General features: G+C 69.1%; 231 protein-coding genes and 1 tRNA gene (2 of these 232 cut by a window edge). 122 read left to right on the top strand and 110 right to left on the bottom strand.

All coding sequences use genetic code 11. The features are described from left to right. The 5 genes from LI336_RS05885 to LI336_RS05865 all read right to left on the bottom strand — a co-directional run. Nucleotides 1-798 carry the 5' portion of an SDR family oxidoreductase gene (locus LI336_RS05885; protein ID WP_227131831.1) on the bottom strand. Its footprint begins 84 nt before the window's first position, so only the first 798 of its 882 coding nucleotides appear in the window; the start codon lies at nt 796-798; its stop codon lies off the left edge, out of view. Between the two features lie 227 nt (nt 799-1,025). After that, complete coding sequence (locus LI336_RS05880; RefSeq protein WP_227131829.1) at nt 1,026-1,784, bottom strand: endonuclease V; 759 nt, start codon at nt 1,782-1,784, stop codon at nt 1,026-1,028. Nucleotides 1,785-1,815: 31 nt separating this feature from the next. Then, on the bottom strand, nt 1,816-2,724 hold the full coding sequence (locus LI336_RS05875) for a rhomboid family intramembrane serine protease (RefSeq protein ID WP_227131827.1): 909 nt from the start codon (nt 2,722-2,724) through the stop codon (nt 1,816-1,818). Nucleotides 2,725-2,826: 102 nt separating this feature from the next. Continuing rightward, nucleotides 2,827-3,834: a phosphomevalonate decarboxylase MvaD gene (gene mvaD, locus LI336_RS05870; RefSeq protein ID WP_227131825.1), complete on the bottom strand. Its 1,008-nt coding sequence runs from the start codon at nt 3,832-3,834 to the stop codon at nt 2,827-2,829. Nucleotides 3,835-3,911: 77 nt separating this feature from the next. Next, complete coding sequence (locus LI336_RS05865) at nt 3,912-5,864, bottom strand: hypothetical protein (protein WP_227131823.1); 1,953 nt, start codon at nt 5,862-5,864, stop codon at nt 3,912-3,914. Between the two features lie 182 nt (nt 5,865-6,046). On the opposite strand from LI336_RS05865, the gene nth reads away from it, so the two are divergent. Next, the gene (gene nth, locus LI336_RS05860) at nt 6,047-6,730 is read left to right on the top strand and encodes an endonuclease III (protein WP_227131821.1); all 684 of its coding nucleotides are present in this window, start codon (nt 6,047-6,049) and stop codon (nt 6,728-6,730) included. A gap of 81 nt (nt 6,731-6,811) precedes the next feature. Next, nucleotides 6,812-7,039 (top strand): hypothetical protein, encoded by a 228-nt coding sequence (locus tag LI336_RS05855; protein WP_227131819.1) that lies wholly within the window; start codon nt 6,812-6,814, stop codon nt 7,037-7,039. 78 nt (nt 7,040-7,117) lie between these two features. Here the strand turns inward: LI336_RS05855 and LI336_RS05850 are convergent, their stop codons facing one another. Beyond that, complete coding sequence (locus LI336_RS05850) at nt 7,118-7,600, bottom strand: DUF7321 family protein (RefSeq protein WP_227131810.1); 483 nt, start codon at nt 7,598-7,600, stop codon at nt 7,118-7,120. A gap of 93 nt (nt 7,601-7,693) precedes the next feature. Here LI336_RS05850 and LI336_RS05845 point away from each other — a divergent pair, with 93 nt between their 5' ends. The 8 genes from LI336_RS05845 (at nt 7,694) to LI336_RS05810 (ending at nt 12,814) form a co-directional block, all read left to right on the top strand. Next, entirely contained in the window at nt 7,694-8,665 is a 972-nt protein-coding gene (locus tag LI336_RS05845) for a DUF7319 domain-containing protein (RefSeq protein WP_227131809.1), read from the top strand. Nucleotides 8,666-8,726: 61 nt separating this feature from the next. Beyond that, nucleotides 8,727-9,392, top strand: a complete 666-nt coding sequence (locus LI336_RS05840) for a plastocyanin/azurin family copper-binding protein (protein ID WP_227131807.1) — start codon at nt 8,727-8,729, stop codon at nt 9,390-9,392. Nucleotides 9,393-9,395: 3 nt separating this feature from the next. After that, the gene (locus tag LI336_RS05835) at nt 9,396-9,788 is read left to right on the top strand and encodes a DUF7318 family protein (protein WP_227131805.1); all 393 of its coding nucleotides are present in this window, start codon (nt 9,396-9,398) and stop codon (nt 9,786-9,788) included. A 2-nt stretch (nt 9,789-9,790) separates the two neighbouring features. Beyond that, nucleotides 9,791-10,639 carry a ubiquinol-cytochrome c reductase iron-sulfur subunit gene (locus tag LI336_RS05830; RefSeq protein ID WP_227131803.1) on the top strand — a complete coding sequence of 283 codons (849 nt, stop codon included), beginning with the start codon at nt 9,791-9,793 and terminating at the stop codon, nt 10,637-10,639. 4 nt (nt 10,640-10,643) lie between these two features. Continuing rightward, nucleotides 10,644-11,438, top strand: a complete 795-nt coding sequence (locus LI336_RS05825) for a cytochrome b (protein WP_227131801.1) — start codon at nt 10,644-10,646, stop codon at nt 11,436-11,438. A 4-nt stretch (nt 11,439-11,442) separates the two neighbouring features. Continuing rightward, nucleotides 11,443-12,228: a cytochrome b family protein gene (locus LI336_RS05820; protein WP_227131799.1), complete on the top strand. Its 786-nt coding sequence runs from the start codon at nt 11,443-11,445 to the stop codon at nt 12,226-12,228. A 21-nt stretch (nt 12,229-12,249) separates the two neighbouring features. Continuing rightward, entirely contained in the window at nt 12,250-12,564 is a 315-nt protein-coding gene (locus tag LI336_RS05815) for a DUF7315 family membrane protein (protein ID WP_227131798.1), read from the top strand. Then, entirely contained in the window at nt 12,557-12,814 is a 258-nt protein-coding gene (locus LI336_RS05810; RefSeq protein WP_227131797.1) for a DUF7314 family protein, read from the top strand. Before LI336_RS05815 ends, LI336_RS05810 begins: the two co-directional genes overlap by 8 nt. Before the next feature lie 558 nt (nt 12,815-13,372). Here LI336_RS05810 and LI336_RS05805 read toward each other — a convergent pair. From LI336_RS05805 to LI336_RS05795, 3 genes are all read right to left on the bottom strand, one after another. Beyond that, nucleotides 13,373-13,834, bottom strand: coding sequence for a DUF7313 family protein (locus LI336_RS05805; protein ID WP_227131796.1), 462 nt, complete (start codon nt 13,832-13,834; stop codon nt 13,373-13,375). Nucleotides 13,835-13,858: 24 nt separating this feature from the next. Further along, entirely contained in the window at nt 13,859-14,638 is a 780-nt protein-coding gene (locus LI336_RS05800; RefSeq protein ID WP_227131794.1) for an NAD(+)/NADH kinase, read from the bottom strand. A 170-nt stretch (nt 14,639-14,808) separates the two neighbouring features. Then, the gene (locus LI336_RS05795; protein ID WP_227131792.1) at nt 14,809-16,131 is read right to left on the bottom strand and encodes a M28 family peptidase; all 1,323 of its coding nucleotides are present in this window, start codon (nt 16,129-16,131) and stop codon (nt 14,809-14,811) included. 219 nt (nt 16,132-16,350) lie between these two features. Between LI336_RS05795 and pdhA the strand changes: the two genes are divergently transcribed. Further along, complete coding sequence (pdhA, locus tag LI336_RS05790; protein WP_227131790.1) at nt 16,351-17,412, top strand: pyruvate dehydrogenase (acetyl-transferring) E1 component subunit alpha; 1,062 nt, start codon at nt 16,351-16,353, stop codon at nt 17,410-17,412. A 44-nt stretch (nt 17,413-17,456) separates the two neighbouring features. On the opposite strand, the gene LI336_RS05785 is transcribed toward pdhA, so the two are convergent. Further along, a complete protein-coding gene (locus LI336_RS05785; protein ID WP_227131789.1) occupies nt 17,457-17,756 on the bottom strand; it encodes an MTH865 family protein in 300 nt (99 codons plus the stop codon). A gap of 64 nt (nt 17,757-17,820) precedes the next feature. Then, the gene (locus LI336_RS05780; RefSeq protein ID WP_227131787.1) at nt 17,821-18,309 is read right to left on the bottom strand and encodes an Lrp/AsnC family transcriptional regulator; all 489 of its coding nucleotides are present in this window, start codon (nt 18,307-18,309) and stop codon (nt 17,821-17,823) included. Between the two features lie 232 nt (nt 18,310-18,541). Between LI336_RS05780 and LI336_RS05775 the strand changes: the two genes are divergently transcribed. The 3 genes from LI336_RS05775 (at nt 18,542) to LI336_RS05765 (ending at nt 21,281) form a co-directional block, all read left to right on the top strand. Further along, nucleotides 18,542-19,441: a DMT family transporter gene (locus tag LI336_RS05775; protein WP_264475278.1), complete on the top strand. Its 900-nt coding sequence runs from the start codon at nt 18,542-18,544 to the stop codon at nt 19,439-19,441. 102 nt (nt 19,442-19,543) lie between these two features. Continuing rightward, nucleotides 19,544-20,608 (top strand): M42 family metallopeptidase, encoded by a 1,065-nt coding sequence (locus LI336_RS05770; protein ID WP_227131779.1) that lies wholly within the window; start codon nt 19,544-19,546, stop codon nt 20,606-20,608. Between the two features lie 103 nt (nt 20,609-20,711). Continuing rightward, complete coding sequence (locus tag LI336_RS05765; RefSeq protein ID WP_227131777.1) at nt 20,712-21,281, top strand: plastocyanin/azurin family copper-binding protein; 570 nt, start codon at nt 20,712-20,714, stop codon at nt 21,279-21,281. A gap of 263 nt (nt 21,282-21,544) precedes the next feature. Here the strand turns inward: LI336_RS05765 and LI336_RS05760 are convergent, their stop codons facing one another. The 3 genes from LI336_RS05760 to LI336_RS05750 form a co-directional block, all read right to left on the bottom strand. Continuing rightward, nucleotides 21,545-23,164: a TrkH family potassium uptake protein gene (locus LI336_RS05760; RefSeq protein WP_227131775.1), complete on the bottom strand. Its 1,620-nt coding sequence runs from the start codon at nt 23,162-23,164 to the stop codon at nt 21,545-21,547. Further along, nucleotides 23,161-24,498 carry a Trk system potassium transporter TrkA gene (gene trkA, locus LI336_RS05755; protein ID WP_227132656.1) on the bottom strand — a complete coding sequence of 446 codons (1,338 nt, stop codon included), beginning with the start codon at nt 24,496-24,498 and terminating at the stop codon, nt 23,161-23,163. The genes LI336_RS05760 and trkA overlap by 4 nt, the downstream gene beginning before the upstream one ends. A gap of 108 nt (nt 24,499-24,606) precedes the next feature. Then, nucleotides 24,607-25,131, bottom strand: coding sequence for an SRPBCC family protein (locus LI336_RS05750; RefSeq protein WP_227131773.1), 525 nt, complete (start codon nt 25,129-25,131; stop codon nt 24,607-24,609). Between the two features lie 143 nt (nt 25,132-25,274). Between LI336_RS05750 and LI336_RS05745 the strand changes: the two genes are divergently transcribed. Continuing rightward, nucleotides 25,275-26,648: an NEW3 domain-containing protein gene (locus LI336_RS05745; RefSeq protein ID WP_227131771.1), complete on the top strand. Its 1,374-nt coding sequence runs from the start codon at nt 25,275-25,277 to the stop codon at nt 26,646-26,648. Between the two features lie 142 nt (nt 26,649-26,790). Further along, complete coding sequence (gene coaBC / locus LI336_RS05740) at nt 26,791-27,948, top strand: bifunctional phosphopantothenoylcysteine decarboxylase/phosphopantothenate--cysteine ligase CoaBC (RefSeq protein ID WP_227132655.1); 1,158 nt, start codon at nt 26,791-26,793, stop codon at nt 27,946-27,948. A 29-nt stretch (nt 27,949-27,977) separates the two neighbouring features. Here the strand turns inward: coaBC and mnhG are convergent, their stop codons facing one another. Genes mnhG through mbhE form a run of 7 tightly spaced genes read right to left on the bottom strand, consistent with a single transcriptional unit; the run spans nt 27,978 to nt 34,420 of the window. Then, nucleotides 27,978-28,397 carry a monovalent cation/H(+) antiporter subunit G gene (mnhG, locus tag LI336_RS05735; protein ID WP_368408356.1) on the bottom strand — a complete coding sequence of 140 codons (420 nt, stop codon included), beginning with the start codon at nt 28,395-28,397 and terminating at the stop codon, nt 27,978-27,980. A 2-nt stretch (nt 28,398-28,399) separates the two neighbouring features. Continuing rightward, a complete protein-coding gene (locus LI336_RS05730) occupies nt 28,400-28,717 on the bottom strand; it encodes an MrpF/PhaF family protein (protein ID WP_227131769.1) in 318 nt (105 codons plus the stop codon). Then, complete coding sequence (locus LI336_RS05725; protein ID WP_368408348.1) at nt 28,710-29,441, bottom strand: Na+/H+ antiporter subunit E; 732 nt, start codon at nt 29,439-29,441, stop codon at nt 28,710-28,712. The genes LI336_RS05730 and LI336_RS05725 overlap by 8 nt, the downstream gene beginning before the upstream one ends. Then, a complete protein-coding gene (locus tag LI336_RS05720; protein WP_227131767.1) occupies nt 29,438-31,087 on the bottom strand; it encodes a complex I subunit 5 family protein in 1,650 nt (549 codons plus the stop codon). The genes LI336_RS05725 and LI336_RS05720 overlap by 4 nt, the downstream gene beginning before the upstream one ends. Beyond that, entirely contained in the window at nt 31,084-31,479 is a 396-nt protein-coding gene (locus LI336_RS05715) for a sodium:proton antiporter (RefSeq protein ID WP_227131765.1), read from the bottom strand. Before LI336_RS05715 ends, LI336_RS05720 begins: the two co-directional genes overlap by 4 nt. Further along, a complete protein-coding gene (locus LI336_RS05710) occupies nt 31,476-31,970 on the bottom strand; it encodes an MnhB domain-containing protein (protein WP_227131763.1) in 495 nt (164 codons plus the stop codon). The genes LI336_RS05715 and LI336_RS05710 overlap by 4 nt, the downstream gene beginning before the upstream one ends. Further along, nucleotides 31,967-34,420 carry a hydrogen gas-evolving membrane-bound hydrogenase subunit E gene (mbhE, locus tag LI336_RS05705; protein WP_227131761.1) on the bottom strand — a complete coding sequence of 818 codons (2,454 nt, stop codon included), beginning with the start codon at nt 34,418-34,420 and terminating at the stop codon, nt 31,967-31,969. Before mbhE ends, LI336_RS05710 begins: the two co-directional genes overlap by 4 nt. 267 nt (nt 34,421-34,687) lie before the next feature. Here mbhE and LI336_RS05700 point away from each other — a divergent pair, with 267 nt between their 5' ends. From LI336_RS05700 to LI336_RS05680, 5 genes are all read left to right on the top strand, one after another. Further along, nucleotides 34,688-35,266, top strand: a complete 579-nt coding sequence (locus LI336_RS05700) for a DUF7344 domain-containing protein (protein ID WP_227131759.1) — start codon at nt 34,688-34,690, stop codon at nt 35,264-35,266. Between the two features lie 78 nt (nt 35,267-35,344). Beyond that, nucleotides 35,345-35,812, top strand: coding sequence for a type IV pilin domain-containing protein (locus tag LI336_RS05695; RefSeq protein WP_227131758.1), 468 nt, complete (start codon nt 35,345-35,347; stop codon nt 35,810-35,812). Between the two features lie 63 nt (nt 35,813-35,875). After that, nucleotides 35,876-36,379: a type IV pilin domain-containing protein gene (locus tag LI336_RS05690; RefSeq protein WP_227131756.1), complete on the top strand. Its 504-nt coding sequence runs from the start codon at nt 35,876-35,878 to the stop codon at nt 36,377-36,379. 7 nt (nt 36,380-36,386) lie between these two features. After that, nucleotides 36,387-36,956, top strand: a complete 570-nt coding sequence (gene hpt / locus LI336_RS05685; protein WP_227131754.1) for a hypoxanthine/guanine phosphoribosyltransferase — start codon at nt 36,387-36,389, stop codon at nt 36,954-36,956. 24 nt (nt 36,957-36,980) lie between these two features. Then, the gene (locus LI336_RS05680; protein WP_227131752.1) at nt 36,981-37,163 is read left to right on the top strand and encodes a hypothetical protein; all 183 of its coding nucleotides are present in this window, start codon (nt 36,981-36,983) and stop codon (nt 37,161-37,163) included. 5 nt (nt 37,164-37,168) lie between these two features. On the opposite strand, the gene LI336_RS05675 is transcribed toward LI336_RS05680, so the two are convergent. Then, complete coding sequence (locus LI336_RS05675) at nt 37,169-38,188, bottom strand: ABC transporter permease (RefSeq protein ID WP_227131751.1); 1,020 nt, start codon at nt 38,186-38,188, stop codon at nt 37,169-37,171. Between the two features lie 257 nt (nt 38,189-38,445). On the opposite strand from LI336_RS05675, the gene LI336_RS05670 reads away from it, so the two are divergent. The 4 genes from LI336_RS05670 (at nt 38,446) to LI336_RS05655 (ending at nt 43,367) form a co-directional block, all read left to right on the top strand. Next, on the top strand, nt 38,446-40,077 hold the full coding sequence (locus LI336_RS05670) for an ABC transporter permease (protein WP_227131750.1): 1,632 nt from the start codon (nt 38,446-38,448) through the stop codon (nt 40,075-40,077). After that, nucleotides 40,077-41,147, top strand: a complete 1,071-nt coding sequence (locus LI336_RS05665; RefSeq protein WP_227131749.1) for an ABC transporter ATP-binding protein — start codon at nt 40,077-40,079, stop codon at nt 41,145-41,147. Before LI336_RS05670 ends, LI336_RS05665 begins: the two co-directional genes overlap by 1 nt. Continuing rightward, on the top strand, nt 41,144-42,670 hold the full coding sequence (locus LI336_RS05660; protein ID WP_227131748.1) for an ABC transporter ATP-binding protein: 1,527 nt from the start codon (nt 41,144-41,146) through the stop codon (nt 42,668-42,670). The genes LI336_RS05665 and LI336_RS05660 overlap by 4 nt, the downstream gene beginning before the upstream one ends. Before the next feature lie 172 nt (nt 42,671-42,842). Beyond that, the gene (locus LI336_RS05655) at nt 42,843-43,367 is read left to right on the top strand and encodes a fasciclin domain-containing protein (protein ID WP_227131746.1); all 525 of its coding nucleotides are present in this window, start codon (nt 42,843-42,845) and stop codon (nt 43,365-43,367) included. Nucleotides 43,368-43,612: 245 nt separating this feature from the next. Here the strand turns inward: LI336_RS05655 and LI336_RS05650 are convergent. The 3 genes from LI336_RS05650 to LI336_RS05640 all read right to left on the bottom strand — a co-directional run bounded on the left by LI336_RS05650 (nt 43,613) and on the right by LI336_RS05640 (nt 45,082). After that, nucleotides 43,613-43,687, bottom strand: a tRNA-Met gene (locus LI336_RS05650). A 61-nt stretch (nt 43,688-43,748) separates the two neighbouring features. Further along, nucleotides 43,749-44,294, bottom strand: coding sequence for a GtrA family protein (locus tag LI336_RS05645; RefSeq protein WP_438267271.1), 546 nt, complete (start codon nt 44,292-44,294; stop codon nt 43,749-43,751). After that, nucleotides 44,291-45,082: a glycosyltransferase gene (locus tag LI336_RS05640; protein WP_227131745.1), complete on the bottom strand. Its 792-nt coding sequence runs from the start codon at nt 45,080-45,082 to the stop codon at nt 44,291-44,293. The genes LI336_RS05645 and LI336_RS05640 overlap by 4 nt, the downstream gene beginning before the upstream one ends. Nucleotides 45,083-45,269: 187 nt before the next feature. Between LI336_RS05640 and LI336_RS05635 the strand changes: the two genes are divergently transcribed. After that, entirely contained in the window at nt 45,270-48,146 is a 2,877-nt protein-coding gene (locus LI336_RS05635; RefSeq protein WP_227131743.1) for a DUF2298 domain-containing protein, read from the top strand. A 40-nt stretch (nt 48,147-48,186) separates the two neighbouring features. On the opposite strand, the gene LI336_RS05630 is transcribed toward LI336_RS05635, so the two are convergent. Beyond that, complete coding sequence (locus LI336_RS05630; protein WP_227131741.1) at nt 48,187-48,456, bottom strand: HAH_0734 family protein; 270 nt, start codon at nt 48,454-48,456, stop codon at nt 48,187-48,189. 421 nt (nt 48,457-48,877) lie between these two features. Here LI336_RS05630 and LI336_RS05625 point away from each other — a divergent pair, with 421 nt between their 5' ends. Genes LI336_RS05625 through LI336_RS05605 form a run of 5 tightly spaced genes read left to right on the top strand, consistent with a single transcriptional unit; the run spans nt 48,878 to nt 51,084 of the window. Next, entirely contained in the window at nt 48,878-49,162 is a 285-nt protein-coding gene (locus LI336_RS05625; protein ID WP_227131739.1) for a 50S ribosomal protein L44e, read from the top strand. A 4-nt stretch (nt 49,163-49,166) separates the two neighbouring features. Then, the gene (locus LI336_RS05620; protein ID WP_227131738.1) at nt 49,167-49,340 is read left to right on the top strand and encodes a 30S ribosomal protein S27e; all 174 of its coding nucleotides are present in this window, start codon (nt 49,167-49,169) and stop codon (nt 49,338-49,340) included. After that, entirely contained in the window at nt 49,337-50,137 is an 801-nt protein-coding gene (locus tag LI336_RS05615) for a translation initiation factor IF-2 subunit alpha (protein WP_227131736.1), read from the top strand. The genes LI336_RS05620 and LI336_RS05615 overlap by 4 nt, the downstream gene beginning before the upstream one ends. Further along, entirely contained in the window at nt 50,138-50,320 is a 183-nt protein-coding gene (locus tag LI336_RS05610; RefSeq protein WP_227131735.1) for an RNA-protein complex protein Nop10, read from the top strand. It begins immediately after the preceding gene. Nucleotides 50,321-50,325: 5 nt separating this feature from the next. Next, nucleotides 50,326-51,084 (top strand): proteasome assembly chaperone family protein, encoded by a 759-nt coding sequence (locus tag LI336_RS05605; RefSeq protein ID WP_227131734.1) that lies wholly within the window; start codon nt 50,326-50,328, stop codon nt 51,082-51,084. Nucleotides 51,085-51,161: 77 nt separating this feature from the next. On the opposite strand, the gene LI336_RS05600 is transcribed toward LI336_RS05605, so the two are convergent. After that, nucleotides 51,162-51,581, bottom strand: coding sequence for a hypothetical protein (locus LI336_RS05600; RefSeq protein ID WP_227131732.1), 420 nt, complete (start codon nt 51,579-51,581; stop codon nt 51,162-51,164). Nucleotides 51,582-51,761: 180 nt separating this feature from the next. On the opposite strand from LI336_RS05600, the gene LI336_RS05595 reads away from it, so the two are divergent. From LI336_RS05595 to LI336_RS05585, 3 genes are all read left to right on the top strand, one after another. After that, nucleotides 51,762-52,448 carry a J domain-containing protein gene (locus LI336_RS05595; RefSeq protein ID WP_227131730.1) on the top strand — a complete coding sequence of 229 codons (687 nt, stop codon included), beginning with the start codon at nt 51,762-51,764 and terminating at the stop codon, nt 52,446-52,448. Nucleotides 52,449-52,540: 92 nt separating this feature from the next. Next, the gene (gene artA / locus LI336_RS05590; protein ID WP_227131728.1) at nt 52,541-53,485 is read left to right on the top strand and encodes an archaeosortase A; all 945 of its coding nucleotides are present in this window, start codon (nt 52,541-52,543) and stop codon (nt 53,483-53,485) included. 28 nt (nt 53,486-53,513) lie between these two features. Beyond that, complete coding sequence (locus LI336_RS05585) at nt 53,514-54,272, top strand: metallophosphoesterase (RefSeq protein ID WP_227131726.1); 759 nt, start codon at nt 53,514-53,516, stop codon at nt 54,270-54,272. A gap of 32 nt (nt 54,273-54,304) precedes the next feature. On the opposite strand, the gene LI336_RS05580 is transcribed toward LI336_RS05585, so the two are convergent. Beyond that, on the bottom strand, nt 54,305-55,570 hold the full coding sequence (locus LI336_RS05580) for an NAD(P)/FAD-dependent oxidoreductase (protein WP_227131724.1): 1,266 nt from the start codon (nt 55,568-55,570) through the stop codon (nt 54,305-54,307). Between the two features lie 134 nt (nt 55,571-55,704). Here LI336_RS05580 and LI336_RS05575 point away from each other — a divergent pair, with 134 nt between their 5' ends. Continuing rightward, a complete protein-coding gene (locus LI336_RS05575; RefSeq protein WP_227131723.1) occupies nt 55,705-56,898 on the top strand; it encodes a threonine synthase in 1,194 nt (397 codons plus the stop codon). 71 nt (nt 56,899-56,969) lie between these two features. Here the strand turns inward: LI336_RS05575 and LI336_RS05570 are convergent, their stop codons facing one another. Then, entirely contained in the window at nt 56,970-57,347 is a 378-nt protein-coding gene (locus tag LI336_RS05570) for a winged helix-turn-helix domain-containing protein (protein ID WP_227131721.1), read from the bottom strand. Between the two features lie 118 nt (nt 57,348-57,465). On the opposite strand from LI336_RS05570, the gene LI336_RS05565 reads away from it, so the two are divergent. Further along, nucleotides 57,466-58,221, top strand: a complete 756-nt coding sequence (locus tag LI336_RS05565; protein WP_438267275.1) for a helix-turn-helix domain-containing protein — start codon at nt 57,466-57,468, stop codon at nt 58,219-58,221. Between the two features lie 75 nt (nt 58,222-58,296). Continuing rightward, entirely contained in the window at nt 58,297-58,755 is a 459-nt protein-coding gene (locus LI336_RS05560; protein WP_227131717.1) for a pyridoxamine 5'-phosphate oxidase family protein, read from the top strand. 45 nt (nt 58,756-58,800) lie between these two features. Here LI336_RS05560 and LI336_RS05555 read toward each other — a convergent pair whose 3' ends face one another. The 4 genes from LI336_RS05555 to LI336_RS05540 all read right to left on the bottom strand — a co-directional run bounded on the left by LI336_RS05555 (nt 58,801) and on the right by LI336_RS05540 (nt 61,263). Beyond that, complete coding sequence (locus LI336_RS05555; RefSeq protein WP_227131716.1) at nt 58,801-58,944, bottom strand: DUF7560 family zinc ribbon protein; 144 nt, start codon at nt 58,942-58,944, stop codon at nt 58,801-58,803. Nucleotides 58,945-59,028: 84 nt separating this feature from the next. Beyond that, entirely contained in the window at nt 59,029-59,772 is a 744-nt protein-coding gene (locus tag LI336_RS05550) for a YkgJ family cysteine cluster protein (RefSeq protein ID WP_227132651.1), read from the bottom strand. Between the two features lie 292 nt (nt 59,773-60,064). Continuing rightward, on the bottom strand, nt 60,065-60,832 hold the full coding sequence (locus LI336_RS05545) for an MBL fold metallo-hydrolase (RefSeq protein WP_227131714.1): 768 nt from the start codon (nt 60,830-60,832) through the stop codon (nt 60,065-60,067). 152 nt (nt 60,833-60,984) lie between these two features. Then, nucleotides 60,985-61,263 carry a helix-turn-helix domain-containing protein gene (locus LI336_RS05540; protein ID WP_368408347.1) on the bottom strand — a complete coding sequence of 93 codons (279 nt, stop codon included), beginning with the start codon at nt 61,261-61,263 and terminating at the stop codon, nt 60,985-60,987. Between the two features lie 229 nt (nt 61,264-61,492). Here LI336_RS05540 and LI336_RS05535 point away from each other — a divergent pair, with 229 nt between their 5' ends. Further along, the gene (locus tag LI336_RS05535; protein WP_227131712.1) at nt 61,493-61,897 is read left to right on the top strand and encodes a pyridoxamine 5'-phosphate oxidase family protein; all 405 of its coding nucleotides are present in this window, start codon (nt 61,493-61,495) and stop codon (nt 61,895-61,897) included. Nucleotides 61,898-61,924: 27 nt separating this feature from the next. Here the strand turns inward: LI336_RS05535 and LI336_RS05530 are convergent, their stop codons facing one another. Then, nucleotides 61,925-62,071, bottom strand: coding sequence for a hypothetical protein (locus LI336_RS05530; RefSeq protein WP_227131711.1), 147 nt, complete (start codon nt 62,069-62,071; stop codon nt 61,925-61,927). Nucleotides 62,072-62,159: 88 nt separating this feature from the next. On the opposite strand from LI336_RS05530, the gene LI336_RS05525 reads away from it, so the two are divergent. Both LI336_RS05525 and LI336_RS05520 read left to right on the top strand, forming a co-directional pair. Further along, complete coding sequence (locus LI336_RS05525; RefSeq protein ID WP_227131709.1) at nt 62,160-62,864, top strand: class I SAM-dependent methyltransferase; 705 nt, start codon at nt 62,160-62,162, stop codon at nt 62,862-62,864. A 269-nt stretch (nt 62,865-63,133) separates the two neighbouring features. Further along, a complete protein-coding gene (locus tag LI336_RS05520) occupies nt 63,134-64,036 on the top strand; it encodes a glycosyltransferase family 2 protein (protein ID WP_227131707.1) in 903 nt (300 codons plus the stop codon). A 37-nt stretch (nt 64,037-64,073) separates the two neighbouring features. Here LI336_RS05520 and LI336_RS05515 read toward each other — a convergent pair whose 3' ends face one another. After that, the gene (locus tag LI336_RS05515; RefSeq protein WP_227131705.1) at nt 64,074-64,898 is read right to left on the bottom strand and encodes an amidohydrolase family protein; all 825 of its coding nucleotides are present in this window, start codon (nt 64,896-64,898) and stop codon (nt 64,074-64,076) included. Nucleotides 64,899-65,095: 197 nt separating this feature from the next. On the opposite strand from LI336_RS05515, the gene thsA reads away from it, so the two are divergent. After that, nucleotides 65,096-66,658, top strand: coding sequence for a thermosome subunit alpha (gene thsA / locus LI336_RS05510; RefSeq protein ID WP_227131704.1), 1,563 nt, complete (start codon nt 65,096-65,098; stop codon nt 66,656-66,658). A gap of 157 nt (nt 66,659-66,815) precedes the next feature. Here the strand turns inward: thsA and LI336_RS05505 are convergent, their stop codons facing one another. After that, nucleotides 66,816-67,148, bottom strand: coding sequence for a DUF7344 domain-containing protein (locus LI336_RS05505; protein ID WP_227131703.1), 333 nt, complete (start codon nt 67,146-67,148; stop codon nt 66,816-66,818). Nucleotides 67,149-67,383: 235 nt separating this feature from the next. Between LI336_RS05505 and LI336_RS05500 the strand changes: the two genes are divergently transcribed. Further along, complete coding sequence (locus tag LI336_RS05500) at nt 67,384-69,807, top strand: GAF domain-containing protein (RefSeq protein ID WP_227131701.1); 2,424 nt, start codon at nt 67,384-67,386, stop codon at nt 69,805-69,807. A 371-nt stretch (nt 69,808-70,178) separates the two neighbouring features. Here the strand turns inward: LI336_RS05500 and LI336_RS05495 are convergent, their stop codons facing one another. From LI336_RS05495 to LI336_RS05485, 3 genes are all read right to left on the bottom strand, one after another. After that, the gene (locus LI336_RS05495) at nt 70,179-70,841 is read right to left on the bottom strand and encodes a trimeric intracellular cation channel family protein (RefSeq protein ID WP_227131699.1); all 663 of its coding nucleotides are present in this window, start codon (nt 70,839-70,841) and stop codon (nt 70,179-70,181) included. After that, entirely contained in the window at nt 70,838-71,605 is a 768-nt protein-coding gene (locus LI336_RS05490) for an SAM hydrolase/SAM-dependent halogenase family protein (RefSeq protein ID WP_227131694.1), read from the bottom strand. Before LI336_RS05490 ends, LI336_RS05495 begins: the two co-directional genes overlap by 4 nt. Before the next feature lie 164 nt (nt 71,606-71,769). Next, complete coding sequence (locus LI336_RS05485) at nt 71,770-72,312, bottom strand: nicotinamide-nucleotide adenylyltransferase (protein ID WP_227131692.1); 543 nt, start codon at nt 72,310-72,312, stop codon at nt 71,770-71,772. Between the two features lie 166 nt (nt 72,313-72,478). Between LI336_RS05485 and lonB the strand changes: the two genes are divergently transcribed. The 3 genes from lonB to LI336_RS05470 all read left to right on the top strand — a co-directional run bounded on the left by lonB (nt 72,479) and on the right by LI336_RS05470 (nt 75,920). Then, nucleotides 72,479-74,617 (top strand): ATP-dependent protease LonB, encoded by a 2,139-nt coding sequence (gene lonB, locus LI336_RS05480; RefSeq protein WP_227131690.1) that lies wholly within the window; start codon nt 72,479-72,481, stop codon nt 74,615-74,617. 6 nt (nt 74,618-74,623) lie between these two features. Further along, nucleotides 74,624-75,478, top strand: a complete 855-nt coding sequence (locus LI336_RS05475) for a CPBP family intramembrane glutamic endopeptidase (protein ID WP_227131689.1) — start codon at nt 74,624-74,626, stop codon at nt 75,476-75,478. 64 nt (nt 75,479-75,542) lie between these two features. Beyond that, the gene (locus tag LI336_RS05470) at nt 75,543-75,920 is read left to right on the top strand and encodes a hypothetical protein (protein WP_227131688.1); all 378 of its coding nucleotides are present in this window, start codon (nt 75,543-75,545) and stop codon (nt 75,918-75,920) included. Nucleotides 75,921-75,956: 36 nt separating this feature from the next. Here LI336_RS05470 and LI336_RS05465 read toward each other — a convergent pair whose 3' ends face one another. The 3 genes from LI336_RS05465 to LI336_RS05455 all read right to left on the bottom strand — a co-directional run bounded on the left by LI336_RS05465 (nt 75,957) and on the right by LI336_RS05455 (nt 78,299). Then, entirely contained in the window at nt 75,957-77,192 is a 1,236-nt protein-coding gene (locus LI336_RS05465; protein ID WP_227131686.1) for an MFS transporter, read from the bottom strand. A 123-nt stretch (nt 77,193-77,315) separates the two neighbouring features. Then, nucleotides 77,316-77,786 carry an MGMT family protein gene (locus LI336_RS05460; protein WP_227131684.1) on the bottom strand — a complete coding sequence of 157 codons (471 nt, stop codon included), beginning with the start codon at nt 77,784-77,786 and terminating at the stop codon, nt 77,316-77,318. Nucleotides 77,787-77,855: 69 nt separating this feature from the next. Continuing rightward, entirely contained in the window at nt 77,856-78,299 is a 444-nt protein-coding gene (locus LI336_RS05455) for a winged helix-turn-helix domain-containing protein (RefSeq protein WP_227131682.1), read from the bottom strand. Between the two features lie 105 nt (nt 78,300-78,404). Here LI336_RS05455 and LI336_RS05450 point away from each other — a divergent pair, with 105 nt between their 5' ends. After that, the gene (locus tag LI336_RS05450; protein WP_227131680.1) at nt 78,405-79,712 is read left to right on the top strand and encodes an MFS transporter; all 1,308 of its coding nucleotides are present in this window, start codon (nt 78,405-78,407) and stop codon (nt 79,710-79,712) included. Between the two features lie 27 nt (nt 79,713-79,739). Here LI336_RS05450 and LI336_RS05445 read toward each other — a convergent pair whose 3' ends face one another. Beyond that, nucleotides 79,740-80,717, bottom strand: a complete 978-nt coding sequence (locus LI336_RS05445; protein WP_227131678.1) for an alpha/beta fold hydrolase — start codon at nt 80,715-80,717, stop codon at nt 79,740-79,742. Nucleotides 80,718-81,161: 444 nt separating this feature from the next. Between LI336_RS05445 and trpC the strand changes: the two genes are divergently transcribed. The 6 genes from trpC (at nt 81,162) to LI336_RS05415 (ending at nt 86,552) form a co-directional block, all read left to right on the top strand. Beyond that, a complete protein-coding gene (gene trpC / locus LI336_RS05440; protein ID WP_227131676.1) occupies nt 81,162-82,043 on the top strand; it encodes an indole-3-glycerol phosphate synthase in 882 nt (293 codons plus the stop codon). Then, on the top strand, nt 82,040-83,275 hold the full coding sequence (gene trpB, locus LI336_RS05435) for a tryptophan synthase subunit beta (RefSeq protein ID WP_227131674.1): 1,236 nt from the start codon (nt 82,040-82,042) through the stop codon (nt 83,273-83,275). The genes trpC and trpB overlap by 4 nt, the downstream gene beginning before the upstream one ends. Beyond that, nucleotides 83,275-84,141: a tryptophan synthase subunit alpha gene (gene trpA, locus LI336_RS05430; RefSeq protein ID WP_227131672.1), complete on the top strand. Its 867-nt coding sequence runs from the start codon at nt 83,275-83,277 to the stop codon at nt 84,139-84,141. The genes trpB and trpA overlap by 1 nt, the downstream gene beginning before the upstream one ends. Nucleotides 84,142-84,188: 47 nt before the next feature. Further along, nucleotides 84,189-85,016, top strand: coding sequence for a 2-amino-3,7-dideoxy-D-threo-hept-6-ulosonate synthase (locus LI336_RS05425; protein ID WP_227131670.1), 828 nt, complete (start codon nt 84,189-84,191; stop codon nt 85,014-85,016). Between the two features lie 199 nt (nt 85,017-85,215). Beyond that, nucleotides 85,216-85,902: a LiaF transmembrane domain-containing protein gene (locus tag LI336_RS05420; protein WP_227131668.1), complete on the top strand. Its 687-nt coding sequence runs from the start codon at nt 85,216-85,218 to the stop codon at nt 85,900-85,902. A 92-nt stretch (nt 85,903-85,994) separates the two neighbouring features. Continuing rightward, nucleotides 85,995-86,552, top strand: coding sequence for a SprT-like domain-containing protein (locus LI336_RS05415; RefSeq protein WP_227131666.1), 558 nt, complete (start codon nt 85,995-85,997; stop codon nt 86,550-86,552). Between the two features lie 27 nt (nt 86,553-86,579). On the opposite strand, the gene LI336_RS05410 is transcribed toward LI336_RS05415, so the two are convergent. The 8 genes from LI336_RS05410 to LI336_RS05375 form a co-directional block, all read right to left on the bottom strand. Then, nucleotides 86,580-87,173, bottom strand: a complete 594-nt coding sequence (locus LI336_RS05410) for a hypothetical protein (protein ID WP_227131664.1) — start codon at nt 87,171-87,173, stop codon at nt 86,580-86,582. A gap of 42 nt (nt 87,174-87,215) precedes the next feature. After that, nucleotides 87,216-87,905, bottom strand: a complete 690-nt coding sequence (locus LI336_RS05405; protein WP_227131663.1) for an HAD family hydrolase — start codon at nt 87,903-87,905, stop codon at nt 87,216-87,218. A gap of 23 nt (nt 87,906-87,928) precedes the next feature. Further along, entirely contained in the window at nt 87,929-88,876 is a 948-nt protein-coding gene (locus LI336_RS05400; RefSeq protein ID WP_227131662.1) for an aminotransferase class IV, read from the bottom strand. Beyond that, entirely contained in the window at nt 88,861-89,541 is a 681-nt protein-coding gene (locus tag LI336_RS05395) for an anthranilate synthase component II (RefSeq protein ID WP_227131661.1), read from the bottom strand. Before LI336_RS05395 ends, LI336_RS05400 begins: the two co-directional genes overlap by 16 nt. Continuing rightward, nucleotides 89,538-91,184, bottom strand: coding sequence for an aminodeoxychorismate synthase, component I (gene pabB / locus LI336_RS05390; RefSeq protein WP_227131659.1), 1,647 nt, complete (start codon nt 91,182-91,184; stop codon nt 89,538-89,540). Before pabB ends, LI336_RS05395 begins: the two co-directional genes overlap by 4 nt. Nucleotides 91,185-91,253: 69 nt before the next feature. Then, on the bottom strand, nt 91,254-91,982 hold the full coding sequence (locus LI336_RS05385; RefSeq protein WP_227131657.1) for a helix-hairpin-helix domain-containing protein: 729 nt from the start codon (nt 91,980-91,982) through the stop codon (nt 91,254-91,256). 144 nt (nt 91,983-92,126) lie between these two features. Next, nucleotides 92,127-92,960 (bottom strand): shikimate dehydrogenase, encoded by an 834-nt coding sequence (locus LI336_RS05380; RefSeq protein WP_227131655.1) that lies wholly within the window; start codon nt 92,958-92,960, stop codon nt 92,127-92,129. A gap of 96 nt (nt 92,961-93,056) precedes the next feature. Next, nucleotides 93,057-93,902, bottom strand: coding sequence for a universal stress protein (locus LI336_RS05375; RefSeq protein ID WP_227131654.1), 846 nt, complete (start codon nt 93,900-93,902; stop codon nt 93,057-93,059). Nucleotides 93,903-94,040: 138 nt separating this feature from the next. On the opposite strand from LI336_RS05375, the gene LI336_RS05370 reads away from it, so the two are divergent. The 5 genes from LI336_RS05370 to LI336_RS05350 all read left to right on the top strand — a co-directional run bounded on the left by LI336_RS05370 (nt 94,041) and on the right by LI336_RS05350 (nt 99,098). Then, complete coding sequence (locus tag LI336_RS05370; protein WP_227131652.1) at nt 94,041-95,453, top strand: calcium:cation antiporter family protein; 1,413 nt, start codon at nt 94,041-94,043, stop codon at nt 95,451-95,453. Nucleotides 95,454-95,557: 104 nt separating this feature from the next. Further along, nucleotides 95,558-96,940, top strand: a complete 1,383-nt coding sequence (locus LI336_RS05365; RefSeq protein WP_227131651.1) for a D-aminoacyl-tRNA deacylase — start codon at nt 95,558-95,560, stop codon at nt 96,938-96,940. Nucleotides 96,941-97,058: 118 nt separating this feature from the next. Continuing rightward, nucleotides 97,059-98,240 carry a cell division protein FtsZ gene (gene ftsZ / locus LI336_RS05360; protein ID WP_227131649.1) on the top strand — a complete coding sequence of 394 codons (1,182 nt, stop codon included), beginning with the start codon at nt 97,059-97,061 and terminating at the stop codon, nt 98,238-98,240. Nucleotides 98,241-98,441: 201 nt separating this feature from the next. Continuing rightward, nucleotides 98,442-98,654, top strand: coding sequence for a protein translocase SEC61 complex subunit gamma (locus LI336_RS05355; protein WP_227131647.1), 213 nt, complete (start codon nt 98,442-98,444; stop codon nt 98,652-98,654). Between the two features lie 6 nt (nt 98,655-98,660). Further along, nucleotides 98,661-99,098 (top strand): transcription elongation factor Spt5, encoded by a 438-nt coding sequence (locus tag LI336_RS05350; protein ID WP_227131645.1) that lies wholly within the window; start codon nt 98,661-98,663, stop codon nt 99,096-99,098. A 103-nt stretch (nt 99,099-99,201) separates the two neighbouring features. Here the strand turns inward: LI336_RS05350 and LI336_RS05345 are convergent, their stop codons facing one another. Next, the gene (locus tag LI336_RS05345; protein WP_227131643.1) at nt 99,202-99,501 is read right to left on the bottom strand and encodes a DUF7565 family protein; all 300 of its coding nucleotides are present in this window, start codon (nt 99,499-99,501) and stop codon (nt 99,202-99,204) included. Between the two features lie 270 nt (nt 99,502-99,771). Here LI336_RS05345 and LI336_RS05340 point away from each other — a divergent pair, with 270 nt between their 5' ends. Beyond that, nucleotides 99,772-100,533 (top strand): PHP domain-containing protein, encoded by a 762-nt coding sequence (locus tag LI336_RS05340; RefSeq protein WP_227131641.1) that lies wholly within the window; start codon nt 99,772-99,774, stop codon nt 100,531-100,533. A 15-nt stretch (nt 100,534-100,548) separates the two neighbouring features. Here LI336_RS05340 and LI336_RS05335 read toward each other — a convergent pair whose 3' ends face one another. Both LI336_RS05335 and LI336_RS05330 read right to left on the bottom strand, forming a co-directional pair. Then, the gene (locus tag LI336_RS05335; RefSeq protein WP_227131639.1) at nt 100,549-101,070 is read right to left on the bottom strand and encodes a metal-dependent hydrolase; all 522 of its coding nucleotides are present in this window, start codon (nt 101,068-101,070) and stop codon (nt 100,549-100,551) included. Between the two features lie 118 nt (nt 101,071-101,188). Then, nucleotides 101,189-101,764: a CinA family protein gene (locus tag LI336_RS05330; RefSeq protein WP_227131637.1), complete on the bottom strand. Its 576-nt coding sequence runs from the start codon at nt 101,762-101,764 to the stop codon at nt 101,189-101,191. 130 nt (nt 101,765-101,894) lie between these two features. On the opposite strand from LI336_RS05330, the gene LI336_RS05325 reads away from it, so the two are divergent. After that, a complete protein-coding gene (locus LI336_RS05325) occupies nt 101,895-102,995 on the top strand; it encodes a pyridoxal phosphate-dependent aminotransferase (RefSeq protein WP_227131635.1) in 1,101 nt (366 codons plus the stop codon). An 81-nt stretch (nt 102,996-103,076) separates the two neighbouring features. Here the strand turns inward: LI336_RS05325 and LI336_RS05320 are convergent, their stop codons facing one another. Continuing rightward, complete coding sequence (locus tag LI336_RS05320; RefSeq protein WP_227131633.1) at nt 103,077-104,024, bottom strand: hypothetical protein; 948 nt, start codon at nt 104,022-104,024, stop codon at nt 103,077-103,079. Between the two features lie 293 nt (nt 104,025-104,317). On the opposite strand from LI336_RS05320, the gene LI336_RS05315 reads away from it, so the two are divergent. The 3 genes from LI336_RS05315 (at nt 104,318) to LI336_RS05305 (ending at nt 108,986) form a co-directional block, all read left to right on the top strand. Continuing rightward, nucleotides 104,318-105,562: an ArsA family ATPase gene (locus LI336_RS05315; protein WP_227131631.1), complete on the top strand. Its 1,245-nt coding sequence runs from the start codon at nt 104,318-104,320 to the stop codon at nt 105,560-105,562. Between the two features lie 830 nt (nt 105,563-106,392). Beyond that, nucleotides 106,393-106,821 (top strand): NAD-binding protein, encoded by a 429-nt coding sequence (locus LI336_RS05310; protein WP_227131629.1) that lies wholly within the window; start codon nt 106,393-106,395, stop codon nt 106,819-106,821. Further along, nucleotides 106,818-108,986, top strand: coding sequence for an amino acid permease (locus tag LI336_RS05305; RefSeq protein ID WP_227131627.1), 2,169 nt, complete (start codon nt 106,818-106,820; stop codon nt 108,984-108,986). The genes LI336_RS05310 and LI336_RS05305 overlap by 4 nt, the downstream gene beginning before the upstream one ends. A gap of 65 nt (nt 108,987-109,051) precedes the next feature. Here the strand turns inward: LI336_RS05305 and LI336_RS05300 are convergent, their stop codons facing one another. Beyond that, entirely contained in the window at nt 109,052-109,636 is a 585-nt protein-coding gene (locus tag LI336_RS05300) for an NUDIX hydrolase (RefSeq protein ID WP_227131625.1), read from the bottom strand. A gap of 138 nt (nt 109,637-109,774) precedes the next feature. On the opposite strand from LI336_RS05300, the gene LI336_RS05295 reads away from it, so the two are divergent. Further along, nucleotides 109,775-111,220, top strand: a complete 1,446-nt coding sequence (locus tag LI336_RS05295; protein ID WP_227131623.1) for an alpha/beta hydrolase — start codon at nt 109,775-109,777, stop codon at nt 111,218-111,220. A 31-nt stretch (nt 111,221-111,251) separates the two neighbouring features. After that, nucleotides 111,252-112,163, top strand: coding sequence for a PhzF family phenazine biosynthesis protein (locus tag LI336_RS05290; protein WP_227131622.1), 912 nt, complete (start codon nt 111,252-111,254; stop codon nt 112,161-112,163). A gap of 53 nt (nt 112,164-112,216) precedes the next feature. Here LI336_RS05290 and LI336_RS05285 read toward each other — a convergent pair whose 3' ends face one another. Then, on the bottom strand, nt 112,217-112,873 hold the full coding sequence (locus LI336_RS05285) for a hypothetical protein (RefSeq protein ID WP_227131621.1): 657 nt from the start codon (nt 112,871-112,873) through the stop codon (nt 112,217-112,219). 201 nt (nt 112,874-113,074) lie between these two features. Between LI336_RS05285 and ppsA the strand changes: the two genes are divergently transcribed. From ppsA to LI336_RS05250, 7 genes are all read left to right on the top strand, one after another. Further along, the gene (ppsA, locus tag LI336_RS05280; RefSeq protein WP_227131619.1) at nt 113,075-115,390 is read left to right on the top strand and encodes a pyruvate, water dikinase; all 2,316 of its coding nucleotides are present in this window, start codon (nt 113,075-113,077) and stop codon (nt 115,388-115,390) included. Between the two features lie 255 nt (nt 115,391-115,645). Next, entirely contained in the window at nt 115,646-116,839 is a 1,194-nt protein-coding gene (locus LI336_RS05275; protein ID WP_227131617.1) for a hypothetical protein, read from the top strand. Nucleotides 116,840-116,997: 158 nt separating this feature from the next. After that, the gene (gene mfnA, locus LI336_RS05270) at nt 116,998-118,074 is read left to right on the top strand and encodes a tyrosine decarboxylase MfnA (RefSeq protein WP_227131616.1); all 1,077 of its coding nucleotides are present in this window, start codon (nt 116,998-117,000) and stop codon (nt 118,072-118,074) included. Nucleotides 118,075-118,546: 472 nt separating this feature from the next. Next, nucleotides 118,547-119,065 carry a YqaA family protein gene (locus LI336_RS05265; RefSeq protein ID WP_227132649.1) on the top strand — a complete coding sequence of 173 codons (519 nt, stop codon included), beginning with the start codon at nt 118,547-118,549 and terminating at the stop codon, nt 119,063-119,065. A gap of 113 nt (nt 119,066-119,178) precedes the next feature. Then, nucleotides 119,179-119,853, top strand: coding sequence for a LiaF transmembrane domain-containing protein (locus tag LI336_RS05260; protein WP_227131615.1), 675 nt, complete (start codon nt 119,179-119,181; stop codon nt 119,851-119,853). Between the two features lie 302 nt (nt 119,854-120,155). Then, nucleotides 120,156-122,315, top strand: a complete 2,160-nt coding sequence (gene metG, locus LI336_RS05255) for a methionine--tRNA ligase (protein WP_227131614.1) — start codon at nt 120,156-120,158, stop codon at nt 122,313-122,315. Nucleotides 122,316-122,408: 93 nt separating this feature from the next. Beyond that, the gene (locus LI336_RS05250; RefSeq protein WP_227131607.1) at nt 122,409-122,840 is read left to right on the top strand and encodes a universal stress protein; all 432 of its coding nucleotides are present in this window, start codon (nt 122,409-122,411) and stop codon (nt 122,838-122,840) included. A 31-nt stretch (nt 122,841-122,871) separates the two neighbouring features. Here the strand turns inward: LI336_RS05250 and LI336_RS05245 are convergent, their stop codons facing one another. After that, entirely contained in the window at nt 122,872-124,098 is a 1,227-nt protein-coding gene (locus LI336_RS05245; protein ID WP_227131605.1) for an FAD-dependent oxidoreductase, read from the bottom strand. A 123-nt stretch (nt 124,099-124,221) separates the two neighbouring features. Here LI336_RS05245 and pyk point away from each other — a divergent pair, with 123 nt between their 5' ends. From pyk to LI336_RS05220, 5 genes are all read left to right on the top strand, one after another. Then, entirely contained in the window at nt 124,222-125,982 is a 1,761-nt protein-coding gene (pyk, locus tag LI336_RS05240; RefSeq protein WP_227131603.1) for a pyruvate kinase, read from the top strand. A gap of 116 nt (nt 125,983-126,098) precedes the next feature. After that, nucleotides 126,099-126,419, top strand: a complete 321-nt coding sequence (locus tag LI336_RS05235) for a DUF7312 domain-containing protein (protein ID WP_227131601.1) — start codon at nt 126,099-126,101, stop codon at nt 126,417-126,419. Nucleotides 126,420-126,485: 66 nt separating this feature from the next. Further along, the gene (locus tag LI336_RS05230) at nt 126,486-127,178 is read left to right on the top strand and encodes an NfeD family protein (protein ID WP_227131600.1); all 693 of its coding nucleotides are present in this window, start codon (nt 126,486-126,488) and stop codon (nt 127,176-127,178) included. A 69-nt stretch (nt 127,179-127,247) separates the two neighbouring features. Next, on the top strand, nt 127,248-128,408 hold the full coding sequence (locus LI336_RS05225) for an SPFH domain-containing protein (RefSeq protein ID WP_227131598.1): 1,161 nt from the start codon (nt 127,248-127,250) through the stop codon (nt 128,406-128,408). 81 nt (nt 128,409-128,489) lie between these two features. Then, nucleotides 128,490-129,110 (top strand): winged helix-turn-helix transcriptional regulator, encoded by a 621-nt coding sequence (locus tag LI336_RS05220; RefSeq protein WP_227131596.1) that lies wholly within the window; start codon nt 128,490-128,492, stop codon nt 129,108-129,110. A 99-nt stretch (nt 129,111-129,209) separates the two neighbouring features. Here the strand turns inward: LI336_RS05220 and LI336_RS05215 are convergent, their stop codons facing one another. Then, on the bottom strand, nt 129,210-129,659 hold the full coding sequence (locus LI336_RS05215) for an HTH domain-containing protein (RefSeq protein ID WP_227131594.1): 450 nt from the start codon (nt 129,657-129,659) through the stop codon (nt 129,210-129,212). 258 nt (nt 129,660-129,917) lie between these two features. Then, nucleotides 129,918-130,157 (bottom strand): DUF7123 family protein, encoded by a 240-nt coding sequence (locus LI336_RS05210; RefSeq protein WP_227131592.1) that lies wholly within the window; start codon nt 130,155-130,157, stop codon nt 129,918-129,920. Between the two features lie 231 nt (nt 130,158-130,388). On the opposite strand from LI336_RS05210, the gene LI336_RS05205 reads away from it, so the two are divergent. Then, nucleotides 130,389-132,239 carry a flippase-like domain-containing protein gene (locus tag LI336_RS05205; RefSeq protein WP_227131590.1) on the top strand — a complete coding sequence of 617 codons (1,851 nt, stop codon included), beginning with the start codon at nt 130,389-130,391 and terminating at the stop codon, nt 132,237-132,239. An 18-nt stretch (nt 132,240-132,257) separates the two neighbouring features. Here LI336_RS05205 and yjjX read toward each other — a convergent pair whose 3' ends face one another. Further along, nucleotides 132,258-132,773 (bottom strand): inosine/xanthosine triphosphatase, encoded by a 516-nt coding sequence (gene yjjX, locus LI336_RS05200; RefSeq protein ID WP_227131588.1) that lies wholly within the window; start codon nt 132,771-132,773, stop codon nt 132,258-132,260. 316 nt (nt 132,774-133,089) lie between these two features. Between yjjX and LI336_RS05195 the strand changes: the two genes are divergently transcribed. Next, nucleotides 133,090-134,052 carry a transcription initiation factor IIB gene (locus tag LI336_RS05195; RefSeq protein ID WP_227131586.1) on the top strand — a complete coding sequence of 321 codons (963 nt, stop codon included), beginning with the start codon at nt 133,090-133,092 and terminating at the stop codon, nt 134,050-134,052. A gap of 90 nt (nt 134,053-134,142) precedes the next feature. Here the strand turns inward: LI336_RS05195 and LI336_RS05190 are convergent, their stop codons facing one another. Continuing rightward, on the bottom strand, nt 134,143-134,673 hold the full coding sequence (locus tag LI336_RS05190) for a GNAT family N-acetyltransferase (RefSeq protein ID WP_227131585.1): 531 nt from the start codon (nt 134,671-134,673) through the stop codon (nt 134,143-134,145). Between the two features lie 135 nt (nt 134,674-134,808). On the opposite strand from LI336_RS05190, the gene LI336_RS05185 reads away from it, so the two are divergent. Both LI336_RS05185 and LI336_RS05180 read left to right on the top strand, forming a co-directional pair. Beyond that, the gene (locus LI336_RS05185) at nt 134,809-135,561 is read left to right on the top strand and encodes a type I 3-dehydroquinate dehydratase (RefSeq protein ID WP_227131584.1); all 753 of its coding nucleotides are present in this window, start codon (nt 134,809-134,811) and stop codon (nt 135,559-135,561) included. 163 nt (nt 135,562-135,724) lie between these two features. Next, on the top strand, nt 135,725-136,132 hold the full coding sequence (locus LI336_RS05180) for a DUF7575 domain-containing protein (protein ID WP_227131583.1): 408 nt from the start codon (nt 135,725-135,727) through the stop codon (nt 136,130-136,132). 43 nt (nt 136,133-136,175) lie between these two features. Here the strand turns inward: LI336_RS05180 and LI336_RS05175 are convergent, their stop codons facing one another. The 7 genes from LI336_RS05175 to LI336_RS05145 all read right to left on the bottom strand — a co-directional run bounded on the left by LI336_RS05175 (nt 136,176) and on the right by LI336_RS05145 (nt 143,283). Beyond that, nucleotides 136,176-137,402 carry a 3-dehydroquinate synthase II gene (locus LI336_RS05175; RefSeq protein WP_227131582.1) on the bottom strand — a complete coding sequence of 409 codons (1,227 nt, stop codon included), beginning with the start codon at nt 137,400-137,402 and terminating at the stop codon, nt 136,176-136,178. Between the two features lie 158 nt (nt 137,403-137,560). Further along, nucleotides 137,561-138,397 carry a hypothetical protein gene (locus tag LI336_RS05170; protein WP_227131581.1) on the bottom strand — a complete coding sequence of 279 codons (837 nt, stop codon included), beginning with the start codon at nt 138,395-138,397 and terminating at the stop codon, nt 137,561-137,563. Then, the gene (locus LI336_RS05165; protein WP_227131580.1) at nt 138,397-139,008 is read right to left on the bottom strand and encodes a hypothetical protein; all 612 of its coding nucleotides are present in this window, start codon (nt 139,006-139,008) and stop codon (nt 138,397-138,399) included. Before LI336_RS05165 ends, LI336_RS05170 begins: the two co-directional genes overlap by 1 nt. Before the next feature lie 43 nt (nt 139,009-139,051). Beyond that, nucleotides 139,052-139,924, bottom strand: a complete 873-nt coding sequence (locus LI336_RS05160; protein ID WP_227131579.1) for a hypothetical protein — start codon at nt 139,922-139,924, stop codon at nt 139,052-139,054. Nucleotides 139,925-139,980: 56 nt separating this feature from the next. Further along, complete coding sequence (locus LI336_RS05155) at nt 139,981-140,511, bottom strand: hypothetical protein (protein WP_227131578.1); 531 nt, start codon at nt 140,509-140,511, stop codon at nt 139,981-139,983. A 37-nt stretch (nt 140,512-140,548) separates the two neighbouring features. Further along, nucleotides 140,549-141,991 carry a bifunctional metallophosphatase/5'-nucleotidase gene (locus tag LI336_RS05150; protein ID WP_227131577.1) on the bottom strand — a complete coding sequence of 481 codons (1,443 nt, stop codon included), beginning with the start codon at nt 141,989-141,991 and terminating at the stop codon, nt 140,549-140,551. A 239-nt stretch (nt 141,992-142,230) separates the two neighbouring features. After that, nucleotides 142,231-143,283, bottom strand: coding sequence for a saccharopine dehydrogenase family protein (locus LI336_RS05145; protein WP_227131576.1), 1,053 nt, complete (start codon nt 143,281-143,283; stop codon nt 142,231-142,233). Nucleotides 143,284-143,504: 221 nt separating this feature from the next. On the opposite strand from LI336_RS05145, the gene katG reads away from it, so the two are divergent. Beyond that, nucleotides 143,505-145,643: a catalase/peroxidase HPI gene (gene katG / locus LI336_RS05140; RefSeq protein ID WP_227131575.1), complete on the top strand. Its 2,139-nt coding sequence runs from the start codon at nt 143,505-143,507 to the stop codon at nt 145,641-145,643. Between the two features lie 202 nt (nt 145,644-145,845). Here katG and LI336_RS05135 read toward each other — a convergent pair whose 3' ends face one another. After that, nucleotides 145,846-147,369: a carboxypeptidase M32 gene (locus tag LI336_RS05135; RefSeq protein ID WP_227131574.1), complete on the bottom strand. Its 1,524-nt coding sequence runs from the start codon at nt 147,367-147,369 to the stop codon at nt 145,846-145,848. 129 nt (nt 147,370-147,498) lie between these two features. Here LI336_RS05135 and LI336_RS05130 point away from each other — a divergent pair, with 129 nt between their 5' ends. Then, a complete protein-coding gene (locus LI336_RS05130; protein ID WP_227131573.1) occupies nt 147,499-148,425 on the top strand; it encodes a carotenoid biosynthesis protein in 927 nt (308 codons plus the stop codon). Here LI336_RS05130 and LI336_RS05125 read toward each other — a convergent pair. Further along, nucleotides 148,392-149,843 (bottom strand): M20 family metallopeptidase, encoded by a 1,452-nt coding sequence (locus LI336_RS05125; RefSeq protein WP_227131572.1) that lies wholly within the window; start codon nt 149,841-149,843, stop codon nt 148,392-148,394. The genes LI336_RS05130 and LI336_RS05125 overlap by 34 nt on opposite strands. 61 nt (nt 149,844-149,904) lie before the next feature. On the opposite strand from LI336_RS05125, the gene LI336_RS05120 reads away from it, so the two are divergent. Continuing rightward, on the top strand, nt 149,905-150,891 hold the full coding sequence (locus LI336_RS05120) for a DUF368 domain-containing protein (protein WP_227131571.1): 987 nt from the start codon (nt 149,905-149,907) through the stop codon (nt 150,889-150,891). A gap of 33 nt (nt 150,892-150,924) precedes the next feature. Here the strand turns inward: LI336_RS05120 and LI336_RS05115 are convergent, their stop codons facing one another. Next, nucleotides 150,925-152,556 (bottom strand): globin-coupled sensor protein, encoded by a 1,632-nt coding sequence (locus LI336_RS05115; RefSeq protein WP_227131570.1) that lies wholly within the window; start codon nt 152,554-152,556, stop codon nt 150,925-150,927. Nucleotides 152,557-152,671: 115 nt separating this feature from the next. On the opposite strand from LI336_RS05115, the gene LI336_RS05110 reads away from it, so the two are divergent. After that, nucleotides 152,672-154,543 carry a PINc/VapC family ATPase gene (locus LI336_RS05110; RefSeq protein WP_227131569.1) on the top strand — a complete coding sequence of 624 codons (1,872 nt, stop codon included), beginning with the start codon at nt 152,672-152,674 and terminating at the stop codon, nt 154,541-154,543. Between the two features lie 27 nt (nt 154,544-154,570). Here the strand turns inward: LI336_RS05110 and LI336_RS05105 are convergent, their stop codons facing one another. Next, on the bottom strand, nt 154,571-155,281 hold the full coding sequence (locus tag LI336_RS05105; RefSeq protein WP_227131568.1) for a hypothetical protein: 711 nt from the start codon (nt 155,279-155,281) through the stop codon (nt 154,571-154,573). Nucleotides 155,282-155,477: 196 nt separating this feature from the next. Continuing rightward, nucleotides 155,478-155,765 (bottom strand): winged helix-turn-helix domain-containing protein, encoded by a 288-nt coding sequence (locus tag LI336_RS05100; RefSeq protein ID WP_227131567.1) that lies wholly within the window; start codon nt 155,763-155,765, stop codon nt 155,478-155,480. Nucleotides 155,766-155,926: 161 nt separating this feature from the next. Between LI336_RS05100 and LI336_RS05095 the strand changes: the two genes are divergently transcribed. After that, nucleotides 155,927-156,310, top strand: coding sequence for an EMC6-like membrane protein (locus LI336_RS05095; protein ID WP_227131566.1), 384 nt, complete (start codon nt 155,927-155,929; stop codon nt 156,308-156,310). Nucleotide 156,311: 1 nt separating this feature from the next. Then, nucleotides 156,312-158,126, top strand: coding sequence for a ribosome biogenesis/translation initiation ATPase RLI (locus tag LI336_RS05090; RefSeq protein WP_227131565.1), 1,815 nt, complete (start codon nt 156,312-156,314; stop codon nt 158,124-158,126). A gap of 73 nt (nt 158,127-158,199) precedes the next feature. On the opposite strand, the gene LI336_RS05085 is transcribed toward LI336_RS05090, so the two are convergent. Further along, complete coding sequence (locus tag LI336_RS05085) at nt 158,200-158,880, bottom strand: hypothetical protein (protein WP_227131564.1); 681 nt, start codon at nt 158,878-158,880, stop codon at nt 158,200-158,202. Nucleotide 158,881: 1 nt separating this feature from the next. Next, nucleotides 158,882-159,403 (bottom strand): archaemetzincin family Zn-dependent metalloprotease, encoded by a 522-nt coding sequence (locus LI336_RS05080; RefSeq protein ID WP_227131563.1) that lies wholly within the window; start codon nt 159,401-159,403, stop codon nt 158,882-158,884. A gap of 39 nt (nt 159,404-159,442) precedes the next feature. On the opposite strand from LI336_RS05080, the gene LI336_RS05075 reads away from it, so the two are divergent. After that, a complete protein-coding gene (locus LI336_RS05075) occupies nt 159,443-159,886 on the top strand; it encodes a UPF0146 family protein (RefSeq protein WP_227131562.1) in 444 nt (147 codons plus the stop codon). Between the two features lie 22 nt (nt 159,887-159,908). On the opposite strand, the gene LI336_RS05070 is transcribed toward LI336_RS05075, so the two are convergent. Further along, nucleotides 159,909-160,325: a Rieske (2Fe-2S) protein gene (locus tag LI336_RS05070; RefSeq protein WP_227131561.1), complete on the bottom strand. Its 417-nt coding sequence runs from the start codon at nt 160,323-160,325 to the stop codon at nt 159,909-159,911. Between the two features lie 81 nt (nt 160,326-160,406). Further along, the gene (locus tag LI336_RS05065) at nt 160,407-160,712 is read right to left on the bottom strand and encodes a transcriptional regulator (protein ID WP_227131560.1); all 306 of its coding nucleotides are present in this window, start codon (nt 160,710-160,712) and stop codon (nt 160,407-160,409) included. Between the two features lie 215 nt (nt 160,713-160,927). On the opposite strand from LI336_RS05065, the gene LI336_RS05060 reads away from it, so the two are divergent. Then, the gene (locus tag LI336_RS05060) at nt 160,928-161,896 is read left to right on the top strand and encodes a nucleotidyltransferase family protein (RefSeq protein ID WP_227131559.1); all 969 of its coding nucleotides are present in this window, start codon (nt 160,928-160,930) and stop codon (nt 161,894-161,896) included. Nucleotides 161,897-161,994: 98 nt separating this feature from the next. On the opposite strand, the gene LI336_RS05055 is transcribed toward LI336_RS05060, so the two are convergent. The 5 genes from LI336_RS05055 to LI336_RS05035 form a co-directional block, all read right to left on the bottom strand. Beyond that, entirely contained in the window at nt 161,995-162,717 is a 723-nt protein-coding gene (locus tag LI336_RS05055; protein WP_227131558.1) for a diphthine--ammonia ligase, read from the bottom strand. A 76-nt stretch (nt 162,718-162,793) separates the two neighbouring features. Continuing rightward, nucleotides 162,794-163,966: a DUF373 family protein gene (locus tag LI336_RS05050; RefSeq protein ID WP_227131557.1), complete on the bottom strand. Its 1,173-nt coding sequence runs from the start codon at nt 163,964-163,966 to the stop codon at nt 162,794-162,796. Between the two features lie 227 nt (nt 163,967-164,193). Beyond that, nucleotides 164,194-165,183 carry a signal peptide peptidase SppA gene (gene sppA, locus LI336_RS05045; RefSeq protein WP_227131556.1) on the bottom strand — a complete coding sequence of 330 codons (990 nt, stop codon included), beginning with the start codon at nt 165,181-165,183 and terminating at the stop codon, nt 164,194-164,196. 130 nt (nt 165,184-165,313) lie between these two features. Continuing rightward, nucleotides 165,314-166,204: a coiled-coil protein gene (locus LI336_RS05040; RefSeq protein ID WP_227131555.1), complete on the bottom strand. Its 891-nt coding sequence runs from the start codon at nt 166,202-166,204 to the stop codon at nt 165,314-165,316. 251 nt (nt 166,205-166,455) lie between these two features. Further along, nucleotides 166,456-168,432, bottom strand: coding sequence for a glycoside hydrolase family 2 protein (locus LI336_RS05035; protein ID WP_227131554.1), 1,977 nt, complete (start codon nt 168,430-168,432; stop codon nt 166,456-166,458). A gap of 110 nt (nt 168,433-168,542) precedes the next feature. Between LI336_RS05035 and LI336_RS05030 the strand changes: the two genes are divergently transcribed. Beyond that, nucleotides 168,543-168,695, top strand: a complete 153-nt coding sequence (locus LI336_RS05030; RefSeq protein ID WP_227131553.1) for a hypothetical protein — start codon at nt 168,543-168,545, stop codon at nt 168,693-168,695. Nucleotides 168,696-168,753: 58 nt separating this feature from the next. Further along, on the top strand, nt 168,754-169,194 hold the full coding sequence (locus LI336_RS05025; RefSeq protein WP_227131552.1) for a DUF371 domain-containing protein: 441 nt from the start codon (nt 168,754-168,756) through the stop codon (nt 169,192-169,194). A 23-nt stretch (nt 169,195-169,217) separates the two neighbouring features. Here the strand turns inward: LI336_RS05025 and LI336_RS05020 are convergent, their stop codons facing one another. After that, nucleotides 169,218-169,805 (bottom strand): TIGR02587 family membrane protein, encoded by a 588-nt coding sequence (locus LI336_RS05020; RefSeq protein WP_227131551.1) that lies wholly within the window; start codon nt 169,803-169,805, stop codon nt 169,218-169,220. A 79-nt stretch (nt 169,806-169,884) separates the two neighbouring features. Between LI336_RS05020 and LI336_RS05015 the strand changes: the two genes are divergently transcribed. Together LI336_RS05015 and LI336_RS05010 are read left to right on the top strand one after the other, a co-directional pair. Continuing rightward, on the top strand, nt 169,885-170,688 hold the full coding sequence (locus tag LI336_RS05015) for an endonuclease III domain-containing protein (protein WP_227131550.1): 804 nt from the start codon (nt 169,885-169,887) through the stop codon (nt 170,686-170,688). Nucleotides 170,689-170,824: 136 nt separating this feature from the next. After that, nucleotides 170,825-172,735 (top strand): PAS domain S-box protein, encoded by a 1,911-nt coding sequence (locus LI336_RS05010; protein WP_227131549.1) that lies wholly within the window; start codon nt 170,825-170,827, stop codon nt 172,733-172,735. A gap of 37 nt (nt 172,736-172,772) precedes the next feature. Here LI336_RS05010 and LI336_RS05005 read toward each other — a convergent pair whose 3' ends face one another. From LI336_RS05005 to LI336_RS04995, 3 genes are all read right to left on the bottom strand, one after another. Continuing rightward, nucleotides 172,773-173,186, bottom strand: a complete 414-nt coding sequence (locus tag LI336_RS05005) for an EamA family transporter (protein ID WP_227131548.1) — start codon at nt 173,184-173,186, stop codon at nt 172,773-172,775. Nucleotides 173,187-173,194: 8 nt separating this feature from the next. Then, nucleotides 173,195-173,833 carry a bifunctional 4-hydroxy-2-oxoglutarate aldolase/2-dehydro-3-deoxy-phosphogluconate aldolase gene (locus LI336_RS05000; RefSeq protein WP_227131547.1) on the bottom strand — a complete coding sequence of 213 codons (639 nt, stop codon included), beginning with the start codon at nt 173,831-173,833 and terminating at the stop codon, nt 173,195-173,197. 165 nt (nt 173,834-173,998) lie between these two features. After that, entirely contained in the window at nt 173,999-174,433 is a 435-nt protein-coding gene (locus tag LI336_RS04995; protein WP_227131546.1) for a hypothetical protein, read from the bottom strand. A 112-nt stretch (nt 174,434-174,545) separates the two neighbouring features. Here LI336_RS04995 and LI336_RS04990 point away from each other — a divergent pair, with 112 nt between their 5' ends. The 3 genes from LI336_RS04990 (at nt 174,546) to LI336_RS04980 (ending at nt 177,821) form a co-directional block, all read left to right on the top strand. Beyond that, nucleotides 174,546-174,806 carry a hypothetical protein gene (locus LI336_RS04990; RefSeq protein WP_227131545.1) on the top strand — a complete coding sequence of 87 codons (261 nt, stop codon included), beginning with the start codon at nt 174,546-174,548 and terminating at the stop codon, nt 174,804-174,806. A gap of 87 nt (nt 174,807-174,893) precedes the next feature. Further along, on the top strand, nt 174,894-176,132 hold the full coding sequence (locus LI336_RS04985) for a mandelate racemase/muconate lactonizing enzyme family protein (RefSeq protein ID WP_227131544.1): 1,239 nt from the start codon (nt 174,894-174,896) through the stop codon (nt 176,130-176,132). Between the two features lie 255 nt (nt 176,133-176,387). Then, complete coding sequence (locus LI336_RS04980; RefSeq protein ID WP_227131543.1) at nt 176,388-177,821, top strand: AI-2E family transporter; 1,434 nt, start codon at nt 176,388-176,390, stop codon at nt 177,819-177,821. 29 nt (nt 177,822-177,850) lie between these two features. Here the strand turns inward: LI336_RS04980 and LI336_RS04975 are convergent, their stop codons facing one another. Beyond that, on the bottom strand, nt 177,851-178,054 hold the full coding sequence (locus tag LI336_RS04975) for a hypothetical protein (RefSeq protein WP_227131542.1): 204 nt from the start codon (nt 178,052-178,054) through the stop codon (nt 177,851-177,853). 93 nt (nt 178,055-178,147) lie between these two features. Continuing rightward, the gene (locus tag LI336_RS04970; protein WP_227131541.1) at nt 178,148-178,780 is read right to left on the bottom strand and encodes a ferritin family protein; all 633 of its coding nucleotides are present in this window, start codon (nt 178,778-178,780) and stop codon (nt 178,148-178,150) included. Between the two features lie 61 nt (nt 178,781-178,841). Between LI336_RS04970 and LI336_RS04965 the strand changes: the two genes are divergently transcribed. Continuing rightward, nucleotides 178,842-180,005 carry an MBL fold metallo-hydrolase gene (locus tag LI336_RS04965; protein WP_227131540.1) on the top strand — a complete coding sequence of 388 codons (1,164 nt, stop codon included), beginning with the start codon at nt 178,842-178,844 and terminating at the stop codon, nt 180,003-180,005. Nucleotides 180,006-180,136: 131 nt separating this feature from the next. Here LI336_RS04965 and LI336_RS04960 read toward each other — a convergent pair whose 3' ends face one another. Together LI336_RS04960 and LI336_RS04955 are read right to left on the bottom strand one after the other, a co-directional pair. Beyond that, complete coding sequence (locus tag LI336_RS04960) at nt 180,137-180,376, bottom strand: hypothetical protein (RefSeq protein WP_227131539.1); 240 nt, start codon at nt 180,374-180,376, stop codon at nt 180,137-180,139. Between the two features lie 89 nt (nt 180,377-180,465). Then, nucleotides 180,466-180,798, bottom strand: coding sequence for a 2Fe-2S iron-sulfur cluster-binding protein (locus LI336_RS04955; RefSeq protein WP_227131538.1), 333 nt, complete (start codon nt 180,796-180,798; stop codon nt 180,466-180,468). Nucleotides 180,799-180,908: 110 nt separating this feature from the next. On the opposite strand from LI336_RS04955, the gene LI336_RS04950 reads away from it, so the two are divergent. Further along, nucleotides 180,909-182,279 carry a geranylgeranyl reductase family protein gene (locus tag LI336_RS04950; protein WP_227131537.1) on the top strand — a complete coding sequence of 457 codons (1,371 nt, stop codon included), beginning with the start codon at nt 180,909-180,911 and terminating at the stop codon, nt 182,277-182,279. Nucleotides 182,280-182,327: 48 nt separating this feature from the next. On the opposite strand, the gene LI336_RS04945 is transcribed toward LI336_RS04950, so the two are convergent. The 3 genes from LI336_RS04945 to LI336_RS04935 all read right to left on the bottom strand — a co-directional run bounded on the left by LI336_RS04945 (nt 182,328) and on the right by LI336_RS04935 (nt 184,746). Beyond that, nucleotides 182,328-182,726 (bottom strand): hypothetical protein, encoded by a 399-nt coding sequence (locus LI336_RS04945; protein ID WP_227131536.1) that lies wholly within the window; start codon nt 182,724-182,726, stop codon nt 182,328-182,330. A gap of 130 nt (nt 182,727-182,856) precedes the next feature. After that, a complete protein-coding gene (locus LI336_RS04940) occupies nt 182,857-183,291 on the bottom strand; it encodes a hypothetical protein (protein WP_227131535.1) in 435 nt (144 codons plus the stop codon). 177 nt (nt 183,292-183,468) lie between these two features. Further along, nucleotides 183,469-184,746: an amidohydrolase gene (locus tag LI336_RS04935; protein WP_227131534.1), complete on the bottom strand. Its 1,278-nt coding sequence runs from the start codon at nt 184,744-184,746 to the stop codon at nt 183,469-183,471. 207 nt (nt 184,747-184,953) lie between these two features. Here LI336_RS04935 and LI336_RS04930 point away from each other — a divergent pair, with 207 nt between their 5' ends. Together LI336_RS04930 and LI336_RS04925 are read left to right on the top strand one after the other, a co-directional pair. Further along, the gene (locus LI336_RS04930) at nt 184,954-185,433 is read left to right on the top strand and encodes a pyridoxamine 5'-phosphate oxidase family protein (RefSeq protein WP_227131533.1); all 480 of its coding nucleotides are present in this window, start codon (nt 184,954-184,956) and stop codon (nt 185,431-185,433) included. A 100-nt stretch (nt 185,434-185,533) separates the two neighbouring features. Then, nucleotides 185,534-186,655 carry a YihY/virulence factor BrkB family protein gene (locus LI336_RS04925; RefSeq protein WP_227131532.1) on the top strand — a complete coding sequence of 374 codons (1,122 nt, stop codon included), beginning with the start codon at nt 185,534-185,536 and terminating at the stop codon, nt 186,653-186,655. Between the two features lie 178 nt (nt 186,656-186,833). Here LI336_RS04925 and LI336_RS04920 read toward each other — a convergent pair whose 3' ends face one another. Next, nucleotides 186,834-187,166, bottom strand: a complete 333-nt coding sequence (locus LI336_RS04920; protein WP_227131531.1) for an uS10/mL48 family ribosomal protein — start codon at nt 187,164-187,166, stop codon at nt 186,834-186,836. 89 nt (nt 187,167-187,255) lie between these two features. Here LI336_RS04920 and LI336_RS04915 point away from each other — a divergent pair, with 89 nt between their 5' ends. Beyond that, nucleotides 187,256-187,693: a bis(5'-nucleosyl)-tetraphosphatase gene (locus LI336_RS04915; protein WP_227131530.1), complete on the top strand. Its 438-nt coding sequence runs from the start codon at nt 187,256-187,258 to the stop codon at nt 187,691-187,693. 191 nt (nt 187,694-187,884) lie between these two features. Here the strand turns inward: LI336_RS04915 and LI336_RS04910 are convergent, their stop codons facing one another. Then, entirely contained in the window at nt 187,885-188,124 is a 240-nt protein-coding gene (locus LI336_RS04910; RefSeq protein WP_227131529.1) for a hypothetical protein, read from the bottom strand. Nucleotides 188,125-188,205: 81 nt separating this feature from the next. On the opposite strand from LI336_RS04910, the gene LI336_RS04905 reads away from it, so the two are divergent. Beyond that, on the top strand, nt 188,206-189,291 hold the full coding sequence (locus LI336_RS04905) for a DUF5787 family protein (protein WP_227131528.1): 1,086 nt from the start codon (nt 188,206-188,208) through the stop codon (nt 189,289-189,291). 19 nt (nt 189,292-189,310) lie between these two features. On the opposite strand, the gene LI336_RS04900 is transcribed toward LI336_RS04905, so the two are convergent. Continuing rightward, nucleotides 189,311-189,811 (bottom strand): DUF5797 family protein, encoded by a 501-nt coding sequence (locus tag LI336_RS04900; RefSeq protein WP_227131527.1) that lies wholly within the window; start codon nt 189,809-189,811, stop codon nt 189,311-189,313. A gap of 133 nt (nt 189,812-189,944) precedes the next feature. Between LI336_RS04900 and LI336_RS04895 the strand changes: the two genes are divergently transcribed. The 8 genes from LI336_RS04895 to LI336_RS04860 all read left to right on the top strand — a co-directional run bounded on the left by LI336_RS04895 (nt 189,945) and on the right by LI336_RS04860 (nt 197,942). Beyond that, the gene (locus tag LI336_RS04895; RefSeq protein WP_227131526.1) at nt 189,945-190,178 is read left to right on the top strand and encodes a DUF5789 family protein; all 234 of its coding nucleotides are present in this window, start codon (nt 189,945-189,947) and stop codon (nt 190,176-190,178) included. A gap of 95 nt (nt 190,179-190,273) precedes the next feature. Further along, nucleotides 190,274-190,594, top strand: coding sequence for a transcription factor S (locus LI336_RS04890; RefSeq protein ID WP_227131525.1), 321 nt, complete (start codon nt 190,274-190,276; stop codon nt 190,592-190,594). 84 nt (nt 190,595-190,678) lie between these two features. Beyond that, nucleotides 190,679-192,682: an AMP-binding protein gene (locus LI336_RS04885; protein ID WP_227131524.1), complete on the top strand. Its 2,004-nt coding sequence runs from the start codon at nt 190,679-190,681 to the stop codon at nt 192,680-192,682. Nucleotides 192,683-192,905: 223 nt separating this feature from the next. Further along, complete coding sequence (locus LI336_RS04880) at nt 192,906-194,234, top strand: ABC transporter substrate-binding protein (RefSeq protein WP_227131523.1); 1,329 nt, start codon at nt 192,906-192,908, stop codon at nt 194,232-194,234. A gap of 58 nt (nt 194,235-194,292) precedes the next feature. Continuing rightward, nucleotides 194,293-195,231 carry a branched-chain amino acid ABC transporter permease gene (locus tag LI336_RS04875; RefSeq protein ID WP_227131522.1) on the top strand — a complete coding sequence of 313 codons (939 nt, stop codon included), beginning with the start codon at nt 194,293-194,295 and terminating at the stop codon, nt 195,229-195,231. Nucleotides 195,232-195,278: 47 nt separating this feature from the next. Further along, nucleotides 195,279-196,430: a branched-chain amino acid ABC transporter permease gene (locus LI336_RS04870; protein ID WP_438267274.1), complete on the top strand. Its 1,152-nt coding sequence runs from the start codon at nt 195,279-195,281 to the stop codon at nt 196,428-196,430. 1 nt (nt 196,431) lies between these two features. Then, nucleotides 196,432-197,208, top strand: a complete 777-nt coding sequence (locus LI336_RS04865; RefSeq protein WP_227131520.1) for an ABC transporter ATP-binding protein — start codon at nt 196,432-196,434, stop codon at nt 197,206-197,208. Then, on the top strand, nt 197,205-197,942 hold the full coding sequence (locus LI336_RS04860; protein WP_227131519.1) for an ABC transporter ATP-binding protein: 738 nt from the start codon (nt 197,205-197,207) through the stop codon (nt 197,940-197,942). Before LI336_RS04865 ends, LI336_RS04860 begins: the two co-directional genes overlap by 4 nt. 33 nt (nt 197,943-197,975) lie before the next feature. Here the strand turns inward: LI336_RS04860 and LI336_RS04855 are convergent, their stop codons facing one another. Continuing rightward, nucleotides 197,976-198,686 carry a helix-turn-helix domain-containing protein gene (locus tag LI336_RS04855; protein ID WP_227131518.1) on the bottom strand — a complete coding sequence of 237 codons (711 nt, stop codon included), beginning with the start codon at nt 198,684-198,686 and terminating at the stop codon, nt 197,976-197,978. Between the two features lie 280 nt (nt 198,687-198,966). On the opposite strand from LI336_RS04855, the gene LI336_RS04850 reads away from it, so the two are divergent. Beyond that, a complete protein-coding gene (locus LI336_RS04850) occupies nt 198,967-199,836 on the top strand; it encodes an SDR family oxidoreductase (RefSeq protein WP_227131517.1) in 870 nt (289 codons plus the stop codon). A 38-nt stretch (nt 199,837-199,874) separates the two neighbouring features. Here the strand turns inward: LI336_RS04850 and LI336_RS04845 are convergent, their stop codons facing one another. Further along, nucleotides 199,875-200,597, bottom strand: coding sequence for an acyl-CoA synthetase family protein (locus LI336_RS04845; RefSeq protein WP_227131516.1), 723 nt, complete (start codon nt 200,595-200,597; stop codon nt 199,875-199,877). 217 nt (nt 200,598-200,814) lie between these two features. On the opposite strand from LI336_RS04845, the gene LI336_RS04840 reads away from it, so the two are divergent. Further along, nucleotides 200,815-201,612: a hypothetical protein gene (locus LI336_RS04840; RefSeq protein WP_227131515.1), complete on the top strand. Its 798-nt coding sequence runs from the start codon at nt 200,815-200,817 to the stop codon at nt 201,610-201,612. Between the two features lie 3 nt (nt 201,613-201,615). Then, on the top strand, nt 201,616-202,428 hold the full coding sequence (locus LI336_RS04835; RefSeq protein WP_227131514.1) for a PH domain-containing protein: 813 nt from the start codon (nt 201,616-201,618) through the stop codon (nt 202,426-202,428). Between the two features lie 81 nt (nt 202,429-202,509). Here LI336_RS04835 and dnaJ read toward each other — a convergent pair whose 3' ends face one another. The 3 genes from dnaJ to LI336_RS20335 form a co-directional block, all read right to left on the bottom strand. After that, nucleotides 202,510-203,697 carry a molecular chaperone DnaJ gene (dnaJ, locus tag LI336_RS04830; protein WP_227131513.1) on the bottom strand — a complete coding sequence of 396 codons (1,188 nt, stop codon included), beginning with the start codon at nt 203,695-203,697 and terminating at the stop codon, nt 202,510-202,512. Nucleotides 203,698-203,865: 168 nt separating this feature from the next. Next, nucleotides 203,866-205,752 carry a molecular chaperone DnaK gene (gene dnaK, locus LI336_RS04825; RefSeq protein WP_227131512.1) on the bottom strand — a complete coding sequence of 629 codons (1,887 nt, stop codon included), beginning with the start codon at nt 205,750-205,752 and terminating at the stop codon, nt 203,866-203,868. A 122-nt stretch (nt 205,753-205,874) separates the two neighbouring features. Further along, on the bottom strand, nt 205,875-206,903 hold the full coding sequence (locus tag LI336_RS20335; protein ID WP_368408346.1) for a nucleotide exchange factor GrpE: 1,029 nt from the start codon (nt 206,901-206,903) through the stop codon (nt 205,875-205,877). A gap of 93 nt (nt 206,904-206,996) precedes the next feature. Here LI336_RS20335 and LI336_RS04815 point away from each other — a divergent pair, with 93 nt between their 5' ends. Then, nucleotides 206,997-208,427 (top strand): DEAD/DEAH box helicase family protein, encoded by a 1,431-nt coding sequence (locus LI336_RS04815; protein WP_438267270.1) that lies wholly within the window; start codon nt 206,997-206,999, stop codon nt 208,425-208,427. A 33-nt stretch (nt 208,428-208,460) separates the two neighbouring features. Here LI336_RS04815 and LI336_RS04810 read toward each other — a convergent pair whose 3' ends face one another. Continuing rightward, the gene (locus LI336_RS04810; protein WP_227131510.1) at nt 208,461-208,868 is read right to left on the bottom strand and encodes a hypothetical protein; all 408 of its coding nucleotides are present in this window, start codon (nt 208,866-208,868) and stop codon (nt 208,461-208,463) included. Between the two features lie 121 nt (nt 208,869-208,989). Here LI336_RS04810 and LI336_RS04805 point away from each other — a divergent pair, with 121 nt between their 5' ends. Next, nucleotides 208,990-210,546, top strand: a complete 1,557-nt coding sequence (locus tag LI336_RS04805; RefSeq protein ID WP_227131509.1) for a DUF790 family protein — start codon at nt 208,990-208,992, stop codon at nt 210,544-210,546. A gap of 221 nt (nt 210,547-210,767) precedes the next feature. Here LI336_RS04805 and LI336_RS04800 read toward each other — a convergent pair whose 3' ends face one another. From LI336_RS04800 to LI336_RS04790, 3 genes are all read right to left on the bottom strand, one after another. After that, on the bottom strand, nt 210,768-211,196 hold the full coding sequence (locus tag LI336_RS04800; RefSeq protein ID WP_227131508.1) for a CBS domain-containing protein: 429 nt from the start codon (nt 211,194-211,196) through the stop codon (nt 210,768-210,770). A gap of 108 nt (nt 211,197-211,304) precedes the next feature. After that, a complete protein-coding gene (locus tag LI336_RS04795; RefSeq protein WP_227131507.1) occupies nt 211,305-211,829 on the bottom strand; it encodes a DUF7122 family protein in 525 nt (174 codons plus the stop codon). Further along, nucleotides 211,826-212,758, bottom strand: a complete 933-nt coding sequence (locus LI336_RS04790; protein ID WP_227131506.1) for an RsmB/NOP family class I SAM-dependent RNA methyltransferase — start codon at nt 212,756-212,758, stop codon at nt 211,826-211,828. The genes LI336_RS04795 and LI336_RS04790 overlap by 4 nt, the downstream gene beginning before the upstream one ends. A gap of 174 nt (nt 212,759-212,932) precedes the next feature. Here LI336_RS04790 and LI336_RS04785 point away from each other — a divergent pair, with 174 nt between their 5' ends. The 4 genes from LI336_RS04785 (at nt 212,933) to LI336_RS04770 (ending at nt 216,097) form a co-directional block, all read left to right on the top strand. Then, nucleotides 212,933-213,673, top strand: coding sequence for a proteasome assembly chaperone family protein (locus tag LI336_RS04785; RefSeq protein WP_227131505.1), 741 nt, complete (start codon nt 212,933-212,935; stop codon nt 213,671-213,673). Between the two features lie 105 nt (nt 213,674-213,778). Further along, the gene (locus tag LI336_RS04780) at nt 213,779-214,900 is read left to right on the top strand and encodes a pyridoxal phosphate-dependent aminotransferase (RefSeq protein ID WP_227131504.1); all 1,122 of its coding nucleotides are present in this window, start codon (nt 213,779-213,781) and stop codon (nt 214,898-214,900) included. A gap of 37 nt (nt 214,901-214,937) precedes the next feature. Beyond that, complete coding sequence (locus LI336_RS04775) at nt 214,938-215,582, top strand: DUF7097 family protein (RefSeq protein WP_227131503.1); 645 nt, start codon at nt 214,938-214,940, stop codon at nt 215,580-215,582. A 47-nt stretch (nt 215,583-215,629) separates the two neighbouring features. Beyond that, on the top strand, nt 215,630-216,097 hold the full coding sequence (locus LI336_RS04770; protein ID WP_227131502.1) for a VOC family protein: 468 nt from the start codon (nt 215,630-215,632) through the stop codon (nt 216,095-216,097). Nucleotides 216,098-216,210: 113 nt separating this feature from the next. On the opposite strand, the gene LI336_RS04765 is transcribed toward LI336_RS04770, so the two are convergent. Then, a complete protein-coding gene (locus LI336_RS04765; protein WP_227131501.1) occupies nt 216,211-216,411 on the bottom strand; it encodes a DUF5800 family protein in 201 nt (66 codons plus the stop codon). Between the two features lie 156 nt (nt 216,412-216,567). Between LI336_RS04765 and LI336_RS04760 the strand changes: the two genes are divergently transcribed. Continuing rightward, on the top strand, nt 216,568-217,422 hold the full coding sequence (locus tag LI336_RS04760) for a polymer-forming cytoskeletal protein (protein ID WP_227131500.1): 855 nt from the start codon (nt 216,568-216,570) through the stop codon (nt 217,420-217,422). 84 nt (nt 217,423-217,506) lie between these two features. On the opposite strand, the gene LI336_RS04755 is transcribed toward LI336_RS04760, so the two are convergent. After that, nucleotides 217,507-217,872 (bottom strand): carboxymuconolactone decarboxylase family protein, encoded by a 366-nt coding sequence (locus tag LI336_RS04755; RefSeq protein ID WP_227131499.1) that lies wholly within the window; start codon nt 217,870-217,872, stop codon nt 217,507-217,509. 732 nt (nt 217,873-218,604) lie between these two features. Between LI336_RS04755 and LI336_RS04750 the strand changes: the two genes are divergently transcribed. The 3 genes from LI336_RS04750 to LI336_RS04740 all read left to right on the top strand — a co-directional run bounded on the left by LI336_RS04750 (nt 218,605) and on the right by LI336_RS04740 (nt 220,602). After that, nucleotides 218,605-219,786 (top strand): redox-regulated ATPase YchF, encoded by a 1,182-nt coding sequence (locus tag LI336_RS04750; protein ID WP_227131498.1) that lies wholly within the window; start codon nt 218,605-218,607, stop codon nt 219,784-219,786. Nucleotides 219,787-219,795: 9 nt separating this feature from the next. Continuing rightward, complete coding sequence (locus LI336_RS04745) at nt 219,796-220,218, top strand: hypothetical protein (RefSeq protein WP_227131497.1); 423 nt, start codon at nt 219,796-219,798, stop codon at nt 220,216-220,218. Nucleotides 220,219-220,323: 105 nt separating this feature from the next. Continuing rightward, nucleotides 220,324-220,602, top strand: a complete 279-nt coding sequence (locus LI336_RS04740) for an amphi-Trp domain-containing protein (protein WP_227131496.1) — start codon at nt 220,324-220,326, stop codon at nt 220,600-220,602. 28 nt (nt 220,603-220,630) lie between these two features. On the opposite strand, the gene truD is transcribed toward LI336_RS04740, so the two are convergent. Together truD and LI336_RS04730 are read right to left on the bottom strand one after the other, a co-directional pair. Further along, the gene (truD, locus tag LI336_RS04735; RefSeq protein ID WP_438267273.1) at nt 220,631-221,998 is read right to left on the bottom strand and encodes a tRNA pseudouridine(13) synthase TruD; all 1,368 of its coding nucleotides are present in this window, start codon (nt 221,996-221,998) and stop codon (nt 220,631-220,633) included. Between the two features lie 35 nt (nt 221,999-222,033). Continuing rightward, a protein-coding gene (locus tag LI336_RS04730) for a carbohydrate kinase family protein (RefSeq protein WP_227131494.1) crosses the window boundary here: on the bottom strand, nt 222,034-222,345 show its 3' portion. It continues 732 nt past the right edge of the window; 312 of the gene's 1,044 nt are visible here — the last part of the coding sequence; the start codon falls outside the window, past its right edge; the stop codon is at nt 222,034-222,036.

Below are 222,345 nucleotides of genomic sequence, written 5' to 3'. Positions count from 1 at the left end.
TATCGGCCCGACTGGATACCGCGGCGCCGGATCCGTCGCGCTCGCCGCGTTCACGATCGCGTCCCCGACCATCGCGGGCGAGATAGAGGCCGGCCCGAACCCGCCCATCGACGCCGCGTCGTCGTACAGCTCGTAGATGTCGTCGTACGCGCCCGACCGCGCCGTCGCGTCGAGTTCCTCGTCCGCGCGGTCGTAGAACGACGACTCGACCGGCCCCGGCGCAACCACCACCACGTCCACGCCGAACTCCTCGACCTCCGCGCGGAGCGCGTCACTCATCGACTCCACGGCCGCCTTCGACGCCGCGTACGCCCCCGACCCCGGTATCGAGAGCTCGCCGACGACGCTCGACACGTTCACGACCGTCCCATCCCCGGCCTCGCGCATGTGCGGGAGCGCCGCGCGAACGAGACGATGCGGTCCGAACGCGTTCACCTCGAACTGGCGTTCGACCGCCTCGGTCGACACGTCCTCGAGCGGCCCGAACTGCGCGAACCCCGCGTTGTTCACCACGCAATCGATGCGACCCTGCTCGTCGACGACGCGCTCGACGACCTCGTCGACCTGCTCGCCGTCGGTCACGTCCAACTCGGCGGTCCGACACCCGGCGTCGGCCAGTTCGGTCACGTCGTCGGTATCCCGCGCCGTCGCGTACACCACCCAGTCCTCCGCGAGGAACGCGAGCGCCGTCGCCTGCCCGATACCAGACGACGCTCCCGTCACGAGGCAGACGTCCTTGTGTCGTGTCTCCCCATCCTCGTCGTCGACCGCGACCGCCGACTCGTCCGCGTCAGTCATGTCCCCGGCTTCGCCCGGCGGGTACGTAAGTGTCACCGGTCCACGAACGAGACGCCTCGTCCGGACCCGACGGTTCAAATACGGGAACGCAGCCAGGGTCGGCGTCACGACTGACACGACGCGCGTCGGTCCAGGCGGGAGCGCGACCCGCCGACGCGCACGACGGCCACGGGTCGCCTGCCAGCCCCAGAACAGCCAGCAGCCACAGCGTCGACCGCGCTCCGCAGTCACTCCTCGCCGCGTTCGACCTCGCGCTTGGCGTCGTCGGCGTACGCGTCCGCCAGTCGCGTCGGCTCCGGGAGCTTGTAGCCCGCGGTCGTCGCGAGCACCACGTCCGCCACCGTCGTCGCCGAGACGCGATGCCCGGGACTCACCCAGAGCGGGTTGATCGACTGCTGGCCGGAGTCGTACTGGCGAGACTGAACCGCGTACCCGATCACCTCGCCGTCGGGCGCGGTCACGTCGCCGTCCGCTAACACCGGCACGCGCTCGCCCTCGGCGAGGCCGTCCACGTCGCGTTCGGACGACCCACAGAGCAGGTTCTTCGCCACACCGATCGCTGGAACGTCGAACACCACGCCCATGTGCGTCGCCAGGCCCGCCTCCCGATAGTGGATGCGGCCACTCCCGTCGAACAGCACGAGGTCCGGGTCCGAGTTCAGGCCACGCAGCGCGTCCACGATGGGGCCGCCCTCGCGGAACGACAGCAGACCCGGAATATAGGGTATCTCCAGTGGCGTCACCGCGTACGAGCGCTCGACGACCTCGTCACCGCGGCGGACCACGACCGCGGACACCGCGCGGTCGTCGAGGAACGCCTGGTCGACGCCCGCGACCAGCGGGCCCTCCGGCCGCCCGACGCGCGCCGCGTCGAACGCGAACTCGTCCGCGAACGACGCCGCCCCGGCCACCTCGCGCTGTAGCGACTCCATCGCTTCGCGCGACGCGGACGCGTCCGGCAGGAACTCCGGGCGAACGACGTCCATCAGTATCGACCACCGACGAGCTCGACCGCCATCAGAACCGACGGCGACCACCGGGGCCACCGGGACCACCGGGCCCGCGGCCGCCACCGAACCCGAGGCTCTGCGGACGCCGAACGTCACCCTCGATGTACTTCCCGTACGCGAGCCCGATCGCGAGACCAACCAGGTGAGCCGCCTGTGCGGTCCCGCCCGCACCGATACCGCCACCGATGATCGCGAGCGAGGAGATCAGCGCGTAGAAGATCGTGATCGCCCAGATCGGGACGGGGAGGATGAAGTAGATGTACACCTTCAGGTCCGGCGCCAGGATGGTGAGGACGCCCAGGATCGCCAGCGCCGCGCCACTGGCCCCGAGCACGCCCGAGGGGATGCCCGGATTCATCGCCATCGCCAGCCCGATCTGACTGAGGCCCGCCAGCATCCCCGTTCCGAGGAACAGCAGCGTGAAGTCACGCGAGCCGATGATGTCCTCGACCAGCCGGCCGAAGAAGAATATCACGATGGCGTTCCCCGCGATGTGTCCGAGGCTCGGCGGTGGTGCGTGCGCGAATATCGACGTCACCCACGTCCAGACGTACAGTGGGTTGTCCGAAGACAGGATGAACACGTCCAGGTACGCCTGCCTGCCCACGAAGTTCAACACGAGCCACTGCGTCAACCACGTCACGAACATCAACGCGAGGAACACGTACGTCATGTTCCCGCGGAAGTACGACAACGCGCCACCCGGCCCGAACAGCGAGAACGACCGCCCGCTGCTCTCGGACCCGACCGAGTCGTCGAACCCGCTGTCGAACACGCCCTTCGGGTCGTTCCACTCCGTCAACCCCGGACAGTCGTGCTTCTCCGGCAAGCGATGTTCGCCGCAGTACGTGCTCCCGCAGTGCGAGCACGTGTACGGCATGTTCTCTTGCTTGCCGCACTCGTCGCATGTCGCCATTGGCGGCGGCTACGGGAGGACGGGTCAAGGGGCTTTGGGTGTCCGTCACCGCCAGCGGGGGACGGCGACCGCGACCGTCGGGACCGCGGTGGTCGACGACGGCTAGAAGAGCGCTTCGTCGTCGTCCAGGAGCTTCGCGGGCCCGCCGACCTCCCAGATGGTCGTTCGAACGCCCGTCTCGGCGACGGCTTCTTTCACGCGCTCGACGTGTTCGGCGGTCGTGTTCACGTACACTGACGCGCCGGTGTCCGTCGAGAACCACACGGGGACGGAGTTCACGTCGTCGTCGTCCTCGTACCCGTTCTCGCGGAGGTCTCGGACCTTGTCGAACACGGAGAGCGTCGCGGGCTTCCAGTACACCCAGCCTTCGGGGCCGGTCATCGTCGTCGCAGCGAGACTCAGCGAGTCGTGTTCTGCGATGTCGCCGACGCGCTCCAGGTCGTCTTCGTGCAGGGCGTCCTTGCAGTCCTGGAGTTGTTCGACGACGTGCGCCATCCGGTCGCCGAACATGTGGCTGCGTTCGGCCTCCGTGTGTGCGTCGTCGGTCTCCTTGTACGCGGGGACGAGCGCGACGACGATCTTCAGTTCGCTCTCGAGGTCGGTGGGGATGCGGTGACTTCGACAGTCCTGGTCGTTCATGCCGGCGTTCAGGTACGAGAATCCGCCGGTGACGGCGCGCGCGGCGCTCGCGGAACCGACGCGCGCGATTGTCGAGATGTCCTCGAGTGTAGCGTCCAGTTCCGCGGCTTCGGCGAGCGCGCGCGCCGCGGCGGCGAATCCGGACGCCGAGGACCCGAGGCCGACGTTCGACGGGAACGAGTTCTCGCTCTCGAGTCGGACGGGGTAGACGGTGTGCGCGGCGTCACTCATCGACCGGGCCTTCTCGACGACGCGTTCGACGCGGTCGAACGCGGACCCGTCGAGTTCCTCGCCGTCGACGACGTACTGGTCTTCGTCGTAATCCATCGAGAACTCGACGGTCGTCTTCGTGTGGCTCGGTGCCGTGCAGACGCTGATAGAGTCGTGGTAGGGGAGTCGTTCGATGTCGTCACGCATCCCGTGATACTTGACGAGGCCCTGGATCGGGTGAGCCATCGCGGTAGCTTTCATACCACTACGGGAGACGACCGCGCGCTTAAAACCCACGGCGGCAGGATTCCATGGGGTTCGGTGACGGAGTCGGTGTGTCAGGACGTGAGCGATTCGAGTTTCTCGCGAACGCGAGCGTTCTGCTCGACGGTCTCGCTGAGGGTGGCGAGTCGTTCGTCGATGGATTCGACGGTCGCGGTCAGGTCGTCGACGGCGTCGGCGAGTTCGTCGACGTCCTCGCGGACGTCCGCGGCGAGGTGGTCGATGTCGTCGCTGTTCGAGCGCACGGCGGACGCGAGGCCGTCGACTCGCTCCCGTTCGGCCGCTTGCTCGGATTCGATCGTCTCGACGCGTGCGTCGACCGCCTCGAACGCCTCCTCGAAGGCATCGGTCTTCGCTTCGATGTCGTCGGTCTTCGCCTCGATGTCGCCGGTCTTCGCCTCGACGTCGTCGACGTCGGCTCGGAGCTCGTCGCGGTCCTCCGCCGCGGCGACGCTGCGTTCGTGGAGCGACCCGACGTCGGCCTGAAGGTCCTCGAGCACGTCGCGTGCGGTCCCGTTCTCGTCGAGGAACGCCTCGAGGGCGTCCGTGTACGCCGTGAGTTTCTCGACGCGAGTCTGGAGGTGGTCGATGCGTGCCTCCGTGCTCGTTCGCGGGTCGATCCCCAGGCGTCGGCGGAGTTCGACGCGCTCTCGCTCCGTGACGCCACCCGACTCGAGTTCGTCGAGTAACTGTTCGGCGACGCGAGACGCGTCGGCGGTCGTACTCTCGCCGGTCGTGGTAGTGGTCTCGTCGGCGGTCGTACTCTCGTCGGTCGGGTCACCGGTCTCGTCGTCGGCGAACTCCCATGCGCTGTCGGGGTTCTCGACGAGTTCGTCGAAGGAGACCGGCTCCGAACCGAAGTCCACCGTCCCTTCCTCGAGCGCGTCGACCTCCGCGGCGAACTCGTCGTACTCCGCCGGGTCGAGTGCCTCGTCGAGCAACTGGAACTGCTGGTCGGCGTTCGAGTCGATGCTCTCCGCGGGGACGCCGTCGACGTCCACGTGCTCGAAGGTCTCGACGGTCACTCCCTGCAGTTCCTGGAGTGCACCGACGATGTCGTCCTCGTCGAGCGCGCTCGATATCGTGACCGCGAGCTCGTCGGGGTTCGCGCCCGATTCGAGGTCGGGGAGCGTCGGACTCGCGCTGTAGACGGTCGTTCCGTTCAGTAACCCTTCGAGGACCTCGATCGCGCAGTCGGTGCTGGCGTCCTCGGTGAACGCGACCTGGAAGTGGTAGGCTGCCTCGTCGGCGCGCGACCGGTCGTCGTGAACGCGGAGCGCGTTCTCGAACGCGTCGCCCGTCCACTCCTGCCCATCGTCGATCATCTCGGAGTCGGCGTGCTCGGTAGTCTCGGAGTCGGCGTGCTCGGTAGCCCTCTCCGCGTTGGCGTGTGCACGCTCGGAGGGTTCGACTCCGGTAGCAGCTTCGTCGGCGCGCGCTGGCTCTACCGCTGGCGCCGAGACGACCGCGTTCGACGCGGTCTCGTCCTCCTGCGCGGCGGTGGATGCGTCGTCCGACGTGGCGTCGGGGGTCGGTTCGGCACCGGGCGTCGATTCGCTACCGATGGTGTGCTCGTGTACGCGCTCGTACACGACCTCCGGAACGCGGTCAGTCGGTTCGGCCGCGTCGAACGTGGTCGCGTCCACTGGGTCGACGGGTTCGTCGTCGACGACTGGCGGGTCGGCGTCCTCGGCGGGGACGACGTGGACTGGGGCGTCGACGAGCTCGTCGATGGTCTCCGGGTCGGTGACCGGGACGCCGAGCGTGACGCTGGCACGGTCCTCCGGTTCGAGGGTCGAGCGCCACCTGACGTCGCCGTTCGCGTACACGGTGCAGTCGTCGGCGTCGACTGCGACGGTGCCAGGGTCGATGGCGTCCGGGAGTTGCGTTTCGACGACGACCGTCGCGACGTCGGTCGTGTCGGACTGGACGGCGAGTTCGAACGTCGGTAGCCCCGAATCGGTGATAGAGACGGTGCTCTCGCTACTGGTGTCGGCGTGCGTGTTCATGATTCCCCCATGTGGCCCCCCCGGGACACGGGACTGGGCGTAGCAGAAACATACTTCCACTAACACTTAATTCGGCGGGTTGGTTACGCGCCTTAGGCAGTTCATACGGTACCGTAACGGCCCATGTCGGGTGATTCACCGAAACCCGAACGGCTAACCGTCGGGTATCCAACGACACCACCATGGGTACGCCACGCGACTCACGCCGCGCGCAAGCCGAGACCGTCGTCGAACGCCTCCACGAGGAGTATCCCGACTCGACGATATCGCTGAACTACGGGTCGCGACTGGAACTCCTCGTCGCGGTCGTCCTCTCCGCGCAATGCACGGACGAACGCGTGAACGAGGTCACGAGCGAACTCTTCGAGACGTACCGGACGCCCGAAGACTACGCGAACGCGACCCAGGACGAACTCGCGGACGCCATCTACGGCATCACGTTCCACAACAACAAGGCCGGCTACCTGCAGGGTATCGGCGAGCAACTGCTCGCCGAGCACGACGGCGAGGTCCCCGACGAGATGAGCGCGCTCACGGACCTCCCCGGCGTCGGGCGGAAGACGGCGAACGTCGTCCTCCAGCACGCTCACGACGTCGTCGAAGGGATCGTCGTCGACACGCACGTCCAGCGGCTCTCGAGACGTCTCGGGTTGACGACCGAGGAGCGCCCCGAGGCCATCGAACAGGACCTCCTCGACGTCGTCCCCGAGAGCGAATGGCAGCAGTTCACGCACCTCCTCATCGACCACGGCCGCGCCGTCTGCGGTGCGCGCAGCGCCGACTGCGACGCGTGCGTCATCGCGGACGTCTGCCCGAGCGAACAGGGCGACAGCGACGTCGACCTCGCCAGCGGCGAAGCCTGGTGACGCCAGGCAGCGACCGCGTGGTCGCGTCGGCCAAGCCGGTTTGGCCCGGCGCATACCCGCGTGGCTCAACGCACTTCACGTATGACCAACGAGGAAGCAACCGACGCCGACCGCCACGAGGAGCGCTCGCCCGAGGAGCGAACGAACGTCCCCGCCGAGGAACTCGCTGACGTCGACGACGCCGTCGAGGACGCCGAAGCCGAACGCGAACCCGGGGAACGGACGAACACCGAGAAGCTGAACGACGAGGCGCGCGAGCAGAACCGGCACGACAACGCGCCCGACGAGATGCCGAACCGCCAACAGTAACGACGAGGCGCGCGCCATCGGCGCACCGTCGTTCTCGCGGACCGGAGCGAACGGCCGCTAGAGGACCGCGAGCGGCCGCTAGAGGATACTGTACCATCTGACGTACCGCGCGACGCCGACGAGGTACGCGAGGATCCAGAAGAACACGTACCCGAACACGCCGACGCGCAGGCGCGTCCGCCACTTCCCCATGTTCTCGTGGAGTTCGTCGATGGAGACGTCCTGGTCGGGGTCGTCGTAGAGGTCCGCTCCGCGTTTCGCCTGGAAGATGCGGACGATGCCCCAGAAGCCGAACAGGAGCATCGCGTACGCTTGCAGGCCGAAGAACGCGTGCAGGGCGGTGAGGCTGCTGAGGTTGTCGAACAACCGCGGCGCCATCCAGAAGACGACCGGGACCGTGTTCAGGGCGAGGCCAGTGACGACGAACTTCAGGTGATGAACGAGGACGTCCCACGTCACGACCGGCTGGTTGATGATGTACCAGGCACCGTAGACGTAGAACGGGAAGCTGGCAGTGACGACGGCGGCGACGACCGTCGCGACCACCACGTCTTCGACCATGCCCGGCCCTAACGGCCGGGGCGTCCTAAAGGACGCGTTCCCGGACGCCCGCGGTCGGAAAGGGTAAACGCCCGTGGACCGAAGTGTCCGAGGATGACTGACTCCCGACCGACGTCGGCCGACGACCCCGACCCCGGGAGCGACAGCGACGACCCGACCGAGTCGACCGTGGACGCGCCAGCGTCAGCCGACGATTCGCCGTCGGACGCGGAACTGCGCGCACGCGTCGAGGAGAAGTACGACTTCGAGGACTTCGGGCCGCGAGACATGGCGGAGATGACGCCCGAGGAGTGGGACGCCGCGTTCGACGCGGAGACGTGGATCACCGGCGACGAACTCCTCGAGCGCGTGCAGGTGGACCTGGAGCGGCGCGTCGCCACCCGGGACGTGTTCGCGGTCGTCGAACGCCGCGACGTCGACGGCGAGGACGCCGTGCTCGCGTTCTCCGACGAAGGGTACGCGCTCGTGCGACCCGACGGCTCCGTCGAAGGATTCGGGACCGTCCTCCGTGACGTGAAACCGACGGTCGCGCTCTGCTCGATGGACTCCTACGAGCCCGAGGAACCACCTGCTGGTGCCGTCCTCCCGAACCCAGAGGAGGTCCCCGAGGGAAGCGGGGAACTGGGGAACTTCATGCTCCAGGTTATCGCCGGCGTCCTCGGACTCTCCGGCGTCGTCCTCCTCGGCGGTGCAGTGTTCGCACCGGGTGCCGCCGGTGCCGGCGAGATCGGTCGCGGACTCATGGTCGTCTTCGGCCTCCTGTTCCTCGCCGCCACGTTCGTCCTGTTCTTCACCGTCGCGAACGCACGGCTCTCCGACAAGTTCCGCGCCGAAGAGTACCGCGAACGCCTCCGAGCCATCGGCCTCGAGGACGGCGAACGACCGGCGTTCCTCCCGACCGAAGACGACGAGGGAACCGTCGAGACCGCGCTCGACTCGCCCGGCGAGGACGACCCCGACGACGGACCCGTCGACGCCGAACGAGCCGAGGAGACGGACCCGGAGATGACGGGTCGTGGGGAGGGGGAGCGCGAGGGCGACGAGAGCTCGAACCCGGCCACGTAATCCCCGCCAGACACCCGCATCGGTGGGTTTAAGCAACGCCAATCCTGACCTACGGATGTATATGAAAAGGCGGGACTTTCTGAGAACTGCCAGCGGCGTTACCGGAGCCGCCGCGGCAGTCGGCGCGGCGTCCGCAGGCGCCGCCGCCGAGGACCAAGGACGCTCCGGCGCGCCCAACAACACCACGACCACGGGCGCACCGAACGGTACAGGCTCGGCCAACAACACCACGGCCGGCGGCGGTGCGCCGAGCGGCCCGACCAAAGAGGTCGTCGTCGGCCCCGGTGGGTCGCTCGTGTACGAACCGGCGGACCTGACCATCGCCAACGGGACGACCGTGAACTTCGTGTGGGACTCGGACAACCACAACATCGTCGTCGACAGTCAACCCGACGGCGCCGGGTGGGAAGGCACGCCCGGTGGAGACTCGAAGACGTACGACACCGGGTACGAGTACTCGCACACGTTCACGACCAACGGCGAGTACGCGTACTTCTGTCAGCCCCACGTCGGCGCGGGCATGGAAGCGACCATCACCGTGCAGGACTCGGTGTCCGCCGGTGGCGGTGGTGGGAAGGAGCAGGACCCCGAACACATGGGCGTGCCGTTCCAGGCGCACTTCGTCGGACTGGCGACCATCCTCGCCATCATCAGCTCGCTGCTCTTCACGTTCTACACGCTCAAGTACGGCGAATCAGCACACACTGCGGCCCCCAACAAGAAATAAATCATGTCGACCAAAGGAAGCAACTACGGCGACATACACCGGTACGAGCCCGCTCGCGAGAGCACGGCCGCCGCGGTCGCTATCGTCCTCCTCACCGTCATCGAGGTCGTGTTCGTCGGCCTGTTCACGTACGGGCTCGTCGCCGGCTGGGGACTGGATGCGGTCGGGAACATGTACCTCGGCACGATCCTCGCGATCATCTTCGTCGACCTGGCCTTCATCCTCCTGCTGTACCGCAAGGAGTTCCTCCCGGACGTCATGATCGTCAAGAAGCGACGCCGGAAGTGGGAGGACCTCTACATCCGTGAAGAGGACGTCGACGGGACGAAGAGCTTCGACACCGAGAACGCCGTCGAGACACTGAAACGGGCAGTATACCCGTACTACAAGCGATAACTATGCCATTGGACGAAGACAAGTATCCGGTCGAATCGGACCGTCGGCGGTTCGTCAAAGGCGTCGTCGGCGGTGCCGCACTCGCGGGCGTCACGACAGCGAGCGCCGCCGCCGTGAACACAGCTACCGCGCCCACGGGCGCCGGTGGTGGGACGACGACGTTCTACGCCGTCGAGAACACCGACGGGCCTGCACCGCGCGGGATGCCGCAGATCCCCGTCGAGATAGACAGCGAAGGCTACCTGAAGGGCGCGTGGCCGGAGTACGAGGACGGCGCGGACGCCGCGGTCACCGAGGACTACAAGGGGTCGGGCGTCGACTACTCCTCGGCGTGGTTCCAGTACTGCGGCGTGCAGACGTACTCGGGCGTGTACCCGGAAGCGGACCAGGACAACTACTTCCGGTACTCCGACAGCGGTTACGACTGGCATAGCGACAAGGGCGGCGACAAGATACACATCGACGACTTCCAGGAACTCGGCGACCCCTGGCGCGAGTGGAACACGTCGTTCGGGACGAGAGCGAACGGGAAGCCCGCGTCCGGGACGTGGCGGTCCCAGGACCTCGAGCCCGCGGAGACGATGCCGATTCAGCTCATCCGCTCGCAGAACGTCCTCGACCTCGCGAAGGAGGACGAGTGGATCGACGCGTCCACGGCCGAGGGCTGTGTCGCGTGGCTGAACAAGTGCACGCACTTCTGCTGCGTGCCCGGGTTCAAGTCGATCGCGGGCTCCGCGAACTTCGGTGCAGCGGACAAGATCTACTGTCAGTGCCACCAGTCCGTCTACGACCCGTTCAGTATCGTGCAGAAGTCGTTCGTGGCACTGCCGCGGCCGGAGAAGGAGGGCTGACACAATGAGTCTGGAGAAGAAAGACGAGCACGACCATCGCGGCTGGATACAGAAGCGAGACCTGACGCCCGTGGAGAAGGGCTACCTGATGGTCCTCGTGTACCTCGACCGGCGTCTCCGCATCGTTGACTACCTCGAACTCCTCGAGGACCTCTACTACAAGGTCAACATGCAGATGCCCAAGAGCCACACCGAACAGTACAATCTCGACAACAAGTTCTGGTACTGGTACCCGTTGTACGCGCTGGGGTCGTTCTCGACGATAGCGTACGTCGTCGCCGCGTTATCGGGCGCCCTGCTCGGGTTCTACTACGCGCCGGCGACGACCGGCGACCCCTCGGGTGCGTACAACCAGATCGTGTTCATCATGACCGACCTGAACTTCGGGTTCATGCTCCGCTCCATCCACCGGTGGGCGGCGCAGGTCATGGTCGCGGCGGTCTTCCTGCACATGCTCCGCGTCTACTTCACGGGCGCGTACAAGGAACCCCGCGAGCTCAACTGGATCCTCGGCATCGTCCTCATCTCGCTGACGATGGTGTTCGGGTACACGGGCTACCTGCTGCCGTGGGACCAGCTCGCGTTCTGGGCCGGGCAGATCGGCGTGGAGATGTCGCTCTCGATACCACTCGCGGGTGAGTGGGTCGCCCAGCTCCTGTTCGGTGGGTTCACGTTGAGTCAGGCGACGCTCCAACGGATGTACATCCTGCACGTGTTCCTGCTCCCGTTCATCGTGACGACGCTCATCGCCGTCCACATCGGGATCGTCTGGATGCAGGGCATCGCGGAACCACACTAATACAATGGCAGACAACAACGACGAGGAACCCATGGCTGACGGCGGCAGTGGCACCGGCATCGTCGCGCCGGACGACGAGACTCCGACGTGGCGCGAGCGCAAGGAGCGGACGGAGGGGCTCTCCCGGTTGACCTACGAGTACTTCGAGCGGGCGCGACGCGAGGACCAGGACCTCCGCCAGGAGTCCGATTACGTGGAACGCGACGTGCTCGCGTTCCCGGCGTGGCCCCACGAGATGATCCGGAACCTCTCCCTGACGAGTTTCTTCGTCGGGATGATCCTGTTCCTGTCGGCGACGCTCCCGCCGCACATCGGGCCGCCGGCGAACCCGAGTAGTACGCCGGCGATCATCCTCCCGGACTGGTACCTGTACTGGTCGTTCGGCCTGTTGAAGCTCGGCCCGCTGAACCCCGAGCTCTCCATCCTCGGTGGGGAGACGGCGGCGGAGGGCGCGAAGCTGATGGCGGACCGGACGTACGGCGTGGTCGCGAACCTCGTCGTCGTCGGGTTCGTCGCCATCGTGCCGTTCCTGAACAAGGGGAGTGCGCGCCGTCCCGTCGAGCAGCCGTTCTGGGCGGCTGTCGGCGTGTTCGGCGTCGTGTTCGCGTTCACGATCAGCATGCTCTCCATCAAGAACCTGCTCCCGATCGGGTCGAATCTCCTGCTGGACGTGACGTTCCTGCTGCCGTTCGTCGCGGGAACGATCTCGTACGCGCTGCTGCGGTCGATGCAGGAGGGCTACATGTACGACCTGAACCGTCGGTACTACCGGCTGCGGCCGCCGAAGTAACTGCTGACACACGTTCTTTCGATGACTGACGACGAGCCAGTAGAGGATGGTGCTCGCGGGTCTCGCGAGGTCGAGGTCCCGATGCGTCTCTACAAGACGGTGACGGTGTTCGCGACGTTGATTGCGATGGTTGCGGTCATCCTCGGGTTCGTGGCGTTGGACGTGGCGACGAACCGCGCGCAGGCGTCCCCGGACGAGGTGAACGTCGTGCTCGCGCTCGCAGGATTGGGGAGTATCGTCCTGGGGGCGTTCGTGTACGCGTTCTCGACGCGCTTCCGGACTGCGGGAATGGGAAAGTCTAAAGACGAATCCGACGAAGGTTCAGGTAATGGCTGACGAATTCGCCAAAGGCACGGCTATCCTCGCCGGCGTGGGACTGATCTGGATGGTCCTGGCTGGCTGGTACAAGACGCCGTCGTTCGAGGGTGCACAGTTGACGGGTGCGCCGCCGGCTGAACTAGGGACGTACGGCGAGATGGCGCTCGTGCTCGAGAGTGGCCTGCGCTGGTTCATCATCATCGGTGTGTTCACGTTCTGGGTCGTCATCCCGGCGGCCGAGCAGACGCGCGAGTACTTCGCGAGCTGAATCGGCGTTTCTACGATGCCGTTCGGTTGTGCGTTCTCGTCGACCAGCTATCGAGCTCTCCGCCCTGGACGTGGTCGGTGGTCGAGGTGTAGTGGGTGGTCGGTGGTAGAGGTGTAGTGCTGGTTCGGTACTGTCCGGTCTCGCGACGGCGATCCGTTACTGTTCTATCTCGTGGTGGTGGTTGGTGACCGGCTGGTCTGGTTGGGTCGACGCGGGTTCGTGAGTGGTCGAGGACGCTGGCTCGTGAACGGTCGACGAGGCTAGCTGGAGTTGGTGGTTCTCGTCGGTCGCGCGGTCGAGGTCCCGGGTTGCGGTTGTCGGCTCCGTCGAGTCTATTGCCGGTGCGCGCTCGGAAGGGCTTCGTGTGGTCGGCGGGACGTTCCGCGAACGGGAGGGGCGTGGCGATGGTGTGCCAGGTCGGCGTTCGGTTACGTGTGGCGGTGTCTGTCCCAGGAGTGCCTTCGCAAGGACGGGTGTCGTCGGGCTGCCTTCCGGCGGCGGTGCTCAAGGCGCTGCAGTGTCGTGCGGGCAGAAGAACGAGTCGGGGCGGTTCCGTGGTCAGATGATCTGGGAGAGTCCCTGGACGAACACGTCGAACTCGTTCGCGAGCTGGAAGGTCGCGTACGCGAGGACGAGCAGGGACGCGAACAGCGCGCCGTTGGGTCGACGAACCGACTTGTCCTTGCGGAGGTCGACGCTCCGCGTCTCGTACTCGAAGAAGTCCGTGATGAACATCCCGAGGACGAGCATCGTGAGGACGACGCCGCCGTGTTGCTCGTACGTCGTGTAGTAGAACGTCGTCAGGATGAGGACGAGCGTCGACGCAGTGTGCAGCGGGTGGCGGGACGCGGTCTCGACGTCCTCGTCTTCGGCTTCGCTGACGTTACGCTGGTAGGCGAGGATGCGCGTCGCCATGTTGGCGAGCACGAGCACGACCAGCAGGTACTTGACGAGTTCGACGCCGAGCACCTTGCTGGTGAGGATGGCGTCGAGGGGTCCGAACATCGTCGCTGGGTCCATAGATGAGTCTGTGTGGACGAGCCATTAGTGCTTTTCCAATGCGTGCGGCCACGGGCCGGTGCTCTGAGGAGTGACGACGACCCTGAGGGGGTCGTCGGGGGCGGCTTCGACGACGTCACCGTGCCCGATGCGGGTGACGTGGGTGTCGTCGATGCGGAGGGAGACGTCGCCTTCGTCGCGTTCGACGGTGAGGGTGACGTCGTCGTCGGGGACGACCCAGTCGTCGGCGTTCGTCGCGAACGGTGCGATGGGGATGGCGGCGAGCACGCCCGTGTGTGGGGCGACGACGTGGCTACCGGCGGCGCGTGCGTATCCCTGCGAGCCGACGGGCGTGGCGAGGACGACGCCGTCGGCGCGGAACTGTCCGACGACGCGGTCGGACGCGGTGAGCGTGTACTCGCTGATGCGTGCGGGTTCGCTCGTGACGAGCGTGACGTCGGCGAGTGCGCGGATGGGGTCGATGTCGGGGGCGTCGACGGCGAGCGTTCGACGCGTCGTCGTGTCGTGCTCGCGGTCGACGAGGGTGGCGATGGCGTCGTCGGCGTCGGCGGCCGGGACGCTGCGCGTGCTCGGGTCGGTCTCGACGGGGAGGACGGGTGCGGTGACGCGCGCGCGGACGTACTCGAGGAGTGCCCGGTCGCCGGGGGCGACGGCAGCGTCGAGGTCCCTGGCTGCGAGTGCGGGGGCGTCGTCGACGACGGGCCGGCCGCCGGCGTGCTCGACGGCGGCGGCGAGCGCGGTGACGTCGGCGGCGGTGGCGTCGACGATGCCAACGACCGCGTCGGCCGTCGTGGACTCGTCCATACTCGGGGTTGCGGTGGGGCGAACAAAAACCCTGCAGGTCTCGTCGCCGCGCCCTCGGCCACCCTCGCGTTCTCCGCCCGGGCGCACGATGCTGGTGTATCGCGGTCCCCGCCCGGGCGCGCGACGGTGGTGCGTCGCGTCCTCCGGCCGGCGCTCGATGGTGGGGGTGGTCAGTCGTCGTACGGCCAGTCGCCCGTGATCTTCATGCCTTCGGCCTGGTCCTCGTCCTCGAGTTGCGCGGCGATGGCGTCGGGGTCGCGGTGCTCGATGGTGGTGTCGTCGCTCGCGAGTTCGACGGCGAGTTCCGCGAGGACGATGCCCTGTTCGCGGAGGTCGCGTTGCTCGAGTTTGTCGAGGGTGTCGGCGTGCGTGTGGCCCCAGCCGCGGCCGCTTCCGGGCGTCTTCCCGTAGACGTGCGTGCCGGGGACGCCCCACTGGACGAACGGCCAGTGGTCGCTGTGCGGGCCGAGTTCGGGCGTGACGTACGCGGGGTGCCCGAGCCGGTCGGCGACGTCGTCGATGGCGTCGGCGAGCGCGTCGAAGCCGTGCGCGTAGAACCCGAGGTCTCGGCCCTGGCAGACGCCGTCGAGGTTCAGGACGGTGGCGACGTCGTCGCGGTCGGTGGTCTCGGCGAGGTGGTTCGAGCCGACGAGGCCGACCTCTTCGGCGCCGAAGCAGACGACGTGCACGCGCGTGTCGAGGTCGGCTTCGCGGCGAGCGAGCGCGTCGACGACCTGGACGACGGTGGCGGTGCCGGCGCCGTTGTCCATCGCGCCCTCGGCGATGTCGTGGGCGTCGACGTGACTCGTCAGGAGGACCTCGTCGTCGGTGTCCGGGCCGAGCGTCGCGTGGACGTTCTGGCTGGTCGCGTCCTCGATGGTGGCGGTGACGTCGACGTCGACGACCTCGCCGTCGGCGCGTCGGGCGATGCGTGCGCCGACCTCGGCGGAGACGCCGACGGCGGGGATGTCGCCGACGGGGTCGGCGTCGGTACCGACGCTCCCGGTGGGTGGGAGGCAGCCCTCGACGTGGTTCCGGTAGACGAACGCGGCGGCGCCGGCCTCGACGGCGTGATAGTACTTCTCGCGTCGGTGCAGGTAGCGGTCGTACCACTCGGGGACGTCCGAGCGTGCGAGGGCTATCTTGCCGTCGAGGTCGGCGTCCTCGAAGTCCCGCGGGAGGCCGTATCCGAGGTCGACGAGTTCGCCGGACGCGGCCCCGTCCGGCGATCGCGGGAGCGCGATGACCTCGTGGCGCTGGTCGTACGTCTCGCCGGCGGCGTCGAGACTGCTCGTCCCGCGCTCCCAGCCCTGGACGTCGAACTCGGCGAGGTGGGCGTTGCGCGCGCCGGCGTCGGCGAGGGCGTCCCGCGTCGCTTCGGCTGCGCGGCGCTCCCCGTCGCTGCCGGCCATGCGGTCGCCGATGTCGACGAGTGTCTCCAGGTGGTTCCAGCCGACGTCGCTCGTGAACGTCTCACCGATCCAGTCTGTCATTGCCTCTCACGAATCGACGGCTCGTGTTAGGGTTTCCGGCTTGCGAGTCCGTGGCTCGATTCGACGATTCGTCAATATTGCCACGACCTGATACGGGAACTGGCCGATGAATCCGAGATGGCTTTAAGTACTCGGTGATAATTTCATGAGCGAATCTGTTTGAGGCGATTCTTTATTACCCGTGCGGGCGATTGTCCGATAGACCCTCAGGTGTCACTAATGTCGAAGGCTGACAACATCGTTCGCGTCATGTCCCCGGGCGGCTCGCAGGTCACCGACCACAGCGTCTCCGCAGAGCGCGCACGCTCGCTCTACGAGACAATGGTACTCGCCCGGACATTCGACGAGAAAGCAGTCAGCCTCCACCGCCAGGGCCGCATCGGGACGTACGCACCGATGGCCGGCCAGGAAGCGGCCCAGATCGGCGCGGCCGCGGCGATGCCCGACCGCGACTACCTGTTCCCGACGTACCGCGACCACGCGATGTTCCTCCAGCGCGGCGTCGACCTCCGCGAGGTCCTCCTGCACCTCTCCGGCGAAGGGAACTACATCGACCACGCGGACTCCGAGGACCTGACGACGTTCCCCATCACGATCCCGATCGCGACCCAGCTCCCGCACGCGGTCGGCGTCGGGATGGCGGCGAAGTACAAGGACGACGACGTCGCGAGCCTCGTCTCGTTCGGCGACGGCGCCACGTCCGAAGGCGACTTCCACGAGGCGATGAACTTCGCGGGCGTCTTCCAGACGCCGACGGTGTTCTTCTGCCAGAACAACGGGTACGCCATCTCGGTGCCTCGCGAACGGCAGACGGCGAGCGCGACCATCGCCCAGAAGGCCCAGGCGTACGGGTTCGAGGGCGTTCGCGTGGACGGGAACGACGTGTTCGCGGTGTACGACGTCGTCACGGAGGCGCTCGAGAACGCCCGGAACGGCGGGGGGCCGACGCTCATCGAGGCGGTCACCTATCGGAAGGGCGCGCACACGACGACGGACGACCCGTCGAAGTACCGCGACGAGGCCGACGCCGAGGACTGGCGGCTCGAGGACCCCCTGGACCGCGCGCGGACGTACCTCAGCGAGGAGTTCGGGTGGTCGGAGACGGACGAGGCGGCGACCCAGGAGTGGGCGACGGAGACCGTTCGGGAGGCGGTGGCGGCGGCCGAGGACCACACGGGCCTGGATCCCGGGGAGATGTTCGAGCACGCGTACGCGGACATGCCCCCGCACCTCCGCGAGCAGCGTCGGCGGCTCGTGGACGACCCGCAGGTCGACCACTGACCGCGGACTCCGTCGCGTCGGCGGTCCGGGCAGTGGGTGCCGGTTCAGAGCAGTGCTTCTTCGCGGAGTCCGTTGACGACGTCGTCGACGAGTTCGTCGAGCGAGTCGTAGGGGAAGTCCTGGTACGGTTCGAGTCTGACGGCGAGCTCCATCGCGGTGAACCGTCGGTCGCCGACGCGGACGCGTCGACTGTGCGGAGCGTCGACGGCGGCGGCGACCGCGAGCTGGTCGTCGACGGGGAACGAGACGTCGACGAGGACGGCCGCGAGGTGGTCGCGGACCACGCGTTCGGCGTCCTCGCGGTCGCGCTCCTCCGAACTCGGGTCCGCGGCGTCCTCGTGCACGCGCCATCGTACGCGCGCGGTCGACTTTACCTCCCGGCGTGCGTCCGCGTTCGGTCGGCAGCGGTCAGTCGTCGTCGGTGAGCGTGGCGAGCAGGGTCTCCATGCTGTAGCTGCCGAGTGCGCGGGCGTCCTCGTGGAGTTCGTCGATGACGTACGTGGAGTTGGTGCGTTCGACGGCGTCGACGGTCTCGAAGTCGCGGATGAGGCGGCCGACGTCGTCGCCGTCGTGGAGGCGCGCGATGGCGACGTAGTCGGTCTCGCCCATCGTGGAGAACAGTTGGGTGACGCCCTCGATGGCTTCGATGTCGTCGGCGACGTGCTCGTGGCTTCCCGAGTAGTCCGTGAGGACCTCGAGGATGACGGTGATGCCGAGGCCGAGCGCGTCGAGGTCGAGGTCGTAGCAGTCGTTCTCGATGACGCCGGCCTCGCGGAGGTTGTTCAGTCGGTAGTGGATGGTGGAGACCGGGATGTCGGTTTCTTCGTGGAGTCGTTCGGGGCTGCCGGTGCCGAGTTCGCTGATGGCCTTGAGGAGTCGTACGTCGCGGTCGTCCATGCGTCGACGGTCGGCCGCGACCGACTTCAGCCTCCCGACCGAGTCACAGTTGGATAGAATCTAGAATATCGATAGAAGTCGTAGTTTCGTACAACTGCTGTGTCGAGAGCAATTCACAATTCTGCTTCTGGACTTCGAGTTGCAACGGATTTTAATACTGCCATCCGTTCGCGTTGGATAGCAACCAATGATTCCGCAGAAGTTCTGGAGAGCGCTTCCAGATACGAGCCTGATGTTCGTATCGCTCGCAATCCTCTGGGGGACGTCGTTCGTCGCCATCGAGGTCGGCCTCCATCACGTCCCCGCGCTGGCGTTCGCCGCGCTCCGCTACGACCTCGCCGGCGTCGTCGTCCTCGCGTACGCTATCACCGCGACCGACCGCTGGCGGCCCCGCACCCGGACGGAGCTCATGAGCGTCCTCGTCCCCGCCGTCTTCGTCTTCGGCGCGTACCCCGCGCTCCTCTACGTCGGCGAGACGTACGTCTCCGGCGCCGTCGCCGCCGTCGTCGTCTCGCTCTCCCCCGTCCTCACCGCGGGCGTCGGGAGCGCACTCGACCTCGAGGAACCCCTGACGACCACGGGTCTCGTCGGCGTCGCACTCGGGGTGCTCGGCGTCGGCGTCGTCGTCGACCCCGGCCCGGGCGCGCTCGACGGCGGCCTCGTCGGCGTCGCGCTCGTCCTCGCCGGCACCGCGTGCTTCGCGCTCGGGAGCGTCCTCGCACGGCCCTTCGACGCTGGCCTCCCGAAGCCGACGACGCAAGCCTGGGGGATGGTCGGCGGTGCCGTCGGCCTCCACTTTGCCAGCCTCGCCCGCGGCGAATCCCTCGCCGCGGCGACGTGGACGACCGACGCCGTCGTCGCGCTCGCGTACCTCGCGCTCGCCTCCGGCGCCGTCGCCTTCCTCGTCTACTTCGAACTCCTGGAGCGCGTCGGCGCCACCGAACTCACGCTCGTCTCCTACCTCGAACCCATCGTCGCCGCACTCGTCGGCTGGGCGGTCTTCGGGAACGTCGTCGACACCACGACCGCGCTCGGGTTCGCCGTCATCTTCGTCGGGTTCGCCGTCCTCAAACGCCACGCACTCACCGACGTCATCGACACCCTCAGACGGCGCGTGCACGTCCGCACCTGACCACGTCGCGCTCGAACCGCGAGACAGCCACTGGCCGCGCGTGAACCGGCGACGTCCTCGCGTTCCTATCGGTTTTAGTGCGCGGCCGACGCATGGAGAGCCATGACAGCCTTCGACTTCGACGAGTCGCTGCTCGTCGAGCTGACCGAAGCGCACGGGGTACCGGGATACGAGGACGCGGTCCGCGACGTCGTCCGCCGGGAGTTCGACGCCGCGAGCGCGGTCGAGCAGGTCCGCTCGGACGCGATGGGGAACGTCGTCGGGACCATCGAGGGCGCCGAGAACCCCGAGTACGAGGTCGTCGTCGCCGCGCACATGGACGAGATCGGGTTCATGGTTCGCAACGTCGACGACGACGGGTTCCTGCAGGTGGACGCGCTCGGCGGCTGGGACCCCGAGGTCCTGCGCGCGCAACGCGTCGTCGTCCACACCGACGACGAGGACCTCCTGGGCGTCATCGGCTCCATCCCGCCTCATTCCGGCGGGAGCGACGACGACGAGGAGCGCCAGGTCCACGACGTCGACGTCGACGTCGGGCTTCCCGTCGAGGAAGTCCGCGAACGCGTCGCGGTCGGCGACCGCGTGTCCACCACGCAGACGACCGAGGTCGTCGGCGACTGCATCAACGGGAAGGCCGTCGACAACCGCGTGAGCGTGTTCGCACTGTGCGCGCTCGCCGACCGCCTCGACGACCCGCCCGTGACCGTCCACCTCGCCGCGACCGTCCAGGAGGAGGTCGGGCTCCGCGGCGCCGAAGCCATCGGCGTCGACCTCGCGCCCGACCTCGCGCTGAACCTCGACACGACCGTCGCGAACGACGTCCCCGAGACCGACGACGACAAGCACGTCACGAAACTCGGCGCGGGCGCCGGCATCAAGTTCAAGGACTCGAGCGTCATTCCGAACCGGAAGGTCGTCGACCGACTGCGTTCGGTCGCCGCCACCGAGGACGTCCGCGTCCAGCACGAGGTCCTCCCCGCCGGCGGCACCGACACCGCCGGCTTCCAGCGCTCCTCGGGGCCGACCCCGGTCGGCGCCATCTCGTTCCCGACGCGGTACCTCCACACGCCCACCGAGAGCGTGCACGGCGACGACGTCGCCGCCGCCATCGACCTCGCCGAAGCCTTCCTCGACACCGAGACCGGCGACCACGACTACCGGCTGTAGGCCAGCCGGCGACTCGCCGCCGCGATACGCCGGTCGGCTCGCCGCACGGAACCGCCGTGCGCGAATCGAAGATTTCAGTACGGGGCTCCCCTAACGACCGGGTATGGACGAAGACGCTACGGACACGCCTGTCTCGCGCCGGCAGTTCATGACGGCCGTCACGGGCGCGGCCGCGGCCGGCGCCGCGGGGAGCGCCGCCGCACAGGAAGGCACCGAAGGCGGTGGCGGCGGGGGCGCGACCGAGGAGGTCGTCGTCGGCCCCGGCGGCTCGCTCGTGTACGAACCGGCCGATCTCGAGATCGCGGTCGGGACGACCGTGAACTTCGTGTGGGACTCGGACAACCACAACATCGTCGTCGAGAACCAGCCCGACGACGCGAACTGGGAGGGAACCGAAGGCCCGGCGTCGAAGACCTACGACACCGGCCACGAGTACTCGCACACGTTCAACACCACCGGCGACTACGACTACTTCTGTCAGCCCCACGTCGGCGCTGGCATGGAAGCGAGCATCTCCGTCGTCGAGAGCCTCGAACCCGCGGGCTCCAGCGGCCCGGTGCTCCCCGGGAGCGCGAAGACGCTCGCGGTCGCCGGCACCGCCGCGATGCTGTCGGTGCTCTCGATGGCGTACTTCTTCATGCGGTACGGCGGCGACTTCGAGACGCCGGAGTAACCCGGCCGCCTGGCGAACGTTTACCGGCCGCATTCACGACCGTCGTTCCCGCGCCGTCGTTGCGGCTGTCGTTCTCACGTCGTCGAATCCTTTCGCCCAGCCGCGTCCGCAGACCACATCCCTACCTGCCGGTCGGTTCTGCCGATCGCTCGAGGATGCCAGCACCACCAGAGCAAGAGAATGCCCGGTGACGTCCCCGAGCTAGAGCGCACGGACGGGCTCGCCGCACCCGTCCCGCTCGCGGTAGCAGCGCGCGTTCGCGGTCAGGACGACCAGTACCCGCGCGTCAGGAGCACGAGCACCGGGAAGATCTCGAGACGCCCGATCCACATCAGGACGACCATGAACACCTTCGACTGCGCGCTGAACTCGAGGTAGCTCCCCATCGGTCCGATGAGCTCCAGGCCCGGCCCGATGTTCCCGAGCGTCGCCGCGACCGTCGTCATCGCCTCGATGACCGACAGCGTCTCCGGGTCGCCGGCGAAGGACGCGTCGACTACGAGGACGACGATCGCGACGAAGAAGATCGCGAAGTACAGGAGCGTGAACGCGTAGATGCCGCGGATGGCGCGTTCGTCGAGCGGCTGGCCGGCGAGCCGGACCGGCCGCACCGCGTCCGGGTGGACGGTCGTGAACAGCTCGCGACGCAGCGACTTCACGATGACGAGCCATCGCACGATCTTGATGCCACCACCCGTCGACCCCGCGGACCCGCCGATGAACATCGCGAACACGAGCAGGTACTTCGCGGGCCCGCTCCACGCGTTGAAGTCCATCGTCGCGTACCCCGTCGTCGTCACGAACCCGACGACCTGGAACATCGACTGTCGGAGCGCCGCCTCCACGTTCTGGAATATCGGGAACGTGTGCGCGATCGGTTCCGCGCCGACGCCCTCGTAGTGCGGTGCGGCCGCCTCCGTCGCCGGCCCCGCGAGTCCCGGGTCGGTGTAGAGGAGGCTCGCGCCGATGGCGGTGAGGACGCCGATGACGCCGAGGTACGCGCGGAACTCGGTGTCCTCGAAGAGCTTTTCGAAGTTCCCCTTCGTCGCGTGCCAGAACAGCGCGAAGTTCGTCCCGGCGGCCATCATGAACGGGATGATGAGCCACTGCACGGCCGCGGAGAACGCCTCGATGGACCGGGCTTCGGGCGAGAACCCGCCGGTCGAGAGCGTCGTGAACCCGTGCGCGATGGCGTTGTACGCCGACATGTTCGGCGCCAGGCCACCGACGTGCAGACCGTAGAGGAGGACCATCTCGAGGACGGTGATGCCGGCGTACGCGACCCAGAGCGCACGCGCCGTCTCCGCGATACGCGGCGTGAGCTTCTCGATGCCCGGCCCCGGCGCCTCCGCGTCCATGAGCTGTGCGCCACCGACGGAGAGTTCGGGGAGGATGGCGACCGCGAGCACGACGATACCCATCCCACCGAGCCACTGCGTCAATTGCCGCCACATCAGGAGCGCTCGCGTGTGGCTCTCGAAAGAGATGTCACCCATCACGGTCGCTCCGGTCGTCGTGAACCCGCTCATCGACTCGAACAACGCGTTCTCCGGGCGCTGGAGCGTCGTCTCCGTCGCGTACGCGAGCGACCCACCCTGGAGGGTGAGGTGCTCCAGCAGGTACGGGAGCGTCCCGACGAGCGACACCGCGAACCACGTCGCCGCCACCATCAGGAACCCCTCGCGCGCCCCGATGTCCGGGTCGTCGTCGAGCCGTTCCAGGACCGTGCCGATACCGATCGCGACCAGCGCCGTCACGACGAACGGCACGATACTCCACGGGTCGTAGAGCAACCCGGTGACTATCGGGACGATGAGCGCCACCGCGAGGTACTTCGTCACGCGACCGACGAGCGAGAAGCTCGCGCGCCAGTCAACCTTCATAACTGCGGCGTGACCTCCTCGAGTATCGACGTCTCAGCGAACACGACGACGTGGTCGCCGGGCCTGACGACCGTATCCCCGCGCGGCGTGATGAGGTCGTCGTTGCGCGTGATGGCGCCGACGACCACGCCCTGCGGGAGGTCCGCGGTCGCGTCCGCGATGGTGCGGTTCGCGAGCAAGCTCTCGTCGTCGACCTCGATCTCCAGGACCTCCGCGCGGTCGCTCTCGATGATGGCGACGTTCTGCGTGTGCTCCTCGCGCGTGAACCGGGTTATCTCCTCGGCGGTCACCTCCCGCGGGTTCACTGCAACGTCCACGCCCACGGTCTCGAACACGTCGACGAACGAACCGTCCTCGACGACCGCGACCGTCCGCTTCGCGCCCAGGCGCTTCGCGAGCAGACTCACGAGGAGGTTCTTCTCGTCCGAGGACAACGCCGCGACGACGAGGTCGGCGTCGGTGACGTTCTCGCGCTCCAGGAAGTCGATGTCAGTCCCGTCGTTCTCCAGGACCACGCTCCCGGCGAGCTCCTCGGCGAGCTCGCGAGCGCGCTCCGGGTCGCGCTCGATGACGCGCGGCGTCACGCCCTGCGCCTCCAGCAGTCGCGCGGTCTGATATCCGATCTCGCTGCCACCGACGACGTACACCTCGTCGGAGCTCTCCAGGCCGTTCGACGGCGTCAACTCCGAGGCGAACAACCGACAGCTCTCCGGGCTCCCGATGACGACGACCTTGTCGCCCGGTTCGATGCGCGTGTCCCCACGCGGGATCTCGACGTCGCCGTTCCGGAGGATGGCGGCGAACGTCAGCGACTCGAACCGGTCCGCCGCCTCGACGGTCTGGTTCGCGAGCGTGCTCTCCTCGGTCACCTCGAACTCCGCCATGCGGACGCGACCGCCCGCGAACGAGTCCACGTCCTGTGCGCCCGGGAGCCCCGCGATGCGGACGATAGACTGTGCGGCCAGGAGGTCCGTGCACACCATGAAGTCGACGCTGAACGCACCCTCGGCACCACGCCACGTCGTCAAGTAATCCGTCTTCCGGACGCGAGCGACCGTGAACGCGTCCGAGACGGTCTTCGCGGTCGCACACGCGACGATGTTCGCTTCGTCGCTGTCCGTGCTCGCGATGAGCATGTCCGCGTCCTCAACACCAGCCTCCTTGAGCGTCGCGAGGGACGTCCCGTCGCCCTCGATGGCGAGGACGTCCAACTGGTACGTGATCGCTTCGACGCGCTCGGGGTCGGTGTCGACGACCACCACGTCGTGCGCGTCAGCGAGCCCACTGGCGATGTTCGCACCGACCTCGCCAGCACCCACGACCACCACTCGCATCACGCGCTCACCTCGTACATAATCGGGGCGGACGAACGGCCCGAACAAGAGGGTTGTCATGCGCGCGTCACGGCCCGTGCTGGCCGCTCGCGGCCGCTCGCGGCGCCTTCAGCCGTCACTCGGCGTGGTGTCGACGTTCAGTTCGACGCGCCGCCGTTGGCCTTCGAGGTCGACGACGACGCGCTCGACGATACGCGTCGCCTCGTTCTCGATCTTCGGTTTCACCTTCTCGACGACCCAGGACAGCGAGACGAACCGCGGGAGGTCGATGTTCCCGACCTTCGCGGAGTCGGCGTCGTACTCGACGAGGAACCGGACCTGCGTCGCGACGTCCTCGCCCTCGGGCGGGTCGACGGATTCGACGAACCAGTGACCGGTCGCGTCGATGTCCTTCGTGATGCGCCAGTCGATGCGTTCCGGGGGGTGGGTCTCGGTGACCTCCGAGTGCGCGGTGTAGGTGAGTTTCCACCACGCGAACTGGAGTTCGTATCGCGTGCCGGGGCCGCCGTCACCGCGCTGGCAGACGCGCTTCAGGTGCTCGGAGTACGCCGCGTAGCCGGGGAAGTCGAGCAGGAAATCGTACACTCGCTGTCTGTCCGCGTACACGACGGTCGTGACCTCGACTCGCTCCACGAGCGTACTGACGGCGGTCCGGAGGTAAACGTTTCGTCGCCGGACCCCGTTCGGACCTGGGGACAGCGGTGAAAATTCAAGCAAGCAACTGCCGCATAGAAAGATATATTTGTCGAGGCGCGGAATAATTGGAGTAGCTTCTAATGAGAAACGAACGCGGCGTTCGCGTGTTCGTCGTCCTCGTCGCCGCTCTCGCAGTCACCGGGCCGGTCGCCGGTGCGGTGGACGGGGCTGGTGCGACGAGCGCGGTGAACGAGTCGACGGACGCGGCCGACGTCGACCTGGCGCTCTCGATATCCGCCGGGTCGACGGAGCCGGGCGAGACGGTGACGGTGACGTTCGTCGTCCAGAACACCGGCTCGAACGCAGCGTCGTCGGCGGCGCTCCAGGCGCGGTTCCCGCCGACGTGGTCGGTGACGAGCCATTCGGACGACGGTGCACAGTTCGCGGGACGCGGCGTCGGCTGGCAGTTCGAGACGCTGGAGGCCGGCGCGAACCGGACCGTCTCCGTCACGATGCAGGTCCCGGCGGACCACGACGGAAGCGACCTGACGCTACGCGCACAGGTCGGTGACCGCGAACGGAACACGGCCAGCGCCAACACCACTATCGTCATCGGCGAGCAGGACGGCGAGGACGGGTCTGGCGGTGACGACGGTGAGGATGGGTCTGGCGGTGACGACGGTGAGGATGGGTCTGGCGGTGACGACGGTGAGGATGGGTCTGGCGGTGACGACGGTGAGGATGGGTCCAGTGGCGACGGGGGCGACGATTCCGATGGTGGACTGGACGGTGGTGACGACGACAGCGGTGAGGACGGCGGAAGCGGCGATGACGGCTCCGACGGCGGTGGACTCAGTGGCGGCGACGACGGGGGTTCCGACGACGAGGCTCCGAAGTCGGGTGACGGGTCGAAACCTGACGACGGTTCGAAGTCGGGCGATGGCTCGAAGTCGGGCGATGATTCGAAGTCGGACGATGATTCGAAGTCGGACGATGATTCGAAGTCGGACGATGATTCGAAGTCGGGCGATGATTCGAAGTCGGGCGATGATTCGAAGTCGGGCGATGATTCGAAGTCGGGCGATGATTCGAAGTCGGGCGATGATTCGAAGTCCGGTGCTGGTACTGAGTCCGGGTCGGACGGGACGTCCGGGAGCGAGGACGGCGACGGTGGAGCAGCGGGCGGGAGCGACTCCGAGGGCGACGGCGCGTCCGCGGACGACGACTCGAGTACGAACGACGAGGCCAGCGAGGAACCGTCGACCGAAGCCGCCGGCGACGCCGGTGCTTCGAGCGACGCGGCCGCGAGCGCGGACACTGGCTCCGGGTCGACGAGCCAGGACGTGAACCAGGTCCTCGGTGTCGGCGGTGAAGACGACGGATTCGACCCGCTCTCCGTGCTCGACCCGATATCGAAACCGATCGACGACCCGAAACGACAGCACTTCGACGGAGTGTTCTCGCTGCTCTCCATCGGTTCCATCGGCGTCCTCATCTCGCGTCGATTCCGCTGACCCCGCGACCGGTCACGACGCGAGCCGGATTCGCGACGGTCGTTCGAGCGCGAGTTCGGTATCGGGTACGCTCTTGTGTGGGGCACTCCAATCGCGTGGTATGACCGCGGAGTCGGACGAACCGAAGCGACGAGACGACGGGGTGCTCGCCGGCGTGAACGTGGCGCTCGGCGTGACCGGGTCGATTGCAGCGGTGAAGACCGTCGAGCTCGCGCACGAGCTCCGCCGGGAGGGTGCGAGCGTTCGGGCGGTGATGACGGAGAGCGCGACGGGTATCGTGCATCCGTGGGCGCTCGAGTTCGCGACCGAGCACGACGTCGTCACCGAGATCACGGGAAGCGTCGAGCACGTCGCACTCTGCGGGCGCGACGAGTGGGCGGACGTCCTCCTGGTGGCGCCGTCGACCGCGAACACGGTCGGGAAGATGGCGAGTGCGGTCGACGATTCGACGGTGACGACGTGCGCGACGACCGCGCTCGGCACGGGCCTGCCGGTCGTGGTGGCGCCCGCGATGCACGAGCCGATGTACGACCACCCGGGCGTGCTCGACGCTATCGAGACGCTCGAATCGTGGGGGGTGTCGTTCGTCGACCCGCGCGTCGAGGAGGGCAAGGCGAAGATCGCGACCGAGGAGGCGATCGTGCTCTCGACCGCGCGTGCGGCCGGCCGTCAGCCGCTCGCTGGCGAGCACGTCGTCGTGACGTCGGGGGCGACGAGCGAGCCGGTGGACCCGGTGCGCGTCCTCACGAACCGGTCGTCCGGGAAGACGGGGCGGGCGCTGGCGCGAGCGCTCTACGTCGCGGGCGCGACCGTGACGCTCGTGCATCCGGACGGGGACGTGCCGTACGCGGACGTCGTGACCGTCGAGACCGCCAGTGAGATGACCGACGCCGTGCTCAACGTGGCGGGCGAGGCGGACGCGCTCGTCTCGGTCGCGGCCATCTCGGACTACACGGTCGCGAGTGCGGACGAGAAGATACGGAGCGGCCGTGAGAACCTGACGCTCGAACTCGAGCCGACGCGGAAGCTCATCGATACCGTGCGCGATGCACACCCTGACCTCCCGATCGTCGGGTTCAAGGCAGAGACGAGCGGAGACGATGCGGCGATGGTCGAGCAGGCCAGAGAGACACTCGAGCGCGCTGACCTGGCGTTCGTGGTGGCGAACGACGCGAACGTGATGGGTGCCGACGAGACGCGCGCGCTCCTCGTGCACGCGGAGGGCTACGCAGCGTTCACGGGGTCGAAGGCCGCGCTCGGCCGCGAGGTCGCCGCGGCGCTCGCGGAAGTGCTCGCATAGCGACCGGGAGCGAGTGGAGGTGGTGTCGGTCAGTCGTCGCGCGGCCAGGTGACGGTCTCCTCGAAGGGGATACCCATCTTCTGGGCGGCGCGGCTTATCATGTGCGCGCCGGTCGGGGCGGTGATGAACAGGAACGCGACGGCGACGAGTGCTGCGAGCCCGGACCCGTCACCACCGAAGTAGAGGAAGCCGGCGAGGAGCATCGACGACGCGCCGAGCGTCGTCGCCTTGCTCGTCGCGTGCATCCGGTTGTAGACCGACGGCAGGCGGACGAGCCCGACGACGCCGACGACCAGGAAGAACGTTCCGACCACGACGAGAGCGACGACGAGTGCCGCCTGGATCGGCCCGGTGAGGCCCACGGACCCGCCGGCGGCGAGCGGGACCGCGTCGGCGCTCGTCGTCGAGGATGCGATGCCGTCGATTGCGTTCGGGAGTGAGGCGAGCATGGTCATTCGATGATGTCTCCTTCGGTGACGTACCGCGCGACCGCGATGGTGCTGATGAACCCGATGATGGCGAGGACGAGCGCCACGTCGACGAACAGGCCGCGACCGGTCCACATCGCGTACAGGGCGGCGATGGCGACGACGTTCGTCCCGATGGTGTCGAGCGCGACGACGCGGTCGGGCGTCGACGGGCCCGCGACGACGCGGTACGCCGAGAACAGCGTCACGGCGGCGGCGACGACGAGGCCGAGACCGATGGCGTCGTGCGCGAGTCCACCGAGCGGTGCGTTCGCGGCGAGCGCGACCCCGAGGTCACGCATCGCCCTCACCTCCGACGTCCTCGTCGCGCTCGTCGAGGTCGGCCGACGAGGCGCCGACGCCTTCGTGTTCGACGGACGCGTCACCGACGGGTTCCGGGACCGGACTCCCCGGGTCCCGGCGTTCGTCGAAGATCACGAGCGCGAGGTCCTCCCACGTCCGTATCGGGTCGACGATACTGGACGGGTCGTCCGCGGCGATGGCGTGCACGTACAGGCTGTTCCGTTCGGCGTCGTAGTCCATGGTGAGGGTCCCCGGTGTGAGCGTGATGGAGTTCGCGATGGTCGTGATGGCGAGGTCGGTCTCGACGCGCAAGGGCACTTCGATGACGTCCGGGTCGATCGGCATCGACGGCGACAGGACGCGGTAGGCGACGTCGACGTTCGCCGTCAGGAGCTCCCAGAGGAACACCGTCGCGTACTGGAGCGCGGCGAGGAGGGCTCGCGGCGTCCGTACGAGCACGGGCGTCGGACTGAAGAACCGCCGGAAGAGGAAGGCGATGGGGATGCCGACGGTGAGTCCGATGAGGAACTCGCCGAGCGCCAGTCCGAGCACGAGCTCGCCGCCTTCGGCGATGTCGACGCCGCGGACGAACAGCCAGAGGACGGCGAACGCGAACCCGAGTAGCGGCCAGCGCCGCGGTGCGTCGTCGCTCAGGTCCTCGCGCGGCGCGGCGTTCGCGGGTTCGGTGGGTGCGTCGGCGTCGTCGAGTGCGTCGTCGCTCATGCGTGCCCACCTCCGCTGGTAGCGCTGGTGGTGGTGTCTGGGTTCACGGCGTCGACGTACCCCTGGGTGTCGAGTGCCGCCGCAGCACCTTCGATGGCGGCTTCGAGTACGGGGTCGAACGCGACGCCGACGCCGACGACCGCTATCGCGAGCACGACGACGACCGCGACCTGCGTGCGGTTCGTGCGCGTCGCGTCCACGACCTCCGTGGGCGTCCCCCAGAACCCGCGGTTCCACGCTCGCGTCACGTACGTTATCGTGAGTATCGCGCCAGCGAGTGCACCGCCGAGCGCGAGCTCGCTCCCGGCGACGGCCGCGGCGTCGAACACGAGGAACTTCCCGAAGAACCCGATGAGCGGCGGGATGCCGACGAGACCGATGGCGGCGACGAAGAAGCCGCCCGAGAGCACGGGTGCGCGCTCGGCGAGTCCACCGAGTCGGTCCAGGCGCGAGGTGCCGGTCGCGTCGTAGATGGCGCCGCTCGCGAGGAACAGCGCGCTCTTGGCGAGCCCGTGATTCAGCGAGTACACGAGCGCGGCGGTGACGCCGAGTACGGCGAGCCCGCTCACGCCCGCGACGTCACCGTACGGCGCCGGTGCGTCGACGCCGGCGACGATACCGAACGCGGCGAGGGCGAGCGGCAGGACGATGAACCCGACCTGGCCGACGCTCGAGTACGCGAGCAGGTCGTCGATGTCGTCGCGGTTCACGGCCGCGACGCCGCCGAGGAGGATGCTCGCGATCGCCATCACGAGCAGCACCGGGCCGAAGTACGCGAGCGGCCCGGACCCACTGAAGCCCGGGAGTGCGAGCTCGCCGAGGTCCGCGGGCGCGAACACCGTGAAGTAGAGGCGGATGATGGCGTAGATACCGACCTTCTTGACGACGCCGGCGAGCGCCGCCGACACCGGTGCGGGCGCGGCGCGGTACGCTGCGGGCACCCACCAGTGGAACGGGACGATGCCGGCCTTGAGTGCGAACACGACGAACAGGACGACCGACAGGCCGAGGACGGGCGCGAGCGTCGTGATACCGAACGCGGCCGGGTCGGCGAGCCGTCGCGCCATGTCCGCCATGTTCAGCGTCCCGACGGTCGCGTACAGGCCGCCGATGGCGACGAGCATGAGCGCGCTCCCGACGAGGTTCAGGACGACGTACTGGAGCGCCGCCCGCGTGTGTTCCGCGCCGGAGTAGAACACGACGAGGACGTAGCTCGACATCAGCATCACCTCGAACCACACGAAGAGGTTGAAGATGTCGCCGGTGAGGAACGAGCCGGTGACGCCGACGAGCATGAAGTGATAGAGCGGATGGAAGCTCACGCGCTGGCCGACCTCGTCGACGTACACGACGGCGAACGCGAGCGCGGCGACGCCGACGAACGACCCGAACGCGAGCATGAACACCGAGAGGTCGTCCGCGACGATGGTGACCCCGTAGGGCGCTCGCCAGTCCGCGAGCTGGTAGACGAGCGTGCCCTCGGCTTTGACGCGAGCGAACAGGTACGCGACCGCGCCGAGGTACGCGACACCGCCGAGTACCGAGAGCGCGCGCTGGACGCGCAGCGACCGGTGCGCGACCGCGGTCAGGATGGCGGTGAAGAGCACGACGAGCAGCGGGGCGATGACCGCAACGGGCGGGCTCATTCGTCGGCACCTCCGTCGGTCGCGACCGCACCGTTGGTCTCCGCCTCCTCCGTCCCGTCCGCGAGCTCGAGCATGTCGATCGTGCCGTGTTCCTCGTACGTGCGGTACGTGAGGACGAGCGCGAACGCGGTCGTCCCGAACCCGATGACGATCGCGGTGAGGACGAGCGCCTGGACGAGCGGGTCGACGGTCGCCGGCGCGTCCGCTCCACCGGCGGACACGAACGGTACCGCGGCCCCGCCGAGCGAACTCATCGTGATGAGGTAGACGTTCGCGGCCTGCGAGATGATGCTCACGCCCCAGACGACGCGGACGACGTCGCGTCGCAGGACGAGGAACGTCCCGACGGCGAACAGGAACCCGAGCACGGCCGCGAGGACGACTTCCGTCATTCTGCCCCCACCACCGAGACGATTGCGAGCAGGCCGCCAACCACGACGAGGTACACGCCGAGGTCGAACGCGAACGCGCTCGCGAAGTGGAACTTGAACAGCGGTTTCACGTCGTACAGCCAGTCGTGCTGGCCGAGGAACGCGAACCCGGTGTCGGCGAAGAACATCGCGACGACGCCGGCGCCTGCGGCGACCAGCAGGCCGAGCGCGAACATCGCGCGGTAGTCCGCGGCGAGCGCCGGTCGTGGGAGGCCGAACGCGGGTTCGACGTCCCGATGCAGGAGCGTCTCCTGCACGTAGTCGATCCCGAAGATGATGTAGATGAGCGCGAACCCGGCCGCGGTCAGCACGCCCGCGATGAACCCGCCGCCGGGGAGGTTGTGGCCCTGGAGCAGGAGCGCTATCGCAGTGACGAAGATGATGGGGGACACGATGCGCGTCGCCGTCCGCGCGATGACCGTCGTATCGTCCCCGTAGCGACGCTTGGTCATTGGGTCTCACCTCGCTCCCGGAGGGCAATGAGCGTGATGATGGAGAGCGCCGCCATCGAGACGACGGCGATCTCGCCCATGGTGTCGAACGCCCGATAGTCGACGAGGATGATGTTGACGATGTTGCTCCCGCCGCCTTCGGGGTACGCGGTCCGGACGAAGTAGCTCGCGATGGAGTCCGGTCGGGTGGCGGTCGCGAGCAGGACGGTGATGGCGACGGTCGCGCCGACCGCGACCGAGAGCACGCCGTCCCGGAGCGCGGTCGACCGCGTCACGTTCCCGTAGAACGCCGGGAGGCGGTCGAGGACGAGCAGGAAGATGACGAGGACGAGCGTCTCGACGACGAGTTGCGTGAGCGCGAGGTCGGGTGCTTTCGAGAGGATGTAGAAGATGGCGACCATGAACCCGAGGATGGAGAGCGTGAGGACGCCCGCGACGTGCGAGTTCGCTCGCACGACCATGACGGCGCCGACGCCGGCGAGCGCGAGCACGAGCCAGACCGCGAGCTTCGGTGGCGTCACGGGGAGCAGTTCGCCGACGGGGAGTGCGAGCGTGACTTCGGCGGCGGCGTACGCGCCGAGGGTGAGGGCGACGAACGCGGCGAGCGTCCACGTCGCGTACGTCCGCAGTCGCCGCGTCTGCACGGCGTTCCGCACCCGGTCACTGAACGGGTTCGCGCCGTCGGTGAGGCCGTCGTAGTAGTAGTTCGCGGTCAGCGGCCCCGAGATGAGTTCGTCCAGGCGGGCGTGGAGCGCGTCGTACTCGGTGTACGCGGCCGCGCCGAGGACGATGGTTATCGCGCTCATCGTCGCCGCAGGCAGGGACTCCCGGGAGGTCGGGAGATGGTACGTGAACTCGCTGCCGGCGGCGGCCGCGCCCGCCGCGCCGCTGGCGGCGACCGCGTGCGCACCGCCGCCGAGTTCGCCACCGGTCGCCTGGATGACGCTCGCGACGAACGTCTCCAGCGGTTCCAGGTGGACGCCGAACGTCGCGGTGACGCCGCCGATGCCGACGACCGCGGCGAGCGTCGCGAGCAACGCCGGCGGTCCGAGCATGATAGCGGGCGGACTGTGGACGTGCCCGAGCGCGTCCGGTTTGTCGCCGAAGAACATCGCGACGAACCGGATGGAGTACAGGAACGTGAAGATGCTCCCGAACACGGCCACGACCGGGACGAGGAACGCGACGCCTTCGTGGACGGTCGCGTACTCCCACGCGGCCTTGAAGAGGAACTCCTTCGAGTAGAACCCGTTGAACGGCGGCACGCCCGCCATCCCGAGACCCGCGATGACCGCGATGCCGGCCGTGATGGGGAGGTCCTCGCGGAGCCCGCCGAGTTCGTTCAGGGCGCGCGTCCCGGCTTCGTGCGCGACGATGCCGGCGACGAGGAAGAGCGCGGCCTTGAACAGCGCGTGGTTCACGATGTGGAACGCACCAGTTTCGGCGCCGTAGAACGACGTGAACCCGAACCCGGCGACGATGAGGCCGAGATGGGAGGCGGTGGAGTACGCGAGCAGTTCCTTGATGTCCGTCGCCGCGACCGCGAGGATGGCGGCGACCGTCATCGTCAGCAATCCGAGCGCGACGAACGCCGCCGTCCACTCCTCGCCGCCCAGGAGGGGACGGAGCCGGCCGACGAGGTACACGCCGGCTTTCACCATCGTCGCCGAGTGCAGGAACGCCGACACCGGCGTCGGCGCCTCCATCGCGTTCGGCAGCCAGATGTGGAGCGGGACCTGCGCGGACTTCGCGGCCGCACCGATACCGACGAGCGCGAGCACCGGTACGAGAAGCCCCTGGTCGGCGAGTGCGGTCTGCATCGCTGCGGCGTTCTCCGGCATCAGGATGCCACCGTCACCGAACAGCGCCCAGGTCGCGGACCCGAGCGCCTCGGCCGACACCGCGTGCAGGACGAGGAACCCGGCGAGCATGAACAACCCACCGGCGACCGTGATGAGCATCGACTTCCGGCTCGCGTACATCGACGGCCCGGCGCGCTGGTAGTGCCCGATGAGGACGTACGACGACAGGCTCGTCAGCTCCCAGAACAGGAAGAGGACGATCATGTCCGCGGCGAACGCCACGCCGAGCATCGACCCCATGAACGCCAGCAGCGCCGCGTAGTACTTCGCCTGTCCTGGCTCGTCGTGCATGTACGCGCCGGAGTAGGTGAGGATGAGGACGCCCACGCCGCTCGCGAGCGTCGCAATCAGGAGCGAGAGGCCGTCGACGTAGAAGCGAAGCGATACGTCGAGGGTGGGTATCCACTCGACGCTCACCGCACCGTGGGTGCCGAAGAGGCTCGCGACCAGTCCGAGGCACGCGAGCGCGACCGCCGCGGCGTAGTACGCCGTCCGCTCGCCCAGGAACCGATAGACGAACGGGGTGAGTGCGGCGGCGAGGAACGGCAACCCCACGACGGCAAGCAGCGTCGCGAGATTCACAGCCATGTCTACGTGGTACCCGGCCCGTTCCGGACTTAATACTTCTCAAACCCGACGCCTCGTGGTGTCGCGGTGTCCCGGAACCTGGGAGTGTCGCGGTGTCTCGGCGCGTCGAAATGTCGAAACGTCTCGGAGTGTCGAAACGTCTCAGCGCCCCGGGGTGTTGCGGTGTCGGTGGGGATTGTCCACAGAATAGTTATGGTCGTCGGCGCGTGACGTTGGAGCAAGCATGACTGGTGGTCAGGTGGTCCCTGTACTGACGGAGGGCGAAGCGTGGGCGTGCTAGCGTCCTCGGCGCGGTCCTCGAAAGACCTCTCCAAGGGCGAGATATTCGACGTGCTTCGGAACCAACGCAGGCGGTTCGTGCTCCAGTACCTGAAGCGACGAGAGGAACCCGTCGAACTCGGTGAACTCGCGACGCAGGTCGCCGCGTGGGAGTACGACACGACGTGCGAGGACGTCTCCGCGGAACAACGCAAGCGCGTGTACACGACGCTCCAGCAGACGCACCTGCCGCGGCTCTCTGAGGTGAACATCGTGCACTACGACGCGGACGAGGGCGTCATCGAGGCGACAGACCGCGCGAACGACCTCGCGATCTACCTGGAGATCGTCCCGGGGCACGAACTGCCGTGGCGGGAACTGTACCTCTCGATGGGGGCGGTCGCGTGCGCGCTCTGCGTCGCCATCTGGGCGGAGGTCCCGTACTCGGACGTGCTGGACGGCCTCGGGTGGGCGTTCCTCATCTCGGTCGCGTTCACGGTCACGGCCGCGGTGCACGTCTACCACGAGCGGAACATGCGCCTCGCGGACCTGGATTCGCCGCCCGAGATCGACCTCGACGACGCCTGAACGGTCCCGTTCGACGCGTCGGTGTGGTCGTCGCACCGGCCGGACGTTTTAACCAAGTCGGCGGCTAACCGTGGGTCGATGACCGACATCCGCGGATTGCTGACCGACGACGACGCCGTCTCACCGGTCATCGGCGTCATCCTGATGGTCGCAGTGACCGTCATCCTCTCCGCGGCCATCGGGGCGTTCGTCCTCGACATCGGGAACGCCGTCACCGAACAGCAGCCGAACGCCGTCATCGAGTTCGAGTTCGACGTCTCGAGCGGCACCAGTCCGCCCGACGCGGTGATCCTCCGGCACAACGGCGGTGACGAGCTGGCGACGAGCACGCTCCGCGTGACCGTCGACGGCGCGATCGCGTGGGAGGACGGGTCGCCAGAGGGTGCCTTCACGACCGACGGAAGCGGCGAGTGGGACGACGGCGTCACGAGCGGGGACGAACTCCGCATCGAGGAGGACACCGCGAACATCGAGGAGTCGTCGTCGGTCCAGCTCGTCTGGCAGAAGGGGCAGCGTTCGTCCATCCTCGCGAGCACGGAGTCGTGACGCGAGCGCGGGCGTCGTCTGCCAGAAGCTTCTCGTAGCCACCGCCCGAGATGTCAACAGTACATGGAGACGGGTCGAGCCGGTGGGACGAACGCACTCCACGCGGCGTTGATGGCGGCGCTCGTCGTCGCGACCGCGTTCGTCGCCGGCGTCGTCGTCTTCGACCTCGAATCGACCGTGCTCCCGACCGAGTCCAATCCCCAGGCGTCGTTCACGTTCACGCACGAGCCGTCGACTGGCACCCTCGTCGTCACGCACTACGGCGGTGACAACCTGGACGTGGACCGCGTCCGACTCGTGAACCAGGGGTTCGAGCCGGTCGGGGACTTCTCGACCGGGGAGACCGTCTCCGCGGGCGAATCGACGACGATAGAGGGCGTCGACGCGGACGACAGCGTCTACGTCCTCTGGGTGACCGACGACGACGAGCTCCTCGTGCTCGCATCCTGGAACGCGGACGCTGCGGCCGCGAGCGCGACGAGAACGGGGTCCGGGAACGAGAGCGCGGCGACGGTCGGTGCCGGCGCCGGCGCGTCGACCGCCAGCTTTTTGCTTCGCATGGAGTAGTTCCGGCATGGACCGACTGCAGGAGTCCCTGCTCGAGTGCCCGATCATCGAGAAAGACGGCTATCACTACTTCGTCCACCCGATCTCGGACGGCGTCCCCCAGCTCGACCCGGGGCTGCTGCGCGAGATCGTCATCCGCATCATCCGGAAGGCGGAACTCGACGACGTCGACAAGATCGTGACGCCCGCCGCGATGGGTATCCACATCTCCACCGCGGTCTCCCTGATGACCGACATCCCGCTGACGGTCATCCGGAAGCGCGAGTACGGGCTCGACGGCGAGACCGCGCTCCACCAGACCACAGGGTACTCCGAGAACGAGATGTACATCAACGACGTCCGCGAGGGCGACCGCGTGCTCGTGCTCGACGACGTCCTCTCGACGGGCGGGACGCTCGCCGCCGTCCTCGGTGCGCTCGACGACATCGGCGCGGAGGTCGTCGACACCGTCGCCGTCATCAAGAAGGTCGGTGGCGACAACGAGGTCGCCGACGCGGGTTACGACGTGAAGACGCTCGTGAACGTCGACGTCGTCGACGGCGAGGTCGTCATCGTCGACGCCGACGGCGACGACTGAGCCACATCGACGCGAGCGTCTCTCATGGCTTCGACTCGGACGAAGACCGCTATCGGCGTCGCGATGGTGGCGCTTGGCGTCCTGCAAGCGGTCGCGTACGCGCTCCAGGCCCAGGTCGTACCGGCCGTCCTCGGCGGCGTCTACGCGACGCTCGGCGTGGCGTACCTGTGGGCGGAAGTCCTCCGAGTGGAAGACGCGACCGCGTAGAATCCCTACTCGGCGTCGCTGTCGACGCGCGGGTCGAGGACGGTGTAGGCCATGTCCTGGAGGAAGTTCCCGAACACGCCGACGAGCGCGATGACCATCGTCATCCCGAGGATGAGCGGGAGGTCGCGGGCGGTGATGGCGTTCATGCTCACCTGCGCGAACCCGGGGATGGTGAACGCGAACTCGATGACGAAGATGTTCAGGACGAGGACGCTGAGCATGTCCGTGAAGAACAACGCGACGAGGGGGATGGCGGCGTTTCGGAGGATGTGGACGGCGACGCGGATCGGCCCGGCGCCCTTCGCTTTCGCGATCTTCACGAAGTCGGCGTCGACGTACTCGAGGCTCTCGGCGCGCGCGTACCGGAGCTGGCCGGCGAGCAGCACGGTCGTGAGCGTGATGACGGGCAGCGAGTAGTACTTCACGAGGTCGCCCTTCAGCAGCGGGACGTTCGGGAGCAACGGCAACGAGAGGGTGCCGCCCCACATCTCGTAGCCGGGCGCGATGTAGAGGTACGGGACCCAGTTCATCTGCGTGATGGCGACGACGAACATGACCTGGGCGAGCCAGAAGTTCGGCGTGCCGAGACTGAAGTACGCGGTCGCGGTCGCGAGCTTGTCGCTCAGGGAGTGCTGGTTGAGCGCCGAGTAGAGGCCGACGGTGACGCCGATGCCGAGCGACAGGAGCATCGACGGGACGAGGTAGAGGAGCGTGAACGGGAGGCTGCTCCCGAGCACGCCGAGCACCGACTGGCCGGTGCTGTAGGAGAGCCCCCAGTCGAGCGTCGCGACGTTCACCATCCACTTCGTGTACCGTTCGAGGAACGGGTCGTTCAGGTTCCTGGCTTCGCGGTACGCCTGCACGGCTTCCTCCGGGTTGCCGCCGGTGCTCGACGCCTCGTACGCGACGGCGCCGACGTTCGGGTCCTCGGTGAGCGTGACGAACGCGAACGCGACGGTGACGATGAGGAACATCGACAGGACGGCGAACGCGGCGCGTCGCGCCACCTTCAGCTGGAAGCTCACGGTTCGCCCTCCGCGACGAGGCCGTGCTGTCGGGCTCGCCGGCGACGGCAGCGAGTGTCGGTCATCGAACCACACTCTCCGAGGCTCGATATTAAAACCGGGTGCGTATCTCGGCCGAATCCCCGAAAACCGCAAGACGAGGGCGGAATCGATACTAAAGCCGGCGTTTGACACTATGCCATCTTTTTAGATGTGGGGGTGAATCGTTGGCTCGATGCTGCAACGTTCGGCCACGTCCTGCGATGAGGTGAGCGTCGATGGCGACAGGTGACCGTCGTGAACTCGCCGCGTTCGAGCGCGTGGACTGGGAGCGCGTCGAGGAGCCCGACGACGTCAGCGTTCGGCGGGGCGCGTTCGCGACGGTCCTCGCTGCGATCCTCGGCGTGTTCGCGTACACGAACGTCGTCGATTCCGGACGCGTCCCGACCGTGGACGTCCTCGCGGGCACGGTCCGATGGATCGAACCGACGGCGCTGGACTTCGCGTACCTCGTCCTCGCGGCGTGTTTCGTGTTCGCGTTCGCACTCCCGGTCGTGGAGAACTGGCGTCGCGTCGCGATCCGGACGAAGGTCTTCGCGGTGCTGTCGACGGTGCTCGCGGTCGCGTTCGCGTATGACTACTACTATCTCGCGCCGACGCCGACGTTCGACAGCGTCGAGATCCCCTACTACGGGTACCTCTACTGGGACGTCTACGGCGTCGAGTGGGTGTTCGTGTTCTCGCTGCTCGTGTTCGCGTGCTTCGTGCTCGGCCGACTGTTCGACGACCTCGACCGGACGCGACTGTACCTTCGACGACTGAAGGACCACCCGACGGGCGCCGTCGCGCTCGCGTACGTCGCGTTCTTCGTGCTCGGCGGCGCGTTCGGGAACGCGGTCGTCGGGATGCCGACGACGTTCAAGGAGGTCGAGGGGAGCTACGAGACGTACGTACACCAGCCGCCCGCGCCCGTCTCGACGCCGTTCGGGACCACCGACCTGTTCACGCTCCTGCTCGCGCTCGCCATCGCGTTCGGTATCGTGCTCGCGCTCTACAATCGCGTCGAGCGCGTCCGCGAGCCCCTCGGTCTCGCCGCGACCGTCGTCGCCGTCGGCCTGGCGACGCTGTTCGCGGTCCGGTTCGCGATGTACGAATTCCTCGAGTTCGGCCCGACCATCGGCGTCGCCGAGTCGTCGCACTGCGCCGGCACGATGGTCGAGTCGGGCTGTCTCGGGTCGTGGGAGAACCCGCTCGGGACGAACTACGTCGGGAAGAGCCTACTTGCGCTCCTGTTCGTCGGGTTCCGTGTGAGCCTGGAGGTCGCGCTCATCACGTCGATGATCATGCTCCCCATCGCGACGCTCGTCGGGACGTTCGCCGGGTACACCGGCGGACTCGTCGACGACACCATCACGGGCTACATCGACATCCAGCAGACGATCCCCGCGTTCGTCGCGTACATCGTCCTGAGTTACGTCTTCGGCCGGAGCCTCTTCCTGCTCATCCTCGTGTTCGGCCTCCTCTCGTGGGGTGGTGCGGCCCGCCTGGTTCGGTCGGAGGTCGTCCAGCGTCGCGAAGCCGAGTTCGTCACCGCCGCGCGCTCCGCGGGCGCGGACGACCGCCGCATCATGCGCAAGCACATCCTCCCGAACGTCTCGAACACCGTCCTGACGAGCGTCACGCGCCGCATCCCGCTGCTCATCCTCGCCGAAGCCGCGATCGCGTACCTGAGTCTGAACGACATCATGGTCATCTCGCTCGGCGAGAGCATCGCGAACGGCCTGAACAACTTCCCGAACGCGTGGTGGGTGTCGAGCGAACTGACGCTCGCACTCGCGCTCGTCGTGCTCGCGTTCAGTCTGCTCGGCGACGCCCTCCGCGACGTCCTCGACCCTCGAGGTGATGCCTGATGCAAGATGATTCACTCCTCTCCGTAAGAGACCTGAGCGTTCGATTCCACACAGAAGCCGGGACCGTCCACGCCGCGAGCGACGTGTCGTTCGACGTCGACCGCGGCGAGACGGTCTGCATCGTCGGCGAGTCCGGGAGCGGGAAGACCGTGACGAGCGAAGCCATCACGCGCCTCGTCCCCCAGCCACCGGGCGAGATCGACGCCGAGAGCGTCGACTTCGAAGGCGAGGACCTGCTGACGATCCCCGAGAAGCAACTCCGGAAGCTCCGCGGCGGTAGCATCGGGCACGTCTTCCAGAACCCACAGAGCACGCTCAATCCCGTCTACACGGTCGGGCGGCAGGTCGCGGAAGCCGTGCGACTCCATCGTGACGTCTCGAAGGCCGAGGCTCGCGAGATAGCGGTGGACCTGCTCGACCGCGTCGGCATCCCGAAGGCAGCGGAGCGGTTCGACGACTACCCCCACGAGTTCTCCGGCGGGCAGACCCAGCGCGTCGTCATCGCGATCGCCATCGCGGGCGAACCCGACCTCCTCATCGCGGACGAGCCGACGACCGCGCTCGACGTCACCATCCAGGCGCAGATACTCAGGCTCCTCCGCGACATCCAGGAGGAGTTCGGGATGGGCATCCTCCTCATCACGCACGACCTCGGCGTCGTCGCGGAGGTCGCCGACCGCGTCGTCGTGATGTACGCGGGGAAGGTCATGGAGCAAGGGAGCGTCTTCGACGTGTTCGAGAACCCGTCGCATCCGTACACGAAGGCGCTCCTGGAGTGCCTCCCAGGCCGTCGGAACGCCGCGGAGGGCATCGGTGGGACGCTCCCGGACCCGACCGACCCGCCGGACGGCTGTCGGTTCGCGCCACGATGCCCGCACGCGGTCGACGCCTGTCGCGAGGGCGACCAGCCACCGGCGGTGCACGTCGAAGGCGCCGACGACCACGTCGCGTCCTGCGTGTACTACCAGGCCGGCTACGACGCGAGCGTCGTGCAGAACGCGGGCGTCGCGGTCGCGACGGACGACGCCGACGACGACGCGGCGCGGACCGACGGAGGTGACCCCCAATGACGACAGAACACCCACACGACGACGCCGACGGTTCCGACGCGACAGCAGCGGACGGTTCCCAGCGAGCCGAGCGGCGTGCCGACGCCGTGTCTCGGCCGGCCGACCGTGGCGCTGACGGCGAGGCGCTCGTCACCGTCGACGGCCTCAAGAAGCACTACCCCATCACGAAGGGGCTGCTGCGTCGACAGGTCGGGACGGTGAGGGCCGTCGACGGCGTCGACTTCACGTTGCATCGAGGGGAGACGCTCGGGCTCGTCGGCGAGTCCGGGTGCGGGAAGTCCACGGCGGCGACGTCGCTCCTCCGACTGGAGGAACCGACCGCCGGCGAGATACGGTACCACGGCAAGCTCCCGGCGGACGACGACTCGCGGTCGCTCCTGGACTGGGTTCGTGACAGCGTGCGTCGGGAGGACGACCCGGAGCGCGACCCGCGGGACGTCGCGGGGTTCTCGGACGCGCAACTGAAGCGCTTCCGCCGGCAGGCCCAGATGGTGTTCCAGGACCCGACGAGCAGCTTCGACCCGCGGATGACCGTCGGCGAGAGCGTCGCCGAACCCCTGGAGATCCACGGCCTCACCGACCCCGAGCGGCAGGAGGAGATCGTCTCGGACCTCCTCGAACGCGTCGGCCTGGAGGCCGCGGACGCCGACCGGTATCCCCACGAGTTCTCGGGCGGCCAGAAGCAACGCATCGCGCTCGCTCGCGCCCTCGTCGTCAACCCCGAACTCGTCGTCGCGGACGAACCAGTGAGTGCGCTCGACGTCTCCATCCAGGCGGAGATACTCAGCCTCATCAACGACCTCCAGGAGCGCTTCGGGCTGTCGATGCTGTTCATCAGTCACGACCTCGGCGTGGTCAAGGAGGTCTGCGACCGCGTCGCCGTGATGTACCTCGGCGAGATCGTCGAGGTCGCGCCGACCGACGAGCTGTTCGCGGACCCGCAGCATCCGTACACGCAGGCGCTGTTGTCCTCGATCCCGAACCCGGACCCGCGCCAGCGCGGCCTCGGCGTGGAGCTCACGGGCGACGTCCCGAGCCCGGAGAACCCCCCGAGTGGGTGCCGGTTCCACACGCGCTGCCCGAAGGTCATCCAGCCGGCCGCGTACGACCTCGAGCAGTCGGTGTGGCGGCGCGTCCTCGACCTCCGCCACGACGTCGAGGACGGGGAGCTCGACGGCGACGCTGCGATGGACCTCGCTCGCACGCACGCCGACGTCGACGACGCGACCCACCTCCCGTCGGACGCCGTCGACGACGCCGTCCGCGCGGAGTACGACCTCCCGGACGCACTCGGGGACGACGACGCGGCGGCCGTGCTCGCCGAAGCCATCGAGTACCTCGCGAACGGGAACGCCGACGGTGCCGCGTCCGTCCTCGGAGACGCCTTCACGACGCCCTGCGAGCAGGACGCCCCGGAGGCGCGCGCCGTCGACGACGACCACGACGCCGCTTGCCACCTCCTCGACGACCACGAGGTCGCCGACGACCGCGCCACCATCGCGAACGAAACGTCCGGCGACTGACGTCAGTGAGTCACGACCCCTGGTCCAACTGGCCCACACGGCCCACGCACGTAACCGAGCGACGACGCGCGTGCGTCCCAATCACGTCAGTATCCGTCGGCATCCGCGTACTGAACGGGTTCGGTATCGCGGCTACGACCACGCCAGTCATACAACACGTCGAGGTATCACAATGACACCCATCGACCGCCGAACGGTCCTCAAGACGCTCGCAACCGGAACCCTCCTCGCCACCGGCGTCGGAACCGCCGCTGCACGCCCCGGCAAGGGCAAGCGCCAGGGCGCCAGCGCCGAGCAGACCATCACCGACATCGCCGCGGGGAACCCCAGCTTCAGCACCCTCGTCGCAGCACTCCAAGAGACGGGGCTCGACGACGTCCTCGACAGCGAAGACGGCCAGTACACCGTCTTCGCACCGACCAACGCCGCGTTCGACGCCCTCCTCGAAGCGCTCGACGCCACCCCCGAAGAACTACTGGCGCGCGACGACCTCGCGACCATCCTCAAGTACCACGTCACCAAGGGCCGCCGGTACGCGCCCTCCATCGTCAACCCAGCACCCGTCACGATGCTGGCCGGCGGCAAGGTCACCACCGACGGCACCAGCCTCAACGACGGCCAAGCAAACATCACCGCAACCGACATCGAAGCCAGCAACGGCGTCGTCCACGTCATCGACGGCGTCCTCCTCCCCTAGAACGGACCAGCCTGAACGACTGACGACCTCTCCCCTCTCGTCCACGACACCACCGGAGCAACCGCTCCGAACGAAGTAACAGTCAGAGAACGACCGTCGTACGAGATCGGGAGGTGGGTCTGAACCACGGTCGTACGAGCCTCGCGTCGCTCGGCTACGTGCTCCCTGGTTCAGATCACCCCGTCACCACGTTCGACGCTCACCGTACTCGTCGCTCAGATTCTCGCGTGATTCGCGTCAGAAAGTAGCGGGAGGTAGATTTGAACTACCGATCTGCGGGTTATGAGCCCGCCGGAATCTCCTGGCTATCCCATCCCGCTACCACCACGTACCGCGCTCCGCTAGTTAAGGGTTGTGATTGCAACGCCGTATGGCAATTAGTCACTCGTGGACGCGCCAGGTGAAGAGGCTCTCGGCGACGTAGTTCACGAGGAGGCCAGCGCCGATGCCAGCGACCTTCGCGGTGACGAACCAGCCGTCGATGCCGAGAACGTCCACGTCGACGAAGAACACGCGGTAGAGCAGGCGGAACGTCGCCAGTTGGACGGCGATGCCGCCGGCGCGAACGAGGTTCGAGCGGGCGAGCCGGCGGAGTGTGGCGCGGATGCCGCGTCGTCCTTCGGTGGAGAACGTCCAGTTGTCGTTCAGGAGGAACATGACGACGACGGCGACCTCGATGCCGACGAAGACCGCGAGCTCCGGGAACACGCCGAGCGACTGGAGGACGGTCGCGGTCGTCACGTCGAAGGCGGCGCCGACGACGCCCACGGACGCGAACTGCCCGAATCGAGTCCCTGATACGAGCGCTCGAAGTCTGTCGAGGACGGACGTCGCGCCGTCGCCGCGGTCGACGTTCGACGCTCGGGTGGGCGTCCCGGAGCGGGCGTCCTCGCGTCCGGTCGTGCCGTCCTCGTCGTCGCCCGTCACTGTTCTTCGACGTCGCCGTGGCGTCGGTCGACGAGCGCACTCCGGCCGGTGCGGCGGTCGGCTATCGCTTCGTGCACGCTACTGCCGCCGAGTTCCTTCATGCGGTGTCGGCTCCTGAGCAGGCAGCGGCCGAGCTCGTACGCGGTCGACACCGGCGACACCGTCGACTCGGGCTGGTCCTCCCACGTCACGGGTACCTCGCGGATCGGGAGCGAGTGCGCGGCCGCGACCGCGAGCAACTCGACGTCCCACGCGAACCCCGGCTCGTAGAGGTGTGCGCGCACGTCGCGCCACCCGTCGGTCGTGATGGCTTTCGCGCCGCACTGGAAGTCGTAGAGGTCGATGCCGAGGAGCGAGCGGGCGAGGAACGCGAACCCGTCGCCGAGGTACCGGCGCGCGAACGTCTGGTGGCTCCGGACGTCGGCGTCGGGGTGGCGACGTGACCCGACGGCGAGCGTGACGCCGTCGTCGCCGACGGCGTCGACGACGTCCGCGATGGAGTGCGCTGGCGTCGCGCCGTCCGCGTCCGCGAACGCGAGCACGTCCACGTCGTCGACGAGCGCCTCGAACCCGGCGGTGATGGCGGCGCCTTTCCCGCGTCGTGCGTCCACCGCGTGCACGGTCGCGTCCACGGATTCGAGCGCGGTGCGCGTCGCCTCGTCGGGCGCGTCCAGCTCGATGCGGACGACCTCGGGTGCGAGCGCGTCGTGGAGGGCGTCGACGTACGCGGCGAGGGTGTCGACCGCGGGGTCGTACGCGGGCAGGACGACGCCGAGGGACTGCGACATCTACCCTACGTCGGGCCCCGCGTGGTGTAAAATCGTTCGCTTCGCGACAGACTCGGGTCGACGACGGACGCCTGAAGTGCGAGCCGGCGAGTGCTCGGCCTGCGGTCGATACCGGAGCAGAAACGGGGCGCGGTCGGTATCGCGAGCAGAAAGCGTTTAGCCACCGCGCTCGCCTACGTGGTGATAGATGGAGTACACGCTGGTCCTCGTCTGGCTGGTGGTCTTCGCCGCCCTCGCCGCCGCCGCCACGCCGTTCGCGACGCTGCTCCTCTCGCCGCTCCCGGACCGCGGGAGTGGACTCGGTCTCCCGGTCGCGATCGCCGTCCTCGGCGTCGCGAGCTACTGGGTCGGCCAGGTCGCGTTCGGGTGGCCCGGTATCGTCCTCGCGCTCGTCGTCGTCCTCGCCGGCTCGGTGTACGCGCTCTCCCGCGGGCACGCTCCCGACCGCGGGCCGGCCGTGGAGGCGTTCGTCGTGTTCGTCGTCGGGTTCGCGCTCGTCGTCGCCATCCGCGCGGCGGACGCGGCCGCGGACCCGTACGCGGGCGAGAAGATGCTCGACCTCGGGTTGCTCGCGACGCTGTATCGCGCGCCGGCGCTCCCGCCCGAGGACATGTGGTTCGCGGGCGACCGCCTCCAGTACTACTACGGCGGGCACATGATCGCCGCACAGCTCGGGCGACTCACCGGAACGGCACCCGCGTACGCGTACAACCTCGCGCTGGCGGCGTACTACGGGCTCACGGTCGCCGCGGCGTACGGTCTCGCTCGCTCGATGGCGATGGCGCGAGGCATCTCGCCGCGGCGCGCCGGCGCGCTCGGCGCGTTCCTCGTCGGCGTCGCGAGCAACCTGTCGACGCCCGCGCGCGGCCTCATCCTCCTCGTCCAGCATCTCCAGCAGCCGATCACGTTCGACGGTCCCATCGACGTCCTGCTGGCGCCGCTGCGCGTGCTCTTCCTCGTCGTCCCGAACGACACCGTGCAGGTGGTCGCGGCCGAGGGCGGCGACCGATTCGTCGAGGTCCTGGGCTACCAGTTCTCCGGGCTGGCGGTGTCCGCGGACGCGTTCGGGTACTGGGCGGCGAGCCGCGTCATCCCGTGGACGATAAACGAGTTCCCGCTGTTCGCGTACCTGAACGGCGACCTGCACGCGCACATGATGAGTCCGCCGCTCCTGCTCGTGGCGGCGGCGTTCGCGTTCGCGTACTGGCAGGCGCCAGCCGAAGCGGTCTGGCGGAAGCGCGCGTACCTGTTCGCGGCCGCCCCCGTACTCGGCGGGTTGCTCGCGGTCGTGAACACGTGGAGTTTCCCGTCGGTCGCGGGCATCGTCGCGCTCACCACGGCGTTCGCGGCGGTCCATCCGGCGTCCGTGCTCCCGGCGCCGGTGAGCGAGCGCGTGCGAGCGGTCGCGGACGCGTCCCGCGTGCACGAAGAGGTGTCCCGCGTGGTGGTCGCCGCAGTGCTGGCGGGCGTCGTCGGCGCGCTCTCGGTCGCGTTCGCGCTCCCGTTCTTCTCGGGCGCGACGAGCGGGCAGTACCCCGCGCTCCTCCCGGACCGGTCGTCGCTCGTCGGCCTCGTGCTCGTGCACGGCGCGTTCCTCCTCGTGACGGTCGCGTACTTCCTCGACCGGTCGCGCATCGACCGCGACGCGCTCGAGACGGGACTGCTCGTCGCGGTGCTCGCGGTGCTCGCGGTCGCGAACCTCGTCGTCGGCTGGGTGGGCGCGAACCTCGTCGTCGTCGCCACCGCCGGCGTTCTCGGCGCGTTCGCGCTCGAGACGTCGCTCCGGGACCGCGCGTTCGTCGCGCTCGGCGTGCTCGCGCTCGTCGCGTTCGCGGCGTACCACGGGTCGACGGTCGCGTTCGTCGCCGCGGGCGGTGCGGCACTGTTCGCGCTCGCAGCGGCCGTGCTCGACGACGACCGCCCGGAACGACGCGCCGCCGTCGGTCTCGCCGTCGCGCTCGCGACCCTCGGCGGCGTCGCGTGGGTGCTCGAAGCGACCGTGCTCGTCGCCGTCGTTCCCGTCCTCCTCGCCGGGATGGTGCTCCTCCGGCTCCGTCGGGACGTCGGGTTCGAGGTCGTGCTCGTGCTCGGCGCGACGGGGCTCGTGACCCTCGTCGAGTTCGTGTACGTCGCCGAGCGCGCCGGCCCCGGTCGCCTGAACACCGTGTTCAAGCTCTACTGGCAGGTGTGGGTGATGTGGGGCGTCGCCGGGGGCGTGATGCTCGCCGACGTCGCGTCGCGAGCGTGGCCGCGCTGGCTCGTCCGGCCGACGCTCGCGCGTGCACGGACGGCAAGTGCGCGCTCGGCGAGCGCGGACGGTGGCACTCCTGACGCTGACCCGAGCACGGACGGTGGCCGTGCTGGCGCTGGCGTGGACTGGGGGCGCGTGCTGCGCGTCGGGTCGACGGTCGGTGCGGTCTTCCTGCTCGTCTCGCTGTCGCTGTACGGCGGGTTCGCGCTCGTCGGGCACTTCGAGGCGAACCCGAGCCAGCACTGGGTGTGCTCGCGGAGCGGCGAGACCGGCGCTGGCGAGTGGACGCTCGACGCGAAGGACTGGAGCGAGGAGTGCTATCCGGACCAGGCCGCCGCCATCGAGTGGCTGAACGGCCGCGACGGTCGACCCGTGGTCGTGGAGGCGCCGACGACCGGCAAGTACCTCTACGGGTGGAACGATCCCGCCTCCGGGCTCGTCAGCGGCGTCTCCAGCCACACCGGACTCCCGACCATCGCGGGCTGGGCGCACGCCGCGAACTACCACACGCAAGCGGAATGGGACGCGCGCCTCGCCGCCGTCGAGACGCTCTACGAGACCGACGACGCGAGCGAACGCGCGGCCGTCCTCCGCGAGTACGACGTCGCGTACGTCTACGTCGGGCCGAACGAGCGTTCGCGGTACGACGTCGCGGCTCTCGCGGCCGACCCCGGTATCGAGCGCGTGCAGCGCTGGGGCGAGGTCCTCGTGTACGTCGTCGACCAGGACGCCCTCGCCGACGACGAGACGACGTCCGAGACGGCCGCGGGCGCGAACGCGTCCGTCGCGGTCGTTCGCCCCGCGGTCGCATAGCCAGGGCTCGGGAGTGTGGCGAGACGGGGAGAAGTCGCGGTCAGACGTTGAGTTTGTTCTTCTCGGAGAGCACTTCGACGGCTTCGGCCTCGACGCGGTCGACCTCCAGGTGGTGGGGGATGTAATCGCGGGTCTCGAACGTCTCCTTCTCGTCCTCGGCGCCGACGGTACACCAGAGCTGGACGCGCTCGGGGCCGTGCCAGTCGCCCTGGCGGTTCACGTTGAACACGTGGACCGACTCTTCGTCGTCGTAGGCGATGGTCGCGTCCTTCCGAACGCCGGGGTCCCCGTCGATGATGAGTCGCTTCATGGCTCGCGCTTCGGATACGCGGCCATTAAGCGTGTCGAACCGCTTCGGGGCACGCCCACGGCTCTTCGACGGACTCGATTAAGCTGCCAAGACATCGAGAACGAACTCAAGGCCTCTGTGGGTGTGAGAGAACGTAGAGAGGGGGCGTCGATGGCAACCACGGGCAGTCTCAGTAACCCGACGCCGACGCGGAAGGACGGGGTCCGCGTCGACGAGGGTATCGAGCCGGGCGACGACCACATGCGGGTGCACCATCGCGTCACGAGCAGTCGCGACGACCCGAACGGACCGTCAGCGACCGCGACGCCGACACACCACGGCGAGAACGTTTCGTCCCGTGGATTCCGTGCAGACCAGCCCTCGCCGTGAACCGTACCGGTTTTAAGCGCCCGCGAACAAACCCACGTCAAGGTAGATATCCATGAAGATGCCACGCCGGTTCAACACGTACTGTCCGCACTGCAACGAGCACCACGAGCACGAAGTGGAGAAGGTCCGTGGCGGTCGCCCCACGGGAATGACGAAGGTCCAGGGTCGACAGCGTAAGCGCGCGATCTCCTCGATCGGTAACTCCGGGAAGTTCTCGAAGGTGCCGTCCGGCGAGAAGCCGACGAAGAAGACCGACCTCAAGTACCGCTGCAGCGACTGCGGGAAGGCCCACCTCCGCGAAGGATGGCGTACCGGCCGACTCGAGTTCCAGGAGTAAATCTATGGCAGGAAGTTTCATCACCGTCACGTGTCCGGATTGTGAGAGCGAACAGACCGTCTTCGAGAAGGCCTCGAGCGAGGTCGCTTGCGCCGTCTGTGGGCACACGCTCGCCCACCCGACCGGCGGCAAAGCGGACCTCGAGGGCGAGGTCACGGGCGTCGTAGAGGCACGATGAAGTACAGCGGGTGGCCCGAGAACGGCGAGCTCGTCGTCGGCAAGATCGACGAGATCGAGGACTTCGGCGTCTTCGTCGACCTCGAGGAGTACGAGGACAAGCGCGGGCTCATCCACATCAGCGAGGTCGCGAGCGGCTGGATCAAGAACGTCCGCGACCACGTGAACGTCGGTCAGACCGTCGTCTGCAAGGTCCTCGACGTGGACGAGTCCTCGCAGCAGATCGACCTGTCGTTGAAGGACGTCAACGACCACCAGCGCTCGGACAAGATCCAGGACTGGAAGAACGAGCGGAAGGCGGACAACTGGATGCTGCTCGCGTTCGGCGAGGACGTCAGCGACGAGCAGTACGCGAGCGTGGCGAACGAACTCCTCGGCCAGTTCGGGAGTCTCTACGACGGGTTCGAGGAGGCCGCGATCCACGGCGAGGGCGCGCTCGAGAAGACCGACCTCGACGAGGACGAGGTTGCGGCGCTCGTGGAGACGGCGCGCGAGAACGTCTCCGTGCCGTACGTGAACGTCACGGGCTACGTCGACCTGGAATCGCCGAATCCGGACGGCGTGGACGACGTGAAGGCGGCGATGCAGGCGGGCGAGGGCGAGGACGAGGTCCCCGACGAGGTCGACCTGTCGGTGACGTACGTCGGCGCGCCCGAGTACCGCATCAAGGTGCAGGCGCCGAACTACAAGACCGCCGAATCCGAACTGGAGGCGAGCGCGGCGCGCGCTCGCGAGGCGATCGAGGCGGTCGGTGGCGAGGGCGACTATCATCGCGAGCGCCACACCGACGACGAGTAGATGCATTCGGACATCCGCGTCTGTTCGGCGTGGACGTCCGCGCACGACCGACCGGTGTACACGTTCGCGGAGACGTGTCCGGAGTGTGGCGCGGAGGCGGTGAACTCGGCGCCGGCGCCGTTCTCGCCCGAGGACCGCTGGGGCGAGTACCGACGCAAACTTAAGCGACGCGCCCGCGAGTAGCGCGTATGGATGCACTCGACATCGAGGTGGTCGCGGACGTCGAACTCGACGACCCGGTGTTCCTCGAAGGACTGCCTGGTGTTGGGCACGTTGGGAAACTCGCCGCCGAGCACCTGCTGGAGGAGTTGGAGTCGACGCTCGTGCGTCGCGTGTACTCGAACGACCTGCCGCCGCAGGTCGACGTCGGCGACGACGGCGTCGCGGAGTTGACGCACGCGGAGTTCCACGCGGTCGAGTCCGAGGGTCGCGACCTCCTGATTCTGACGGGCGACCATCAGGCGCAGAGCAACGAGGGCCACTATCGGATGGCGGACGCGTTCCTCGACATCGCCGCGGAGTTCGGGTGCGAGTCGGCGTACGCGCTCGGTGGGGTGCCGACGGGCGAACTCATCGAGGAGTACGACGTCCTCGGTGCGGCTTCGAGCGAGGCGCGCGTCGAGGCGCTTTCGGACGTCGGCGTGGAGTTCCGCGAGGACGAACCCGCTGGCGGTATCGTCGGCGTGTCCGGGCTCGTGCTCGGGCTCGGTGGCCGCCGCGGGATGGACGCGGCGTGCCTGATGGGTGAGACCTCGGGGTATCTCGTCGACCCGAAGAGCGCGCGAGCGGTCCTGGAGGTGCTCGTCGAGCTGTTCGAGATCGAGATCGAGTACGAGTCTCTGGAGGAGCGCGCGGACGAGATGGAGGACGTCATCGAGAAGATACAGCAGATGGAGCAACAGCAGTCACCGCAGGTCACGGACGACGACCTCCGGTACATCGGGTAGGGCTGGCCGTTCCCGAACCGGTCTTCTGTCGAGTTCGTTCTGGTAGCGCCAGCGATGGTCGTCGCCGTCGCGTCGATTCAGCTGGGGTTGAACGTCTCTGCGGAGATGCCGTCGTCGGTGAGCGTGACGCGGACGCTCTCGCGGTCGGTGTACGTGGTGCGGTCGGTGCCGAGGTCGGGCGCGCTGGCGACGACCTCGTAGGTGTCGTCGGTCGGGAGGACGCCGGGGCCTTCCTGTCGGCCGCCGGCGGGGACGTCGTACGTGAAGTCGACGACGAACCGCGAGCTCGTGCCCGTGGTCTCGGTTCGTGGGTCGCTCGTGGTGCCGTCGGTCGCGCGTCGGACGACGACGGTGACGGTGTGCGCGGTCTCGGTCTCGTTCTCGACGACGAGGAGGTGCTGTGTCTCAGTGAGCGTCTGGCAGCCGGCGAGGGCGCTGGTGCCGGCGAGTGCGCTGGCGCCGGCGGTGCGGAGGAGGTGGCGTCTCGGGACCTTCATGTTGTGTTCGTTGACGTGCGTGGGGTCAAAAACCGTGGGATGTGGCGCTGACTGCGTCGCGCGTACGCTGACGTGAGCGGGTGGTCGTCCAGTTGGTGGTCGTTCCTGGGGTGTCGTGGAGTTGATGGGTGTCGGCGTGGCACATTTGTGCGCGCGTCCCCTAGCGGCCGTTGAACAGTCGTGTACGGGGTCGAGATCTTCGAGTGGGTGGCGAGCCTGCCGCCGTGGGTGGTGGCTGGGGTGTCGCTCGCGGGTGCGTTCACGGTCGTCGCAGCGTGCACGTTCGCGGTCGCGGAGTGGTTGTTCGACGACGCCGGACGCGCACACGGCCACGGGTCGGGGGCGTCGGTCTCGAGCGAGGGTCGGCGTCGCGTCGAGATCCGCGAGTACCTCGACGCCATCGAGGAGGTGTTCGTGGAGGACCACGAACTCGACGGTGAGGCGGTCGCGTTCTATCTGCCCGAGCGCGACGTCGCGGTGACGTTCGACGCGAAGGCGTACTTCCGACTGCAGGCGACGGGGACGGCGACGGTGCTGTGCGAGCACGAGATGCACGGGCATCATCTCGGTGGTCGGCTGCCGTTCGAGGTTCCGGTCGTGGAGTGGTACGACGAGGACGCCGACCCGGAGGCCGTCGTCCGGGAGGCGTTCGATGCGCTCGGGTTGTCGCCGTCGGCGGACGTGGACGCGGTCCGGTCGGCGTACCGCGACCGCGTGAAGGAGGCGCACCCGGACCACGGTGGGACCGAGGACGCGTTCACGCGCGTCCGCGAGGCGTACGCGACCGCGAAGGCCCACGCCGACCCGGACGTCGAAGCCGAGGTCGACGGGGACGCGACGCCGAAGCCGCGGTCGCGCGCCCGGTAAGTCGACGACGGTCGTCAGTGCGCCGGGGCGGTCGTGGGCACCCTCGACACGAGGGCAACAGGTCTATATGCCGACGCGACCTGGGTTCGTGTATGTCGATTCCGCTGTCCGTCGAGTCCGTCAGCGTCGGCGGTGTCACCGTCGGCTCTGACCTCCTCGGGTGGCTCGTTCTCGCCGCGTTCCTCGTCGGTGCCGTCCTCGACGTCGCTCGACGTCGTGGCGTCGCCCGGTACGCGTACGCCGGTGCGTGGGCGTTGTTCGCGGCGTTCTGGGGCGTCGTCGCGCCGCACTTCCTGTTCACGAAGGCGTCGGCGATCGAGGGCGTGCTCGCCATCGTCGCCGTGCCGGCGTGCCTCTACACGGGCTATCTGCTGTGGAACGGCCGCGAGGGACTGTACACGCTCTCGCGAGCGGTGCTCCTGATGGGCGTCATCTACTATCCGACGCAGGCGATACCGGCGGTCCGGAAGTTCCTCATCGAGCTCGTCGCGGACCAGACGTACTGGGGCATCCAGTTGCTCGGGTACACCCCCGAGTACACGACCGGTCCCGAGTTCGGCTACCAGAACATGTTCGTGTTCAGTGAGTTCGCGACGTACATCGTGTACGCCTGCACGGGCATCGGCTCGATGGCGATCTTCGCGGGCCTCATCGCCGCGGTCGACGCGCCGGTTCGCCGGAAACTGAAGTCGTTCGCGCTCGCGATCGGCATCATCTGGGTGCTGAACCTGTTCCGGAACGTGTTCGTCGCCATCGCGGCCGGGAAGGGCTGGTTCCTGCAGGAGCCGGTGGTCGACCTGGCGGCGCTGGCGGGCGTGGAGGCGACGCACGCGTCGTTCTGGTTCGCGCACAGCGTCCTCTCGCAGACCGGGTCGGTGTTCGCGCTCGTCGGCATCACGTGGGTCGTCGTCCAGGAGCTCCCGGAGATGCTCGGCGTCCTGGAGGAGGTGCTGTTCGTCGCGACCGGGAGCGAGTACGACCTGGAGAGCGCGCTCGACGTCGAGGACCCGGTGGTGCGCGCCGACGGCGGGGAATGATCGCCGCGACGGCGGCGTTCGCTGGTCGATGACCGGCCGCGAGTCGTCCGCGTCGACCGGGCGCGACGACGTCACGTTCCGCGACCGTGCCGTGTTCTTCCCGCGGAGCGACGTGCTCGTGCTCGCGGACCTCCACGTCGGGCGAGCGGACGCGAGCGACGTCGACTTCCCGGTCGGGGAGCGAGCGCACCTCCGGGACCGACTCGTCGCGCTCCTCGACGCGTTCGCGCCCGAGACGGTCGTGTTCGCGGGCGACGTCCTCCATCGCTTCGAGTACGTTCCCACGGTCGCACGGGAGACGCTCGACGAACTCCTCGAGGCCGTCGCCGCGGCGGGCGCGGACCTCGTCGCGACCCCCGGGAATCACGACCCGCAACTCCCCGGCGTCCTGGATGGGCCCACGCCGGCGCGCTTCCGGTTCGACGACGTCGTCGTCTGTCACGGGCACGAACCGCCCGAAGAGGCGGCCGAGTCCGGTGATGCGGGCGCGTCCACGACCGACGTCTCGCTCTACGTCGTCGGCCACGACCATCCGACGATCGACATCGAGGGGCAGCGTCGGCCGACGTACCTCTACGGGCCGGGGACCTACCGCGGGCGCGACGTCCTGATGCTCCCGAGCTTCACGGAACTGGCCGCCGGCGTCGAGGTGAACGGGATGTGGACCGACGACTTCTCGTCGCCGCTCGTCACGAACGCGAACGCGCTACGGCCGGTCGTTCACGACGCCGACACCGACGAGGCACTGTGGTTCCCGCCGCTCCGAGAGCTCCGCGCGTACCTCTGAGAAGTCGACCGTCGGACGCTCGGGCAGCCCAGTCAGGTGTCGGCGGCGACGGCCTCCGCGGCGACGCGCCCGCTCTCCAGGGCGCCCTGGATGCTCGACCAGCGCGTGTAGTCACCGGCGAGGTAGACGCGGCCGTCGGGGTCGCGGACGTCCGGCAGGTCGTCCTGGAATCCCGGCGGTTGCGCGAACTGCGCGAACGGGATGCGGTCGACGTGCCGGCACTCCAGGCCCTCGACGTGCCGTTCCGGATACCACGACGAGAGCGTCGAGCGGACCTCGTCGGCGAGCGCCTCGTCGGTCGCGTCCTGCTCGCCGAGGAACGTCGCCGAGAGGACGTCCGCGCCGTCGGGCGCGTACTCGGGCGCGACCTCGGTGTGGTGCACTATCTGGTTCGGGCGGTCGTCGGCGGCGTTCAGGAGGATGCGTCCCTTCGTTCCGAGGTCGAGGCCGTTCGGTGCGGCGAACCAGAGCGTCACGCACGATTTCCCCTCAGTCGGGACGTCGACGCTGGTGAGTGCGTGCGCGGCGGTCGGCTCGGTCGCGACGACGACCGCGTCCGCACGCACCGTCTCGCTGTCGACGTGCACGGTCGCGCCGTCCGCGCGACCGTCGACCGCCTCGACGGGTTCGTCGCGGACGACGTCCACGCCCGCGGCTTCGGCGCGCTCCGCGAGCTGGGTGGTGATAGCGCCCATCCCGTTCGCGGGCACCGCAGTGCGGCCGCGCGAGAGCATCGCGAACGTGTACTCGAACACGCCACAGCTCGTCGACAGCGACCGGTCGAGCGTGATACCGCCGTAGAACGGTGCGGCGAAGTGCTCGAGGAACCGGTCGCTGAACCCGCGGTCTTCGAGGTACTCGCGGGTCGTCCGGTCGCCGTCGGCGAGCAGCGTCGCCGGGTCCGCGCCGGAGAGGTCCCGGCGGAGTGCGAGCGTCCGCACCTTGTCCCCGAGCGTCACCTCGCGGTTCAGCGCGGACTCGACTATGGCTTCGGGGTCCCCGAACGGGTCCGCGAGCACCGACCGCTGCCCGTCGCGAGCGATGATGGCGCCCGGCCGGAAGTCCCGGAGGTCGAGCGCGTCCAGGTCCAGTTCTCGACGGACCGCGGGGTACGCCGTGAACATGACCTGGAAGCCACGGTCGAACGTGTAGCCGTCCTCGCGACGCGAGCGAACGCGCCCGCCGACGTCGTGCTCGCGCTCGAACACCGTGACGTCCGCGCCGCGCGCCGCGAGCCGTCGTGCGGCGACCAGTCCGGCCAGTCCGCTCCCGACCACGACCACGTCTGCGTCGTCCATACCCGGTCGTTGGAGCGTCGATGGCATAACGACCCGGGGAACGACGTCGGCGAGGGCGACGCGGGGGGCGTGGTCTCGGTCGGTCGGGGCCCGCGATGGACAGGGATTAGTCCCGGCCGTCCGAACGCTCGCGTATGGATACGACGGACGCCTTCGTTGGCCTGGAGTGCGTCGACTGCGGCGAGCGCTTCGACGCCGAGACCGCGACGCATCGCTGCCCGGAGTGCGACGGCATCCTCGACCCGGCGTACGACTACGACGCCGTCGAGTTGACCCGGGAGGACCTCAGCGAACGCCCGTTCGACTCGATGTGGCGCTACGAGGAACTGCTCCCGTTCTCGCGCGAGACCGCGGTGTCGATGGACGAGGGCGCGACGCCGCTCGTCGAGTGCCCGAGTCTCGCGGACGAACTCGGCGTCGAGTCGGTGTACATCAAGGACGAGGGCCGGAACCCGACGGGGACGTTCAAGGATCGCGGGCAGTCGCCGGCCGTCACGGCGGCCGTCCAGCACGGCGCGACCGACGTCGCGCTCGCGTCGGCGGGGAACGCTGGGCAGGCCGCGAGCGCGTACGCGGGGCGGGCCGGCCTGGAGTCGCACGTCTTCCTCCCGGCCAGGTCCGGGTTCACGAACAAGGCGATGGTGAACGTCCACGGCGGCGACATGACCGTCGTCGGCGGCCGTATCACGGACGCTGGCGAGGCGTACGCGGACGCGATGGAGGACCACGAGGACTGGTACAGCGTGAAGACGTTCGTGACGCCGTACCGCCACGAGGGCAAGAAGACCATGTACTGCGAGGTCGCGGAACAGCTCGACTTCGAGACGCCCGACCACGTCGTCTACCCCACGGGCGGCGGCGTCGGGCTCGTCGGGATGCACAAGGCCGCCCGCGAGTTCCGCGACCTCGACCTCGTCGACGACGAGCCCGCGTTCCACGTCGCACAGGCCGAGGGCTGCGCGCCCATCGTGAAGGCGTTCGACGAGGGCAAGGAGCGACACGAGCCCTGGGAGGTCCCGGACACGATCTGTGGCGGCATCGAGATACCGGACCCGGGCGCGAGCCACCTCGTCCTCGACGCCGTCTGCGACTCCGGCGGGCGCGCGGTCGCGACGAGCGACGACGAGATACTCGACGCCGCGATCACGGTCGCGCAGAACGAGGGCCTCGAGATGGCGCCGACGTGCGCCGCCGCCGCCTCGGGCGCGTGGGCGCTCGCCGAGGACGACGCGTTCGACGAGGACGACACCGTCGTCATCGTCAACACCGGCACCGGGAACAAGGAGGCGGACGTGCTCCGCAGTCACCTCATGGGCAAGGGCATCTGAGTCACTCGGTCACGAGCGGCGTCGAGAGTACAAAACGGAGTGCTGGTGGTGCGCGCGAGGAGCGGCGGTGGTCAGTCCGCCATCGAGTGCGCGCGCAGTTGGTCCGCGGCGTTCGCCTCCGCCTCCACGTCGACGGTCGCGCCGGAGCCGACGGAGATGGTGAGGTCGACGTGCCCCGCGACGTACTCGCGTTCGTGCGAGCCCGACGACGACAGCCGGAGGCGTTCGTCGAGCAACGCGGCGTCCGTGAGCGTGTCGAGCTTCCGGTACGTCGTCGACGTCGGGAGGTCGCAGGTCTCCGCGAGCTCGCTCGCCGAGAGCGCCTCGTCCTCCACCGCCTGGACGATGGCGCGACAGTCCTCGTCTTGGAGTGCCGTGAGGAGGGCGTCGGTGTCGACCTCGGTCGTCTGCTCGATACCAATCTGTTCGGGAGCGCGCTGTGCGGACATGGCGTCGTTCTTACTACAACGTACTAACGGACGCCCCTCGTCTTGACACCCATAGAACGATGGTGGTTTAAATACTGGTGGGGAAGGAATTAGGGACATGCGTCGAGATGGCACGGACATGAGCGACGGCATCCGCGCCGAGATACGCGTCGACGGCCCCACGGGCTGCCCGGCGACGCGCGTAGTCGACGAGACCGGGACGACGGCCGAGGACGTCACGCGCGCCGTCTCCCCCGACGGCGATCGCGTCGTCGAGGAGTTCCTCCTCGCCGACCCCGTCGGTATCGACGTCGGCGCCATCGACCCGACTGGCCACGAGGGCGCCGAGAGCGCCGACGACGCAGATGAATCGACCGACGCGACCGACGAGCACCCTGGCGACACCAGCAGGACCGGAGACACGGGCGACGTCACCCCGGAACTCGTGTTCGACTACGGCGACCACGCGACCTACCGGTTCGAGCGCGAGCGCGACGTCGCCTGCCCCTGCGAGGTCGTCGAAGCCCACGACTGCCCGACCGTCGACGTCGCCATCCGCGACGACGGCGTCCACGTCACGTTCCACGTCCCCAACATGACCGACCTGCAGGCCCTCGTCGCCGACCTCCGCGAGCAGTTCCCGTCGCTCGACGTCCAACGCCTCCTCCGGTCGACGGGCGACGCCGGCGCGCACAACCTCGTGTTCGTCGACCGCGGCCGCCTCACCGACCGCCAGCTCGAAGTCCTCGAGACCGCACACCGGATGGGGTACTTCCAGCACCCGAAAGGCGCGAACGCCGGCGAGGTCGCGACGGAACTCGACATCACGCGGTCGACGTTCAGCGAGCACCTCGCCGCAGCCCAGGGCAAGCTCCTCGACGCCATCCTCGAATGACAGTACAGCGCACAGTCCGGGGCGGTCGCCCCAACCCCACGGGTTTTACGTGCGCCACGTCCGGAGTATCTCGTGATGGCCGACGTACGTAGCGTATCGTTGACGACGACGGAGATCGAGGCGTTCCTCGGTGACGGCGGGACTGGCGTCCTCTCGCTCGCGCGCGACGACGTCCCGTACTCGTTCCCGGTCTCGTACGGGTTCGCGACCGACGACGGCGAGTTCTACCTGCGCCTCGGGTACGACGACGACAGCACGAAGGCCGAGTACGTCGACGAACCGTGTTCCGCACAGCTCGTCGTGTACGAGGAACGCGCTGGCGACGACGGGTCGCTCGACATCAAAAGCGTCGTCGTGTCGGGCGAACTCGTCCGCATCCCGAAGGACGAGTTGACGCCGACGGACGTCGCACGACTCGGGAAGGCGCGGACGCCGGAGTTCGAAGTGTGGGAGCAGGCGAAGGAGGACATCGAGTTCACGGTGAACAAGCTCGTCCCGGAGTCCGTCACGGGCCGACGGAACGTCTCCGAGTGACGAAGCCACCGGTGGGCGTTCGAGCGAGGGCGTTGGTTCGAGCGGTTACGGCTGGAACGCGCCGTCCGGCGCGGGCGTGCCACAGACGACGCACCCGTGCGCCTGGATGGCCTCCTTCATCGACTCGTTGACGTCGATGGATTCGGCGCACTCCGGGCACTCGAACCGGTACTCGACTGACTGACTCATCTCGTCTGAACGTACACTGCCACGTCACAATAAAAGACACCCATCATTTGACGGTGCGTGAGAACGCCCCGGCGGAGCGGGCGTTCAGGTGTCCTCGACGGTGGTCTCGGTCTCGAGTGGCGTGCCGTCCTCGCGCTTCGCGCCCTCGGAGTCGTGCACGACGACGCCGTCGCCGGCATCGACTGGCTCGTAGTTGTCGCGGACGCCGATCGCTTCCTCGAGTTCGCGGACGGCGCGCTCCTTGAGCGCCGCGGCGAGTGCCTCGGCGTCCTCGCGCGTGATGTCGCGACCGAGGCCCTCGCACTCGTGGGCGCGAACCATCCCGGCCTCGTCGACGGCGTCACCCATCGGCTGGGTCGTGCCGCCGAGCGCGACGCTGAAGGGATACGTCTCGCAGATGAGCGGTCGGTCCTCGTGGGCGGTGCACGCGCCGGTGCCGTCGGCGTCCTCCTCGTAGAACGTGCAGTCGCCGCAGGCGTCCGTCTGGAGCGCCCACTCGAACGTCTCGCCGCTGACGGTCCCGTCCGCGGCCTCCTCCAGCCCGTACGGCATCGGGCGCGCCACGTCACGCCAGTCGTACGCCGCGTCGCCGTCGGTCTCGACGTCGTCCGACTCGTCTACGTCGCCGCCGTCGGCTGCGCTGTCGTTCGTCCCCTGGAGCGTCCGGACCTCGTCCGGGAACACGGTCGCGGTGTGCGGGTCGTCGGCCTCGCTCTTACAGCACGCGCCACAGCGCGTGCACTCGAAGCCGATGGTCTCGATGGCGTCGGCGAGTTCGGCCTCGTCGAGGTCGCGAGCGCGGTCGAGTTCGGTCTCCAGGGAGTCCACGTCGTCGCCGACGGCGCGCACGAACAAAAGCCGCTCGTCGTCGCGACCGCGGTGGCTGCCGGTCGTCGCGGTCACGGGGGCTACTGGTCGTCGTGGTCACAGGGGTTGCTGGCCGCCGAGCACGTAAGGGTAGCTGGTCGTCGCAGTCGCATGTGTGGCGAGCAGGCGGACCGCGCTACGTCTTGCGCCCGAGCGGGTGGTCCGCGCTCCCGTCTCGTCCGCGCTCGGGTCGACCGTCACGTCACGCCGACCCTGGCCGCGGCATCCCCTATGAACTCGTGGTGGGAACCAGTCAGGGCACGGGCCGGACGTGACCGTGCTCCCAGCGGGCGCGTCCTTCGTGCACGAGCTTCTGGACGTGTGCGTGCACCGTGGCTTCGGCGAGGTCGCGGACGTCGCTGACGTCCTTGTCGTACGCAGCGTCGGTGATCGCGGGGATGGCGTCGGCGCCGTTCCTGATGGCTTCGAGCACTGCGCGCTCGCGGTCGAGACGATGCGCGACGAGTCGCTCGCACGTCTTCCGGGGGTTCTCGATGGTCGGGCCGTGCCCGGGGTGGAGGACGTCGGGCGCCATCGCGTGCAGGCGGCGGAGCGCGGTGAGGTATGCGCGGAGGTCGCCTTCGGGGTGGCCGACGACGACGCTCCCGGCGGCGACCGCGAGGTCACCGCAGAGGACCGCGTCGTCCGCCGCGAACGCGACGTGGTCGACGGCGTGCCCGGGCGTGTCGACGACGGTCACGTCCGCGAGCGTGGTGCCTTCGCGGAACGTCTCGTCGGCGTCGACGCCGGTCGCGGCCGCGAACAGGTCGGTGCGACCGTAGCGGGCGTGCGTCGTCGCGTCGAGCGCGTCCGCGTAGTGCGCGACCGCGCCGAAGTGGTCGGGGTGCGTGTGCGTGACGACGACGTGCTCGACGCCGCGGCCGGCGACGGCGTCGTCGAGCGCGACGGTGCGCGCTGCCGGGTCGACGAGCACCGCCGGGTCCTCGCCGACGACGTACGCGTTCGTCGCCCCGGTCGGAGCTCGCGTCGCCACCTCGACGGGGACGCGCGTGACCTTCATGCGAGAGCGGAGGGAGCGACCGCTGATAAGTGATGGCGGTCGGCAGCGATGGAATCGAGAGGGGCGGTGGAATCGAGAGGAGCGGTCGGCGGCGAGGGTGGCTGTGGTCGGTCGTCGGTGCGTCGTCTCGCTGGCGCGCGTCGGGTATCGACTCAGACGTTGAGGTAGTAGACCTGCTTCCGGGCGTCCTGGAAGGAGTACCGCGAGTTCACGAGGTCCTCGTCCTCGAGGCGGTTCAGCGCGTACCGGACGGTGCGGTCGGGGAGGAGCGACTCCTCGGCGAGCTGGCCCTGCGAGAGCGGGGAGTCGCTCTCGAGGACCTTCGAGACGAGCTTCGCGCTCGGGGGGAGTTCGCGCAGGCGGTCGCGGTATTCGGTGTCTGAGAGTACGTCGTCGTTCTGCGAGCGGTCGTCCGCGGCACTCATGCTCATACCACCGTGACAGCGAAGGTCAGTGTTAAAGGTTGGCTACAGTGGGATACAAACTGTACGAACAATATAAGGTGTATTATTACCAAGGAAGGGAGGGTGTTTAAGTGAGTTCGTTGCTCGAATCTCTGGTTGGTCCGGTGTGTGCAACCGGGGTCGACCGGTGCGTCGCGAGCCGGTCGGCGTTGCCCGGGGGCGACGGCTTTTGTCGACGGCGCGCGAGGCGTCGAGCATGGCCGAGATACCGCCCGAGTTCCACGACCTGTTCGAGCGCAAGTCCTTCGCGCACTTCGCGACGCTGATGCCCGACGGGACGCCGCAGGTGACGCCGGTCTGGGTGGATTACGACGTCGAGCGCGGGCACGTCCTCGTGAACACCGCTCGCGGACGACAGAAAGAGCGGAACGTCGAGCGAGACCCGAAGGTCGGCATCGAGGTGAGCGACCCCGAGGACCCCTATCGGTACGTCTCCGTGCGTGGCGAGGTCGTCGCCGTGGAGGACGACGAGTCCTTCGAGCACATCGACTCGCTCACGCAACGGTACTTCGAACGCGACGAGTACCCGCACAAGGGCGAGGAGCGCGGCCCGCGGGTCGTCATCCGTATCGAACCGGACCGCGTCGTCACCAGCGGGTGACTGCGGCCGTTCTCTGGACCGCTTCGGTCACCTCGACCGCGGCGTCGAGGGGTCGCGGTACGCGCCGAGCATCCCCTTGCAATCGGGGCAGTGAACGCGGAGGAGGCCGTCTCGCTCGTGGCGGACGAGCGCTTCCACGTCGACGTCGGTGTCGCAGTGTCTACAGTGCGCCATACTATGCAGTACGGTACCGTGACACAAATACGTGCGTGGCGAAAGTTCAGTACCGTTTTATCCCAGCAGTGGCCTACCGAGGGATACAGTGAAGGGACAGGAGTGGTACCAGGCCGACGACGTGGCCGCGGAGTACGACGACAAGCGCTTCTCCCGAGGCGGTCGACTCATCGACCGCCGCGAGAAGGAGGCGGTACTGGACGCGCTCGGTCCGCTCGAGGACAAGCGCGTCCTGGAGGTCGCGTGCGGGACCGGCCGCTTCACCGTGATGCTCGCCGAACGTGGCGCGGACATCGTCGGCATGGACATCTCTGCCGCGATGCTCGAGGAGGGCCGCCAGAAGGCACAGGCAGCGGGTGTGTCGGATACCCTGGAGTTCATGCGTGGGGACGCTGCGCGCCTGCCGTTCCCCGACGACCACTTCGATAGCGTCGTCGCCATGCGGTTCTTCCACCTCGCGGACACCCCGAAGTCGTTCCTCGCGGAGCTCCGGCGCGTCTCGAACGACCAGGTGTTCTTCGACACGTTCAACCGGTTCTCGACGCGCTCGATCTACAACTGGGCGCTCCCGATGGGGTCGCGGCTCTACTCGCGGTACGAGGTCGACTCGCTGCTGGAGAAGTCCAACCTCGAACTCGTGAACGCCGAGCACGACTTCGTCTTCCCCTACGGCTTCTACCGGAAGATACCGGACGACGTCGCGAGCGCGTTCCGGTCACTGGACACGAAGCTCCTGTCCGTCCCCGGGTTCGACCGGCTCGCGTCGGTCTCGTACTGGGACACGCGCGTCTAGCCGGCTCCTCGGTACTGGACTCCCGGCTACCGCTCCCGTCCACCAGCGCAGCACGTCAGTCCGCCAACGAAGCACGCTCGTACGCCAGTGCGACGCTCGCGTTCTCCAGCGCAACACTCCCGGACTCTCGAGCGGTTTCGCTTCTGAAACGTTCTCCGAGCCTCGGCTTTGATTCACAAAACACGGATCCGAGGCGCGATTAGCTCGCGTTCTGTGGTCGTCTGGTCGAGAGGAGACGATTTTTATACGAGTCCGTCCTTCGATGCGCTATGCACCTCTCGGTTGTCGTCTCGACGCTGAACGGCCGAGAGCAACTCGTTCGAGCGCTCGACGCGCTCGCGGCGGACACCCCGGACGCCGAGGTCGTGGTCGTGAACGGCCCGTCCTCGGACGGGACGACGGGGATGGTCCGCGACCGCGACGACGTCGACGTCCTCGTGGAGATCTCGGAGCGGAACCTGAACGTCGCGCGGAACGCTGGCGTGCAGGCGGCCGGCGGTGACGTCGTCGCGTTCCTGCGGTACGACCTCGCGGTGGAGGAGGGGTGGGCGGACGCCATCCTGGAGAGCGTCGAGTCGGGCGCGGACGTCGTCACGGGACCGACGCATCGGACGGTTCGTGCTGGCGTGACGACGGAATCCCGGGAGACGTGGACCGTCGCGGGACGGGACGTGACGTTCGTCAACGGCGACAACAGCGCGTTCACGCGGGCGGCGCTGGAGGCCGTGGACGGGTTCGACGAGTACCTGGAGACCGGTGGGTCGCGGGACGTCTCGCATCGGATCGCGGCACTCGACTTCGACGTCACGTGGAACGGCGACGTCTGCGTGCGCGGCGAGTTCCAGACGGACGGTGGCCGCGAGCCGGCAGACTGGGGGACGAAGTACCGGTCGCTCGCGTACCGGCTCGTGAAGAACTACGGCATCCATCCGGGTGCGGTCGCGCACACCGCGAAGACCGCGACGTTCGATGGTGCGCGAGCGCTCCGGGACGTCCTCCGTGGTGGGAGCACGCCGTCGGCGTGGCTCGCGAACGGCAAGGGCGTCTTCGAGGGGCTCGCCGTCGGCACGAAGGACGGGCTCGCCGCGCGAAAGCGGATGCCCGCGGATTCGCGGAACCCGAATGGCATCTCGACGCGCGCGGATCGGGCGGTCACTCGCTACGAACTCTGAGCGGCCGGCCGCCGCAGGTCGGCGTCGACGCGCGGTCTCAGCGGCCGTCGGACGCGAGTTCCGGGACGATCCTGGTGGCGTTCTTCGAGAACGCGCGACGCATCTTGTCCTCGCTGACGTCGAGCGTGAGTACCTCCATGATGGCGACGTTCGGGTGCGCGTCGGGGACGCCACTCCCGAACAGGACGCGGTCGGGGTGCTCCATGAGCGCGCGTTCGAGGGGGTCGCGGAACCGGACGTGGCTCGTGTCGAGGTAGCAGTCGTCGTGGCGGTCCAGCAGCGAGATGGCGTCGTGCATCAGTTCCGCCTGGAGCGGGTATCCGCCGAAGCCGGCGAGGACGACGGTGAACGAGCGCGAGAGGAGGGTGTCGGCGACGTCCGTCGGCGGGAACTCGCTGCCGGCCTGGACGACGACGGGGAGGTCGACGTCCTCCAGGACGTCGAGGACGGCGTCGTCGGGGAGGCCGTCGGTCACGGGGTCGAGCACGAACCCGTGGAAGCGGTCGTCGTACGCGTACTGTTCGACTGTCTCGGGGTCCGTGTGGTGGTCGCGGCGGCGCGCGGCGAGGTTCTTGAGGCGACTCGTCGCGGCCGTCCCGGGGTCGCGCGGGCCGGTGAGGCGTGCGAACGCGACGAACGGGCGTTCGACGCTCCGTCGTGCGACGCCGTTGTTCGCGGTGAGGTAGTCGGTGTCCGCGTCGCGGGTTTCCGGGAAGACGACCGTCCGGACGATCCCGGCCTGGCGCATCTCGCGCTCCAGTCGCTCCGGGTCGACGGCGCGTGCACGGTCGCCGTCGTCTCGGTCCGGCGCGAGCGTGGCGTGGACGTCGACCACGCGGAACCGGTGTTCCAACTCCAGCATCTGTCCCGGAGTTCCCCGGCCGTCCGTAAGTCGTTACCGGCCACGGCCTCTCGATGCGACAGGTCGCCGTACGGCCACGAAGATGGCGTGCGAATCGCATGCAAGCGTCGGGAATCTGGAGAAACATAGATATACGACATCGAACCAATAAGTAGTGAGTATTACACATGTCTCAGGCATTCCAATCCCGATCCGGTATGAGCGGACAGCCGCTTTTCATCCTCGCCGAGGACAGCACGCGAACACGCGGCAACGACGCGCAGAGCTCGAACATCGCTGCCGGGCGAGCCATCGCGGAGGCCGTACGCACGACGCTCGGGCCGCGCGGGATGGACAAGCTCCTCGTCGACTCCTCGGGGAACGTCGTCATCACGAACGACGGCGCGACCATCCTCTCGGAGATGGACATCGAGCACCCGGCCGCGGAGATGCTCGTCGACCTCGCGCAAGCCCAGGAGGAGGAGGTCGGCGACGGCACGACCACCGCGGCCGTCCTCGGCGGCCAGCTCCTCGCGAAGGCCGAGTCGCTCCTCGAGGACGACGTCCACCCGACCGCGATCGTCGAGGGCTACCGCGCCGCCGCGGACGTCGCACTCGAGACCATCGAGTCGCTCGAACTCGACGACGACGTCGACGACGACCTCCTCCGCGCGGTCGCGACGTCCTCGATGACCGGGAAGGGGACCGGCGGCATCACCGTCGACGCGCTCGCGGCCCTCGTCGTCGACGCCATCGGGCACGTCACCACGGAAGAGGGCGACGTCGAACGCGACGACGTCCACGTGTTCACGAAGGTCGGCGGGAGCGCGGGCGACACCGAGCTCGTCCCCGGTATCGTCCTCGACGAGGAGCGCGTGCACGACGAGATGCCCCGCGAGGTGACGGACGCGGCCGTCGCCATCCTCGACGTCGACCTCGACGCGAAGGAGGCGAGCGGCGACGTCGAGTACCGCATCGACTCGCCCGAGGCGCTCCAGAAGGTCATGGACGCCGAGGACTCCGAGCGTCGTGCGGTCGCGAAGACCATCGTCGACGCCGGCATCGACGTCGTCGTCTGCACGGACGACGTCGACGACCAGGTCGCGGCGCTCCTCGCGGACGAGGGCGTGCTCGTGTTCGAGAAGCTCTCGAGCGACGACGCACGCGCGGTCGCTCGCGCCACCGGCTCGAAGCGCCTCGGCAGCATCGACGACCTCGACGCCGACGACTTCGGGCACGTCGACCGCATCAGCGTCCGCACGTTCGGGGACGACGAACTCGCGTTCGTCGAGGGCGGTGCGGCCGCCGACGCCGTGACGCTGTTCGTCCGCGGCGGCACCGAGCACGTCGTCGACGAACTCGAACGCGCACTCGACGACGCCCTCGACGTCGTCGCGGTCGCCGCCGAGACCGGCGCGGTCGTCCCCGGCGCGGGCGCGACCGAGGTCGCCATCGCGGACGCCATCCGCGACGCCAGCGCCCGCATCACGGGCCGCCAGCAACTCGCCGCCGAAGCGTTCGCCGACGCCGTCGAGGTCCTCCCGCGGACGCTCGCGGAGAACGCCGGCATGGACCCCATCGACGTCCTCGTCGACCTGCGCGCGTTCCACGAGCACGGCGACGTCCTCGGCGTCGTCGTCGACGGCGAATCCACGACGGTCGCCGACCCCCTCGAGTACGGCGTCGTTGACCCCGCCGCGGTGAAGACCGAAGCGATCGCCGCGGCGACCGAGGCCGCGACGATGATCGTCCGCATCGACGACATCATCGCCGCGAACTGAGTTCCGAACGCTCGTTCTTTCGCTGCCAGCACCACGACGAAGCGACCGCTCGTCGCATGCGTCGTCCGGAAAATGCGGCCGTCCGACCGCGGTCGACCGACCCGGCGTCAGCGGGCGAGTTCGTCGACGGGCGGCGTCGGTGGGTGGGCGTCCGGCGTCAGTGGGCGAGTTCGTCGAGCGGTGCGGCGCTGGGCGTCACGCGGGTGGTGCTCGGGTCGTAGTCGACGGCGCCGACGTCGTCCAGGAGCGGGAGGTGGACGTGATGGAGGGTTACGCGGACTGCTTCCGTGGACGCGGGTGCGTGGTCGCTCGCTTCTCTCCCCGCGACGGCGTCCGCCAGGTCGCCGAGTTGAACGTCGTGCTCGCGTTCGGCGAGGACGTCGCACGCCGTTCGTCGGCGTTCCTCGGCGAGCACCTGGTGGCGGGTGCTCTCGTCGAACACCGGCCCCGACGACTGGTCCGTCGTGTGCTCGGTTGTTGTGTCGATCATGCGTTGGGGGTGACCGCGTGTGACCGCGGACACTGTAGTCGAACACCCCGACAGGGGAAATCCCCGCCTAGAACTACTTCGGTTCGCGTGCACGGGGCAGCCGGTGGGATGAACACGAGTTCCGGTCGCGTGGTCGTACTTTGCATCCCAGTTCCCGATACTTTCGCCCACGTACCGACGAGCTAGTGACCTCCGTCGATGGAGTTGAGGGGCTGTGGTTCGAGGACCTGGTCGAATGACGAACGCGACCCTGACCGACGCGCTCAGCGAGACGCTGTCGGTCTTCGACCCCGGCGTGCCGCGGACGACGCCCGAGGTGACGGACGCGGTCGACGTCGGTCGACGGAGCACGTACACGCGACTGCAGCGCCTCGTCGAGACCGGGCACCTGGAGACGAAGAAGGTCGGCGCGAACGCTCGCGTCTGGTGGCAGCCACCGGATGCCGCCGGGCCGTCAGGCGCGGGAACGGCAACCGACGCGTCGAGCGGGAGCGACGACGCAGGAACGACAGCCGAACCAGCGGCCGAGGACGCGAACGGGACGGCCCCGACGGCCGGCGTGCCGGTGGACCGCGACCGCGCCGTCGACCGGTACGAGGCCATCCTCGAGACCGTCGACGAAGGCATCTACGTCGTCGACGAGGACGGGACGTTCACGCACGCGAACGAGGCGTACGCGGAGATGGTCGGGGTTCCGCGCGAGGACCTCCTGGGGACGGACGTCGCCTCGGTCGCGAACGACCGCACGGTCGAGCGCGCGAAGCGCCTGGAGACCGAGCTCGCCGCCGCCGACCGGTCGACGGCCGTCCTCGAGACCCAACTGGAGCGCCCCGACGGCGAGACGTGGGTGGGGGAGGCGACGTTCGCGCTGATGGACGTGAACGGCGGGTACGAGCGCATCGGTGCGGTACGGGACGTCACCGAGCGCCAAGAGCACGAGCGAGAGCTCGAGGTGCGGATGCAGCAGCAGTCCATCGTCGCGGACCTCGGACAGCGCGCGCACGCGACCGGGTCGCTCGACGACCTGCTCCGCGACGCGGCAGAGCTGGTCGCGGAGACGCTCGGGACGGACTACTGCAAGGTCCTCGAGCTCGACGACCTCGGCGAGTCGCTCCGACTCCGCGAGGGCGTCGGGTGGGACGACGGCGTCGTCGGGTCGGCGACGGTCTCCGCGGTCGAGGACGAATCCCACGCCGCGTACACGCTCTCGACGGAACGCCCGGTCGTCGTCGAGGACCTCGACGCCCACGAGACGATATCCGGTCCGGAGCTCCTGACGAGTCACGACGTCGTGAGCGGTATCAGTACCATCATCGGCCCATTCGACGACCCCTGGGGTATCCTCGGAACGCACGCGACCGACCGACGGGAGTTCGCCGAGCACGACGTCACGTTCGTGCAGTCGGTCGCGAACACGCTCGCCAGCGCCATCGAGCGCGCCGAGTACGAGACCGAACTCGTCAGGCGCCGGCAGGACGTCGACGCGCTGAACGCGCTGCACGAGGTCGTCGCGGACGTCACAGACGAAGTGGTCGAACGGTCGACGCGCGACGCCATCGAGACGGCCGTCTGCGAGCGTCTCGCCGCCGCGGACTCGTACGCGTTCGCGTGGTTCGGTGACGCCGACGGCGCGTCACAGACGGTGAACGTGCGCGCATCGGCGGGCGCCGACGACTACCTGGACTCGGTGACGGTAACGGTCGACCCGGACGACGAACGCAGCGACGGGCCGACCGGGCGTGCGTTCCGCAGCGAGGACGTCCACGTCTCGCGGGACGTCCAGTCGGACGCGCGCCACGAACCGTGGCGGGAGGCGACGGATACGGCTGGCTTCAAATCGTCCGCCGCCATCCCGGTCGTCCACGACGAAGTCACCTACGGGGTGCTTAACGTGTACAGCGAGCGCCGGTCCGCGTTCGACGACCAGGAGCGCGAGGTGCTCGGGCGACTCGGCGAGATCGTCGGGAACGCGCTCGCGTCCGCCGCACGGAAGCAGGCGCTGATGGGCGACGACGTCGTCGAACTCGGGTTCCAGATTCCCGACCTCGTGCCCGACGACGAGTGGTGTGCGCCGGCCGACGCGTCGGTCGTCTTCGAGAGCGTCGTTCCGGTCGGAGACGACGAGTTCATCCTGTACGGTCGTGGAACGCCGGGGACGCGCGAGGCGATACGGGCGTTCGCGGACGGGTACCCGAACTCGCGGACGGTGACGTTCCGGGAGCGAGTGGACGGCGTGTCGTTCGAGCTTCGCGTCGCGAGCCCACCGGTGCTGTCGACGGTCGCGACGATCGGTGGCGAGGTCGACGAGGCGGTCGTCGAGGACGGCGACCTCCGACTGACGCTGCATCTGTCGCCGTCGGTCGACGCGCGTCGCATCATCGACGAGGTGAAGGCGGCGTATCCGGGCGCGCAGATGCTCCGGCACGTCCAGGTGACGCGGCCGCTGGCGGACGGGACGAGCGTCCGCCGGTGGCTGGAGACGGAACTCACGGACCGCCAGCGGAGCGCGCTCGAGGCCGCGTTCCACGCGGGGTACTTCGAGTGGCCGCGGGACGCGGACGCGGAGACCGTCGCCGCGTCGCTGGACGTCGCGCCACCGACGTTCCATCAGCACCTCCGGAAGGCCGAGAAGGGCGTCTTCGACGCGCTGTTCTCCTGAGCGCACCTCTCCTTCCGGAGTCGAGGACCGATGCGTCTCGAACGGACGCACACGACCCCTGAGCCGGTAGCAGCGACTACCCACGAGTTCGGAGAACCTGGGACTCGCGGGAGCCCTGTCGATGGCGCTCGGCGAGATGTTCGGCGGCGACACCTACGCGGTGCTCGGCGTCGTCGCAGGTATCTCCGGGACGCGACGTGGGTCGCGTTCGTCCTCGCCGTCGTCGTCGTCGGTGCCGAACTCCGGTACAGCGCGAGACGTTCGAGGCAGCGGCCGAGGACGTCGTCGAGTGCGTCGAGGACGGCGTGACCGGCGACTGACGGCCGTCGTCCGCGCCCAGTTCCCGTCCGCCCGGGTCCTGATGGACCGCCTCACCCGACGGTGGGCAGGTGCCAGTCGTAGCGGATTGCGAGGGCGCGCAGGACGAACGCGATACCGACGCACGCGGCGACGCCCGTCGGCCGTGGCGCGCCCGCGGTCCGCAGCAGCCAGAACGCGGTGGCGCCGGCGAGCGCGCACGTCGCGTAGAAGTCCTCGACGAGGATACCCGGCGTCCGACCGACGAGGAGGTCCCGTATCGCGCCGCCGCCGGTTCCGGTGAGCATCGCGCACACGAGCACGCCGAACGCCGACAGCCCGCTCTCCCACGCGACGATGGCGCCCGTGGCGGCGAACGCCGACAGCCCCACTGCGTCCGGGAGCTGGACGGCGAGCGAGTCCGTCGAGATGCGTCGGCCGTTCCAGACGAGCGCCACCGCGACGAGGACGCCGGCGAGGACGACGAGGACGTCGGCGGTCGCGGTGAGGGCGACCGGCGTCCGATCGACGAGCAGGTCGCGGGTGATGCCGCCGCCGAGCGCGGTGACGACGCCGAGGACGGCGACGCCGAGCACGTCCAGGCCCTCGTCCGCACCGTCGAGCGCGCCGGCGAGCGCGAACGCCAGCAACCCCAGCCAGTTCAGGACGTCGAACGCGCTCACGGGCACCCACGGGACGGCGAAGGCGCTCACGGGCACCCACGGAACGCCGGTCATTCGACGCGGTCGACGCGCACGTCGTCGCCGGGTTCGAGGTCGAACGCGCGGTCACCTCGGCCCTGGTTGACGTCGCACTCGACGTAGCCGTGACTCCCGACCGTGGCGAGCCACTGGCCCGTCGGCACTCGCGCGAACGTCTCCACTGCGGGTACCTCGCGGCCGTTCACGCGCACCGTCTCCACGCCGTCGAGGACGCGACCGGGGACGTTCGTGATGACGTTCCCGAAGTCGTCCACGGTCAGGACCTCCCCGACCGCTCCCGACTCCGTCGGCGACGCCGCCGGGAGTTCCAGGTCCTCGAACTCGTCGACGCGTGCCGCGCCGACGCGGTCAGTGAACTCGCCGAACCCGAGTCGATGCAGTTCCCCGGCTGCCGGCGCGAACACGTCCCGGCCGTGGAACGTCGACGACGCCGCGTCAGCGTCCTCGATGCGCCACGCGCGAAGCGACTCGCCGTCCGCGAGCAGCTCGCGCGCCGCCGGCACCACCACGCCGTTGTCGGGCGCGACGAACGCGTGCTCGCCCGCCTTCACCGCGAGCGCCGCCCGTTCGGTTCCGACGCCCGGGTCGACGACGACCAGGTGCACCGCTGGCGGGAAGTACGGCAGGAGCTCGCGCAGCCAGAACGCCGCCGCGCGCACGTCCTGGCGGGGGAACTCGTGACTCACGTCCACCAGTCGCGCGTCCGGGTCCCGCCGCAGCAGGACCCCCCGCATCGCCGCCGGATACGGCGACCCGAAGTCCGAAGAGAGCGTGATCATACGAGCGCGTTCACGCACCGGTCGCTTATCGGTTGTCCCTCGCGGTAACGCGCCAGTCGCGTCGCCAGCCGACCGCGGACCGCAGGGTACCTGGGATGCGGTTCGACCGCGGACCGCAGGGTGCCGGCGGTGCGGCTCGACCGCGGGCCGTGCGGCGCGAGCGGTCAGTCCCGGTCGCCCTTCCCACCACTGGGCCCGTTCGAGTCCGTCTCCGAGACCTGCTGGATGCGGTCGACGCCCTGGATCTCGTCGATGACGTCCGCGGCCGCGTCCGGGACGAGCGACCGCCAGTCCCCGCCGTCGATCATGCGGTCGCGGACCTCCGTCCCTTCGAGGACGTCGCGGTTGAACATCGGCGATTGCCGGACCTCGATGCCCGCCTCCGTGAACAACCGGATGACCAGCGGGTTGTTCGAGTACGCGACGTCGAACGCCGGCGACATTGACTGGACGTGACTCACCCACACCGAGTTCCGGTCCAGGTCCTCGATGGGGACCGCGTACGTCGTCATGTCGAACTCGCGCAGGGACTTCGTGAGCATCATGATGCGCTCCCCGGCAGTGAACGGGTCGTGGGTCGTGTGGGAATCACCGGCGCTCCCGATACCGAGAACGAGTTCGTCGACGTCCTCCGCGATCTCGGCGACCATACTATGGTGCCCGTTGTGGTAGGGCTGGAAGCGACCGATGTAGAAACCCCGCGTCATGTCACACCCTGCACGACGCTGATTTATAACGGTGCTGGAAGACGCTCGACTCGAGAACCGGCCGCAGAAGGCGTCTCGACAGCGAAAAGTCCATGCGGGTGGCGCGGTGGGTAGGAGGAAAGTATATCAGTCCGAGTCCCTTCCGTTCGGATAGCGAATCACTTCTATGAGCAAAGACAGCGACACCACCGACGGACGCCCCGAATCGACCGACGAGGTCGAGCAGGGGAGCGGTCAGCCGGACACGGACGTCCCCCAGGACGAGCATCCGGACCTGGGCGTCCCCGGCGGCCCGGAAACCGGAGTCGACGACTCCGGTGAGTCCGACGCTGGCTCCGACGAGGCGACCGGACCGGACATCGACCGGCTCGGGAGCGAAGTCGAAGTCGACGCAGAGATAGACGAGTCGGTCGCCGACGACGACCTCCTCGGTGGCCTCCAGATCGAGAGCACCGACGAGATCGAGGTCCCCGAACGACTCGTGGATCAGGTAATCGGCCAGGACGAGGCTCGCGACATCGTCAAGAAGGCCGCGAAGCAGCGCCGGCACGTGATGATGATCGGCTCTCCGGGGACGGGGAAGTCGATGCTGGCGAAGGCGATGAGTCAACTCCTCCCGAAGGAGGACCTCCAGGACATCCTCGTCTACCACAACCCCGACGACGGGAACGCGCCGAAGGTCCGCACCGTGCCCGCGGGGAAGGGCGACCAGATCATCGAGGCGCACAAGGAGGACGCCAGGAAGCGCAACCAGATGCGGCAGTTCCTCATGTACATCATCGTCGCGGTCGTGCTGGGGTACGCGCTCATCCAGGGGAGTCTCCTCCTCGGTATCCTCGCGGCGGGGGTCGTGTTCCTCGCGTTCCGGTACTCGAGTCGCTCCACGGACTCGATGATCCCGAACCTCGTCGTGAACAACTCCGACCAGCAGACCGCGCCGTTCGAGGACGCGACGGGCGCGCACGCCGGTGCGCTGCTGGGTGACGTCCGCCACGACCCGTTCCAGAGCGGTGGGATGGAGACGCCGAGTCACGACCGCGTCGAACCCGGCGCCATCCACAAGGCGAACAAGGGCGTGCTGTTCGTCGACGAGATCAACACGCTCGACATCCGCAGCCAGCAGAAGCTCATGACGGCCATCCAGGAGGGGAAGTTCTCCATCACGGGCCAGAGCGAGCGCTCTTCTGGTGCGATGGTGCAGACCGAGCCGGTGCCGTGTGACTTCATCATGGTCGCCGCCGGGAACCTGGACGCGATGGAGAACATGCACCCGGCGCTGCGCTCCCGCATCAAGGGGTACGGGTACGAGGTGTACATGGACGACACCATCGAGGACACCCCGGAGACCCGGCGGAAGTACGCGCGGTTCATCGCGCAAGAGGTCGAGAAGGACGGGCGGCTCCCGCACTTCACGCGCTCGGCGGTCGAGGAGATCATCCTCGAGGCGCGCCGTCGCGCGGGCCGCAAGGAGCACCTGACGCTCAAGCTCCGCGACCTCGGTGGCCTCGTTCGCGTCTCCGGCGACATCGCTCGTGCGGAGGACCGCGAGCACACGACTCGGGAGGACGTCCTGCGTGCGAAGCGCCGGAGTCGCTCCATCGAGCAGCAGCTCGCGGACGACTACATCGAGCGCCGGAAGGACTACGAGCTTACGGTCAGCGAGGGCGACGTGGTCGGGCGCGTGAACGGTCTCGCGGTCATGGGCGAGGACTCCGGTATCGTCCTCCCCGTGATGGCGGAGGTCGCACCGTCGCAGGGCCCGGGGCAGGTCATCGCGACGGGTAAGCTCCAGGAGATGGCGGAGGAGGCAGTGCAGAACGTCTCCGCGATCATCAAGAAGTTCAGCGACGAGGACATCAGCGAGAAGGACATCCACATCCAGTTCGTGCAGGCGGGCCAGCAGGGTGTGGACGGCGACTCCGCGTCCATCACGGTCGCGACCGCCGTCATCTCCGCGCTGGAGGAGGTCCCCGTCGACCAGAGTCTCGCGATGACGGGGTCGCTCTCGGTCCGCGGTGACGTCCTCCCCGTCGGTGGCGTCACGCACAAGATCGAGGCTGCGGCGAAGGCGGGCCTCGACACGGTCATCATCCCGGCTGCGAACCTGCAGGACGTGATGATCGAGGACGAGTACGAGGAGATGATCGAGGTCATCCCCGTGAACCACATCAGCGAGGTCCTCGAGATCGCGCTGACGGGTGAGACGGAGAAGGACTCGCTCGTCGACCGCCTGAAGAACATCACCGGGAAGGCCCTCGAACAGAAGGTCGGTCGGACCGGTAGCGGGTCGCCGAGCCCGCAGTAACGCGCCGTGACGGCGTGGACGGCGTTCGCGTCGGTCGCGGGCGTCGTCACCGTACTTCTCTTGTTGGCGTCGCACACGACGAGCCAGCAGTTCGGTGGCTCGGGCGACGGTGACCGCGTCGGCACCCTCGTGCACGGTGAGGCGTCGGTCGGTCGTGAGCCGCGTGAGGCGGTGGCGCCCCGCGAGTTCGGCGTGGACGTGGAGGCCGAGCGCGTGCTGTCGCTACCGGGTGGTCGCGAGCGGGTCGCTGCGCGCGAGCTGGCTGGCGCGCCCGCGCTCTCCCAGCCGATGCTGTTGTTGAACGTGGCGCTCTCGCAGGGCGTGTTCGGGTGTGTGCTCGTCGTGGCGGTGGTCCTCGCGGACGTGCCGTGGACGGCCGTCGGACTCGGGTTCGGGCAGGTCACGGGCTGGCTGTTCCTGGTGGGCGTCGCCCTCGGGGTGGCGCTGTACGCGGTGAACGAGGTCGGTGGGTCGCTCGCGGACGCGGCGGGACTGGGTCGGAGCGAGGCGCTGCGCGAGCTCATGGCGCCGACGTCGCGACGCGGCTGGGTGGTGTTGCTCGGTGGCGTGCTCCCTATCGTCGCCGTCTTCGAGGAGCTCTTGTTCCGCGGGGTGCTCGTCGGCGCGCTCTCGGTCGGGTTCGGCGTGTCGCCGTGGCTGCTCGTGGTCGCGTCCTCGGTCCTGTTCGGGCTCGGGCACGGCGCGCAGGGACGACTGGGCGTCCTCGTCACGGGGGCGCTCGGCGTCGTGCTCGCGACCGCGTTCGTGCTCTCGGGGAGCCTCCTCGTGGTCGTCGTCGCGCACTACCTCGTGAACGCGCTCGAGTTCGTCGTCCACGAGGGCGTCCTCGCCGGGGAGTGACGTCGCTCCTCGACGTGGCGTCCGAATCGACGCTTTCAGGCGTGCGCCCGGTGGAGTGAGCGGTATGAGTGACGGGAGCGACGACGGGCGGGGCGACGAGGTGAGCGTCGAGGAGCCGACGGGCGGCTGGTTGCTGCTCGCGGTGCTCGTCGTGGGCGTGCTCGCGATGCTGCTCGTGGGCTCCCTCCTGGAGGCGCCGTTGGCGACGGAGACGACCGACCTCGGTATCGGGTTCGCGTGGTTGCTCGCCGCGGCGTACGTCGGGTTCCGGATGGAGGGCCGGCCGACGGTGCGTCTCGTCGGGTCGGTCGCGTTCGTCGGTGCGGCGATCGCGCGGTTCGTCGCGCTCCTGTTCCCGAGCACGCTCCTGGAGGCCGTGAGTCTCCTCGGGCTGGTCGTCGGCGCGGGCGCGATGCTCGTCGTCGCCCGCGCCCGAGAGTAGTCGAGGGGGCCCGACGAGTGTCGGGTCGCTGCGTGGTCAGTCCGAGGTCGCGCTGGCGTTCGCGTCCACGGCGGTCCCGCCTGCGTCGGCACTCGATTCCTCTGTCGGGGTGGCGCGGACGGGATCGACGGCGAGCCAGATGCCGGCGCCGAGGGCGGCGAGCGCCACGCCGAACGCGGCGACGCCGTCGACGGCGCCCGCGACGTCGGTGACGCGTCCGGCGACGACCTTCCCGGCGCCGGAGACGAGCGAGAGCGCCATCGACGCGCCCGAGAGGACGGTCGCGCGGCCGACGTCGTCGAGGCGGTCGTTCAGGTACTGGTTCTGTATCGGGCGCGTCAGCGTCCTGATCGCGCGGTTCAGGAACACGACGGGGACGGCTGCGAGCGGGACGACAGCGATGGTCGCGAACGCCACGCCGTAGATGGCGGGGAGGACGGCGAACGCGCCGCCGACGCCGAGGCGGTCTTCGACGGTCCCGGAGAGCGACGCGGCGCCGGCGGACACCAGCTTGAAGCCGGCGTAGAGGACGCCGAGGCCGGCGACGGGCACGCCGACGGCGCGCAGTATCGGTTGCTCGAACGGCCGGGTGGCGGCGAACGCGGTCGCGAACACGGCGGCGTACGCGACGAACCAGCGGATCTCCGGGCGGTGCGCCTGGGCACGGAGGAGCGCGACGGCGTCGCGGACGCCGAAGCGGTCGTCGTCGCCGGCGGTCTCGACGGCGGGGAACGAGTACAGGATCGGGAGGCCGACGAGCGCGAGCGCGGCGTTCGCGAGGAACGGCGCAGCCGGTTCGACGGTGTAGAGGACGCCGCCGAGGACGGCGGCGACGGCGCTCGTCCCGAGGACGAGTGCGTTCGCGCGGCCGTCGACGCGAGCGTACTCGTCCTCGTCGCACGTGGACTGGAGGACCTCGTACAGCCACGCGTCCTGGGTGCCCGAGCGGAACGCCCACCCGGTCGCCCAGACGCCGAACAGGACGACGTAGCCGCTCCGCGTCGGGACGAACGGGAACGCGACCATGATGGCCGCGCGGATGGCGGCGCCGATGGCGAGGCTGCCGCGGCGGCCGACGAGGTCGCCGAGGTACCCGGTGGGTATCTCGACGGCGACGAGCGCGAACGAGAACGTCGCCGAGAGGACGCCGAGGAACGCCAGGTCGAACCCCTTGTCCTGGAGGAACGCGAAGTAGATGGGGAGGTAGAACCCGGACGCGTTCGTGAGCTTGAACGCGTAGAATCGCGTCACGAGCGAGTTCGGTCGGCTCATACCTAGCTATCGAACCGACAGCAACGTGAACGTTCCCGGAAATTGACTTTTGTAAGCGCGCTTCCGTAACTCCGTTATTGTAGGATAGCTGTCACCACTCGACTCGACGGCTCCGTCGCCGCGTCAGAGGTCCTCGAGCGACCGGAGCTTCTGCTCGACCTGCGGCGGGAGCGCGCTCGGGCCGTCCCGGACGCGATGGTCCGGGAAGATGACCGGGAGCGGGTTCTCCGCGAGCGCCTCCCGGACCACGATGACGTCCTCGTCGTCGTCCGCCGACAGCGTCGGCGCCATCTTCGCGAGCTGCTCGACGCTCACCTGCTCGCCGTACCCGACCTGGCGGAGCGCCTCCAGGACCTTCCGCTCGCCCGTCGGGACCGTCAGGCCGACCTCGACGTCCGCGAAGTCGTCCTCGTTGATGCCCTCGCAGTACCGCTCGAACCGGTCGAGGAGCTCGTAGTCGTCGCTCGCATCGTCGTCCGGGAACTCCGGGAACGACACCGAGATGACCCGTCCGCTGGCGACACCGAACTGGACGTACCGCTCCAGGTACTCGATCTCTCGCGCGTAGATGCCGGCTGTGTCGGCCGCGTCCATGCTCGAACGGTCGCCCACCACGCCCTTGAAGCTTCCTCGTCGACCCCCGGCACCGCCAGCGTCGTCTCCTCAGCGTCCGGGTGGGTCGAGGTGGACGTGGTAGAGGCGGTCGCAATCCTCGTCCCCGCAGACCGGGCAGGGGCCCTCGTGGTCGTCGACGACCACGCCGTCGCCCGACCTCGCGGTGGCGTCGACGCCGGTGGCGTCGGCGAGGTCGACGACCCGCGAGCCCTCGGGAGCGAGGACGTAGCCGTCGTCGGTCGCGTCGACGAAGTAGTCGGTGAGCCGGTCGAGGTGGTAATTGAAGCGGCCGGTGTCGCGGACGTCGCTCCGCCGCCGGAGCTCGGAGAACGCGAGCGGGCGGTCGGCGTCGGCGAGCGCGCGCAGGACGCGCACCCGGACCTCGTTCCCGAGGACCTCGAGGGGGTCGACGGGGTCGTCGTCGTTCCGCGAGGGTGCGCCGGAGCCGTCGCCGCGCGGGGCGTCGACCTCGCGGTCGTCGTTACGGGACACGACCGGCGAGTTGTGGCCGCGGCCACTTCGACCTTTCCAGTTAGCGAGCGTACAGAAACGCGTTTCGCGGAACGGCCAAGGGCGCGGCCGTCCTCGGTCCTGGCGATGCTCGCTCGCGCCGTCCGCGCTCGCCTCGCCGTCCTCCAGGCCCCCGCCTTCCGCCGGCTTCTCGCCGGACGGGCGGTCAGCCAGTTCGGCGACGGTCTCTACGCCGTCGCCGCGATGTGGCTCGCGTACAGCCTCACCGACTCCTCCGCTGTCGCCGGCGTCGCGGGGTTCCTCGTCGGCATCCCCGGCGTCTGTCGCGTCCTCGTCGGCCCCGTCGTGGACGACCGGCCGCTCGGGCGCGTCCTCGTCGCCTCGGAACTCGCGCAGGCCGCGTTCGTCCTCGTCGTTCCGCTCTGGTTCTGGCTGGTCGGCGAGTCCGTCGCCGTCGTGCTCGCGACGATGTTCCTCGCCGCGCTCGCCGGGCAGTTCGCCGCCCCCGCACAGAGCGCGACGGTCCCCCGCGTCGTCGACGACGACGACCTCGTCCGCGCGAATTCGCTGTCGTCCGTCGTCGGCCAGGCGACCGACGCCGGGTCGCGCCTCGTCGCCGGCGCACTCGTCGCCGCCACGAGCGCCGTCGCGCTCTACGTCGCGAACGTCGTGACCTTCCTCGTCGCGGCCATCGGCTTTCTCGGGTTGACGATTCCCGGGGACGACGAAGACGACGACGGGGCGGTGGACGCCGCGGACGGCGACCGTCGCGCGGAGGCCACCGGGCGCGACGGTCGCGTCGGCGAGTACGTCGCGGACGTGCGCGCCGGCGTCGACGTCGTCGCGGGGTCGGCGCTCGCGCCGCTGCTCGGCGCGAGCCTGTTCGCGAACTTCCTGTTCGGGACCGCCGCGGCCGTCCTGCCCGCGTACGCCGACGGGCTCTCGGACGCGACGGCGTACGGGACGCTGCTCGCCGTGCTGTCGGCGGGGCGCGTCCTCGGGTCGGTCGCGGCGCCCGCGTTCGAGGACCGCTCGTTCGCGTCGTCGAGCGTCCTCGGATTCGCTGCCGCGGGGGTCGCGTGGGTCGGTGGGGTCGCCGCCAGCGGGCTCCTCGCGACAGCGGCGCTGTTCGGTGCGTCGCGTATCCCCGTCGGCGTGTACAACGTGAACGTCAAAGCGGTCCTCCAGACGGGCGTCCCGAACGACCACCTCGGGCGGGCGACGGCGACCATCGGCACCGCGAGCGCCGTCGTCGCACCGTTCGGGATGCTCGCGGGCGGCGCGCTCGGCGACGCCGTCTCGCCGACGTTCGTCCTGTACGCGAGCGGCGTCGGGTTCGCGCTCACCGCCGCGTACTGGCTCGCGTCGCCGACGCTCCGCCGGTTCGGTGCGCCGACGAGCGTCGAGGACGGCGCGTTCGCGCTCGCCGAGTGACCGCGACCCGATGCCTCGCAGTATCGGTCAGTCGTCGTCGAGATGCGCGAGGAACGCGCGGACTTCGGCGAGCGCGGCGCCCTCGGCGGTGAGGAGGACGTGGTGGCCGGCGCCGGGGACGTGCACGAGTCGACCGTCGGGGAGCGAGTCGGCGATGTCGAGGTCGCGGACGCGTTCGTCGGTCGGCGAGCCGTCGCGCACTGGCTCGGGGGTCGTGGCGTGGTCGCGTCGGAGCACGAGCGCTGGGACCGCCACCTTGGGGAGGAGGTCCACGAGCGCGGGGTACCCCTGGCGGGTTACCTCGGCGACGTGCTCGCTCTGGCGCTGGTCCGAGCGCGCGAAGGTCGGGTAGAGCTCGCGAGGGATCTCGTCCTGCGTCGACGCCGGGTCGTCGTCGGCGTCCTCGTACGCGTCGAGGAGTTCGTCGAAGGACTTCTGAAGGTCCGCGCGGACGTCCTCCGCGAGTCCGTCGGCGACCTCGTCGAGGTCGAACTCCGGCGGCCACCGCATGGCGGCGGGGTCCTCCATGACGACGCCACCGACGCGGTCGGGATGCTCGGCGGCGGCCTTGGCGACGGTCGACCCGCCCATCGAGTGCCCGTACAGGACGGGGCCGTCGAGCCCGAGCGCGTCGATGACGCCGACGAGGTCGGCGACGCGGTCCGCGGGCGCGTACCCCGAGTCGGGCGCGTCGGTGTGGCCGTGTCCGCGGGCGTCGTACGCGACGACGTCGACGTCGTCGTCGACGAGGGCGTCGACGAGCCGGCGCTGGCAGCGTGCGTCCTCGCCGAACCCGTGCGCGACGACGACGGTCGCGACGGCGTCCTCGGGTGCAGGGCCGGCGCGGTAGTACGAGACCGTGATGCCGTTCGCGTCGAGGACGTCGTGCGTCCAGCCGTCGGGGACGACGGGGTCGCCGTCCTCGCCGCGGAACGGGTCCGGCGTCGGGGCGTCGGGTCCGCCGTCGCGTTCGTCGCTGGCGGCGTCCTCGGGGCCTGGGACCATAGCCGACCTTTTCGAGTCGCTGGAGTGAAAGTTACGGTTCGGTGGTCGCTGCGTTCGGGGTTCGGCGGGGAGAGTGCAGGGTTCGGCGGGGAGAGTGCAGGGTTCAGCGGGGAGAGTGCAGGGTTCGGCGGGGAGAGTGCAGGGTTCGGCGGGGAGAGTGCAGGGTTCGGCGGGGAGAGTGCAGGGTTCGGCGGGGAGAGTGCAGGGTTCGGCGGGGAGAGTGCAGGGTTCGGCGTGGAGAACGAGGCCGCTCGCGCCCGGGCGGGCGAGGACGAGCAGTGCGGCGGCGACGGCCACGGTCGCTGTGTGAGTTCGTGCCACGCCTGCGGGGGTCGGGCCATCGACTGCGAGGGAAGCGGTTGTACGGTTCTCGATCGATGAGTTCGTTTCTCGGTGGACGCGGACGCAAGCCTTATGTACGAATCAGTCGGACAATGTACAAGGATGAACACTAGCTCTGGGCAGGGGCTCGCGCCGGCCGTCGAGCGCATCCTCGACGCCGCACGCACTCGCGACCCGCCGACCGGCGACCACGTCGGCGTCGACGCGCGCGACCTCCCCGCCGCGTTCGAGACAGCCGCCGCCGACGGACGAACACCGATCGTCGCCGAGGTCAAACCGACCAGTCCCACCACCGACGGCACGCGCGACGACGACCCCGTCGAGCTGGCGACCGAGATGGTCGACGGCGGCGCCGCCGCCCTCAGCGTCCTCACCGAACCCGAGCACTTCGGCGGCAGCACCGACGCGCTCGAACGCATCCGCGACGCCGTCGACGTCCCCGTCCTCCGGAAGGACTTCCTCCTGCGGGAGTCCCAACTCGACGCCGTCGAGAGCGACGTCGTCCTCCTCATCGCGCGATTCCTCGGAAGCGAGACCGACGCGGACGCGGGCGTCGACGGCGCCGACACGCTCGAATCGATGCTCGCGGCGGCCCGGGACCGCGGCTTCCAGGCGCTCGTCGAGGTCCACACCGAGGCGGAGCTCGAACGCGCGCTCGACGCCGGCGCGCGCATCGTCGGCGTGAACAACCGCGACCTCGCGGCCCTCGACGTCGACCTCTCGACGTTCGAGCGCGTCGCCGACGCGGTCCCGGCGGACGCTCGGGCGGACGTCACCCTCATTGCGGAGAGCGGCGTAGCCACGACCGACGACGTCGCGCGGATGCGGGCCGCAGGCGCCGACGCGCTCCTCGTCGGGAGCGCCATCATGGACGGCGACGTCCACGAGAACACGCGACGGCTTGCGGCGACGAACGGGGCGGAAGCAGTCGATTCGAGCGAGACGGACGACGATTCGACCGACATCACGGAGACCACACAATGACAGCGACGGACGTCAAGTTCGGCGAGTACGGTGGACAGTACGTGCCGGAGGCGCTCATGCCGGCTATCGAGGAACTCACGGACGCCTACGAGCGGTACGTGCTCGAGAACGAGGACGGGTTCATGGACGAGTTCCGGCAACGACTCCGGGACTTCGGCGGCCGACCGCTCCCGCTCCAGCGCGCCGACCACCTGAGCGAGCGCTACGACACCGAGGTGTACCTCAAGCGCGAGGACCTCCTGCACGGCGGTGCGCACAAGCTCAACAACGCGCTCGGGCAGGTGCTGCTCGCGAAGTACATGGGGAAAGAGCGCATCATCGCGGAGACGGGTGCGGGCCAGCACGGGACCGCGACCGCGATGGCGGCCGCGCACCTCGGACTGCCCTGCGAGATCTACATGGGCGAGCGCGACATCAACCGCCAGCGCCCGAACGTCTTCCGGATGAAGCTCAACGGGAGCGAGGTGAATCCCGTCACGACCGGCCGTGGGACGCTGAAGGAGGCGATATCGGAGACGATGCGGGACTGGGCGACGAACGTCGAGGACACGCACTACGTCATCGGGAGCATCGTCGGCCCCGCGCCGTTCCCGGCGATGGTCCGGGACTTCCACGCCGTCATCAGCGAGGAGGCGCGCGAGCAGTGCAAAGAGCAGACCGGCGGCCTCCCCGACACCGTCGTGGCCTGTGCTGGCGGTGGCTCGAACACGATGGGTGCGTTCGCGAACTTCGTGGAGGACGCGGACACGGAACTCGTCGCGGTCGAGGCGGGCGGGTCGTCGCTCGACGTGGACGAGGCGGCGGGCGTCGCACCGAACTCCGCGTCGCTCTCGACGGGCGACGAGGGCGTCCTCCACGGGGCGCGGACGAAGCTCCTGCAGGACGGCGACGGCCAGATCCTCGAGTCCCACAGCATCTCGTCGGGACTGGACTACGCTGGCGTCGGCCCGGAGCTCGCGCACCTCGTCGACGAGGGGCGCGTGCGCGCCGCGAACGTCGACGACGACGCCGCGCTCGCCGCGTTCCATCGACTGTCGCGGCTGGAGGGCATCATTCCGGCACTGGAGACCGCGCACGCGTTCGGGTGGATGGAGGAGAACCCCGATGAACTCGGGGACGTGACGATCGTGAACGTCTCCGGGCGTGGGGACAAGGACCTGGAGAGCGTTATCGAGGAGACCGAGAAGCGCGACGTCGAGGGCGCGGTCGACGTCGGGGAGGTGTTCCGGTGATGGCGGAGAACGAAGCGCTGAACGAGGCGTTCGCGGGCGACGCGGCGTTCGTGCCGTACCTCGCAGCCGGTGACCCGAGCTACGAGGCGAGCCTGGAGTACGTGGAGGCGCTCGAACGCGGCGGTGCGGACGTCATCGAACTCGGGCTGCCGTTCTCGGAGCCGATCGCGGAGGGGTCGACCATCCAGGAGGCGGTCGTCCGGTCGCTCGAGGGCGGGATGACGCCCGAGCGGTTCTTCGAGTTCGTCGACGACCTCGACGTGGACGTGCCGCTCGTCTGCATGACGTACTACAACCTCATCTACCAGTACGGCGACGACGAGGGGCCGCGGCCGTTCGTGGAGAAGGCGGCGTCGCTGGGGCTGTCGGGGTTCGTCGTTCCGGACCTGCCCGCCGAGGAGGCCGGGCCGCTCCGGGAGGCCTGCGACGAGTTCGGTCTGGACCTCGTGTTCATCGTCGCCCCGACGACCGCGGGCGACCGCCTGAAGCGCATCATGGACCAGGTCTCGGGGTACGTGTACGTGCAGGCCAGGCTGGGCGTCACGGGCGCGAAGGACGACGTGAGCGACCAGACGGGCGCGAGCCTCTCGCGGCTGCGCGAGTGGGACGTCCCGAAGGCGGTCGGGTTCGGTATCAAGACCGGCGAGCACGCGCGAGCGGTCGTGGCCGCCGGCGCGGACGGCGTCATCGTCGGGAGCGCGCTCGTCGACATCGTGGCCGAGGGCCACGAAGCGGACACGCCGGTCGCGGAGACCGCGGAGCGCCTGGAGTCGAAGACCCACGAGCTGAAGCAGGGCGCGCTCGCGGGAGCGGGCGAGGACCCCGAATCGCGGGGCGAAAGTTTGGCGGAATCGGAACCGACATAACCCGGCGTGGCACACGATGACACACTAACGCAGTTCGATTCACGCACATGACACGCGACACGACACACCCGACGACACGCGTAGGCACAGGGAAACGCGCACGACTGGACCGCATCTCGACGGACGGCAACTACCTCGTCGTCCCGATGGACCACGGCATCACGATGGGCGCCGTCAAGGGCCTGAAGGACATCGAGGCGACCATCGACGGCGTCACGCGCGGCGGCGCGGACGCCGTCCTCACGCAGAAGGGCATCGCGCCACGCGTCCACGACAACAAGAACGGCGCGGGCTTCATCGTCCATCTGAACGGCTCCACGACCATCGGCCCCGACGAGGCCGACAAGCGCGTCACCGGAACCGTCGAGGAAGCGGTTCGCGCCGGCGCCGACGCCGTCTCCTTCCACATCAACGTCGGCGGGGAGCACGAACCGAACCAGATAGAGGACCTCGCCGAGCTCACGCGGGACGCGGACCGCCTCGGGATGCCCGTGCTCGCGATGGCGTACGCTCGCGGCGAGGGCGTCGACTCGACGGACCCCGAAGCGCTCGGGCACGCCGTCCGGCTCGCCGAGGAACTCGGCGCGGACGTCGTCAAGACCGGGTACTCCGGTGACGCCGAGAGCTTCCAGCACGTCGTCGAATCCACGCGCCTCCCCGTCGTCATCGCCGGCGGCGCGAAGGGCACGGACCGCGAGACCGTCGAAGCCGTCCGCGGCGTCATGGACGCCGGCGGCGCCGGCGTCTCCATGGGCCGCAGCATCTTCCAGCACGACGACCCCGAAGCCATCGCCACCGCCATCAGCGCCGTCATCCACGACGACGCGTCCGTCGACGACGCCCTGGAGCGCGCCGGCCTCCTCGTCGAAGCCTGACCACCGTCCACGCGATCCGTTCTCGTCCCCAGTCGGGACGCGATAGCACGTTTCAGCGTAGAGTTATACTCGTCGTCGGCGTACATACACACGGATATCACGTCTCGGTACCGGCGCCGACGGTTCCCCGCATCGAGTTCTCGTCGCTCGATTCGACGACCATTCCCAGCGCCACCGACGCGTGGTCCGGAGACCCATCATGTCCAACTCAGATTCCGTCGTCGTCAGTACCGGCACCCGAAGCAACGGCCGCTGGCTCATCGGTGGGTTCGTCGTCCTCTTCGGCGTCCTCCTCCTGCTCGACACCACCGACACGGTCGCCATCGACGGGTTCGACGTCCTGCTCGCGAGCGCGTTCGTCGTCTACGGCGCGTACCGCCTCGTCACCACGCGCTTCACGCACCTCTTCTGGCCGATCACGCTCGTGCTCGTCGGCACCGGCTGGCTGCTCGTCGAGTTCGGCGTCCTCACGGGCACCGAAGCCGGCCAGTTCTGGCCCGTCCTCGTCGTCCTCTACGGCGTGACGCTCGTCCTCGGCCGCAACCGGCGGAACGGACTCGTCCGCACGAACGGGCGCCACGTCGTGGTCGGGAACGTCGACGACGTCGACCGTGACGGCGCGCGGAGCGTCACCGCCGTCTTCGAGGACGCCGACGTCGACCTCCGCGCCGTCGAGCGCGACCCCGACGACCCGCCGCTCGCCGTGGACGTCACCGCCGTCTTCGGGGACGCGACCGTCCGCGTACCCGAGGACTGGGTGGTCGCCATCGACACCACCGCGGTGTTCGGCGAGGTCCGCGACCGTCGCCGCAGCAACCCCGCCGGGTCGCCGGACCTCGTCGTCGACGGCGCCGCCATCTTCGGGGACATCACGCTCCTCGACTGAGTCGCCCGTCGACCGCGTCACGCCGTCGTCGCGAACGCGCCGACTCGCGCGGAACCAGACCGTTTTTGCCGACCGATTCCCTCCCTCGTCGCGTGCAGAGTGGGACGCCCGACCCGGAGACGCCACGGGACCTCCTGTCGTACGCTCGCATCTACGCGGAGAGCGTGGCGCTCGACGTCGACCACGACGCCATCGAGTGGGAGGTGTCGAAGCGAGCACGGCGGCGCGCGGGTGCGTGCTCGTACGACGCGTCCTCGGGAACGGTCACGATCCGGTTGACGTGGGACGCCTACGAGCAGTACGGCTGGCGGCAGTTCACGGCCACCATCCGCCACGAACTCGTGCACGCCTGGGAGTTCCAGACGTACGGCGAGGCCGGGCACGGCGAGCGGTTCCGCGAGAAGGCGGCCGCGGTCGACGCACCCAGACACTGCGAGTCCTTCAGCGACCCGCGACTGGAGCTCGCGTGCACCGATGGCTGCGAGTGGCGCGCCGGCCGGCATCGCGCCTCGAAACCCGTCAAGCAACCGGGCGGTTACCGGTGCCCGGACTGCGGTGCCGACGTCGAGGTCGAGCACCTCGCGTCGGGCGTGACGTGGACGGACGCCGCCGGCTACGAGCGAGCGCGCGCCGTCGTCGACGACTGGTGACCGCTCGACTCGACCGGTGACCGCGCGCTACCAGGTGCCGCGAGCGAGCCGGACGAGGCCGTCGCCGGCGACGAACGCGACCATGCCCGCGAACCCGGCGAGGAGGAGGAACGCGGAGACGAGCGCTGCGGGGTCGAAATCGGCGTTCGCCGGTGCAGTGTCCTGGAACAGTATCGCGACGCCGACGGCGAACGTCGCGGCGCTCGCGGACTGGAGGATGCGGACGACGGCGCGACCCACCGAGGTCACGTCGCCGTCGGCGAGCGCGACCCGGTACGCGTCGACGACGCCGTGCACGAGCAGGCTCGCGGCGAGCGCGGGGACGGCGACGAGCACGGTCGTCCAGAAGGCGACCCGAGCGACCTCCGGCACGCCGGGCTGCGGCCCGAAGAGGAGCCCGCCGAGACCGTACGCGAGCGCGAGGGCGACGCCGCCGAGGACGAACCAGCAGACGAGCAGGAACTCGACGCGATGGAACGACAGCCACGAGCGCACGCCGTCGACCGCACCCGTACCGCGGCCGTGCCCCCCGCGACCGCCGCCGCTGCCGTCGCCGCTCCGGGGACCGCCGTCGCGCTCGTCGTCGTGACGGGTGTCGAACTGCCCGCGTGAACGCGTCATACGTGACGCGTCAGACGGTCGAAGTAAATGCTTTCTCCTCGCCTAGAGCACGCGGAGGAGGTCGTCGGGCGCGTCGAACGTGTGATGCGGGTCGTGCTCCGCGTCGTCGCTCGCGTCGTCGTACGGCACCCACGCGGAGCGGACGCCCGCGGCGTGCGCGCCGGCGACGTCAGCGGCCTTCGAGTCGCCGACGAGCACGGCCGCGTCGGGCGCGACGTCGAGCGCGTCCACCGCGGTCTGCACGGGCTTCGGGTCGGGCTTGGGTGGCATCCCCGCGGCCGGGTCGCAGAACACGGTCGCGTCGAACGCGTCCGCGATACCGAGCGCCGAGAGCTTCGTCGACTGCGTCTCCCGGCCGCCGTTCGTGACGAGCGCGACCGGACCGTGGTCGCGTGCGGACTCGAGCGCCGCGCGAGCACCGTCGCGGAACCGAACTGCGGAGTGATCGACGAGCCCGTCGTGCGCGTCCGCGAGCCGCCACGACGGCACGTCGCCGGGGTCGACGCCGTCGACGCGCTCGGCGGCGAGGTCGAACAGCGCCGCGAAGAACTCGCGGTCGCTCTCGCACTCGGGGGTCGCCGACGCGACCGCCGCCAGGTCCGCGACCTCGCAGAACGGGTCGACCCCGGCACGCTCGAACGTCGCCGCCAGCAGTTCGTCGGACTCCTGCGTGGAGACGCACAGCGTCAGGTCCAGGTCGAAAAGCACCGCCGCCGGCGAGTCTCCGCCCATGCCTGATGGCAGGACGTCGACGGTCAAGTGTCTTCGGCGTCCCCGGCTTCGTCCGCGTCGCGACCGCCCTCGCCGCGACCGGCCGCCGCGTCGCCGTCTGTGTCGATGCCGCCGTAGTGCCGGCGCTCGACGAGCCGGTCGAACAGCCGCGAGAGGAGGTCGGTGACGGGGCCGCCGCCGACGTCGATGCCGTCGACGGTCGCGACCGGCCGTATCTCCCACGTCGAGTTCGTGAGGAAGCACTCGTCGGCGCTCCTGACTGCCTCCGGCGCGTACTCGCCGGTGTGGACGGGGACGCCGGCCTGCTGGCGGGCGAGGTCGAGGACGTACGCTCGCGTGATGCCCGGGAGGAGGTCGAGGTCGGCGGCGGGCGTGTGGAGGCCGTCGTCGTCCACCCAGAAGACGTTCGACGCCGCGGCCTCCGCGACGTTCCCGGCCTGGTCGCGCAGCAGCGCCTCGTCGGCACCGGCGACGAGCTCCTCGCGGGCGAGGATGGAGTTCAGGTAGTTGTGCGTCTTCGAACCCGGGGGAAGCGCGCTTCGCGGCGGCTTCCGCGTCGTCACCGTCTGGAGCGTCGCGGGCTCGTCCCAGACGGGTTCGCCGTCGAGTCCGCCCCGGGGGAGCGGTTTCACGTACACGACGACCGTCGGGTCCACGTCGGGCCGGGGCGTGACGGTGCCGGGCTGACTGCCGCGCGTGATCGAGAGCTTCGCGTACGCGGCCTGCAGGTCGTTCGCGGCGAGCGTCTCGTGGACGCGCGTCGCGAGGTCCCGGCGGTCGAGGCCGTGGTCGAGCGCGAGCGCGTCACAGGACCGTTCGAGGCGGTCCATGTGGGCGTCGAGCGCGAATATCGTCCCGCCGTACACGCGCATCGTCTCGAAGACGCCGTCGCCGTACTGGAACCCGCGGTCGTCGACGCTGACGGTCGCCTCGTCCCGGTCGACCAGCTCGCCGTCTACGTGGTACTGCACAGGAAGTTCCTCACGAGTCGCTTGCCGACGCGCAGACTCGGGCGCGCGCCGGCTGGGGTGGTCTCTGCGTCCGGTTCGTCCGCGTCGCCGGTCAGGATGCTCTCCGGGTGGAACTGCACGCCGACGTGCGGTCGCTCGCGGTGTCGAACCGCCATCAGGGTCGCGCGCTCGTCGCTCGTCGACGCCGTCTCCACGAGCGACCCGGGAAGGTCCTCGCGCCTGACCGCGAGCGAGTGATAGCGGCCGACGCGCAGGTGTTCGGGGAGGCCCTCGAAGACGCCGCGGCCGTCGTGCGCGACGACCGACGGCTTCCCGTGCACGACCTCGGGTGCGTGCCCGACCGGCGCACCGTTGGCCGCACAGAGCGCCTGATGGCCGAGACACACGCCGAGCGTCGGCACCGACAACTCGGCGAATATCGGCATCGACACGCCGGCGTCCTCGGGCGTTCCCGGCCCCGGTGAGACGACGATGGCGTCCGGGTCGAGCGCGCGGACGTCCGCCACGTCGACCGCGTCGTTCCGCCGGACGACGACCTCGCCCGCGAACTCGCCGACGTACTGCACGAGGTTGTACGCGAACGAATCGTAGTTGTCGACGACGAGCACGCGCGGCGCGCCAGGCACCGGGTCGAGCGACCCCGCGGCGGGTTCGTGCTCGGTCATCGCTCGCCCTCCGCGCCCTGGCTGCGCTCGGAGACGGTGAGGTCGGCGTCCGCGGCGACCGCATCGTCGACCGCGTGCAGGAGCGCTCGCGCCTTGTCGAGCGTCTCGTCGTACTCGCGCTCGGGGTCGGAGTCGTGGACGACCCCCGCGCCGACGCGGAGGTGATACTCGTCGCCGTGGCGGACGAGCGTCCGGATGACGATGTTGAGCGTCGCGCGGTCGTCGAACCCGAACGCCGCCATCGCGCCGGTGTACGGGCCTCTGCGTGTCGACTCCAGTTCCTCGACGATCTCCATCGTCCGCGGCTTCGGCGCGCCCGTGATGGTGCCACCGGGGAACATCGCCCCGACCGCGTCCGCGAGCCCGACGCCGTCCCGGAGCCGTCCCGTCACGTCCGAGACGAGGTGCATCACCTCGCTGTACCGGTCGACCCGGCGGTACTCGGCGACGTCGACGCTCCCGTACTCGCAGACCTTCCCGAGGTCGTTGCGCTCCAGGTCGACGAGCATCGCGTGCTCCGCGCGCTCCTTCTCGTCGCTCGACAGCTCCGCCTCGAGCGCGGCGTCCTCGTTGGCGTCCGCGCCGCGCGGTCGCGTTCCCGCGATGGGTTCGGTGCGCACGAAGTCGCCGTCGCGTTCCAGGAGGAGCTCGGGGCTGGCGGACACGAGGTCGACGCCGGGGAACTCGACGAGCCCCGAGTACGGCGCCGGGTTCACGCGCCGGAGCGCGTCGTACGCCGCCACCGGATGCACCGCCGCGGGCGCTCGCAGGCGATGCGAGACGTTCGCCTGGAACGTGTCGCCGTCGCGGACGTACGCCTTCACGGCGCGGACGCGGTCGGCGTACGCCTCCCGCCCCGCGTCGCTCTCGAACGCCGCCGCCTCGGCATCGGCGGCCGGCGCCGGGCCGTGCCCGGGGTCGCCGGTCGTCGCTCGCTCGACGAGCGCCGCGGCGCGCTCGACCGCCGCCGCGTGCACGTCGTCGAGTTCGTCAGCGTTCTCGTCGGGGAGTTCCGGACACACCGTCACGCGGAGCGTCGTCTCGCCGTCGCTCGCGGCATCGGCCGCGCGCCACGCGACGACCGCGTCGTACACGCCCACCTGGACGTGCGGCAGGCCGCGGTCGTCGACCGCGTCGCTCGGCAGCGACTCCAGTTCCCGCGCCACGTCGTACGACACCCACCCGAACGCGCCGCAGGGATACGGCACCTCGCAGTCGCCGCGCGCGAGCGTCTCCCCCTCGAGGACGCCCTCGAGCGCCCGAAGCGACGGCGACCCGGACCCGGGATGCGCGTCCGCAGGCGGGTCCTCGCGGAGCACCGCACCCGGTCGCGCCGAGAAGCGCTCCACGGGGTCGACCGCGAAGTACCCCCAGCCGTCGTCCGCGTCGTCCCCGCGGTCCGGCCCGTCCCTGCCGTCCGCCCCGTCCCCGCTAGCCGCGCTCGGACTCCCGCCAGTCCCGTTTACGCCGGTGGTCTCGAAGAAGACGCTCCACTGGCCGTCGCCGCGGCGCGCGCACCGGTACGCGCTCCAGGGGTCCGCGACCGTCGCACGCACCTCCACCGGTACGCGAGCGCCCGGCGGCACGCACTGAGCGGTCTCGCGGAACGCGGCCGCGTCGGTCGCCACCCGATACGAATCCATACCCGGACCGACGGCACCGCCGCTAAACGGTGTTACGGTGTCGGGGAAGGAGGCCGCGAGCGAACCGCCCTACTGCCGGGCGTTCGCGCGGTCGACCCACTGCTCGACGCGCCCCGGCGCCAGGTCCGCTTCTTCCGCGATCGCCTCGTGGTCCGCGTCCGCCAGCTCCGCGATCGACGTGATACCGACCTCGACCAGCCGCTCCGCGTACGCCGGCCCGATACCCTTGATGTCCTGGAGCTCCTCGACCGCCGCCTCGTCGTCGCCGTCTGCTGCGTCGTCGTCGGCGTCCGCCGCTTCCTCGACGTCGTCGACGTCCGCTGCTTCGTCGGCTTCGTCGTCGGCGTCCGCCGCTTCGTCGACGTCGTCGACGTCCGCTGCTTCGTCGGCTTCGTCGTCGGCGTCCGCCGCTTCGTCGACGTCCGCTGCTTCGTCGGCTTCGTCGTCGGCGTCCGCCGCTTCGTCGACGTCCGCTGCTTCGTCGGCTTCGTCGTCGGCGTCCGCCGCTTCGTCGACGTCCGCTGCTTCTTCGGCTTCGTCGTCAGCATCCTCGACGTCCTCCGCTTCTTCGACGTCGTCCGCTTCTTCGTCGTCGTCCTCCGCTTCCTCGGCGTCGTCCGTTTCCTCGCCGGTTCCGTCGTCGTCGACGCCTTTGACGGCGGCTTCGTTCGCGGCGTCGGCTGCCTCTCGCTCGCGTTCGACCGTGACGCCGACGTCGCCGGACCGTCGACCGACGCGGTCGTCGTCGTCGTCGTCGCCGAGACCCAATACAGACTTCAGTTTCGATAGCAGTCCCATTGGGGGACACTGGAACCCCACCGGACTTAAAAGCGACTCACGGAGTCGGCCTTGCCAGCCGCGCCAGCCCGCGGGCTCGGGGTAAGCCCGTCTTACCGGCGGCGAGTCGCTTGCGACACCGGCGAAGGAGCGTGGGCGGGCGCGCTACGCGTCGAGGTGCGAGCGAAGCGCGTCGTTCATGGCGTCGACGGGCGCGTCCTCGCCGGTCCAGTGCTCGAACGCCGCAGCTCCCTGGTGGAGGAGCATCCACGCGCCGTCGACGGTCGTCGCGCCAGCCGCCGCGGCGTCCCGGAGCAGCCGCGTCTCCAAGGGCGCGTAGACGGCGTCGAGCACGACGAGCCTCTCGTGGAGCGCGTTCGCGGGCACGGGCGTCTCGTCGGTCTCCATCCCGACGCTCGTCGCGTTCACGAGGACGTCCGCGTCCGCAAGCCACTCGTCGAGGGCGTCGAGGCCGCCGCCGGTCGCGGTCGCACCGTCGACCTCGCGTTCGACCGCGGCCGCGAGGTCGGTCGCACGACTCGCCGTCCGGTTCGCGACCCGTACCGACGCGCCCGCGTCCGCCAGGCCGAACGCGACCGCCCTGCCGGCGCCGCCGGCGCCCACGACCACCGCGGTCGCGCTCGACAACGACGCGCCGCCCTGCTCGCGGAGCGCGCGAACCGCACCCTCCACGTCCGTGTTGTGTCCCGTCACGCTCGCGTCCGAGAAGTCGAGGGTGTTCACCGCGCCGACCGCCGACGCCAGGTCGTCCGTCGCCACCGACGGGAGCGCCGCCACGTCCTGCTTGAACGGCACCGTCACGTTCAACCCCGCGACGCCGAGTGCACCAGCGCCCTCGACCGCTGCCGCGACCGCGTCCTCGGCCGGTTCGAACGTCACGTACCGCGCGTCCAGACCCAGCGTGTCGTACGCCGCCTCGTGCATCGGTGGCGACAGCGAATGCCCGACGGGATTCCCGATCAGGCCGTACACGTCCATACGCGGTAGCGTCGCGACCGCCCACCAAAAGCGATGCGGGCGCGGCGAGAACCGACGCGACCACCGGGCGTGAGCGACCCGACCCGTCCCCGGCGGTCAGGCGTCCCCAGGCACCACGAGCACCGGGGCGTCGACGGTCCGGAGGACGCGGTCGGTCGTGCTCCCGAGCAACTGGCCCGCGAGCGACCCCTCGCCCGTCGACGCCATCGCGACCAGGTCCACGCCAGCGTCCTCGACGTACGCCGCAACCTCCGCGGACGGCGTGCCCGTCCGGACCGCCTGCTCGATGTCGACCGGGGCGTCGCGCGCGGACTCCTCGCACGCCGCCGCGAACACGTCGAGTTCGCGCTCGGCGTCCGCGACGAGTCGGTCGACGTACGCGTCGTCGACCCCACCAGCGTTGAACGGACCCGCCTCGAACGCGACGTCGACGACCGACAGCAGGTGCAGCACCGCGCCGTACGTCGATGCGAGGTTCACGCCCGGACGGACGGCGGCGCGAGCGGCGTCGCTCCCGTCCGACGTCACCAGGACGTCCTCGTACTCGCCGAGGCCGCTCCCCTGACCGGGAACGGTCAGGACCGCGCGGTCGGTCGCCCGGAGCACGCGTTCCGTGACGCTCCCCAGGAACCGCTCCTCGAGGTTCGTGTGCCCGTGGCGCCCCATCGCGATCACGTCCGCGTCGACGTCTTCGGCCGTCTCCACGATAGCGGCACGCGGCTGCTGGGTCGCCACGCGCGTCTGCACCGTCACTCGCGACGACGCGCCGATCTCCGCGACGTCCTCCACGACCGACTCCGCGTCCGCCTCCGACAGCTCGCTGGCGGCCGCGACGACGACCGTGACCGTCGCGTCGTACGTCGCCGCCAGCTCCACGCCGGCGCGCGCCGCTCGCATCCCGCAGTCGCTTCCGTCCGTCGCGATGAGTACGTGCTCGAACATGCCTTGGGAGAGCGTTCGCGCACCCACCACAAAAACGCGCCGCCCGCAGCCCCGTCGCCCCCGAGCCTGCCTGTCACACTCTCGCTCGAACGCTCCGGAAACCGCAAGGGTTACTTGCACTTTCACGGACCTTCTGGTATGCTCAAAGACCGGCTTCGTCATCCGCTGGTCGCCCTCGTCTTCGCCGCGCTCCTCACCGCTCCCTGGGTGAGCGTGGAACTCCTGGGCGGCCCCGAGACGCTCGGACTCGGGAACCTCACGACAGTCGCCGTGAGCGGTGTCGCCGTCCTCGGCGCGTCGTTCATGCTCGCGTGGGGCGCCGAGACCGCAGAGAAGGACGTCCCGCGAGCGTTCGCCATCGCCGTGCTCGCGGTGCTCGCGGTCGCGCCGGAGTACGCCGTCGACGCGCTGTACGCGTGGGGCGCCGGGTCCGGCGGTGCGACCGCCGAGGCGTGCGCGCAGTTCAGCGCCGAGACCATCTCGAACGCCGAGACCGGGCTCGCCGCGGCGTGCAACGACGCGAACCTCGCCGTCGCGAACATGACCGGCGCGAACCGCATCCTCATCGGCCTCGGCTGGTCCGGCATCGCGCTGTTCACCGTCTACCGCGCCGGCAGCGCCAAGGACTCCGCGGTCGAGGACGGCGACGGCTTCCTCGCGAACAAGGTCCACCTCGACCGCGACCTCGGCCTCGAGATCGTCTTCCTCCTGCTCGCGACCGCGTTCGCGTTCGCCGTCCCGCTGTTCGGCGGTATCGACATCGCCGACACGCTCGTCCTCGTCGGGCTCTACATCGCGTACATCGCCATCATCGTCCGCGGCGACGTCGAGGACCACGAGGAGCAGGTCGGCGTCCCCGCGTACCTCCAGAAGCGGTCGTTCCCCGTCCGCACGGCCTCGTCGATAACCTTGTTCCTCTACTCCGGCCTGATGATCTACACCGCCGTCCACCCGTTCGCGCACGGCCTCGAGCTCATCGGCGTCGACTACGGCATCCCGAAGTTCTTCATGATCCAGTGGGTCGCGCCGCTCGCATCCGAGAGCCCGGAACTCATCGTCGTCGCGTACCTCGTGAACAAGGCACGGTCGACGGCGGGGTTCAACGCGCTCATCTCCTCGAAGCTCAACCAGTGGACGCTCCTCATCGGGACGCTCTCGGTGGTGTACTCCATCGCTGCGGGTGACGTCGGGACGCTGCCGTTCGACGACAAGCAGTCCGCGGAGATCTGGATCACGGCCGCCCAGAGCCTGTTCGCGATCGCCATCATCACGAACTTCGAGATCTCGGTGCGGGAGGCCGTGGTACTGCTCGTGTTGTTCGTCTCGCAGGTCGTTTCCGAGTACGCGGTCATCCTGACGACGAACAGTCACAGCACGGAGACGGAGCTCAGCATGCTCATCCTCTACTCGTACACGGTCGTCTACCTCGTGCTCGCGCTCGGCCTGTTCTGGCGTCGCCGCGACGACCTCGCGAGCATCTTCGCCGCGAGCGCGACGACCGCCCGGGACGCGTTCAGTTCGAAGAGCGCACCAGCCGAAGGAGCCGACTGACGGACTGTTCTAGCGTCCGGCGGCCGCGGGGGTTCCGGGAGGCCGTCGCTGTCGGTCGTGCCGGAATCGACTCTTTCTTGGCTGCGTCGGCGTTACGGAGGGTCGTGATTGGGATCGTCGTCAGTCGTGCGGACGAGGCGTCGACGCACGTCGCCGAGCACCTGCTTGACCTCGTGGACTGGAGGGAGTCGCTGGACGACTCGCGGTCGGACGCGGCGGGCGGTGGGACCGTCTATCGCCACGGTCCGTTCGAGCTCCGCGAGTTCGACGCGCTGCACCTCGAACTGGACGGCGTGGCGGACGCGTTCTCGGAGGTGCCCGCGTTGGTCGCGTTCGCGTCGCGGCACTCCGGCGAGACGGGGCCGCTCTTGACCGCGCACTTCACGGGGAACTTCGGACCGGCCGAGTTCGGCGGCGCGGCGAACGCGGTCGCCGAGGCGGCGCCGGGTGCGCAGGCGGCGCTACTCGAGTCCTTCGAGGCGTACGCGCCGGAGGGGTACGAGGTCGGGATGGAGTGCACGCATCACGGGCCGACCGCTGTCGGGTGTCCGTCGCTGTTCGTCGAGCTCGGGAGCGGGGAGACGGAGTGGCGGGACGCTGCGGGTGCGGCGGCGGTGGCGCGAGCGATCCTCGACCTGACCGCGTTCGACGCGGACGGGAGCGAGCCGTCGAGCGGGGAGCGCGCGGCCGACGGCGAGCGGTCGGTGATGGGTGACCGGACGGTCGTCGGGTTCGGTGGCGGGCATTACGTCCCGCGGTTCGAGCGCGTGGTCCGCGATACCGCGTGGACGGTCGGGCACGTCGCCGCGGACTGGGGGCTGGACGCGATGGGTGACCCGGACGACCATCGCGACGTCCTCGAGGCGGCGTTCGCGGCGAGCGACGCCGAGCACGCGCTCGTCGAGGGGTCGCGGCCGGCGCTGGAGGCGGTCGTCGCGGACCTCGGGTACCGGGTGGTGACCGAGACGTGGCTGCGGGAGGTCGGCGACCGCGACCTGGACGCCGTCGCTGCGGTCGAGGCGGAACTCGGCGCGGTCGCCGACGGCGTCCGGTTCGGAGACCACCGCATCGACGACGGCGACGGCTGGGTCGTGCGAGCGCTCCCGGACGACCTCCTGGAGGCCGCGAGAGCGGTCGACGCCGACCGCACGCGGTCGCTCGTCGAGCGCGAGACGGTGGCGTTCGGGACGCGCAACAGCGGGTCGCAGGTCCGTGGTCGCGCCGGGTTCCCGGACGACGAGGGGTACGACGCGCTCGTGGATGGACTCGTCGGCGTCCTCGAACCCGAGTACGACGACGTCCGCCGGGAGGACGGGCGTGTCGTCGCGACGAAGGACGCGTTCGATCCGCGGCGCGCACACCAGGAAGGCGTCCCCGAAGGCCCGAAGTTCGGGCGGCTCGCGAACGGCGACGCCGTCGAGGTCGACGGGGAGCGAATCGACCCCGACGACGTCACCACGCACCAGGAGGACGTGTTCGCCATCTAAGGACTCGTTCGGTAAGCGGTGATTACCGAGCTCGTGTCGCCCGCGAATTTTCCGTCATGCGGGCGTCTGACAGAGAGGGGAAACGTAATTACCCTCCATAGAATAATGAGGGTCAAGGATGGATTCGATCGTCGAAGACGCGATAGACGAGGCCGAAGGCGGGGAGGACCCCGGGCGTCGACAGGGAGGGGACGACGCCCGCGACGCGACCCCGTCGCGGGAATCGGGGACGATGACGGACGACCAGCTCGAGGACGTTCTCAAGGACCTGCAGACGAACATCACCGTCGTCGGTTGCGGCGGTGCCGGTGGGAACACCATCAACCGCATCCACGAGGAGGGTATCACGGGCGCGAAGCTCGTCGCCGCGAACACCGACGTCCAGCACCTCTACGAGATCGAGGCGGACACGAAGATCCTCATGGGCGAGGACAAGACCGGCGGGCGTGGCGCGGGCTCGCTCCCGCAGGTCGGCGAGGAGGCCGCCCTGGAGAGCCAGAGCGAGATCTACGAGTCCATCGAGGGCTCGGACATGGTGTTCGTCACCGCCGGACTCGGCGGTGGCACCGGCACCGGCTCCGCGCCCGTGGTCGCGAAGGCCGCGCGCGAAGCCGGCGCACTGACTATCAGCATCGTCACGACGCCGTTCACCGCCGAAGGCGAGGTCCGGCGGACGAACGCCGAAGCCGGCCTGGAGCGGCTGCGTGACGTCTCCGACACCGTCATCGTCGTCCCGAACGACCGGCTGCTCGATTCCGTCGGGAAGCTCCCCGTCAAGCAGGCGTTCAAGGTCAGCGACGAGGTCCTCATGCGCTCGGTGAAGGGCATCACGGAACTCATCACGAAGCCCGGGCTCGTTAACCTCGACTTCGCGGACGTCCGCACCGTCATGGAACGCGGCGGCGTCGCGATGATCGGCCTCGGCGAGTCCGACTCGGACGCGAAGTCCAAGGACTCCGTGACCTCCGCGCTCCGCTCGCCGCTGCTCGACGTCGACATCTCCGGTGCCTCGAGCGCGCTCGTGAACGTCACGGGTGGGAACGACATGAGCATCGAGGAGGCCGAGGGCGTCGTCGAGGAGATCTACGACCGCATCGACCCGGACGCACGCATCATCTGGGGGACGAGCGTCGACGAATCCCTCGAAGGCCGCATGCGGACGATGATCGTCGTCACCGGCGTCGACTCCCCGCAGATATACGGGAACGGCGACGACGGCGAGACGCAGGTGTCCTCGCAGCCGACCGCGCAACGCGAGCAGATGCAGCAGGGCGGGAGCGACATCGACTTCATCGAGTGATCGGTTCGGCGGACCGCGTCGACGACTCCATTCCTCCTCGACGATCGCGCTCGGAGCGACGGCTTGGTCGACGAGCACGACGGCTCGGTCGGCGACGACGCCGGCACCGTCGACCCGATTCGAGTTCGCGGACCGCCCGTGGGGGCGGCCGCGCCGGGGCAATGCAATAGATAGAAAAGCGAGCACGACGAATCGACCCGCATGGAATTACCGACGGAGCTCTCGTCGTACGTTCGCGTGCTCAAGTTGGCGAGCACCCCGTCCTACACCGAGTTCTCCCAGATCGCGAAGATCGCGGGCGCCGGCATCGTCATCGTCGGCATCCTCGGGTTCATCATCGCACAGCTCATGGGTTTCCTCGTCGTCTCGTTCATCCAAGACGCTGCGTCGAGCGCCGCGCTCGCTCCCTGGTGATAACACATGCCGATCTACGCTGTCAAGACCACGGCGAGCCAGGAACGAACGGTCGCTGACATGATCATGAACCGCGAGATGGAGGACATCCACGCGGCGCTCGCGCCGGATTCGCTGACGAGCTACGTGATGGTGGAGGCCGAGGACTCCGGTATCATCGAGCGCACCCTCGAGGAGATTCCCCACGCCAGAGGTATCATCCCCGGGGAGTCCGACATCAGCGAGGTCGAGCACTTCCTCTCGCCGACGCCGGACGTCGAGGGGATCGCGGAGAGCGACATCGTGGAGCTCATCGCGGGCCCGTTCAAGGGCGAGAAGGCGCAGGTGCAGCGCATCGACGAGGGCAAGGACCAGGTCACCGTCGAGCTCTACGAGGCGACCGTCCCGATTCCGGTCACGGTACGGGGCGACCAGATCCGCGTGCTCGACAGCGAAGAGCGATAACGGCCGAGTATTCGACGGCGGCGAGCTCCGCGTAGCGGTCTTCTCGGAGTCGTTCGACGGTCGTGAGTCGTCGACTCGCCGTCACGACCCGTGGGCGTTGGCTTCAGGTGGGTGGGTCGCCGTTGAGGCGTTCGACGACGGCGTTCAGGTCGGCTTCGGCCTCGATGGCGTCGCGGACCTCCTCGCGGTCGCGGACCTCCTGTGCGCTGGCACCGTAGGCGCGGACGTACTCGGCGCGCGTGTGCTCGGTGAACGCGTGCCGGATGGCGAGGTAGCCGTCGGGGACGACGGTCCCGCATACCTTGCACTCGCGGCGCTCGTGCTCGTTGGTCTGGTGGACGATGGCGTCCTCGGGCGTGTCGTAGACGGCACCACAGTCTTCGATTCCGCATTCCCAGGCCATTCGTTGACTCCCTCTTGGACGGTGGCCGTCTTGAAGGTTGTCCGCTGGCGTCGTCAGGTGCGCCAGGTGACGCGTTCGTCGACGTCGAACGCGGCGGCGGCGGTCGCGGCGTGCGCGGCGAGCCAGAGGGCGGCGAGACCGAGCGGTGGCGGGGAGGGGACGTCGGAGGGCATCGGTTCGTGACCGCTGAACGCGGCGTGAAGAACCTCGGTGGTGTCCGCTCGCGGTTTCGTCGCGCTTATGCCTGCCGCGTGGATTCGACCGAGTAACATGGGGGCCGACGAGTTCCGGGTGGACGCGCACGTGAAGGTGCTCGACGAGGGCGTGGTCGAGCGCGCGAAGCGCCGCGGGTTGGACGCGCTCGTGTACGCCCCGCACTTCGAGCAACTCCCGACGGTACGGGAGACGGCCCGGCGGTACAGCGACGACGACCTCGTGGTCGTGCCGGCTCGCGAGGTGTTCGCGGGGACGTGGCGGAACCGCCGGCACGTGCTCGCGCTCGGCCTCACCGATCCGGTCCCGGACTTCATCACGCTCGAGGCGGCGATGGCGGAGTTCGACCGACAGGACGCGACGGTGCTCGTTCCGCATCCGCGGTTCCTGAACGTGAGCCTCGGCTACGAGGAGATACAGCGGTACAGCGACCAGATCGCGGCCGTGGAGGCGTACAACCCGAAGCTCGTCGGCGCGTGGGCCGACCGCGCGAAGCGCCTCGTCGCCGACTTCGACGTCGCGCCGTTCGGGTCCTCGTACGCGCACCTCCCGGGGAGCGTCGGCGAGGTGTGGACGGCGTTCGACCGCGAGCTCTCGGACGCGAGAGACGTCGTCGCGGCGTTCGCCGCGGACGCACCGCGGCGCGTGGGGCGTCGGTCGTCGCTCTCGCATCGCGCCCGGAAGGCCGCGGAGTTCGCGCACCTCGGGGTCGAGAACACGTGGGAGAAGGTCGACCGCATCTTCCTGCAGGGAACCGAGCCGACGCACCCGCGCCACCTCCTGTACGACGGCCGGTTCGACGACGCGGCGGTGTACTGACTGCGACCGTTCGGCTTACTGGAGGCCGCCGATGGCCTGTTCGACCGCGGAGAGCTGGAAGTCGAAGTTCGGGAAGAGCACGAGTGCGAACAGCGCGAACACGGCGAGCTCGAACCCGGTGATGGCGACGGTCATGAGGCCCGCCCAGTTGCTCGTCGTCTTCACGCCGATGGGGAGTCCGGTCTCCGTGCTGGAGAGCGGGTAGAACAGCGCGATGCCGCGCTTGCTGCCGAACACGTCGAGCACGTAGTGGGTGGCGATGCCGACCCAGACGAACTCCATGTTCCCGAAGAAGTACGGGTACGCGATGAAGCCGGCGAGCAGCGGGAGGTTGTGGAGGGTCTTGCGGTGTTTCCCGAACTCGGTGTCGATGTCGGGGAGCATCGCGCCGAGGACGACTGGTGGGAGGAGTCGCGCCATGTCCGTCAGGAGCGCGAGGACGTCGGCTTGCGGTGGCTGGTCGCCGAGCGGGAACCTGATGAACGCCAGTCCGATAGCGAGGAGCGCGCCGTTGAGGAGATGTCCCTTCTTGTTCATCCGATATCGGGTGTCTGTCGACTCCGGGGGCTTAAGTGTGCGTCCTCGGTGCCGAGTCCGTCGGACGTGCGTCTGACGCGAATCCTCGCGAACCGTCGGTCCCGGTCGGTGGTCGCGGTCAGCGGTCGACGTCTGCGATGGCGTCGCGGAGGGCGTCGAGGGCGGCGTCGACGGTCAGCTCGCGGACGGTCTGGCGGTCGCCGTCGAACTGGTGGCGGTCCGCGGTCGCGAACGACTCGCCAGTCCCCCACGGGGCGGCGTACGCGACGCCGACGTAGACGGTGCCGACGGGCGTCTCCGCGGTGCCGCCGGTCGGACCGGCGACGCCGGTGGTGGCGACGCCCCACGTCGCGTCGGCCGTGTCGCGGATACCTCGTGCCATCTGGCGGGCCACGGGCGCGCTCACCGCGCCGTGCTCGTCGAGCGCTTCGCGACTGACGCCGAGTCGCTGCTCCTTCGCACCGTACGCGTACGCGACGACGCCCTGCTCGAAGTAGTCCGAGGCGCCCGAGACCGCGGTCAAGCGCGCGCCCACGAGGCCGCCCGTGCAGGACTCCGCGACCGCGACGGACGCGTCGCGCTCGCGCAGCGCCTCGCCGACCCGACGCGACCGCGGGTACTGTGTCGACGCTGCCGGACCGTCGGCGTCGTTCGCGCCGTCGGCGTCGTTCGTACCGTCGTCGTCCTCGTTCATGCGTCCGCGTTCGCTCGGGAGGGATTTGAACGCTCGCACCGCGAGCGACCGCGGCGCGCCAGCGGCCCGTGACTCGCCGCAGGTGCCTGCGAGGCGAAAGCTACAGGCGGCGGGCGCTCGCAGTCGACGTATGGAGTACGAGACGCCGCTTTTCTTCCACGTCATGTCGTACGCGAGCGACGCGGACCGCGACGTCGTGGACATGGTGAGCGGGAACCCCGACTGGGAGCCGCCGGAGGCGCTCCGCGACGGCCTCCGCGAGTACGCGGACTTCGACGCGGACCGGTTCCAGTACGCGCCGAGCGAGGGCCTCGCGCACCTCCGCGAGGAGATCGCCGACAGGCGCGGCGTCGACCCGGCGCAGGTCGTCGTGACGAACGGTGGCGGGGAGGCGAACTACCTCGCGATGGCGCGAGCGCTCGAACGTCGGCCGGGCGGGGACGTGATACTCACCGACCCCGTGTATCCCTACTATCCAGGGAAGACGACGATGCTCGGCGGCGAGCAGGTGTTCGTGCCCGCGGAGGCCGACGGGCAGCTCGACCCCGAGCGCGTCCGCGAGGCCGCAAGCGACGACCTCGCGGCCATCGTCGTGAACTCGCCGAACAACCCCACTGGGGCGGTGTACCCGCGGGAGACGGTCGAGGAACTCGTCGCCGTCGCGGAGGCGTACGACGCCGTCCTCGTGAGCGACGAGGTGTACGACCACTACGACCTCTCCGGGTCGTTCGTGAGTGCGCTGTCGGTCGACAGCGACCATCGGGTCGTGACGAACTCGTTCTCGAAGACGTTCGCGGCGACCGGGCTCCGCGTCGGGTACGCCGTCTTCCCGCACGACCTCGTGGAGGACGCGAAGAGCCGGCACATGCTCGTGAACGTCGCGACGACCCGGCCGGGGCAGCACGCCGCGTACCGCGCGCTCCGCGAGACCGACCCAGCGTACCACGAGGCGAACCGCGAACTCCTCCGCGAGCGCGTCGACGCGTTCACGAGCGCGCTCGACGACGCCGGCGCTGAGTACACGGTCCCCGAGGGCGCGTTCTACGTCCTCGCGCGCTTCGATGGGTTCCCGGGGACCCTGGAGAACGTCGAACGCCTCGTGGACGAGGCCGGCGTCGCCGGGATGCCCGGCGAGGCGTTCGGGACCGCGTACGACGACTGGCTGCGGTTCGCGCTCGTCACGCCCCGCGTCGAGGCGGCCGCCGACCGGCTCGCCGCGTACTTCGACTGACCGTCCCCGACCGACTCGCGACGCACATCAACGACCCGCAATCGCGACGTCCGTCAACGACCCGTCGTTCGCGGGCCGCACCTACTCCCACGGCAGGTCCCAGCCATCGTCGTCGTCGTCGGTGGCGTCCTCCCACGCGCTCGCCCAGGCGTCGCCCCACTTCTCGGCGACGCCGCCCCAGCGTTCCCTGCAGCGTTCGCGGAGCGCGTCCGGGAGGTGTTCTGGCGCCAGTCGGTCGGTTGTGGGGTCGGCGTCGGTCTCGAACCCCGCGGGTTCGGCGGGCGACCCGCCGCGGTCCTGGGGCGCGTGATGGGCGTAGACGCCCTCGTCGGCATAGTTCCAGACGTGCATCATCCACGGCGTCCGGCACGGCCACTCGAACTCGCCGTCGTCGATCGCGCGGAACTTCGCCCACGCGTACCGGCCGGGGACGCCGACGTGAGCGTGCCACGGCGTACACGCCCCGTCCGTGGTCCCGTACGGCGACGGCGGCGGGTCGAGACGGTCGCCGCCGGGGGTCGCGACGAACATCACGCCCATGGGCCGCCAGTACTCGTGGTCGACGAGCACCGACTCGGGCCGCGACGGGTCGAGGACGCCGTCGTCCTGGACGTACTCGGGCTTGAGCCAGTGCGAGTAGACGACGTCCTCGACGAAGAAGTCGAAGTACGGGAGGAATCCGTCGTCGATGAGCGCGCCCACGGTCGGGTACTGCGACTCCAGGCTCGACCGCACGCGGTACTGGAGTTCGCGCGTCTCGGGGTGGCCGTCGCTGCAGACGTCGTGCAGCGAGTGGTCGTAGTGCGTGACGGCCGGTTCGAGCGTCGCGTCCGGACAGTCGACGTCGAACTCACGGCGGTCGGTCGTGCCCGTGCGAGTCCGTGCCGTCGTGCGGTCGACGACCGCGTTCGTGCCGGCGGCCGCTGCGCCGATTGAGCCCGCGGCGACGCTGAGTACGCGCCGCCGCGTCGGCGGGTCGGTCTCCTCGTCCTCGACGACGTCGGTCTCGGGTGTCGACTTCGCGCACATTGGCGGTCTGCTCTCGGCCGACGGCGCGCTCGCACTTCGTTAGTCGTTCGCGATTCGCGTGAACGCGACCGTACCTGGTGCCGGCAGTCGGTTCGGAACGATCGGTGCGTGGCGGTGACAAACACCGCCTGCGGTCCATCGTTCCCGATGGCGTGCGGACGACGCTGCGACCGCTTCGGGCCGTCGCGTCGGCCGGAAAGCGGGGCCTTCGGTCGACGAGTCGACTGCTCCCTGGGCGTCGGTCGTGAGGCCGGACCGGGAAGTACACAAGTGCGAGTCGCGAACCGCGGCGTATGAGTGACATCGACGTCTCGCCGGTCGACGAGGTGGAGGACGAGGACGTCCCGGACGCGGACGACGACGGGTCGTCGAGCATCGACGTGGACGTCGTCGACGACGCGAGCGACGAACCGGAGACGCGGACGACCGAGGACGTGGCGCTCGACGGCGTCGACGCGCCCGAGTACGTGCTCTACGGCGGGAAGGGCGGCGTGGGGAAGACGACGATGGCGGCGGCGACGGCGCTCGCGAGCGCGAGCGACGGCACGAAGACGCTCGTCGTCTCCACGGACCCGGCGCACTCGCTGTCGGACACGCTCGGCGTGGACGTGCCGGCAAAGCCCGGGCGCGTTCGCGATGACGTCCCGCTGTGGGGCGCGGAGATCGACCCGGAGGTCGCCGCGGAGGAGGGCGTGGACGCGCTCGGGTTCGCGGGCGGCGACGGCTCGGACTCGTTCGGGGACGACGCCGGCGCGAGCGCGACCGGTGGCGCCGGTGGTGCGGGCGCGGGCGGACCGTTCGCGGACGCGAACGGCGGCGCTGGCCCGATGGGTGGCCTCGGCGAACTGCTCGGCGGCGACGACCCGATGGGGTCGCTGATGGGCGGCGCGATGCCGGGCGCGGACGAGGCGGCGGCGCTCCAACTGCTCCTGGAGTACATCGACGACCCGCGGTTCGAGCGCGTCGTCGTCGACACCGCACCCACGGGGCACACGCTCCGCTTGCTCGAACTCCCGGAGGTCATGGACTCGATGGTCGGCCGGATGCTCTCGCTCCGCGAGCGCCTCAGCGGCCTCATGGACGGCATGATGGGGATGTTCGGGGACGACGACGAGAGCGACGCGGCGATGGGCGACCTCCGCGAGCTCGCGGACCGCATCGAGGACCTCCGTGCGGTCCTCCAGGACCCCGCGCAGACGGACTTCCGCGTCGTCATGATCCCCGAGGAGATGAGCGTCATCGAGAGCGAGCGCCTCATCCGTCAGCTCGAGGACTACCAGATCCCGAACGATACCGTCGTCGTGAACAAGGTGATGGAGGACCTCGCGGACGTCACCGACGACGTCGACGCGACCGAGTTCGTCACGCCCGATCTCGACGACTGCGAGTTCTGCCAGCAACGCTGGTCGGTCCAGCAGGGCGCGCTCGCTCGCGCCCAGGACGTCTTCCGCGGGCACGACGTCAAGCGCGTGCCGCTGTTCGCCGACGAGGTCCACGGCGACCGGATGCTTCGCGTCGTCGCACACTGCCTCGACTGACTAGTGGACGTTCCTCAATCGATACCGGGAATAACTGGCCGGGCGTTGCCCATCTCTACTTCTGGCAGCTAGCGTATAACGACATTCTAGGACTGGCGTGGTGTTTGTCCACTACTCTTATCAGTCGGCATCGCAACTCGTGCGAACGCATGGCACGGACGACAGGCGAGGCCTCGACCCCTTTCGACGGGGTCGACGCTGGCACGGACGAGCACGCGACGAACCGCTCGGTGGGACCGACCACCGGCGAGCTACCGGCCCTCGCGGGGGTGGTGCCCTGAGCCGGGCGCGACCCGACCGGTCGACGTCTCTGTGAGCCAGTCCATCTGTCGGTCGTCTCCACTCGCCCCGGTATCGGGCGGCGGAGGGGACCGCCAGCGCGGTTCGTGGTGCACGAACCGCCGGGGCTGACGACCTGCGAAGGAGAGGGGCCGCAATCGAGGGAGAGTCGCGACGGAGTGCGACGCGGATTGCGGATTCGGTGGTGTGGCTGCGCACGCTCGAGAGCCGCCGCGGACGCGTTCGGGGGAGGGGAGACGCCGAAGAACGTGCGAGTCGACGACGCTGGCGGGTTCTCGCGGTATCGCTGTCTGGTGTACGCCGGTGAGGTCTCCGACCGGGAAATCCCACGACGGGACGTCCGGGCGGTCCACGAGGAACCGCGCCACACGGAAGTTGAAGAATTCCTATTACGCGGCGTATTAAGACACAGACAAGTATTATAACGAGCTTTATGCCCATAATTTCAGGAAAAAGCGCAGGTTTATGCTCTCCCGTCCGGTAGTGACTGACGGCGCTCGCGGTTCCCCTCGGGAGCGACCACACCACCGATGTCACTCGAACGACGCACGTTCCCGTTCAACGGGGTCAATCGAGAGGAACCGCACCCACATCACCAGGTCCTCGGCGGCGGTCACGTCGGCGACGCCATCGCGGACCGACTACGCGCCGACGGCCACATCGTCGCCCGCGTCGACGAGACCACCGTCACGACCGACGAGAGAAGCGTTCGCGGCGACCCCGCGACCCTTCCGACACTCTCGTCCGCCGACCTGGGCGACGCCGACGCCGTCGTCGTCGCCACCGGGTCGGACGCCCGGAACCTGCTCGTCGCCCAGCAGGTGCGCGCGCACTTCGACGTCGAGCGCGTCCTCGTCCTGACCCACCACCCCGAGCGAGTGACGTCCATCGCCGCGGCAGGCCACGAACCCGTCTGCGTCACGACAGTCATCGCTGACGGCGTCGCGAGGCACGTGTGAAGGGCCTCGAACGCGACCTCGGCCTGCCCTCGGTGCTCGCGATCAGCATCGGTGCGATGATCGGGAGTGGCATATTCATCCTGCCGGCGCTCGCACTGGAGATAGCGGGCCCAGCCGTCATCGTCGCGTACCTGCTCGCCGGCCTCCTGGTCATCCCGGCAGCGCTCTCGAAGTCCGAGATGGCGACCGCGATGCCGGAAGCCGGCGGCACGTACATCTACATCGAACGCGGCATGGGGCCGCTCCTGGGCACCATCGCGGGGGTCGGCACGTGGTTCTCGCTGTCGTTCAAGGGCGCGCTCGCGCTCGTCGGCGGCGTCCCGTACCTGCTGCTCCTGTTCGACCTCCCACTGAAGCCCGTCGCGCTCGCGCTCGCGGCCGTCCTCATCCTCGTGAACGTCGTCGGCGCGAAACAGACCGGGCGCCTCCAGACCGTCATCGTCGTCGTCATGCTCGCGGCCCTCGGCTGGTTCGCCGCCGGGAGCGCCGGCAGCGTCGCGTCCGCGAACTACGCGAACTTCTTCGGGGACGGCGTCGGCGGCTTGCTCGCCGCGACCGGCCTCGTGTTCGTGTCGTACGCGGGCGTGACGAAGGTCGCGAGCGTCGCCGAGGAGGTCGAGAATCCAGGGCGCAACATCCCCATCGGTATCCTCGGCTCGCTCGCGTTCACCACGCTCCTGTACGTGGGTATCGTCGCGGTGCTCGTCGGCGTCACCGACCCCGGGACCGTCGCCGGGTCGCTCACGCCGGTCGCGGTCGCCGCCGAGCAGACGCTCGGGACCGCCGGCGTGTACGCGGTCATCGCCGCCGCGATCCTCGCGCTCGTCTCGACCGCGAACGCCGGCATCCTGTCGTCCTCCCGGTATCCGTTCGCGATGAGTCGGGACTCGCTCGCCCCGCCGTCGCTGTCCGAGGTCAGCGAGCGGTTCGGGACGCCCGTCACCTCGATCACGCTGACGGGCGCCGTGCTGCTCGCGCTCATCGCGTTCGTCCCCATCATCGAGATCGCGAAGCTCGCGAGCGCGTTCCAGATCATGGTGTTCGCACTCGTGAACCTCGCTGTCGTCGCGTTCCGGAACAGCTCCGTCGCGTACGACCCCGAGTTCGAGTCGCCGCTGTACCCGTGGATGCAGCTGTTCGGCGTCGTCACGGGCGTGCTCCTCCTCACGCAGATGGGGACGATAGCGCTCGTCGGCGCGGTCGTCATCACGGCCGCGAGCGTCGCGTGGTACTACGCGTACGTCAGGCCGCGGGTGAGTCGCGAGGGCGAGGCGACGAAGGCAGTCCGCCAGCGGCTCGGTCGGGACGCGCTGACGGCGGTGTCCGAGAACGGTGGGGACGCCCGGAACGTCCTCGTCGCGTTCACGAAGGCCGTCGGCGAGGCCCGCGAGCGCGCGCTCCTCTCGCTCGCCGCGGACCTCGTGCGCGAGGACGGCGGCCGCGTCGTCGCGGTCCGGTTCCAGGAGATCCCGGACCAGGCGCCGCTCACGGAGCACGCGACCGTGCAGTCACCCGAGGACCGGTCGTTCGAGGCGCGCGTCGACGCACTCGGCGAGGATCTCGACGTCGACGTCGAGGCGGACGAGATCGTCAGTCACGACACGAAGCACGCCATCGTGAACTTCGCCGCGAAGCGCAACGTGGACTCGATCCTCGCCGAGCACGAGCCGCTCCGCCTGCGGTCGCGGCTGCTCGGCGACCCCGTCGACTGGGTCGTCCGGCACGCGCACTGCGACGTCCTCCTCGTCGACAACCTCGGCTACGACGCCCCCGGGGAGGTCTTGCTCGCGGGCGACGGCGGGCCGTTCGCACCGACCGCGGTGCGCGTCGCGGAGGCGGTCGCGAACGACGCCCGACTCTCGCTGTGGAACCCCAGCGGCGAGGACGGAGCAGTCGCGGCGGATACCGAGGCACGGGAGTACGAGGCCGAACTGTCGTCGATGCTCTCGGCGTCGATCGCGCCCGACCCGTTCCGTCCGGACGGCGGGCGGCAGTACGAACCCGACCTGGTCGTCCGCTCAGGGCCCGACCATCGGCTGCTCGCGGCCGCGTTCGACCGCCGTCCGACGCTCCCCGGCTCGGACTGTACGACCGTGACCGCGTTCCCGCGAGACGACCGCCGTCCAGGCATCGTCCGCCGCACCATCGAATCCCTCGTGTTCTGACCGCGAGAGTCACGCGAGACGGGTCTCGCGGTTTCGACTCACGCTACGGTTTCTGACCGCGAGTGTCACGCGATGCGGTTCTCGCGGTCCATCTTGTCGGGTGCGCGCCAGTCCGTCGTCAGTTCGAGGAACTGGACGAGGATGCGGGCGGTCGCGCCCCAGATCGTGTAGTCGTCGACGTGGAAGTAGTGGACGACGACCTCGCCGTACTCTGGGTGGTCGCGGCGCTCGACCTCGTAGTTCTCCGGGTCCAGCAGGTCGTCGACTGCGACGACGACGACCGCCGCGACCTCGCGTTCGTCCGGCCGGTACGTCCGGTCGGGGATGCGCGCGACGACCGGCGTGACCGCGTACTCGGTGATGGTGCGGATGTCGTCGATGCGCGCGACGACCTCGGCCTCCTCGGGTTCGAGCCCGATCTCCTCGAACGCCTCGCGGAGCGCGGTCGCCTCGATGTCCTCGTCCTCGGGTTCGCGGCCGCCACCGGGGAAGCTCATCTGACCGGGGTGCTTGCCGAGCTCGTCGCTGCGCTTCGTGAACAGCAGGTAGTCGCCGTCGGCGCGCTCGACGATCGGGATGAGCACGCCAGCGTCCCGCGGTTGGTCGGTGACGCTGATCGGGTCGAACGCGCGAACGCGAGCCAGGTCCATCTACCCGAACGTAAGGACGCGACCCGTATAGCGTTCACTCCTCGCGCAACCGACCAGTGCGTGGTCGACGCCCGTCGAGCAACGGCGGCGACCGCCGGCACCGAAAACCCAAAGCTGCGAATCGCCGAACGCGTACGTATGTCCCCGTCCGACCTCCCACGGCGGCGCGTGCTCGCTGGCGCCGCCAGCGTCGCAGCGACCGCCCTCGCCGGCTGTGCCGGCGGCGACCAACCGAGCGAGACGAGCACCGACGCGACGACGACGGCCGGCACCAGCGCCACGACGACCGAGGCAGCGACCACCACGGAGCCGACCGACGAGGAGACGACCGCGGAGCCGGTGACCGACGCCGAGCGCGTCGCCATCGCGAAGCGCGTCGTCGAGGAACTCGTCGCGGGCGAGTTCGAGGCGGTCGTCGACCGGTTCGCCGACCAGTTCCAGGACCAGGTGTCCGAGCCCGCCATCGCGGACCCGTGGCGGGAGTTCGCGGGCGAACTCGGCGCGTACCGCGGTGCGACCGTCGCCCAGCAGGGCACCAGTCAGGGCTACCCGTTCGTCGCGCTCCGGGCGACGTTCGAGCGCGGCGTCCTCCTCGTCGTCGTCACGTTCGAGGGCCACGCCCTCGTCGGATTGAACCTCCGGCCGACCGACGCCGCGTACGAACCGCCGGCGTACGCCAACCGCGACGCGTTCGTCGAGCGCGACGCGACCGTCCCGTCGCCCGCGTGCGACCTCGGCGGGACGCTCTCGCTCCCCGCGAGCGCCGCCGACGGCGACGGGACGGTACCAGGGGTCGTGCTCGTGCACGGGTCCGGGCCAGCCGACCGGAACCAGTCGTTCGGCCCGAACCGGCCGTTCCAGGACGTCGCGTGGGGCCTCGCGTCCCGCGGCGTCGCCGTCCTCCGGTACGACAAGCGGACGTTCGCGTGCGACGTCTCGCCCGCCGACGCGCTCGACCTGGACGACCTCACGGTCGCGGACGCCGTCAGCGCGGTCGACGTCCTCCGCGCGGTCGACGCCGTCGACGACGTCGCCGTCGTCGGGCACAGCCTCGGCGGCCTCGCCGCCCCCCGGATCGCGACGGAAGCCGAGACGGACGGGATGGCGTCGCTCGCCGCGCCCGCGGGGTCGCTCGCCGAACTCGTCGCGTACCAGGTCGCGTACCTCGCGAACGTCGACGGGACGGTCAGCGACGCCGAGCGCGAACGCGTCGAGGCGGTCGACGCCGCGGTCGACCGCATCCAGGCCGGCGACCTCGACGACGACGAGGTCGTCCTCGGCTACCACGCGGCGTTCTGGCGGGACCTCGCCGCGTACGACCCGGCCGCGGTCGCCGCCGACCTCGACGTCCCGCGATTCCTCGCGTTCGCCGGCCGGGACTACCAGGTGCCGGTCGACCGCGCCCGCCCCGAGTGGGAGACCGCGCTCTCCGGCGCCTCCACAGCGTCGTTCCGAACGTACCCGAGCGCGAACCACCTGTTCCTCCCGGGCGAGGGACCGTCCACGCCGAGCGAGTACCTCCAGCCCGGGAACGTCCTCGAGGCGCTCGTCGACGACCTCGCCGCGTGGACCGCGGACCTGTAGCTTCTTGGGCCGTCCGTCCGTCCGCGTAGTCGTGACCGACCACGACACGCGACGGGTGGCGCTCGTCGACGCGTTCACGACCGAACCGCTCGCGGGGAACGCTGCCGGCGTCGTTCCGGACGCCGACGACCTCGACGCCGAACAGATGCAGGCGGTGGCGCGCGAACTCGCGGTGAGCGAGACCGCGTTCCTCGCGGAGAGCGACGAGGCGGACCGTCGACTGACGTACTACTCGCCGACGCAGGAGGTCGACCTCTGCGGGCACGCGACCATCGCCGCGCACGGGTTCCTCCACGAGAACGACGAGATAGACGCGGGCACGCACACCGTCGAGACGAACGTCGGCGTGCTCGACGTCGAGGTGGCCGAGGACGGGACGGTCTGGATGACCCAGGACACCCCGTCGGTCCAGCCGGTGGACGTGGACTACGAGCGCGTCGGCGAGGCCCTCGGCGTGGACCCGGCCGCGTTCCAGGACGTCGGCGCGGACCTCTCCGCGGCCGTCGCCTCGACCGGCCTCCCGTTCCTCGTGATTCCCGTGAACTTCCTCGAGCACGTCGGCGACGCCAGTCCCGACGACGACGCGGTCGAGGCACTCGCCGACGAGTACGACGCCGCGGGCGTGTACCTGTTCACGTTCGACGCGCTCGACGCCGACAGCACGCTCCACGCTCGCGCGTTCTGTCCGGGCCTCGGCATCAGCGAGGACCCCGTCACCGGGACCGCGAGCGGCGCCGTCGGCGCGTACCTCCGGCAGGCTGGCGCGTTCACGGACTTCCCGGACGAACTCGTCTGCGAGCAAGGGAACTACCTGGACCGTCCGGGGACGGTTCGCGTCCGCGTCGACGCTGGCGACGTCCGCGTCGGCGGGGCGGCGACGGTCGCACTCGACGGCGACCTCCGCGTCCCCGAGTACGAAGCGGACGACATCCTCGAAGCCTGACGCCCCTTTCGGCGAAGATCCGGCAGAAACGCGACGCGACCGAACGCGGCCAGTCAGTTCGCGCCGTCGCCCGTGCCCGTGGACGACCCGCGGCCGTCCGACGACCCGCGGTCATCCGACGACCGCGACGCACGACGGTTGCTCTTCCGGTTCGACTGGCGACTACGCCCGTCGCCCGCGGCGTCACCGCCCGAGCCAGCGTCCTCGGTCCCACTCGACTCGCTACCGCTCGAACCCGCGCTGCGACGGCGCGACCGACGACTCTCGCCGTCGGCGCTCGCGCTCGCACTCTCCGCCTTCGACGCGCTCTGTGCCTTCGAGATACGTTCTTCGTGGCGTTTCACGTCCGACTCCACGCTCGAGATCCGGTCGTCGACGTCGCTCAACACCGCGCGCTTCACCGACTCCGCGTCCGCGCCACCGCCGCCACCGGCGGCGTCGGCGACCTTCCCGATGGTCACGACGAGCGCGACGGTCTTCCCGACCTGCCAGACGATGACGCCGACGACCGCGAGCGCGACGAACGTCGTCGGGTTCGCCGCCGCCACCGCATCGCCCCAGTTCTGGGGAGCGTCGCTCAACACGATCTGGGTTGCGTCGCCGAACCCGAGCCATGCGCCGACGCCGACGATTCCCAGGCCCACCACGGCCGCGAGCGTCGCGAGCACCTGATGGAACGCGACGTACTTGACGGTCTGCTTTGCGTCCATGCGAGAACGCTCGCGGGACAGTCGTATTAACTCTGGGGCCCGAGATGACAGCGAACCAATCGGCCGTCGAACGACGCGAGCACGGCGGTCGGCTGCTTGCCACACCGGTCGAACGACGACGCGTTAACGCGAACCCGAGTGAAGGTACACTCGCTGGTGTCGGAACCTTCTTGGTGGTTTCCGTCGGACGACCGCACACAGATGGCAGTACTGTGGCTGGACGACATCAGAGCCAGCGACCTCGAACGCGTCGGCGGGAAAGGCGCCTCACTCGGTGAACTGACCGCCGCCGGTCTCCCCGTTCCTCCAGGGTTCGTCGTGACCGCGGGCACGTACCGACGGTTCATCGAGGAGGCCGGCATCGCCGACGACCTCTTCGAAGCCGTAGACGTCGACGTCGACGACACCAAAGCACTCGCCGCCGCCCAGGAGCGCGCGAGCGAACTCATCCTGAACTCGCCGTTCCCCGACGAACTCCGCGAGGAGATCCTCAGCGCGTACGCCGACCTCGGCGACGGCGAGGAGTTCGTCGCCGTCCGGTCGTCCGCGACCGCGGAGGACCTCCCGGACGCGTCGTTCGCGGGCCAACAGGAGACGTTCCTCAACATCACCGCCGACGACCTCCTGGAGCGCGTCCGGGAGTGCTGGGCGAGCCTGTTCACGCAACGCGCAATCTACTACCGGAAACAGCAGGGCTTCGAGCACTCGGACGTCAACATCGCCGTCGTCGTCCAGCAGATGGTCGACGCGGAGAAGTCCGGCGTGATGTTCACCAGCCATCCCTCCACGGGCGAACCGAAGATGATCGTCGAGTCCGCGTGGGGGCTCGGCGAAGCGGTCGTCTCCGGTTCCGTGTCGCCGGACAACTACGTCCTGGACCGCCAGACCGGGACCGTCGAGGAGGTGACGGTCGCGGACAAGAAGGTGATGATGGAGAAGGACGAGGCGACCGGCGAGACCGTCGAGCGCGAGGTCCCCGACGGCGACCGCGAACGACGCGTCCTCACCGACGAGGAACTCGACGCGCTCCGCGACCTCGGCGAGACCGTCGAATCGCACTACGACACGCCACAGGACGTCGAGTGGGCGATCGTCGGCGACGACGTCTACATGCTGCAGTCCCGCCCCATCACGACCATCGCCGAGGAGACGGAGGACGCGGGCGACACGCGCGTCGACGCGGACGTCGGCGTGAGCAACGACGACGGGACGACGACCGGGACGACGACCGACGGCGGCAAAGGGGACGTCCTCGTCTCCGGGCTCGGCTCCAGTCCCGGTATCGCGAGTGGCGCGGCCCGCATCGTGAAGAAGCTCGACCAGCTCGACAAGGTCGAGGAGGGCGACATCATCGTCACGGAGATGACGACGCCGGACATGGTGCCCGCGATGAAGCGCGCCGCCGGTATCGTCACGGACCAGGGCGGGATGACGAGTCACGCCGCCATCGTCTCCCGGGAGCTCGGCGTGCCGGCGGTCGTCGGCGCGAACGACGCGACGACGTCGCTGAACGACGGCCAGATGGTCACCATCGACGGCGACAAGGGCACCATCCGCGCCGGCGCGGTCGAGGCCGACGACGAGCAACGCGAACCCGTCGAGGAGGTCCGCCCGCAGTCGCCCGTGAAGCCGATGACCGCGACCGAGGTCAAGGTGAACGTCTCCATCCCGGAGGCCGCCGAACGCGCCGCCGCGACCGGCGCGGACGGCGTCGGCCTCCTGCGGATGGAGCACATGATCATGTCGACGAACAAGACGCCGGAGAAGTACGTCGCCGACCACGGCGTCGAAGCGTACGTCGACGAGATCATCGACGGCATCCAGCGCGTCGCCGAGGAGTTCTACCCGCGGCCAGTCCGCGTGCGGACGCTCGACGCGCCGACCGACGAGTTCCGTCAGCTCCAGGGCGGCGGTGACGAACCCGAGGAGCACAACCCGATGCTCGGCTACCGCGGCATCCGGCGGAGCATCGAGAACCCGGAGACGTTCAAGCACGAACTCGAGGCGTTCCGGCGGCTCTGGTCGATGGGGTACGACAACGTCGAACTCATGCTCCCGCTGGTGAACGACGCCGAGGACGTCGTTCGCGCGAAACAGCTCATGGTCGAAGCCGGTATCGACCCGAGCAAGCGCAAGTGGGGCGTGATGATCGAGACGCCGAGTTCCGCGCTGTGCGTCGAGGAGATGGCCGAGCAAGGCATCGACTTCGCGAGCTTCGGGACGAACGACCTCACGCAGTACACGCTCGCGGTCGACCGGAACAACGGCCGCGTCGCCAGTCGCTTCGACGAACTCCACCCCGCGGTCCTGGAGCTCATCGGGTCGACGATCGAGACGTGCCGCGAACACGACGTCAAGACCTCCATCTGCGGGCAGGCTGGCTCGAAACCGGAGATGGTGCAGTTCCTCGTGAAAGAGGGCGTCTCCAGTATCTCCGCGAACATCGACGCCGTCCGCGACGTCCAGCACGAGGTCAAGCGCGTCGAACAGAAGCTCCTCCTCGACGACGTCCGCTGACCCACCACCGGTTCGTCTCCTCTCGACCGTCGTTGCGCAGTCGTCCTCGAGCAGTTGGTTCGCCAGCAGCGTACACCGCGGGTAGACGACGCGTGCCGTGACGTCGACGCGTGCCGTGACGTCGACGCGTGCCGGGAAGAAGACGCCACGCCTCAGGCGCGACGCGTGGCTTCGCTGCTGGAATCCACCGAGGGACCGTCAGGGGGATTCCGTCGAACCAAGAGATACTTAGGCCCGGACGGGTGCAGACGATACATGGATACATCGAGAACCCTCCTCGTCGTCGCGGTCGTCGCGATGGTGGCGCTCGCCGGGTGTGGCGGCGGGCAGACCACGTCGACGGCACCGACGGCGGACGGGACGACCGACCCGGGGACGAACACCGGGACCAGCGACGGTGACGGCGGCGACGGCAACACGCTCGACGGCGTCGACACAGCCCCGTGGATGACCGGGCACGGCGTCAACGCCACCCGACTGCTCTCCGCGCACTACGGGTCGCTCTCGGGGACGAGCTACCGCGTCGAGACGACGCAGAACTCCTCGGGGCTGCTGTCGCTCTACCGGACGGGCGTGCAGCGCGTCGCCGAGAACGGCGACACCATCTACGAGTACGATACGCGAACGAGCAACGGGAACTCGACGACGCGGGCGTTCGTCAACGACACGTGGGTCCTCACGGAGAACGCGAACGCGACCCGGACCGTCTACAGCGACTACCGGGTCGAAGGGAGCGCGGAGTCGCTCAACTACACGCAGCAACTCGTCCAGTACGTCCGCCTCGGGAACTTCACCGTCAACCGGACGTACCAGGTCGACGGCGAGACCCGCATCGAGTACGTCGCGACCGGGCCGTCGAGCGTCCGGGGCGCGCAAGCGATCACGTCGTTCGACGGTCGGTTCGTCGTGAACCCCGACGGGCGCCTCTACGAACTCTCCGTCGCGGCGACCCAGCAGGCCCAGTACGGGAACGCGACGACGGCGTTCCAGTTCGAGCTCGCGAAGGTCGGTGGCGTCGACGCGTCGACGCCCGCGTGGGTGTCGACGGCCCGTCAGGAGGCGACGACCGTCGACTTCGACTACGAGTACAACGGGAGCGTGCTGAAGATAACGCACGAAGGCGGTGACACGGTCGCGGCGGGCACCCAGCTCGTCATGACGCCCCAGGAGGGTCGTGGCGTCCTGTTCACGTCGCTCCCGGCGAACTTCAGCGCGGGCGAGACCATCTACGTCACCGCCGGTGACGGCCGGGACCTGAACGTCTCGTTCGACCCGGTTCCGAAACCCGAGACGGGTATCGGCGGGCCGATCAACCTCGCGATGTACGGCTCGAACGGCGAGGTCGTCGTGCGGACGGGAATCGGGGTGACGACGAACGCGAGCACTGGCGTGGTCGCGCCGGTCGGTGAGCCCGTATTCGTCGGGTACACGCCGCTTCCCGCCATCTAGACGTCGCTTCGACTCGATTACGTGGGTGCTCCGAGCGGTTCGGTTCCCTTCTACGACGACGTACTGGACGCGACCGACGCGTTCCGCGGGCGTCGTGCTGTCGCCGTCGAGAGTGCCCGAAACAAAACTGATAAACTGTCCACGACGAACGTGTTGGTATGCGCGGCCAGCCACAGGACTTCGACCGGGTGCTCTCCTCGATGTGTACCGAACCGCACCCGGTCGCTCGCGAGGCCGCAGGCGAGTTCCTGGCGACGAACCCCGGTGACCCGGCGACGTACCAGTCCATCTCCGACCTGGAGGACGAGGTCGTCGCGATGCTGGGTGAGGTCGCCGGCGTCGACGACCCGGCGGGGTACGTCGCGTCCGGGGGAACGGAGGCGAACATCCAGGCGGTTCGGATGGCGCGGAACCGGTGCGTGACGCACACGCCGAACGTGGTCGTCCCGGAGAGCGCGCACTTCTCGTTCAAGAAGGCGGCGGACGTCCTCGGCGTGGAACTGCGCGTGACGCCGCTGCGCGACGACTTGCGGGCGAACGTCGGTGCTGTCGAGCGCTTCTGCGACGAGGATACCGTGCTCGTCGTCGGCGTCGCCGGGTCGACGGAGTACGGGCGCGTCGACCCGATTCCGGAACTGGCGGCGGTCGCCGAGGAGTACGGCGCGCTCATGCACGTCGACGCGGCCTGGGGCGGGTTCGTGCTCCCGTTCTCCGGGCACGAGTGGAGTTTCGCGGACGCGGCGCTGGACACGATGACGATCGACCCGCACAAGGTGGGGCAGGCCGCGATTCCGGCGGGCGGATTGCTCGCTCGCGACCCGGCGTTGTTCGACGCGCTCGCGGTGGACACGCCGTACCTGGAGTCGACGTCGCAGGCGACGCTCACGGGCACGCGCTCCGGTGCCGGCGTGGCGAGCGCGCACGCTGCGATGACGGCGCTCTGGCCCGACGGCTACCGCGAGGAGTACGAGCGCCAGCAGGCGAACGCCGAGTGGCTCGCGGACGCGCTCGCGGCCGCCGGCCTGGACGTCGTCGAGCCGGAACTCCCGCTCGTTGCGGCGAGCATCGACGACGTCGCGTTCGAATCGCTCCGGGACGCTGGCTGGCGGCTCTCGCGAACTGGCGACGACGAACTCCGCGTGGTCTGCATGCCTCACGTCACGCGCGAGATGCTGGAGTCGTTCGTCGCGGACGTCGAGACGGCGACGGCGACGGTCGCGGCCGACGGCGGCTGAGACCACGGCGGCTGAGGTCGACGGCTGTGGAGACCGACGGTTGCTGGAACCGATTGGTGCCGGCTCGAGGACGGCGTGGTCGTCGGCGTTCCCGGGGGCGTCGGTCGAGAGGACAAGGCTTAGGTTTCGTGCCGCGCGACGGTCGAGATAAGACGTGGTAGATCCCGCGCTTGCAGTTGCCGACGCGTCGGTTCACGCCGCCCGCACCCTCCATGCGAGTCCCTCGATAGCGTCGCTGCCGGCGAGCGCCGCGGGCGTGGGCGTCGACGCACTCGCGGAGGTGGCTGCGAGCGCGGGGCATCCGCCCGGTGTGGACGCACTCGGGTCGGCCGGAAAAGACGCACTCGGGTCGGTCGGAACGGACGCGCTCGGGTCGGTCGGAACGGACGCGCTCGGGTCGCTGAACGGCCAGGAGGGGACGACGAACGGGACGACCGCGGGCACGACCGCGGACGAGGGCGGTTCGGGTGGGCTGCTGGACTTCCACTGGTTGCGGGTGCTCGTGGAGACGGCGACGGGGTGGGCTGGGCTCGGTATCATCGCGGTGTACTCCTTCCTCATCGCGTTCGTCCTCCCGCTCCCGAGCGAGGTCGTGCTCGCCGCACCGCTCCAGCTCGGCGTCGGGTACTGGGGCGAACTCTCCGCCATCATCCTCGTGAGTGGTCTCGGGAAGGCCGCCGGTAGCGTCTTCGCGTTCCACCTCGGGCAGGAGGCCAAGGAGTCGGGACCGGTCATCTCGTTCCTCCGCCGGTCGCGGTTCGACGTCGTGCAGTGGAGCGAGAACAAGACCGTCGAGATCGCCCAGAAGTACGGCTACATCGGGCTGGCGATGGCGCTGTGCGTGCCCGGGTTCCCGGACACGCTCTCCATCTACGCGTTCTCGGTGCTGGAGGAGGATTACCTGAAGTTCGCGCTCGCGACGTTCGCCGGTAGCGCCGGTCGCCTGGTGCTGTGGGCGGCCGGTGCGGAAGCGGTCCTCGCGGTCATCTGAGTCGGTGCGTGGACGGCTATCGGTTCTCGCGGTCATCCGCGTCGGCGACGCTCGATTCTCGCGGGGTGGTGACCGCGAGCGCGCTTTATATCCGCTATCGACGTATAGTTAGCATGAACCTCCGCGTAACCAACCGGTCCGTCCTCGGTGGTGTCGTCGTCGTCCTCGGTGTCCTCCTGCTCCTCGGGACCACGGGGATGTTCGAGACCGAGTCGCTCGTCCAGTTCGTGCCGTCGCTGTTCGTCCTCGTCGGCGTGTACGCCATCGTGCGGAGCGGGTTCCGGAACCTCACCGGGCCCGTGCTGCTCGTCCTCGTCGCGGGGACCGTCCAGTTGCTCGTCCTCGACGTCGTCACGGACGCGTTCGCCGAGACGTACTGGCCCGTGCTCGTCGTCGTCGCCGGCCTCACCATCCTCCTCTCGCGGTCACGTCGGTCCGACCCGACGGTGCTGAAGGAGGACCTCGACCTCGTCGCGGTCTTCGGTGGCGTGGAACGCCGTCCCGTGGGCGAACGGTTCCGGTCCGCGGACCTCGCGGTGGCGTTCGGCGGCGCTGAACTCGACCTCCGGGACGCCACGAGCGCGAAGCCGAGCGAGGTCGACGCGCTCGTCGTCTTCGGCGGCGCCGAGGTGTACGTCCCCGAGGACTGGGTCGTCGAGGTGGACGCCCTCCCGCTGTTCGGTGCGGTCACCGACGAGCGGCCGCGGGCGCCGCTCGCTCGCGACGGCGAGACGCCCGACCTCGTCGTGACGGGCGCCGTCGCGTTCGGCGGCATCAGCATCAAGTAACCTCGACCGTCGCCCTGCACTCCCGGCGTGGGAAACCCTCGCACGCGACCGCATCACTTTTGTTCGGTACCGCACTACGGGCGAGCGTGCAGGCCGTCGTCCCCACGAACCGCCGTATGCGCTCGCGCCGATAGCGCCCGGTGGGGACGGCCGCGACGCCCGTCATGGGGCCGCGGACGCGGCCAGGAAACCCGGTCACTCGTTCTCGCATCGCAGACAGGTAGCGTTCGACAGCGACCAGCAACCATGGAATCACACACGAACCGGCGGGTTTTAGGCCCGCACCGACCGGAGGCAGAGACATGAGCAGCGACGAGTACCCGACAGACGAGCCCGCGGTGGTGACGTGTGGGTTGCCGTACGCGAACGGCGACCTCCACATCGGTCATCTCCGTGGCTACACCGCGGCGGACGCGTACAATCGAGCGCTCGGCAAGCTCGGCCAGCAGACCGCGTACGTCTGCGGGAGCGACATGCACGGCACGCCCATCGCGGTGGGCGCCGAACAGGACGGGGTCGACCCCGAGGACTTCGCGATGGCGTACCACGAGCAGTACGAGGAGACGTTCCCGAAGTTCAACGTCGACTTCGACAACTACGGTCACACGCACGACGCGACGAACACCGAACTCACGCAGAGCATCGTCGCCACCCTCGAGGAGGAGGGGTACGTGTACGAGAAGGAGATCAAGGTCGCGTGGGACCCCGAGGAGGACCAGCCGCTCCCGGATCGCTACGTTCGCGGCACGTGCCCGTACTGCGGGGAGACCGCGCGCGGCGACGAGTGCGACGACGGCTGCGGTCGCCACCTCGAACCCGGCGAGATAGAGGACCCCGAGAGCACCATCACGGGGAACCGCGCGGAGTACCGCGACCGCGAGCACCGGTTCTTCGCGGTGAGCGAACTCAGCGACTACCTCACCGAGTTCCTCGACGGTCTCGAGGGGACGAGCAACGCGCGGAACCAGCCCCGCGAGTGGATCGAGAACGGCCTCCAGGACTGGTGCATCACCCGCGACATGGACTGGGGCATCGACTACCCGGGTGCGGAGGACGAGCTCGTCCTCTACGTGTGGGTTGACGCGCCGATCGAGTACATCTCGTCGACGAAGCAGTACACGGAGCGCGTCGGCGCGGACGCGTACGACTGGGAGCAGGTCTGGAAGCCGCAGGCGACGACCGAGGACGGCGAACCGGACGCGGCCGCGAGTGCGTCGGAGAACGGCGAGATAATCCACGTCATCGGTCGGGACATCATCCAGCATCACACGATCTTCTGGCCGGCGATGCTCGAGGTCGCGGGCTACACCGCGCCGCGCGCGGTGTGCGCGACCGGGTTCGTCACGATCAACGGGAAGGGCCTGTCGACGAGTCGGAACCGCGCCATCTGGGCGCACGAGTACCTCGACGAGGGCTTCCACCCGGACCTGCTCCGGTACTACCTGACGACGATGGGCGGGTTCCAGCAGGACCTGGACTTCTCCTGGGAGCGGTTCGCCGAGCGCGTGAACGGCGAGCTCGTCGGGACCGTCGGGAACTTCTTCTACCGGAGCCTGCTGTTCGCGGCGCGGAACTTCGAGGGAACGCCCGCGGTCGACGTCAGCGACGACGTCGCCGCGCGCATCGACGAGGCCGTCGACGAGTTCTCGACGGCGGTGAACGAGTACGACCTCCGCGGGGCGAGCGAGGCGGGCGTCCGCCTGGCTCGGTTCGGGAACGAGTACATCCAGGGGCACGAGCCCTGGAAGCTCGAGGACGGCGGCGACGAGCAAGCGCAGGTCATCCGGGACTGCGTGCAGGTCGCGAAGGCCGTCGCGGTCCTCATGGAGCCGTTCATGCCGGAGAAGGCCGAGCGGGCGTTCGCACAGCTCGGCGCGGACGGGGACGTCCACGCGGTCACGCTCGACGCCGCGCGCGAGGCACCGGGGGCGTTCCCGGAGCCCGACGAGCTCTTCGAGCAGGTCGAGGACGAGCGCGTCGAGGAACTGGAGGCGAAGCTCGCGGAGAAGGTCGCGGACGCCGAGGACGACGCCGACGCCACTGACGTCGACGACGCCGAGGACGCGGACGCGGCCGAGACCGAAAGCGACGACTCCACCGAGGACGACGAGGGTGACGTGAGCGACATCGAACCCCTGACCGAGGACCGCATCAGTTTCGACGACTTCCAGGCGATGGACCTGCGCGTCGGTCGCGTGGAGGCCGCCGAGCCGATAGAGGGCGCGGACAAGCTCGCGAAGCTCGACGTCGACCTGGGCGCGGAGACGCGGACGGTCGTCGCGGGCATCAAGCAACTGCACGACCTCGAGGAGCTCCCGGGGACGAAGGTGGTCGTGGTGGCGAACATGGAGAAGAACGAGCTGTTCGGCGTCGAGTCCAACGGGATGGTGCTCGCCGCGGGCGAGGACGCGGACCTCCTCACGACCCACGGCGACAGCGAACCGGGCACGAAGGTCCGGTAGTCCGTCCAAGCCGCCCGCGACTGCCGATTCCTGGCTGTGCGGGCTGACTGACCCGGCGGCGGTTTTTTCGTGCTGGTCGTCGATACGTCGAGCATGTACGACGTCGTGCTCGTGGCGACGGACGGAAGCGACGGCGGGCTGGCGGCGGTGGAGCGAGCGGTGTCGCTGGCGGCGGCGACGGACGCGACCGTCCACTGCCTGTACGTCGTCGACGTCGGCGTGTCGATGGCGGCGTCGGGTGTCGGGACCGTCGCGGAGGAGTTGACCGAGAGCCTCAGGAAGATGGCGTCGGACGCGCTCGACGATGCCACGGCGGTCGCCGAGGCGGCGGGCGTCGACCACGAGCGCGCGGTCGTCGAGGGACTGCCGTACGAGGTCATCACGGCGTACCGCGACGAGGTGGACGCGGACGTCGTGGTGGTCGGCGCGAGCGGTGAGTCGGGGCTCGGGGCGCGGGTGCTCGGGAGCACGAGCGACCGCGTCGTCCACGAGTCGTCCGTGGACGTCCTCGTGGTGCGCGAGTAGCGCCGGCCGGTCGGACGGTCCGCCGTCGCCGTCAGCGAGCGGCGTCGTCGACGTTCGCGTCCGACGGGTTCCGGGCGTCGTACCGGTCGACGAACGCGTCCAGGCGGTCGGGGTCGTCCGCGCCGGGGAGCGTGGCGTCGGCGGTCGTCGACGGCTCGTCGACGCCGAGGTGGTCGGCGACGAGGTCCGCGGTCGCCTCGGCCATCCGCCGGTACGTCGTGAGCTTCCCGCCGACCACACTCGCGAGGTTCGCGACGCCGTCGTCGGCGTGGTCGAGCGCGAAGAACCCCCTCGAGATGCCACGTCGGTCGGTGTCGGCCTCGTCGGGCGCGTACAGCGGGCGGACGCCCCACCAGGTGCGCGTCACCTCGGCGTCGGCGACCGCCGGGAGCATCGCGGCGCACTCCTCGACGCAGCGCGCTCGCTCCCAGTCGGCGCGCTCGTAGTCGTCCGGGTCGTCGACGGGGACGCTCGTCGTCCCGAGCACGACCTCGTCGGCGTGCGGGAGCACGATGTCGCCGTCCTCGGGTTCCCGGCAGCGGTTCAGGACGGGGCCGAGCGCGTCGTGGTCGACGGCGACCATCGCACCGCGCGAGGGCGCCATCTCGACGTCGACGCCGGCCATCGCGGCGACGTCGCCCGCCCACGCGCCGGCGGCGTTCACGACGAACGTCGGTTCGAACGTCGCGTCCACGCGCCCGCCGATGGTCGCCGCGACGACGCGACCGTCCTCGACGGCGAGGGCTTCGAGGGGCGCGTGCGGGTGGACGGTCCCGCCGTTCGCCTCGACGGCCGCGGCGTTCGCCGCGACGAGCCGCGAGGGATAGACGACACCGTCGGGGACCGCCATCGCGCGCTCGACGTCCGAGGCGATGCCGGGGACGCGCTCGTGGGCCGCCGCCGCGTCGAGGACGGTCGTGGGGATGCCGACGTCCTTGCAGGCCGCGCGCTTCGCGTCGAAGTACGCGGGGTCGTCGGTGGCGAGCTCGACGAACAGCCCGCCGGTGTCGCGGACGCACTCGCCGGCTATCTCGCGGAGGACGCGGTTCTCCTCGATACACTCCTCGGCGCCGACCGGGTCGGACTCGGCGTACCGCGCGCCGCTGTGCAGGAGGCCGTGCGAACGGCCGGACGTCCCGCTCCCGAGGCCACCACGATCGACGAGCGCGACGTCGACACCGCGGCGTGCGAGGTCGCGTGCGACGCCGGCGCCGGTCGCGCCGCCGCCGACGACGAGGACGGTCGGTGAACGCGTCATGCTCGAAGCGGGGGGCTGGAGCCTTACGAGGGCCCGGGTTCGGGCGACCGCGACCGCAAACGCGACTACTCGAAACTTAGTTAATCGCGAAGGCTTTTGGACGGCGCCGAAGAACCGGCAGGTATGCGAAGAGCCAAGATCGTCTGCACGCTCGGCCCGGCGTCGGCCGACCGGCGGACGATACGCGACCTCTGCGAGGCCGGCATGTCGGTCGCGCGCGTCAACTCCAGTCACGGCACGCTGGAGTCCCGCGCGGACATCGTCGAGACGGTCCGGTCGGTCGACGAGGAGACCGACGTCCCGCTCGCGACGATGGTAGACATGCAGGGCCCGGAAGTACGAACTGCGCCACTGGACGACCCGATCGACCTCGACGAGGGGAGCGACGTCACGTTCGTCGAAGGCGACACCGCCACGCCCGACGTCGTCGGACTTTCCTACGACCTGGACGGCGTCACCGTCGGCGACAAGGTGCTCCTCGACGACGGCCGCATCGAGACGACCGTCACGAGCGTCGACGCCGACGGCGTGCACGCGCACGTCGACGACGGCGGCGAGCTCGCGGGTCGAAAGGGCGTGAACACGCCCGGCGTCGACCTCGACCTCGAGGTCGTCACGGACAAGGACCGCGAGGACCTCCGACTCGCCGCCGAGCACGACGTCGACTTCGTCGCCGCGTCGTTCGTCCGCGACGCCGCGGACGTCCTCGAGGTCTCGCAGGTCCTGGAGGAGTTCGGCGCGGACATCCCGATCGTCGCGAAGATCGAGCGCGCCGGCGCCGTCGACAACCTCGAGGAGATAATCGACACCGCGTACGGCGTGATGGTCGCGCGTGGCGACCTCGGCGTGGAACTCCCGATGGAGAAGGTCCCGATGATACAGAAGCGCATCATCCGACGCTGCCAGAGCACGGGGACGCCGGTCATCACGGCGACGGAGATGCTCGACTCGATGGTCCACGAACGTCGCCCGACGCGCGCCGAGGCGAGCGACGTCGCGAACGCCGTGCTCGACGGCACCGACGCCGTGATGCTCTCCGCGGAGACCGCCATCGGCGACCACCCCGTCGAGGTCGTGTCGGCGATGGACAGCATCATCCGGCAGGTCGAGGGCGACGCGGCGTACGACGAGACGAACGAACGTCGCGTCCCGGGCGCCGAGGACTCCCGGACCGACGCGCTGGCGCGGTCCGCACGCTACCTCGCGCGGGACCTCGGGGCGACCGCCATCGTCGCCGGGACCGAGTCCGGGTACACCGCGTTGAAGACCGCGAAGTACCGACCGAACGTCCCCATCGTCGCGGCGACGACCACCGACGGTATCCGCCGCGAACTCGCGCTCTCCTGGGGCGTGCACGCGGAGTACGCGCCGCTCGGCGTGAAGGGCGCGGACGACGTCATCGAGAACGCCGTGCAGGCGGCGCTCGACGCTGGCGTCGCGCAGAGCGGCGACACCGTCGTCGTGCTCTCCGGGATGATGACGGAGATAGAGGGCATGGGGACGACGAACGTCCTGAAGGTGCACATCGCCGCGGAGACGCTCGCAGCGGGTCGCGCCGTCGTCTCGGGGTACGGCGTCGGGTCGCTCCATCACGTCGACGACGGTGACCTCGAGGCCGTCCCGGCGGGCGCCATCGTCGCGCTCGACGCGGACTTCGACGACGAGTTCGACGGCGACATCTCGAAGCTCGCGGGCATCGTCGACGCACGCTCGGGGATGACGGGCTACCCCGCGATGGTCGCCCGCGAGGTCGGCATCCCGATGATAAGCGGCGCGGCGGTCGGCCGCGACTACGAGGGCGAGACGGTCACGCTCGACGCCGAACGCGGCGTCGTCTACGAGGGCGAGATCCGACGCGAGCGACGCGACCTCCCCGAGAGCTGACTCACTCGCCGCACGACCACCGGAGAGCCGGCCGAGTTGTAGCACGACCACCCGGGCCGGAACCGGCGTGCGAGCGGACCCGTCGGTTTTTGCACCTCGGCGCGTAACGTTGAAGCATGACGGACGAGACCTCCACGACCGACCGCGACGCCGACGCCTGGGGTCGACCCCGGGAGGAGAGCGCGGACGCGTCGGTCGACGCGACCCACGACCTGAACGAGCCCGTGCCGCCGGACGCGCCCGAGCGCGACGGCGTCGACGACGAGCTCCGCGAGGCGGTCGCGGACGACCTCGCCGACCTCGACGACGAACCCGACTATCCGTCGGGCGACGACCCCATCGAGCCACAGCGCGTGGACGTCGAGAACGCCGTCTTCGTCGCCCTCGGCGTCGTCGCGCTACTCGCATTGATTGCCGTTCTCGTTCTCAGCGTCTGACTGCCGGGAACGCTCGTTCCAGGGGAGCGCACAAGGTTTAATCGGACTGCCTGCCAATTGTCGCGCATGGCTGACCCTCTGCTGGGACTGGGATTACCGCTGTTGCTGGTACTCGCCGGTGCGGGACTGATGCTCGCCGAGGCGGTGATTCCTGGTGCGCAGTTCGTCGTCGTCGGCGTCGCGTTGTTCCTCGCGGGACTCGTGGGTATCCTCCTGGGTGGTGCGTTCACGAGCGTCGTCGCACTGACCCTGATGACGGTCGCGTTCGGGGTGTTCGCGTACTTCGCGTTCCGCGAGATGGACCTCTACAACGGCCCTGACCGCGGACAGACGACGGACTCGGACGACCTGTCGGGCGTGACTGCCGTCGTCACCGAGAAGATCACGGCCCGCGGCGGCGCGATTCGCCTCTCGGAAGGTGGCGGGTTCGACCCGAACTACCGGGCGCGCTCGGAGCACGGCGACATCGAGGAGGGCACGGAGGTCATCGTGACCGACCCGGGCGGTGGGAACGTCCTGACGGTGGAGTCCATGGACGTGGTCCGCGAGGACAGTATCGACCGCGAGCTCGCTCGCGGCCGCGAGGAAGCTGCTCGGGCGACGGACGAGGAGCCTGCGGCGTCGGGCGACGAGGACGACACGGAGGCGGATTCGTCGTCGGGTGACGTGTCGGATTCGTCGTCTGAAGACGGGTCCGATTCGGCGTCGTCTCGCGACCGCGACGAGTCCGAGACGGAGACCGAGACGGAGCGCGCGTAGCCAGTATCAACCTCGTTTAGTTAGTTAGCAAACAGGAAGGCTTTTTGCTCGTCCATCTAACGTCGAACTATGGTACTGATACCACTGCAGGGTGTCGGCGGCACGATAGTGCTGCTACTCGTCGTCATCGTATTGGTCCTCGCGATCGCGGCGCTCGCGAGTTCCGTCCAGATAGTCAACGCGTACGAGAAGCGAGCATACACTCGATTCGGGAAGTACCAGAAGCTCCTCGACCCGGGTGTCAACTTCGTGACGCCGTTCGTCTCGAAGACGTACACGTTCGACATGCGGACGGAGACGCTCGACGTCCCGCGCCAGGAAGCCATCACGCGCGACAACTCGCCCGTGACGGCCGACGCCGTCGTCTACATCAAGGTCATGGACGCCAAGAAGGCGTTCCTCGAGGTCGACGACTACAAGCGCGCCGTCTCGAACCTCGCGCAGACCACGCTCCGCGCCGTCATCGGCGACATGGAGCTCGACGACACGCTCAACAAGCGCCAGGAGATCAACGCGCGCATCCGGAAGGAACTCGACGAACCCACCGACGAGTGGGGTGTCCGCGTCGAATCCGTCGAGGTCCGCGAGGTCAACCCCTCGAAGGACGTCCAGCAGGCGATGGAGCAGCAGACGTCCGCCGAGCGTCGCCGCCGTGCGATGATTCTCGAAGCGCAGGGTGAGCGCCGCAGTGCGATCGAGGAGGCGCAGGGTGAGAAGCAGTCCAACATCATCCGCGCGCAAGGTGAGAAGCAGAGTCAGATCCTCGAAGCCCAGGGTGACGCGATCTCGACCGTGCTCCGCGCGAAGTCCGCGGAGGCGATGGGCGAGCGCGCCATCATCGACAAGGGCCTCGAATCCCTCGAGAACATCGGGCAGAGCGAATCCACGACGTTCATCCTCCCGCAGGAGCTCTCCAGTATGCTCGGCCGCTACGGGAAGCACCTCACGGGGAGCGACGTGAAGACCGGCGACGGCGAGCTCGAGACGAAGGACTTCGACGAGGAGACCCGCGAGATCCTCGGCCTGGACGACATCGACGAGATACTCGGTCAGATTGAGGAGGAGTCCGAGCCCGACGTCGAAGCGATGGAGGAGCAGGCCCAGGCGATCAAGGAGGGCGAGGACACGGCGCAGATCTCCGACCCAGACGACGTGATCGCGGAGATGGAAGACGAGTTCAATCCCGCTGACGAGCAGATGCAGGACGGGAGCGACTCGCAGTCGAACTGACCGACGGTTCGACGCGACCGAACCGACCGCTCCTCCAGGCGAAGCGGTTTTATTCTTCGGCGTGATACGTGCATCCGATAGATGACCGATCAGGATGGCGTCGACGAGCACAAGCGCGCGACCCTCAAGCGGTTCGCTGCGCTCGGCGCGGCGAGTCCACTCGCGAAGTTCTCCGACGCGGATTCCGCGGCCGATGCGTCGGAGAGCGACGTGCGCGACGCCATCACGGGCTACCTGTCGACGACGCCGGGCGCGCACTTCTCGAAGGTCCGGGACGACCTCCAGTTGGGGACGGGCGAGACCCAGCATCACGTCCGCCAGCTCGTCGACGAGGGGCGAGTGACGGTGTACCGGGACGGCGATTACAAGCGCCTGTATCCCGGCGGGCAGTTCTCGGAGTTCGAGATGACGGTGCTCGGGTATCTGCGTCGGGAGACGCCCCGCGGGATGCTCGTGACGTTGCTCGCGGACCCGTCGGCGTCGGCGTCGGACCTGGCGACCGAACTCGGGGTGTCGCGGCCGACGGTCAGCAAGTACGCGGGCGAGCTGGAGGCGGCTGGGTTGTTGTCGCGCGAGGACGGGTACGCGGTTGCGGCGCCGGAGACGGTGCTGATGCTCGTCGTCGGGTACGCTGACAGTTTCGACGAGCGCGCGGTCCAGTTGGCGCGTGAGGCGGCGGACCTGGTGACCTTCGACGGCTGAGGCGCGTTCTCGCGGCTGGTCGGTGTCGCTGCTCGGTGGTGAGCGACGGCCGGGGTCTGGTTCGAGCGGTGACGAGGCCGGTAGTTCGAGCGGTGCGTTTCAGGCGGGGATGGCGTCGACGCTGCGGCCGTCGAGTGGGTCGTCGCCGTCCTGGATGGCGTCGAGGAAGTCTCGGGCGGTGATGTGGGTGCCGTCGGGGAGCGTGCAGGGGGCGGTCGCGACGAGTTCGCCGTCGTGTTCGAGCGTGAGGTAGACGACGGGCGTGTGGAGGATGGATTGGTCGGTGTCCGTGATCGGGTTGGTTCGGGTGTGGATGCGGAACGGCGTGGTGGGGTCGACGCGCTCGGTCTCGGCCCAGTCGGTGACGATCTCGTAGAGGGTGGCTGGTTCGCAGTCGCTGTCGAGGGCGACGGTGGTCGGCCATTCGGTGAACGTGCAGGCGTCGACTTTCCCGGTCGTCTCGAGCGTGCGTGCCGCGGCGACGATCTCGTCGAGTGGCTTGGAGATGGGCGTGTACGCTCTGTGGTACACCCGAAGGGTCGCGGTCATAACGAGTAATCTATAATCAACGTTCATCATAAACTGTTCGGTACGTGGCAACGTTTGGCACTATCTGGTGCGCTCGAACGGGGCTGCAAGCGTGCGAAGAATCCAGAAACCCCCGGCGAAGGGGCGGAAACGAGCCGCAAGCGGGCGCGAGCGGCCCGGACGACCCCCTCGGGGTGTCACGGCCCGACGAGGTCACAGCGGATGACAGGTCGATGACGACAGGGGTCGAGGTCGTCGACCCGAACCGAAGCGACCGCCTCAGACGGTCACCTTCCAGGTCGTCGACGAGGAGTACCCCCACTTCTCGACGTCCACGTCGAAGTCACCGCCGGCGATGGCGGTCATGTTCGTCCCCACCTCCTTCGCGGTCATGTCGAGGTCCTGCCCGATGAGGCGGGACTTGAAGTACGTCTTCATCTCCGCCTTCTCGCGGAGGTACTCGAGGATCCGGCATTGCTTGTCCGAGAGGTCGGTCGTCGCCGCGGCACTCGTGCTCATACCTCCATCGATGGCCCGTTCGACCTTAGGGGGTTTGGTACGGGTGGTTAATCCGCCGCTTGCTTGCGGTTACGGACTCGCGTTGGCCGTGCGCAGGCACCTGCTCGCCCCCGGTTGGTACGACCGGTTAACGCGACCGTACCCACACGACCGGGAACCGTGACGAGGGTTCCTGTCGGCGCCGGGAGTCGTTCAGAAACTTCTTACCGGCGGCTTGCCGATACGAACCCAATGAGTAGCGAGCCGGTCGAGGTGAGCGTCGTCCTCCCCGCCTACAACGAGGCGGCGACCATCCGACAGACGGTCGAGACGACGCTCGCGACGCTCGCCGAGTTCCTCCCCGCCGACGCGTACGAGGTCATCGTCGCCGAGGACGGCTGCGACGACGCCACGCCCGAGATCGCCGACGAACTGGCCGCCGCGGACGACCGCGTCCGGCACTTCCACGCCGACGAACGCCTCGGGCGCGGTGGCGCACTGGAACGCGCGTTCGAGGCGGCGGACGGCGAGACGCTCGTGTACTTCGACACCGACCTCGCCACGGACATGCGTCACCTCGAGGAACTCGTCGAGTCCATCCGGACGGAGGGCTACGACGTCGCCACCGGCTCCCGGTGGATCAGCGGGCAAGAGGCCGACCGACCGGCGAAACGCGGCGTCCCGAGTCGCGTCTTCAACGGACTCACGCGACTGTTCCTGCGCTCGGACCTCCGCGACCACCAGTGCGGGTTCAAGGCGTTCGACCGGGACGCCCTCGCGACGCTCATGCCGGCGGTCCAGGACCAGCACTGGTTCTGGGACACGGAACTGCTCGTGAAAGCGCAGCGACGAGGGATGCGCGTCAAGGAGTTCGCGGTGGACTGGGAGCCCAAGGGCGACACGAAGGTCGACCTCGTCAGGGACGTCTTCGGGATGGGCAGCCAGATACTGCGGACGTGGTGGGAGCTCTCGGTGTCGCCGCGCGTGAACCGGCGCGTTGGTATCGTCGCCGGCACGCTCCTGACGCTCGTCGCCATCCTCCTGATGCCGCTGTACCTCGACCCGTCGGAGGTCGTCGCGAAGATGGCGAACGCGAACGCGACGCTCGTCGCCGCCTCCGCGGTCGTGTACCTCCTCTCGTGGCCGCTACGAGGGAGCCGGTACCGCGACATCCTCGCGCAGATTGGGTACGATAGCGACGTCGGGTTCTTGACGGGCGCGATATTCATCAGTCAGACCGGGAACCTCGTGTTCCCCGCTCGCGCCGGTGACGCGGTCCGCGCGTACGTCGTGAAGGCGCGTCGGAAGGTGCCGTATCCCTCCGGGTTCGCGTCGCTCGCCGTGGAGCGCGTGTTCGACCTCCTCACCATCACGATGCTCGCCGGGAGCGTCCTCGTCGCCCTCGTGGCGACCGGGAACGCCACCGAACTGCTCTCCGTCGTCGCCGGCGACGGTGGGACGGGCGCCGGGGACGCGGGCCAGGCGGGACGGACGGCGGTGTACCTCGCCGGGGCCGTCGGCGTGCTCGCCATCGGGAGCGTCCTCGCCATCTTCGCGTCCGCACGCAGCGACGGGAACCGCATCGAGGCAGCGCTCTCGCGGGTGTCGTCGGACTCGTACGTGTCGATGGTCGCGGGCGTCCTCGAGCAGTTCGTCGGGGACATCCAGCGGGTCGCGAAAGACGAGCGGGCGTTCGCCAGCATCGCGGCGAGTTCGGTCGTCATCTGGTCGCTCGACGTCGTGACTGCGGTCGTCGTGATGCGTGCGTTCGGCGCGTTCGACGTGCTCGCGCTCCCGACGCTGCTGGGCGTGGCGTTCTTCGCGGTGAGCGTCGGGAACCTCGCGAAGGTCCTCCCGCTCACGCCGGGTGGCGTCGGCCTCTACGAGGGCGCGTTCACGCTCCTCGTCGTCGGGTTGACGCCCGCGCCGATAACGGGCGAGGTCGCGCTCGCGGTGGCGGTCGTCGACCACTTCGTGAAGAACGCGGTCACGGTCGTGGGTGGGCTCGCGTCGATGCTCGTGCTGAACGTGTCGCTGACGGAGGCGGTCGCGGAGAGCGCGGAGTCGCCGGAGACGACGGAGTCGGAGACGGTGAACCAGTAGTCGGGACCTGCGCAGTCGTCAGTACGCGTCGGTGACGAACGGGCCGAGTGCGCCGGCGACGGCGGTCTCGAGCGCCGTCGTTCGCGTGACGGCGTTCCCGGTGAGGACGCCGGCGGCGCCTTCCTGGGTGGCGACGCTCTCGCGGCCGTAGACGTCGTCCATGACGGGGCCGAGTTCCTCGCCGGCGTCGACGCGCGCGGCGACGTCGTCGGGGAGTCTGAGTGCGGGCCCGCTCGCGGTCTCGACGCGGTCGCCGTCGGTGACGGCGGCCCACATCACGAGGTAGGTGCCGTCGGTGCCGTCGAAGCTTGCGACGCCGCCTTCGATGCCGACGCCGAGGTCGAACCCGCCGTGGTCGTAGGCGCGGCGCGCTCGCGTGACGGCGCCGTCGAGGGTCTGGGCGTGGCCGCGGGGTTGCTCGGGGACGCCGCTGTCGACGTCGACGGCGTCGACGCTGAGGCCGGGCATCCCGCCGATGGCGGATTCTGTCGCGGAGCGCTTCACGGGATTCGTGGAGCCGACGCCGACGAACATACGCGAGGAAAGGGGGCGCCGTGGGTATAGGCGTTACTCACGCGGTATCGTGTCGGCGTCGACGGTGGCGTCCGAGTGGCGTGCTCCGTCAGGGTGGTGACGTGTATGGACGGGCTGGCGACCACGTGGTAGTATTTAGGTGTTTTGTTGCTCGTTCACACACACCGGTCTCGCTCGTGATTACTCCGGTTCTGGAACAAAATTCCGAAACCCTTTTGTGTTGGCGTGTGGCATCAAGGTGTTACGGAACTGCGGGCGCCCGGGTTTTCACCTTCGGCCGCTCCCACCCCCGGTAGCCCCCGCCTTCGCACCAACCATGACCGACGCACGAACACGAACCCGAACGCGAGTCGCGAGCACCGAGGACGAGAAACAAGAGGGCGACGAGGTAACCTGCCCGGAATGCAACGGTGACGTCATCCAGGACGGCCAGGAGACCGTCTGCAACATGTGCGGGCTCGTCGTCGACACCGACGAGGTCGACCGCGGCCCCGAGTGGCGTGCGTTCGACGCCCAGGAGAAGAACGAGAAGTCCCGCGTCGGCGCCCCGACGACGAACACGATGCACGACAAGGGCCTGTCGACGAACATCGACTGGCGCGACAAGGACGCCTACGGCAACTCGCTGGACTCCCGGCAGCGCGAGAAGATGCAGCGCCTCCGCAAGTGGAACGAGCGCTTCCGCACCCGCGACTCGAAGGAACGGAACCTCAAGCAGGCGCTCGGCGAGATCGACCGGATGGCGTCGGCGCTCGGCCTCCCGGACAACGTCCGCGAGACCGCCTCCGTCATCTACCGTCGTGCGCTCGACGAGGACCTCCTGCCCGGTCGCTCCATCGAGGGCGTCGCGACGTCCTCGGTGTACGCTGCCGCGCGCCAGGCTGGCGTCCCGCGCAGTCTCGACGAGATCAGCGAGGTCTCCCGCGTCGAGAAGAACGAGGTCGCTCGCACGTACCGGTACGTCGTCCGCGAACTCGGCCTGCAGGTCAAGCCCGCGGACCCCGAGAGCTACGTGCCGCGGTTCGCGAGCGGTCTCGAACTCAGCGACGAGGCCGAGCACCGCGCGCGCTCGCTCCTGAAGACCGCGAAGGAGAAGGGCGTCCACTCCGGGAAGTCCCCGGTCGGCCTCGCCGCCGCCGCCGTCTACGCCGCGAGCCTCCTCACGAACGAGAAGACGACGCAGGCCGCGGTCAGCGAGGTCGCGGACATCAGCGAGGTCACCATCCGCAACCGCTACCACGAACTGCTGGAAGCCGAGGACACGCTCGGACTCGCCTGAACCGGGAGCTGGACGAACAGCCGCTTCCAGACCGTCGTCTCCGGATCGTCGGTCGGTCCCTGACCGACTGCGAGGACGCCCGGTTCGTTCTCAAAGCGCGTCGAACGCCGTCGGGTAGCTGACGGCTCCCGAGACGTCGTCGTCGACGTCGTCGAGGAGTGCGAGTGCCTGGAAGTCGTCGTCGGGCAGGTCGAAGGCGTTCTGGAGTCCCCACCGTGTGGCGGGTTCGAACCCGAAGCGCGAGTAGTACGCGAGGTCGCCGTGGAGGACGACGACCGCGTAGTCGAGGTCCCGGCAGCGGTCGAGTGCGTGCTCGACGAGCGCGGTGCCGATACCTTCGTTCTGGCGTGCTGGGTGGACGGCGACGGGTGCGAGCGCGAGTGCGTCGTCGGTCCCGGCGACGTCGACCTCGGTGAGGAGGACGTGCCCGAGGACGCGGTCGGTCGTGGCGTCCTCGGCGGACGCGTCGTCCTCGACCGCGACGATGGAGAGCGCGGGGACGAAGGCGTCGCTCTCGCGGAGTGCGTCGACGAGTCGCGCCTCGTCGTCGGTCGGGAACGCGGCGCGGTGGAGCGCGTCCACCGCGTCGTGGTCGACGGCGGTCCCGGGGCGGAACTGCATCACGTCCCGAGGACGCCGACGGTCGCCGTAACGGTTCCGGACCCTCGCGGCGTGATGGCGGGTGCGGTTCGTGCGAGCGCAGTCAAGCGCTGTCGCTTCGCGCACGTTTTTCCGCGGTGGCGGCGAAGGCGAGGCATGGACTTCGAGTCGTTCGTGCTGGCGGCCGCGACAGACGACCTCGCGGACGCGGAGACGGCGGTGGCGCGGGAGCACGCGGACGCGGTCGAGTATCGGATGGACGCGGTGGATGCGGCGGCGGAGGCGGGTGCGGTGTCGCCGTCGGTGACCGCGCTCGCCGAGTACGACGGTGACCTCCCCGTCATCGCGACGAACCGAGCCGCGTGGGAGGGCGGGGAGGCGGGCCCGGCGGTGCCGCCGAGCGAGCAGGATGCGGTCACGGCGAGCGAGGACCGGAATCGCCTGGAGTCGCTCGCCGCGGCGGCGAGCGTCGACGCGGTCGAGGCGGTCGACGTGGAACTGGCGAGCCTGGCGGCGGACGCGCCGGGCGTCGACGTCGTCCTCGGCGAGACGGCAGCGAACGACGTCGCGGTGGTCGCGTCGACGCACGACTTCGAGGGGACGCCGTCGCGGGACGCGATGCGGGAGTCGCTCCAGGCTGGACTCGAGTACGGTGACGTCGCGAAGCTCGCGGTCACCGCGGCGTCCCGCGAGGACGCGCTCGACGTGCTCGCGGTCACGCAGGAGTTCGCGGCGCGCGACGAGCCGGTGGCGACGATGGCGATGGGCGAGGTCGGCCGGCACACTCGTGCGGTGGCTCCCGTCTACGGGTCGAAGATCGGGTACGCGCCGGTCGACGCGGCCGACGCGACGGCGCCCGGCCAGTACGACCTCGCGACGCTCGCGGACCTCGTCGAATCGCTCGAATGACGGCTTCCGGGGTCGGTTCTCGAAAGGTCGATGCGAGCGCCGTCTCGCGGCGGAAGCCGAGTGTGATGCGGCGCCGTCGCCGGTTCCGGCCGCTTCGAGCACCCCGAATCCGTCGGCTCCGCGAAACCGAACGGTAAAGTCCCCGGCGAGAAAACGCCGGCGCATGCTCGGTACTCGGGTGCGCGCCGTCGTCGTCGGCATCTGCTCGCTGCTCCTGCCGGGGCTCGGCCAGGCCCTCATCCGTCGGTGGGTGCGCGCCCTCTTCTTCCTCGGCCTCTTCATCACCACGGTCGCCGTGTTCGTCCCGGAGTCCGCGCTCACCGCCGACGTCCCGCTCGACGGCCTCTTCGCGCACGCTCAAGCGGTCAGCCAGAACATGTCCGACTGGGGAACCATCGCCATCACCGTCGTCCAGTTCGGTGCGATGATGGACGCGTACGTCCAGACGCTCCAGCGCCCCACCCAGACCACCGAAGGGCCGACGTGCCCGCGTTGCGGGCGCGAGGTCGAGCCCACGCACGGCTTCTGTCAGTGGTGCACGTACGAGTTCGAGGAACCCGCCGACAACTGAGTCGGTTCCCGACCGGACTGGCGGCGAGCCCGCGGACGTCCGGTTACTTCTCGATGATGCGTTCGTCGACCGCCTCGCCGAAGTGTCGCGCGGTGTCCTCGTAGTACACGAGCAGTTCGTCGCCGGGTTCCAGGTCCGTGACCGCGGTCCGACCCTCGCGGGTGTGGACCTTGATCGTCTCGGCGTTCTGGAGGAGCGTCTCGAAGCGGTCGCCGTCCCGTTCGAGCTCCACGCGGAACATCGGGCGGCGTTCGATCTTCGCGCGGCCGACGACGGCTTCGCGCGTGCCGCCGTCGGCGTCGACGAGCTGGACCTCGTCGCCCGACCCGAGTTCGCTCAGGTACTTCGTGCCGCCGTCGGGCGTGCGAACGTACGCGTGGACCGCGCCGGCGTTCACGCGGAACGGCCGGGAGGCGACGTACGGCGACTCCGCGGTCTCGGCGTGCACGAACACGAGGCCGCGACTCATCGACCCGACGAGCATCCCCTCGTCGTCGTCCATCAGCGACGCGGTGTCGACGCAGACGCGGTCCGCGCTCCCGGTCTGCTCGATGCTCGTCACCTCCGCCCACGACAGGTCGAGGTGCTCGCGTTCCGTCGCGTCGCGCTCCTCGACGGTCTCGCGGATGACGTCCGGGTCGTCAGAATCCAGGAGGACCGCGTCCGCGCCGAGTTCGAGCGTTTCGAACGCCGTCCGCGCCTCCTCGGCGGTCGTCACGCCCGCGACGAGCGTGGTCTCGTCGCCGATGCGCGCGATGAGGTTCTCCAGGGGGATGATCGTCCAGTCCTCGCCGACGACGACGGTGTAGTCGCCGGCGTCGGCGGCGGCCTCCGCGAACGCCTCGTACTCCTTCCCGCGGATCTCGACGTACGAGCCGTCGGCCGCGCCGCGACGCACCGTCGACAGGTCCGCGGACCCGGAGAGGTCCGGCGGGAGCGACACCGTCCCGTCGCCTTCCCCGCCCTTCCCGACGAGGTACGCGTCCGCGGCCTCGACGTCGACGGCGTCCTCGCCCTCCTCGTCGTCGTCGCTCTCCGCGTCCTCGATGCGGTCGACGCCGTTGTCCTCGGCGTCGTCCACGAGCGTGCTGTCCCCGGCCGCGCTGAACGCCGCGACGTTCACCTCGCCGAGCTCGCGGACGCGCTCCACGTCCGCTTCGTCGACGACCACCCAGTCGACGCCGGCTTCCAGGCCGGCGGTGATGCGACGCCGTCGCGCGTCCCAGTCGCCGACCTCGTCGTCGGCCTTCAGCCAGACTTCGCGTGTCATGCCCGACTCTCCTCGGGGCGGTCGCTTGAACGTGGCGGATGCGTCAACGCCACCGCTCGTTCGCGTCCGCGAGTGCGTCCGCAGCAGAGCTCACTGCTCGCGGTCCGCGTCGTCGCCCGGGATGTCAGTGCTCGCGGTCCGCGTCGTCGTCCGGGCCGTCAGTGCTCGCGGTCAGCGTCGTCGCCGGATACGCTGGGCTTGCCGTCCTGCTCGTCGGGGGCCGAGCCGTCCCAGTCGCGCGCTTCGGGGTCGTACGCCGGTACGCCACTGGGGGCGGTCTCGTCCAGGGATACTGCGTCCGGTCCGTCGTCCGCGGTCGAGCGTGCCGGATCGTCGGCCCCTCCGACGGCGTCGTCGGTCCCCTCGGACGCGTCGCCGGACGGTTCCGCGCCGTCCTCGGCGTCGTGGTCGGGGTCGAAGTCGTCGCCGGGTCGTACGGCGAGCCGGCCGGCGGTCGCGGTGAGCGCACTCCCGACGGCCGCCGGGACCGCGAACCCGAGCGCGTTCCCCGCCATCGTCCACGTCCGGAGGACCACCGGGCCGGACCGGACGAGGTAGCCGTTCTCGGTCGGGGCGTACGCGAGGTGCCCGAGCCCGACGAGCGCGACGTACCCGAGGGCGGTCCCGACGGCGACGCCGACCGACGCCGCAGCGACCACGCTGCGTCGCGACGCCGCCGACGGGGACCGCGTCGCGGCGACGAAACCCGCCGCGAGCGCGACGAACAGCAACACCCACGGGCCCTCGCCGAGCGCGGTCCCCGTGACCTGGTTCTGGTAGCGCTGCTGGGCGTCCTCCACGGACTCCTGGACCGGCTCGTCGTTCGTGTCGACGGGGTCGCCGCCGACGGTGCCGAGCGCGTGCGGGAGCGCGCCGACGACCAGTCCGGTGACGACGAGGAGCGCGACGAGCAGGAGCGAGAGTCGCCACGCGACGACGTCGTCCACGACTCCGGGGCCGCGACGGACCACTCGACGCAGGCGTCCGTCCGCCATCAGCTCTCGCCCTCCGTGGGAGCGTCGGCTGCGAGAGCGACGACGGCCGTGCCGACGGCGGTGACGACCGCGACCACGACGGCGTTCACGGAGAGTGCACCGACGTCACTCAGCATGGTCTCCGTCCGACCACCGCCGAGTTCGATGGGCGGGAGGACCGCGGGCGCGACGGTTCCGACGAGCACGTACCCGACGGCGACGGCGACGCCCGCCGCGAACGCGAGCACGACCGGCCTCGGGACTTGGCCGCCGATCATGGCGCTGGCGACGGCGCGGCCGCTCCCGCCAGTGGCGCGCTCGCCCCCGCCAGCGGTGCGGACGCCGGCGGCGGCGACCATCGCGAACGCCGCGAGGAACAGCGGTGCGCTCTCGACGCCGTCGTACGCGAGGACGTACACGTAGAACAACCGGCGAGCCGCGGGGTCGCGGTCCGCGACGACGTCGCCCACGACGCCCGGGGTCTCGACGGGCGGCGTCAACACCAAGCCGGACGTGAAGGGGACGAGTGCGACCGTGACGCCGGCGGCGACCGTCGCCGCCGCGACCGCGAGCGTCCCGCGGCCGACGTCCAAAGGGCCGACCGACACCGCGCCTTCCAATCCTCCAGACATGTCCGAACGCGCGAATGCCGTCGGCAAAAGCGTTCCGCGTCGGTCAGTCGCCGTCGTCGCCGGTGCCGTCCCAGTTCCGTCCGTCGGGGTCGTACGTCGGCGTGTGGGACCCACTGCTGCGCCCCGGCCCGGTCTCGCGGTAGTCGCTCGCCGGCCCGCTCCCGTCCGCGGACGCGTCGTCAGCGGGGACGCGCTCGGGGCGCTCGCTGCTCCCGTCGCCGTCGTTGCGGGTGGCCCCGGAGGCGTCCCCGTCGGGGTCGGCTTCCCCGCCGGACGCGACCTCGGCGTCCTCGGTGACGTCGGTTTCGTCGTCACTGACGAGACGCCCGCCCGGGTCGGGTTCGACGAGCGTTCCGGCGACGCCCGCGAGCGCGCTCCCGACGGCGGTGACCGCGGCGAGCGCGAGCGCGTTCGTCGCGATGGCACCGAACCGGAGCGACACCGGGAACTGCTCGACGATGTAGCCCTCCGCCGCCTCGCCGTACGCGAGGTGGCCGACCGCGACGAACGCGACGTACCCCACCGCGATACCGACCGCTGAACCGAGGACGACCGACCCGACTCGGGTCCATCGCGTGCCGCGAGCGCGGACCGCGCCCGCGAACGCGACGCCGACGGCGACCACCGGCAGGAGCGTCGGCGCGAACAGGAACGCGAGGTTCGTCAGGTAGTTCTGGTAGCGCTGGCGCGCGCCGTCCGCCGACTCGGGGTCCGGCGTCGGGCCACTCCCGGTGTCGACGGCGTCCGCACCGACCGCGCCGAGCGCGTGCGGGACGAACGCGAGCGCAACGGCGACCGCCACGACCGCGAGCGCCACGCCAACGATCACGGGCCGGGCCCGGAGGCCGTTCGCGGCACGCCCGCCCGCCACTCGGAGGTCGTCGACGTCGAACGTGTCGTCGTCGCGTCCGCTCATGTCGCAGTGCTACGGTGCCCCCGGCAAAAGCTTTCTCCGTGCGAGTCCGCGACGCGCTACCTGGAGGTGCACGCCGCGGCGACCCCCGCCAGGAACGCCGCGACCGCCGTCGGCGCGCTCGTCCCGAGCGCGTTCGCGAGGACGCTCGCGACCGATATCGTCGGCGGATACGACGCCACGAGGTACCCGCCCGGGACCGCGGCGTACGCCTGCGTCACGACCGCGACGAACGCACCGTACCCGACGACGGCACCGACGAACGCACCGACCGCCACGCGGGCAGGCACCGGCCACGACGACCGCCCTCGCGAACCGACCGCAGCGAACGCCGCGAGCGCTCCCACGACCGGCATCACAACCGGCGCGAACGCCACCACGCGGTCCGCGACCTCGTTCCGGTATCGCTTCCGCGGGTCCTCCTGGAACGCCTCCACGGACGGCGGCGGCCCCGGGTCGGTCACCACCGGGTCGTCACCGAAGCCACCGACCGCGTGCGGAACGAACGCCACCGCCAGCCACGCCGCCGCGACGACGAGCGCGACCGCTAGCGCGGGCCGCCACCGCCCCCACGCTGCTCGTTCACACATACCGCACGCTCGGGCCGGGACGACCCTAAGCCACTCGCTACTCCACGGGAACGTGCGCCGCGTCGCCGATCCGCGGCCGCTCGACCCGCCCGTCGAGGGTCGGGCCGACGCCGACCTCGCGAGCGTACGCGACGATGGCGTCGTACTGGACGCCGTGCTCGGCGACGACCTGCTCCCGGGCGAGCTCCGGGTAGAGGTGGTCGGTGACGACGAAGTACTCGGTCGCGGCGACGCGATACGACGCCGCGTCGTCCAGGGGCTCGCCGCCGACGCGTATCGCGCGGAACTCGCGCTCGACGTCGTCCCAGACGACCTGGGCTCCCGAGACGTGCCCGAACTTCCGATGCGTCTCGAACGCGTCGTGCAGCGTCGTCCGCTCTAGGACCGCCCGCAGCGTCTCGCCGTCGACCTCGCACGTCACGAGGTCGCCCTCGAACGGCACGAGCCCGACGAGGTCGCCGACCGTGACGTCGCCCGCGAGCGCGTCCCGCGTCCGGATGCCACCGGGCGTCATCACGGCGACGTCCGCGTCGGCCGCCCACCGGTACGCGTCCGTGACGAGGTTCCCGACGCGGCTCTCCGCGCGGTCCGTCGCCGCCTTCGAGCAGTCGATGGGGCCGTCGACGGTCGCGACCACCTCCGCCAATCCCGCGTCAGTGTGCGCGTCAGCGACCGTCTCCCGGAGCGACTCGTGCACCGGCTGGTCGGCGGTCGCGACCAGGTCCGGCTCGAGCGCGCTCGAGCCGCCGGGGTCGTCGCCGTCGACCGCGGGGACCGTCGCGTGCACGAAGTGCCGAGCGCCGTTCCCGGGTCGCGCGTACGCCGTCCCGTCGACCACGTCCACGCACGGCTCGTGCGTGTGCCCGTCGAGCACGGCGTCGACGTCCAGCTCCGCCGCCAGCTCGGCGCCGAGCGGCTCGCCGACGTGCGCGAGCACGACGGTCGCGTCCACGCCACGCTCGCGGACCGCCGCCACCCCCGCCCGAGCCGCCGCCATAGGCTCGCGGAAGTCCAGGCCCGACGCCGCGGGCGCCATCGCCCCCGTCTTCGGACTCGCCACCCCCACGACGCCGACCGTCCACTCGCCCGCCTCCACGGTCGTCCACGGCACCGTCTCCGCGGCCGCGAACCGACTCGCACCCGCGCCTTCGCCCTCGAACGCGTTCGCCACCACGTACTCCTGGGGCGCCGCCCCCACCAGCTCGCGAGCGCGACCCGGCCCGTGGTCGAAGTCGTGATTCCCCAACGTCTCCGCTACCGACCCCACCGCCTCGAAGAACGACAACGCGTGCTCGCCACGCGTCGACAACGCCAACAACCCCGGTCCGAACGAATCCCCCGTCCCAACCACCAGCACCGGCTCGCCCGCCTCCCGGAGCGCGTCCCGCCGCGACACCAACCCACCAGCCAACCGCGCCACCCGCACTGGCTCATCGAACGCGTTCTCGACGTCAGAATACTGCAGGAGATGCAACGCCATACCCACACGACACCACCCCCACCCACTTCACCACACCGCACCCACGACACCACACCACACGCCCACTCGCCGTCCCACCGCCCCACGGACACGACCCCCGAAACGGCGGCCTGACAGTCAGCGTATTCCTGAAGAACCGAGAGGCCTCGGTACGTTTGACGAATCGAGAGGCTGCCGTATGCGTGAGGAGTCAGTAGAGAAACGGCGACCTGGCGGTCGCCGTATGCTCGTGCGACCGGTTAACTCACGTCGATTCGTTCGACGCCGTCCACTTCGAGGACGAGGTCCTTCCCGTACGCGGACGACGGCGTCTGGTAGCCGACGGGGGCGTCGCCGTCGAGGACCTTCCGCGTACACAGGAGCGCGGTATCTCGCGTCAACGCGTACCCGTTCGGGGTCTCGAGGCGCGACACGACGGTGTCGCCCTCTGCGGTCTCGGCCTCGCCGTATATCTCGCCGCTGCCCTCGCGGAGTTGCTCGTCGTCCGGGCCGTCGATGCGGCGGTCGACGAGCCACTTCAGGAGCGACTGCGCGGGCCCGGACTGGATGACGGGCGCGAGCTTCCGGAACTGGCGGATGCGCTTGATGGTGTCCGGGTGCGTCTCCGAGTACACGCGGACGTTCCCGATACCCGTCGAGTGATACGCCGTCACCACGTCCCCCCACGGGATCGTCATCCCGCTCCGGGTACCGTGCGAGAACTCGAACTCGCGGTCGTCGAACGCCTGCGGGACGCGCTTCAACTCGCCGTTCTCGCGGATGACGCCGTCGTCACCGAAGTTCTCCACCATCGTCATCGCCGTTCCGCGCGAGAGCCCGCCCATCCCGCCGAGTGCGAGCGTGAGCGACTCCGCCTCGGGCAGTCTGTCGTGGAGGTGCGCAGCGAGGCAGTCCGACGGCACCACGTCGAACCCCGTCCCTGGAAGGAGCATGACGCCCGCGTCCTCGGCTTCGTCGCTTCGCTTCGCGAGCGCGTCGAACACCTGCCACTCGCCCGTGATGTCCAGGTAGTGCGTCCCCGTCTCGATGCACGCGTCCACCATCGGCTCCGCGGTCGCCGAGAACGGCCCCGCGCAGTTCAGAACCACGTCGAAGTCCGCGACGACGCCCGCCACGTCGTCGTCGACGCTGAACACCTCGCTCTCCAGCGCCAGTTCCGCGGCCTGCTCGCGGACCTTCTCGCCGTTCCGCCCCGCCACCACGGGGTCGAGGTCCGACGACGCCGCCGCCTGCTTCGCGATCAACGCACCAGTATACCCGTAAGAGCCGTAGATGAGGACGTTCTCCGCCATGTCCCTCCCCTGCGCGCTCCGCTCGGAAAAGCCTACGTGAACTCGCAACCGAGCGAACTCGGATTTATCGGGTCGCGGTCGTGACGCCGACCGACGTCGACGACGCACGCCCTGCGACGCGGTAACAAAAGTTCACGAGTCCCTCATCTCGATTCGCGTGACGCGAACATTCGTTCCCGACTGGAACACTGTTAATACGCCCAGGCGATTAGTCCACGACGATGAGAATGCGAAACCGCGATTGGTGGCCCGAGCAGTTGGAAGTGGACATCCTCGACCAGAACGCGCGCGACGTCGACCCGATGGGCGAGGACTTCGACTACGCCGAGGCCTTCCAGTCGCTGGACCTCGACGCCGTCAAGGACGACATCGAGGACGTCATGACGACGTCCCAGGACTGGTGGCCGGCGGACTACGGCCACTACGGGCCGCTGTTCATCCGGATGGCGTGGCATAGCGCCGGCACATACCGAACGAGCGACGGCCGCGGCGGCGCCGCCGAGGGCATGCAGCGCCTGCCGCCACTGAACTCGTGGCCGGACAACGCGAACCTCGACAAGGCCCGACGCCTGCTGTGGCCCGTGAAGAAGAAGTACGGCCGGAGCCTGTCGTGGGCGGACCTCATGATCCTCGCAGGGAACGTCGCCATCGAGTCGATGGGCGCGAAGACGTTCGGGTTCGCTGGCGGACGCGAGGACGCGTTCGCACCCGACGAGTCCGTCGACTGGGGGCCGGAGACCGAGATGGAGGCGTCCGAGCGCGTCCCCGAACCCGGCCAGATCAGCGGTGACCTCGGTGCGACCGTGATGGGTCTCATCTACGTGAACCCCGAGGGCCCCGACGGGAACCCTGACCCGGACCTGTCGGCGAAGAACATCCGCGAGTCGTTCAGTCGGATGGCGATGAACGACGAGGAGACGACCGCGCTCATCGCCGGCGGACACACGTTCGGGAAGGTCCACGGCGCGGCCGACCCCGACGAGCACGTCGGCCCGGAACCCGAGGCCGCACCCATGGAGAAGCAGGCGCTCGGCTGGGAGAGCGACTACGAATCCGGGAAAGGTGGTGACACCATCACGAGCGGTATCGAGGGCCCGTGGACGCAGTCGCCCATCAACTGGGACCTCGAGTACGTCGACAACCTCCTCGACTACGAGTGGGAACCCGAGAAGGGTCCCGGTGGCGCGTGGCAGTGGACGCCGACCGACGAGTCCCTGCACGGGAGCGCCGACCCCGCGCACGGCGACGACCCGGAGACCCCGATGATGCTGACGACGGACATCGCGCTGAAGCGCGACCCCGACTACCGCGAGGTCCTCGAGGAGTTCCAGGACAACCCGATGGCGTTCGGGATGGCGTTCGCGAAGGCGTGGTACAAACTGACTCACCGCGACATGGGGCCGCCGGAGCGGTTCCTCGGTCCGGAGGTTCCCGAGGAGGACATGCTCTGGCAGGACCCGCTCCCGGACCGCGACTACGAGCTCGTCGACGACGACGCGGTCGCGGAACTGAAGTCGGAACTCCTCGAGTCGGACCTCTCGCGGAGCGAGCTCGTCAAGACGGCGTGGGCGGCGGCGTCCTCGTACCGCGACAGCGACAAGCGCGGTGGCGCGAACGGCGCTCGCGTCCGCCTGGAACCCCAGCGGAGCTGGGACGTCAACGAGCCGGCGGCGCTCGAAGACGCCCTCGAGACGCTCGAAGGCATCCAGACGACGTTCAACGAATCGCGGTCGGACGGCACGCGCGTGTCGCTCGCCGACCTCGTCGTGCTCGGCGGGAGCGCGGCCATCGAACAGGCGGCTGCTGACGCCGGCTACGACGTCGAGGTCCCGTTCGAACCGGGCCGCGTGGACGCCTCGGAGGACCAGACGGACGTCGACTCCTTCGAAGCGCTGGAACCGGAGGCGGACGGCTTCCGGAACTATCTCGGCGAGGACCTCGACCGACGCCACGAGGAGGTCCTCGTGGACAAGGCGGAGCTCCTGAACCTCACCGCACCCGAGATGACGGTGCTCGTCGGCGGCCTGCGCGCGCTCGGCGCGACCTACGACGACACCGACCGCGGCGTGTTCACTGACGACCCGGGGACGCTCACGAACGACTTCTTCACGACCCTGCTCGGGATGGACCTCGAGTGGGAGCCGACGTCGGACGCGAAGGAGGTCTTCGAGGGGTACGACCGCGAGAGCGGCGACCTCGAGTACGAGGCGACGCGCTTCGACCTCGTCTTCGGGTCGAACTCGCGGCTCCGCACGGTCGCCGAGGTCTACGCGGCCGACGACGGCGAGGAGAAGCTCGTCCAGGACTTCGTCGACGCCTGGCACAAGGTCATGACGAACGACCGCTTCGACCTCGAATAACGACGAGCACGACCACTGCGGACGGACCTCGGTCGCTCGCGAACCGCTCTCTCTATCTCCGCGTTTTCTTTCCGGTCACAAGAGACGTGTACTCGCCAACGAGAAGCAGATGCAGTCGCGAGACGCGGATGCAGGTGCGAGAAAAAGAGACAGTCGCGAGACGCGGATGCGGTTGCGAAGGAACGAGCGTGTCGTGTCGCGGTCAGTCGAGGTCGTAGAGCGCGCCGTACTTCTCGGTGACGTAGTCGAGGAAGTAGTCCGCGGTGTAGGATTCACCGGTCGCCTCGCGGACGAGGTCGTCGGTCTCGTAGCGCTTCCCGTGGCCGTGGACGTGCTCGTTCAGCCACTCCATGAGCGGGTCGAACTCGCCTTCGCGGAGCTTCGCGTCCAGGTCGTCGACGTCGTCCTCCGCGGCGGCGTACAGCTGGCTGGCCAGCACCGACCCGAGCGAGTACGTCGAGAAGTACCCGAAGCTGCCGTGACTCCAGTGGATGTCCTGCAGGCAGCCTTCGGCGTCGGTCTCGGGGCGGATGCCGAGGTACTGCTCGTACTTGTCGTTCCACGCCTCCGGGACGTCCTCGACGTCGAGGTCGCCGCTGATGAGGTCGCGCTCGATCTCGAACCGTACCACGATGTGCATGTGGTACGTGAGCTCGTCCGCTTCGACGCGGATGAGGTTGTCCTCGTACACCTGGTTCGCCGCCTCGTAGGCGTCCTCGACGGTCACGTCGTCCAGGTCGTCGAAGTGGTCCTTGAGGACCGGGAGGAAGTGCTGCCAGAACGCCTTCGAGCGCCCGACGTGGTTCTCCCAGAGGCGACTCTGGGACTCGTGCACGGTCAGGTCGCGGGCTTCACCGAGGGGCGTCCCGTAGTGTTCGTCCGGGAGGCCGAGCGTGTACGTCGCGTGCCCGAACTCGTGAACCGTCGAGTACGCCGCGCCCAGCGGGTCCGCTTCGTCGAAGCGGGTGGTGACGCGCGCGTCGAACTGCGTTCCCGACGAGAACGGGTGCGGCGCCTCGTCGAGCCGGCCGCGGTCCCAGTCGTACCCGAGTTCGTCCAGGACCGCGCGCACGAACTCCAGCTGGTCGTCCGCGTCGTACGTCCCGTCGAACGAATCGAGTGCGAGGTCGGCGTCGCTCTCCCGAATATCGTCGATGAGCGGCGGGAGCTCCTCCTTGAGCCGCTCCAGAACGCGCTCTGCGGTATCCAGCCCGAGGTACGGCTCGTACTCCTCGAACAGCGTCTCGTAGGGGTCCTGGTCGGGCGCGATGTGCTCGGCGTACTCGCGCTTCAGCTCGACGAGCTCCTCGAGTGCGGGCGCGAACGTCGAGAAATCGTCGGCCTCCTTCGCCCCCTTCCACGTCGGATGCGCCTCACTCGTCTTCTGGGAGATCTCCTCGACGAGCTCGGTCGGAACGCTGGTCGCACGCTCCCGCTCCCGCGATATCTCGCGGACGACCGCCTGCTGCTCGTCGGTCAGGTCGACGTCGGCGAGCGCGTCGAGCTGCTCGCCGAGCTCGTCGCTCGTCAGTATCTCGTGGCTCACGGCGGACAACGCCGCGGTCTGCCGGGAGCGAGCGGGCGTCCCGCTCTCGGGCATCATGACCTCCTGGTCCCAGGACAACACCTGGCCCGCGTACCCGAGGTTCTTGTATCGCTGCACCGTCTCCAGGAACTCGTCGTACACCGCCGGCGTCTCCGTCGCCGCAGAAGCGTCTGTAGCCATCGGGAAATAGTTGCCGTCGTCCGGTCAAGAAACCACGGTTTCCGGAGCGACGACAGCGTGATAGCGTCCGCGACGCCGCCGGGTTCACCGACCCCGTGACTTATCAACCACTCCGTCGTGGTTCCCGGTATGCTCTCGCCGTACGCGAGCTTCGAGGTGCTCGCGCTCGTCGCCGCGAGCCTCTGCGGCGTGCACGCGTACCGGACCAGCGACCTCCCGTTCTTCGCCACGTCGGTCGTCTACGGGCTCGTCCTCGAGAAACTCGTCGTCGTCGGGTTCGAGAACTACACGTACCCCGCCGCGCGCTTCCTCGACGTCGCCGGCATCCCGATAGCCATCGGGCTCGGGTGGAGCGTCGTCCTGTACGCGGGCTACGACGCCGCGCGCCGCATGGCCGTGGGGCACCCGACGCGAGCGGCGTTCGTCGGCCTGTTCGTCCTCCACGTCGACCTGGCGCTGGACGCGATCGCCATCCGGTTCGAGCCGGTCGGGTTCTGGACGTGGACGCCGGCGGGCGCGTACTTCGGGGTCCCGATCGGGAACTTCTTCGGGTGGTTCGCCGTCGGATTCCTGTTCGTCGTCGTCTACGACGCGGCCGTCGCGCGGACCGACGTGCGAGCGCCGGGCGCGACGACGCGGACGGTCCTCCGGGGGCGAGCGGTCGCGGCCGCGGTCACGCTCGTCGCCGCGAGCGCGCTCATCTACCTCGCGATGGTGGCGTTCGAGGCGGTCGCGGTCGGCGTCGTCTGGCGGAAGACCGCCGTGCTCGTCGCCTGCGTCGCGGTCGCCGCGGTCGCCGTCGCGAGGACCGACCTCGTGCTTCGACAGCCGGCCGCGCTCCCGTCGGCCGCGGTGTCCCTGACGCACCTCTACTTCCTCGGCGCGCTCCTCTGGCTGGACGTTCACCGCGAGGAGCCGGTCCTGCTCGCGGTGAGCCTCGCGATGCTCGCCGTCGCGGCCGCGCTCCACGTGGTCCCGGCGCTCGCGGGGGACCGCGGCGCGGGCGAGGACCGCGACCCGAGTCAGGAGACCGATGACGCGGCGACCCGCTCGTAGAGCCGTCGGCAGCGCTCGAGGACGGCGACGCTCGCGCTCTCGGCGTCGGTGTGCGCTTCGCCGGGTTCGGCGACGCCACAGACCACGCACTCGACGCCGGCGCGGTCGTCGAGCCAGCCGGCGTCGGTCGCGTGGGGCTTCGAGACGTGCTCGGGCGACTCGTTCTGGACGCTGTCGGCGGCGGCGAGCACGGCGTCCGCGAACGCGTCGTCGTCACAGCGCATCGGCGGGAGGTCCTGGTCGACCGTCACGGAGACGCCGTCGACGGCCTCGACGCGCTCGACGGCGGCGCGCTCGCCGGGGACGGTGCGTTCGTCGACGGTCACCTCGCAGGTGTCGGGGACGACGTTCCACGCGCTCCCGCCCGCTATCTCGGTGACGACGACGCTCCCCGACACCGTCTCGCCCGCGACGTCGACGGTCGGCCACGGGAGGTCCCGGAGGACGTCCACTGCGTCCGTCGCCCGATAGATGGCGTTCTCGCCTGCGTCGGGTTCGCTCGCGTGCGCCGCCGCCCCCGTCGCGCGAACGGTCACCGCACGTCGGCCCTTGTGCGCGACCGCGACGTCCGTCACCCCGGGCGCCGAGTACCCCGTCGACCCCTCGCCGACGACCGCCCACGTCGGCGCGAACCCGTCGTCGATGGCCGCCCGACAGCCCTCGCCGCCGACCTCCTCGCCGACGAACGACGCGAACACCAGGTCGTGCGCGTCCGCGCCGCCTGCGTCGAGGTCCGCGTCGCGGAACGCGAGCATCGCCGCCGCCACCGCGCCCTTCATGTCCGCCGTCCCACGACCGTGGACGTGTCGGTCGCCGTCGCCATCATCGTCGTCGACCTCGCACGTCATCGTGCCCTCGTCGTCGACCTGCGAGTCCGCGGGGTCGACGACGTCGTGGTGGCCGACGAACGCGAGCGTCTGGCGGTCGCTCGCGGTCACGTCGCCCGCGTCCGCGAGGTCGTCGACGTGGCTCGCGTCAAACGTGCCGCCGGGCGTTCGCCGCGCGAACACGTTCCCGTGGTCGTCGCGGAGTACGACACCGGGCGCGTGCTCGCGCAACCACGCCTCGATGCGGTCGCCCGCGACCGACTCCGCGTCCGCCACCGGGACCGAGACCAGTTCGCGCGTCAACTCGACGACCTCGCTGCCGGCGCCGTCTCGCTCGCTCCCACCAGTGTCGCCCTGTCGCTCGCTCCCACCAGCGTCGCCCTGTCGCCCGCTCCCACCAGCGCCGCCCTGTCGCCCGCTCCCACCAGCGTCGCCCTGTCGCCCGCTCCCGCCAGCGCCGCCCTGTCGCCCGCTCCCGCCAGCGCCGCCCTGTCGCCCGCTCCCACCAGCGCCGCCCTGTCGCCCGCTCCCGCCAGCGCCGCCCTGTCGCTCGCTCCCGCCAACGTTGTCACCGTCGTTCGCGTCGTCCATGCCGTTGACTGTGCGGTGACTCCACAAGAGGTTTCTCCGCGCTCTCGCAACCACTGCTCGAATGACCGACGACGCAGACGGACTCTCCATCCGCGTGCTCCTCATCGGCCTCTGCATGGGGACCGCCGACGCCGTTCCCGGCGTCTCCGGCGGCACCATCGCGCTGCTGGCCGGCATCTACGACCGGCTCATCGACGGCATCACGAACGTGACGCCCGACGCCGGCGTGCGCGCGCTCCGCGCCGCCGTGTCCCTCGACGCGAGCGGCGTCTGGGCGGTCGTCGAGGAGACCGACGCGCTGTTCCTCGGGACGCTCGGCGTCGGCATCGTCGGCGCGCTCGTCGTCGTCTCCAGGGTCGTCCACTTCGCCGAGGTCAACTATCCCGTCGCACTCTTCGGGTTCTTCTTCGGGCTCATCCTCGCGAGTGCCATCGTCCTCTCCCGCCAGATCAGTCTCGACACCACCCGGCACGCCACGGCCGCAGCCGCCGGGTTCGTCCTCGCGTTCGCGCTCTCCGGGAACGTCGAACTGCTCGCCGGCCAGAGCCTCCTCCTCACGTTCGTCGCCGGGACCGTCGCCATCAGCGCGATGATCCTCCCCGGTATCTCGGGCGCACTCATCCTCGTCGTCCTCGGCCAGTACACGTACCTCACGGAGACGCTATCGACGTTCACGGACGCCCTGCTCGCGCTCGTCACCGGCGGCGCGCTCGCCCGGGTCGTCGACCTCGGGACGGTCGTCGCCGCCTTCCTCGTCGGTGCCGCCGTCGGCCTCTTCACCGTCGCCCGGGTCGTCGACCGCGCGCTCGAAGCCGACCGCCAGACGACGATGGCGTTCCTCGTCGCGCTCGTCGCCGGCGCACTCCGCGCACCCGTCAACGAGGTGTCGACGCGCGACGGCCTCGCGTGGACGAACGACGTCCTCGTCCAGTTCGCGGTCGTCGCCGCCATCGGTGCCGTCCTCCTGTTCGCGCTCGACCGGTACGCCGTCGACCTCGACCTCGACGACGGCGCGGACGTCGACGTCGCCGTCGACGACGCCCGCTGACGGTCCCGGACGTGCCGCCGACGCGACGCGCGGTCAGACGCGTTCGTAGACGCGCTCCTCCTCGCCGACCGCGTCCGTCGACAGCTTCTCGACCGCCGAGGCGACGTGGCGCGCGCTCTCGGCCTGCTGCTCGCTCGCCGCCGCCACCGACGCCGCCTCCGCGGCGACCGCGTCCGCGGCGTCCGCGAGGTCCTCGACCGTCTCCGACACCGCCGTCACGGACCGCGCCTGCTGGTCGGCCGCCGCCGCGACCTCCTGCATGCCCGACGCCGACTCCGCGACCGCGCCCTCGACGTCCTCGAGCGAATCCAGCGCCGCCGCGACCTGGGCGCGGCTCTCGTCGACCTGCTCGCTCGCCGTCTCGACCACGTCCCGGGTCTCGGCCGCCTCCTCGCGGACCGCCGTCGCCGCCTCCTCGACGTCCGCGAGGTCGCCGCGCGTCTGGGAGACGAACGTCTCCAGCTCGGACGCGATGGTCGCGACCGGCCCGCTCCCGCGCTCGCGCTCGGCCTCCACCTTCGCGTTCGTCGCGAGCACCGCGGTCCGGTCGACGACGCTGTCGACGCGGTCGACGACGTCCTCGATGTCCTCGGCGCGCGCCTCCACGGTCTCCGCGGCCTCGCTGAGGCGGTCCGTCGCATCCGAGACCGCCTCGAGCGCCGTCATCGCGTTCGCCGCCGCGCCCACGCCGTCCTCGGCGACGCCGGTCGCGCGCTCGCTCGTCTCCCGGACGTCCGCCGCGACCGACGCGACCTCCTCCGCGGCCGCACTCACCTCCTCCAGGTCCGCGGCCGCGTCCGCGACGCCATCGGCCTGCGTCTCCGTGTGCGCCTGGATGGTCGTCGCGCTGTCCGCGACCGACGACGACGACGCCTCCAGTTGCTCGACGGGCGGCTGCACTGCCTCCTCGACCTCCGTGGCGAGCGCGCGCTGTCGGTCGATGGCGCGCTCCAGCCGGCGGCTGTACGAGTCGACGTACGTGTCGCTGGCCACCTGGAGGTCGAGGTTCAGGATGCGCAGCACCGCGAGCACGTCCTGCATCCCGTCGTGGATGGCGTCACGAACCGTCGCCTCCAGGGACTCGTCGAGTCCGTCGGCGGCGTCGTCGCCACCGCCGAACCCGCGGAGCGCGCCGACGACGCGCTCAAGCCCACCCTCGGCCTGCTCGCGCTCGTCGACCCAGTCCTCTATCGCGTCGACGACCTGCCCCTGCACGCGCTCGTCGACCCGCGACAGGATGAGGTCGTAGTAGAGCCCGTACTGGCCGACGTACTGCTTCAGGGGCATGTCCAGTATCTCGTGGAGCTTCCCGATGCGCGCCCGGTTCGTGAAGTAGTCATCGTCGTAGTCGCCGGTCGCGAGCGACACCAGGTACGCCTTCTGCGTGCGCTTGAGGTCCTCGACGCCCTTCGGCGACCGCTCGATTATCGCCGTGGTCTGCTCGTACTGCGTGAGGTTGTCGTAGAAGGATTCCGCGATATCCTCCTGGTTCTCTCGCAGGAGCGGTTCGAGGTCGTCGAGCCGACGTTCGTCCTCGGCGTCGAACCCGATGAACTCCTTTCGCCACGCGATCTCCCCTTCGTCCAACCCTATCTGGTCGGTGAGCGAGTCAGCCTCGACGAACCGGTTCAACCCACCCAGGCCGAACTCCATCGACGGGTCCATGCACGCCACCAGTTCGAGCAACCAAGAGAGTCCTCTGCTCGTTCCCAGGGCGCTGGAATCCGTGCCAGCCACCAACGGACCACCCTTTTAAACGGCGAGGCCCGTAGGGTCGAGCATGAACGTAGTCCCGGACACGAGCGTGGTCGTCGACGGCCGCGTGTCCGCGAAGATCGACGACGGCACGTACGACGGCGCCACCATCCTGGTGCCCGAGGCCGTCGTCGCCGAGCTCGAAGCGCAGGCGAACGCCGGCCACGACACCGGCTGGGCGGGCCTGGAGGAACTGCAGCGACTCGCCGAACGCGCCGACGACGGCGTCATCGACCTCTCGTACATCGGCGAGCGTCCCGACGACGTCGCCATCGACGCGGCGAGCGAAGGCGAGATAGACGCACTCATCCGCGAACTCGCCGAGGACCGCGACGCCGTCTTCCTGACGAGCGACGTCGTCCAGGGCGAGGTCGCGAAGGCGAAGGGCATCGACGTCGACGTCGTCTCCCCGGAGGTCGAGGAACTCGGCACGCTCAACGTCGAGACGTACTTCACGGACGACACGATGAGCGTCCACCTCAAGGCGGGCGCGGTCCCGAAGGCCAAACGCGGCGAGATCGGCGACATGCACTACGTCCAGATCGCCGACGACCCGCTCGACGAGGCGACGATGGACGAGTACGCGACCGAGATACTCAACGCCGCCAAGGAGGAGTCCGACGGGTTCCTCGAACTCTCGAAGACCGGGATGGACATCGTCCAGTTCCGCGACTACCGGATCGCGGTCGCCCGCCCGCCGTTCGCGGACGGCATCGAGATAACTGCGGTCCGCCCGATCGCGCTCACCGACATCGACGACTACGAGTTCGCGGACGAACTCAAGGACCGCCTCCTGGAACGCCAGCGCGGCGTCCTCATCTCCGGCAGCCCCGGCGCGGGGAAGTCGACGTTCGCGCAAGCGGTCGCGAACTACCTGAACGACCACGACTTCTCCGTGAAGACCATGGAGAAGCCACGCGACCTCCAGGTCGACGCGGACATCACGCAGTACACGGAACTCGACGGGTCGATGGCGAACACCGCCGACTCGCTGCTGATGGTGCGGCCGGACTACACCATCTACGACGAGGTCCGGAAGACCGACGACTTCGAGGTGTTCGCGGACATGCGGCTCGCGGGCGTCGGGATGCTCGGCGTCGTCCACGCGACCCGGGCCATCGACGCGCTCCAGCGCCTCGTCGGCCGCGTCGAACTCGGGATGATCCCGCAGGTCGTCGACACCGTCGTCTACATCGAAGCCGGCGAGGTCGACACCGTGTACGACGTGAAGACCGAAGTGAAGGTCCCTCATGGCCTCACCGAGGAGGACCTGGCGCGGCCGGTCATCACGATCAACGAGTTCGAGAGCGGCGAACCGAAGTACGAGATCTACACGTTCAACCGCCAGGTCGTCACCGTCCCGCTCGACGACGCGGAGGACGGCGGGAGCGAGACGGGCGTGAACCGCATCGCGAAACAGGAAATCGAGCGCGAGATCCGTTCCATCGCTCGCGGGCACGTCAGCGTCCAGTTGAAGGGCCAGAACACGGCGGTCGTGTACGTCGACGACGACGACATCTCGAGCGTCATCGGGAAGGGCGGCGGCCGCATCCAGGACGTCGAGAACCGCCTGGGTATCGACATCGACGTCCGCACGCACGACGAGAACCCGCACTACGAGACCGGTGGGAGCGGCGGCAGTACCGGTGCGAGCGGCGGGAGTGGTAGTGCGTCGACGGGGCAACTCACCGAACCGGAGATAACGAGCCGGCACATCGTCGTGCCCGTCGACGGCCACGTCGGCGAGACCGTCGAGGTCCGCGCGGAGGACGAGTACCTGTTCACGGCGACGGTCGGTCGCGGCGGCGAGGTCCAGGTCTCCCGGGGGAGCGCCATCGCGGAGGAACTGGAGCGCGCCATCGACCGGAAGGCGCCGATAACGGTCCACACGGACTGAGCGCTCGCCCGCGGCGTCGGCCCGCCCTCACTCTGCGTCCCGTGGCGCCGCCAGCTCGGGGTCGAACTCCCACTCGGCCTCCTCGACGGGCGCGAACGCGTCCGTCGGGTCGCTCTCGCTATCGGCCCCACTGACTGATTCTGGCTCGTCATCGCTGTCGGCCGCACCGACGGATCGGGATTCGTCGTCGTCCCGGAACGCCCAGTCGGTGGCGTCGGTCGGCCCCACCTTCGTCGGCGCGGCGTCGGCCGTCGCGGCCGTCGCGCGGTCCGACGGCGTCGGATCGGCTGCGTGCGTTTGCGACTCGGTCGACTCGGACACCGCGACGTCGCCGCCGACGGACTCCCGTTCGGCGGACTCGCGGTCGGCGGGCTCGCGGTCGGCGGCCGTCTCGACTCGTGGTTCGCTCGCGTCGTCCGCGTTCGTCCGCGGCGTCGTCGCTCCTGGTGCGTTCCCGTGCCTGGACCCGGCGTCGGCCGGGTCACCGGCACCGTCAGCAGCCACGCGTCGACCAGTTGCACCCGCCCCAACCGGGCGTCGGTCGTCCACGTCCGGGTCGCTCGCCACCGCGAGCGCGAGCGCCGCTGCCGCTCCGAGAGCGGTCAACCCACCGGCGGCCACCGCCTTCGACGACAAGAGGACCTGGCCGCCAGCGGCGGCGACCGCGCCAGCGACGCCACCGGCCGCCAGAGTCGCCGCGAGCACACCGACGAACGGACCACCCGGACGTCTCGACATACCAATCCACATACCCGGGGCGTGCATAAACGGACGCGCTAGCCTCCGAGGGAGTCGGCCGCGAGCGGTCGACCGCAGCCGCCGCACGCGTCACTCCGCAGGCTGGTCGAACAGCTCCTTCCGCAGACTGGCCGAACAGCTCGCAGAAGGCACGCCAGCCGGCATCACGGTCGACACCGAACCGGGCGAGAAGCAGTTACTCCGCGCAGCAGGTCTCGACGTCGCCATCGCTCTCCCCACCGTCCGCCGCGATGGGTTCCCCCGTCAACTCGTAGAGGCTCTGTCGAGCGTCCGCGAAGTAGACGTCCTGACTGACGAGGTCGATGTCCTGCAGTCGCTCCAGCGCGTACCGGACGGTGCGCGCCGACAGCATCGACTCCTCCACTATCTGTTTCTGGGTGAGCGGGCCGTCGTACTCGAGTACCTTGTAGACGAGTTTCGCGCTCGGCGGTAGCTCGTCGAGGTCCTCCCCTGAGTCACTCATCGTTACGAATCGAAACGCCCATCGCTCTTAAAGCTTGACCCGAACCAGAGGGAATCGCCGGTTCCAGCGCACCACGAACGCCCCCCTGTCGCCTCCACAGCGGGCCGCTGGGGCGCACGGAGAGCGAACGGCTTTTGGGGCGACGTCCCGGACGGAACGGTATGGCGACTGAGACGCAGAGCCAACGACAAGCACACGTCCTCGCCGTGACCCGGACCGGCATCGCCGCCGCCCTCGGCGTCGCCGCCGCGTTCGGGTCGTGGTTCCTCACGCAGGACATGACTGCCGCCGCAGCCTCGAAGGACCAGACGGCGCAGATCATCGTCCTCGCCGCCGTCGTCGTCCAGCCCATCCTCCAGCAGGTCCTGGGCATCTACAAGGACGACTTCGGCGCGAAGGACTTCCTGTTCATCCTCTTCATCACGTTCTCGATGTGGTTCGTGACGTGGACGGTCATCCTCACCTCCGACGCACACGCCGCGGCGGCCGCCAGCGAGGCGCTCGCGTCCGGAGCGAAGCACGCACTCACCGGCCTGTTCGCCTAAGATGGCCGACGACAGCATCGCGGTCGTGGACCTGGAACGCTGCCAGCCCGACCGCTGTAACTACGAGTGCAAGAACTTCTGTCCGCCCAACCGCACGGGCAAGGAGTGCATCACCGTCCGCGGCGAGGACGCCGAGGACGGGAAACCCGACCAGGTCCGCATCAGCGAGGAGATCTGTCTCGGGGAGACGTGCGGTATCTGCGTCGAGAAGTGTCCGTTCGACGCGATCGAGATCATCAACCTCCCGAGCGAGCTCGAGGAGCATCCCGCGCACCGGTACGGCGAGAACGCGTTCTCGCTGTACGGGCTGCCGACGCCCCAGCGAGGGCAGGTGACGGGTATCCTCGGCCCGAACGGCATCGGGAAGACGACCGCCGTCCGCATCCTCGCGGGCGAACTGATGCCGAACCTCGGCGAGTACGCGAACCCGCCCGAGTTCGAGGAAGTGCTCGACGAGTACCGCGGTACCAAGAAGCAGACGTACCTCGAACGGCTCGACGAGGGCGAACTCAGCGTGTCGCGCAAACCACAGTACGTCGACGAGATACCGGGGCGGTTCGACGGCGTGACGCGCGACCTCCTCGAAGCGACCGACGAACGCGGCGTCCTCGACGAACTCGTCGAACGCATGGAGATCGGCCCCGTGATGGACCAGTCCATCGACAGCCTCTCCGGTGGCGAACTCCAGCGCGTCGCCATCATCGCGTGTCTCGCTCGCGACGCGGACTTCTACTTCCTCGACGAGATCACGCCGTACCTCGACATCGGGCAGCGCGTCACCGCGGCGCGCATCATCCGGGAACTCGCGGACGAGGGCGAGAAGTCGATGCTCGTCGTCGAGCACGACCTCGCCATCCTCGACCTGCTCGCGGACAACCTCAACATCGCGTACGGTGAACCCGGCGCGTACGGTGTCGTCACGGACCCCAAGAGCGTCCGGAACGGCATCAACGAGTACCTGAAGGGCTACCTCGAGAACGAGAACATGCGCGTTCGCCCGAACGCCATCAAGTTCGAGGAGCACGCGCCGCGACCGGTCGAGAAGGGCCAGGTGCTCGCGGAGTATCCCGACATGGAGATGAGCTACGGCGACGGCGAGTTCAGTCTCTCCGTCGACGGCGGTGCCATCCGCGAGAACGAAGTGCTCGGTATCGTCGGCCCGAACGGCATCGGGAAGTCGACGTTCGCGAAGCTGCTCGCCGGGAACCTCGAACCGACGAACGGCGACGTCGACGTGGACCTCGACATCTCCTACAAGCCCCAGTACATCGACATCGCGCAGCCGATGCGCGTCGACGTGTTCCTCCAGTCGATCACCGACCAGTTCGGGTCGAGCTACTGGAACACCGAGATCGCGCAGCCCCTCCAGCTGAACCGCATCATGGAGCAGAACCTCGAGGACCTCTCCGGTGGGGAACGCCAGCGCGTCGCGATCGCCGCGTGCCTCTCGGAGAACGCGGACCTCTACCTGCTCGACGAACCGTCGGCGCACCTGGACGTCGAACAGCGCGTGCAGGCGACCCGGGCCATCCGCCGGTACGCCGAACGCCAGGACGCGACCGTGATGGTCATCGACCACGACATCTACATGATCGACCTGCTCGCGGACCGCCTGCAGGTGTTCGAGGGCGAACCCGCGAAGCACGGGCACGCGACGCCACCCCAGGAGATGCGGTCGGGGATGAACGAGTTCCTCTCGAACCTCGGCGTGACGTTCCGGCGCGACGAACGCACGAAGCGGCCGCGCGTCAACAAACCCGGGAGTCAACTCGACAAACAGCAGCGCAAGGACGGCGAGTACTACTACGCGAACTAGCTCGCTCGCGTCACTCTTCTCGAATCGAACGCATCGCTCGCGTCACGCTGCTCGACTTGACTCCTCGCTCGCGTCACGCCTGTTGAGCGTCGTCCTCGACGTCGCGTCGACGAACGAACGACCCGACCTCGTCGAGGAACGCCCCGACGTCGTCGTGTGCGTCCGCGAACTCGACGAGCGTGCCGTCCGCGCCACCACGCGGTACCCACACCAGGTCCGTCGTCGCACGAGCGAGGTACCACGCGCTATCGCCGGGGTCGGTGAACTCGCTGAACTGGCGGGTGCGCGCCGTGAGGCGATCGCGGACCGCTGCCGGCGACTCGTTCGACGCGTGCGCGACCGTGACCCGTCCGTCGTCGACGTGCACGACCGCATCGATCGGTGACCGGGCGAGCGACCGACAGAGGTCGACGAGCACGTCGTCGTCGTAGCTCGCGACGTCCGTGAACGCCGCGAACGCGTCCTCGTTCGCCGCACGCAGACTCCGCGTGTCGACTCGGCGCATGTACCGCCGCGCGAGTTCCTTCGCGGCCGCGAACGTCTCCCGTTCACCGAGCGTCATCGGTACCGACGGCTCCGGGTCGAGGATGCGATGCACGCGCACCACGTACGCCACGGGCTCCTTCTGGCTCGCTCGCCCGTACGCGCGCTCGTACCGCGGGAGCACGCTCACCGTGAGGTTCCGTCGGTCGTAGAAGTACTCCGCACCGTGTCGCCCCTCGTACTCTCGATGCCAGCCAGCGGGCAACGCCATCTCAGAGGACTTGTCGCTGGCACGTCCCGCAGAGCGTCTCCTCCTTCACGTCGACCTCGCGAACGGTCGGCGAGAAGTTCATGACGCAGCGTTTGTTGTCGCAGTGCTCGAGCCCCATCGTGTGCCCGATCTCGTGCACGATCTCCTTCCGGATGCGGTGCTGGAAGACGTCGCCGTCGTCGGTCTCCGCGATGCCGCCGTCGCTCGACGTCTGCAAGCGGTACGTGGAGACGACGCTCCCGCTCCCGTCGAGGTACGCGAGCCCGAACACGTAGTTCCGCCGGCGATAGAAGAGGTCCTCGGCGGTGATCGCGATGTTCTTGTCGCCCGAGCCTTCGCGTTCGGCGAGCTGGATGAACTCCTCGGCGGCGTACTGTTTGCGCTGCGTGTCGTAGGCTTCCTTCGGTGATGGCTGGGGTTCGTGGACGCTCACATCGCAGCCATAGACCGACCTGAGTCCCTCGGAGGCGGCGCGCTTGACGTGCGCCGGCACCTCCCCGACAGGGACGATGTCGACGAGCATGCGCTACCGTTAGATACCTCTACGTATAAACATCCCGGCGTGGGAACACGAGAGGCAGTCGTCGAGGCGCTCGCGGACCGCCTCGAATCGTACGACGTGGTCGTGGAGGTCGGGGTCGGCGAGCGACCGGCGGTCGCGGCCGCGCTCGCCGAACGCGGGGCGACGGTGACGGCGACGGACGTCGCGGAACCGCAGCGCGTCGCGGACGCGTCGTTCCCCGAGGACGTCGCGTTCGTCCGCGACGACGTCACCGACCCCGACCCGGGAGTGTACGCCGACGCGGACGTCGTGTACGCGCTGAACTGTCCGCCGGAACTGCAGCGCCCGCTCGTCGACGTCGCCCGTGCAGCAGGCGCTGACGCGGCGTTCACGACGCTCGGCGCGGACCCGGTCGTCGTTCCCGCGACGCCCGAGCAACTTCCCGGCGTTCGCGAGACGCTCTACGTCGTCAACGCACGACCGAGAGGGCGTCCCCGAGGCTAGGGTCTCAGCGTACTGCGGGCGCTCACCATTCGACGTTCGACTCCGACGTGCTCGCGTCGCCCGTCGCGTCGACGGGGCCGTCGCCGACGTACTCGTAGGCGTCGTCGACGAGGTAGACGTCGCCGTCGCGTTCCGCGATACCGATCTCGTCGAGGACCGCGCCCTCGCAGGGGCCGTACGTGCAGACGCCCGAGTCCGCTTCGAACATCGCGGCGTGGTTCTGACAGACGAGTTCGCCGTCCCGCATCGGCGCGCCGTCGCCCTTGTCGATACGGATGTGCCGGAAGTGCATGCAGCGGTTCAGGTACGCGACGACGCCGTCGCTCAGCTTCGTGAGCATCGCCTCGTCGACCTCGCCGTCCGCGTCACGCACCCTGAACAGGTGCGTGGACGCGACGGGAACCTCCTCGACGCTCGCCACCCGCGTCCCCTCTGTCATCGCCCGGAGGTAGGGGAGTGCGCCGGTATCGGGCTTACGGTCGACGCCACTCGCCCCAGGGACGCGCAAGCCCGACCCGTGTCAGGTGCTCGAATCGATGACGAACGCTGGCTCCTCGATGCCCTCGTGCTTGCATTCCGGGCAGCGAGACGGTCGGTTGAGCAGGTCGTCGAAGTCACTGAACCCGCACTCGACGCACTCGGGTGGAGCGACGAGTAACTGCTCGTCGTCGTCACTCCCGGCTACTGTCTGCGAGATGTGCTCGACGTGCCGGAGGGCGGCGCCGGCTGTCACTTCGAACTCCGTCGCCAGCGCACTCGGCGTGGCAGGGTCGTCGCGGAGTCGGTCGGTCATGCGCTGCCGCGTGGTCGCCTCGGCCTCGCGCATACCAGCGAGTTCGCGGTCGAGCGATAAACGTCTTGTTGCGCCCGAGCGACGCTCCGGTAGGCTCCGACGCCACGAGGGCGCCACCAGCGCCGACGCGACCACGACCGACGCGCTCCGCGTCTGGCCCGCCTGAAAGCGCCGTTCATCAGGTGTATCACCGGAACGCGTTCCACCGAAGGACAAAGGTCTTGAAAGGGGACGGAGAACTCGGGGGTATGCAAGCAGTCGTGCTCGCTGGCGGCTACGCCACGCGCATGTGGCCGATCACGAAGCACCGACCGAAGATGTTCCTCCCGGTCGGTGACTCGACCGTCATCGACCAGATCTTCGCGGAACTCGAGGAGGACGACCGCATCACGGACGTCTACGTCTCCACGAACGAGCGGTTCGCGGGCGACTTCGAGACCTATCTCGCCGAGACCGACTTCGAGAAACCGAAGCTCTCCGTCGAAGATACGACCGGGGAGGACGAGAAGTTCGGCGTCATCGGCGCGCTCGCCCAGCTCGTCGAACGTGAAGGCGTCGACGACGACCTCGTCGTCGTCGCCGGCGACAATCTCATCAGTTTCGACATCTCCGAGTTCATCGACTTCTTCGAGGCGAAGGACGCACCGTCGCTCGCCGCGTACGACGTCGGGTCGAAGGAACGCGCGAAGTCCTACGGACTCGTCGAACTCGACGGCGACCGCGTCGTCGACTTCCAGGAGAAACCCGAGGACCCGAACAGCACGCTCGTCTCCATCGCGTGCTACGCGTTCACCGCGGAGACCGTCGGTCTCCTGGAGACGTACCTGTCCGGGGACAACAACCCCGACGAACCCGGCTGGTTCGTGCAGTGGCTGCAGGCTCGCGAGGACACGTACGCGTTCACGTTCGACGGCGCGTGGTTCGACATCGGCACGCCCGAATCGTACCTCGAAGCGGTCGCCTGGCACCTGAACGGCGACAACCACATCTCGGAGACGGCGACGCTGAAGAACACGACGCTCGGCGAGAACGTCCACGTCATGGGGGACGCGACCGTCACCGACAGCCACCTCGATCACTCCATCGTCTTCTCGGACGCCACCATCACCGCGTGCGACCTCCGGAACTCCATCATCGACGAGCACACGCGCCTCGACGACCTCGACCTCGCCGGCGCACTCATCGGTGCACACACCCAGATTTCGAACGGAGAGTAACCGACTCCACGAGCATACGGCGGCCGCCAGGCCGCCGTTTCGTTGTCTGATTCCACCAGCATACGGCGGCCGTCAGGCCGCGATTGCTGCTGTCTGATTCACTCTAGTTCGGCGTTCGTTATCTCGATGTGGCCGCGTGTGCCTTCCCAGACGGTGTCGTATTCGAGGTCGATGCGGTTGTTCATGTGTGGGCCGTCGACGACGAACGTCTCGAACTCGCCGCCTTCGCCGAGGATGTGGACGCCGTACTCGTCGTGGAGTGCTTCGAGGTCGTCGAGTGCGTCGTGGTCGAGGGTGCGGCCGAGCCAGGATTCGTCGAGGCCGTCGGCGGCGACCTGGAGGATGCGTATCTCGAAGCCGGCGTCGAGCATGGCGTCAGCGAGCTCGCGGGGGTCCTCCTGCCAGAGGGGTGCGAAGAGCTCGCAGTCGAGGCGTTCGCACATCGCTTCGATGCGGCTCGTCTGGTACTCGCTCTCGACGGCGCCCGCGGTGACGCCCGCGATACCGCCGGGGAGGGATGCGTCGAGTGCTTCGAGCGCTGCTTCGAGCGGTTCGAGTTCCGCGTCGCCCTGTGCGCCGGAGTCGGTCGCGGTCTCGGCTTCGAAGTCCGCGGGGTGGACGTCCACGAGTTCGATACCGATGCTCTCCGCGGCGAGCCCGGTGAGGTGCGTTGCCGGAACGTGGTACATGTAGGAGTCGTTCTCGGGGTGGACGGTCACGAGGCGTGCGACGTCGAGGTCGCGTTCGAGCGCCTGGTAGAGCGCCCACGAGGAGTCCTTCCCGCCCGAGAACAAGCTCACCCACGAGCCGTCGGCTGTCATACTGAGACGGTGGGTGGCCGTGCACAAACCTCCCGCGGTTCCGCGGACCGCCGTCGCTCGCTTCGCTCGCGGCGGGCTAGGAGCCGGTCTCGAGTTCGTCGCCGTCCTCGTCCATCCCGTCGTCGTCGATGGTCGGTTCGGTGAGGAACGCGGCGACCTGGACGCCGGCGATGGCGAGGAGGACGGCGGCGACGACGAACGCGGCGAGGCGTTCGCCGGTGCCGAGCGTGAACGATTCGACGGTGAGCGCGCCGAGTTTCAGCGGGCCGACCTCGAAGTTCTCGAAGATACCGGCGCGTTCGAGGAAGTACCCGCTGAATCCGCGGACGACGAGCGCGACGGACGTGAGCACGAACGGGATGTTCAGGCTCGACGAGGAGAGCGTGCGGTCGTCGGTGAGGGCTTCGTCGAGGATGCGGCCGATGCTCGCGGTGACGCCGGCGGTCGTCAGCCACGGGACGGCTTCGTACGCGAACCGCATCGCTGGGACGACGACGCCTTCGACGTTCCGTAACTCGGAGGCGGCGAGCGCGCCGACGAAGATGCCGACGAACGTCAGGCCGACGGCGACGACGTACGTGACGACGGAGACGTTCCCCGAGTACAGGGCATCTCGCGTCTGGCTGGCGGCGTCGGTGAGGACGTCGTCGATACTGAAGCCCTTGTAGAGGAGGAACATCCCGATGACGGCGGTGATGGTTGCCGCACCGATCGCGGGACTGTACATGAGCGCGAGTGCGGGGAACGCGACGAACGCGAGCCCGACGGGGACGAGGATGGTCTGCCGGAGTTCCTCGTCGGCGAGGAACTGCTTGAGGAGGTAGTACGTCGACTCGATGTCGCGTGCTTGGCGGACGACGACGCGGTCGACGCTGTCGACGTTCAACCGGCTCTCGACGACGGGCACGAGACGTTCGTCCTCGGCGCTATCGATGACGACGACCGCGCGGTCCAGGTCGTACTCGGCGATGAGGTCGTCGAGCTGGAGGGCGACGGCGCGGTCCGCGCCGACGACGCTGTCGCTCGCTCCCGACACGACCGCGACGACCGCCTCCTCGTCGTCGTCGCGGAGGTCGCGAGCCACCCGGAGCGTCTCCAGGAGCGAGTTCACGCTCGAATCCTCCGGGTCCGCGAGTCCGACGTCCGTCACGAGCGACCGCACGGCCTCCCAGCCGACGACCGGCGTCTCCAGCCCGGTCTTCCGGCCGATGTCGTCCGCGCGGTCGACGCACACGACCAGCGTAGCCACTGCCGTAATCGAACAGGAGTGGCCGTATAAATCTGCCGTGGACTGACTCTTGGAGCATACGGCGTCCGCCAGGACGCCGTTTCTGTGTTGCGGTGCGTGGAGAGAGTGGACTGACTCTTGGAGCATACGGCGTCCGCCAGGACGCCGTTTCCAGCGAATCGACACAACGAGCGTACGGCGTCCGCGAGGACGCCGTTTCGGTGGGTTGTGTCGTCGGTTGCTGTGGGTTAGCGGAGTTGGAGTTCGATGGTGTCGTCGTCGTTGAGGACGCTGGCGAGGCCGGCGCCGGCGGCGTAGGCGACGGTGGCGGTGCCGCCGCGGAGGCGGTCGCCGAGGCCGCGTTGTGGGGTGAACTCGCGGACGGTGACGGGTTCGAGGAGTTCGCTCTCGAGTGCTTCTTCGACGTCGCTGCGGTCGCCGAGGTGGTCGACGAACCCGCGTTCGTTGGCGTCGGCGCCGAGGAAGACGCGGGCTTCGGTGTCGCGGATGGTATCGGGGTCGAGGTCGCGGCCGTCGGCGACGCGGTCGACGAACGAGTCGTACTGGTCGTCGATGAGTGACTGGTAGTAGTCGCGTGCGTCGTCGGTGAACTCGGTGAACGGGCGGCCGGCGTCCTTGAATTCGCCGGCGGTCAGGTACTCGACGTCGACGCCGACCTTCTCGGCGAGCGCGGTCGCGTTCGGTTGCGCCATGATGACGCCGATGCTGCCGACGATACTGGATTCCCGCGCCCAGAGTTCGTCGCAGCCGGACGCGATCCAGTACCCGCCGCTCGCGCACACGTCGTTCGTGTACGCGACCGTGGGGCCGTCGAACGCCTGTGCGGCGGTCCGGATGTCGTCGCTCGGGACGACCGCGCCACCGGGCGTGTTGAGTTTCACGAGGAGTGCGTCCACGTTCGAATCCGCGTCAGCGCGCTCGATCTGGTCGACGATGTCGTCGGCGCCGGGTGACGTCGGCGAGGACGGGAGTCGACCACCGCCGCCGTCGCGCGTAATCGGGCCCTTCACCTCGACCTCCGCGACGTTGTACGACGGGAGGAGGCTTCCCGCGACGTTCCCGCCGATGTAGACGACGATGCCAGCGGTCGCGAGCAAGAGCACGACCCGGAGCGGCTCCGGGCCCCATTCGACGAACAGGAACCAGCCAGCCACCACGCCGACGGCCGCCGCCACCAACACGATACCGAACCGAGCGAGTCCACGTGCGTCTACCATACCCTACCCTACGAACGACCACGCAAAAAACGACCGCCGTCACCCGCGTCTCTTGCCACCGGGGCACCGACGTCGGCGACGCGGTCGCTCGTCGTCGTCGACTGAAACAGAACGGGATAGAGAACCGCGCTTAGAGGCGTCCGGCCTTCTGCAGCTTCATGAGGTCCTCGGTGTCGAGCGTCTCGCCGTCCTTGAAGCGCTCGTAGATCTCCTCGGCTTCCTCCTGAACCTCTTCCTTCTTCTTCTCGCGCTCGGCCTGCTCCTCTTCCTCCTCCTGCTTGTCCAGCTCGCGCAGGCGCTTCTGGACGCGCACGAAGTCCTCGTGGTGACGGTCCGCGGCTTCCTGGGCCTGCACGAACTTCTCGTGCATCTCGTCGGCCTCGTCGCGGATGTCGTCGGCTTCACGGTAGGCCTCGATCATCTGGTTGTGGTGCTCTTGGGCGTTGTCGGCGAGCTCCGTCACCTTCTGGTGGTGCTTTGAGGCCTCGGAGCGAACCTCCTCCGCTTCTTCGACGAGCTCGTCGAGGTCCTCGTTGTCGCCCATCTTCTCCTGGCGCTCGGCGTACTCCTCGCGCTTGGACTCGATCTTCTCGATGAGCTCCTTCTCTTCCTCGCTGGAGAGCACTTCGGTCTGCTGCTTGAACTCAAGGTCCTCGATCTCGGACTCGAGCTTCTCGAGATCCTTGCCGTCGTCGAGGTCCATGTCGGACTTCATCCGCTCGACCTTGTCGAACAGCTCGTTGGCGTCCGCGTTGAGGTCGTTGCGCTTCTCCTTGTGCTCCTGGACGAGCTCGTTGAGTTCGTCGCGCTTCTCGCGGTGCTCTTGGGCTTCGTCGACCTTCTCGCGCGTCTTCGCGTTCAGGTCGTCGCGGGAGGACGCGCGCTCGCTCGCCATCTGGTTGAGATCGTTCCGTCGGTCTCGCAGCTGGCCGGCGAGTTTGATGAGCTGGCCCTTGCTCTTGTTCTCGAGGTCGTCCTCGGTAAGCTCTACGTTCTTGGATGTGTCTATCGAATCTACCATGGGTTAGTCAACCCTCTATTCCGTCCCGCGCCGGGGGGATAGCGTGTGCTCGAGACCTGGGTTGACGCGACTGCGATAAGATTCCGTGTCATTCTGGTCTGCGAGCGATGCTACCGGAACACCCGGCGGCGTTCTGGTACCAGTACATACCGCATCATGTAATTTAAATCTGCCGGTCCTCTGAGTCGGCGAAATCGGACGAGGGCGCCCCCACGACGGGCGTGAACGGTTCGCATACCTGGGGTTCGTGTTTATAAATACACCCTTCGGGTGACCTCGCCGGCCGACGTCTCGAACGCGAGGTCGACGACGTCGGCGGTAGCGGGGATCGAGACGGTGCCCGCGGTGGCGGTTCCGAGCGCCGGTGCCTCCACCTGGAACGCGGCGTCGACGTCGTCCGTGGTGACGGTGACGGTTCCCGAGACTGCTGCGGGGGCGTCGTTCACGAGCGCGACCGGGACGGCGCCGGGTGGGTCGGCGGCGAGGAACGCCTGGACGGGTGCGAGTGCGTCGCCGAGTGCGCTCGCGGCGGGTTTCTCGCTGCCGTCGACCGCGTACACGCCCATCCCGCCGCCGGCGTCGACGTCCCGGAGGCAGAACGCCGCGAGGACGTCGCTCCCGTGCCGGCGGAACCCGCTCGCGACCCGCGAGAGGATACGCGCCTGCGTGCCCTGGGAGCGAGCGACGACGTCGTTCCCGGCGACGACTCCACCGCCGTCGCTCGCGGCGTCGTCGCTCGCGCCGCCGTCGCCCGCGGTCCGGTCGCCCCAGGTGCCGGCGTCGGCGTCCGAGAGCACGGCGTCGTGGACGTCCTTATCCAGGTCGACTGGTGCGACCGTGCCGCCGCCCGCGGCGGTGAGCGACCCGGCGCCGAACTCGGTGACGACCCGTGCGGCTTCGGGGTAGGTGTCGGTGAGCCAGTCGACGTCGGCGGCGCGCCCGTACCGCCAGCCGGGGTAGAGGTGGGCGGCGTCTGGCTGGGCACCGAGTGGCCCGCAGACGGGGAACGTGACGGCGTCCGGCGGGAGCGCGCTGGCGACGGCGTCGGCGAGCTCGCGGTCGACGGTCGTTCGCGCGGCTCGCGTCCGGATCCGGTACCGGCTCGTGCGGCCCGTCCCGACGCGTTCAGTGAACGGCTCCACGGGGTCGCCGTGGACGCCGTAGCACGCGACGCTCGGGTGGTGGTCGACGTGAGCGGCGAGTCGACGGGCGAGCGTCCGCCCTCGCTCCACGGACCGGCCGCCGTCGGGGTCGGGCCCGGACAGCGGGAGGTCCTGCGCGACGAACACGCCGGCGTCGTCGGCGGCGTCGTAGAACGACGACGGGAGGACGTGACCGTGCACGCGGACGAGCGTGGCGTTCAGGTCGCGCGCTCGCTCCAGGTCCGCTTCCGGTTCCGTCGTCGGGAGGACGTTCACGCCGCGAGCGCGGACGCGTTCGCCGTTCACGCGCAGGCCGTCGTCGCGGTCGTACGCGACGGTCCGGAACCCCGTCGAGACGGTGCGTTCGTGGTCGGCGAAGCGCGCCCGGACCGTGTAGCGGTTCGGGTCGCCGCGGTCCGCGGGCCACCACGACGCCGGGTCCCGGACGTCGACGGAGTGCGTGACGGTCACGCGCTCGCCCGCGTCCGCTTCGACGGGAACGCGTTCCATGGAGCCGCCGCTCCCGCGGAAGTTCTCGGGGCGGACGGACACCGTGACGGTGTCGTCGACGCGTTCCCCGGCGTCGACGGTGACGGCGACGTCGACGACGCCACGGTCGTCGTCGGGACGGCGCGCGTTCACCGCGAGGTCCGCGAGGTACGCTCGCGGCCGCAGCCGAAGGTGGACGCCCCACCAGATGCCCGGGACGGAGAGCTCGTCGGGAACGACGTCGGACGCGTACGCGCCAGCGTACCCGTCGGTCGGGCGTCGACAGACGACGACGAGCTCGTTCTCCTCGCCGGGCTCGAACTCGAAGCGGGCGGGGGCGAAGTACGTGTCGTGCGTGCCGACGACGTCGCCGTTCAGGTACACGGTCGCGTCGCCGTACAGGCCACGGCAGTCGAGGACCACGCGCTGGCTGGCCGCGCGACGCGGGTCCGGGAAGCGCTTGCGGTACGCGACCGCGTCAGCGCCGGCGAACCGCGTCGGTCGACCGGGAACGGTCACGGGCTCCCAGGACGCGACCGACGGCGGCCCCGCTCCGGCGTCGTCCTCCACCGCACCAGCGTGCCACTGACCACCCATTCGGTGAAAGTGGCGCGGCCCGAACCCATAGGCGTTGTGTCCATTCACCCGTTTCACTTTCACTCCGCGTACGGCTCACCGTCAAGTGGGTGTGGCGCCTATCCGATTCCATGCTGGAAGAACTGACCGCGACGTGCGAGGGCTGTGACGCCGACCTGGACGACGCCGCGTTCGGGCTGGCGATGGACCTCGGTGACGGCGAACGCCGCCTCTACGAGTGCGAGTGCGGCGCCGTGACCGTGACCGTGGTCCGCGGGCGCTAGCGACCGCTGGCGACCGCGGTCCGCGGGCGATAAGTACGCTCGCCGGGAACCGGCGGGCATGACCGACGACGCCCCGAGCACGCACCGCGAGGTCGTGCACGCCACCGGCCACGAGCACGTCACCGCCGAGCACGCGAGCACGTTCGAGGTGACGACCGACGACTGGCTCACGCCCGCCGGCGACTGCATCCTCGCGGTCGACGCCGACCGGTCCCCTGCTGACTTCTCCGACTCGTTCCGCGACGCCGTCCAGGACGCGGCCGCGACCGTCACGATGACGCTCGAGGTCGACGACGCGACGGTGACGTTCGAGGGCCGCGGCCACCCGGGGCTCGCGCTCACCGACGACCGTAGCATGGTCGGCCGCACCTCGACGCACGTCGACGACCGGACGATCATGCTCGAAGCCGACGGCGCCGCCGAGTCCGTCGACCGCGACGTCGTCGACGCGCTCGCCGACGGCGGCGACGTCCGCGTCGTCCTCGAGGTCACGCGCTGACGCGCTGTGGCGCACTCCCGCGGTCAGGTTCCGGGGAGGATGTCGCCGAGGGCGGCGCCGATAGCCATCGGAACCCACGCGACGGAGATGACTGCGGCCGCGACGAGCGGCTCGCCCCAGGCGACGCGCCCCCACGCGGTCATGGAGACGACGGCGAACGCGAGCGAGATGCCGAGCACGCCCGCGAGCCGTCGCGGGACGACGCCCAGCAAGCGATGGGAGACGCGGACGTCCTGGATGTCGCTCACGTAGAGGATGCCGACGACGGCGACGACGGTGAACGCGAGCGTCCCCAGGACGGAGACGGGGTGTGTGGCGAGGAACTCGCCGACCTCGCTCGTCCCACCTTCGACGAGCATCGGGATGCCGAACAGCGCGCTCCCGAGCAGCGCCTCCGCGGCGTCCCCGCGGTCGAACCCGCTGACGACCCGCCCGAACACGCCGACGGGTTCCACCGCGGCCGCGGTCCGCATCGCCGCGGCGACGCGCTCGCGCTCCGCGGGGTCGTCGACCACGTCCGCGAGCGCCTCCAGTTCGTCGTAGAGGTCGCCCATGTCCGGCGGGTCGTCCTCGTCCACGGCCGCTGTGTCGTCGCCCACCGACTCGCTCATGCGGACGACGTCTCGGCCCGGCGGCGTAAGCGCTTCGTCGGGCGAACCGTACTTGCCGCTCGCGCGAGAACCGTCGGTCATGAGCGACGACGCGGAACCGGACGTGAACATCTCCGGTGGGAGCGCGGGCGGCGGCGTCGAGGCGTCGTTCGACCCGGAGACCGCCGGCACGCGCGCCGAAGCGGTCGTCGACCGCCTCGGTGAACTGTACTGGCAGAAGGCTTACGGCGGCCAGGACGGCTTCGAGTGCCTCGTCCGCACCATCCTCAGTCAGAACACGAGCGACGTCGCGAGCCAGCCGGCCCACGACGCGCTCGTCGAGCGATACGGACCGATCGACGACCTGGCGGCGAACCTTGACGCGGCACCCCACGACGAACTCGCGGAGACCATCGCGAGCGCGGGCCTGTACAACCAGAAGGCCGAGAGCATCCATCGCGCCGCCGCGTGGGTGCTCGACGAGTACGGGTCGACGGCGGCGTTCGACGCGTTCGTCCGCGACGGCGACCCCGGCGAGGTCCGCGAGACCCTGCTGGAGGTGAAGGGCGTGGGGCCGAAGACCGCGGACTGCGTGCTCCTGTTCGCGGGCGGCCAGGGCGGCGTCTTTCCGGTGGACACGCACGTCCATCGCATCTACCGGCGGATGGGTATCGCCCCACCGGACGCGGACCACGAGGGCGTCCGCGAGGTCCTGGAACGAGACGTCCCCGCGGAGAAGTGCGGGTTCGGGCATACGGCCACCATCCAGTTCGGTCGGGAGTACTGTTCGGCGCGCAAGCCCGCGTGTCTCGACGACCCCGACGCGTGCCCGCTCGCCGACGTCTGCGATCAGGTCGGCGTCTACCCCGAGAGCGGCGAGGTCGAGGACCCCGCCGACGCGTAGTCGCGAGCGCGAACGGCACTGACCGAGTGGGACGCGAGCGCGAACGGCACGAAGGACCACGTCACGAGTGCGAATACGGCGGGACGAATCGCCGATGCTTTGATACTCGCGTAGTGGTAAGCACCGGTGAATACTCATGGCGGGTCGCTCCGCGGTCGTGCTCGCGGCAGGGTTACCCGCGAGTGTGACGACCGGCGTCCGCGACGCAGTCCCGGCGGCCGGCGTCACGTTTCGAACGTGCGACGCCGACGCCGTCGACCGCGACGCCGTCCTCGGCGTCGATTGCGTCGTCCTCGGCGACGACGACGGGACCGTCGACGCCGTCGACCGGCTCTCGACCATCCGCGACGTCCGTCCCGACGTCCCGGTCGTCCTCGTCCCGACCGACCCGACCCATCGCGTGGCGACCGACGCGGTCGCCCACGACGTCGACGCGTACCTCCCGGTCGAGACCGTCGACGAAACACCAGAAAAACTCGCAGACGCGGTCGCCGAAGCTACAACGCTGCCCGACGACGCGGCCGCGCCCGGGACGGGAGGCGGCCAAGGAACAGGAGATGACGCCGCCGCGACCGCTGACGGCGGCCGGACCACGGCCCCGATCCCGACCGCGGACGACCCGTTCGACCACAGACCCGGCGTCCCGCAACTGGCGAGGGGACTGGAGGACGCCGCACCCGTCGCGAACCGACTCGTCGAACTCGCACCGGACGCGATGTTCGTCGCCGACCTCGAGACGCGCGCAGTCTTGGACGTCAACCAGGCGGCCGCCGACGTCCTCGGGTACGCACCCGAGACGCTCCGCGGCGTCCACGTCACCGAACTCCACCCCGGCGACCCAGCGGACCTCATGACGCAGGTCGACGGCGTCCTCGACGACGGGGACGCCGCCGTCGAACCGCGCTTCGACGCGCTCGACGGCCTCGAGTTCCGGACGCGACGCGGTGAGACCGTCCCGGTCGCGCTCCGCGCCGACACCGTCACTGTCGACGACCGGACGCTCGTCGTCGCCGTCTTCCGGGACGTCAGCGACGAACGCGACCGCATCGAAGCGCTCGAACGTACCGAGCGCCGGCTCCGGAACGTCACCGAAGCGGCGTTCGACATCGTGTTCCGCGTCGACGCCAACGGCGTGTTCGAGTCGGTGTCCGGGACCGTCGAAGCCGTCCTCGGATACGAGCCCGTTGACCTCGTCGACGAACCGTTCTCCACCGTCATCGCGGACGAGGACGCCGACCGAGCGTTCGACGCGTTCGCTCGCGCCCGCGACGGGGAACGCGTCTCCGAACTCCAACTAACGGTCGTCGCCGCCGACCAGCGCCGCCGCCACATCGAGGTGAACATCGTCCCGGTCGTCGTCGACGGCGACGTCCGCGGACTCGAGGGTGCGGCGCGCGACGTCACCCGCCAGTACCAGCGCGAGCGATTGCTCTCCGTCCTGAATCGCGTACTCAGACACAACGTCAGGAACGCCGCGACCGTCCTCACCGGGCACGGCGACGCGCTCGCGGACGCCACGCTCGACACCTCGGTCGAGACGCACGTCGACGCCATCAAGGAGACGAGCGCCGACCTCGTCGCGCTCGGCGAGAAGTCCGCGCGACTCCGACGAGCCGCCCGGAACCAGGACGGGCGCACGGACACCGACGCTGCGACAGCAGTCCGGAGCGCCGTGGCGCGCTTCGAGCTCGCCCCCGAGATACTGTCCGTCGACGGGACCGCCGTCGTGAACGTCGGCGGGGAACTCGAGTTCGCCGTCCACGAACTCCTCGCGAACGCCATCGAACACGGTGGTGACGTCACCACCGTCGCGGTCGACGAGCTGGACGGGTTCGTGACCGTCACCGTCGCCGACGACGGCGACGGCTTCCCGGAGCAGGACCGCCGCGTCCTCGAAGGCGCGGAGGAATCCCCGCTCGAACACGGGAGCGGCCTCGGACTCTGGCTCGTCAACTGGATCACGAGCACCGGCGGCGGGGAGGTCACCGTCGACACCGGCGAGCACGGCACGCGCGTCGAACTACGGCTCGCGAAAGCAGCCCGCTGACCGGCGATCGCCGGCCGTCCCCGCTATCGGCGCCGAGTCATCCGGCGAGCAACCAGACCGCGACGCCCGCGGTCGCGATGCCCGCGACCGTCCGCAGCGACGCCGACTCGTTCAGGAAGAGGACCGCGAGCACCGCCGCGACCACGAAGTAGAGCGCGGACACCGTCGTCACGACGCCCGTACTCCCGCGGTCCAGGCCGACGTAGAACGCGACCGCGCCGACACCCGCGAACACGCCAGCGAGCGCCGCGATACCGAGGCCGCGCGTCGAGAACTCCACGGACGCCGGTCGCGACAGCACGTACCCGAACGCGATGGCTGCGCCCGTCGCGTACGACACGACCATCGCCACCTCCGGCGAGACGTGGTCGGTCGCCACCTCCGCGACCACCGACCAGACGCCCCACGCCACCATCGCCAGGAGTCCGTACGCGACAGGGGAGCTGAGCATGGACGACGCTACCGTGCGTCCTCGACGGCGCCGACGAGTTCCTCGGCGCGTGCCGTCATCTCGTCGTAGTCCTCGCGCTCGAGCGCGTCGTCGGGGACGAGCGAACCGCCTGCGCCGACCATCTCGGCGCCCGCCTCGACGTAGGCACCGGCGTTGTCCGGGCCGACGCCGCCCGTCGGCATCAGCGGGATCTGCGGGAGTGGACCCTTGATGCTCGACAGGTGCCCGGGGCCGTACGAGGACGCCGGGAACACCTTGCAGAGGTCCGCGCCCGCCTCGTAGGCGGTAAGCGCCTCCGTCGGCGTCGCCACCCCCGGCGCCACTGGAACCCCGTATCGGTTACAGGTCTCGACCACGCCCTCGTCGAACGTCGGACTGACGACGAATGACGCGCCCGCGAGCTGGACCTGACGGGCCGTCTCCGAATCCAGGACCGTGCCCGCGCCGACCACGACGTCCTCGCCGCGGTAGTGCTCGGCGAGGGCCTCGATGGCCGCCAGCGAATCGTCGTTCCCCATCGTCACCTCCATCGCCGTCACGCCGCCGTCCCGGAGCGCGTCCCCGACCATCTGGACGTCCGACGCGTCGACCCCTCGAAGTACCGCCACCACGCCGCTCTCGCACATCCGCGAAACCGTCTCGTTCATGTCGCCCAGTCCACTCGGCGACGACATAAACCCACGCACCACGGCGACGTTCGCGGGCCAGTTCGTGCGGTCGGTAGCGACGACGTCTGCGGGCTAGTTCGTGCGGTCGGTAGCGACGACGCTCGCGGGCGAGTTCGTGTGGTCGGTGGCGGCGACGTCCGCTCGTCACGTCGCTTCTCGGACCTGTTCGTGGTAGGACTCCTGGCGCGCGACGTCCCAGAGGAGGTCAGCGACGACGTGAACGTGGAGGACGACCGCGGACACCACGGCCGGTCCCGTCAGTCCTGCCGCGAACAGGCCGCCGACGAGCGCGGTCCCGACGAGGGCGTGCGAGAGCAATCGTTCGAGCGGCCAGACCTCGCCCGGGTCGAATATCTCGTCCTGCGCGAGGAACACGCGCCGAGGGTCGGTCAGGCAGGCGCGGAGCGCGCGCCAGTTCCCGGTCCGGTACCTCGCGACCAGGAAGTGATCGAGGTCGACGCCGACCCCGAGGACGACGGCGTACGCGACCGTCCCCACCGGTTGGAGCGGCGTCGACACGAACGGTGCCAGCGCCACGCCGGCCACGAGCGAGAGGGCGGCGTGATGGCTCGAGTACATCACTCGACGGCGAGGCCCGCCGACGACATGAATCGTACGCACGCCACCCGGGACGGCGAGCTGGGGCGGGGACAGCACAATAGCCAAGACGCTGGGAGTCGGTGCTCGAAGCATGTGGAGGTTCGTGCGTCGGTTGTTGACGGTGCGAACGCTGTTCGCGGTCCTCGGACTGTACGTGCTGGCGGCGGCGAGCGCGCTCGCGTTCCTCGACCTCGGGGGCGCTGGCACGCTGCTGGCGTTCGTGACGCTCGCGTTCTCCGTCGTCGCGATGGGCGTGCTCGGGGCGTACGTCCGGTGGATCCGCAAGGAGGTGGCGGACATGAACTCGCCACCGCGGGACTGGGAACGCGACCGCGTCATCGAAGACGAGTGAGCGGCGCGGACGTCCTTGCAGACGTCGCGTGCCCGACCCGAACCGCGCCGTCGAAAACTTTACTGGATTGCGAGTAAACCATGGGTTATGGGAGTCGACTACGCCGACCTACACGACCCGAACGCGGAGTACACGATGCGCGAGCTCTCGGGTGAGACGATGGGCGTCACACGAGACCGCGGCGGCGGCCGCGACGTCCAGATAACCGACGTCCAGACGACGATGATAGACGGGAACTTCCCGTGGACGCTCGTCCGCATCTACACCGACGCTGGCGTCACCGGTACCGGCGAAGCGTACTGGGGCGCGGGCGTCCCCGAACTCATCGAGCGCATGAAGCCGATGATCGTCGGCGAGAACCCGCTCGACGTCGACCGGCTCTTCGAGCACCTCGTCCAGAAGATGAGCGGCGAAGGCAGCGTCGAGGGCGTCACCGTCACCGCCATCTCGGGTATCGAGGTCGCGCTCCACGACCTCGCCGGGAAGATACTCGACGTCCCCGCCTACCAGCTCCTGGGCGGGAAGTACCGCGACGACGTCCGCGTCTACTGCGACTGTCACACCGAGGAGGAGGCCGACCCGGAGGCGTGTGCGGACGAGGCCGAGCGCGTCGTCGAGGAACTCGGGTACGACGCCCTGAAGTTCGACCTCGACGTCCCGAGCGGGCTGGAGAAGGACCGCGCGAACCGCCATCTCCGCCCGGGCGAGATCCGCCACAAGGCCGAGATCGTCGAGAAGGTCACCGAGCGCGTGAAGGACCGTGCGGACGTCGCGTTCGACTGTCACTGGACGTTCTCGGGCGGGAGCGCGAAGCGACTCGCGAGCGCCATCGAGGAGTACGACGTCTGGTGGCTCGAGGACCCGGTGCCGCCGGAGAACCTCGAGGTCCAGGAGGAGGTGACGAAGTCGACGACGACGCCGATCACGGTCGGCGAGAACCGGTATCGCGTCACCGAGGAGCGCCGCCTCATCGAGAACCAGGCGGTCGACATCGTCGCGCCGGACCTGCCGAAGGTCGGCGGGATGCGGGAGACGCGGAAGGTCGCGGACGTCGCGAACCAGTACTACGTGCCGGTCGCGATGCACAACGTGTCCTCGCCCGTGGCGACGATGGCGAGCGCGCACGTCGCCGCCGCCATCCCGAACTCGCTCGCCGTCGAGTACCACAGCTACGAGCTCGGCTGGTGGGAGGACCTCGTCGAGGAGGACGTCATCGAGGACGGCTACATCACGGTCCCCGAGGAGCCGGGGCTGGGCGTGACGCTCGACATGGACGCCGTCGAGGCGCACATGGTCGACGGCGAGGAGTTGTTCGACGAGGCGTGAAACGACTCGTCGAGTCAGCGAATCTCTGATTCGCGTTGTTCGACTGAGCGGAGCGAAGTCGAGTCGGCGGGGCTCCGGGTCGCGGGGTTCGAGGATGCGGGGGCTGTCTCGTCGGTAAGTGGTCGGTATCGGTGACGTATCGTTTTTCGCGCTGGGGTCGTCGTCGTGAGTGAGGCGTGCACTCGAGTTGCGGGCCGTCGGTCGAAGGCCGGTCGCTCCAGTCGCTTCGAGAGCAACTGCAAATATGCGTGATTCATGACCGACGAGACGGACGGTGACGTGGAGCCGGTTCGAGGCGGTGACGCGTCTGGTGGGAGTGACGACGCTGCGCGTGACGACGTTGCGGACGATGCTGATCGTGAACCTGGAGCGGGTTCGGGTGCGCGAACGACGCTGGCGTCGGACGCGTCGCGGTCGGACGTTCGCGGCCTGGAGTCGTGGCTGTCCGAACTCGACCGGAGTCGGGTCGCGCTCTGGGTCGTGGCGGTCGCGTTCGCGACCGTGTTCGCGTGGGTGCTCTGGCAGTACGTCGGGACCGTCGTCGTGGGTCTGTTCGCGTACTACGTCACGCGTCCCGTGTTCTCGCGGATCGTGCAGCCCCGCGTCGGCTCGCGGACGCTCGCCGTGGTCCTGACGCTGCTCACGGTCGGGCTGCCCGTGCTCGTACTGGTAGGGTGGACGGTGTTCGTCGCGGTGAGCGCGCTCGCGGGCGTCCTCGACAGCGACGTCGGTGGGCAGTTCGCTGCACTCGTCGAACCGTACGCGGACCTGAACGCGATCGTCGCGGACGTGACGGCGGACCTCCAGGCCGTGCTCGCGGACCCGACCTCGATCGCGGACCTCCAGCTCGGCGGCAGCATCACCGAGGTCCTGGACCTCTTCCTCGGGACGCTCGGTCAGCTGTTCAACGTCCTCCTGCACGCGTTCGTCGTGCTCATCATCACGTTCTACCTGCTCCGCGACGACCACAAGGTCGCGGCGTGGGCGCGCGAGACGTTCGTCGCCCCGGAGAGCGTCCTGCACGCGTACTTCGTCGCCGTCGACCGCGACCTCAAGAACGTGTTCTTCGGGAACATCCTGAACGCGCTCCTCACGGGGTTCCTCGCGGTCGTCACGTTCCTCGTCCTGAACGCCGTCTCGCCGCCGTCGGTCGCGATCCCCGAGGCCGTGCTCGTCGGCTTGCTCGTCGGCGTCGCGAGCCTCGTGCCAGTCATCGGCATCAAGCTCGTGACGCTCCCGCTGGCCGCGTACCTCTTCGGCGTCGTCGCGCTCGCGAACCCCCAGGACGTCTGGTTCCCCGCGGTCTTCCTCGCCGTCTCGTTCGTCGTCGTCGACTACGTCCCCGACCAGCTCCTCCGGCCGTACGTGAGCGGGCGGACGCTCCACGTCGGGCTCGTGATGCTCGCGTACACGCTCGGGCCCGTCCTCTTCGGGTGGTACGGGATCTTCCTCGGGCCGCTCGTTCTCGTGGTCCTCTTCGAGTTCGCGCGCGTCGTCGTCCCGTGGCTCTATCACCCCGGCGACCCGCCGCAGTTCGACGCGCACGAGGACGCCGAAGCCGTCCTCGACGACGCGACCAGCGAGCGCGACGCTGGTTCGTCCACGGCCGATGTCGACCGTGACTCGTCGACGCACGAGGCGGACGCGAGCGACCGGTCGGCGCCGGGGACGGACGCGAGCGAGCACTGACGGGGGCGAGAGCCGGGAGCCGTCGCTCGCTACTCGTCGACGTCGGCGTAGAGACGGACGAGTCCGCACTCGGGGCACATGCCGGCGTCGACGGGGACGCTTTCGTTCATCCCGAGCTTCCCGAGGAGGCCCTCCTTCTTCTCGCCGGTGCGAACGTGTGGTTTCCAGGCGTCCTGCATCCCGAAGTCGACGGCTTCGAGCGTGACGCCGCAGTCCGGACAGCGGTGGTCCATGCGCGACCGTACTCCTGTCCGTCTCTTGAAAATACGGGTTCGCGTGCCGGTGCGAGCGGTCGTCGAGGCTCGGTCGCATGGGCGACCGGTCGCTCAACAGGTCGACTTCGGGTTGACGCCCATCTCCGTGAGGGAGTCGGCGTACTCGTCGTACGCGAGTTGCACGGCGTACTCGGCGGTCGCCCGCGCGCGCTCCCAGTCCTCGTCGGTCTCGCAGATGGCGTCGAGGACCGCGAGGCCGCGTTCGAGTTCGTCGTCGGTGTCGGCCTTCAGGTCGCGGAAGAGGTCCGCGCCGGCCTCGTCGGCTTCGTTCACGTAGAACCCGATCACCTGCGTGTGAGCGCGGACGCTGACGAGCGGACGGCCGACGAGCGCGCCGGCGACGCGCGAGATGGCGTCCTCGCGTTCGCGGAGGTACCCGTGGACCGCGCCAGCGTGGTCGGGTTCCGGTCGAGCCCCGAGGCGCTCGCAGACGCGGTCGTAGTGCTCGGCCTCCTGTTCGGCGACCGCCTCGAACGCCGCCCGCGCGCGGTCGTCGTCCTCCACCGACGCGAGCGCCTCGAACGTCTCGCGGGCCAGGTACTCGCTCTCGGCGACCGCGTCGAGTATCGTCGACTCGGAGAGGTCCGCGTCGGTGAGTGCGATGAGGTACTTCGAGGACCCGAGGCGGTCCAGTTCGGATTGGTTCTCGCGCTCGACGGTCTCGCGGAGGGCTGGTGCGTCCATGCTCGGTGGATTCGAGCGCGAGGGCTTGAACTTTATCTCACCACGACCCGTACGGGCACGTATGACTCCGCAGGACGTCTCTGACGCGCCGACGGTGACGCCGCGAGTGCTCGCGGACCGCGTTGCTCGCGGGGACCACGTCACCGTCCTCGACCTCAGGAACCGCGACGAGGTCGAGGCGTGGCGCATCGCCGGGCCGAACGTCGACGTCGAGCAGGTGCCGTACGCGCGGTTCGTGCAAGCGCAGGTGACCGGTGACGTCGCCGACCTGGTCGCGGACGTCGACGAACCGGTCGTCGTCGTGTGCGCGGTCGGCGAAGCGAGTGCGGAGGTCGCGAACGCGCTCGCCGACGACGGCGTCGACGCCGTCCACCTCGAGGACGGCATGGAGGGGTGGGCGCGACTCATCACGGCCACGGAGACGGAGACGACCGCGGGCACGCTCGTCCAGTACGACCGGCCGTCCTCGGGGTGCCTGAGTTACCTCCTGGTCGCGGGCGACGAGGCGGTCGTCGTCGACCCGCTCCGGGCGTTCACCGACCGGTACGCGCGCGACGCCAGCGACCGCGGCGCGAACATCGTGTACGCCATCGACACGCACGTTCACGCGGACCACGTCTCTGGCGTCCGGAACGTCGCACGTGGTACCGACGCGCAGCCGGTGCTCCCCGAGGGCGCTCGCGAACGCGGCCTCACGTACGGGGCGCGTCCGCTCGCGGCCGGCGAGACGCTCCAGTTCGGGGACGCCGAACTGCGAGCGGTCGGACTCCCGGGGCACACCTCGGAGATGACCGGTATCGAGTTCGGGGACGTCGTCCTCGTCGGTGACTCCGTGTTCATCGAGGGCGTCGCGCGCCCGGACCTCGAAGCGCAACTCGCCGCGGACCCGGACGCGGCCACCGAGGAACTCGCCGAACACCTGTATCGGACCGTCACCGACACCCTCGGCTCGCTCTCGCCCGGGACGCGCCTGTTCCCCGGGCACCACGAACCCGGTGTCGCGCGCACCGACGACGGGACGTTCGCCATCACGGTCGAGGGCGTTCACGACCTGCTCGACGCACTCGGTCGGGACCGCGACGCGTTCGTGGACGCGGTCCGCTCGGAGTCCCCGCCACCCAAGAACTACGAGCGGATCATCGACGTGAACCTCGGCCGAGAGACCATCGACGACGAGACCGCGTTCGAGCTCGAGCTCGGCCCGAACAACTGCGCAGCTGACTGACCACGTCCCGGAGACCGACGGCGTCGGTCACCGAGGCAGGGCTCGACGAGGGGTCTCGGGAGACGCGAAGAGAAGCGACGATCGTGGCGAATCGATGCGGTCAGTCGCGGAGGAACTCGGTCACCATGCTCTCAGTCGCGGAGGAACTCGGTCACGGTGCCGACGAGGACGACGCCCGCGAACAGCGAGCCGATGAGGAGCAGGACGTCCAGTTGGACGTAGAACGCGACGAGCGCGAACAGGACCCCGTTCACCGCGGCGAGACCCTGGTTGGTCGAGTCCCCGTCGAACGTCGTGAACGGCGTAGCGAGCAGTCCACCGGCCGCGAACGCGAGGAGCGAGGCGAACAGCGTGGTGACGATACCGGCCATACGCCACGGAACGACGTCTCGTTATAAAAGCCGTGCGGAGTCGCCTCGACCGTCTCCCTCGTGGTGACCGTTCGCGGCGACGGTCGCGGTCAGTCGTCGGCGGCCGCAGCGTCCTCCGTCATCGCCTCGACGTCGCCCTCGATGCTCGGCGGGTACTTCCCGCGGTCGAGTACGAGGTCCGAGTTCGGGCGCGCCATACAGGTCAACGCGTACGCCTCCTTCTCCTCGTCCGTGAGTCCACGGGCAGCGGGCTGGGTGACCTCGCCCTCGACGATCTCCGCCGAGCACGCCAGACACATCCCGACGCGACACGAGTACTCCTGGGCGATGCCCTCCTCGATGCATCGCTTCAGGATGGTCTGCTTGTCGGAGACGGTGATGGACTCGCCCGTCCCAACGAACTCCACGGTGTAGTCGGTCATACCGCCGTCTTCTGGCAGCGCGAAGAAAACTCTTTATGCCTATTCTGGCGCCCTACGGGCGACGGAATCGCACGTAAAGTTTCTTCATAGTGGCGCGATTCTCCGGGCGTATGACCACGCACGAGTACGACGTCGTCGTCGTCGGCGCCGGCACATCGGGTTGCTACGCCGCGGCGACGGTCGCCCGCGCGGGCTACGACGTCGTCGTCGTCGAACGCAAGACCGAATCGGAAGCCGGCCACATCGCGTGCGGCGACGCCCTGAAGGGCGCGGACGCGTTCCCCGAAGCCATCCCGAAGTCGAAGATCCAGTCGGCGTTCACGAACACGGACGTCGACCACGGTCGCTTCGAGATACCCCAGGAGGACACCGTGCTCGACATCCCGGTCCCGGGCGAGCTCGCGGTCATCGACCGCTGGGAGTACGGGCGCCTCATCATCGAGGGCGCGAACGAAGCCGGCGCCGAGTTCCACTACGACACCGTCGTCCAGGACGTCATGCAGGCCGACGACGGGCAGGTCGCCGGCGTCCGCGGGAAACGCACCGGCGACGTCGTCACGTACGACGCTGACGTCGTCGTCGACGCCGCCGGGTCGCTGAGCATCCTCCAGGACAAGGCCGACCTCGAGCGCGCGACGTTCGACACGAACGTGAACTACTCGCAGTTCTGTTCGGCGTACCGCGAGATCGTCGAGGTCGACGAGCCCGTGGAGTGGTCCGACGCGCTCGTGTTCAAGCCGACCGAGCGCGCTGCAGGGTACCTCTGGTACTTCCCGCGGACGGAGACGGAGATCAACGCCGGACTCGGGTTCCAGATGACGGAGGAGCCGATGCAGCTCGTCGAGGACCTCAAACGCGACCTCCGCAGTCGCCCGGAGTTCCAGGGCGCGGAGGTCACGGACAAGCTCGGCGCGGCGCTCCCGACGCGACGCCCGTACGACTCGGCGGTCGCACCCGGGTTCGTCGCGGTCGGCGACGCCGCAGGGCACGTGAACCCGACGACCGGTGGCGGTATCGCGGGTGCGGCGTACGCCGGGAAGTACGCGGCCGAGCAAGCGATCGACGCCATCGAGGACGGTGACGTCGGCGAAGCGGCGCTCTGGGAGTACAACGAGCGCGTCATGGAGCACTTCGGCGGTCGGTACGCAGCGCTCGACGTGTACAACATCCTGTCGACCGCGGTCGACGTGGACGACCTCATGGGGCTCATGGCAGCACTCCCCGGGGAGAACCTCGCGGAGGCGCTCTACGAGGGGTCGACGAGCTTCGGTCTCCGCCTCAAACTGAAGGCGGCGATCAAGAGCTTCGGGTACTGGGGGCAGATATACGACTTCTACAAGACGAAGAACGTCGCGGACGACCTCCTCAGCCACTACGAGGACTACCCGAGTTCGCCCGAGGCGTTCGAGATGTGGCAGAGTCGCCGCGACGACATCATGGAGGACGTGTACGCGACGACCGGCGCGGACCCGAAGTACTGACTGGACTCACCCGAGACGCCCTCCGTCCGTTCTCGATCTGCGACTGTTTCACCGACCGACGTGCGCGTTGACCTCGTCGGGTCGTCGTTCCCCGTCCTCGAACCCGGAGGTATGGCGAGCGAGCGAGAGCACGGCGAGTGCGTTCCCGGCGAGCGTCGGGGCTGCAGGGGCCCACGCGTCGACGCTCGCGGCGACCGCGAGCGCGACCAGTCCCCCGAGCGCGTACGTGAGGACGCCCAGAGGGCGCGCCCACGCGCTCGTCCGCCAGAGGCCGGCGGCGACGACGAGTCCGACGACCGCGACCAGCACACCGAGTCCCGCGACGACCGCCGGCACCGGGCCGGTGTTCGCGTAGTCGGTCAGGACGGTGACGAGTGCGACGAGGAGGGCTGCGCCGAGCACCGACCAGCACGACAACAGCGTCAGCGCGAGCGGGCGACGTGGCATACGACAGAACAAGTCAACGAAGCAAGAAAAAACGACTGCCTGACAGTTCACCGACGAATCGTCCCCGACGTCCACACTGCCGGTGACCTCGCCGCCACCGGCCGGGGGTCCACCGGACCGAGGAAGCGCCTCAGCGGAAGCCGGTGCCGATGTCGGTCGCGTGCTCGTCGCTGGTGTCCGTGCATCCACCGACCTCGACGTCCTCGGACGCGAGCAGCGCGACGACGCCGATGGCGTTGATACCGGCCATGACGCCACCCACGAGTGCGGTCGGCGTGGCGTCCAGGTTCGTCGCTATCATCGTGCCGAACGCGACCGCCGCCCCGACGTAGATGGGGATGGCGAGCTTCCGCGCGGCCGGCCGCATCACGAACACGCCCGTGGACGTGCCGACGACGAGGAACCCGCCGACGAAGTAGCCGACGACCGCCAGCAGCGACCCGGGTGCGAAGTGCAGGCCGACGAGGAACTCTAGCAGGCCGATCGAGAGCGCGAACGCGCCCGTCAGGAGTCCACAGACGGCTGCGACCACGGTTCCAGTCGCACGTTCTTTCCGCTTTGCCATACACACGTCGATACGCTGCATTATAATAAAATTTCCGTAGTGGAGTATTGAATTATTCCTCGGGTCGGGTTGTGTGTTCCGTACTGGCGGGTGCGGATACTGGGACCGAGACGGAAGGACCGGGAGGAGAGAGCCGGAGGGCGTTCCGGACGTGCCAGAGAAGTCGTTCGGCGCGTGTCAGGGACGGCGGTCGGCGACGCGCTCGATGGCGCCGACGAGGACGTCGACGCCGACGGGGAGCGAGTCCTCGTCGACGTCGAACGTCGCGGTGTGGTGGCCGCCCGGGTGGTCGGTGCCGACGCCGACGTAGCACGCGAGCCCGCCGCGGTCCTGCACGGACTGCATGAGGAAGGTCGCGTCCTCGCTCCCGCCGAGGGCGTCGCGCTCGACGATGGACGTGACGCCGTCCGTGCCGTCGGCGGCGTCCATCACGAAGTCGACGAGCGCCTGGTCGCTCGTCGCGCTCGGCGCCTGCCCGCCGAGTTCGACGTCGAACTCGCAGTCGTGCATCCGTGCGGCGCCCGCGACGACGTCCTGCACGCGGTCGCTCATGTAGTCCTTCAACTCGGTCGTCTCGCCGCGTACCTCGACCTGCGCGCGGACCGCCTCCGGGATGATGTTCGACGCCGTCCCGCCTTCGACGACCCCGGCGTTCACGCGCGTCGCACCGTCGGAGTGCCGACTGATACCGTACATGTTCTGGACGGCCGCGGCCATCGCCTGCATCGCGTTCCGGCCCTCCTCGGGCTTCGCACCCGCGTGCCCGGGTGCCCCGTGGAAGTCGACGTCGAGGTGTTCGACCGCGAGGAACCCGTCGATGCCCGCGACTACCTCCCCGGTGGGGTGGTCGAGGCCGAGGTGGAGCGCGTACAGGTAGTCGACGTCGTCGACGTGCTCGCTCGTCGCCATCGCCTTCCCGCCGCCGATGACCTCCTCGGCGGGCTGGAAGAACACCTTCAGCGTTCCCGAGAACTCGCTGTCGCGGATGGCCTCGACGACGCCGAGCCCGATCGTCGCGTGGCCGTCGTGCCCGCAGGCGTGCATCGCGCCCGTCTCCGAGCGGAACCCTTCGCGAGCCGGCACGTGCTCGTCGTCCGTCGACTCCGCGCGCGGCAGCCCGTCGATGTCGACGCGGAGGCCGACCGTCGGTCCCGGGCCGCAGTCGACGACGGCGACGCAGCCGGTGTACCCGCCGTCCATCGTCGCGAGCGTGTCCTCGTCGACGCCCGCCTCCCGGGCGCGTTCGAGCCAGTCGGCGAGCTCCGCACCTTCGGGGACGGCCATCCTGCTGTCGCCGTCGAGCGCGTCGCGCCCGACGTACAGCTCGTCGACGCCGATGGATTCAAGCTCCTCGACGATACGGGCGGTCGTCCAGAACTCGCGCCACGCAGGTTCGGGATGCCGGTGGAACTCGCGTCGCAGTGCGACCAGGCGGTCGCGGTCGACGTGTGACATGCGTGGGTCGACGACCGCCGCGCACTTAACTCGCACCGACGCGGAGAACCGCACCGTCGGTCGACCAGTCGAGATGGCTGCGCGTCGGGTGGCCATCCGAGCGGGATGCGCGTCGACGCCCCAGCGGCCACCATCGAGACGTGGGACGGGACCAGCCAGAAAACCGCTGGAACGATGCTTAAGAGGTCTTGCGTCCAATATATCCGTATGACTGTCGAGACGCTGGAGACGCTCGGAATCGAACGGATGGACGACGGAGACATCAGGGACTTCCTGTCGAGTCAGGGGGTCGGTATCCTCGCGTTGCCGACCGACGGCGCGCCGTACGTCCTCCCGATCTCGTTCGGGTACGACGGCGACCGAGGGCTCTACTTCACGTTCGTCGCCGGCGACTCGAGCCGGAAAGCCGACCTGAGCAGCGGCGAGGACCCCGCGACGTACCTCGTCTACGCTGCCGAATCGCCGTTCCTCTGGCGGAGCGTCGTCTGCGAGGGACGCGTCCACGAGATTCCCCGTGAGGAGTGGGATGCGCACGACGAGGCGATGCAGGACAACGCGTGGCATCCCGACATCTTCGAGCGCGCGTTCGAGACGGAGCGCGTTCGCGTCTACCGGTTCGACGTCGAAGACTGGTCTGGCCTGCGCCACACGGGCCTCCCGCCGGGCCTGGAGCACCCGGACCGCTGAGCGCGCGTCGGAGCGGTCCCGACCGGCGTAACTGGTCGTCGACCCGAAGGACCGGGAGGGGGGACGCGGTACTTATCTCTCGGGCTAACGTATGAGAATCATGTCACGAATCGCGCTCGGGCGCGCCATCCTCGTCTCGGTCTACCGGGAGGCGCGCGCCGAGAACCTGACGTTCATGGCGGGGAGCGTCGCGTACCACGCGTTCGTCTCCCTGCTCCCGTTCCTCCTCGTCCTCCTCGTCGCCGTGGAGGCGGCGACCGACGGCGCGGTCGCTCGCGACGTCGTCACGGGCATCGGCGGGTACGTCTCCCCGAACAACGGCGCGCTGCTCGCCGACGCGGTCGTCTCCGCAAGTGCGAGCACCGGCCTCTCCATCCTCGGCCTCGTCACGCTCGTCTGGGGGACGCTGAAGGTGTTCCGGACGCTCGACAAGGCGTTCTCGGACATCTACGAGAGCGAGGCCGCGAACCCGCTCGCGGACCAGTTATCCGACGGTGTGGTCGTCCTCCTCGGCGTCGGCACCGCTGCGGCGCTCGCCGCGCTCGCCGGCACGGTCGTCTCACTCGACGGCTCCGGACTCGTCGGCGAACTCGTCGTGTGGGTCGCGTTCGTCGCGGGACTCGCACTCGCATTCTTCCCCATCTACTACGTGTTCCCCGACGAGGACGTCACCGTCCGCGAGGTCCTCCCCGGCACCGTCTTCGCCGCCGTGGGCTGGGCGACGCTCGAATCCGCGTTCCAGACGTACGCCACGATCGCTGGCTCGGACGACGCGTACGGTCTCCTCGGCGCCGTCCTCCTTCTCGTGACGTGGCTGTACGTCTCCGGGCTCGTCGTCCTGCTGGGCGCCGCGATCAACGCCGTGCTCGCCGGCCGAAGCGAGGACGTCGACCCGCTCCCGTGGCCGGGGACGCCCGCGGCCGCTGCGGTCGCGAACGGCGGCACCTCGACCCGCGACCACGGCGCGGCCCTGCGTGGAGGCACTTCCGACGACGCGGACTCGCGCACCGTCACCGACCTGCCCTCGGCCGACCTCGTGGCGCTCGCGGAAGCGCTCGAGACCGCCGAGCGCGCGACCGTCGTCGTCGACGGCCGCGAGTACACGCTCCCGCGACCGACGACGGCGGACGCGGAGACGACGACGGTCGCACGACCCGGGCTCTTCGGTGGCCCCGAGGCGCGCGCGGAACTCCGCGTCGTCTGGACGACCGAGGAGCGCTGACCCGACCGCTGGTCGATGGACGACCGCAGCCCCGGATGGCGCGCGCAGCCGGGTGGAACGCCACTGGAGACGACTGACCGAGGCGTCCGCGGTCCAGCGAGGGCGACGCAGGACCACCCGAGTGGGAACGACGCGAGAACGACGCGAGAACGACGAGGATTCGACCGAAAGGACCCGATTACAGCGGCTGTTGGCCTTGCGAGCGGACGTTCTCGACCTCGACCGCGACGTGAACTGACGACGGGAAGTCCCAGTCCGCGATCGAGCGCGCGAGCCCGTCGTGCCCGACGAGTTCGACGGTGCGCTCGTAGACGGTGTACTCCCAGTTCCCGAACGAATCGTCGCCCGCGACGGACTTCTCCAATGGGACGCGCAGTTCCGTCGGCGGGTTCGAGTGCGGTCCCTTCAACTCGGCGCCCTTCCGTGACGCGGTCTGCTTGATGTCGTCGACCACGCCGTCGAGCGCGGCGCGGTCCCCGCTCGAGAGCGTGAGGCGTGTGACGAAGCTCATTCCTGTACGAGCAGTCTCGGGCGACGACCTAAAGCACAACGGAACGCTCTCCGATATTCTCTTAAATCGGGGTGAATTACGTACCTGCAATGACAGTCGAAGCTACGAGCGCGGGCGCCATCCTCTTCCGGGATACGCGGGGCCAGCGCGAGTACCTTCTCCTCAAGAGCCGTCCCGGGGACTGGGAGTTCCCGAAGGGCGGCGTTGAGGGCGAAGAAGAGCTGCAGCAGACCGCGATTCGGGAAGTGAAAGAGGAAGCCGGTATCCACGACTTCCGACTACTGGATGGGTTCCGCGAGGACTACGACTACGTCTTCGAGGCCGGTGGGAAGACCATCCACAAGACCGTCCACCTGTTCATCGCGAAGTCCTACGAGGCGAGCGCGGAACTCTCCACGGAGCACCGCGACCTCCAGTGGCGCGACTACGAGCAGGCCGTGAACACCGTCACGCAGGACGGCCCGCGCGAGATACTCGAACAGGCCCACGAGTACCTGAACGAACTCAAGGAAGCAGACGAGATATAGTCGGAGCGGCGGCGTCGCGCGCCTGGAAGCGAAACGCCAGGCCGGTCCTGCCCGCAGGCGTGTCCAGCGACCGCTTAGGACGGGGCCGTTGGCGTCGCCGGCTGCTCTGTCCGTGAGTCCCAGTCTTCGTCCGCTGCTTCCTCGTCGTTCGCGTCGTCGCCGCGCCCGCCAGGGTCGTCGCTGCCGACCGATCAGGCGTCGGCCGTCTGCGACGATCCGTCGTTCGCCGGTTGGCTGGCGGTGAGGGTCGATACCAACCAGAGCCCGCTCGCGACGGTGGCGAGGATCCCAGCGAAGATCAGGCTAAGCGCGAGGCTGCTGTAATCAACTGTAAGAACGAGTTCGCCGACGCCGACGAGGACCAGCGACAGCAGCAGGCACGCGAACGCGAGCAATCGACGTATCGAGTGAAGGGCTTTCGCGGTGGACACGCCTGGGGCGTCTCGCGCCAGGCGTGTGAATCCACTGGAAACACCGAAAGGGATTCCCTGACGGCGCGCGGAGTCGACGTCGTGACGCTCCCCGGGTCCGATGCCGAGTTCCCCTTCGAGTTGGCGGTGTGTCGGTGGGCGGAGCGCGAGTGGCCGCCGGCGGGCGAGCGCGATAGCGCCGTGCTGGTCGCGCGCCAGCTCGGCACGCAGTCCCGGCGCTGGGACACCGTCGTCCTGGAGTGCGACCTCGCGGGGTTGACCGCGCGCGCCGCGTTCGGGCCGGACGCGCTCTCCTCGAACCAGCTGCACGTCGTCCGGCACGCGCCCGCGGACTGGGCGTACTATCGGGACGCGCTCCCCGACCCCGGGTACCCGTGGCGGTACATCCGCGAGAGCATCCACACGCTCTCCGCTCGTGGCGCGCTCGAGCACCGCAAGCGCGCTGGGCGCATCGAGATACGCCGCATCGGGCCGTACCCCGAGGCGTGGGTGCGGCGTATCGTCGCCGTGGAGAACAAGCCCGACCTCGACCGGACCGCGGCGCGCGCGCTCGCCGACCAGCTCGAGACGGACGTCGCGCTCGCGCTCGCCGACGAGGCGTGGGTCGCGGTGCGCGCGAACGACGACGTGAACGAACGCCTCCTGCTCGAAGGCCTCCCGGTCGAGGCCGGTATCCTCGCAGTCTCGGACGCGGTCGGGACCGACGCCGACCGTACGAGCGCCGAGGTCGTCTGGCATCCGCGGACGCTCACCGCGGACGACCCCGGGACGCGCATCCTCGAGAACCCCGATCCAGCAGACTCCGCGAGCGGGTACGACGCCTCCGCGGCACGGTTCGAGTACGCGGACGTCGAGTGGAAGCGCGGGAAGCGCCTCGCCATCGCCGAGCGCGCGTACGAGCGCGGCTGGCGGTCGTACGTCGACGCGATGCGGCCGGACTGCCGGCACTACCGGCTCGAATCCGCCGGCGACGGCCTCGTCCCCTTCTGCGACGCGAAAGGCCGCTGTCAGACGAGCGCCGAATGCCGCGGCGCGTGCAGCGAGTTCGAGCCCGAACCGCCCGCGTGGCGCACGCGAGGATGGCCCATCGACGGCGGGCCGGGGAAGGGCGCTCGGCGCGTGCTCGACCGCAGAAGAGCTCGGCATCGGCCGGCGCCCGACGAGTGAGAGCGGTCTCGCCGCCGAGTCAGTCCTCGGACACCGAGACGTCGAGTTCGTCGCGGTCGACCGCGAGCCGGAACGTCGGCACCGTCGTGTACACGACCTCGACGACGCCCTTGCGTTTCAGCGCCTGGAGCGCCGACCGGACGTCGTCCGTCGACGGGTCGACGTCGTACGCGTCCCGGAGGGCGTGCAGGGTCCCGACCACGCTCTTCCCGTCCTCGTCCGCTGCCGGGACGACCTCCACGAGCTGCGCCTGGAGGCGCGGCACGCGGACCGCCGTCGTCGTCCCGTCGTCGCTCGACTCGACGCCCGGGTCCACGTCGACGAGTTCTGCGGCGTCCGCGGTCGCCCGGATGAGGCTGTCGTCGTCCCGATAGTAGTACTCCTTCAGTTCGTTCTCCAGGTAGCCGTGGACGTCGCTCCCGCTGTCCATCCCCCATCGTTCCTGTAGCTCCCCGTTCTTCGTCGGCTGGAGTTCGACGATGTCCGCCAGCCGCTCGCGTGCCTCCTCCGAGAGCGTCATCACGTATCGGTACAGGCGGCCCGTATTTCCCGCTTCTGGAGTCCACGCGACGACCGGACGCGACGCTGCACCCGCGCAGGACCGGGCAGACTTGGCGGTACCACTAAGGTCCCGACGGTTGTCACGTCGTATCATGGATCGTACGCTGACGTACGAGCACGTCGAGACCGCGCTCGCGGAGTTCTCGTACCCGATCGTGCGGGACGACGTCGCAGCGGAACTCGCGGACGTCACCGTCACGTTCGAGTCGGGCGCCGAGGCGAACCTCGGCGCGCTCGTCTCCGAGACGGACAGCGACGCGTTCGACGCCGTCGCCGACCTCCACGAGGAACTCGACGACGTCGTCACCGCCGGCATCGAGCAGTGACCGCCAGCCGGCACACCTCCATCGGCGCGAGGGCACCGATAGCAGCCGGGAAGCGGACGACTTAACAGGGCGGCCGGTCGTAGCCCGGGCTAAGAATGGAGTTCTGTGACGAATGCGGTTCGATGATGAAGACCGAAGGCGACCACTGGGTGTGCGGGAGCTGCGGGCACGAACAGGGCCGTGACGAGGCGAAGGAAGCCGAGATGGTGACGACGGAGGGACAGGAGCACTCCGAGGTCGTCGACATCAGTGGCGCCGAGGAGAAGGGCCTGCCGCGGACGACCGCGCACTGCCCGAAGTGCGACAACGACCGCGCGTACTACTACATGCAGCAGATTCGAGCGGCGGACGAGTCCGAGACGCGGTTCTTCATCTGTACCGAGTGCGAGCACAAGTGGCGCGAGGACGACAACTAGCGCCCGGGACCGTTCGCTGACCTCGTTTCGAGCGCTGGCCGGAGAGAAACTTCTTTATCATCCGTGCAAGATTTCGGGAACGAGATGGATTCCCTCGAAGACGTATCCGAGGTCGCGTTCGAGCCCGACCGAGAGTTCGTCGAATCGACGAACGTGTACGAGTTCATGCAGGCGTACGGCATGAGCGACTACGACGAACTGATCGAGCGGACGTCGACCGAGGTCGACGGGGAGCCCGAGAGCGGCGTCGACTGGTTCTGGGACGAACTCGTCGACTACCTCGACGTCGAGTTCTACGAGGACTACGACGCCGTCCGAGACGACACCGACGGGCCACAGTTCACGGACTGGTATCCGGGCGGCGAGTTGAACATCGCGCACAACACCGTCGACCGGTGGGCTGCGCCGGACGCCGAGCAGCGGAACAAGGTCGCGTGTATCTGGGAGGGCGAACCCGGTGACGTCCGCGAGGTGACGTACCACGAACTCCACCGGCAGTCGAACAAGGTCGCGAACTACCTCGAGTCCGTCGGCATCGAGACCGGCGACACCGTCGGGCTGTACATGCCGATGGTCCCGGAAGTCATCTCGATCCTCTATGGCTGTTTCAAGGTCGGCGCCATCGCGGTCCCGATATTCAGTGGGTTCGGCGTGGACGCGACCGCGACCCGCATCGCGGACTCGGAGTGCTCGGTGCTGTTCACGGGCGACGGGTTCTATCGCCGCGGCGGCGAGGTGACGTTGAAGCACGCCGCCGACGACGCCATCGACGAGGCCGGGCACGTCGAGCACACGGTCGTCTTCGAGCGACTGGGGCGCGTCGAGAGCGACACCGAGGCCGTGCCGTGGACGAGCCGCGACGAGACGTGGGCCGAGGCCGTCGAGACGCAGGACGACGACTACGACACGAAGTCTCTTCCCAGCGACCAGGAGTCGATGCTCCTGTACTCGTCGGGGACGACGGGGAAGCCGAAGGGTATCGTGCACACGCACGCCGGCGTCCAGCTGCAGTGCGCGAAGGAGCTCTACTTCGGGTTCGACCTCCAGCCGAGCGACCGCTTCTTCTGGGTGAGCGACATCGGGTGGATGATGGGGCCATGGACGCTCATCGGGAATCACTCGTTCGGGAACACGATGTTCATGTACGAGGGCGCACCCGACCACCCCGAACCCGACCGATTCTGGGAGATGATAGACCGCCACTCGCTCACGCAGTTCGGTATCTCGCCGACCGCCATCCGCGCGCTCCGCAAGCACGGCGACGAGTGGCTGGAGGGCCACGACCTCTCCAGCCTCCGCTTGCTCGGCTCCACCGGCGAACCGTGGGACCCCGAGAGCTGGCAGTGGTTCCTCGACGAGGTCGGCGGCGGCGACGCCCCCGTCATCAACATCTCGGGCGGCACCGAGATCTGTGGGTGTTTCCTGATGCCGATGCCGATCAACGACCTGAAGCCGTGTACGCTCGGCGGCCCGGGGCTCGGGATGGACATCGACATCGTCGACCAGAACGGCGAGTCGATCAGGGACACGAACGAGCGCGGGTTCCTCGTCGCGCGGGACTCCTGTCCGAGCATGACCAAGAGCCTGTGGAGCGGCGACGAGCGCTACCTCGAGGAGTACTGGAGTAACTGGGAGGACCTCTGGGACCACGGCGACTGGGCGCAGATGGACGCGGACGGCTTCTGGTTCCTGCACGGGCGCGCCGACGATGCGCTCAACGTCGCCGGCCGGAAGGTCGGGCCCGCGGAGGTCGAGGGGGCGCTCATGGAGCACGACGCCGTCAACCAGGCCGCCGCCGTCGGCGCACCCGACGACACCACGGGGACCGCCGTCGTCACGTACGTTGTCCTCGAGGACGGCGTCGAGGAATCCGACGACCTCCGCGAGGAACTCCGCGCGGTCGTCGGCGAGGAACTCGGGAAACCGTTCCGGCCGCGCGAGGTCCTGTTCGTCGACGAGTTCCCGAAGACCCAGAGCGGGAAGATCATCCGGCGCGCCATCGAGGGTGTCTACACCGGCGAGGAACTCGGGGACATGAGCAGCATCGAGAACCCCGAGGCGTTAGAGAAGGTCGAGAACGCCCGATAGGGAGAGTCATCCCAGTGCGTCGCCGTTGACGTCCACCCGCGCGGCGTCGCTGTCGGCGGCCGCCGTCAGGGGATCGCTGTCGGCGTTCGATTTCGGAGCGTCACGGGCGAGGGTTGACGTGTAAACACGCGGTTATTGGGGCTTCTCGGGTGACTATCCTACCAGGTGTGACAGTGAGTGACAGTGCCCTTGGCATCCGTCGCTCGCGTCCGACAATGCAACCATGACACGAGACACTGCGGACTCTGACGGTGGAATCGACCGACGGTCGATGCTGGGTATGGTCGGCGGAACGGCAGTCGCGGCGGCCCTCGCGGGCTGCAGCACGCTGCTCGGCGAAGACGACCAGAGTTCGGGCGGTGAGGCCGACGTCCCGGACGAACCGATACAGGCGGGCCTCCAGACGTACACCGAGGGGGCGGCGTCCGTGCTCGGCCTGCAAGCCCAGTACGGCGCGGAGATCGCCATCCAGCGCATCAACGACGCCGGCGGTATCGCCGGCCGGGAGATGGAACTCGACGTCGCGCACGAAGCGGACGCGGCCGTCGAGAACTACACGCAGTTCGTCGACGAGGGCAAGGAGGTGACGTTCGGCCCGATATCCAGCGGCGGCCACGCCGCGCTCGCGCCGGAGGTCGAGTCGCAGGGCGTCGTGAACGTCGGCACCGACGGCACCGTGACGACGCTGTACGAGGACACCGTCCCGGACCCGACGTACTCGTTCCGCTTCCAGAACTACGACGTGATGGAGGTCGTCACCGCCGCGCGCGAAGCCGTCGCCCGCATCGGCGCGGACAACATCGACAGCATCGCGGGCATCAACCCGAACTACGCGTTCGGTCAGGACGAGTGGAAGTTCTTCAAGCTCGCGATACAGCAACTCGTCGGCGACGTCGACGTCGTCTACGAGGGGTTCCCGGAGCTGCTCGCCGACGACATGTCCACGCACATCACCGAGGTGAACGACAACGAGCCCGACGTCACGTTCACGAGCGTCTGGGGCGGTGACGTGACGACGCTCATGAATCAGGCGGCGGCGAACGACATGTTCGACAACACCCAGCTCGTCGGCAGCATCCTCTACAGCGCCGTCGACGAACTCGATCAGGACGTCGTCGAGCAAGCACAGGCGTTCTCGGGCAGCCGGAACTGGTACTGGGACTTCCCGAACGGGTCGCGGTGGAGTCCGAACGCGGACCTCTTCGAGCAAGCCCAGTCCGAGTACGACGTCGTCCCGACCGCGCACTTCATGAGCGGGTACGGTGCGGTGACGGCGTGGGCGACCGCGACGGCGAAGACCGTGGACATCCTCGGCGAGTGGCCGTCCCAGGAGCAGATCGCCCGCTCGCTCGAGGACCACGGGTTCCACACGCCCGCGGGCTACCACGTGATGGGGTCGGACCACCAGGGCAAGTCCAACGCGTACTCCGGGAGCCTGGAGTGGGACGACGACCTCGGTCGAGCCGTTCTCGAGGACGTGAACGTCTTCACGCCCCAGGAGGTCGCACCGCCGATCGGCACCGACGCCGAAGAGTGGATCAACAGCTGGTGATGACACGTCCACACATGGTATCGACGCAAGCGCGACCACTCCGGCAGTTCAGGGACCCATGGTAGAACTGGCGAACTTCGCGATCCACACGCTCAACGGCATCCAGTACGGGTTCATCCTGTTCCTGATAGCCTCCGGACTCACCATCATCCTCGGGATACTCGACGTCCTCAACCTCGCACACGGCGAGCTGTACGCCGTCGGCGCGTACGTCGCGTTCTCCGTGTTCGGGTACGTGAGCGGCGCGTTCGCGAACCCCGAGGGGTTCGTCGGGCTCGCGACGTTCCTCGTCCTCTCGCTTCTCGCTGCGGTCGTCGCGGCCGCGATCATGGTACCGCTCGGGCTCCTCCTGGAGGCGGTGTTCCTCAGGCCACTGTACGGTCGGGACGAGGTGTACCAGCTCGTGCTCACGTTCGGACTGCTCCTGATACTCAAGGACATGAACAAGCTCATTTGGGGACCGCTTCCCGTTCGCGCGGGCGACATTTACAGCGGCATCAATCGAATCCCGGCGGCGGAGTTCGTCGGCCTGACGTTCCCGACGTTCAAACTCGTCATCATCGCGGTCGGCGCGGTCGTCGTGGTCGGCCTGTTCTACTTCTTCAACCGGACGAAGCTCGGCCGCATCATCCGCGCGACCGCCATCGACCGCGAGATGGCGACCGCCATCGGCGTGAGCACCGACCGGGTGTTCACGCTCGTGTTCGCGATGGGCGCGTTCTTCGCCGGGTTCGCCGGCGCGATGGCGCTCCCGCAGAGCAACGCGAGCCTCGAGATGGGTGCGAACCCGCTCGTGTTGTCGTTCGTCATCATCGTCATCGGCGGCCTCGGGAGTCTCCGGGGCGCGTTCGTCGGCGCGATGATCGTCGGCGTCCTCAGCCGGTGGGCGGTCTGGCAGTATCCGCCCGCGGAGATCGCCGCGCCGTTCGCCATCATGGCACTGATACTGCTCGTGAAACCGAACGGACTGTTCGGCACGTGGGGTGAGACGGCGTGAGCGACGACGACCACCAGTCCCTGAAGGCGTGGGGGCGTCGAAGCTACGTGCCCGCGACCACGACGCGAGACGGCGACCGGTACGTCCGCGTCTCCCGCGGGATGGTGCTGTCGCCGCGTCGAATCGCGGGCTGGCTGGCGCTGCTCGCGCTGTTCGTCGCCGTTCCCGACATCGCGTCGCTGTCGTCGAGCATCCAGCAGCGCGTCCTCCACCAGGGCGTGCTGTTCGGGCTCGCCGCGGTCGGCCTGAACGTCCTGCTCCGGCACACCAAGCTCGTGTCGTTCGGGCACGCAGCGTTCTTCGGCACCGGTGCGTACACCGCCGCGGTGCTCGCGAGCCAGTTCGACGTGACGAGCATGCTACTCCTGCTCGCCGCGGCGACGCTCGTCGGGACGCTGATGGCGGGCGTCATCGGGTTCCTGTCGCTCAGACACACGGGCCTGTACTTCTCGCTGCTGACGCTCGCGTTCGGCCAGCTCCTGTACGCCATCGCGCAGGGCCAGAGCTACCTCGGTGGGAGCGACGGCCTCCCGGTGCGACCCGGCGAGGCGAATCGCGCGACGCTGTTCGGCGTCGAACTGAGCGCGGACGTCTACAGCGTCGTCGTCTACTACCTGACGGTGCTCGTCGTCGTCCTCGCGTTGTTCGTGATGTGGCGGGTCGTGAACTCGCCGTTCGGGAACGCCTTGGACGCCATCGGGCAGGACCGGACGCGCGCGCAATTCGTCGGCATCCCCGTCCGGCGGTACGTCCTCGCCGCGTTCGTTATCTCGGGTATCTACGGAGGCGTCGCCGGCGGCATGTACGGGCTCGTCCAGCAGCACGTCCGGCCGGAAGCGACGCTCTACTTCCTGCGGTCGGGCGAGATCCTGTTCATGGCGATCCTCGGTGGGTTCGGGACGCTCGTCGGGCCGCTCGTCGGCGGCGTCGTGCTCGTCTTTCTCCAGGACGTCGGGCGGGACTTCACGAACTACTTCGACGCCCTCACCGGGATCGTCCTCCTGTTGCTCGTGTTCGGATTCCCGCGCGGTATCGTGGGGTCGCTGCAGTCTGGCAGCCGCCTCCGCGCGGCAGTGAGCACGTTCAGCGACGACCCGGCCATCGTCGGCGAGTGGGCGACCGAAGCGTGGACGAGCCTGTGGGCGGCAGTGGGTCGTGCAAGACGAAACCTGCGGATGCTCGTACTCGGGGTGCGTTAACATGTTGAAAGCTACGAATCTCAAGAAATCGTTCGGGCAGCTCGTTGCAACGGACGACGTCGACGTCGAATTCGGCCGAGAACCCGGCGAGATGGTGTTCATCGTCGGACCGAACGGTGCTGGGAAGACCACGCTCGTCAACCTCCTCACCGGACTCCTCGAGCCCGACGACGGGAACGTCGTCCTCACGCGGACCGACGAGGACGGCGAGACCGTCGAACGGGACATCACGAACATGCCGCCGCACGAGCGCGTGAAGGCCGGCGTGGTCCGGAGCTTCCAGGTCGTGCACGTCTTCGAGGAGATGTCGGTTCGCGAGAACGTCCGTACCGCCGTCCTCTCCGAGCAGGACCTTCTCGGGAGCGCGTTCAGCTTCAGCGACGAACACGGCGGCGTCGAGGCGCTCGTCGACGACCTCCTCGAACGCTTCCGGCTCGACGATCAACAGCACGTCGTCGCGGACAAGCTCCCGCACGGCGACCGGAAGCTGCTGGACGTCGCGATGTCGTTCGCGCTCGACCCGGACGTCCTCCTGCTCGACGAACCCACGTCGGGCGTCTCCGCCCGGGAGACCGACTACGTGATGGAGACCATCGTGAACGTGAGCAAGGCCGAGGGCGTGGCGACGGTCGCGATCGAGCACGACATGGACCTCGTCAGCGAGTACGCCGATCGCGTCGTCGCTCTCCACCAAGGGGGCGTCCTCGGCGAAGGCCCGGCGTCGATACTCGAGACGGACGACGAACTCCGCCGCGTCCTCCTGGGGGTGGGCGCATGAGCGCTGACTCCCTGCTCTCGGTCCGCGGCCTGGACGCCGCCGTCGAGGGCTTCCAGGTGACTGAGGACGTGGACCTCGACGTCGCCGCCGGCGAAGCCGTCGGGCTCGTCGGCCGGAACGGGGCGGGGAAGACGACGACGTTCCGCGGCGTGATGGGGCTCGCGGACCTCTTCGCGGGCTCGGTCCGGTTCAAGGGCGAGGAGCTCACCGAGTTACGCCCGGAGGTCGTCCCGATGCGCGGCATCGGTTACCAGCCGGAGGATCGAAAGCTGTTCACGGGGATGACCGTCGAGGAGAACTTCCGTCTCCCCATCTGGAGCGTCGGCGACGCGCGCGGACTCGACGACGAGGACGCGATCGTCGAGGAGGTGTTCGACGTCCTCGACGAGCTCGACGACCGACGGGACGCGCTCGTCGAGAACCTGAGTGGCGGGCAAGCGAAGATGGTCGCCATCGGCCGCGCGCTCGCGCTCCAGCCCGACCTCCTCATCCTCGACGAACCGCTCGAAGGGCTCGCGCCCATCGTCGTCGAGAACCTCAAGGGCTACATCGAGGAGATCAACGACCAGGGCATCGCGGTCCTCATCGCGGAGTCGAACGTCACGCACGTCCCCGACATCGTCGATCAACTGTACGTCATCGAGCGCGGTGAGGTCGTCGACAGCGGCCCGCCAGACGAGGTCGTCGAGAAACCGGACGTCCAGCGACTGATGCAGGGCAGCGGGGTCGAGTGATCTGTCCCTGATCGTTCGGCGCTCGATGGCCGGTCACTGGCCGACGTCGAGGTCGTCGATCGCGTCGATGACGCGGCCAAGGACTTTGCGTTCGCCCCGTCGGAGGTTCTTGGAGACCGCCATCTTGGAGACGTCGAACTCGTCGGCGAGCGTCGACAGCGTCGCGTCCCGCGGCGTCTGGAAGTACCCGTCGGCGACGGCGGAGCGAAGCGTCTCGCGCTCGGTCCGGGAGAGCTCGCGGCAGCCGTCGAGGAGCGAGATTGCGGGGTCGACGTTCCGCATGAGGTCGTAGTAGTCCTCCAGGTCCATCGACTCGCGGGATTCGACGTCGAAGTCGTTGTTCCGGTCGAGTTCGCTGAGTGCGCCGTCCGCAATCCGTTCGCGGTCGAATCCGACGTGCCAGGTCTCGCTGCCGGCGTCGATCTCGAACGGGCCCGTGATGTACCCGTCGCGGTCGCGGATGACGCCCATCGCGTCGGTCTGGCCGATGCGCGACCGGATGAGTGCGAGGTCGCCGTCGCGCCGGAGGAGGTCGTACCCGTGCATGTTCGAGTGGTCTCGGAGCGTCCGCAGACCGTTGTCGAGCGCACCACGGTCGTCTCCCTCGACCATGATGCGCGTCTCCAGTACCTCACTGGCGGGGTTGAAGTCCCACTGGCGGGCGTAGAAGGACACGTCATTCTGGACTGTCGTATCGATGTACGGGCAGTCGTACTGGACCATGTCCATCTGGAGTGATATCATCTAGCATAGAATCTGTCCCCAGTCGTTTATCGCTTTTTATCCAAACACCAACATCCCTCCCGGAAGCGCGATACCGCCACCATGGACTGTCGCGACGCTCGCACTGCCACCGACCGCCGCCACGGACTGTCTCGACGCTTTCGCCGCGACCGACTGCCGCGACGATCGTGCCGCCCCCGATCGAGACGGGAGTTCGAGCCGGGTACGGAGTCGCTGCGGGCGTGGCCGTATACATGTCAACCCCCCGCTTTTCACTGCTGGGTAGTGCCTCTCTACACGAATGACAGATAGTACCACGCACGAGCGACTGCAGGTCGCGGAGATAACCGCGGACGACATCCTGTTCGTGGACGACGACCACTTCGCGACCAAGAACGTCTGCATCGTCACCGGCGCGGGGTCGGGTATCGGGCAAGCGACGGCGCTCGCCGCAGCCGCGAACGGCCTCACCGTCCTCGCGACGGACATCGACGCGGACGGCCTCCAAGCCACCCAGGCGAAGGCCGACGACCTCGACGTCGCGGGTGGCGTCGAGACGACCGTCGCCGACCTCACGACCGACGCCGACCACGACCGCATCGTCGACGACGCCGCTGCACTCGGCACCGTCCGGTACCTCGCGAACGTCGCCGGCATCCAGCACATCGACGCCGTCGAGGACTTCCCGATGGAGAAGTACGACCAGATGCACGAGATAATGCTCCGTGCACCGCTCTCGCTCGCCAAGCGAACCATCCCGCACATCCGCGGGACCGAGGACGGCGTGGGCGCTGTCGGGAACATGGCGTCGGTCCACGGGCACTACGTCACCGCGGACAAGGTCGGCTACAACGTCTCGAAGTTCGGGCTGCGCGGACTCACGCAGTCCATCGCCGCCGAAGGCGGGAACGGCCTGCGCGCGTTCTCCATCAGCACCGGGTACGTGAAGACGCCGCTCGTCACCGACCAGATACCCGATACCGCCGAACAGCGCGGCATCTCCGTCGACGAGGTCATCGAGGACGTGATGCTCGGGCAGTCCCGCGTGAAGGAGATGATGGACCCCGTCGACGTCGCGAACCTCTTCGTGTTCGGGTTCTCCTCGCACGCCGACCACCTCAACGGCGGCGACCTCTGTTTCGACGGCGGGATGACCCTCACCTACGAGTAATCCACGACGACCGCTCTCGCGAGCGAGACACGACGTCTTCAGAACTCGACGTCGCGGACGCCGAGGACGCGGTCTTCCGGGGCGTCGCGGTCGGGGCCGACGACGGCGGCGTCGGCGGTGGTGTCGTCGTCGGGGAAGACGACGGTCCCGCCAGCGGAGAGGGGTGCGAGGACGCCTGCGGCGAATGCGCGCGGGTCGCTGAGAGGCGCGCGGACGGCGACCTCGGTATCCGCCGTGAGCGAGAGGCGGTCGACCGCGTCGGCGGCGGCCGTGAGGAGTTCGCCGTGCGTGAGCGCTTCGACGCCGGTGACGAGGGCGACGTTCACGGGGATGCGGGCGTCGGCTTCGGGTGGCATGGTCGGGTTCTCGCTCCAGATGTCGCCCTCGAAGTGGTAGACGTCGGGGTCGTCGTGGTCGCCGCCGTACGCGATGCGTTGCGTGCCGGGTTCGAGGTCGTAGTCGTCGACGTCGTCGACGTGAGCGACGACGGCGCGAGCGTCGACGTTCGTGGGGGCGCCGACGTACGCTTTCGCGCCGAGGAGTGCGGCGCCGAGGACGGCGAGTACGGGTTGTGCGCGCGGGTCGTCGCCGACGCCGACGGTCGAGCGTGCACGGACGCCGCGGGCGTGCAGGAAGTTCGCGGTCTTCCACGTCGTCGTACACAGCCGCTGATAGTCGTAGAACTGGCCGTGTGCGGGTGCTCGGAGCGCGGGTGCGTCCGAGCGTCGCGAGCGCGCGACGAGGTCGACGAGCGTGTCCATGTGCGAGCGTTACCGACGGCCGGGCAAAGACCCGACGGTCTGGGACGCTGCCGGGGTTCCCACCTCGAAGGTCTCGTTCACACAACACGTGCTCGGGGTGCCGTCGCGGCGGTGAATCCGGCGACGCGAGCACTGAACGGACGGCTGTCGCCCGACGCGGGCGTGGAACTGCCGCAATCGTTATGCAGGTGGTATCTAAACGTAGGCGTGTTACGCGATGGCAACTGGATACGTTGCAGGGGTGATTCGGGGGTTGTTCGACGCCGTCTTCCAGCCGCGGCGGTTCGTCCAGTCGCGGACCGACAACTACGCCGCGGGCTGGGTGTGGACGGCGTTCGAGATGAATCGACTGGCGGTCGTGTACGTCGTGAACCTCGCGCTGTACGCCGTCCCGCTGACGCTCGCGGGTATCGGCGTCCAGAGTACCGCGGCCGCGCCGTCGTGGTTCGTGGCGCTCGCCGGCGGGCTCGCCGACCCGACGTCGCTCTGGCAGTTCCTCTCGGCGCTCGTCCAGAACTCCGCGTTCCTGACGGTCGCTGCCGTACTCACGCTCGTCAACTACCACGCCGCGGTCCTCCTGACGCTCAACTCGAAGGGCGTCCTGCAGACCGCACACACGATAACGTACTCGACGAGCGCGTACCTCGCGGGCCTGTTCAGTCTCGTCTGGTACCTCTCGCAGTCGGCGACGACCGAAGTCGCGGCGGCGTTCGTCGTCGCCATCCAGAAGGAGTTCATCTACTTCTTCATCGACGCGCTCGGGAGCGAGTTCACGCTCGCGTCCGGGCGACCGGACGCCGTGAACGTCGCGGCGGTCTCGCAGGAAGGTCAGCTCGTGCTCGCGGCACTCGTCGGCTGCGTGCTCTACTACCTGTACTCGATGTACCTCGGTGCTCGCATCAATCACGGCGCGTCGCGGTTCACGGGCTTTCTCGTGCTGCTCGCGGTCGCCGCCGCACCGGCACTGTACATCGTCGGAACCATCCTCGCGTACTCGCTGAACATCGTCGGGTAATCCATGACTGAAGACTCAGACGAACGGTTCGTGGCGAATCGAGACGAAGACACCTTCGGTGGCGACATCGTCACCGTCGCATCACCAGCGACCCAGCTCGTGCTCGGCTACCTCGTCCTGACGGTCGTCGTCGGCGGGTTCGTCGGCGCGTTCCTCTACCAGAACCCGACCCTGTTCGGTGAGGGAGAGAACGCACGCATCGCGGGACTCGTCGTCCTCGGGTTGACCGTCATCGGCGCGGTCCGGCTCGCGATCAAGTACGTCGTCCTCTACCGGACGAAGTACGTCGTGACGACCGACAGCGTCCGCCGCCAGTACCACCTGGCGTACCGCGAGGAATCCCGCGAACTCCCACTCCACATGATCCGGGGCGTGGAGCTCTCGAAGAGCCGCCTGCAGTCGATGCTCGGGTTCGCGACCATCTCGTTCCTCTCCGTCGGGAGCAACCGCGGTATCGGGTACGTCGAGTTCGACAACGCGGCGGAACCGGAACGCCTCCAGCAGGCCGTCCTCGAACTGCTCGAGACGCAGCGCGAGGAAGCGACCGAGGAGAACCAGTCCGCGCAGGAGGCGACGGACTCGAGGCCGTCGCAGCGACGTGGTCGTGGCCGGAGCCATCAACGAGACGAACCGGCGTCCTCGCAGTCGTCACCGGAATCGAACGCGCCGGACGCGAACGACGCTGCCGAACCACCGGCGGACGCGACTGGTACCGAGAGACAGGGCCGCGCCGCGGACCGGGACGACGAGACGCGACGGCCCGTCTCCGGGAACGAGAAGCCGGCGGAGGCCGCCGAACCGGACGCTCAGGACTGACACCACCAGCCCGCACGAGACCAGGCGAACGCTCGGCGAGGAATGAAGCGGCGGGGACGGGTTCCCGTCCGGTCCGCGCGGTCAGAACGAGTTCTTGATCTTCTGCCAGAACCCTTCGGCGAGCTCGATCTCCTCGCCGCCGGCTTCCGCGAACGCCTCCAGTGCCTCGCGCTGCTCGTCGTTCAGCTCGCTCGGCTCCGGCGTCACGACCTGGACTTGCACGACGAGACTCCCGCGACCGCGGCGGTGCGTACGCGGCATCCCGGCGCCGCGCTCGCGGAACTGCTCGCCGCTCTGCGTGCCCGCGGGGACCTCGAGGGTGACGTCCTCGCCGAACACGTCCACGGTGACCTCGTCCCCGAACGTCGCCTGCGGGAACGATATCGGGAGTCGATAGTAGAGGTCGTCGCCGTCGCGCTCGAACTCGTCGTGGTCGCGGACGCGGACGTCGATGAGGAGGTCGCCGTTCCGCGCACCAGGCTCGCCGGGCGCACCCTCGCCTTCGCGACGGATCGTCTGCCCGGTCTTGATGCCTTCCGGGATGTCCACGCGCATCGTGACGTCCTCGCGAACGATGCCGTCGCCACGACACTCGCCGCACGTCTCGTCGTAGAGCTCGCCAGCACCGTCACAGCGCGGGCACTCGCCCGTCTGCTGCATCCGACCGAACGGCGTCTGCTGGACGCGCGTCACGCGACCCTCGCCGTTACACTCCGGGCACGTCTCCGCGTCCGCCTCCGGCGGATGCCCCTCGCCCTCGCAGACGTCACAGCGCGACGGTCGCGTGATCGAGACCTCCTTCGTCACGCCCTCGAACGCCTCCTCCAGATCCAGTCCGAGCTCCATCCGGAGGTCGCGCCCCGGTCGCGGCCCACGCTGCCCGCCGCCAGCACCACCACCGCCGAAGAACTGCTCGAAGATATCGTTGATACCACCGCCACCGCCAGCACCACCGAACGGCCCGCCAGCACCACCCGCACCACCGAACGGCCCACCAGCACCACCAGCGCCACCAGCACCCTGGTCGAACCCACCGCGCTTCTCCGCCTGCTCGAAGCGCTCGTGACCCATCCGGTCGTACGCCTGCCGCTTCTCCTCGTCGGTCAACACCTCCTTCGCCTTCTTGACCTCCTTGAACTTCTCCTCAGCGTCCTCCGCGTCGGACACGTCCGGATGATACTCCGCGGCCTTCTTCCGATAGGCCTGCTTGATCTCGTCCTCGGACGCATCTCGACTCACACCGAGCGCGTCGTAGAAGTCCTCACTCATCTCGTTACAGCCAGTTAATCCGTTGAACCACTTCAAAAGCGCGGGTTCGGTCGAGGAACCACCACCAACCCAACACCACCCTCGAACCACGCACCGCAACGCCACTCACGAACACACGACCACCGAAAAGAACCAAGAACACGCACCGACTACCGCAGACGCACCGGGTCAGGCCTCTTCGTCCTCTTCGACGTCCTCGAAGTCGGCGTCGACGTACTCCTCGTCGCCTTCAGCGGCAGCGCCTTCCGGGCCAGCGCCACCCATGCCACCGGGGCCGGCCTGCGCGCCCTCCGGGCCGCCCTCGGCCGCAGCACCGTCGTACATCTGCTTCCCGATCTCCTGGAGTTCGTCCGAGAGCGCCTTTGACGCGTCCTCGATCTCCTCCTTCGACACCTCGTCGTCGTCGAGCGTCGCCTCGAGTTCGTCCATCTGCGCTTCGATGTCCTCGATGAGCGCGTCGTCGACCTCGTCGGCGTTCTCGTCGAGGAGCTTCTCCGCGCGCTGGAGCGTCGCCTCCGCGTTGTTCCGCGCCTCGATGCGCTCGCGGCGGCGCTTGTCCTCCTCGGCGTGCTCCTTCGCTTCCTCCTGCATCTGGTCGATCTCCGCGTCCGACAGGCCCGCACCACCCTCGATGGTGATGTCCTCCTTGTTCCCGCTGCCCTTGTCCTCCGCGGTGACGTTCACGATACCGTTCTCGTCGATACTGAACGCCACCTCGATCTGGGGCGTGCCAGCGGGCGCCGGCGGGATGCCAGTGAGGTGGAACTCGCCGAGCATCTCGTTCTCGTCCGCGATCTCGCGCTCACCCTGGAACACGCGGACCTGCACCGTCGTCTGGTTGTCCGCCGCCGTCGTGAAGATCTTCGACTCCTCGGTCGGGATCGTCGTGTTCTTCTCGATGAGGCGCTCGAACAGCCCGCCCTTCACCTCGATACCGAGGCTGAGCGGCGTGACGTCCAGCAGGACGATGTCGTCGACCTCGCCGCCGAGCACGCCACCCTGGATCGCCGCACCGAGCGCGACGGCCTCGTCGGGGTTGACGTTGCCCTTCGGTTCGATGCCGAGCATCTCCTCGACCTGCTCCTTGACCTGGGGCATCCGCGTCGACCCGCCCACGAGGATGACGTCGTCGATGTCGTCCTTTGAGTAGTCCGCGTCCTCGAGCGCCTGCTCCGTCGGCGCCTGCGTGCGCTCGATGAGGTCCGCGCTCAGCGACTCGAACTTCGCACGCGTCAAGCTCTTCTCCAGGTGGATCGGGCCGTCGTCCGTCGCCGTGATGAACGGCAGGTTGATCTCCGTCTCCTTCCGGCTCGACAGTTCGATCTTCGCCTCCTCCGCGGCGTCCTTCAGGCGCTGGAGTGCCTGCCGGTCGTCACGCAGGTCGATGCCGTGCTCGTCCTCGAACTCGGCGGCGAGCCAGTCGATGATCGCGTGGTCCCAGTCGTCGCCACCGAGGTCGTTGTCCCCGTTCGTCGCCACGACCTCGTACACGCCGCCGCCGAGGTCGAGGATGGAGACGTCGAACGTCCCGCCCCCGAGGTCGTACACGAGCACGGTCTGGTCCGAGTCGTCGTCCAGGCCGTACGCCATCGCGGCCGCCGTCGGCTCGTTGATGATGCGCTCGACGTCGAACCCGGCGATCTCGCCGGCGTCCTTCGTCGCCTGGCGCTGTCGGTCACTGAAGTACGCCGGGACCGTGATGACGGCCTTCTCGACGTCGTCGCCGAGGTAGTCCTCGGCGTCGCGCTTGATCTTCTGGAGGGTCATCGCCGAGATCTGCTCGGGCGTGTACTCCTCGCCGTCGATGTCGACCGTGTAGTCCTCCTCGCCCATGTGGCGCTTGATGGAGGAGATCGTGCGGTCGGGGTTCTGGATCGCCTGGTTCTTCGCGGGTTTGCCGACGAGGCGTTCACCGTCCTCGGTGAACGCGACGACGCTCGGCGTCGTTCGGTCGCCTTCGTTGTTCACGATGATCTCCGGGTCGCCACCTTCCATCACCGCGAACGCGCTGTTTGTGGTACCGAGGTCGATACCGAGAATCTTGTTACTCGCCATGTTGAGTGTCTATTGGAACCTGACCGTTTTAAAAGTTGCTTTACAGAGTGTTCTCTCGAATAAAATTGCCTAGGGGTACTCAAACCAGCAAAAATGGTAAATTACAGGCTGTCAGCTGGATACTACTCGTCGTCGAGCGCTGCACTAATGTCCTCGTCGCTCGCCTCGCCGGCGTCATCGCTCGATTCGGCGGTCTCGTCGTCGACTTCCCCACCGAGCGCGACGGCTCCCTCGTCGTCGCCGTCGCCGTCCGCTCCCGACCCGTCGGTCTCGGCCGCCGCGTCCTCCGCGTCGTCGCTATCCTCCGGGTCGTACTCCGCGCCGTTGCTCACCGTCACCTGCGCCGCCTGGATGACGCGGCCAGCCATCTCGTAGCCAGGATTGAACAGTTCGGCGATGGTCCCCTCGGGGAGGTCGCTGTCGACGCGCACCATCACCTCGTGACGCTGCGGGTCGACGTCGTCCCCGGCGTCGGGCGCGATCTCCTCGACGTTCTCCTCGTCGAGCACGCGGTCGAACTCCTTCAACGTCATCTCGACGCCACCGCGGATGCTCTCGTCGTCCTCGACGTCCTGGTCGAGCGCGCGCTTCAGGTTGTCGCGAACGCCGACGAGTCGCTCGACGAGGTCCTCGGTCGCACGCTCCTTCATCTCCTCTTGCTTGCGCTTCTGTCGCTCCTTGTAGTTCTTGAAGTCCGCTTGCTTCCGGCGGAGCTTCGACTTGAGTTCCTCGCGTTCCTCGCGGAGGGTTTCGACGTCGTCCTCGAGGTCGTCGACCCGCGCTTCGAGTTCCGGGACGCGCTTGGCGTCGGTCTTCAGCTCGAACGCTCGCTCGACGAGTGCGCGCACCTCGGCGGCGGCGTCGTCGTCGTACTCGGCGACGCGGTCCACGATGTCCTCGCTCACGGGCGTCCCGTCGCCGCCCTCGCCGGTTGACTCGTCCGCTTCGACGGACTCCGGGTCGGCGGTGACGAACCCGTCGTCGTCCACCTGCGCCGACGCTTCCTCGGCCTCAGGGCTCGATTCCTCGTCGGCGTCCCCACCGGTCGCCGCAGCCTGTTCGTCCCCCGACTCGGCACCCTCGACCGATGCCGCGTCGTCGGCCTCCTCGGCGTCAGCCGCGGAGTCCACTGAACCCTCGTCTTCGCTCATGCTCGAAACAAAACCTCCCTTCGGATAAAAGGATTCAGGTACGTCCGCCACGCCAGCGAACGACCGCCCGTCGCCACCCCCTGCGAGCCGGGGATGCCGGGAGAACGGGTGCAGCGACAGCGCTCCGGCCGTGGGAGCGACTCGCTTAACTGGCGGGCGCTCGGACGTGCTGGCGTGACCGTCGTGCTCCGGTTCGAGAACGGGTCCGTGCGAGTCGACGGCGACGTCCCCGACGCCGTTCTCGACGCCGTGCCCGAGATGGAGGCGGATCCGCGTAGCGGCGGCTACCGTACACCCGCTATCGCGTACGCCGCGGTCCGAGACGCGCTCGCCGCCGACGGCGTCGACGTGGACGACCGCGTTCTCGACCTCGACCCCCTCCCGTCGCTCGATACGACGTACGAACTCCGCTCCTACCAGCGGGACGCGCTGGACGCGTGGACGGACGCCGACCGTCGTGGGAACCTCGAACTGCCGACGGGGAGCGGGAAGACCGTCGTCGCCATCGCCGCGATGGCGGCACTGTCCACACCGACGCTCGTCGTCGTCCCGACCATCGACCTCCTCGAACAGTGGCGTCGAGAGCTCGACGCCGAGTTCGACGTCCCCATCGGGCAGTTCGGTGGCGGCGAGCAGCGCTTCGAACCGATCACGGTGTCGACGTACGATTCCGCGTACCTGAAGGCCGACGACGTCGGCGACCGGTTCGGGTTCGTCGTGTTCGACGAGGTCCATCACCTCGGCGGCGAGGGCTACCAGGACATCGCGCGGCTGCTCGCCGCACCAGCTCGCCTCGGACTGACCGCGACGTTCGAACGACCGGACGACGCGCACGAGGCCGTCGCCGACCTCGTCGGCCCGCTCGTCCACCGCCTGAGCGTCGACGACCTCGCGGGCGAGCACCTCGCGCCGTACGACGTCAAGCGCGTCGAGGTCGACCTCACGCCCGACGAACGGGAACGCTACGAGACGAACCAGGAGACGTTCACGGACTACCTCGCCCAGTCCGGCATCCAGATGCGGTCGGGGAGCGACTACCAGGAGCTCGTCAAGCGCTCCGGGAACGACCCCGACGCACGCGAGGCACTGCTCGCGAAGGAACGCGCTCGCCGCATCATGCTCGGGAGCGAGGCGAAGGTCGACGCGCTCGGCGACGTCCTCGACCGCCATCGCGACGACCGCGTCATCGTCTTCACCGCGCACAACGACTTCGCGTACCGGGTCGCCGAACGCTTCCTCGTCCCCGTCATCACGCATCAGACGAGCGCGAGCGAGCGCAAGGAGATACTCCAGCGGTTCCGCGACGGCCGCTACTCGCGCATCGTCTCCTCGAACGTCCTCGACGAGGGCGTGGACGTCCCCGAAGCGAACGTCGGCGTCGTCTGCTCGGGGAGCGGGAGCGAACGCGAGTTCACGCAGCGACTCGGCCGCATCCTCCGGCCTCGCGACGGGAAGACCGCACGGCTCTACGAGATCGTGAGTCAGGACACCGCGGAGGAACGCGTCGCAAGCCGCCGCCGATGACTCTGTACCGTCTCGACTGGGGGCGTCGACGCGTCAGGGGTCGCGCCAGTCGAACGACAGGTTGCCGACCTCGGGGAACGTCATCTCGTAGGTCGTCGACTCGCCGGGACCGAGGTCGACGCGTCGTTCCTCGACCTGCGACTCCTCGCCGGCGCTCCACGTGACCACGAGGGTCGCGCGACGCGACTGGTCGACGGTGTTCTCGACGGTGACGGTGATGGCGAACGCGTCCGTCGCGGTACTCGTCCGGGTCGCGAAACTCGCACTGAGCCCGTACCCGGGTGTCGTCGTCGGTCGGGTCGTGGAGTCGTCCCTGGTCGGCGTCCCGGGTTCGGTCTCCGGCGGCCCCCACTTCGGGCCGGACTTCGCCGGCCCGGACGTACAGCCGGCGACCGCGGTGGCAGCGAGCGAGAGCGCGGTGAGGACGCGACGACGGCGCATACTCGCCAGTAACCGCGACGCCGCATGAAACCTTTGTGCTCTCGGCGTCGCCCGGCTCAGGTGCCGGCGTCGGACGGAGCGAGGCGTCACATCCTTGTCGTCGCGGGCCGGATTCGCTGACGTGCTGACGAAGGACCTCCTCCGGGTGTCGCGCCGTGGCGGCGGCTACCAGCCGGTGTTCGCGGACCGCGAAAGTCGGCCGCTGGCGGCGCGCGTCGTCGGGACGTTCCAGGGGCACGTCGACGGAACCCGAGGCGACCTCGACGGCGCGCTCAGGACCCTCGAGGGGGACGCCGAGGACTTCAAGCTCGTTCGCGGGCTCGCGAAGTGCTGCGAGCACGCGGCGCGCTTCGAGACGCGAGCGCCAGTGACGCCGTCGAGTGCACGCCGAGCGGCGTTCGTCGCCGCCGAGGAGCTCGATGGCGTCGTCACGCCCGCGGAGCGCGAACGAGCGCTCGACCGCGCCGCGGACTCGCTGGCGGTCGACGTCGACGACGTGGACGCGTCGCTGTTCGCGGACCTCGAGGAACGCCAGGTGCTCGCGTCGTTCGACGCACCCTGGGACCCCGACGGGTTGCTCGCGCAGTACAACCTCTCGCTCGCGCAGACGGCGCTGTTCGACGCCGTCGAGGTCCGCGTCCGCTCGTCGGACCCGAAGGCGCTCGTCTCCGCGGTCAAGCGCCTGCGGCTCATGTACGAGATCCGGCAACCGGAGGACGAACGCGCGTCCGGACCGGAGACGGCGAGCGACCGGGAGGTCGTCGTCACCGGCCCGGATGCGTTGTTCTCGCGGTCGCGGCGCTACGGGACGCGGTTCGCGCGACTCCTCCGGACGGTCGCGAAGGCATCCGAGTGGCGGCTCGAAGCGACGATAGACGACCACGGGACCGAGCGCGAACTCGTCCTCTCGGACGACGACCCGGTGCGCGTCCCGGACGCGGACCCGGTCGCGGCCGTCGAGTTCGACTCCGGCGTGGAGGCGGACTTCGCGGCGCGATTCGAGGGCCTCGACCTCGACTGGGCGTTGTCGCGGGAGCCGGAGCCGCTCGCGACCGGGTACCGCGTCATGATTCCCGACTTCGCGTTCGATTACGCGCCCGGTGGTGACCCTGATGCTGGCCCGGATTTCAGGGTGTTCTTCGAGGTGATGGGGTTCTGGACGCCCGAGTACGTCGAGAAGAAGCTCGGCCAGCTCGCGGACGTCGAGGACGTCGAGATGGTGGTCGCGGTGGACGAGTCCCTCGGCGTCGGCGAGGAGGTGGCGGCGACGGACGCGGCGGTCGTCCCGTACTCGGGGACGGTACGCGTCAAGGACGTCGTGGACGTCCTCCGCGAGTACGAGACGGACCTGGTCGCGGATGCAGCCGCGGCGCTCCCGGGGTCGTTGACGCCCGCGGACGACGTGGTGACGCTCGCCGCGCTCGCCGAACGCGAAGGTGTCAGCGAGGACGCGCTCGCGGACGTGGCGTTCCCCGAGCACGAGCTGGTGGGGCGGACGCTCGTCCGGCCGGCGGTCCTCGAGGACGTCGACGGCGAGCTCGCGGACGGGATGGCGTACGCGGACGCGGAGACGGTCCTCGACGAGTACGGGCTCGACGACGCGAGCGCGGCGCTCTCCGCGCTCGGATATCGCGTCGAGTGGACGGGGCTCTCGGGCGGGACCGTCCACGAGAAGTGACGAGCCTTCGGTCCGGTGGAGCGTTGCGTCCGAACGGCGTGACTGGTGGGGGGCTGACTGACGATGCCTCGGTCGTCCGCCTCGGCTCGCTGGTCGCGACAGGGAATCCGTGACGAACGAGATCGGAGCGCACTGGCATCGTGCGACGGCTTGGCGCGCCCCGGCGGCGGTCAGGTCACGCCGACCGTGGCCGCCCCATCACGGATGAACCCCTGGGTCGGTCAGTACGGTGGTGATTCGGCGCGGATGACCTCGGAGAGGCCGTGCATCTCGTCGGCGACGAGGACGAATACGTCGTCGAGCGTGACGATACCGGCGAGCGTGCCGTCGTCGTCGACGATCGGCATCCGTCGGATGCTGTTGTCGCGCATCGCTTCCGTGAGCTCGTGGACGCCGTCGTCGACGTGGACGGTGACGGGTTCGCGAGTCATGACGTCCGATACGGTCGTGCTCGCGGGGTCTTTCTCGGCGGCGACGACGCCGAGGGCGACGTCGCGGTCGGTGACGATACCGATGGGTTCGTCGTCGCGTTCGACGACGATGCAGCCGACCTCGTGTTCGGCCATCAGTTTCGCGGCGTCCTGGATGGAGTGGTCTGGTGTGGCTGTCACGAGCGCTCCTTTGTCGCGTGCGATCTGGTCGAGGGTCATTGGTGAACGCGGGTCGCGAGACCCACGAGTGGTAGTACGACCGAATCGCTCAAGAATCGTTGTAACCAGTTGCTACGGCCTGGAACCGTCCTCGAGAGGGTGGACGGGCTAGACGTCGCGCTGGCGGCCCTTCGGGACCATCGACTTCAGTTCGTCGTACACGTAGAGGCCGACGCCGAGCGGTTCCTGGCGGCCGGCGACGTCGTGCACGGGGACGACGTACCCCCAGTCGCCGTCCCACTCGAGGTCCTGGTCGTCGCCCGCGACGAACCGCTTCGCTTCCGCGTCGTCGAGAACGATGGTGTTCTTCGTGGCGTGCCGCCCGAATCGCTGCGCGGCGTCCGTGGTGGGCTTCCAGTGCTCCTGGCGCGTCCGCAGGAACGTTATCCCGGCGGCTTCCACGTCCCGGGTCGGGTCGGGGAGGTCGCCGGCGAACACCCAGACCTTCCCGGCGCCCTTCTCCCAGAACGAGTGGTTCTCGAAGACGCTGGGGTCGACCCCGAACCGTTCGTCCCACCAGTCGAGGACTGCCTCGCGCGTCGCGCGGCCCTCGACCTCGCGGTCCGCGGCCGTCTCGGGGAGGCGGTCGAACTGCTGGCCGTCGTTCGCTTCGAGCTGGTCGTTCTCGCTCATTCGGCGGTCACCTCCAGTTTCGCGGTGAAGAACCCGCCCGTGTCGTTGTGATGCGGGTACACGCGCTTCGCGTTCGTTACCTGTGGGTCGTAGGAGTCGCTCTCGAACTCGGTAAGGCCGTCGACGTGCTCGAGCGGGAGGTCGTAGTCGACGACCTCGACGGGTTCCTCCGCGAGGACGTGGTCGAGGACGGCCTCGTTCTCCTCGGGGGCGAACGTGCACGTCGAGTACACGATGGTTCCACCTGGCTTCGTGACCTGGACGGCTCTGCGGAGGATGCCCTTCTGGACGCTCGCGACCTGCTCGACGTGTCCGAGGTTCCAGTTGTCGAGCGCGTCGGGGTTCTTCCGGATGGTGCCCTCGCACGAGCAGGGGGCGTCGACGAGCACGCGGTCGAACGCGACGTCTTCGTCGTCCTCGTCCTCGTCCTGGAACGGCTTCAGGGAGAAGTTCCGGGCGTCCTGGTTCGTGACGACGGTGTTCGTGACGCCGAGGCGCTCGGTGTTGAACCGGAGCGCGGAGAGTCGGCCGAGGTTGTTGTCGTTCGCGACCACCGTGCCTTCGTCGTTCATCATCGCGGACAATTGCGTGGTCTTGCTCCCGGGGGCGGCACAGGCGTCCCACACGCGTTCGCCGGGCTGGGGGTCGAGGACGGTCGCGGGAATCGCAGATACTTCCTCCTGGCCGTGCGCCCAGCCGTGGTACGTCGGCCACGTCGACCCGGGGCTGTCGGTGTCGGGGACGAGGACGTGGGGATGCCAGTCGACGCGCTCGACGTCGACGCCCTCGGCCTCGAACGCGGCGACGACCTCGTCGGGCGTCGCCCGGAGCGTGTTCACGCGCACCGCCATCGGCAGGCCGCGCTCGCACGCGGCGAGGAACGCGTCGTAGTCGTCGACGACGTCCCGGTACCGCTCGAAGGGTTCCATGCCCTCGCTTGTCCGGGCGGTCGCTTGTCGGTTTCGGGTCGCCGACGCCGACCGTGCCCGGCCGCCAGATCCGGGTCGGTCCGTCGCCAGCCCCCAGTCGATGGTGGGCGCGGCCGTGGGCTCGCCCCGCGATACGCCCCCGGTTTTATCGGGGCGCCCGGCGTGGGTTCGCGCATGGCACACGTCAAGGAACGACTGGACGTCAGCCTCGACGACCCCGTGCTCGTCGAGGGCCTTCCGGGTGTGGGACTCGTGGGGAAGATCGCCGCCGATCACCTCGTCGAGACGCTCGAGATGGAGCTGTACGCGACCGTGCACTGCGAGTCGCTCGCGCCGGTCGCGGTGTATCACGGCGGCGAGCGCGACGTCCGCCCGCCGGTCCGCATCTACGCGGCGCCGGACGCCGACCTGCTGGTCCTCCAGAGTGACGTCCCCGTGAACAAGGAGGCGGTCCGCGAGTTCGCGGACTGCTTCACGACGTGGCTCGTCGACGCGAACGTGACGCCCATCTACCTCAGCGGGATGGGCGCCCAGAAGGACGATTCGCCGCCGGCGATGCACGGCGTCGGCACCGCCGGTGGGGGCGCGCTGCTCGACGAGCTGGACGTGGACCTGCCGAGCGAGAGCGGCGTCATCTCGGGGCCGACGGGCGCGCTCGTGAACCGTGCGGCCGAGCAGGACCTAGAGAGCGTGGCGTTGGTCGTCGAGAGCGACCCGCAGTTCCCGGACCCGGAGGCGAGTCGCGTCCTCATCGAGCACGGGATCTCGCCGCTGGCGAACGTCGACGTGGACGTCACGGACCTCGTCGAGCACGCGGAGGACATCCGCGAGAAGAAGGAGCAACTCGCCGCGAAGATGCAGCAGGTCCAGGAGGAGGAGTCCTCGCAGGCGCAGCCGCTCCGGATGTACCAGTAGCGGCCGGGACTCGCGGTCGGTTCGCGCCTGCTGACCGCTCGCAGCACCGAGTTCGGTACTCGTTCTCACGGTAGGATTACGGTGGCGGCGCTCGCCGGCTAGGGTATGACGGAGTTCGCAGAGCGAGCGACGAAGGTCTCGATAAGCGGCATCCGGGAGGTGTTCGAGGCGGCCGGCGAGGACGCCATCAACCTCGGGCTCGGCCAGCCCGACTTCCCGACGCCCGAGCACGCGCGTCAGGCCGCGGTGGACGCCATCCAGTCCGGGGACGCCGACGCGTACACGTCGAACAAGGGGACGCTGGCGCTCCGCGAGGCCATCGCGGGCCGGTACAGCGAGGACCAGAACCTGGACGTCGACCCCGAGGACGTCATCGCGACCGCGGGCGGCTCGGAGGCCCTCCACATCGCGATGCAGGCGCACGTCGACCCCGGCGACGAGGTCGTCTACCCCGACCCGGGGTTCGTCGCGTACGAGAACCTCACGCACATTGCGGGCGGTGAACCCGTGCCGGTCCCGCTCCGCGACGACCTCACGATGGACCCGGGCGCGGTCGAGGACGCCATCACCGAGGACACGGCGGCGTTCGTCGTGAACTCGCCCGCGAACCCCACGGGCGCGGTCCAGTCGAAGGCGGACATGATGGAGTTCGCGCGGATCGCGGACGAGCACGACGTCCTCTGCATCAGCGACGAGGTGTACGAGCACATCGTGTTCGACGGCGAGCACCACACGCCGCTCGCGTTCGCGGAATCCGACAACGTCGCGGTCGTGAGCGCGTGCTCGAAGACGTACTCGATGACGGGCTGGCGGCTCGGGTGGGTGACGTCCGCGACGCCGCGTATCGAACGGATGCTCCGCGTCCACCAGTACATCCAGGCCTGTGCGAGTGCGCCGGCGCAGTACGCGGCCGAAGCGGCGCTCTCGGGCCCGCAGGACGTCGTCGACGACATGGTCGCGCAGTTCGAGGAACGCCGCGACGTCGTCCTCGACGGCCTCGAGGACATGGGTCTCGACGTCCCGACGCCCTCGGGGGCGTTCTACGTGATGCCGAAGGTCCCCGACGGGTGGGTGGACGAGGTCCTTGCACGCGACGTCGTCGTCGTTCCGGGCGAGGCGTTCGGCTCGCACGGCGAGGGGTACGCGCGCATCTCGTACGCGACCGACGTCGAGACGCTGAAGGAGGCGCTCGCGGCGATGCGCGAGGCGACCGAAGCGGTCCAGTAACGAACGCGACCGACCACTCGAATCCGTTCTCGATAGCATGGAGAAGACGCCGAAGGGCACTGGCGTGGGCGTGGACGACCCCTACGAGCACGTCGACGTCTGCGATCACCTGACGAGCGACGGCACGTGCCGGTACGCGTTCGAGTACCCCCAGCACGACCCGGGGTTCGCGCGCGACCGGCGTCGCGACGACCTCGCGTGCCCGGTCGTGGCGGACGTCGGCCCGGCGTGGGCCTGGCGGGACTGCCCGCACTTCAAGTCGACGAGCAGCGGCCGGGAGTGCGCGCGCTGCGGGCTCGAGGAACGTCGGATGGCGCACGACGACGACCGACCGCTCGTCGAGGAACACCACCTGTCGTACGCCGACGACGCCGCGCGGCGCGCGGCGGACGCGACCGAACTCGACACTCCCGAGAGCGACGGCGACGACACCGACGGCGATGACGGTGGCGAGGTGGACGCGGACGACGCCGACGGCGGGCCGAGTCACGAGATAACGGTCGCGCTCTGTCGATGGTGTCACTCGAAGGTCCACGACTCGTGGGCGCGCATCACGGACGACGTGAACCCGAGCGCGGAGGCGCTCGCCGTCGCCGAGGACCGCCGGAGTCGCGAACTCGACGAAGCCGGGTTCACGGCGGCGAGCGAACGCTACGACCCCGACGACGAGGAGTCGGAGTAGGTCGCCGTCGTCCGGGGCGCTAAGTCGACGAACGACGTAACACTCCCATGAGTGATTGTTCTTCGAGCGGCGACGACGGCGCGCACCTGGTGGGGCACGTCCACCTGAAGGTCCGCGACGTCGACCGCGCCGTCGAGTTCTACACGACCGTCGTCGGCCTCGACGTGACCGAGCGCCACGGCTCGTTCGCGTTCCTGAGCTTCGGTGACCGCCACCACGACGTCGCGCTCCAGGGCGTCGGCGCCGACGCCGACCCGCCCGGGACCGGCGTCGGCCTCTACCACACCGCGTTCGAGGTCGAAAGCGGCGACGCGCTCGCCGCGGTCTACGAACGCCTCGAATCCAGCGACGTCCCCGTGTCGCCCGTCGACCACGGCATCAGCAAGGCGCTGTACTTCGACGACCCGGACGGGAACGGCGTGGAGGTGTACCTCGACACGCGCGCCGACCGCGACCAATACGAGTGGGAGGGCGTCAACGAACGATTCGACCCGCTATCGCTCCGCTCGGCGTGATGCGACCGGCAGTCAGGTTCGCTCCGCACCGCGTGACTCGGCGGGCAGTCGGTTCGCTCCGCACCGCGTGACTCGGCGGGTAGTCGGTTCGCTCCGCGTGACCGTCGCCGTCGTCAATCGCGGACGATGTCGCGGACGAGCCGCGGTTCCCCGGTCAGGTTCGGTTGTTCGGCGACGAGTTGCAGGACCTCGTGGTCGGTGACGTCGTAGTAGTCCTTCTCGGTGGCCTCCTCGATGAGGTCGCGCTCCATCCGGAACTCCGTCCCCTCGTACACCACGTCGACCCCGTCCTCGTCGAAAGCAAGCGTCGTCATACGCTGGAACTGACCCCGAACGCAGTTATTTCTCTCGCTTGTCGTCCCCAGAACTCGCGGTCGGAGTGAGGCGCTCGAACCACCAGACGCCGTCCGTCTGACTTGCGTCTGACGCTCGCGCGAACTTTAAGACCCCCGAGGGTCGTACGTACACGCGTGTCTCTGCACACGGACCCGCTCGACGAGCTCAAGGTTCCCGACGAGACGACAGTCGAGGAACACGACCTCGTCACAGCCGGCGACGTCGTCGTCGGCGGGCGCTCGACCATCGAGTTCGGGCTCCGTGGGCACAACGTCCTCTGCGGCGAGGGCGTCACCATCGGCGGGAACGTCGAAGCGGAGGGCGACCTCCGGCTCGACATGTGGAGCGACGTCTCCGGGAACGTCCTCGTCGCCCGCGACGCGTACGTCGGCGAGCGCGTGCACGTCGGCGGCCAGCTCCGGGTCGCGGGCGACCTGGACGTCGGGGACGACGTCGACATCGAGGAGGGGTTCGAGGCGAACGGCTGGATCGTCATCCGGAACCCGATGCCGACGGTCGTCTTCCTGTTCATGTACCTCAAACAGCTCATGTTGATGGGTGAGGACGAGGCGGCGGAGGCGTTCGCGGACGAGGCGTTCGACACCGAAGCGGTCGAGGAGGACCCCCTGGTCATCCCGCGCGGTGCGACGGTGAACGACGACGCGTGGCGGGTGTCGACGCCGGCGACCATCGGCGACGACTGTCGCATCCACGGGAACGTCCGCGCGGAAGCCATCGACGTCGGCGAACGGAACAACGTCTTCGGGAGTCTCCGCGCGAAAGGCGACATCGTCGTCGGCGAAGGGACGCGCATCCACGGCGACGTCACCACCCGGAACGGGAAGGTGAAGATCGCGCCCGGCGCGAAGGTACTGGGCGACATCGGCTGTAAGGACCTCGAGCTCTCGAAGAACGCCGAGGTCGACGGCCGGATGCGCGCTCGCGGCGAGATCCAGATGCTCGGCCTGAGCGGGCGTAGCGTCGAGTGAACTGGCCGGGTCGGGAGGCTCCGACTCCGTGCTGAGTGGGATGGTTCTCGCGGTGCGGTGTGACGACGAAGGGTGTTCGCGGAGTTAGTTCTCGGCGCGTTCGCTCTCGAGTGCGAGGAGCGTGTCGTAGGCGTCGACGGCGTACATGAGCGCGGGGCCGCCGCCCATGACGACCGCGACCTTGAGGACGTCGACGATCTCGTCGTGGCTTGCGCCGGCGTCGAGTGCGGCGTCGGTGTGCCAGAGGATGCAGTGGTCGCAGCGCGTGACGACCGCGATGGCGAGCGAGACGAGTTCCTTCGTCTTGTGGTCGACGACGCTCGTCGCTTCGGCGCCTTCGACGAACCCCGCGAACTGCTCTATCTCGGGGGCTTCCGCGATGAGGTCGCTCAGCGAGTGCTTGACGTCGGCGAGTTCCTGGGTCTTCGAGTGGTCGTGTGTGGTGGACATACCAGTAGAGACGCACGTCGAGGGAATATAGCGTGGCCGTGATTCTCTGCCGTCGAGAACGGTGCGGTCGGAGCCGGTCACTTCGCGGACGGTGGGCGTTCGAACTCGCGGCCGCAGTCCGCGCACCTGGCGACCGGGTGTCCGTCCGCGTCGAGGTGCATGGCGAGGTCGTCGCTCTCGCAGGCTGGACAGGGCGCGGGCGCGAACGAGTCGCCGCAGCCGGGCAGTCGAACGTGAACGCGTCTCCACCGGTTCCGAGGCGGAGCGCGAGTGCCTCGCAGCCGGCGTGGGGGCAGGCGGCAGGGATGCGCACGTCGTTCGTCGCTTTCGGCGCGCCGAGCGCGAGCGCGACGACGTCCTCGTCGGCGGTCGCGGGGTTCCGTCCGGTCTGGAACTCGCCGGGCACGAACCGCACCGCTTCACTTGCAGCGACGGTGACCTCGTGCCCGGTCGGGCGGTCGTCGTCCCACGATTCCGCGGGCGGGAGGACCTCGAAGACGGCGTCGCCGTCGAGCACGGCGAACACCTCCTCCTGGTCGTGGTGCGCGTGCAGGCCGCTCGGGAAGCCTTCGCCGGGCGCGAGCCGGTACCGGACCGCTGCGAGGTCGGTCGCGTCGAGCGCTTCGCCGACGTCGACGTGGTGGGCCGACGGGTCGAGCGTGGTCCGTTTCACGCCGGAGTTCGCGGTTGCCGACCGAAAGAGTGTTTCGCCGGCCGGCGCAATCGTGTGGTATGCTCTCTATCGCGCTCGCTGGGAAGCCCAACGCGGGCAAGTCTACGTTCTACAAGGCGGCGACGATGGCGGACGTGGACGTGGGGAACTACCCGTTCACGACCATCGACCCGAACCGTGGCGTCACGCACGCTCGAACCGACTGTCCGTGCCTCGACCGCGAGGAACGCTGCGGGAACGAGAACTGTCACGACGGGAAGCGGTACGTGCCCGTGGAGCTGCTGGACGTCGCGGGGCTCGTCCCCGGCGCGCACGAGGGGAAGGGCCTCGGGAACCAGTTCCTCGACGAGCTGACGAACGCGGACGTCATCGTGAACGTCGTCGACGCCTCCGGCGGCACGAACGCCGAGGGCGAACCCGTCGACATCGGGACGCACGACCCGATCGAGGACGTGGACTTCATCGAGGAGGAGATGGACCTCTGGCTCGCCGGCATCGTCGACCGGAACTGGGAGGGTATCGAGCGCAAGTCGCGGTCGCCGGACTTCGACATGGACGACGCCCTCAGCGACATGCTCACCGGGTTCGGCGCGGGACCGGCGGACGTCCAGGCGGTGCTGCGCGAGATGGCGTACCCGGCGGACCCGAAGAACTGGACGGACGACGACCGGGAGACGCTCGCCAGGCTCGTCCGCGAACGCACGAAACCCATCGTCGTCGTCGCGAACAAGATGGACGTCGCCCCCGAGGAGAACGTCGAGAAGCTCCTCGCGCTCGACAAGCCCGTCATCCCCGCGACCGCGGAGGGCGAGCTCGCGCTCCGGAAGGGCGCGGAGGCTGGTGTCGTCGACTACGACCCGGGCGACGCGGACTTCGAGATACTCGGCGACGTCACCGACGCCCAGCGCGACCGCCTCCAGGGACTCCGGGACGCGATGACCGAGTACGGCGGCACGGGCGTCCAGTCCGCCATCGACTACGCCGTCTACGACCTGCTCGACCGCATCACGCTGTTCCCCGTGCAGGACCAGAGCAAGTGGACGGACGCGAAGGGGAACGTCCTCCCCGACGCGTTCCTCCTGCCGCGGGAATCGACGCCCGTGGACCTCGCGTACGCCGTGCACTCGGACATCGGCGACGGCTACCTGCACGCGGTCGACGCTCGCAGCGGCCGCGACGTCGGCGAGGACCGCGAACTCGAGGAGGGCGACGTCGTGAAGATCGTGAGTACGGCGTCCTGACGTGGTTCGATGGTCTCAGACGGCGACGACACCGCGAGTGCGGACGCGTTCGACCTCGCGCTCGGCACGCCACAGCCCACGCAGTACTGCCTGAGCGCCGCGAAGCTCCGCGGCGTCCTCGCGTGGTTCGACGTCGACGACCCGGCGTACGACCCGCTACCGGTCGCGAGAGACGCTCACGCCGACGAGTGGTTGCTGCTCGACGGCCACACGCGAGCGGTGTGCGCGCTCCTCGCGGGCGAGCGGTCGCTGCGCGTCCGCGACGCGACCGACGACGCCGACGTGGACCTCGCCGTCTATCGGACGTGCCGCGACTGGTGTCGCGAGCGCGGCGTTCGCTCGGTACGGGACCTCGTCGGCGAGACCTGGAGCGCGCAGCGGTACGAGGAGGAATGGCTGGGGCGGTGCGAGCGCGAACTCGGCGACGACTGAACGCCACGGGACCGTCTCGGTTCGGGAGGGACGCTCCTGGCGGTCGGGATCGAGCCGCGGACGGCCGTAGATACACCCATTACGTCTCGCTGCGTAGGTTGCAGGATGCCAGAAGAGACGCTGTTCGAGTTCGAGCGGGACATGCAGACGACCGAGGTCGCGGCGTACCTCCGGACGGTCGCGGACCACCTCGACTCCGGCGAGGAGTTCACGCTGGAGTCCGGTGGCGAGTCGGTGACGCTCACGCCACCGGGGCGCGTCGAGTTCGAGGTGGAGGTCGAGCGCGAGACGTCGAAGTCCGGCGGCTCGGGGGAGATAGAGGTCGAGTTCGAGCTGGAGTGGGACGAGGACGCCACCGACGGGGGCGACCTCACCATCGAGTAGTCCCGCAGTCGAGGGGTCGCGGGGGCGGTCAGGTCAGCTGGAGCGGGTCGACCTTGCAGTACTCGCGGAGTACGGTGGTCGCGTAGCTCCCGGAGGGGAGCGCAAAGGAGAACTCGAGGGCGTTCGCGTCGTCCTCGCGGTCGGTGCCGTCCGCGTCGTCGACGCGCTCGACGTCGATGGGCGTGGTGACCTGGACGGCGCGGCGCGTGCCGGTGCTCTCGAACTCGCCGGGGAGGTCGAAGTCGCCCGGTTCGAGGTCGAGGTCGTCGAGGACGGCTCGTTCTATCTCGCCGGGTTCGCCGTCGGCGAGGTCGGTGTCGGTCCCCACGAGGGGCGCGGTGACGAACGCGCGACCGCGCTCGCAGTGGCGAGCGATGGTGTCGACGCGTCGGTCGCTGACGCGCTGTGCGCGGTCGGGGTCGGGGACCGGGAGGTCGTTCGGGGCGTCAGCGTCGGCGAAGCAGACGACGTCGCCCGCGACGGGGCGGTGGAAGGGAATCCCGCGACGCAGGCGCTCGCTGAGGACCCTGTTGAAGACGTAGGATTGGGCGGCGTGCACGAACAGCGCCTGGAGGTTCGAGGGGAGTGCTTCGAGCGCCGCACGGTAGTCCGCGGGTTCGCTCGCGTCGCGCTCGACGAGCGTGTGGAGCATCGTGCGCTCGTACCGGAGGCGACGCGGGTACGCGTCGAGCGCCGCCTGCCAGTCCTCGGTCCCGGCTATCTCGCGGGCTTCGCGCGTCCCCTCGCGCTCGGCCTCGTTTGGGTTCGCGACGTACGCGAGCACCGCGCCCTTCCAGTCGTCGCGGGCGATGGCGAGGCCGACCTCGTGCGTGACCGGGCGCTGGCTCCCGAAGCGCTGCTGGCCGAAGAAGTTCGGCACGGCGACCGCGACGTCGCCATCCCCGTCCTCGGCGGCCGCGGCGTCGCCGTCCGCGAGGTCGCCCCACTCGCGGAGCGCGTCGGTCACGCCCGCCGCGTTCTCGGGCGCGTCGACGTCGCTGACGCGGATCTGGAACTCGTTCCCGGCGAGGTCCCCGAAGTAGATGTCCCGTCCCGCGCGCCCGACGACCTCGAGGTCGGCGCCGTCGACGTCGGGGAGGTCCCCGGGGCTGACGCCCTGGACGCTGAACAGCTGGGTGGTGACGGCGTGCTTGTCCTTCGTGCCCGCCCAGGAGACGCGCTCGCGACTGATACCCATCGCGTCGCTCAGGCGGCGCGCGTAGTCGTTCGTGTCCCAGCCGTGGAGGGTGACGCGACACACGAGGTAGGGGTAGTCGCCCGTCGGGGCGTCGACGGGTTCGGTCGCGAACGCCTCGCGTTCGACGACGCGGAAGCCCTCGTCGCGGTCGCGGAGGCGGCCGCCGACGCCGTCGACGTCGCTCGCGTACACCTCCATGCCGACCGCGTGCTCGCGGGGGTGGGCGTCGCGGGTCACGCTGCACCTCCGTCGCCGCCGATGCTGTCGTCGGCGACGAGCGCGTCCACCGCGTCGCGGTCGGGGAACGACGGCAGCGCGCCGCGTTCGGTGGCCGCGAGCGCGCCGGTGGCGGTCGCGGCGTCCAGGACGGCGTAGGGGTCGGTCGCGCCACCGGCGAGTTCGGCGACGACCGCGGCGAGGAACGCGTCGCCGGCACCGGTCGGGTCGACCGCGTCGACGTCGTACCCGTGGTGGGTGGCGCCGCCGCGGCCGAACGGCGACCGGTGCGTGCTCGCGGCGGCCGCGCCGTCGCTCCCGAGCGTCAG

It is taken from the genome of Halorubellus salinus (assembly GCF_020567525.1).
GTDB classification, from domain to species: domain Archaea; phylum Halobacteriota; class Halobacteria; order Halobacteriales; family Natrialbaceae; genus Halorubellus; species Halorubellus salinus.
Note: the sequence above shows the minus strand (reverse complement) of the source record. Positions and strands in the feature narration are given on the sequence as shown.

Coding starts and splice junctions, on each gene's coding strand:
- LI336_RS04740 (WP_227131496.1), top strand. CDS start 220,324: ATGCCAGAAGAGACGCTGTTCGAGTTCGAGCGGGACATGCAGACGACC.
- trpA (WP_227131672.1), top strand. CDS start 83,275: ATGGCGGAGAACGAAGCGCTGAACGAGGCGTTCGCGGGCGACGCGGCG.
- LI336_RS05565 (WP_438267275.1), top strand. CDS start 57,466: ATGAGCGACGGCATCCGCGCCGAGATACGCGTCGACGGCCCCACGGGC.
- LI336_RS05355 (WP_227131647.1), top strand. CDS start 98,442: ATGGAATTACCGACGGAGCTCTCGTCGTACGTTCGCGTGCTCAAGTTG.
- LI336_RS04900 (WP_227131527.1), bottom strand. CDS start 189,811: ATGACGCTCTCGGAGGAGGCACGCGAGCGGCTGGCGGACATCGTCGAA.
- LI336_RS05090 (WP_227131565.1), top strand. CDS start 156,312: ATGGCCGACGACAGCATCGCGGTCGTGGACCTGGAACGCTGCCAGCCC.
- LI336_RS04835 (WP_227131514.1), top strand. CDS start 201,616: ATGACTGAAGACTCAGACGAACGGTTCGTGGCGAATCGAGACGAAGAC.
- LI336_RS05130 (WP_227131573.1), top strand. CDS start 147,499: ATGCTCTCGCCGTACGCGAGCTTCGAGGTGCTCGCGCTCGTCGCCGCG.
- pyk (WP_227131603.1), top strand. CDS start 124,222: ATGCGAAGAGCCAAGATCGTCTGCACGCTCGGCCCGGCGTCGGCCGAC.
- yjjX (WP_227131588.1), bottom strand. CDS start 132,773: ATGTTCGTCGGCGTCGGCTCCACGAATCCCGTGAAGCGCTCCGCGACA.
- sppA (WP_227131556.1), bottom strand. CDS start 165,183: ATGGTAGACGCACGTGGACTCGCTCGGTTCGGTATCGTGTTGGTGGCG.
- LI336_RS04925 (WP_227131532.1), top strand. CDS start 185,534: ATGTCACGAATCGCGCTCGGGCGCGCCATCCTCGTCTCGGTCTACCGG.
- LI336_RS05070 (WP_227131561.1), bottom strand. CDS start 160,325: ATGACAGAGGGGACGCGGGTGGCGAGCGTCGAGGAGGTTCCCGTCGCG.
- LI336_RS04810 (WP_227131510.1), bottom strand. CDS start 208,868: ATGCGCCGTCGTCGCGTCCTCACCGCGCTCTCGCTCGCTGCCACCGCG.
- LI336_RS05670 (WP_227131750.1), top strand. CDS start 38,446: ATGGCGACAGGTGACCGTCGTGAACTCGCCGCGTTCGAGCGCGTGGAC.
- LI336_RS05385 (WP_227131657.1), bottom strand. CDS start 91,982: ATGGGACTGCTATCGAAACTGAAGTCTGTATTGGGTCTCGGCGACGAC.
- LI336_RS05840 (WP_227131807.1), top strand. CDS start 8,727: ATGAAAAGGCGGGACTTTCTGAGAACTGCCAGCGGCGTTACCGGAGCC.
- LI336_RS05235 (WP_227131601.1), top strand. CDS start 126,099: ATGACGGACGAGACCTCCACGACCGACCGCGACGCCGACGCCTGGGGT.
- LI336_RS05575 (WP_227131723.1), top strand. CDS start 55,705: ATGGATACGACGGACGCCTTCGTTGGCCTGGAGTGCGTCGACTGCGGC.
- LI336_RS05220 (WP_227131596.1), top strand. CDS start 128,490: ATGACCGATCAGGATGGCGTCGACGAGCACAAGCGCGCGACCCTCAAG.
- LI336_RS05555 (WP_227131716.1), bottom strand. CDS start 58,944: ATGAGTCAGTCAGTCGAGTACCGGTTCGAGTGCCCGGAGTGCGCCGAA.
- LI336_RS05540 (WP_368408347.1), bottom strand. CDS start 61,263: ATGAGCATGAGTGCCGCGGACGACCGCTCGCAGAACGACGACGTACTC.
- LI336_RS05570 (WP_227131721.1), bottom strand. CDS start 57,347: ATGTCCGCACAGCGCGCTCCCGAACAGATTGGTATCGAGCAGACGACC.
- LI336_RS05080 (WP_227131563.1), bottom strand. CDS start 159,403: ATGCTCGTCGACATCGTCCCTGTCGGGGAGGTGCCGGCGCACGTCAAG.
- LI336_RS04785 (WP_227131505.1), top strand. CDS start 212,933: ATGGCACACGTCAAGGAACGACTGGACGTCAGCCTCGACGACCCCGTG.
- LI336_RS05175 (WP_227131582.1), bottom strand. CDS start 137,402: ATGACACGCGAAGTCTGGCTGAAGGCCGACGACGAGGTCGGCGACTGG.
- LI336_RS05230 (WP_227131600.1), top strand. CDS start 126,486: ATGGCTGACCCTCTGCTGGGACTGGGATTACCGCTGTTGCTGGTACTC.
- truD (WP_438267273.1), bottom strand. CDS start 221,998: ATGGAGGTGTACGCGAGCGACGTCGACGGCGTCGGCGGCCGCCTCCGC.
- LI336_RS05410 (WP_227131664.1), bottom strand. CDS start 87,173: ATGACGCGTTCACGCGGGCAGTTCGACACCCGTCACGACGACGAGCGC.
- LI336_RS05585 (WP_227131726.1), top strand. CDS start 53,514: ATGACCGGCCGCGAGTCGTCCGCGTCGACCGGGCGCGACGACGTCACG.
- LI336_RS05745 (WP_227131771.1), top strand. CDS start 25,275: ATGAGAAACGAACGCGGCGTTCGCGTGTTCGTCGTCCTCGTCGCCGCT.
- LI336_RS04940 (WP_227131535.1), bottom strand. CDS start 183,291: ATGGCAAAGCGGAAAGAACGTGCGACTGGAACCGTGGTCGCAGCCGTC.
- LI336_RS04840 (WP_227131515.1), top strand. CDS start 200,815: ATGGCAACTGGATACGTTGCAGGGGTGATTCGGGGGTTGTTCGACGCC.
- LI336_RS05120 (WP_227131571.1), top strand. CDS start 149,905: ATGACCGACGACGCAGACGGACTCTCCATCCGCGTGCTCCTCATCGGC.
- LI336_RS05715 (WP_227131765.1), bottom strand. CDS start 31,479: ATGACGGAAGTCGTCCTCGCGGCCGTGCTCGGGTTCCTGTTCGCCGTC.
- LI336_RS05310 (WP_227131629.1), top strand. CDS start 106,393: ATGTCACTCGAACGACGCACGTTCCCGTTCAACGGGGTCAATCGAGAG.
- LI336_RS05020 (WP_227131551.1), bottom strand. CDS start 169,805: ATGAGCGAGTCGGTGGGCGACGACACAGCGGCCGTGGACGAGGACGAC.
- LI336_RS05095 (WP_227131566.1), top strand. CDS start 155,927: ATGGCGACTGAGACGCAGAGCCAACGACAAGCACACGTCCTCGCCGTG.
- LI336_RS04850 (WP_227131517.1), top strand. CDS start 198,967: ATGACAGATAGTACCACGCACGAGCGACTGCAGGTCGCGGAGATAACC.
- LI336_RS05465 (WP_227131686.1), bottom strand. CDS start 77,192: ATGAGCCGACCGAACTCGCTCGTGACGCGATTCTACGCGTTCAAGCTC.
- LI336_RS05005 (WP_227131548.1), bottom strand. CDS start 173,186: ATGCTCAGCTCCCCTGTCGCGTACGGACTCCTGGCGATGGTGGCGTGG.
- LI336_RS05375 (WP_227131654.1), bottom strand. CDS start 93,902: ATGTTCGAGCACGTACTCATCGCGACGGACGGAAGCGACTGCGGGATG.
- trkA (WP_227132656.1), bottom strand. CDS start 24,498: ATGCGAGTGGTGGTCGTGGGTGCTGGCGAGGTCGGTGCGAACATCGCC.
- LI336_RS05295 (WP_227131623.1), top strand. CDS start 109,775: ATGTCCCCGTCCGACCTCCCACGGCGGCGCGTGCTCGCTGGCGCCGCC.
- LI336_RS05015 (WP_227131550.1), top strand. CDS start 169,885: ATGAGCGACGACGCGGAACCGGACGTGAACATCTCCGGTGGGAGCGCG.
- dnaK (WP_227131512.1), bottom strand. CDS start 205,752: ATGGCGAGTAACAAGATTCTCGGTATCGACCTCGGTACCACAAACAGC.
- LI336_RS05605 (WP_227131734.1), top strand. CDS start 50,326: ATGGATGCACTCGACATCGAGGTGGTCGCGGACGTCGAACTCGACGAC.
- LI336_RS05495 (WP_227131699.1), bottom strand. CDS start 70,841: ATGACCGGCGTTCCGTGGGTGCCCGTGAGCGCCTTCGCCGTCCCGTGG.
- LI336_RS05320 (WP_227131633.1), bottom strand. CDS start 104,024: ATGTGCGCGAAGTCGACACCCGAGACCGACGTCGTCGAGGACGAGGAG.
- LI336_RS05640 (WP_227131745.1), bottom strand. CDS start 45,082: ATGTCGCAGTCCCTCGGCGTCGTCCTGCCCGCGTACGACCCCGCGGTC.
- LI336_RS05515 (WP_227131705.1), bottom strand. CDS start 64,898: ATGCTGGAGTTGGAACACCGGTTCCGCGTGGTCGACGTCCACGCCACG.
- LI336_RS04865 (WP_227131520.1), top strand. CDS start 196,432: ATGTTGAAAGCTACGAATCTCAAGAAATCGTTCGGGCAGCTCGTTGCA.
- LI336_RS05820 (WP_227131799.1), top strand. CDS start 11,443: ATGGCAGACAACAACGACGAGGAACCCATGGCTGACGGCGGCAGTGGC.
- LI336_RS04800 (WP_227131508.1), bottom strand. CDS start 211,196: ATGACCCTCGACCAGATCGCACGCGACAAAGGAGCGCTCGTGACAGCC.
- LI336_RS05610 (WP_227131735.1), top strand. CDS start 50,138: ATGCATTCGGACATCCGCGTCTGTTCGGCGTGGACGTCCGCGCACGAC.
- LI336_RS05660 (WP_227131748.1), top strand. CDS start 41,144: ATGACGACAGAACACCCACACGACGACGCCGACGGTTCCGACGCGACA.
- LI336_RS05880 (WP_227131829.1), bottom strand. CDS start 1,784: ATGGACGTCGTTCGCCCGGAGTTCCTGCCGGACGCGTCCGCGTCGCGC.
- LI336_RS04945 (WP_227131536.1), bottom strand. CDS start 182,726: ATGCCACGTCGCCCGCTCGCGCTGACGCTGTTGTCGTGCTGGTCGGTG.
- LI336_RS05190 (WP_227131585.1), bottom strand. CDS start 134,673: ATGCAGTTCCGCCCCGGGACCGCCGTCGACCACGACGCGGTGGACGCG.
- LI336_RS04890 (WP_227131525.1), top strand. CDS start 190,274: ATGGAGTTCTGTGACGAATGCGGTTCGATGATGAAGACCGAAGGCGAC.
- LI336_RS05425 (WP_227131670.1), top strand. CDS start 84,189: ATGACACGCGACACGACACACCCGACGACACGCGTAGGCACAGGGAAA.
- LI336_RS05215 (WP_227131594.1), bottom strand. CDS start 129,659: ATGACCGCGACCCTTCGGGTGTACCACAGAGCGTACACGCCCATCTCC.
- LI336_RS04765 (WP_227131501.1), bottom strand. CDS start 216,411: ATGACGACGCTTGCTTTCGACGAGGACGGGGTCGACGTGGTGTACGAG.
- LI336_RS05025 (WP_227131552.1), top strand. CDS start 168,754: ATGACCGACGACGCCCCGAGCACGCACCGCGAGGTCGTGCACGCCACC.
- LI336_RS04845 (WP_227131516.1), bottom strand. CDS start 200,597: ATGGACACGCTCGTCGACCTCGTCGCGCGCTCGCGACGCTCGGACGCA.
- LI336_RS05865 (WP_227131823.1), bottom strand. CDS start 5,864: ATGAACACGCACGCCGACACCAGTAGCGAGAGCACCGTCTCTATCACC.
- LI336_RS05720 (WP_227131767.1), bottom strand. CDS start 31,087: ATGAGCCCGCCCGTTGCGGTCATCGCCCCGCTGCTCGTCGTGCTCTTC.
- LI336_RS05330 (WP_227131637.1), bottom strand. CDS start 101,764: ATGAACGAGGACGACGACGGTACGAACGACGCCGACGGCGCGAACGAC.
- LI336_RS04745 (WP_227131497.1), top strand. CDS start 219,796: ATGGTCTCAGACGGCGACGACACCGCGAGTGCGGACGCGTTCGACCTC.
- LI336_RS05340 (WP_227131641.1), top strand. CDS start 99,772: ATGGGGGCCGACGAGTTCCGGGTGGACGCGCACGTGAAGGTGCTCGAC.
- LI336_RS05690 (WP_227131756.1), top strand. CDS start 35,876: ATGGAGACGGGTCGAGCCGGTGGGACGAACGCACTCCACGCGGCGTTG.
- LI336_RS04950 (WP_227131537.1), top strand. CDS start 180,909: ATGACCACGCACGAGTACGACGTCGTCGTCGTCGGCGCCGGCACATCG.
- LI336_RS04790 (WP_227131506.1), bottom strand. CDS start 212,758: ATGGAACCCTTCGAGCGGTACCGGGACGTCGTCGACGACTACGACGCG.
- LI336_RS05010 (WP_227131549.1), top strand. CDS start 170,825: ATGGCGGGTCGCTCCGCGGTCGTGCTCGCGGCAGGGTTACCCGCGAGT.
- thsA (WP_227131704.1), top strand. CDS start 65,096: ATGAGCGGACAGCCGCTTTTCATCCTCGCCGAGGACAGCACGCGAACA.
- LI336_RS05170 (WP_227131581.1), bottom strand. CDS start 138,397: ATGGCGGACGGACGCCTGCGTCGAGTGGTCCGTCGCGGCCCCGGAGTC.
- LI336_RS05405 (WP_227131663.1), bottom strand. CDS start 87,905: ATGGGCGGAGACTCGCCGGCGGCGGTGCTTTTCGACCTGGACCTGACG.
- LI336_RS05815 (WP_227131798.1), top strand. CDS start 12,250: ATGACTGACGACGAGCCAGTAGAGGATGGTGCTCGCGGGTCTCGCGAG.
- LI336_RS05370 (WP_227131652.1), top strand. CDS start 94,041: ATGCTCAAAGACCGGCTTCGTCATCCGCTGGTCGCCCTCGTCTTCGCC.
- LI336_RS05145 (WP_227131576.1), bottom strand. CDS start 143,283: ATGGCGGAGAACGTCCTCATCTACGGCTCTTACGGGTATACTGGTGCG.
- artA (WP_227131728.1), top strand. CDS start 52,541: ATGTCGATTCCGCTGTCCGTCGAGTCCGTCAGCGTCGGCGGTGTCACC.
- LI336_RS05260 (WP_227131615.1), top strand. CDS start 119,179: ATGAACCTCCGCGTAACCAACCGGTCCGTCCTCGGTGGTGTCGTCGTC.
- LI336_RS05150 (WP_227131577.1), bottom strand. CDS start 141,991: ATGGCGTTGCATCTCCTGCAGTATTCTGACGTCGAGAACGCGTTCGAT.
- LI336_RS05760 (WP_227131775.1), bottom strand. CDS start 23,164: ATGAAGGTTGACTGGCGCGCGAGCTTCTCGCTCGTCGGTCGCGTGACG.
- LI336_RS04770 (WP_227131502.1), top strand. CDS start 215,630: ATGAGTGATTGTTCTTCGAGCGGCGACGACGGCGCGCACCTGGTGGGG.
- LI336_RS05335 (WP_227131639.1), bottom strand. CDS start 101,070: ATGAACAAGAAGGGACATCTCCTCAACGGCGCGCTCCTCGCTATCGGA.
- LI336_RS20335 (WP_368408346.1), bottom strand. CDS start 206,903: ATGAGCGAAGACGAGGGTTCAGTGGACTCCGCGGCTGACGCCGAGGAG.
- LI336_RS05245 (WP_227131605.1), bottom strand. CDS start 124,098: ATGACGCGTTCACCGACCGTCCTCGTCGTCGGCGGCGGCGCGACCGGC.
- LI336_RS04885 (WP_227131524.1), top strand. CDS start 190,679: ATGGATTCCCTCGAAGACGTATCCGAGGTCGCGTTCGAGCCCGACCGA.
- LI336_RS05665 (WP_227131749.1), top strand. CDS start 40,077: ATGCAAGATGATTCACTCCTCTCCGTAAGAGACCTGAGCGTTCGATTC.
- mvaD (WP_227131825.1), bottom strand. CDS start 3,834: ATGAAAGCTACCGCGATGGCTCACCCGATCCAGGGCCTCGTCAAGTAT.
- LI336_RS05155 (WP_227131578.1), bottom strand. CDS start 140,511: ATGTGTGAACGAGCAGCGTGGGGGCGGTGGCGGCCCGCGCTAGCGGTC.
- LI336_RS04970 (WP_227131541.1), bottom strand. CDS start 178,780: ATGGACGCACCAGCCCTCCGCGAGACCGTCGAGCGCGAGAACCAATCC.
- LI336_RS05460 (WP_227131684.1), bottom strand. CDS start 77,786: ATGGACGCGGCCGACACAGCCGGCATCTACGCGCGAGAGATCGAGTAC.
- LI336_RS05380 (WP_227131655.1), bottom strand. CDS start 92,960: ATGGACGTGTACGGCCTGATCGGGAATCCCGTCGGGCATTCGCTGTCG.
- LI336_RS05795 (WP_227131792.1), bottom strand. CDS start 16,131: ATGACAGACTGGATCGGTGAGACGTTCACGAGCGACGTCGGCTGGAAC.
- LI336_RS05135 (WP_227131574.1), bottom strand. CDS start 147,369: ATGGCTACAGACGCTTCTGCGGCGACGGAGACGCCGGCGGTGTACGAC.
- LI336_RS05625 (WP_227131739.1), top strand. CDS start 48,878: ATGAAGATGCCACGCCGGTTCAACACGTACTGTCCGCACTGCAACGAG.
- LI336_RS05680 (WP_227131752.1), top strand. CDS start 36,981: ATGGCTTCGACTCGGACGAAGACCGCTATCGGCGTCGCGATGGTGGCG.
- LI336_RS05205 (WP_227131590.1), top strand. CDS start 130,389: ATGAGTAGCGAGCCGGTCGAGGTGAGCGTCGTCCTCCCCGCCTACAAC.
- LI336_RS05315 (WP_227131631.1), top strand. CDS start 104,318: ATGAGTGACATCGACGTCTCGCCGGTCGACGAGGTGGAGGACGAGGAC.
- LI336_RS04935 (WP_227131534.1), bottom strand. CDS start 184,746: ATGTCACACGTCGACCGCGACCGCCTGGTCGCACTGCGACGCGAGTTC.
- LI336_RS05530 (WP_227131711.1), bottom strand. CDS start 62,071: ATGGCGCACTGTAGACACTGCGACACCGACGTCGACGTGGAAGCGCTC.
- lonB (WP_227131690.1), top strand. CDS start 72,479: ATGAGCAAAGACAGCGACACCACCGACGGACGCCCCGAATCGACCGAC.
- LI336_RS05805 (WP_227131796.1), bottom strand. CDS start 13,834: ATGGACCCAGCGACGATGTTCGGACCCCTCGACGCCATCCTCACCAGC.
- LI336_RS05345 (WP_227131643.1), bottom strand. CDS start 99,501: ATGGCCTGGGAATGCGGAATCGAAGACTGTGGTGCCGTCTACGACACG.
- mbhE (WP_227131761.1), bottom strand. CDS start 34,420: ATGGCTGTGAATCTCGCGACGCTGCTTGCCGTCGTGGGGTTGCCGTTC.
- LI336_RS05485 (WP_227131692.1), bottom strand. CDS start 72,312: ATGACGCGGGGTTTCTACATCGGTCGCTTCCAGCCCTACCACAACGGG.
- LI336_RS05875 (WP_227131827.1), bottom strand. CDS start 2,724: ATGGCGACATGCGACGAGTGCGGCAAGCAAGAGAACATGCCGTACACG.
- dnaJ (WP_227131513.1), bottom strand. CDS start 203,697: ATGAGTGAGGACTTCTACGACGCGCTCGGTGTGAGTCGAGATGCGTCC.
- LI336_RS05035 (WP_227131554.1), bottom strand. CDS start 168,432: ATGGGTGGTCAGTGGCACGCTGGTGCGGTGGAGGACGACGCCGGAGCG.
- pdhA (WP_227131790.1), top strand. CDS start 16,351: ATGTCGAAGGCTGACAACATCGTTCGCGTCATGTCCCCGGGCGGCTCG.
- LI336_RS04815 (WP_438267270.1), top strand. CDS start 206,997: ATGCCGGGAGAACGGGTGCAGCGACAGCGCTCCGGCCGTGGGAGCGAC.
- LI336_RS05765 (WP_227131777.1), top strand. CDS start 20,712: ATGGACGAAGACGCTACGGACACGCCTGTCTCGCGCCGGCAGTTCATG.
- LI336_RS05615 (WP_227131736.1), top strand. CDS start 49,337: ATGAAGTACAGCGGGTGGCCCGAGAACGGCGAGCTCGTCGTCGGCAAG.
- LI336_RS05695 (WP_227131758.1), top strand. CDS start 35,345: ATGACCGACATCCGCGGATTGCTGACCGACGACGACGCCGTCTCACCG.
- LI336_RS04975 (WP_227131542.1), bottom strand. CDS start 178,054: ATGGACCACCGCTGTCCGGACTGCGGCGTCACGCTCGAAGCCGTCGAC.
- metG (WP_227131614.1), top strand. CDS start 120,156: ATGAGCAGCGACGAGTACCCGACAGACGAGCCCGCGGTGGTGACGTGT.
- LI336_RS05655 (WP_227131746.1), top strand. CDS start 42,843: ATGACACCCATCGACCGCCGAACGGTCCTCAAGACGCTCGCAACCGGA.
- LI336_RS05855 (WP_227131819.1), top strand. CDS start 6,812: ATGACCAACGAGGAAGCAACCGACGCCGACCGCCACGAGGAGCGCTCG.
- LI336_RS05165 (WP_227131580.1), bottom strand. CDS start 139,008: ATGTCTGGAGGATTGGAAGGCGCGGTGTCGGTCGGCCCTTTGGACGTC.
- LI336_RS05830 (WP_227131803.1), top strand. CDS start 9,791: ATGCCATTGGACGAAGACAAGTATCCGGTCGAATCGGACCGTCGGCGG.
- ppsA (WP_227131619.1), top strand. CDS start 113,075: ATGGCAGTACTGTGGCTGGACGACATCAGAGCCAGCGACCTCGAACGC.
- LI336_RS05780 (WP_227131787.1), bottom strand. CDS start 18,309: ATGGACGACCGCGACGTACGACTCCTCAAGGCCATCAGCGAACTCGGC.
- LI336_RS05395 (WP_227131661.1), bottom strand. CDS start 89,541: ATGACCGAGCACGAACCCGCCGCGGGGTCGCTCGACCCGGTGCCTGGC.
- LI336_RS04915 (WP_227131530.1), top strand. CDS start 187,256: ATGACAGTCGAAGCTACGAGCGCGGGCGCCATCCTCTTCCGGGATACG.
- LI336_RS04880 (WP_227131523.1), top strand. CDS start 192,906: ATGACACGAGACACTGCGGACTCTGACGGTGGAATCGACCGACGGTCG.
- LI336_RS05470 (WP_227131688.1), top strand. CDS start 75,543: ATGAGTGACGGGAGCGACGACGGGCGGGGCGACGAGGTGAGCGTCGAG.
- LI336_RS05210 (WP_227131592.1), bottom strand. CDS start 130,157: ATGAGCACGAGTGCCGCGGCGACGACCGACCTCTCGGACAAGCAATGC.
- LI336_RS05250 (WP_227131607.1), top strand. CDS start 122,409: ATGTACGACGTCGTGCTCGTGGCGACGGACGGAAGCGACGGCGGGCTG.
- LI336_RS05630 (WP_227131741.1), bottom strand. CDS start 48,456: ATGAAGCGACTCATCATCGACGGGGACCCCGGCGTTCGGAAGGACGCG.
- LI336_RS05600 (WP_227131732.1), bottom strand. CDS start 51,581: ATGAAGGTCCCGAGACGCCACCTCCTCCGCACCGCCGGCGCCAGCGCA.
- LI336_RS05185 (WP_227131584.1), top strand. CDS start 134,809: ATGGACTTCGAGTCGTTCGTGCTGGCGGCCGCGACAGACGACCTCGCG.
- hpt (WP_227131754.1), top strand. CDS start 36,387: ATGGACCGACTGCAGGAGTCCCTGCTCGAGTGCCCGATCATCGAGAAA.
- LI336_RS04920 (WP_227131531.1), bottom strand. CDS start 187,166: ATGAGCTTCGTCACACGCCTCACGCTCTCGAGCGGGGACCGCGCCGCG.
- LI336_RS05110 (WP_227131569.1), top strand. CDS start 152,672: ATGAACGTAGTCCCGGACACGAGCGTGGTCGTCGACGGCCGCGTGTCC.
- LI336_RS05420 (WP_227131668.1), top strand. CDS start 85,216: ATGTCCAACTCAGATTCCGTCGTCGTCAGTACCGGCACCCGAAGCAAC.
- LI336_RS05350 (WP_227131645.1), top strand. CDS start 98,661: ATGCCGATCTACGCTGTCAAGACCACGGCGAGCCAGGAACGAACGGTC.
- LI336_RS05535 (WP_227131712.1), top strand. CDS start 61,493: ATGGCCGAGATACCGCCCGAGTTCCACGACCTGTTCGAGCGCAAGTCC.
- LI336_RS04985 (WP_227131544.1), top strand. CDS start 174,894: ATGGGAGTCGACTACGCCGACCTACACGACCCGAACGCGGAGTACACG.
- LI336_RS04990 (WP_227131545.1), top strand. CDS start 174,546: ATGTGGAGGTTCGTGCGTCGGTTGTTGACGGTGCGAACGCTGTTCGCG.
- LI336_RS05775 (WP_264475278.1), top strand. CDS start 18,542: ATGTTCGTATCGCTCGCAATCCTCTGGGGGACGTCGTTCGTCGCCATC.
- LI336_RS05060 (WP_227131559.1), top strand. CDS start 160,928: ATGCAAGCAGTCGTGCTCGCTGGCGGCTACGCCACGCGCATGTGGCCG.
- LI336_RS05810 (WP_227131797.1), top strand. CDS start 12,557: ATGGCTGACGAATTCGCCAAAGGCACGGCTATCCTCGCCGGCGTGGGA.
- LI336_RS05850 (WP_227131810.1), bottom strand. CDS start 7,600: ATGGTCGAAGACGTGGTGGTCGCGACGGTCGTCGCCGCCGTCGTCACT.
- LI336_RS05770 (WP_227131779.1), top strand. CDS start 19,544: ATGACAGCCTTCGACTTCGACGAGTCGCTGCTCGTCGAGCTGACCGAA.
- LI336_RS04750 (WP_227131498.1), top strand. CDS start 218,605: ATGCTCTCTATCGCGCTCGCTGGGAAGCCCAACGCGGGCAAGTCTACG.
- LI336_RS05030 (WP_227131553.1), top strand. CDS start 168,543: ATGCTGGAAGAACTGACCGCGACGTGCGAGGGCTGTGACGCCGACCTG.
- mfnA (WP_227131616.1), top strand. CDS start 116,998: ATGCGCGGCCAGCCACAGGACTTCGACCGGGTGCTCTCCTCGATGTGT.
- LI336_RS04860 (WP_227131519.1), top strand. CDS start 197,205: ATGAGCGCTGACTCCCTGCTCTCGGTCCGCGGCCTGGACGCCGCCGTC.
- LI336_RS05445 (WP_227131678.1), bottom strand. CDS start 80,717: ATGGTCCCAGGCCCCGAGGACGCCGCCAGCGACGAACGCGACGGCGGA.
- mnhG (WP_368408356.1), bottom strand. CDS start 28,397: ATGCTCGCCTCACTCCCGAACGCAATCGACGGCATCGCATCCTCGACG.
- LI336_RS05500 (WP_227131701.1), top strand. CDS start 67,384: ATGACGAACGCGACCCTGACCGACGCGCTCAGCGAGACGCTGTCGGTC.
- LI336_RS05845 (WP_227131809.1), top strand. CDS start 7,694: ATGACTGACTCCCGACCGACGTCGGCCGACGACCCCGACCCCGGGAGC.
- LI336_RS04995 (WP_227131546.1), bottom strand. CDS start 174,433: ATGTACTCGAGCCATCACGCCGCCCTCTCGCTCGTGGCCGGCGTGGCG.
- LI336_RS05100 (WP_227131567.1), bottom strand. CDS start 155,765: ATGAGTGACTCAGGGGAGGACCTCGACGAGCTACCGCCGAGCGCGAAA.
- LI336_RS05580 (WP_227131724.1), bottom strand. CDS start 55,570: ATGGACGACGCAGACGTGGTCGTGGTCGGGAGCGGACTGGCCGGACTG.
- LI336_RS05055 (WP_227131558.1), bottom strand. CDS start 162,717: ATGACAGCCGACGGCTCGTGGGTGAGCTTGTTCTCGGGCGGGAAGGAC.
- LI336_RS05225 (WP_227131598.1), top strand. CDS start 127,248: ATGGTACTGATACCACTGCAGGGTGTCGGCGGCACGATAGTGCTGCTA.
- LI336_RS05490 (WP_227131694.1), bottom strand. CDS start 71,605: ATGATCACGCTCTCTTCGGACTTCGGGTCGCCGTATCCGGCGGCGATG.
- LI336_RS05275 (WP_227131617.1), top strand. CDS start 115,646: ATGGATACATCGAGAACCCTCCTCGTCGTCGCGGTCGTCGCGATGGTG.
- LI336_RS05520 (WP_227131707.1), top strand. CDS start 63,134: ATGCACCTCTCGGTTGTCGTCTCGACGCTGAACGGCCGAGAGCAACTC.
- LI336_RS05085 (WP_227131564.1), bottom strand. CDS start 158,880: ATGGCGTTGCCCGCTGGCTGGCATCGAGAGTACGAGGGGCGACACGGT.
- LI336_RS05285 (WP_227131621.1), bottom strand. CDS start 112,873: ATGGACGCAAAGCAGACCGTCAAGTACGTCGCGTTCCATCAGGTGCTC.
- LI336_RS04775 (WP_227131503.1), top strand. CDS start 214,938: ATGGAGAAGACGCCGAAGGGCACTGGCGTGGGCGTGGACGACCCCTAC.
- LI336_RS05725 (WP_368408348.1), bottom strand. CDS start 29,441: ATGAGCGACGACGCACTCGACGACGCCGACGCACCCACCGAACCCGCG.
- LI336_RS04960 (WP_227131539.1), bottom strand. CDS start 180,376: ATGGCCGGTATCGTCACCACGCTGTTCGCCTCGCTCCTCGCGTTCGCG.
- LI336_RS04875 (WP_227131522.1), top strand. CDS start 194,293: ATGGTAGAACTGGCGAACTTCGCGATCCACACGCTCAACGGCATCCAG.
- katG (WP_227131575.1), top strand. CDS start 143,505: ATGAGAATGCGAAACCGCGATTGGTGGCCCGAGCAGTTGGAAGTGGAC.
- LI336_RS05195 (WP_227131586.1), top strand. CDS start 133,090: ATGACCGACGCACGAACACGAACCCGAACGCGAGTCGCGAGCACCGAG.
- LI336_RS05125 (WP_227131572.1), bottom strand. CDS start 149,843: ATGGACGACGCGAACGACGGTGACAACGTTGGCGGGAGCGAGCGACAG.
- LI336_RS05065 (WP_227131560.1), bottom strand. CDS start 160,712: ATGCGCGAGGCCGAGGCGACCACGCGGCAGCGCATGACCGACCGACTC.
- LI336_RS05825 (WP_227131801.1), top strand. CDS start 10,644: ATGAGTCTGGAGAAGAAAGACGAGCACGACCATCGCGGCTGGATACAG.
- LI336_RS04895 (WP_227131526.1), top strand. CDS start 189,945: ATGGATCGTACGCTGACGTACGAGCACGTCGAGACCGCGCTCGCGGAG.
- ftsZ (WP_227131649.1), top strand. CDS start 97,059: ATGGATTCGATCGTCGAAGACGCGATAGACGAGGCCGAAGGCGGGGAG.
- trpC (WP_227131676.1), top strand. CDS start 81,162: ATGAACACTAGCTCTGGGCAGGGGCTCGCGCCGGCCGTCGAGCGCATC.
- LI336_RS04855 (WP_227131518.1), bottom strand. CDS start 198,686: ATGATATCACTCCAGATGGACATGGTCCAGTACGACTGCCCGTACATC.
- LI336_RS04755 (WP_227131499.1), bottom strand. CDS start 217,872: ATGTCCACCACACACGACCACTCGAAGACCCAGGAACTCGCCGACGTC.
- pabB (WP_227131659.1), bottom strand. CDS start 91,184: ATGGATTCGTATCGGGTGGCGACCGACGCGGCCGCGTTCCGCGAGACC.
- LI336_RS05000 (WP_227131547.1), bottom strand. CDS start 173,833: ATGAACGAGACGGTTTCGCGGATGTGCGAGAGCGGCGTGGTGGCGGTA.
- LI336_RS05180 (WP_227131583.1), top strand. CDS start 135,725: ATGCTCGGTACTCGGGTGCGCGCCGTCGTCGTCGGCATCTGCTCGCTG.
- LI336_RS05505 (WP_227131703.1), bottom strand. CDS start 67,148: ATGATCGACACAACAACCGAGCACACGACGGACCAGTCGTCGGGGCCG.
- LI336_RS05450 (WP_227131680.1), top strand. CDS start 78,405: ATGCTCGCTCGCGCCGTCCGCGCTCGCCTCGCCGTCCTCCAGGCCCCC.
- LI336_RS05160 (WP_227131579.1), bottom strand. CDS start 139,924: ATGAGCGGACGCGACGACGACACGTTCGACGTCGACGACCTCCGAGTG.
- LI336_RS04955 (WP_227131538.1), bottom strand. CDS start 180,798: ATGACCGACTACACCGTGGAGTTCGTTGGGACGGGCGAGTCCATCACC.
- LI336_RS04780 (WP_227131504.1), top strand. CDS start 213,779: ATGACGGAGTTCGCAGAGCGAGCGACGAAGGTCTCGATAAGCGGCATC.
- LI336_RS05115 (WP_227131570.1), bottom strand. CDS start 152,556: ATGGACCCGTCGATGGAGTTCGGCCTGGGTGGGTTGAACCGGTTCGTC.
- LI336_RS05105 (WP_227131568.1), bottom strand. CDS start 155,281: ATGTCGAGACGTCCGGGTGGTCCGTTCGTCGGTGTGCTCGCGGCGACT.
- LI336_RS05325 (WP_227131635.1), top strand. CDS start 101,895: ATGGAGTACGAGACGCCGCTTTTCTTCCACGTCATGTCGTACGCGAGC.
- LI336_RS05710 (WP_227131763.1), bottom strand. CDS start 31,970: ATGACCAAGCGTCGCTACGGGGACGATACGACGGTCATCGCGCGGACG.
- trpB (WP_227131674.1), top strand. CDS start 82,040: ATGACAGCGACGGACGTCAAGTTCGGCGAGTACGGTGGACAGTACGTG.
- LI336_RS05730 (WP_227131769.1), bottom strand. CDS start 28,717: ATGCGTGACCTCGGGGTCGCGCTCGCCGCGAACGCACCGCTCGGTGGA.
- LI336_RS05545 (WP_227131714.1), bottom strand. CDS start 60,832: ATGAAGGTCACGCGCGTCCCCGTCGAGGTGGCGACGCGAGCTCCGACC.
- LI336_RS05560 (WP_227131717.1), top strand. CDS start 58,297: ATGGCCGACGTACGTAGCGTATCGTTGACGACGACGGAGATCGAGGCG.
- LI336_RS04965 (WP_227131540.1), top strand. CDS start 178,842: ATGACTCCGCAGGACGTCTCTGACGCGCCGACGGTGACGCCGCGAGTG.
- LI336_RS05300 (WP_227131625.1), bottom strand. CDS start 109,636: ATGGACCTGGCTCGCGTTCGCGCGTTCGACCCGATCAGCGTCACCGAC.
- LI336_RS05635 (WP_227131743.1), top strand. CDS start 45,270: ATGGAGTACACGCTGGTCCTCGTCTGGCTGGTGGTCTTCGCCGCCCTC.
- LI336_RS04980 (WP_227131543.1), top strand. CDS start 176,388: ATGACCGACGAGACGGACGGTGACGTGGAGCCGGTTCGAGGCGGTGAC.
- LI336_RS04930 (WP_227131533.1), top strand. CDS start 184,954: ATGACTGTCGAGACGCTGGAGACGCTCGGAATCGAACGGATGGACGAC.
- LI336_RS04795 (WP_227131507.1), bottom strand. CDS start 211,829: ATGAGCGAGAACGACCAGCTCGAAGCGAACGACGGCCAGCAGTTCGAC.
- LI336_RS05620 (WP_227131738.1), top strand. CDS start 49,167: ATGGCAGGAAGTTTCATCACCGTCACGTGTCCGGATTGTGAGAGCGAA.
- LI336_RS05040 (WP_227131555.1), bottom strand. CDS start 166,204: ATGGTAGATTCGATAGACACATCCAAGAACGTAGAGCTTACCGAGGAC.
- LI336_RS05800 (WP_227131794.1), bottom strand. CDS start 14,638: ATGGACGAGTCCACGACGGCCGACGCGGTCGTTGGCATCGTCGACGCC.
- LI336_RS05835 (WP_227131805.1), top strand. CDS start 9,396: ATGTCGACCAAAGGAAGCAACTACGGCGACATACACCGGTACGAGCCC.
- nth (WP_227131821.1), top strand. CDS start 6,047: ATGGGTACGCCACGCGACTCACGCCGCGCGCAAGCCGAGACCGTCGTC.